The sequence below is a fragment of the Collinsella sp. TF09-1AT genome, assembly GCF_003436895.1.
In the GTDB taxonomy this organism is placed as follows: domain Bacteria; phylum Actinomycetota; class Coriobacteriia; order Coriobacteriales; family Coriobacteriaceae; genus Collinsella.
This window is the reverse complement of record NZ_QSRC01000001.1, coordinates 114,060-339,977: the sequence shown is the minus strand read 5'-3', so window position 1 is coordinate 339,977 and position 225,918 is coordinate 114,060. Positions and strand designations below refer to the sequence as shown.

Annotated in this window: 186 protein-coding genes, 2 tRNA genes, 3 pseudogenes and 1 riboswitch (1 of these 192 cut by a window edge); of the genes and pseudogenes, 43 read left to right on the top strand and 148 right to left on the bottom strand. The window is 59.3% G+C overall.

The features are described 5' to 3' along the window. Positions 1-101 precede the first annotated feature (101 nt). The 4 genes from dnaE to DXC90_RS01475 all read right to left on the bottom strand — a co-directional run bounded on the left by dnaE (position 102) and on the right by DXC90_RS01475 (position 11,383). Positions 102-3,905, bottom strand: a complete 3,804-nt coding sequence (dnaE, locus tag DXC90_RS01490) for a DNA polymerase III subunit alpha (RefSeq protein WP_117734442.1) — start codon at positions 3,903-3,905, stop codon at positions 102-104. Between the two features lie 262 nt (positions 3,906-4,167). After that, a complete protein-coding gene (locus DXC90_RS01485; RefSeq protein WP_117734441.1) occupies positions 4,168-7,800 on the bottom strand; it encodes a UvrD-helicase domain-containing protein in 3,633 nt (1,210 codons plus the stop codon). 3 nt (positions 7,801-7,803) lie between these two features. Continuing rightward, entirely contained in the window at positions 7,804-10,899 is a 3,096-nt protein-coding gene (locus tag DXC90_RS01480; RefSeq protein WP_117734440.1) for a PD-(D/E)XK nuclease family protein, read from the bottom strand. A gap of 184 nt (positions 10,900-11,083) precedes the next feature. Next, entirely contained in the window at positions 11,084-11,383 is a 300-nt protein-coding gene (locus tag DXC90_RS01475; protein ID WP_022094855.1) for a YerC/YecD family TrpR-related protein, read from the bottom strand. 324 nt (positions 11,384-11,707) lie between these two features. Here DXC90_RS01475 and DXC90_RS01470 point away from each other — a divergent pair, with 324 nt between their 5' ends. Next, positions 11,708-12,073, top strand: coding sequence for a phage holin family protein (locus DXC90_RS01470; RefSeq protein ID WP_117734439.1), 366 nt, complete (start codon positions 11,708-11,710; stop codon positions 12,071-12,073). Between the two features lie 138 nt (positions 12,074-12,211). Here DXC90_RS01470 and DXC90_RS01465 read toward each other — a convergent pair whose 3' ends face one another. Then, entirely contained in the window at positions 12,212-12,640 is a 429-nt protein-coding gene (locus DXC90_RS01465; RefSeq protein ID WP_089572175.1) for an Rrf2 family transcriptional regulator, read from the bottom strand. A gap of 252 nt (positions 12,641-12,892) precedes the next feature. Here DXC90_RS01465 and cysK point away from each other — a divergent pair, with 252 nt between their 5' ends. Then, positions 12,893-13,831, top strand: coding sequence for a cysteine synthase A (cysK, locus tag DXC90_RS01460; protein ID WP_117734438.1), 939 nt, complete (start codon positions 12,893-12,895; stop codon positions 13,829-13,831). Between the two features lie 58 nt (positions 13,832-13,889). Beyond that, positions 13,890-15,113, top strand: a complete 1,224-nt coding sequence (mnmA, locus tag DXC90_RS01455; RefSeq protein ID WP_255413360.1) for a tRNA 2-thiouridine(34) synthase MnmA — start codon at positions 13,890-13,892, stop codon at positions 15,111-15,113. 8 nt (positions 15,114-15,121) lie between these two features. Here mnmA and DXC90_RS01450 read toward each other — a convergent pair whose 3' ends face one another. The 4 genes from DXC90_RS01450 to DXC90_RS01435 all read right to left on the bottom strand — a co-directional run bounded on the left by DXC90_RS01450 (position 15,122) and on the right by DXC90_RS01435 (position 19,975). Further along, positions 15,122-16,495: a DNA-binding protein gene (locus DXC90_RS01450; RefSeq protein ID WP_117734436.1), complete on the bottom strand. Its 1,374-nt coding sequence runs from the start codon at positions 16,493-16,495 to the stop codon at positions 15,122-15,124. A gap of 138 nt (positions 16,496-16,633) precedes the next feature. Continuing rightward, positions 16,634-17,653 (bottom strand): M42 family metallopeptidase, encoded by a 1,020-nt coding sequence (locus DXC90_RS01445; RefSeq protein WP_117734435.1) that lies wholly within the window; start codon positions 17,651-17,653, stop codon positions 16,634-16,636. A 274-nt stretch (positions 17,654-17,927) separates the two neighbouring features. After that, complete coding sequence (fucO, locus tag DXC90_RS01440; protein ID WP_117734434.1) at positions 17,928-19,094, bottom strand: lactaldehyde reductase; 1,167 nt, start codon at positions 19,092-19,094, stop codon at positions 17,928-17,930. 164 nt (positions 19,095-19,258) lie between these two features. Further along, positions 19,259-19,975, bottom strand: a complete 717-nt coding sequence (locus DXC90_RS01435; protein WP_117734433.1) for a YoaK family protein — start codon at positions 19,973-19,975, stop codon at positions 19,259-19,261. Between the two features lie 267 nt (positions 19,976-20,242). On the opposite strand from DXC90_RS01435, the gene DXC90_RS01430 reads away from it, so the two are divergent. Then, on the top strand, positions 20,243-22,390 hold the full coding sequence (locus DXC90_RS01430) for a YgiQ family radical SAM protein (RefSeq protein WP_233502100.1): 2,148 nt from the start codon (positions 20,243-20,245) through the stop codon (positions 22,388-22,390). On the opposite strand, the gene DXC90_RS01425 is transcribed toward DXC90_RS01430, so the two are convergent. The 15 genes and pseudogenes from DXC90_RS01425 to DXC90_RS01360 all read right to left on the bottom strand — a co-directional run bounded on the left by DXC90_RS01425 (position 22,387) and on the right by DXC90_RS01360 (position 38,970). After that, entirely contained in the window at positions 22,387-23,322 is a 936-nt protein-coding gene (locus tag DXC90_RS01425) for a CPBP family intramembrane glutamic endopeptidase (protein ID WP_117734432.1), read from the bottom strand. The genes DXC90_RS01430 and DXC90_RS01425 overlap by 4 nt on opposite strands. Before the next feature lie 64 nt (positions 23,323-23,386). Continuing rightward, a complete protein-coding gene (locus DXC90_RS01420; RefSeq protein WP_117734431.1) occupies positions 23,387-23,590 on the bottom strand; it encodes a hypothetical protein in 204 nt (67 codons plus the stop codon). A gap of 217 nt (positions 23,591-23,807) precedes the next feature. Then, a pseudogene (locus DXC90_RS09565) lies at positions 23,808-24,011 on the bottom strand (hypothetical protein); the annotation flags it as partial. Between the two features lie 125 nt (positions 24,012-24,136). Next, positions 24,137-25,519 (bottom strand): 6-phospho-alpha-glucosidase, encoded by a 1,383-nt coding sequence (locus DXC90_RS01410; RefSeq protein WP_117734429.1) that lies wholly within the window; start codon positions 25,517-25,519, stop codon positions 24,137-24,139. A 3-nt stretch (positions 25,520-25,522) separates the two neighbouring features. Next, complete coding sequence (locus tag DXC90_RS01405; RefSeq protein WP_117734428.1) at positions 25,523-27,139, bottom strand: PTS transporter subunit EIIC; 1,617 nt, start codon at positions 27,137-27,139, stop codon at positions 25,523-25,525. Between the two features lie 99 nt (positions 27,140-27,238). Then, positions 27,239-28,093 carry a PRD domain-containing protein gene (locus DXC90_RS01400; RefSeq protein WP_117734490.1) on the bottom strand — a complete coding sequence of 285 codons (855 nt, stop codon included), beginning with the start codon at positions 28,091-28,093 and terminating at the stop codon, positions 27,239-27,241. 18 nt (positions 28,094-28,111) lie between these two features. Then, positions 28,112-28,624, bottom strand: a complete 513-nt coding sequence (locus tag DXC90_RS01395; protein WP_158549076.1) for a PTS glucose transporter subunit IIA — start codon at positions 28,622-28,624, stop codon at positions 28,112-28,114. A gap of 348 nt (positions 28,625-28,972) precedes the next feature. After that, positions 28,973-31,216, bottom strand: coding sequence for a DEAD/DEAH box helicase (locus tag DXC90_RS01390; protein ID WP_117734426.1), 2,244 nt, complete (start codon positions 31,214-31,216; stop codon positions 28,973-28,975). Between the two features lie 539 nt (positions 31,217-31,755). Continuing rightward, entirely contained in the window at positions 31,756-32,304 is a 549-nt protein-coding gene (locus DXC90_RS01385; protein ID WP_117734425.1) for a GNAT family N-acetyltransferase, read from the bottom strand. A gap of 96 nt (positions 32,305-32,400) precedes the next feature. Beyond that, positions 32,401-32,946 carry a hypothetical protein gene (locus tag DXC90_RS01380; RefSeq protein ID WP_117734424.1) on the bottom strand — a complete coding sequence of 182 codons (546 nt, stop codon included), beginning with the start codon at positions 32,944-32,946 and terminating at the stop codon, positions 32,401-32,403. 432 nt (positions 32,947-33,378) lie between these two features. Continuing rightward, positions 33,379-34,026 carry a DUF6273 domain-containing protein gene (locus DXC90_RS01375; RefSeq protein WP_233502099.1) on the bottom strand — a complete coding sequence of 216 codons (648 nt, stop codon included), beginning with the start codon at positions 34,024-34,026 and terminating at the stop codon, positions 33,379-33,381. 213 nt (positions 34,027-34,239) lie between these two features. Further along, positions 34,240-34,305 (bottom strand): annotated as a pseudogene (locus DXC90_RS09835) (zinc-ribbon domain-containing protein); the annotation flags it as partial. A gap of 189 nt (positions 34,306-34,494) precedes the next feature. Continuing rightward, entirely contained in the window at positions 34,495-35,814 is a 1,320-nt protein-coding gene (locus DXC90_RS01370) for a zinc ribbon domain-containing protein (RefSeq protein ID WP_117734422.1), read from the bottom strand. A 149-nt stretch (positions 35,815-35,963) separates the two neighbouring features. Further along, positions 35,964-37,865 carry a DUF6273 domain-containing protein gene (locus DXC90_RS01365; RefSeq protein WP_117734421.1) on the bottom strand — a complete coding sequence of 634 codons (1,902 nt, stop codon included), beginning with the start codon at positions 37,863-37,865 and terminating at the stop codon, positions 35,964-35,966. 163 nt (positions 37,866-38,028) lie between these two features. Further along, entirely contained in the window at positions 38,029-38,970 is a 942-nt protein-coding gene (locus DXC90_RS01360; RefSeq protein WP_117734420.1) for a zinc-ribbon domain-containing protein, read from the bottom strand. A 133-nt stretch (positions 38,971-39,103) separates the two neighbouring features. Here DXC90_RS01360 and DXC90_RS01355 point away from each other — a divergent pair, with 133 nt between their 5' ends. The 5 genes from DXC90_RS01355 to DXC90_RS01335 all read left to right on the top strand — a co-directional run bounded on the left by DXC90_RS01355 (position 39,104) and on the right by DXC90_RS01335 (position 48,661). After that, entirely contained in the window at positions 39,104-39,802 is a 699-nt protein-coding gene (locus tag DXC90_RS01355; protein ID WP_117734419.1) for a zinc ribbon domain-containing protein, read from the top strand. A gap of 277 nt (positions 39,803-40,079) precedes the next feature. Next, positions 40,080-43,469: a hypothetical protein gene (locus DXC90_RS01350; protein WP_117734418.1), complete on the top strand. Its 3,390-nt coding sequence runs from the start codon at positions 40,080-40,082 to the stop codon at positions 43,467-43,469. A 192-nt stretch (positions 43,470-43,661) separates the two neighbouring features. Further along, positions 43,662-44,933: a hypothetical protein gene (locus DXC90_RS01345; protein WP_117734417.1), complete on the top strand. Its 1,272-nt coding sequence runs from the start codon at positions 43,662-43,664 to the stop codon at positions 44,931-44,933. 60 nt (positions 44,934-44,993) lie between these two features. Beyond that, positions 44,994-47,411 (top strand): hypothetical protein, encoded by a 2,418-nt coding sequence (locus tag DXC90_RS01340; RefSeq protein WP_117734416.1) that lies wholly within the window; start codon positions 44,994-44,996, stop codon positions 47,409-47,411. A 26-nt stretch (positions 47,412-47,437) separates the two neighbouring features. Next, positions 47,438-48,661 carry a DUF4357 domain-containing protein gene (locus DXC90_RS01335; protein WP_117734415.1) on the top strand — a complete coding sequence of 408 codons (1,224 nt, stop codon included), beginning with the start codon at positions 47,438-47,440 and terminating at the stop codon, positions 48,659-48,661. Between the two features lie 138 nt (positions 48,662-48,799). On the opposite strand, the gene DXC90_RS01330 is transcribed toward DXC90_RS01335, so the two are convergent. From DXC90_RS01330 to DXC90_RS01285, 10 genes are all read right to left on the bottom strand, one after another. Beyond that, complete coding sequence (locus tag DXC90_RS01330) at positions 48,800-49,864, bottom strand: hypothetical protein (RefSeq protein ID WP_147326595.1); 1,065 nt, start codon at positions 49,862-49,864, stop codon at positions 48,800-48,802. Between the two features lie 27 nt (positions 49,865-49,891). After that, on the bottom strand, positions 49,892-50,797 hold the full coding sequence (locus DXC90_RS01325; RefSeq protein ID WP_117734413.1) for a hypothetical protein: 906 nt from the start codon (positions 50,795-50,797) through the stop codon (positions 49,892-49,894). A gap of 21 nt (positions 50,798-50,818) precedes the next feature. After that, positions 50,819-51,967 (bottom strand): hypothetical protein, encoded by a 1,149-nt coding sequence (locus DXC90_RS01320; RefSeq protein WP_147326594.1) that lies wholly within the window; start codon positions 51,965-51,967, stop codon positions 50,819-50,821. A gap of 112 nt (positions 51,968-52,079) precedes the next feature. Then, positions 52,080-52,691: a hypothetical protein gene (locus DXC90_RS01315; RefSeq protein ID WP_117734411.1), complete on the bottom strand. Its 612-nt coding sequence runs from the start codon at positions 52,689-52,691 to the stop codon at positions 52,080-52,082. Between the two features lie 14 nt (positions 52,692-52,705). Then, a complete protein-coding gene (locus DXC90_RS01310; protein WP_117734410.1) occupies positions 52,706-56,236 on the bottom strand; it encodes a hypothetical protein in 3,531 nt (1,176 codons plus the stop codon). Between the two features lie 2 nt (positions 56,237-56,238). Further along, positions 56,239-57,000 (bottom strand): PP2C family serine/threonine-protein phosphatase, encoded by a 762-nt coding sequence (locus tag DXC90_RS01305; RefSeq protein ID WP_117734409.1) that lies wholly within the window; start codon positions 56,998-57,000, stop codon positions 56,239-56,241. Next, complete coding sequence (locus DXC90_RS01300; protein WP_117734408.1) at positions 56,997-58,952, bottom strand: AAA family ATPase; 1,956 nt, start codon at positions 58,950-58,952, stop codon at positions 56,997-56,999. The genes DXC90_RS01305 and DXC90_RS01300 overlap by 4 nt, the downstream gene beginning before the upstream one ends. A 3-nt stretch (positions 58,953-58,955) precedes the next feature. Beyond that, a complete protein-coding gene (locus tag DXC90_RS01295) occupies positions 58,956-59,552 on the bottom strand; it encodes a 4Fe-4S single cluster domain-containing protein (RefSeq protein ID WP_158550192.1) in 597 nt (198 codons plus the stop codon). After that, on the bottom strand, positions 59,542-60,552 hold the full coding sequence (locus DXC90_RS01290; protein ID WP_147326593.1) for an FHA domain-containing protein: 1,011 nt from the start codon (positions 60,550-60,552) through the stop codon (positions 59,542-59,544). The genes DXC90_RS01295 and DXC90_RS01290 overlap by 11 nt, the downstream gene beginning before the upstream one ends. A 54-nt stretch (positions 60,553-60,606) precedes the next feature. Then, positions 60,607-62,139, bottom strand: coding sequence for a hypothetical protein (locus DXC90_RS01285; protein ID WP_117734405.1), 1,533 nt, complete (start codon positions 62,137-62,139; stop codon positions 60,607-60,609). 160 nt (positions 62,140-62,299) lie between these two features. Between DXC90_RS01285 and DXC90_RS01280 the strand changes: the two genes are divergently transcribed. After that, positions 62,300-63,547, top strand: coding sequence for a protein kinase (locus tag DXC90_RS01280; protein WP_117734404.1), 1,248 nt, complete (start codon positions 62,300-62,302; stop codon positions 63,545-63,547). A gap of 120 nt (positions 63,548-63,667) precedes the next feature. Here DXC90_RS01280 and DXC90_RS01275 read toward each other — a convergent pair whose 3' ends face one another. Next, positions 63,668-64,783, bottom strand: coding sequence for a hypothetical protein (locus DXC90_RS01275; protein ID WP_233502098.1), 1,116 nt, complete (start codon positions 64,781-64,783; stop codon positions 63,668-63,670). A gap of 63 nt (positions 64,784-64,846) precedes the next feature. After that, positions 64,847-64,912: pseudogene (locus DXC90_RS09830) on the bottom strand (zinc-ribbon domain-containing protein); the annotation flags it as partial. A 180-nt stretch (positions 64,913-65,092) separates the two neighbouring features. On the opposite strand from DXC90_RS09830, the gene DXC90_RS01270 reads away from it, so the two are divergent. From DXC90_RS01270 to DXC90_RS01245, 6 genes are all read left to right on the top strand, one after another. Beyond that, positions 65,093-66,055, top strand: a complete 963-nt coding sequence (locus tag DXC90_RS01270) for an FHA domain-containing protein (RefSeq protein ID WP_158550191.1) — start codon at positions 65,093-65,095, stop codon at positions 66,053-66,055. A gap of 187 nt (positions 66,056-66,242) precedes the next feature. Then, entirely contained in the window at positions 66,243-68,318 is a 2,076-nt protein-coding gene (locus DXC90_RS01265) for a DUF6273 domain-containing protein (protein ID WP_117734401.1), read from the top strand. Positions 68,319-68,570: 252 nt separating this feature from the next. Further along, positions 68,571-70,913 carry a cation-translocating P-type ATPase gene (locus DXC90_RS01260; RefSeq protein WP_117734400.1) on the top strand — a complete coding sequence of 781 codons (2,343 nt, stop codon included), beginning with the start codon at positions 68,571-68,573 and terminating at the stop codon, positions 70,911-70,913. A gap of 152 nt (positions 70,914-71,065) precedes the next feature. Continuing rightward, a complete protein-coding gene (locus DXC90_RS01255; RefSeq protein WP_117734399.1) occupies positions 71,066-71,287 on the top strand; it encodes a heavy-metal-associated domain-containing protein in 222 nt (73 codons plus the stop codon). A 46-nt stretch (positions 71,288-71,333) separates the two neighbouring features. Further along, positions 71,334-71,606: a metal-sensing transcriptional repressor gene (locus tag DXC90_RS01250; protein ID WP_022094020.1), complete on the top strand. Its 273-nt coding sequence runs from the start codon at positions 71,334-71,336 to the stop codon at positions 71,604-71,606. Between the two features lie 146 nt (positions 71,607-71,752). Next, a complete protein-coding gene (locus DXC90_RS01245; RefSeq protein WP_117734398.1) occupies positions 71,753-72,226 on the top strand; it encodes a hypothetical protein in 474 nt (157 codons plus the stop codon). Between the two features lie 133 nt (positions 72,227-72,359). On the opposite strand, the gene DXC90_RS01240 is transcribed toward DXC90_RS01245, so the two are convergent. From DXC90_RS01240 to gltB, 5 genes are all read right to left on the bottom strand, one after another. Continuing rightward, the gene (locus DXC90_RS01240; RefSeq protein ID WP_233502097.1) at positions 72,360-73,730 is read right to left on the bottom strand and encodes an amidohydrolase family protein; all 1,371 of its coding nucleotides are present in this window, start codon (positions 73,728-73,730) and stop codon (positions 72,360-72,362) included. Between the two features lie 249 nt (positions 73,731-73,979). After that, on the bottom strand, positions 73,980-75,056 hold the full coding sequence (locus DXC90_RS01235) for a hypothetical protein (RefSeq protein ID WP_117734396.1): 1,077 nt from the start codon (positions 75,054-75,056) through the stop codon (positions 73,980-73,982). A 357-nt stretch (positions 75,057-75,413) separates the two neighbouring features. Next, a complete protein-coding gene (locus DXC90_RS01230; RefSeq protein WP_117734395.1) occupies positions 75,414-76,121 on the bottom strand; it encodes a hypothetical protein in 708 nt (235 codons plus the stop codon). A gap of 415 nt (positions 76,122-76,536) precedes the next feature. Beyond that, positions 76,537-78,018, bottom strand: coding sequence for a glutamate synthase subunit beta (locus tag DXC90_RS01225; protein WP_117734394.1), 1,482 nt, complete (start codon positions 78,016-78,018; stop codon positions 76,537-76,539). 5 nt (positions 78,019-78,023) lie between these two features. Continuing rightward, positions 78,024-82,721: a glutamate synthase large subunit gene (gene gltB / locus DXC90_RS01220; RefSeq protein ID WP_117734393.1), complete on the bottom strand. Its 4,698-nt coding sequence runs from the start codon at positions 82,719-82,721 to the stop codon at positions 78,024-78,026. Between the two features lie 522 nt (positions 82,722-83,243). Between gltB and DXC90_RS01215 the strand changes: the two genes are divergently transcribed. Continuing rightward, entirely contained in the window at positions 83,244-84,500 is a 1,257-nt protein-coding gene (locus tag DXC90_RS01215; RefSeq protein ID WP_117734392.1) for an Nramp family divalent metal transporter, read from the top strand. Between the two features lie 471 nt (positions 84,501-84,971). On the opposite strand, the gene DXC90_RS01210 is transcribed toward DXC90_RS01215, so the two are convergent. The 6 genes from DXC90_RS01210 to DXC90_RS01185 all read right to left on the bottom strand — a co-directional run bounded on the left by DXC90_RS01210 (position 84,972) and on the right by DXC90_RS01185 (position 87,506). Next, the gene (locus tag DXC90_RS01210) at positions 84,972-85,115 is read right to left on the bottom strand and encodes a rubredoxin-like domain-containing protein (RefSeq protein WP_035137395.1); all 144 of its coding nucleotides are present in this window, start codon (positions 85,113-85,115) and stop codon (positions 84,972-84,974) included. Between the two features lie 89 nt (positions 85,116-85,204). Beyond that, complete coding sequence (locus DXC90_RS01205; protein WP_117734391.1) at positions 85,205-85,708, bottom strand: flavin reductase family protein; 504 nt, start codon at positions 85,706-85,708, stop codon at positions 85,205-85,207. A gap of 155 nt (positions 85,709-85,863) precedes the next feature. After that, a complete protein-coding gene (gene smpB / locus DXC90_RS01200; protein WP_117734390.1) occupies positions 85,864-86,334 on the bottom strand; it encodes an SsrA-binding protein SmpB in 471 nt (156 codons plus the stop codon). After that, complete coding sequence (locus tag DXC90_RS01195) at positions 86,324-87,241, bottom strand: hypothetical protein (RefSeq protein WP_117734389.1); 918 nt, start codon at positions 87,239-87,241, stop codon at positions 86,324-86,326. Before DXC90_RS01195 ends, smpB begins: the two co-directional genes overlap by 11 nt. 97 nt (positions 87,242-87,338) lie before the next feature. After that, a tRNA-Glu gene (locus DXC90_RS01190) sits at positions 87,339-87,415 on the bottom strand. 17 nt (positions 87,416-87,432) lie between these two features. Continuing rightward, a tRNA-Gln gene (locus DXC90_RS01185) sits at positions 87,433-87,506 on the bottom strand. A gap of 276 nt (positions 87,507-87,782) precedes the next feature. On the opposite strand from DXC90_RS01185, the gene DXC90_RS01180 reads away from it, so the two are divergent. Then, positions 87,783-88,193, top strand: coding sequence for a hypothetical protein (locus DXC90_RS01180; RefSeq protein WP_117734388.1), 411 nt, complete (start codon positions 87,783-87,785; stop codon positions 88,191-88,193). Positions 88,194-88,265: 72 nt separating this feature from the next. Here the strand turns inward: DXC90_RS01180 and DXC90_RS01175 are convergent, their stop codons facing one another. The 19 genes from DXC90_RS01175 to DXC90_RS01075 form a co-directional block, all read right to left on the bottom strand. Beyond that, the gene (locus DXC90_RS01175; RefSeq protein WP_006235321.1) at positions 88,266-88,625 is read right to left on the bottom strand and encodes an arsenate reductase family protein; all 360 of its coding nucleotides are present in this window, start codon (positions 88,623-88,625) and stop codon (positions 88,266-88,268) included. A gap of 92 nt (positions 88,626-88,717) precedes the next feature. Then, positions 88,718-89,770: a MupG family TIM beta-alpha barrel fold protein gene (locus tag DXC90_RS01170; RefSeq protein WP_117734387.1), complete on the bottom strand. Its 1,053-nt coding sequence runs from the start codon at positions 89,768-89,770 to the stop codon at positions 88,718-88,720. 116 nt (positions 89,771-89,886) lie between these two features. After that, positions 89,887-91,317: a PTS transporter subunit EIIC gene (locus tag DXC90_RS01165; RefSeq protein WP_035137407.1), complete on the bottom strand. Its 1,431-nt coding sequence runs from the start codon at positions 91,315-91,317 to the stop codon at positions 89,887-89,889. 57 nt (positions 91,318-91,374) lie between these two features. After that, positions 91,375-92,298: an N-acetylmuramic acid 6-phosphate etherase gene (gene murQ / locus DXC90_RS01160; RefSeq protein ID WP_117734386.1), complete on the bottom strand. Its 924-nt coding sequence runs from the start codon at positions 92,296-92,298 to the stop codon at positions 91,375-91,377. Between the two features lie 10 nt (positions 92,299-92,308). Further along, entirely contained in the window at positions 92,309-93,160 is an 852-nt protein-coding gene (locus tag DXC90_RS01155) for a MurR/RpiR family transcriptional regulator (protein WP_117734385.1), read from the bottom strand. Positions 93,161-93,405: 245 nt separating this feature from the next. Continuing rightward, the gene (locus DXC90_RS01150; RefSeq protein WP_117734384.1) at positions 93,406-94,011 is read right to left on the bottom strand and encodes a recombinase family protein; all 606 of its coding nucleotides are present in this window, start codon (positions 94,009-94,011) and stop codon (positions 93,406-93,408) included. A gap of 177 nt (positions 94,012-94,188) precedes the next feature. Then, positions 94,189-96,324 carry a ribonuclease R family protein gene (locus DXC90_RS01145; protein ID WP_117734383.1) on the bottom strand — a complete coding sequence of 712 codons (2,136 nt, stop codon included), beginning with the start codon at positions 96,322-96,324 and terminating at the stop codon, positions 94,189-94,191. Between the two features lie 192 nt (positions 96,325-96,516). Next, positions 96,517-97,437: a permease-like cell division protein FtsX gene (gene ftsX / locus DXC90_RS01140; protein ID WP_117734382.1), complete on the bottom strand. Its 921-nt coding sequence runs from the start codon at positions 97,435-97,437 to the stop codon at positions 96,517-96,519. Further along, positions 97,424-98,644 (bottom strand): cell division ATP-binding protein FtsE, encoded by a 1,221-nt coding sequence (gene ftsE / locus DXC90_RS01135; protein ID WP_117734381.1) that lies wholly within the window; start codon positions 98,642-98,644, stop codon positions 97,424-97,426. The genes ftsX and ftsE overlap by 14 nt, the downstream gene beginning before the upstream one ends. A gap of 451 nt (positions 98,645-99,095) precedes the next feature. Continuing rightward, the gene (locus DXC90_RS01130) at positions 99,096-100,037 is read right to left on the bottom strand and encodes a transketolase family protein (RefSeq protein WP_117734380.1); all 942 of its coding nucleotides are present in this window, start codon (positions 100,035-100,037) and stop codon (positions 99,096-99,098) included. Between the two features lies 1 nt (position 100,038). Next, a complete protein-coding gene (locus tag DXC90_RS01125) occupies positions 100,039-100,869 on the bottom strand; it encodes a transketolase (RefSeq protein WP_117734379.1) in 831 nt (276 codons plus the stop codon). A gap of 207 nt (positions 100,870-101,076) precedes the next feature. Next, positions 101,077-101,967, bottom strand: coding sequence for a YitT family protein (locus DXC90_RS01120; RefSeq protein WP_117734378.1), 891 nt, complete (start codon positions 101,965-101,967; stop codon positions 101,077-101,079). Between the two features lie 141 nt (positions 101,968-102,108). Continuing rightward, a complete protein-coding gene (gene prfB, locus DXC90_RS01115; RefSeq protein ID WP_117734377.1) occupies positions 102,109-103,257 on the bottom strand; it encodes a peptide chain release factor 2 in 1,149 nt (382 codons plus the stop codon). After that, on the bottom strand, positions 103,257-106,064 hold the full coding sequence (gene secA / locus DXC90_RS01110; RefSeq protein ID WP_117734376.1) for a preprotein translocase subunit SecA: 2,808 nt from the start codon (positions 106,062-106,064) through the stop codon (positions 103,257-103,259). Before secA ends, prfB begins: the two co-directional genes overlap by 1 nt. Positions 106,065-106,372: 308 nt before the next feature. After that, positions 106,373-106,798, bottom strand: coding sequence for a 50S ribosomal protein L31 (rpmE, locus tag DXC90_RS01105; RefSeq protein ID WP_006235303.1), 426 nt, complete (start codon positions 106,796-106,798; stop codon positions 106,373-106,375). A gap of 674 nt (positions 106,799-107,472) precedes the next feature. Further along, positions 107,473-107,898, bottom strand: coding sequence for a hypothetical protein (locus DXC90_RS01095; protein WP_117734375.1), 426 nt, complete (start codon positions 107,896-107,898; stop codon positions 107,473-107,475). Position 107,899: 1 nt separating this feature from the next. Continuing rightward, positions 107,900-108,559 carry a hypothetical protein gene (locus DXC90_RS01090; RefSeq protein ID WP_117734374.1) on the bottom strand — a complete coding sequence of 220 codons (660 nt, stop codon included), beginning with the start codon at positions 108,557-108,559 and terminating at the stop codon, positions 107,900-107,902. A 432-nt stretch (positions 108,560-108,991) separates the two neighbouring features. Then, positions 108,992-109,732, bottom strand: a complete 741-nt coding sequence (locus DXC90_RS01080; RefSeq protein WP_158550190.1) for an ATP-binding cassette domain-containing protein — start codon at positions 109,730-109,732, stop codon at positions 108,992-108,994. Positions 109,733-109,737: 5 nt separating this feature from the next. After that, positions 109,738-111,960, bottom strand: a complete 2,223-nt coding sequence (locus DXC90_RS01075; RefSeq protein ID WP_117734371.1) for a hypothetical protein — start codon at positions 111,958-111,960, stop codon at positions 109,738-109,740. Positions 111,961-112,512: 552 nt separating this feature from the next. On the opposite strand from DXC90_RS01075, the gene DXC90_RS01070 reads away from it, so the two are divergent. From DXC90_RS01070 to DXC90_RS01045, 6 genes are all read left to right on the top strand, one after another. Next, the gene (locus DXC90_RS01070) at positions 112,513-113,025 is read left to right on the top strand and encodes a DUF2975 domain-containing protein (RefSeq protein ID WP_006235293.1); all 513 of its coding nucleotides are present in this window, start codon (positions 112,513-112,515) and stop codon (positions 113,023-113,025) included. A 9-nt stretch (positions 113,026-113,034) separates the two neighbouring features. Continuing rightward, on the top strand, positions 113,035-113,286 hold the full coding sequence (locus DXC90_RS01065) for a helix-turn-helix transcriptional regulator (protein WP_006235292.1): 252 nt from the start codon (positions 113,035-113,037) through the stop codon (positions 113,284-113,286). Between the two features lie 18 nt (positions 113,287-113,304). Continuing rightward, positions 113,305-114,120, top strand: coding sequence for a site-specific integrase (locus DXC90_RS01060; protein WP_255413359.1), 816 nt, complete (start codon positions 113,305-113,307; stop codon positions 114,118-114,120). A gap of 290 nt (positions 114,121-114,410) precedes the next feature. Continuing rightward, complete coding sequence (locus DXC90_RS01055; protein WP_006235289.1) at positions 114,411-114,698, top strand: ACT domain-containing protein; 288 nt, start codon at positions 114,411-114,413, stop codon at positions 114,696-114,698. Between the two features lie 77 nt (positions 114,699-114,775). After that, the gene (locus tag DXC90_RS01050) at positions 114,776-116,194 is read left to right on the top strand and encodes a citrate synthase (protein ID WP_117734369.1); all 1,419 of its coding nucleotides are present in this window, start codon (positions 114,776-114,778) and stop codon (positions 116,192-116,194) included. An 87-nt stretch (positions 116,195-116,281) separates the two neighbouring features. Continuing rightward, the gene (locus DXC90_RS01045; protein WP_117734368.1) at positions 116,282-117,124 is read left to right on the top strand and encodes a Cof-type HAD-IIB family hydrolase; all 843 of its coding nucleotides are present in this window, start codon (positions 116,282-116,284) and stop codon (positions 117,122-117,124) included. 118 nt (positions 117,125-117,242) lie between these two features. On the opposite strand, the gene DXC90_RS01040 is transcribed toward DXC90_RS01045, so the two are convergent. From DXC90_RS01040 to DXC90_RS01025, 4 genes are all read right to left on the bottom strand, one after another. Beyond that, positions 117,243-118,037: a Cof-type HAD-IIB family hydrolase gene (locus DXC90_RS01040; protein ID WP_117734367.1), complete on the bottom strand. Its 795-nt coding sequence runs from the start codon at positions 118,035-118,037 to the stop codon at positions 117,243-117,245. A 208-nt stretch (positions 118,038-118,245) separates the two neighbouring features. Further along, positions 118,246-120,066 (bottom strand): adenine deaminase, encoded by a 1,821-nt coding sequence (locus DXC90_RS01035; RefSeq protein WP_117734366.1) that lies wholly within the window; start codon positions 120,064-120,066, stop codon positions 118,246-118,248. A 284-nt stretch (positions 120,067-120,350) separates the two neighbouring features. After that, positions 120,351-121,562 (bottom strand): tyrosine--tRNA ligase, encoded by a 1,212-nt coding sequence (tyrS, locus tag DXC90_RS01030; protein ID WP_117734365.1) that lies wholly within the window; start codon positions 121,560-121,562, stop codon positions 120,351-120,353. Positions 121,563-121,659: 97 nt separating this feature from the next. Further along, positions 121,660-123,621 carry a U32 family peptidase gene (locus tag DXC90_RS01025; RefSeq protein WP_158550189.1) on the bottom strand — a complete coding sequence of 654 codons (1,962 nt, stop codon included), beginning with the start codon at positions 123,619-123,621 and terminating at the stop codon, positions 121,660-121,662. A 162-nt stretch (positions 123,622-123,783) separates the two neighbouring features. On the opposite strand from DXC90_RS01025, the gene DXC90_RS01020 reads away from it, so the two are divergent. Continuing rightward, complete coding sequence (locus DXC90_RS01020) at positions 123,784-125,997, top strand: transglycosylase domain-containing protein (protein ID WP_117734363.1); 2,214 nt, start codon at positions 123,784-123,786, stop codon at positions 125,995-125,997. 190 nt (positions 125,998-126,187) lie between these two features. Here DXC90_RS01020 and DXC90_RS01015 read toward each other — a convergent pair whose 3' ends face one another. The 23 genes from DXC90_RS01015 to DXC90_RS09560 form a co-directional block, all read right to left on the bottom strand. After that, positions 126,188-126,625, bottom strand: a complete 438-nt coding sequence (locus tag DXC90_RS01015; protein WP_006235280.1) for an arginine repressor — start codon at positions 126,623-126,625, stop codon at positions 126,188-126,190. A 133-nt stretch (positions 126,626-126,758) separates the two neighbouring features. Continuing rightward, the gene (locus DXC90_RS01010) at positions 126,759-127,757 is read right to left on the bottom strand and encodes a glycosyltransferase (RefSeq protein ID WP_158550188.1); all 999 of its coding nucleotides are present in this window, start codon (positions 127,755-127,757) and stop codon (positions 126,759-126,761) included. 203 nt (positions 127,758-127,960) lie between these two features. Further along, the gene (gene truA, locus DXC90_RS01005; protein WP_117734361.1) at positions 127,961-128,785 is read right to left on the bottom strand and encodes a tRNA pseudouridine(38-40) synthase TruA; all 825 of its coding nucleotides are present in this window, start codon (positions 128,783-128,785) and stop codon (positions 127,961-127,963) included. Positions 128,786-128,877: 92 nt separating this feature from the next. After that, entirely contained in the window at positions 128,878-129,330 is a 453-nt protein-coding gene (gene rplQ / locus DXC90_RS01000) for a 50S ribosomal protein L17 (protein WP_117734360.1), read from the bottom strand. A gap of 30 nt (positions 129,331-129,360) precedes the next feature. Further along, entirely contained in the window at positions 129,361-130,302 is a 942-nt protein-coding gene (locus tag DXC90_RS00995) for a DNA-directed RNA polymerase subunit alpha (protein WP_117734359.1), read from the bottom strand. A gap of 32 nt (positions 130,303-130,334) precedes the next feature. After that, positions 130,335-130,931 (bottom strand): 30S ribosomal protein S4, encoded by a 597-nt coding sequence (gene rpsD, locus DXC90_RS00990; protein ID WP_006235275.1) that lies wholly within the window; start codon positions 130,929-130,931, stop codon positions 130,335-130,337. Between the two features lie 19 nt (positions 130,932-130,950). Continuing rightward, positions 130,951-131,355 (bottom strand): 30S ribosomal protein S11, encoded by a 405-nt coding sequence (gene rpsK / locus DXC90_RS00985; RefSeq protein ID WP_006235274.1) that lies wholly within the window; start codon positions 131,353-131,355, stop codon positions 130,951-130,953. 14 nt (positions 131,356-131,369) lie between these two features. Then, positions 131,370-131,744 (bottom strand): 30S ribosomal protein S13, encoded by a 375-nt coding sequence (gene rpsM / locus DXC90_RS00980; RefSeq protein ID WP_022094275.1) that lies wholly within the window; start codon positions 131,742-131,744, stop codon positions 131,370-131,372. Positions 131,745-131,758: 14 nt separating this feature from the next. After that, the gene (rpmJ, locus tag DXC90_RS00975; protein WP_006363204.1) at positions 131,759-131,872 is read right to left on the bottom strand and encodes a 50S ribosomal protein L36; all 114 of its coding nucleotides are present in this window, start codon (positions 131,870-131,872) and stop codon (positions 131,759-131,761) included. A gap of 150 nt (positions 131,873-132,022) precedes the next feature. Next, positions 132,023-132,241, bottom strand: a complete 219-nt coding sequence (infA, locus tag DXC90_RS00970) for a translation initiation factor IF-1 (protein ID WP_035137443.1) — start codon at positions 132,239-132,241, stop codon at positions 132,023-132,025. Positions 132,242-132,473: 232 nt separating this feature from the next. Next, positions 132,474-133,262, bottom strand: coding sequence for a type I methionyl aminopeptidase (gene map / locus DXC90_RS00965; protein WP_117734358.1), 789 nt, complete (start codon positions 133,260-133,262; stop codon positions 132,474-132,476). After that, a complete protein-coding gene (locus DXC90_RS00960) occupies positions 133,259-133,885 on the bottom strand; it encodes an adenylate kinase (RefSeq protein ID WP_055252238.1) in 627 nt (208 codons plus the stop codon). Before DXC90_RS00960 ends, map begins: the two co-directional genes overlap by 4 nt. A gap of 18 nt (positions 133,886-133,903) precedes the next feature. Further along, positions 133,904-135,190 (bottom strand): preprotein translocase subunit SecY, encoded by a 1,287-nt coding sequence (gene secY, locus DXC90_RS00955; RefSeq protein WP_117734357.1) that lies wholly within the window; start codon positions 135,188-135,190, stop codon positions 133,904-133,906. Beyond that, complete coding sequence (gene rplO / locus DXC90_RS00950) at positions 135,184-135,633, bottom strand: 50S ribosomal protein L15 (protein WP_006235267.1); 450 nt, start codon at positions 135,631-135,633, stop codon at positions 135,184-135,186. Before rplO ends, secY begins: the two co-directional genes overlap by 7 nt. Positions 135,634-135,636: 3 nt before the next feature. Continuing rightward, positions 135,637-135,819, bottom strand: a complete 183-nt coding sequence (gene rpmD, locus DXC90_RS00945) for a 50S ribosomal protein L30 (RefSeq protein WP_006235266.1) — start codon at positions 135,817-135,819, stop codon at positions 135,637-135,639. Positions 135,820-135,821: 2 nt separating this feature from the next. After that, a complete protein-coding gene (gene rpsE / locus DXC90_RS00940) occupies positions 135,822-136,346 on the bottom strand; it encodes a 30S ribosomal protein S5 (RefSeq protein WP_055252236.1) in 525 nt (174 codons plus the stop codon). Positions 136,347-136,360: 14 nt separating this feature from the next. Beyond that, a complete protein-coding gene (gene rplR / locus DXC90_RS00935) occupies positions 136,361-136,729 on the bottom strand; it encodes a 50S ribosomal protein L18 (protein ID WP_006235264.1) in 369 nt (122 codons plus the stop codon). A gap of 75 nt (positions 136,730-136,804) precedes the next feature. Beyond that, complete coding sequence (rplF, locus tag DXC90_RS00930; protein ID WP_006235263.1) at positions 136,805-137,341, bottom strand: 50S ribosomal protein L6; 537 nt, start codon at positions 137,339-137,341, stop codon at positions 136,805-136,807. A 33-nt stretch (positions 137,342-137,374) separates the two neighbouring features. Next, entirely contained in the window at positions 137,375-137,773 is a 399-nt protein-coding gene (gene rpsH, locus DXC90_RS00925; RefSeq protein WP_006235262.1) for a 30S ribosomal protein S8, read from the bottom strand. A 119-nt stretch (positions 137,774-137,892) separates the two neighbouring features. Further along, the gene (locus DXC90_RS00920) at positions 137,893-138,078 is read right to left on the bottom strand and encodes a type Z 30S ribosomal protein S14 (RefSeq protein WP_022094280.1); all 186 of its coding nucleotides are present in this window, start codon (positions 138,076-138,078) and stop codon (positions 137,893-137,895) included. A 79-nt stretch (positions 138,079-138,157) separates the two neighbouring features. After that, positions 138,158-138,715: a 50S ribosomal protein L5 gene (rplE, locus tag DXC90_RS00915; protein WP_006235260.1), complete on the bottom strand. Its 558-nt coding sequence runs from the start codon at positions 138,713-138,715 to the stop codon at positions 138,158-138,160. Positions 138,716-139,017: 302 nt separating this feature from the next. Then, entirely contained in the window at positions 139,018-139,350 is a 333-nt protein-coding gene (locus DXC90_RS00910) for a hypothetical protein (protein ID WP_117734356.1), read from the bottom strand. Positions 139,351-139,377: 27 nt separating this feature from the next. Continuing rightward, complete coding sequence (locus DXC90_RS09560; RefSeq protein WP_199406579.1) at positions 139,378-139,806, bottom strand: hypothetical protein; 429 nt, start codon at positions 139,804-139,806, stop codon at positions 139,378-139,380. 272 nt (positions 139,807-140,078) lie between these two features. On the opposite strand from DXC90_RS09560, the gene DXC90_RS00900 reads away from it, so the two are divergent. Both DXC90_RS00900 and DXC90_RS09555 read left to right on the top strand, forming a co-directional pair. After that, positions 140,079-140,732: a transcriptional regulator gene (locus tag DXC90_RS00900; RefSeq protein WP_117734355.1), complete on the top strand. Its 654-nt coding sequence runs from the start codon at positions 140,079-140,081 to the stop codon at positions 140,730-140,732. A gap of 122 nt (positions 140,733-140,854) precedes the next feature. Further along, positions 140,855-141,841: a hypothetical protein gene (locus DXC90_RS09555; protein WP_117734354.1), complete on the top strand. Its 987-nt coding sequence runs from the start codon at positions 140,855-140,857 to the stop codon at positions 141,839-141,841. A gap of 37 nt (positions 141,842-141,878) precedes the next feature. On the opposite strand, the gene DXC90_RS00890 is transcribed toward DXC90_RS09555, so the two are convergent. Continuing rightward, the gene (locus DXC90_RS00890) at positions 141,879-143,201 is read right to left on the bottom strand and encodes an ATP-binding protein (protein WP_117734353.1); all 1,323 of its coding nucleotides are present in this window, start codon (positions 143,199-143,201) and stop codon (positions 141,879-141,881) included. Between the two features lie 268 nt (positions 143,202-143,469). Further along, positions 143,470-143,560: riboswitch (SAM riboswitch) on the top strand. Positions 143,561-143,568: 8 nt separating this feature from the next. Here DXC90_RS00890 and DXC90_RS00885 point away from each other — a divergent pair. After that, a complete protein-coding gene (locus DXC90_RS00885; RefSeq protein ID WP_117734352.1) occupies positions 143,569-144,030 on the top strand; it encodes a hypothetical protein in 462 nt (153 codons plus the stop codon). A 312-nt stretch (positions 144,031-144,342) separates the two neighbouring features. Here DXC90_RS00885 and DXC90_RS00880 read toward each other — a convergent pair whose 3' ends face one another. From DXC90_RS00880 to DXC90_RS00825, 13 genes are all read right to left on the bottom strand, one after another. After that, the gene (locus DXC90_RS00880) at positions 144,343-145,557 is read right to left on the bottom strand and encodes a hypothetical protein (RefSeq protein WP_117734351.1); all 1,215 of its coding nucleotides are present in this window, start codon (positions 145,555-145,557) and stop codon (positions 144,343-144,345) included. A gap of 5 nt (positions 145,558-145,562) precedes the next feature. Continuing rightward, positions 145,563-146,078 carry a hypothetical protein gene (locus DXC90_RS00875; protein ID WP_117734350.1) on the bottom strand — a complete coding sequence of 172 codons (516 nt, stop codon included), beginning with the start codon at positions 146,076-146,078 and terminating at the stop codon, positions 145,563-145,565. Continuing rightward, entirely contained in the window at positions 146,079-148,061 is a 1,983-nt protein-coding gene (locus DXC90_RS00870; RefSeq protein WP_117734349.1) for an AAA family ATPase, read from the bottom strand. An 8-nt stretch (positions 148,062-148,069) separates the two neighbouring features. Beyond that, on the bottom strand, positions 148,070-148,243 hold the full coding sequence (locus tag DXC90_RS09470) for a hypothetical protein (protein ID WP_158550187.1): 174 nt from the start codon (positions 148,241-148,243) through the stop codon (positions 148,070-148,072). Beyond that, a complete protein-coding gene (locus DXC90_RS00865; RefSeq protein WP_117734348.1) occupies positions 148,236-150,428 on the bottom strand; it encodes a DEAD/DEAH box helicase family protein in 2,193 nt (730 codons plus the stop codon). The genes DXC90_RS09470 and DXC90_RS00865 overlap by 8 nt, the downstream gene beginning before the upstream one ends. 126 nt (positions 150,429-150,554) lie before the next feature. Further along, positions 150,555-151,706 (bottom strand): aminotransferase class V-fold PLP-dependent enzyme, encoded by a 1,152-nt coding sequence (locus DXC90_RS00860; RefSeq protein WP_117734347.1) that lies wholly within the window; start codon positions 151,704-151,706, stop codon positions 150,555-150,557. 2 nt (positions 151,707-151,708) lie between these two features. Then, complete coding sequence (locus DXC90_RS00855) at positions 151,709-155,308, bottom strand: hypothetical protein (protein WP_117734346.1); 3,600 nt, start codon at positions 155,306-155,308, stop codon at positions 151,709-151,711. 10 nt (positions 155,309-155,318) lie between these two features. After that, on the bottom strand, positions 155,319-156,239 hold the full coding sequence (locus DXC90_RS00850; RefSeq protein WP_233502103.1) for a DUF4007 family protein: 921 nt from the start codon (positions 156,237-156,239) through the stop codon (positions 155,319-155,321). A 10-nt stretch (positions 156,240-156,249) separates the two neighbouring features. Beyond that, positions 156,250-157,965 (bottom strand): phosphoadenosine phosphosulfate reductase family protein, encoded by a 1,716-nt coding sequence (locus DXC90_RS00845; protein ID WP_117734344.1) that lies wholly within the window; start codon positions 157,963-157,965, stop codon positions 156,250-156,252. Between the two features lie 382 nt (positions 157,966-158,347). Then, positions 158,348-159,082 carry a 3'-5' exonuclease gene (locus tag DXC90_RS00840; RefSeq protein WP_117734343.1) on the bottom strand — a complete coding sequence of 245 codons (735 nt, stop codon included), beginning with the start codon at positions 159,080-159,082 and terminating at the stop codon, positions 158,348-158,350. Between the two features lie 455 nt (positions 159,083-159,537). Further along, entirely contained in the window at positions 159,538-159,744 is a 207-nt protein-coding gene (locus tag DXC90_RS00835; protein ID WP_117734342.1) for a hypothetical protein, read from the bottom strand. A 319-nt stretch (positions 159,745-160,063) separates the two neighbouring features. Further along, entirely contained in the window at positions 160,064-161,455 is a 1,392-nt protein-coding gene (locus DXC90_RS00830; RefSeq protein ID WP_117734341.1) for an ATP-binding protein, read from the bottom strand. Between the two features lie 314 nt (positions 161,456-161,769). Further along, entirely contained in the window at positions 161,770-162,390 is a 621-nt protein-coding gene (locus DXC90_RS00825; RefSeq protein WP_117734340.1) for a TetR/AcrR family transcriptional regulator, read from the bottom strand. A gap of 156 nt (positions 162,391-162,546) precedes the next feature. On the opposite strand from DXC90_RS00825, the gene DXC90_RS00820 reads away from it, so the two are divergent. After that, on the top strand, positions 162,547-163,284 hold the full coding sequence (locus DXC90_RS00820) for an SDR family NAD(P)-dependent oxidoreductase (RefSeq protein ID WP_117734339.1): 738 nt from the start codon (positions 162,547-162,549) through the stop codon (positions 163,282-163,284). A gap of 208 nt (positions 163,285-163,492) precedes the next feature. Here DXC90_RS00820 and DXC90_RS09550 read toward each other — a convergent pair whose 3' ends face one another. From DXC90_RS09550 to DXC90_RS09660, 4 genes are all read right to left on the bottom strand, one after another. Further along, a complete protein-coding gene (locus tag DXC90_RS09550) occupies positions 163,493-165,175 on the bottom strand; it encodes a molybdopterin cofactor-binding domain-containing protein (RefSeq protein WP_233502094.1) in 1,683 nt (560 codons plus the stop codon). Between the two features lie 12 nt (positions 165,176-165,187). After that, positions 165,188-165,667 carry a 4Fe-4S binding protein gene (locus DXC90_RS00805; RefSeq protein WP_117734338.1) on the bottom strand — a complete coding sequence of 160 codons (480 nt, stop codon included), beginning with the start codon at positions 165,665-165,667 and terminating at the stop codon, positions 165,188-165,190. 11 nt (positions 165,668-165,678) lie between these two features. After that, a complete protein-coding gene (ygfK, locus tag DXC90_RS00800) occupies positions 165,679-168,678 on the bottom strand; it encodes a putative selenate reductase subunit YgfK (protein ID WP_117734337.1) in 3,000 nt (999 codons plus the stop codon). 138 nt (positions 168,679-168,816) lie between these two features. Next, positions 168,817-169,305, bottom strand: a complete 489-nt coding sequence (locus tag DXC90_RS09660; RefSeq protein ID WP_233502093.1) for a hypothetical protein — start codon at positions 169,303-169,305, stop codon at positions 168,817-168,819. A 63-nt stretch (positions 169,306-169,368) separates the two neighbouring features. Here DXC90_RS09660 and DXC90_RS09655 point away from each other — a divergent pair, with 63 nt between their 5' ends. Then, complete coding sequence (locus tag DXC90_RS09655) at positions 169,369-169,728, top strand: hypothetical protein (protein ID WP_233502092.1); 360 nt, start codon at positions 169,369-169,371, stop codon at positions 169,726-169,728. 222 nt (positions 169,729-169,950) lie between these two features. On the opposite strand, the gene DXC90_RS00790 is transcribed toward DXC90_RS09655, so the two are convergent. Beyond that, positions 169,951-170,844 carry a uracil-xanthine permease family protein gene (locus DXC90_RS00790; protein WP_233502091.1) on the bottom strand — a complete coding sequence of 298 codons (894 nt, stop codon included), beginning with the start codon at positions 170,842-170,844 and terminating at the stop codon, positions 169,951-169,953. 593 nt (positions 170,845-171,437) lie between these two features. Between DXC90_RS00790 and DXC90_RS00785 the strand changes: the two genes are divergently transcribed. Then, positions 171,438-172,094 (top strand): transcriptional regulator, encoded by a 657-nt coding sequence (locus tag DXC90_RS00785; RefSeq protein WP_233502090.1) that lies wholly within the window; start codon positions 171,438-171,440, stop codon positions 172,092-172,094. A 220-nt stretch (positions 172,095-172,314) separates the two neighbouring features. On the opposite strand, the gene DXC90_RS00780 is transcribed toward DXC90_RS00785, so the two are convergent. Beyond that, a complete protein-coding gene (locus tag DXC90_RS00780) occupies positions 172,315-172,692 on the bottom strand; it encodes a RidA family protein (protein ID WP_117734336.1) in 378 nt (125 codons plus the stop codon). A gap of 298 nt (positions 172,693-172,990) precedes the next feature. Between DXC90_RS00780 and DXC90_RS00775 the strand changes: the two genes are divergently transcribed. Further along, complete coding sequence (locus tag DXC90_RS00775) at positions 172,991-175,483, top strand: U32 family peptidase (RefSeq protein WP_117734335.1); 2,493 nt, start codon at positions 172,991-172,993, stop codon at positions 175,481-175,483. Between the two features lie 15 nt (positions 175,484-175,498). Beyond that, the gene (locus DXC90_RS00770; RefSeq protein ID WP_233502089.1) at positions 175,499-176,158 is read left to right on the top strand and encodes an RluA family pseudouridine synthase; all 660 of its coding nucleotides are present in this window, start codon (positions 175,499-175,501) and stop codon (positions 176,156-176,158) included. Between the two features lie 444 nt (positions 176,159-176,602). Here DXC90_RS00770 and DXC90_RS00765 read toward each other — a convergent pair whose 3' ends face one another. From DXC90_RS00765 to DXC90_RS00620, 30 genes are all read right to left on the bottom strand, one after another. Continuing rightward, complete coding sequence (locus tag DXC90_RS00765; RefSeq protein ID WP_117734334.1) at positions 176,603-178,093, bottom strand: PTS fructose transporter subunit IIC; 1,491 nt, start codon at positions 178,091-178,093, stop codon at positions 176,603-176,605. Positions 178,094-178,275: 182 nt separating this feature from the next. Beyond that, positions 178,276-179,022 (bottom strand): DeoR/GlpR family DNA-binding transcription regulator, encoded by a 747-nt coding sequence (locus tag DXC90_RS00760; RefSeq protein ID WP_117734333.1) that lies wholly within the window; start codon positions 179,020-179,022, stop codon positions 178,276-178,278. Positions 179,023-179,025: 3 nt separating this feature from the next. After that, on the bottom strand, positions 179,026-180,105 hold the full coding sequence (locus DXC90_RS00755; protein ID WP_117734332.1) for a Gfo/Idh/MocA family protein: 1,080 nt from the start codon (positions 180,103-180,105) through the stop codon (positions 179,026-179,028). Positions 180,106-180,463: 358 nt separating this feature from the next. After that, positions 180,464-180,769: a 50S ribosomal protein L24 gene (gene rplX, locus DXC90_RS00750; protein ID WP_006235043.1), complete on the bottom strand. Its 306-nt coding sequence runs from the start codon at positions 180,767-180,769 to the stop codon at positions 180,464-180,466. Positions 180,770-180,782: 13 nt separating this feature from the next. Next, positions 180,783-181,151, bottom strand: coding sequence for a 50S ribosomal protein L14 (rplN, locus tag DXC90_RS00745; protein WP_117734331.1), 369 nt, complete (start codon positions 181,149-181,151; stop codon positions 180,783-180,785). Positions 181,152-181,269: 118 nt separating this feature from the next. Then, positions 181,270-181,530: a 30S ribosomal protein S17 gene (rpsQ, locus tag DXC90_RS00740; protein WP_117734330.1), complete on the bottom strand. Its 261-nt coding sequence runs from the start codon at positions 181,528-181,530 to the stop codon at positions 181,270-181,272. Between the two features lie 16 nt (positions 181,531-181,546). Continuing rightward, entirely contained in the window at positions 181,547-181,762 is a 216-nt protein-coding gene (rpmC, locus tag DXC90_RS00735; protein ID WP_006235039.1) for a 50S ribosomal protein L29, read from the bottom strand. Then, on the bottom strand, positions 181,762-182,199 hold the full coding sequence (gene rplP, locus DXC90_RS00730; RefSeq protein ID WP_117734329.1) for a 50S ribosomal protein L16: 438 nt from the start codon (positions 182,197-182,199) through the stop codon (positions 181,762-181,764). The genes rpmC and rplP overlap by 1 nt, the downstream gene beginning before the upstream one ends. Continuing rightward, entirely contained in the window at positions 182,199-182,909 is a 711-nt protein-coding gene (rpsC, locus tag DXC90_RS00725) for a 30S ribosomal protein S3 (RefSeq protein WP_006235037.1), read from the bottom strand. The genes rplP and rpsC overlap by 1 nt, the downstream gene beginning before the upstream one ends. Before the next feature lie 6 nt (positions 182,910-182,915). Further along, complete coding sequence (gene rplV / locus DXC90_RS00720) at positions 182,916-183,287, bottom strand: 50S ribosomal protein L22 (protein ID WP_006235036.1); 372 nt, start codon at positions 183,285-183,287, stop codon at positions 182,916-182,918. Between the two features lie 14 nt (positions 183,288-183,301). Continuing rightward, positions 183,302-183,562: a 30S ribosomal protein S19 gene (gene rpsS, locus DXC90_RS00715; protein WP_006235035.1), complete on the bottom strand. Its 261-nt coding sequence runs from the start codon at positions 183,560-183,562 to the stop codon at positions 183,302-183,304. A gap of 32 nt (positions 183,563-183,594) precedes the next feature. Then, a complete protein-coding gene (rplB, locus tag DXC90_RS00710; protein WP_055250219.1) occupies positions 183,595-184,425 on the bottom strand; it encodes a 50S ribosomal protein L2 in 831 nt (276 codons plus the stop codon). 179 nt (positions 184,426-184,604) lie between these two features. Continuing rightward, on the bottom strand, positions 184,605-184,892 hold the full coding sequence (gene rplW, locus DXC90_RS00705; RefSeq protein WP_022094197.1) for a 50S ribosomal protein L23: 288 nt from the start codon (positions 184,890-184,892) through the stop codon (positions 184,605-184,607). Next, positions 184,893-185,519, bottom strand: coding sequence for a 50S ribosomal protein L4 (gene rplD / locus DXC90_RS00700; RefSeq protein WP_006235032.1), 627 nt, complete (start codon positions 185,517-185,519; stop codon positions 184,893-184,895). 46 nt (positions 185,520-185,565) lie between these two features. Continuing rightward, a complete protein-coding gene (gene rplC / locus DXC90_RS00695) occupies positions 185,566-186,186 on the bottom strand; it encodes a 50S ribosomal protein L3 (RefSeq protein WP_089572481.1) in 621 nt (206 codons plus the stop codon). A gap of 432 nt (positions 186,187-186,618) precedes the next feature. Continuing rightward, positions 186,619-187,263 carry a histidine phosphatase family protein gene (locus tag DXC90_RS00690; protein WP_158550186.1) on the bottom strand — a complete coding sequence of 215 codons (645 nt, stop codon included), beginning with the start codon at positions 187,261-187,263 and terminating at the stop codon, positions 186,619-186,621. A gap of 39 nt (positions 187,264-187,302) precedes the next feature. Continuing rightward, positions 187,303-188,457 carry a cation diffusion facilitator family transporter gene (locus tag DXC90_RS00685; protein ID WP_117734327.1) on the bottom strand — a complete coding sequence of 385 codons (1,155 nt, stop codon included), beginning with the start codon at positions 188,455-188,457 and terminating at the stop codon, positions 187,303-187,305. A 139-nt stretch (positions 188,458-188,596) separates the two neighbouring features. After that, positions 188,597-188,905: a 30S ribosomal protein S10 gene (gene rpsJ / locus DXC90_RS00680; RefSeq protein WP_022094184.1), complete on the bottom strand. Its 309-nt coding sequence runs from the start codon at positions 188,903-188,905 to the stop codon at positions 188,597-188,599. 60 nt (positions 188,906-188,965) lie between these two features. Then, positions 188,966-191,065, bottom strand: coding sequence for an elongation factor G (gene fusA, locus DXC90_RS00675; RefSeq protein WP_117734326.1), 2,100 nt, complete (start codon positions 191,063-191,065; stop codon positions 188,966-188,968). Positions 191,066-191,084: 19 nt separating this feature from the next. Beyond that, entirely contained in the window at positions 191,085-191,558 is a 474-nt protein-coding gene (gene rpsG, locus DXC90_RS00670) for a 30S ribosomal protein S7 (protein ID WP_006235013.1), read from the bottom strand. Positions 191,559-191,632: 74 nt separating this feature from the next. After that, entirely contained in the window at positions 191,633-192,010 is a 378-nt protein-coding gene (rpsL, locus tag DXC90_RS00665; protein WP_006235012.1) for a 30S ribosomal protein S12, read from the bottom strand. 269 nt (positions 192,011-192,279) lie between these two features. Further along, positions 192,280-193,356: a DUF4179 domain-containing protein gene (locus DXC90_RS00660; protein WP_117734325.1), complete on the bottom strand. Its 1,077-nt coding sequence runs from the start codon at positions 193,354-193,356 to the stop codon at positions 192,280-192,282. Next, positions 193,307-193,825 (bottom strand): RNA polymerase sigma factor, encoded by a 519-nt coding sequence (locus DXC90_RS00655; RefSeq protein WP_117734324.1) that lies wholly within the window; start codon positions 193,823-193,825, stop codon positions 193,307-193,309. Before DXC90_RS00655 ends, DXC90_RS00660 begins: the two co-directional genes overlap by 50 nt. Positions 193,826-194,137: 312 nt before the next feature. Further along, positions 194,138-198,613 carry a DNA-directed RNA polymerase subunit beta' gene (locus DXC90_RS00650; protein WP_199406578.1) on the bottom strand — a complete coding sequence of 1,492 codons (4,476 nt, stop codon included), beginning with the start codon at positions 198,611-198,613 and terminating at the stop codon, positions 194,138-194,140. A gap of 6 nt (positions 198,614-198,619) precedes the next feature. Continuing rightward, positions 198,620-202,048 carry a DNA-directed RNA polymerase subunit beta gene (locus DXC90_RS00645; RefSeq protein WP_233502102.1) on the bottom strand — a complete coding sequence of 1,143 codons (3,429 nt, stop codon included), beginning with the start codon at positions 202,046-202,048 and terminating at the stop codon, positions 198,620-198,622. A gap of 370 nt (positions 202,049-202,418) precedes the next feature. Next, entirely contained in the window at positions 202,419-203,327 is a 909-nt protein-coding gene (locus DXC90_RS00640; RefSeq protein WP_117734321.1) for a UTP--glucose-1-phosphate uridylyltransferase, read from the bottom strand. Between the two features lie 392 nt (positions 203,328-203,719). Continuing rightward, positions 203,720-204,190 (bottom strand): IS200/IS605 family transposase, encoded by a 471-nt coding sequence (gene tnpA, locus DXC90_RS00635; RefSeq protein ID WP_117734320.1) that lies wholly within the window; start codon positions 204,188-204,190, stop codon positions 203,720-203,722. A 219-nt stretch (positions 204,191-204,409) separates the two neighbouring features. Continuing rightward, the gene (gene rplL, locus DXC90_RS00630; RefSeq protein ID WP_006235005.1) at positions 204,410-204,787 is read right to left on the bottom strand and encodes a 50S ribosomal protein L7/L12; all 378 of its coding nucleotides are present in this window, start codon (positions 204,785-204,787) and stop codon (positions 204,410-204,412) included. Positions 204,788-204,889: 102 nt separating this feature from the next. After that, on the bottom strand, positions 204,890-205,411 hold the full coding sequence (gene rplJ, locus DXC90_RS00625) for a 50S ribosomal protein L10 (RefSeq protein WP_089572500.1): 522 nt from the start codon (positions 205,409-205,411) through the stop codon (positions 204,890-204,892). A 504-nt stretch (positions 205,412-205,915) separates the two neighbouring features. Continuing rightward, positions 205,916-207,052, bottom strand: a complete 1,137-nt coding sequence (locus DXC90_RS00620) for a pyridoxal phosphate-dependent aminotransferase (protein ID WP_117734319.1) — start codon at positions 207,050-207,052, stop codon at positions 205,916-205,918. 93 nt (positions 207,053-207,145) lie between these two features. Between DXC90_RS00620 and DXC90_RS00615 the strand changes: the two genes are divergently transcribed. Beyond that, on the top strand, positions 207,146-207,808 hold the full coding sequence (locus DXC90_RS00615; protein ID WP_117734318.1) for a hypothetical protein: 663 nt from the start codon (positions 207,146-207,148) through the stop codon (positions 207,806-207,808). Between the two features lies 1 nt (position 207,809). Here DXC90_RS00615 and DXC90_RS00610 read toward each other — a convergent pair whose 3' ends face one another. The 5 genes from DXC90_RS00610 to DXC90_RS00590 form a co-directional block, all read right to left on the bottom strand. Further along, a complete protein-coding gene (locus DXC90_RS00610) occupies positions 207,810-208,373 on the bottom strand; it encodes a uracil-DNA glycosylase family protein (protein WP_117734317.1) in 564 nt (187 codons plus the stop codon). 3 nt (positions 208,374-208,376) lie between these two features. After that, the gene (locus DXC90_RS00605; protein ID WP_117734316.1) at positions 208,377-209,753 is read right to left on the bottom strand and encodes an alpha-amylase family glycosyl hydrolase; all 1,377 of its coding nucleotides are present in this window, start codon (positions 209,751-209,753) and stop codon (positions 208,377-208,379) included. A gap of 128 nt (positions 209,754-209,881) precedes the next feature. Then, a complete protein-coding gene (locus DXC90_RS00600; RefSeq protein WP_117734315.1) occupies positions 209,882-211,078 on the bottom strand; it encodes an MFS transporter in 1,197 nt (398 codons plus the stop codon). Positions 211,079-211,202: 124 nt separating this feature from the next. Next, entirely contained in the window at positions 211,203-213,614 is a 2,412-nt protein-coding gene (feoB, locus tag DXC90_RS00595; RefSeq protein ID WP_117734314.1) for a ferrous iron transport protein B, read from the bottom strand. A 353-nt stretch (positions 213,615-213,967) separates the two neighbouring features. Beyond that, positions 213,968-214,870, bottom strand: a complete 903-nt coding sequence (locus tag DXC90_RS00590) for an alpha/beta hydrolase (RefSeq protein WP_117734313.1) — start codon at positions 214,868-214,870, stop codon at positions 213,968-213,970. Between the two features lie 248 nt (positions 214,871-215,118). Here DXC90_RS00590 and DXC90_RS00585 point away from each other — a divergent pair, with 248 nt between their 5' ends. The 9 genes from DXC90_RS00585 to DXC90_RS00545 form a co-directional block, all read left to right on the top strand. Next, positions 215,119-215,682 carry a PTS glucose transporter subunit IIA gene (locus DXC90_RS00585; RefSeq protein WP_117734312.1) on the top strand — a complete coding sequence of 188 codons (564 nt, stop codon included), beginning with the start codon at positions 215,119-215,121 and terminating at the stop codon, positions 215,680-215,682. Positions 215,683-215,863: 181 nt separating this feature from the next. After that, a complete protein-coding gene (asnS, locus tag DXC90_RS00580; RefSeq protein ID WP_117734311.1) occupies positions 215,864-217,267 on the top strand; it encodes an asparagine--tRNA ligase in 1,404 nt (467 codons plus the stop codon). Positions 217,268-217,516: 249 nt separating this feature from the next. Beyond that, on the top strand, positions 217,517-218,305 hold the full coding sequence (locus tag DXC90_RS00575) for a hypothetical protein (RefSeq protein WP_117734310.1): 789 nt from the start codon (positions 217,517-217,519) through the stop codon (positions 218,303-218,305). A gap of 160 nt (positions 218,306-218,465) precedes the next feature. Beyond that, entirely contained in the window at positions 218,466-219,446 is a 981-nt protein-coding gene (locus tag DXC90_RS00570; RefSeq protein WP_117734309.1) for an ABC transporter substrate-binding protein, read from the top strand. Positions 219,447-219,650: 204 nt separating this feature from the next. Continuing rightward, a complete protein-coding gene (locus tag DXC90_RS00565) occupies positions 219,651-220,574 on the top strand; it encodes an ABC transporter permease (RefSeq protein ID WP_117734308.1) in 924 nt (307 codons plus the stop codon). Further along, positions 220,567-221,361 carry an ABC transporter ATP-binding protein gene (locus DXC90_RS00560; protein WP_117734307.1) on the top strand — a complete coding sequence of 265 codons (795 nt, stop codon included), beginning with the start codon at positions 220,567-220,569 and terminating at the stop codon, positions 221,359-221,361. The genes DXC90_RS00565 and DXC90_RS00560 overlap by 8 nt, the downstream gene beginning before the upstream one ends. Before the next feature lie 72 nt (positions 221,362-221,433). Further along, positions 221,434-223,464 (top strand): bifunctional UDP-sugar hydrolase/5'-nucleotidase, encoded by a 2,031-nt coding sequence (locus DXC90_RS00555; protein WP_117734306.1) that lies wholly within the window; start codon positions 221,434-221,436, stop codon positions 223,462-223,464. Between the two features lie 128 nt (positions 223,465-223,592). Next, a complete protein-coding gene (locus tag DXC90_RS00550; protein WP_117734305.1) occupies positions 223,593-224,360 on the top strand; it encodes a mechanosensitive ion channel family protein in 768 nt (255 codons plus the stop codon). 93 nt (positions 224,361-224,453) lie between these two features. Continuing rightward, on the top strand, positions 224,454-225,918 hold the 5' portion of the coding sequence (locus DXC90_RS00545; RefSeq protein ID WP_117734304.1) for a BMP family ABC transporter substrate-binding protein. It continues 452 nt past the right edge of the window; 1,465 of the gene's 1,917 nt are visible here — the first part of the coding sequence; its start codon is at positions 224,454-224,456; the stop codon falls past the right edge of the window.

Sequence of the window (225,918 nt, the reverse complement as noted above, 5' to 3'; positions counted from 1 at the left end):
TATGTCGGTTGAGACGCATTCCGACCCCGACTCATTCGCCGTCAGTCAAAGGGTAGCTAAAATAGCCCCGTCCCAAATTAGCTACCCCGGCAAAGGCACCCTTAGATAACCGTCACGCGGCCTTGGTTGCCAACGATGGCCTTGGCCTCGGCCAGCAGCGGAATCGAGCGTGCGTTAACCTTGGCCGGCACCTCGGCACGCAACACGCGCCCGTCCACCTGCTCGATAAAGATCTCCACGCGGTCGCCGCCCGGGTTGGTGGTGAGCACCGTGGCCAGGCGCGCCATATTGCCCTGGCTAAAGCGGCTGTTGGGCACCATGACCTCAAACACCCTGGGCTTGTTGTTCTCCTCGTTAAGCTCCAGCGGCACGATCTCCTGCGCGATGATCTGGTCGCCGCGATCCGAGCGCTCGAGCTTGCCCTTAATGCGCACAAACGCATCGGACAGCTGCGCGCCGGTCTCGGGATCAACCTCGCCGTACAGATACCCCTCGGCCTCCTTGTAGGTCTTGGGGAACACCACGACCGTGGCCTCGCCTTCCATGTCCTCGAGCTGCACAATGCCCATGGGGTCGCCGTTTTTGGTCACGCGCTTGGACACGCTCGAGACCATACCGGCCCACCACAGCGCCTTGCCCTCGGGAATCTCCTGGTTGATGGTACCGCCCGTGGGGTTTTGCACCTCGTAGCCGGTGTCGATCTGCGAGAACGAGAAGTCGCGTGCTTTGCTAAGTGCATACTCAAACGGGCGCAGCGGGTGGTCCGAGACATAGATGCCCAGAACCTCCTTCTCCTGGCTCAGCTTAAGATGGCGGTCCCACTCCTGGCCATCCGGATCGGGCACGCTCACCTCGAAGCCCGAGCCCTCAACGTCGCCAAACATGTCGAAAAACGACGTCTGGCCGCTCGCGCGATCCTTCTGGCGCTTCACCGCGGCATCGATGATGTTCTCGGGGTTGTTCTTGTCCACAAAGTGCATCATCTGGCGACGCGGATACCCCGTGGAGTCGAAGGCGCCTGCCTTGATGAGTGATTCGATCACGCGACGGTTTGCCTGGCTCGAGTCCACGCGCTCGACAAAGTCGTGCAGCGTCTTAAACGGGCCGCCTGCCTCGCGCTCGGCGATAATCGCCTGCGCCACGCCGGTGCCCACGCCGCGGATGCCGGCCAGACCAAAGCGCACGCCCTCCTTGGTAGCCGTGAACTCGGTACCGGACTCGTTGACATCTGGCGACAGCACGGGGATGCCGTCGTGACGGCACGCCGAGACGTAGTGAACGATCTTGTCGGTCTTGCCCGTATAGGACGTCAGAACGGCCGCCATGTACTCGTGCGGATAATGCGCCTTGAGCCACGCCGTCTGCATAACCAGAATGGCGTAGCCGGCGGAGTGCGACTTGTTAAAGGCGTAGGACGCGAACTCGAGAACATCGTCCCAAATCTTCTGGGCGACCTCGCGCGTGTAGTTGTTCTTGATGGCGCCGTTCATCCAGTGGTCGTAGGTGGTCTCGTCCGAGCCATCCTCCCAGTGGAGCACCGTCGACGTGAGCAGCTTGATCTTTTTCTTGGCCACGGGCTTACGGATACGCGAGTCCGATTCGCCCTTGGAGAAGCCGCACATCTCGACGGAGATGAGCATAACCTGCTCCTGGTAGACCATGGTGCCGTAGGTTTCGCCCAGGATGTCGTCCAGACGGTCGTCATAGGAGACGGCCGGCTCCTTGCCGTTCATACGGTTGATGTAGGACGAAACCATGCCGGCGCCCAGCGGGCCCGGGCGGTACAGGGCGATCAATGCCACGACGTGCTTGTACTCGGTGGGCTTCATGTTCTTGATCGTGGCCGTCATGCCGGCGGACTCGACCTGGAAGACGCCGGCGGTGTGGCCGGAGCCCATGAGCTTAAAGATCTCGGGATCGTCAAAGGGAATCTCTTCCTCTTTGATGTCGATGCCGAAGTTCTTTTTGATGTTTGCCTTGGCCTTGGAGATAACCGTCAGCGTACGCAGGCCCAAGAAGTCCATCTTGAGCAGACCCATGTCGGCGACGGTATGGCCCTCGTACTGGGTAATCTCGACGCCGCCCTTGGTATCGAGCTTGGTAGGCACGTGCTCGTTGACGGGGTCGCGGCAGATCAGAACGGCGCACGCATGCACGCCCTCGCCACGGGTGAGGCCCTCGATCGAGAGCGCCGTGTCGATGATGCGTCGGGCGTCGTCGTCCTTTTTATATGCCTCGGCAAAATCGGGGTTAAACAGATCCTCTTTGCCGGGTTGCTTTTCGAGCACCTGCTTGAGCTTGACCTTGGGGTCGCTCGAGACCATCTTGGACAGGCGCTGGCCCATATAGACCGGGTAGTCCAGAACGCGTGCGGCGTCGTTGATGGCCTGCTTGGCCTTAATGGTCGAGTAGGTGATGACGTGGGTGACCTTCTCGGGGCCGTAGAGCTGGCGAACGTGCTCCACGACCTCGAGGCGCCGCTCATCGTCGAAGTCCATATCGATATCGGGCATCTCGGTACGCTGCGGGGAGAGGAACCTCTCGAACATCAGACCGTTCTCGAGCGGGTCGAACGCGGTGATGTTCATGGCGTAGGCGACGATAGCGCCGGCGGCCGAGCCACGGCCGGGACCGACGCCGATACCGTTGTCCTTGGCCCATTGCACGTACTCAGCAACGATCAAGAAGTAGGCGGCAAAGCCCTTGTCGCAAATGACCTTGTATTCGTACTCAAAGCGCTCTTTGATGTTGACGCCGCCGATCTCGCGCGTGGCCCAGTCATCGCCGTAGTGCTGGCGCAGGCCCTTCTCGCACTCGCGGCGGAACTGGCTCTCATGCGTCTCGCCGGGATCGAGCAGCGGGAAGCGCGGCAGGATGATAGAGTCCCAGTCCAGCTCCACGTAGCACTTGTCAGCGATCTCGAGCGTGTTGTCGCAGGCCTCGGGGCAATACGGGAACATCGCCCGCATCTCCTCCTCGGTCTTCATATAGAACTCCGAGCCGGTCATGCGCATGCGGTTGGGGTCGTCGACCTTGGCGTTCATACCGATGCACATGATGACGTCCTGCACGGGCGCGTCCTCGCGGCGCAGGTAGTGGAAGTCGTTGGTGGCGATGACCTTGACACCCACCTGCTTGGCAATATCGATGAGCGTGCGGTCCATCTGCTCGTCAGTCAGGCCGTTGTCGGTGGTAATGCCGTGTTCCTGAATCTCGATATAGAAGTCGCCGGGGTCGAAGGTATCGCGGAAGGTCTCGGCCCACTCGATGGCGCCTTCCATGTCGCCGCGGTCGATGTACTTGGGGATGATGCCCGCGATGCAGGCGCTGGTGCAGATCATGCCCTTGGCATGGCGGCGCAGATTGTCGAGCGTCACGCGCGGCTTGTAGTAAAAGCCCTGCACGGCGGCCTCGGAGACCGTCTGCATCAGGTTGACGTAGCCCTCTTGGTCCTTGGCCAAAAGGATCATGTGGTAGAGCTCGGGCTTATGGTCGCGGGCGAGCGTCTCGTCCGGCGTAAAGTAGACCTCGCAGCCAAAGATGGGCTTGATAACCAGAGGCGGCTTGAGCTCGTCGATATTGCCCTTCTCGTCCCACATGGCCATGTCCTTCACATACTGGGCATGCTCGCGCGGGTTTTCCTCGGGATCGGGCTCCACCAGCTCGTCGCGGCGGTCCTTTTCCAAGAAGGCCTTGTCGTGGCTCCAGGTTTTGTACTCGGGCGTGTTGTGGTTGACGGCGTCGCAGGCCAGCGCCAGGTCGGGCACGCCATACATGTAGCCGTGGTCGGTAATGGCCACGGCGGGCATGCCAAGCTCAACGGCACGGTTGACCATATCCTGGATACGGGTTGCGCCGTCGAGCATGGAGAAAACAGTGTGGTTGTGCAGATGGACGAATGCCATGTGATGAGCTCCGATGCGGGTTCGTGTTCTGACTGAACGATTTTACCGCACGGCACGGACAGCACCCGAACCTAGCCAAACCCACACGGGTAGCTAATTTGGGACGGGGCTATTTTAGCTACCCCCATATGTCGGTTGAGACGCATTCCGACCCCGACTCATTCGCCGTCAGTCAAAGGGTAGCTAAAATAGCCCCGTCCCAAATTAGCTACCCCTGAGCTGCGGTGGAATCGGGAGGGATTCCACCGCACGCTGTTGAGGGCTAAAGATTGTAGGTGACTACTTGAGGTTCGGCGGGTTCGACGAAGATGGTTGGATCCGGCTGTTCCACGCGGACGAACTTGACGGTCACGGCCTCAAAGCCCGCCTTGTGCAACACATCGGCGTAGACGCGCGCCTGCAGGGCGTGCTTCTCCTGCAGCTGTTCCGGCGTCTCATCCGGTGTGCCGCCCGTCTTGTAGTCGATGACCAGCGCGCGTGACGAATCCGCCGGGTTCGTTGCCAACGCATCGATGGCGCCCTCGGCATACGTGCCGTAGCGGGCAATGTCCTCGTCCTCGCAGCCCAGCGAGAAGAACGGTACCTCGGCACGGACGCACGGCCAGGCAAGCAGCTCGGCACGGACCGCCGACCTGAGCCAGCGATTCAGGGCAATGTCAAAACGCTCGCGCTGCTCCGGCGTCAGGCACCACAGGCGCGCCAGCGCATCGGCGCGCGCGGCGGGCAGTTCATTGGCGCCCATCTCGATGAGCCACTGGCAGGCAGCATGGAACGCCGAGCCCAAGGCCATGGGATTGCCGAGGGGCTCGGCAGCAACCACGTCCGCATCGGTCATCTCCGAGCCATCCGAGTCTTCATCATCGCCGGCCTCGTCCATGGGCACACGCGTCTCGGCGGCACGATCTTCCGCCTCGGCATGCAGGGCCGCGGCGATCGATGAGTAGCTATACGAGTCACGCGCCGGGAACGGGCAGGTGCCCATGCGCACGCCCACCGCCTGGGGATACACGAGCTCAAACGAATCGGGCTCGGGGTCGGCAGGACCGGGAACGGCGGCGCGGGCATCTGCACCGGCACCCTCCGGCTCCGCATCGCCACGAACAAGCCTGCCCTCGGCATCCAGCGAAGCGTTAGCCTCAAAAGCCTGCTCGCCAAAGGTAAAGTCCGAAAGCGAAATGAGCTCGTAGTCGCCCGGCTGGGAGTTGTCGAACACCAGGCGGTCGGCATCGAGCTGCGGCAAGGCCTGCGCGTCGGTCGGCAAAATACGGCGCAGTACGTCGTAGGTCAGATCGGTCTCGACATCGAAGGTCGGCGCCGCCACCTTGCCACGGCTCACGCCGGCATCCATTGCCAGAATGACCAGCTCGCGTGCACGCGTCATGGCGACATAGAGCAAGCGGGCCCGCTCCTCGAGCGAAAGCTGCAGGTCGTCGTTGCGCAGGCGAGCAAATGCCTCGGCGGGAGAACCCGTCGCACAGACGTCCTCCATGAGCTCCGGCGGCAACCATAGCGACGTGCCCTTACCCTTAAACGCATGCTCAAACTTCTTTTTGACGTCATCGCCCTTCACAAAGGTTCCGTCCGCAAGCTTAACGCCGTCGAAGCGTGCCGGCAGCGCCACGACCTGCGCTCCGCCCTCGACGCGACCCATCTGTGCCGCGCCCGAGGACTTACGCACGCCAAAGCACTCGGCGACCGCCACGACCGGATATTCCAGACCCTTGGAGGCGTGCACCGTCATGATGCGCACCGCGCCGTCGCCCTCCTCGTTGAGGGCGCCTGGGGCCTCCTTGCCCGCCAGGAAGCGATTGAAGGCAAGCGCAATGGAGCGCGGAGAATTGCCGAACTCGGCCTCCGCCTCGGTCACGGCATCGAGCGCCTTGAGCACGTTGGCGGCGATGGCCTTGCCCTCGGGGCCGCGCTGCGCTAGACGCACAAACCAGCCGGAGGCGTTGACCACGTCGCGCGCGATGGAGGCGAACGAATCGCGACCCACACGACGAAGCGCATACCGCAGTACCTCGCGGGCGCGCGTCACCAGTGGCAAGCCCTGCAAGCCGGGCACATCGGAATCGCTCATGATGCCCGCATCGATGTTGCGGCGCGAGGTCTCCCCCGTCTGGTCGTCCAGCTTGGTCGCCAGCGCCAGGAACTCCTGGGCGCCCAGCGCAAACATCGGCGATGCCAGCAGCGGCATAAGGCCCTGCGCCGTATCGGCCGGGTTGGCGAGCGCACAAACCAGGGCGCGCACCGTCTGCACCTCGGCAGCTTGGGCAAAGACCGAGCCGCCCGCGATAACGCAGTCGAGCCCCTGGTCGCGGAAGGCCTGGGCGTAGACGTCGGCGTTGGTCATGCGGCCCAGTAGCAGCACCATGCCGCCCTGGGGCTGGCCCGCTTTAACGAGCGCTTGGAACCGCTCCGCAATCGCACGAGCTTTCGCCTGCGTTCGCTCCTGGGTGCTGCCGCCGGCAACGAGCAGCGCCTGGCGGCGCGAAGCCTTTGCCTTGAGCTTGTCCTCGCGATCGTCACTCGGCTCAAGATCCAAGAACCCCTGCATCAAACCACCGGTATCGCCGTCAAAGACGCGTGCCACATAGCGCAGCACCTCGTCATGACTGCGGAAGTTGCGCACGAGCTTGACGAGCTCGCCGGCAGGGGCATCGGATGCGACGGAGGTCTCAGGCGCAGCAGACAGGCCCACCTTGCGCTCCTGGCGGCGAAACACCTCGACCTCGGCGCCGCGGAAGCGATAGATCGACTGCTGCGCATCGCCCACCGTGCACAGCGCGCGCTCGCCCGCACCCGTCAAATAGCGAATCAGATCGACCTGCATCTGGTCGGTATCTTGGAACTCGTCGATCATGACCATCTTAAAGCGGCCCTCGTAGGCGGCTCGAATGGCGGGATAATCGCGCAGCGCCTCGTATGCCATGCGGAGCAGGTCGTTGTTATCGAGCGCGGACTGGTCAGCCTTGAGCGCGCGGTACTCCGCCTCCACAGCACGAGCAAGCCCCACCAGCGCATCGAGCGCCGGACCACCGCAGGCGAGCACGATATTGATAAACGCATCGGCAGCCTCCGCCTTGAGCAGCTCCACCTGCTCCTTAGGGAATGCCTTGCTCGCCCGAGGCATGGTGCACGACATCATGAGTCGCGCCGCATCCGCCATGGTCTTGCCGCTCGCCTCGAACGCATCGATGGCATCGAGCGCCACCTGCGCTTTCTCGGTCGCGGCCTTGCTTGCGCCCAGCGCCGCACGATAGGCATCGGCAAGGGCCGAAGTGTCGGCATGACCGTGTGCCACGCGCACGTCGTCCATGCCGCCCGGCAGCTGGCTCGAGAGCTCCAGCAGCTCGCGCACCAGGCCCTTGATGGTGGTGCCGGCGCCAAAAGGGCCGCCCTCGCCCGCCATGGGATACCAGGCGTAGAGGGCCTTGAGCGATGCCGCGAGCTCGGGGGCGGCATCGGGCGCCGTCGCGCGGGCCAGCACATGCTCAACAGCCTGATCCATAAGCTCGTCGGTATCGGTGAGTACCGTGAACTCGGGATCGATGCCCAGCTCCAACGCGTGTGCGCGCAGGATACGCGAGCACATGCCGTGAATGGTCGAGATCCATGCATCGTCGACGGTCAGGGCCTCCTCGTCCATGCCCTCGTCGATGAGCGCGCGGCGCACGCGGTCACGGATCTCGGCCGCGGCATCTTTGGTAAAGGTAATGGCGAGCACCTGGTCCAGATGCTCAACGAACGGACCGGATTCGGGCGAGAGCGCGTAGACGATGCGGCGCGTGAGGGTAAAGGTCTTGCCCGAACCGGCGCCCGCCGAGACAAACAGCGGACGGTCGAGCGTTTTGACAATCTGCAGCTGTTGCGGCATCAAAGTCGAAAGATCCATGGTCTACACGTCCCTCCTTACAAACGTTCCTTCGTGGTTATACGAGCAGCGCGCATGCGCGGCCTGAGCCGACGTCGGGTCGACGGCGGCAACGTTGCCTGCCTCGAGCTCCCGCAGGCGCTCGGCGATGCCGGCCTCCACGCGATCGAGCAGGGCGTCGAAGTCCATGCTGCCACCCTCGCCGGGGAAACCTTTCTTGAGGCCTGGGATGCGACCGTCGCCGCGCTCTTCCTCGAGCAGCTCGGCGCTCGCGGCGCCGCGCAACGCCGGCTTGCCGCCCTTGGTCGAAAAGTAGAGCGCCGCGCGGGTGTCCAAATCCAGCGCCCGGCGCATGGCCTGCGCATAGATAAGCGTCTGGGTATGGGGCGGTAGCCACCGTGGGTCGTCGATGGCGGCCTCGCCCGATTCCTCGTCGCGCACCGTAGGGTCGGCGAGCTTAAACTCCTCAACGCCCGTGCGATGCTTGTAGTCGATCACCACGGCACGATTCTCGGCGTCCACGTCCACGCGGTCGATGCGCCCGCCAAGCGGCCAGCCGGCATACTCGACTTTGAGCTCGTTAAAGGCGAACTCCAGGTAACGCGGGGCAAAGGGGGCGAGCGCCTCGGACTCGTAGGCAAGCACTCCCTCCAGCTGCGGCAGAATCTCGGCCACCTGGCGCTCCTCCACCGGAGAGAGCGGCACGAGCGGGCCCTCGTTGCCACGCTTGGAGGCATGCTCGGCCAAGGTCTCGTCAAAGACCTCGTGTAGCAGCTCCTGTGCACGCGGCAGATTCATGGGCGTCACGCGCTCCATGCCCTCTTGGGGCAGACGGGCGTGCAGGCGCTCCAGAACATCGTGGACAAAGTTGCCCTTCTCCATGTTGCCAAAGCCCGCGTCGATGGACTGGGGCTTCACGCGATACGACACGAACCAACACAGCGGGCACGTCGAGTACGCCTCAATCTGCGAGGCGGACGTCAGGCGCGGCACGAGCGGCGCGTCCTCGCCCTCGCCATCGCGGCGGCACAGGACCAGGTACGGCACAGCCGCATCACTCAAATGCTGAGGAGCCTCGCACGCAACACGCTTGCACTCGATACCCTCGCCGGCCGCCGGATCAAAATCGGCGACGATACCGCCCTCGCCCACGCACGCAACCTTGGCGGCACCAGCGGCCTCGGCATACGCCCGCAGCTCGGTCCATACGGCTGCCGGGTAGCACTCGCGTGCCTGGCGATCGTGCGTCACGCGGGCGAGCGCGACCGGACCGCTCGCCGCCTGCATTGCACGGCAAAAGCGCACGCGCAGCAGGGCGGCGGGCTCCAAAGACACGCCGTCGCGGCGCAGCTCGGCCGTCAACGTAGCAAGCGGGCCCTCTTCGTGCGAAAGCGGGTAGCTGTCCAGGTCGACATCGGCAAACAGCACGGCATCGTAGCAGCCAGGACGCAGAACCGACGCATCGGCAAGCGAAGCAAACCGAACCTGAGCACGTGGCGCACGGTCAACCTCGTAAGTCTCGTAATCGTAGGCGGTGCTACGCTTGTCCACCTTGGTGCGAACGCCATCGAGCACGGGCACGGTCGCGGCCTGCGACACGTCGAGCGCGCGAGCATCGTTCATAAGGATGTCGATGACATGGCGCAGCAGGGCCACCTCCGCCTGGCGACGGGCTTGGCCATCCAAGCTGCCCAGCGAGCGATCGGGCAACGCCTCGGCAACGGCAAGCATGGCCTTGAGCGCCGTCACGGGCTTGTCACGCCACAGCGCCTGGAACACGTCCGAGACCACACACGGCACATTCTTAAACCAGTTTTCGTCGCTCGCCGCCTTACGCGCGCCCCTCACCTGGCCCTGAATGCTCTGCAGCAGGCTCTTAACGCCCGCGGTAGTCTTGCTGCGCGAGAGACGCATATTCTTATCGAACGTGAGCGCGCTGGCGGCATCGGCACCCGAAAGCGGACTGTAAATCCAGTCGGTAAGCTCCGGCGCGGGCCACCACTCGGTCTTAGAGGCGATGCCCTCGTCGGCGGCCTTCATGCGCTCGATCAGGCCGGCAAGCGCCGTAAGCTGCCTGCCCGCGATGGACTGGGAAAACGCCGTGAACTCAGTTGTCTCAGCAGCGATACGACGAGCCGCCAGACGAGAGGCGAGCTCACCGAACAGCTGGGGTGCCCGGGCAGAAACGACGAGCACGCGTGCGGGGTCGGCGTTCGTCGCGGCGCCGTCGGCCTCGGAACCCTGGCACGCTTTTACCAGATCATCAATTGCGTCCGCATAGACATGAGCACGGGCATGGGGGCCGGCGACCTCAATAAAGGCAGGCTGAGCGGCGGTCCCGCAAGCGGCATCAGACGCGCCGGCATCCTCGTCCAGCGGCGCGATCTCAAACAGCACACCGCGGGCATCAAATGCCGCGGCAAGCTCCTCGCGCGTCGCCGCCTGCTCGCGGACAAGCAGCACGACGACCTCTCCCCCGTTGTTTGCCACGGCGGACAGCAGCTCGAGCAAGCTATACGTAAATGACGTGACGCCGCGCACGCAAACGGCACGGGCGCACCCCGGCAGGTTATCGGCCAGGGCACCGGCCATAATGTCAGCCGCCTCGCAGGGCTCGATCATATTTCGACGGTCCAAACCACCCGCGTAGGCACGCAAAAGCTCGAAAACGCGGGCCTCGGCGTCGCTTTTGGGCTCGGGCTGAGCGGCGGCATCGCGGCAGCGTTCGTCGCCCGCCCCCGCCACGCCCGGCAACACATCGCGGGCCATACGCGCAAGCATGCGCACCGTGCCCTGGCTGCGCGAGAGCGGCTGCAGAGCAGCGTCATCGCGGCGGTCGATCATGTCCGAGAACAGCATCTGGCGCTGAAGGTTATCCACAAAGCTACGGCCATCGCCCATAAGCTCCCACAGCGAACGGAGCCACGACGAAGGGGTCTTGTAATCGATACCCAGTGAAACCCCAGCTTCCGCCGCATCATGACGGCACAGATCGAGCTCGGCAAACGTAGGCACCAGCAAAACGGCACGCCCGTGGCGGGCAACCAGGTCGGCGAGCAGCGCCGCCTCGGCATCGCTCAAATCCGCGCCGGCGTTGGTGGTATAGATTCGAACAGGCATGGTCCTCCACTCAAACCGTTCGCAATAATCAATGTATCCATCCTACCCGCCCAAGCGGACACATTGCCACCGCAGCTCCATCTTTTGGTACGAAGCAACCTGACCCCAACGCACCAGCCGATTGCGGGCATATAAAAACCGCCCCCGAAGGGACGGTTCTGCGCAATTCGTTTTTGTCGCTAGCCTACTCGCCATCCTCCAGCTTGATGAGGATCTTGCGGTAGCCGCCGTACTCGCCGTTGAGTGCCTTGGACACGCGGCTCACTGTGGTGGACGAAGCGCCGGTGCGGGCCTGGACCTCGACATAGGGCTCGCCCTCGTCCAGATAGCGCGCCACCTGCAAACGCTGAGAAAGATCGCAAATCTCACGCGGCGTGCAGATATCGGTCAAAAACGCTTGGATATCTTTCTCGTCGTCCAAAAGGCTAAATGCGTGGACTAGCTGCTTGACATCAGGCTTGTCAAACATGTTCTCGATATTCATCGATTACCGCCAAACCCGCCAAAAGGCATCGAAGTTGATACTAACATCGGGCATCGTTCGCCCGTTCTATGCAATAGGGCAACGCCTGTGGCTTTTGCCCGTAGCAGTTTAGCACACCACCAAACTAAAGCGACAAGACTCTCTGTCAGCGGCACGTTTTTTAGGTCGAACGCCGTTTTGAAACCGAATGCGCACGCAAGCTCCACGAATATTTGAGACAATGGGCGCCCAAACACCGCGGCGCACCCGCGCAACCATCCAGGTCGCCGCCGCAAGCCGCTTCACGCGACGCCAGCAACCCCGGCGCAAGAAAGGATTCACGCCATGCGCTTTATGCTTAACTGGCTCTTCACCTCGATCGCTATCGCGATCGCCACGTTCCTCGTCCCCGGCATCCAACCCTTCGGCTTTGCCGAGGCCTGGGTCTGTTTCGCCTTCGTAGGACTGTTCCTCAATATCGTCGATTCGCTCGTCAAACCGTTCCTGACGGTCATCTCGCTGCCGCTCACCATCATTACGCTGGGCATTTTCCAGCTTGTCGTCAACAGCCTTATGCTCGAGCTCGCCAGCTACCTATCGGTGAATCTGCTGGGCGCGGGCATCTCCATCGCCAGCTTTGGATCGGCGTTTATGGGCAGCATCTTGGTATCCATCATGCGCAGCATTCTCGACAGCATCGCCAAGAACTAGAGCGAACCGATACGGATCGCCACAACACGCCAAAATGAAGGCCGCCCATCGAAACGATGGACGGCCTTCTTCTTTATCGAGCCTCAGAGGGTAAAGAAATCTACCATTTCTACCCCGTCCCCAAATGGAAGGTGTGGGTTAGATGACGTAGTCGTAGCCTTCGTTGGGAGCGACAAGTTGATCGAGTGTCACACCGTCGAGGTAGTCGTTGATGAGCTTGTCCAGGTTCTTCCACACGTCGAGCGTGGGGCACTCATCAGATCGCGAGCAGCCTTTGCAGTCACCATCCAGGCAGGCGACCGGCGCCAGACTACCCTCGGTCAGGCGCAGAATCTCGCCCACCGTGTACTGCTCGGGAGGGCGCGTGAGCACGTAGCCGCCGCCCTTGCCGCGCATGCCCGAGAGCATATTGGCGCGTACGAGTGTGGCAAGAATGTTCTCCAGATATTTCTCCGAAATCCCCTGTCGCGCCGCAATCTCTTTGAGCGGGATGCGGCCGGCCGCCTGGTGCTCTGCCAGGTCGACCATAACGCGCAGGGCATACCTGCCCTTTGTGGAAACCAACATATATATTGCTGCCTTTCGGTCATTTAATCCGTAGAAATTCTAGCCGAAAAATTGGCTTTGAAAATACCCATCCCGTCAAGATGGTTAATCGACTCGCAATAATTCATAAATTCCTATTGCATTACTAGGCTTTGCTGTCTACTATGCTTCCCAACAGCTAAACGAACAACCTATTGGGTTTGTAGGTTTTGCTGTTACATACACCGTAAAACCACACGGTATCCAGTCATTTGAACACTTTGGAGGTTCACCATGAGCAAGGTTTACACGTCCATCGATCAGCTTATCGGCCACACCCCGCTTTTGGAGCTTACCCACTTTGAGGCCGACGAGGACCTCAAGGCCCGCGTGCTCGTCAAGCTCGAGTACTTCAACCCCGCCGGCTCCGTCAAAGACCGTGTCGCCAAAAACATGATTGACGAGGCCGAGAAGGCCGGCAAGCTCGTGCGCGGCGGCGACTACACCATCATCGAGCCCACGAGCGGCAACACCGGCGTCGGCATCGCCTCCGTGGCGGCGGCTCGCGGCTACAAGGTGATTATCACCATGCCCGAGACCATGTCCGTCGAGCGCCGCAAGCTTATGCAGGCATATGGCGCAAAGCTTGTGCTCACCGACGGCTCCAAGGGCATGAAGGGCGCCATCGCCAAAGCCGAGGAGCTGCAGAAGGAGACCCCCAACAGCATTATCGCCGGCCAGTTTGTGAACCCCGCCAACCCTGCCATCCACAAGGCCACGACCGGCCCCGAGATCTGGGACGACACCGACGGCAAGATCGACATCTTCGTCGCCGGCGTTGGCACCGGCGGCACCGTGACCGGCGTAGGCGAGTTCCTCAAGGAGCAGAACCCCGAGATTAAGATCGTCGCCGTCGAGCCCGCCACTTCCCCGGTGCTCTCTAAGGGCCAGGCAGGCCCGCACAAGATCCAGGGCATCGGCGCCGGCTTTGTGCCCGACGTCCTCGACACCCAGGTCTACGACGAAATCATCCCCGTCGAGAACGACGACGCCTTTGCCACCGGCCGCGCCGTGGGCCACAAGGAGGGCGTGCTCGTGGGCATTTCGTCCGGCGCCGCCGTGTGGGCCGCGCTGCAGCTGGCCAAGCGCCCCGAGAACGAAGGCAAGACCATCGTGGCGCTGCTTGCCGACACCGGTGAGCGCTACCTGTCCACGGCGCTCTTCCAGGGCTAGAGCTTCTCGTTCTTAGAACGAGTCCAAGGCACGCCGGTCTCCCCTCTCTTCTGGCGGCCTGAGCTCATCCCAACAGGGTGTCCCACGAGACGTCCGAACTTGCTACAATGTCTGCGGCGCGGAACCAGCCTCCCGCGCCGCTTTTCTTTTTTGGCCACATGCCACCAAGGAGAACCTCCCCATGCACAATAAGCGCGTGCTCGTCGCCATGAGCGGCGGCGTCGATTCCAGCGTGACTGCGTATCTGCTCAAAAGTCAGGGTTACGAATGCGTCGGTGCCACCATGCGCCTCACCTGCCCCGCACCCGATCCTGTCACGGGCGTGAGTAAAGTCGACCGCGACATCGCTGACGCGAAGGCCGTCGCCGAGCGCCTGGGGATACCCCACCATGTGCTCGACCTGCAGCAGACCTTCGACCGCAACGTGATCGAGCGCTTCGTGACCGCCTACCAGGAGGGGCTGACGCCCAACCCGTGCATCATCTGCAACCGCCACATTAAGTTTGGCGCGTTGCTGGATGCGGCGCTGGATATGGGCTGCGACTACATCGCCACAGGCCACTATGCCAAAACGAGCCAGGCGCCCGACGGCACCTGGCAGCTGCATCGCGGCGAGGACCCCAAAAAGGATCAGAGCTACTTTTTATATTCGCTCACGCAAGAACGCCTGGCACGCACCATCTTTCCGCTGGCAGGGCTGGACAAGGAGCGCGACGTACGCCGCATTGCCGCCGAGCAGGGCTTCATCAACGCCAAGAAGGCCGAGAGCGAGGACATCTGCTTTATCCCGGACGGCGACTACGCGGGCTATATCGAGCGCCGCTGCGGACATGCCGCTGCACCGGGCGACATTGTGTGGCGCGACGGCAGCGTGGTCGGACGCCATAACGGCGCGCTGCGCTACACCATCGGCCAGCGCAAAGGCCTGGGTGTCGCGATGGCGCATCCGGTGTATGTAACGGGCGTCGACGCCGCCAGCAACACCGTGCATCTGGGCGAAGCCGAGGACCTAACCGCCTCGGCGCTAACTGCCGATGAGTGGATCTGGAGCGCCCCTGCCGACCGCATGGAGGCAGAGCTCAATGCCGGCGGCATTCGTGTAGGTGCCAAGTACCGCTACCGTCAGAAAGACCAGGCAGCGACACTTACGCGCGACGAAGGCGAGCAAATGCTGCTAACTTTTGACGAGCCACAGCGAGCCATCGCCCCCGGCCAGGCCGTTGTAGTCTATCGCGGCGACATCGTCCTGGGCGGTGGTACCGTAACCGGCGCACTTAAGTAGCCGCTGGTTTATCGCCGCACGTGTCGAAGTGCCTCAACAGCGGCACCAACCTCGATTACGCGACGCTCGAGGCCGCGGCGGATGGCCTCGAGTCGACCCTCCGCCGTGGCCCATTTGCTCTGCGAAAGAATCTCGATTGCCTCATCAACAAATCCGTTGAGCCGCGATGAATCGAACCAATCGAGCGAGTCCGCAAGCGCCAGCTGGACGAAAGGGTCGGGCCCAAACGGCTTAGCGGAAAACCCAAACTCCCCAGATGAGAGCACGGCAGTTGGCACGTTATACCACAGACAGTTGCCGCTATCGAACAGCGGTGCAGGTTTTATCTCCAGGGTGTCGACATTGCGGATGATGCCGAAGTTTCGCCAATGGCGATCGCTGTTGGCCAAAAGGGCATCGCAAATGATCATCTGCGACATAGACCTTCTCACGGCAGCCTCGTCTGCTCCATGCTTACCAAGGAAGCGGCAGTACCGGTCGTACGTCGAGTTTCCTCGCTGACCGCCAAGAGCGTTCTTAACGTAAACAGCCGGAACATATTCCTCGCGGCCGTCAAGAAAGTCGTCGCACAAACACACAGGGCCATCGAACATCCGCTCAACCGCATAGGGAACAAACTCACCCTCTGACAGCAAGCGACGATGTAGAGCCGTTGCAACCGCCTCGTTAAAGGGACGTTGATCGTCCATGCCGCACCCCTTGACCAGGACGCGAACACCGTTGCGAATCATCCACGATTTAGGAAGCTCGCCCTCGGATGTGTTGTCGGGATTTTTAAGACCGATGCCTTCCAGCCAACCCGAACGCCCCTCGGGCGCCGATCGCTCAAATTCGTTCTCAAAGTAATTGATGTTTCGCCATTCGAGCCCGTCGCAATCGGTCGACCGCAGCCAATAGCAATCCGAAAGCGAGAGGCCCAGGCACTGAACCGGCACCTCAGTGCCGTTGACGATCCCTAACTCTCGGTAGCGCAAGATAAGCCCGGGGCGAACATCGGGTACCGACCGATGCCCCCACCACGCGTTGAGCTCCCGCTTATTCACCGTTGGAGAAGAGCTCGAGCATGTGCCAAACGGCATTCGTTGCGCATCGAGGACCTCGGCGATTTCGAAGGGAAACTCGCGCGTCGGATCAAATGAGACATGCGCGACCTCATGGTCGGCCGACATCAGCGTAAACTTGCGTCCCACATCGGCTGCAGGACGGCGCCCTCGTTTGCGGACCTTTTGATAGGCGATCGCAGAATTGTACTCGATCATCTTCCGGCCGCCCACAATATCGCACGCGAGCGTTCCCGATGCGGCAAGTTGAGATATGCGGGCTTTCGTAACGCCCAACAGGCGGGCAGCATCACCCATAGACAAGTACTCAGACGTATCCATACACCGCATCACCTCGTTAAGTAATTTACACGTTTAGTTAATAGATTACAGACATCATAATACTAAACGACCCAAAGCGAAAAAAGGCCCGAGAAATCGGGCCTTAGCGATTGGTCAGCCGAGTCGCAAGCTGCTCCCTTAGCGCTGAACGTAGGCGCGAACGAGCTCGTAGGTATTGCGCACGCCGTCGATGTGGCTGCGCTCGTAGTTGTGGCTCGCGTACACGCCGGGACCGATCAGGCCGTGGCGGATGTCGTAACCAGCCGAAAGCGTAGCCTCGACGTCGGAGCCGTAGTGCGGGTACACGTCGATGGCGTAATCGAGCTCCAGCTCGCGCGCGATATTGGACAGCGTGGTAACCAGATCGTAGTTGTAGGGGCCACCCGAATCCTTGGCGCAAATCGAAACCATGCGCTCGGTGCAGCCCAGGTCGTCGCCCACGCAGCCCATGTCCACGCTGATCATCTCGCGCGTGTCAGCCGGCACAAAGGCACCGCCGTGGCCGACCTCCTCGTACACCGTAAAGAGCAGCGAAACCTTGCGCGAAAGGGTCACCTCGCCGTCAGCAACGGCGCGGGCCAGACCCAGCAGAATCGACGCGGATAGCTTGTCATCTAGGAAGCGGCTCTTGATGTAGCCACTCTCCGTCACCGTCGTGCGAGGATCCATAGCGATGATGTCACCGGTCTGAATACCCAGCTCGAGCACGTCGTCTTTGCTGTCGACATTCTCGTCGAGCAAGATCTCCATGTTCTTCTCGACGGTCTTGACCGGTTCATCGGCCACATGCGCCGAAGGCTCGGTGTTAAGAACCACACCCGTGTAGACGTTGCCATCACGCGTATAAACGGTGCAGTTCTCGCCATCGGCCGTAGACCACTGATGCCCGCCGAGCGTCGTGGGACGCAGGCGACCATTGTCCTTAATGGAGCGCACCATGGCGCCCAGGGTGTCGACATGGCTGGCCAACACCAGCGGCTCACCCTCGCCGCCAAGCTCGACCAGCACGTTGCCCTTATTGGAACGCTCAGGGCCAAAGCCCATATCGCGCAACGTTTCCATTAGATAATCAGTCGCCGCACGGGTATAGCCCGTAGGCGAAGCAATCGAGGTAAGCGCCTTCAACTGGTCAGTAATAAAACCAAGCGTAGAATCCATTTGGGACACCATCCACAACTCCAAAGTCAACATCCCGTAATCAGTAAAAGCCCCAACAACGATACCATCACGCACAAATATTTACCCAGCGAGATGACCCATCGAGCTCTTCCGAACAGCGCCCGCCACGACAACGAGCCGGCGGGCCCCGCCCGTTAGCCCCAGAATCTTTCCGCAGGACAGAAGGAGGCCCCGCCGCACGTAGTGCGCAGCGGGGCCTCCGACATGTCCGAGGACGATTCTGGGGCTAACGGGCGGGGCCCGCCGAACCAGGTTAAGCAGCCGGGCAGATCTTCTTGAAGAGCTCGATAACGTCGTCGAGCGTCGCCTCGCGCGGGTTACCCGGGAAGCAGGCGTCGGCCATAGCGTCCTTGGCCAGGACCTCGATCTCGTCGGCCTTCATGGCCTCGCAGACGTGTGGGATGTTCACGTCGGCAGAGAGCTGCTTGACGGCGGCGATGGCAGCGTCAGCGGCCTCGTCGGTGCTCATGCCCGTGGTGTCAACGCCCATGGCAACGGCAACCTTGGCCAGGCGCTCGGCGCAAACCGGCTTGTTGAACTCCATGGCGATCGGCAGCAGCATGGCGCAAGCAACGCCGTGCGGGGTGTCGTAGTGAGCGGACAGGGTGTGAGCCATGGCGTGGTCGATGCCCAGGCCAACATTGGAGAAGCCCATGCCGGCGACATACTGGCCAAGGGCCATGCCCTCGCGGCCGGAGCCGGGCTGACCGGACTTGGCCTCAGCGACAGAGTCGCGCAGGTTCTCGCTAATCAGCTTGATAGCCTCAAAGTGGAACATGTCGGAGAGCTCCCAAGCGCCCTTGGTGGTGTAGCCCTCGATGGCGTGGGTCAGAGCGTCCATGCCGGTAGAGGCGGTCAGGCCGGCGGGCATGGAAGCCATCATGTCGGGGTCGACGACGGCGACCTCGGGGGCATCGTTGGTGTCGACGCACACGAACTTGCGGACCTTCTCGGGGTCGGTGATGACGTAGTTGATGGTCACCTCAGCAGCGGTACCGGCGGTCGTCGGCACGGCGATGGTGAACACGGCATGGTTCTTGGTGGGAGCAACGCCCTCGAGGCTGCGGACATCAGCGAACTCGGGGTTGTTGATGATGATGCCGATAGCCTTGGCGGTGTCCATGGAGGAGCCACCACCAATGGTCACGATAGCGTCAGCCTCGGCGGCCTTAAAGGCCTCGACGCCGTCCTTGACGTTCTGGATAGTGGGGTTGGGCTTGATCTCGGAGTAAAGGCTCCAAGTGATGCCGGCGGCGTCGAGCTCGTCGGTCACCTTGGCGGTAACGCCAAACTTGACCAGGTCGGGGTCGGAGCAGACGAAGATCTTCTTGTAGCCGCGACGCTGGAGCTCACCGGGGATCTCCTTGATGGCGCCGGAACCATGATAAGAAATGGTGTTGAGAACGAAACGATTAGCCATTGATAGCCTCCCATCGTGTACGGGGCACCCATTACGCCCCGCGCTGCAAGTTCCATCCTAACGCTTTTGAAACAAAAAATGCATGAGAACATCAAAAGTGTTAAAGCGTTTCAACAGGAAATGAAAAAACTGCGGCAAAGGGACAACCCCTCTGCCGCATTCGGTTACTTTCGACAGCCCTCTTTCCAAGCCTCGGCCGCAACCTTCCAGCGAAAGCGCAAGTCGCGTTCGCGATCGATAAACATGATGGCAAACGCGATAAACAGCAGCACGCTCGCCACCGCAATGGCATGCAGACCCATGCGCTCAATGCACCAATTGCCCAGCACGGCGCCAAACACAAAGGTAAAGATCACACCAAAGTACAGCAGGCCGTTTTCCAAAAAGCCGCGCTTGTGGGTAATGATGTAATCGTCCACGTTTTGCAAGGCATTACGGAGGTTGCCGATACACATGGTCGTGGCGATGCCGTGTCCATGAATCTTGCGGAAGCTCTCGACCTGCATGCCGCAGGCAAACGAGGTAAGGCAGTTGGCGAGCAGGTTGAAATCGCCACCGGGAATAAAACTCACGCCCAGCAAGATGACGGCTTCAAAGAACACCGTCACCTGGCGCCAGTGAATCACGCTGCCAAAACGCTCGTGTACCAGGTCAGCAAGCATAATGCCCACAGCAAACGAAACCACAGGGAAGAAGTAACGCCCCGCAAGTGCCCAGTTGCCCTCTGAGATGCTCACGCCCACCAGCAGGATGTTACCCGTCTGCGCGTTGGCGAAAACATGGTCGCGCCCAATGTACGAATACACATCCATAAAGCCACCGGCAAGCGCCAAGATGATGCCCAGCTCGATGGACTCCGATATCTGTTTGGCACGCTGCATCGTCGTGCATCCTCCTTGTTGACGACCCTCTCGTGCGTTGGCGGAGACATTGCCGCCGTTCATACTGTAACCCATTGACAACATGGCGTGCGAGCGAGACGGGCCCCCAACGCGCAGATACACAGTCTGGAAACATACGGCGGGAGAGGCGCCGACACCCGCATCGACGCGCCGATCCGCCAGCTCATGTACTCCACCAGTCTTTTTAGCCCCGTCCCAAAAAGACTGGTTACAATTACGTGCAGCATACAAACACCGGGAGGGATCGTGGCAAAAAAGCCTCAGCACGCTCAGAATAACCAGCGCAGTCAGCAGGGCAAACAGGGCCAGCAGCAAAAGCGCGGCGGTAAGGCGCAGGTCACGGCCGCCCCCGCCACCCGGGCCGCGCACACCCAGGCAGCGCCCTCACGCCCCTGGCGTCCGGGCCGCGATAAGTTCCTACCCGTCAGTCGCGCCGACATGGATGCACGCGGCTGGGACCAGTGCGACTTTGTCTACATCTGCGGCGACGCCTACGTGGACCACCCCAGCTTTGGTATGGCCATCATCAGCCGCGTACTCGACGCGCATGGCTACAAGGTGGGCATCATCTGCCAGCCCGACTGGACCGATCCCGCCAGCATCACCGTGCTCGGCGAGCCGCGCCTGGGCTTTCTCGTCAGTGCCGGCAACATGGACTCCATGGTCAACCACTATTCGGTGACCAAGCACCGCCGCCACACCGACGCCTATACCCCCGGTGGCGAGGAGGGTCACCGCCCCAACCGTGCCGTTACGGTCTACGGCAACCTCATCCGCCAGACGTTCAAGGACGCCCCCATCATCATCGGCGGCATCGAGGCGAGTCTGCGCCGTCTGGCCCACTACGACTACTGGCAGGACAAGCTCAAGCGCTCGGTACTGCTCGACTCGGGCGCCGACATCCTCATCTACGGCATGGGCGAGCACGCGATCGTCGAGATCGCCGACGCGCTCGACGCGGGACTGCCCGTCGACCAGATTACCTATATCAATGGCACCGTCTACCGCACCAGCTCGCTCGACGAGGTCTACGACTACGACCTGCTGCCCAGCTGGGACGACCTTACCGCCGACAAGCTCAACTACGCGCGCAGCTTTAACGTGCAGCAGCAGAACATGGACCCCATCACCGGACATCGCCTGGTAGAGCCCTACCCCAACAGCGTCTATGTGGTGCAGAACCCGCCGTCCGCGACGCTCACCACCGACGAGATGGACGAGGTGGCCGAACTCCCCTACGCACGCGATTGGCACCCCGACTACGACGCCGCGGGCGGCGTGCCGGCCTTTGCCGAGATCAAGTTTTCCATCAGCTCTAACCGCGGCTGCTTTGGCGAGTGCTCGTTTTGCGCGCTCACCTTCCACCAGGGCCGCGTGCTGCAGATGCGCAGCCACGATTCGATCATGCGCGAGGCCGAGCTGCTCACGCGCGACCCCGAGTTTAAGGGCTACATCAACGACGTGGGCGGACCGACGGCCAACTTTAGCCGCCCTGCCTGCGACAAACAGCTCAAGCACGGCGTGTGCAAGAACAAGCGCTGCCTGTGGCCGAGCGTATGCAAGAACATGGTGGTCGATGAGAGCGGCTACACGCAGCTGCTGCGCGACCTGCGCCAGCTGCCAGGCGTCAAGAAGGTCTTTGTGAGGAGCGGCATTCGCTTCGATTACACCATGGCCGATGCCTCAGACGAGTTTTTGCGCGAGCTTTTGGAACACCATGTCTCGGGCCAGCTGCGCGTGGCACCCGAGCACGTGAGCGACGCGGTTCTCTCCGTGATGGGCAAGCCGAGCCGCGCCGTCTACGACGCATTCTGCCGCAAATTTGAGCGCTTGAACCGTGAATATGGACTCAAGCAGTACGTGGTGCCTTACCTCATCTCGAGCCACCCCGGCTCAACCATGAAGGAAGCGGTGGAGCTTGCCGAGGCCGTGCGAGACATGGGCTACATGCCCGAGCAGGTGCAGGACTTCTACCCCACCCCGTCCACGATGAGCACTTGCATGTACTACACCGGCGTTGACCCGCGCACCATGGAGCCAATCTATGTGGCGCGTGACCCGCACGAGAAGGCTATGCAGCGCGCGCTCATCCAATACCGCAAGCCCGAGAACTACAAGCTCGTGCGCGAGGCATTGGAGAAGGCAGGCCGCCGCGACCTGATCGGCTACACCAAGCATTGCCTAATCCGTCCCGTGCCGCCGCGCCCGGGCGAGACGTCTGCTGGCGGCGGGCATGGCACCGGCAAGAAGGGCGGCAGGGCCCACGGTGGTGCCGGCAAGGGCCCCAAGGGCAGCAAGGGGCACGGCGGCATGTCGCGTGCGCAGAACACCGCCGGCCGCAACCGCGCGGCCCAGGGACGACAGGGCGCCAACGGAGGCGGGCGTCGCAACTAGGGCAGCGGCGCGCTCGCTGCGTACATCCCACACGCGTGGCGCAGTGAGCGCATTGCCTCAACGAGGATGACGCCAGCGATAGCGACCGTAATTGCCACATCGAACGGCGTGTTCACAAACCAGAGCAACGTCATGAGATACGACCCGGCGTTAAAGGCAAAATGCAGCAGGATCGTGTAGCGGAGCTTTCCGGTCGTCACGAGCACCCAGCCAAAAATGAGGCCGGCAGCGCCCGCATAGCAGCCCTGCACCCAGTTCAGGTGCATAAAACCGAAGATCGCCGCCTGCAGCACGACCGCCGCGACGATACCCCACGTGCTCGGGGCCGCCCAGGGCACCATGGCGCCGTCCTGCGCGCTCGCACGACGCCGGCGCTTCCAAAGTGGGCGGCACTGCGGATTAAACGCTCGGAGCGAAAACTCAAAAATGATACCGCGCACCAGCAGCTCCTCGCAAAACGGAGCGCCGAGCACCGTGGTCAGGACGGCCAGATAGCTCGTGTCACCCATGCCCGTCTCCTCGACAAGTTCGCTGTAGTCGGCCGCGGCCTCCGGCAACAGCGACAGCACGGCGTCGGTCACGTAGCCAACGACCACCTGCAGGGCAAGGCCAATCACGATAACGCAGACGATGCGCTTCCACGCCCCACGCGCTCCCCCGCCGAGCGGATGCGCGCTTTGCCGGCGTGCCATAAACGAACGCGGCCACAGATAACGCCACCACAGCAGCGCCATCAAAAACGACGCCATCTGCGCGGCAGCCTGAAGCAATTGAATATCGAGGTCGTCAATCGAAAAGCCCATGAACACCGATGCGACGCCCAGAGCGGAGAACAAAACCACACTCAGGGCGATATCGGCAGCGACAACGCCAAAACAGGCAAGCGCCCAAATCATCGCATCGAGCATGCCAACCTCCTCAAAACCCGGCACTTAGGGACGTTCCTTAACTGCCGGCAGAAAAGGAACGTCCCCAAGTGCCGGCAGTTTGGGACAGTCATTGTTGATGAGAATCGGGCGCAGTGCCAAAGGCCCCGTTGGGCGAAATGTCGAACGGAAAGGTGCCGCAGCGATTAAACGCGGCGATAAACATGCGGATGGCGTTGGACGGCGTGGTACCTACGAGCTGCGTTGCCGCCGCGAAGGCCGCCTTTTCCTCGGGCAAGACCTTCGCGACAACCGGGGTCATGTGTTCTGCCATGGCGCTTCCTTTTTGAAACGACGGTGGTGCGGATAGATGCGGGCCACGCGGCTGGGCGACGGGCTGTGAAGGCAACCCGATTGGCCCGCATCTAGAGTTTGTTTCTACGGCGTTGGTATTACTTGGTATTCCGCAGTATTACCCCGCAGATAGAATACCATACCCGACCCCATGGGGACGGAGAAAAAAACGGATCATTTTGTTGCTGAATAAGTATTTAGAGCGTGATGATATCCGAGATATTGAGGGCCCGAGCGTCGACGGCATCGTGCGTGGCAAGCAACAGGATGCGACCGTCGAGCAAGTCGAGCACGACCTCGGCGCATGCGTCGCGCGCAGCGGTATCTAGACCGGTAAAGGGCTCGTCAAGAATCACCGCGTCACCTGGGCACAGCAGGGCTCGGGCAATCTCGACGCGACGGCGCTGCCCACCCCCATATCAACCCTTTGCGCAAAACGGCAATGCCCCGTCCGCGCAAACACGCGAACAGGGCATTGATCAAGTTTTACGGTCAGCGGCTCTTTTGTGCCAGAGACCTTCTGTCTTTAGCGAAGCTCGGGCCAGTAACCCTTGTTGGCCTCGATCATGTCGTCGAGAACCTCCTTGGCGACCTTCATCGAAGGCACGGTCTTGTTGAGCGTAAAGGCCTTGAGCGCCTTCTCGTACGAACCCTCGATCGTAGCCTCGACGATGAGCTTCTCGGAGTTCAGCTGCTGCATCATAAGACCCTGCTGGAACAGCGGGATGTTGTCGCGGCTGATGACCTCGGGGCCGTTCTTGCCAATGTAGGCAGGCAGCTCGACCATGGCGTCGTAGGGCATGTTGGGGATAGCGCCCTTGTTCTCGCAAATGACCAGGAAGCGCTGCTTGGTGTCGTTCTTCAGAGCGATAGCCAGATCGGCAATCCAGTCGCCGTGGCTGCCCGCATAGAACGTGCTCTCGTCGATCTCGCCCGTCTTCTCGTAATGGTCGATGCCATCAAAGAGGTTCTTCTCGCGCGTCTCCTCGACCTCGTTTGCACGGGTGCGCTCGGGGTTGGAATGCTCGACGAACTCCTTCTGCTGCAGGTAGTAGTTCAGATACGTGTTGGGCAGGTACTCCGGGAAGCACTCCATGATCTCGTACTCGCCCTTCCAGACGTAGTACCAGCTGCCCTTGGTGTGGCGGTTCTGCTCGGGATGCTCGTCGGTGGCCTCCTCGGGCTTCTTGGACATCAGCGAGCTCATGCCCTTGAGGTAAGAATCGGGCAGCAGAATCTCGTGCTCCTTGATGTACTCGCGCAGCTGCGGGAGCACCTCCTCGCCCTTGTGGCGGATCGAGGTGAACCAACCAAAGTGGTTGAGGCCAAAGTAGTCGTACTCGACGTCCTTCTTGTCGATATCGAGCGCGGCGCAAACCACGTCGATAATCGCAATCGGCATGTCGCAGATGTTGATGATGCGAGCGTTGGGGCGCAGGACGCGGCAGCCCTCGGAGACGATGGCGGCAGGGTTGGAGTAGTTGAGAATCCAGTAGTCCTTCTTGGCGTACTTCTCAACGTCGTCAATCAGCTCGACCATGGGGAAGATGGTACGCATGCCGTAGGCAAGGCCGCCGCAGCCGCAGGTCTCCTGGCCCACGCAGCCGTGACGCAGCGGAATCTTCTCGTCCTGCTCGCGCATGGCATAGCCGCCCACGCGCATCTGGGCAAACACGAAGCTCGCGTCGGTAAAAGCCGTCTTTTTGTCGGTGGTCACCGTAAGCTTGATGTCCAGGCCGAGGTCCTCGTGCAAAATCCAGTCCACGAGCACGCCGATCTTGCGCTGGCGCTCCTCGTTGATGTCGTACAGACGAATCTCGTCAACGTCGAGCTCGTCCTTGCGCAGAGCGATGGACTTGACGATGCCGGGGGTAAAGGTGGATCCGCCACCACACAGAGTAATGATCATTGTTTACTGCTCCTTCTCAATTGCGTTTTCGACCTTGTCACGCATCTCGGCGACCTTCATGCCAAAGATGATCTGGATATTGTTGCCATTGCGGTTGATGCCGCTGTTGGGCACGTGGTTGATGAGGTTCTCATCGATGAGGTCCGGGTTCTTAACGTTCACGCGGAGACGCGTAAAGCAGTTCTCGAGCTCCTCGATGTTGTCCTTGCCGCCAAGACCTGCGACCAGATCGGCAATGCCCGCATCGACGCCCTCTGCGGGAGCCGCGGCAACAGCGCCCTGCTTCACCGCGACAGACGCGGCGGCCTCGCCCTCGGCGACGGACTCGGCGAGCTCGGACTCCTCCTCGCGACCAGGCGTGTGGAGGTTGAGCTTCTTAATAAGGAAGGTGAAGAGGAAGAAGTACAGAGCGGCGTTGAGAACTCCAAGCACCAGCATCATCGGCCAGTTGGTCTTATCGACACCAAGGACCAGGTTGGAAACAACGATGTTGATGATGCCGCCTGCAGTCGAAGCGGGCACGGAGAGAACCTTAAGAAGAACCAGGAAGACGCCGGAAAGAATCGAGTGGACGACAAAGAGCACAGGGGCAGCAAAGACAAAGAGGAAGTCCATGGGCTCGGTCACGCAGGAAAGCACGGCGGTGATGATCAGCGGGATGATGACAGCCTTGGTCTTGTCCTTGTTCTGCTTGTAGGCGGTGAAGATAAAGGCGAGACCGATGCCGATGTAGGGCCACAGGTTGTTGAAGGCGTAGCTGTTGAAATACGTGCTATCGGAGAAGGGCTGGCCCGTCATTGCCATCTCGGCGACACGGATGGGATAGGCGCCGGCGATAACCTGATCGCCCAGCGTAAGGGTGCCACCCACATCGGAGAACTGGAACGGGGTGTAGATGAGGTGGTGCAGACCGGTGGGAACGAGCAACTTGTTGAGCATGCCGTAGATAAACAGACCGATGTTGCCCGACTCCTTAATGATGCCGGCAACGGAGGAGATGGCACCCTGAACCGGAGGCCAAACGATGCAGAAGCCAGCGCCCATGATCCAGGAAATGATGATCATGATCAGGAACGGAAAGCGAACGCCCGAGAACATCGAAAGGGCAACGGGGAACTGCTTGTTCGAGTACTTGTTGAACACGGCACCGGTGATGCAACCAAGAATGATGCCGCCAAACACGCCGGTATCGAGGACCTGAATGCCCATAACGGTGCTCTGGCCGGTTCCGGTAAGGCCGAGCATGCCGCTCGCTTCGGCAAGAGAACCGGTGGCGTTGAGCACGATGTTATTGGCCTGAAGGAACAGGAAGAACGACATCAGGGCGATCAGCGAAGCATGGCCCTTGTTCTTCTTTGCCATGGCGCCGGCGATGCCCACGCAGAACAGAATCGAGAGGTTGTTGATGATAAACATCAGCGACTGATAGACAACGGCGCCCGCAAGCTGGAACGGGCCGGAGCCCAGCACGGGGACCACGGCACAGATGGTCTTGTTGGTCAGAATGATGCCCACGATGAGCAGGATGCCGGCAACCGAGAGATACATCATCGGCTGGACGATCGACTTCGCGAACACCTCCAACGGCGCCTTGAGGTTTACTTTCTTTTTTGCGGTCATAGCGATACTCCCCTTTCTTTTCCGCAAATTAAGACAGGTGTGCCCTGGACAAGACCATGAGCCTTGTCTTATATCAATCGATGTGCGGGCACGTTATGCCTAGAGACCAGATTCTCCAAGCAGGTTAACAATGTGATATGCGAGATAACTCTTCTCGGCATTGGTAACGACAACGTTATAGGTAGACGCTAAGCGGTCGGCAATTGACTCCGCGCACGAGAACGCCCTCGGATACACCGTTTCATCGATACGGAACAGCGCGTCGCCATTGACCTGCCCCGCCGCGGGATCGAGCGCTCGCTGCGCAAAAAACTGCAGATGGCGAACGAAACGCTCGTACGGCAACGAGGCGACGTCAAGGGTCGTGGCATAGTGCTCGGAAACAATCGCGAGCACGTCGCGAACAAGCTGGACCGAAACAATCAGACGGTCAGAGCGCTGCGGCATGGTAGCGTTGACGATATGCAAGGTGATGAAGCCCTGCTCCTCCTCGCTCATCTCGATACCCAGGTAATCCTTGATAATCTGAAGGGCACGGCCCGCAAGCGCATACTCCTTGCGATAGAACTGCTGGATCTCGAGCAGCAACGGGTTCTCGCACGGAATGCCCTTGCGCTCGCGATCAAGGGCGAGGCTTATATGATCTGCGAGAGCGATGAGAATCTTGTCATTGATATCAACATTGAGCTCTCGACGAAGCATCTGAACAATGTCCTCGGAAATCACGAGGTTAACGGTGGGGATGGACTCCAAAAGATGTGCCAAGCGGTCAATCGTACGAGAATCCTGGGAGGTACCCTCCTGCAGCGCATAGGTCTTTTCGACCGACGCCTCGTCGATGATATCACCGGCATGGCGGCCAAAGCAGAGGCCTCGGCCGATGACGATGAGCTCGGAGCCATCGTCCGAAGTGACCATTGCGACGTTATTGTTGAAAACTCGCTTGATAACCACGGTACCCACCACAAGAATTTACTCGGAAAGCCAGACGACAGGCTCTTTAACAGCAACAGGGCCGGAAGCATGCTCACGAAGAGTCGAGTTCTCCGAGCGCTCGCACACGATAACGAAGACCGTGGGGTCGAAGCCGGCGGCGCGAACCGCGTCGAAATCGACCTCGACGAGGGGCTGGCCCGCGTCGACATGGTCACCCTGAGCAACGAGCGCATGGAAGCCCTTGCCCTCAAGTTTAACAGTGTCGATTCCGATATGCAGCATCACCTGAGCTGAGCTGTCGTCGGACATGATGCCCAGCGCGTGCTCGGTCGGAAACAACGCCGCGACGGTGCCGGAAACAGGAGCGCACACCGTTCCCTCTTGGGGAACCACGGCAACGCCATCGCCCACCGCGCGGCTGCTAAAAGCAGGGTCATTGGTATTTTCTAGATGAACAAGCTCGCCGGAAACGGGAGCGAGGATTTCGAACTCGGAAGCTGCAGTCTTCTGCTCATCCGAACCGCCCATCAGGCGAGAAAAGAAACCCATGGCGGCATGTCCCTTCATAAATATAGCCCAACCAAAATCAAGCGAATGCATCCATAGAGACACACCCGTTCAAAGACTTTGGTTAGGCCCACGTCCGAGGGACTCGGTAACCTTCCGCATTTCTTTTTACGAGAGCTATTGTAGACAAGCCCAAAGCCAGAATAATCATTATGACCGGTGAACGGTATTTATTCTCCGATAAACGGTAGCTATGCGGCACTTAGGGACGTTCCTTTTCTGCCGGCACCCAGGGACACTCCTTGCTCTGACCCCTTTGCACCAAAAAGGGCCCCGAGCGTAGTTGCTCGGGGCCCTTAGCTTGTCTCACGCTAGCGTGCGATGCGTATGTTATTTGCGCTTGCCGCCGCCGTCGCCGGGACGACGGGAGCTGCCGCCGCGCTTGCCGCCACGGCTGTTGCCACAGCTGCCACGGTTATCGCGACCGCCGGCGCGGCCGCCACGGGAACCGGCCTGGTTGCCGCCGCGACCACCACGGTAGCCGCCGCGACGCTCCTCGCGGGTATCGTCGTAGTTGCGCCAGTCATCGCGACGATCGCGGCTGGCACGCGGATCGCGACGCTCGCGCGACTCACCGGAACGCCCAGCGCCGCTGCGCCCACCATTGTCGCGAGCGCCCTCGCGACGCTCGCCGCCGCGGCCACCGCGCTCTTCAAAGCGCTTGCCGCCACGGGACTCACCGCTGCGGGCGCCATGCTCACCGCGACCCTCGCCGCCACGGCGCTCATCGCGCCCGCCGCGCTCGTCATTGCGACCGGAACGACGACGATCGCCCGAGCCACGCTTGCCGCCGCGCGAGCCACGGCCCTCGTCCTCGCGCTCAACACGGCGACGACCGCCGCGGTCCTCGTCCTCGCGGCGACGGCGATGCGCCTCGCCCTGGAACTGCTTGGCACGGCGCTCGGCACGGTTGCCTCGCGGGACCTGCTCGGCAGCGCCAGCACGCTCCTCGGCAGCCACCTCGCGGGCCACGCTCTCAACAGCCTCGTCCACGCGAGCCTGAACGCCCTCGCGCACGCGGATCTTGCCGCCGCGCTTGGGACGGCTCGGACGCTCGCCGTCGCCGCGACGCTCGTCGCGACCGCGGTTGGAACGACCGGCCACATCGCCGTAGTCATCGCCGTTGCGCTTGCCGTCGCGACGTGCCTGCTCAAGCTTCTTCTTGCTCTTGGACTTGCCGCGCTTGGTCTTCTTCTTCACCTTAAAGGCCGCAGGGTCGCGCTCGGGATCGACGGCGGGCGGGTTGGGGCCCACATGCAGGTCGCCGGCCTCGTAGATGTCGGCGGTCTTGTCCATGAGCTTCTCAATCTCGTAGAACTCATCGACGTCCTGCTCGGTCACAAACGTAATAGCCCAGCCCAGCTCGCCGGCGCGGCCCGTGCGGCCAATGCGGTGGATGTAGTCGGTCGGCTCTGCCGGCACGTCAAAGTTCACGACGTAGCGCACGTCGCTGATGTCGATGCCGCGGGCGAGCACGTCGGTCGCCACCAGCACGTCAACGGTGCCGTCGCGGAAGGCAGAAAGCGCGCGCTCGCGCTGGGCCTGGCTGCGGTTGCCGTGAATCGCAGCGGCCTTGATGCCCTTGCGCTCCAGACGACGGCAGCAGCTGTCGGCGCGGTGCTTGGTGCGCATAAAGACGATGGTGCGCTCCGGGCCCTCCTTCTTGAGGAACTCGGGCAGCAGGTTGTTCTTGGCCTCGATGGACACCGGGAACACAAACTGGTCGACGGTGTCGGCGGTCGACGTGGCGGGCGCGATCTCCACGCGGGCCGGGTCGCTCACCAGGTCGGTAATCTCGCCCACGGCGTCCTCGTCGAGGGTCGCCGAGAACAGCAGCGTCTGGCGCTCGGCCGGCGTCTCGCGCACAATGCGGCGGACGGCGGGCAAAAAGCCCATGTCGAGCATGCGATCGGCCTCGTCGAGTACCAGCACCTTGACCTCGTTCAGGTGGCAGGCGCCCTGCTCGATCAGGTCGACCAAACGGCCCGGCGTGGCGACCAGGATATCGCAGCCGTACTTGAGTGCCGCGGTCTGCGGCTTGTAGCTCACGCCGCCCACGACGGTCACGGCGACATGGCCGGTGACGTCGGCGATCTTGCTCGCGACCTCGTCGATCTGCTGTGCGAGCTCGCGCGTGGGGGTGATGACGAGCATCACGGGGCCACGGCCGTTGCCCTCGGGCTTTTTAGCACCGCGACGGCGGTTGCGACCGCCGCGCTCGTGCACAGGCTTGGGAGGAGCGATGTGCTCCAGATTATTCATGGTCGGCAGCAAGAAGGCGGCCGTCTTGCCGGTGCCGGTCTGAGCGGCGGCAAGCAGGTCGCGACCCTCGAGCACTACGGGAATCGAGCCAGCCTGAACAGGCGTCGGCGCCGTGTAGCCCAGGTTCTCGATGGCACGGAGCATCTCGTCGGAAAGTCCCAGCTCGTCAAAGGCGGGCAGGTTCTCGGTCGCGGACTCGACGGCCTGGGCAGCATTGGCCTCGTCGGCAGCATCGAAGGCAGCCTGGCTCATGGCCTCGCGGGCCTCGTCCAGGATCTCGGCGTCGGTGACGTCGGATACAGAATTACGCATATGTTGTTGTTCCTTATCTGCACGCGCAATGGGCACGGCATGCGGCCGCGCGGGCGTGCTTGGTAGTGCGCTAATACATACAAAAACAGGTGCGCACAGAGAGGACGTTGCTCAGCACGCTGGCGATCGCTTTGGCAGCCCTATCACGCGCCGTCCAGACGCAGCAGCTCTAAGCGATGGAGCAGATTCGCCGCGGTTAGTATACCCGTGCTTCGCATGCCCCCACGTAAACCACAGATGACGAGGCGGACGAGGTGGGCCCGAGGTGGGCCCGGCTGATTGTCTCAATCTGTAACAGTTACGGAGCAAAACCGGCCCCAGATGTTACAGATTGAGACAGTTGAGTTGTCTGCCGAGAAACAATCTTGATCTGTAACAACTAGACCCCATATCCCCCGCCAGATGTTACGGATCGAGATAAACGTGCCGAGCACCAAACCCGACAGGCAACAAAAAGGACCGGACGCCCAGTCATTGCGACTGGGCGTCCGGCCCCGCCAAACACTAACTAGGGAAGCTGAACCAACAGATTGCAGCCTCTACTCTGCGTCCGGGTCCTTAAAGTTCTTGGGATCCAAGACCATGCAGGTGTAGGTGATGTCGTGCTCATCGTCGGGGATGGGCTCAAACCCGTTCTTACCAAAGAAGTCGATGAGCAGATGCGCGAGCTTAATCGGATCCGCATCAGCATCATCAAAGAGATATCCGCTCAGATCCAGGAATGTAGGCTGCTGCTCGCCCTCGCTCTCCCAGTATCCCAAAAGGGCATCGTGCACCAGGCGTGCGCCATAGCCGTTACCGCGGTAGTCGGGGTCAACATACACATGGCTCAAAAACGTCGACGTTTCCTCGTTGAGCGGGTGCTCCGTAACGGCATCCGGCAGGTCGGGGTCATCTGAACCGCCCGTTACGCAAAAGCCGACCAGTTCCTCATCGGCAAAGACGCCCCAGAGGTAACAGTTCTCTTCGTCCTCGTCCTCAACGCAGTCCGCGTACGCGTCATAGACCTCGTAGCCCGACTGCTCGTCCAGATCGACCATATCGTCGACGTCGTCGGGACCCAAAGCCCTTACTTCAACTTCAGCCATTGTCCTGTCCTTTCTCTCGCTTTCAGGACAACCCGAGCATACGCCGCTGTCCAGATAACCTGTTGCGCAACATCGGAAACTGCGTCAATACCGCCGTTAACGGCGACGACGCCTCAGGGCAATGCATGCAACGACAATCGCCAGCAGCACCAAGCCCTGGAAATTGATGCGGCTAATAGCGAAGCCCGAAGGAACAATAAAACTGTCGTAGAACATGTCGAGCAGGCCGATAAACACCAAAAACGCGATGAAGATCCAGAACACGCGACTCCTTAAAATGGGAGTAAACATGTCGAGTACCGAGCCACCCGAAGAAGAACCCTGATAGCCTATTAAATCAAACGGCTCATCCTTTTCCACCTCGTCGACATCGCTCGAAGCGCCTGAAGACTCGGACTCCAAATCGCGACGATCCGTCCAATACCCGGGCACATGGTCGCGCTCACCAAGGTACTCACCGTTTTTGACCACCGGCTCAAACAACATGGCACTCGAAAGATCCTCGAGCTCCTCGCGAATCAACTGGTCGGTGCGAGCGTCATGAGGCTCCTCGAGCTCGCACTCAAGCTCGTACATATGCTCCATGACCCGCTCGTAATCTTCTTCGGACATATCGTCATCGTAATAGGAGTTCCTGCTCATCGTTCATCCCTCGTTCAAGAACCGAATCCCTTTTGGACAGCTCAAGTGTAGAAATCCATACCGAGCAGACGTTGCGCAACATTGCCGGGAACGAGGCGAATCTACTGGCGGCAAAAGCGCCCATAAACGAACAACGCGGCCAGCCTCTAAAGGCCACCGCCACAAACGCAAACGGCGCCACGCGGGTCCGCAACCGCGTGGCGCCAAAAACTCGCAGAAGCCCTATTCCTTCGTAGGACTCTGCTCCTGGGGAATCTCGAACCTGCTATTAACTGTCCCGCCTGCCCGAACACCCGCCCGGAAGGATTGTCGCCAAACAAAGATTTGGGTTGACGCTCAGACAAATTGTCTTTTCGGCTGGGAAGAACACGGCATTCGGAGGCCTTGCGGCCCCGAATCATCACCTGTTATCTAAACTATTAGAAATTGAAACTAAAGGCTCACCCATAATGCAGGGCGAACGGCGACATCAGGTCGAACAACACGTATGCCCAAGGAAAACACGCCGCCATCGGAGTCTACGCATGCCGTAGCGAACCACGTACCGCTGCCGCCATCGCTCGGTGAGCTGAGCCACCAGTAACACGCATCGTTATCTTCAGTCCAGGCCCCATTTTTTACAGCCTGCTTAGTAGGGTAGCAAACGCGGCTTTCATCAGACTCAAAATATTGATTGGCCTCATCGGTGGTAAGCAGCGTAGGCGAACCATCGATATCCTCCTTCTCCTCGTCCGAAAAAGCCTGAGAAACGAAATCGCTCTCGAGCCAAGCCTTGAGATCGGATGAATCCCAGTCATTGTCCATGGAATCCACACTGTCACTTAGATCGCCCTCGTTAATCGGCTTGGCGTCCAGCCCTTTCTCACTAATTACGAGAGCTCGATCCCCATCGACAGCAAGGACGCGCCACTCAATCTGCTCTTTGCCATTGGAGGTTTTGCCGTCCTGCTCGTAGGAGCCAAACTTAACCTTATCGCCCACCTGAGCGCCCACGAAGGGGTTCTCGTACGGTGCCTCAACGGTCTTAGTTTGTTTCTTGCTTTTTGTCTCGGATTCCTTGGAAGCACTTCCGCTCCCCATCTCAGTAGCCGAGGAAGAGTTTCCACCCAGTGTGGGCCCGACAGCAAAAACGGCAACTAACGCAACGACAATAACAGCGACTGCCCCGATGATAATCGGCCTCTTCTTTGCGTCGCGAGCCTCAGCAGGCTGGGGTGACGAAGCCGAAGTCGCAGCAGAGTCCGTGGCTTTATTTGAGGGAGAAGCGGTTTCAGCAGGCGCCGAGACAAGCGAGGTTCCACACCCAGAACAGAACTTGGATCCATCGGCGTTTTCGACGCCACACTTTGGACAGAACATAAGGGCTCCTTTCTTCAGCCTTAGTCTTTTCGAGTTAAGACTACCTTGAGCTTGGCATTTTCTGTTGCGCAACATTTAACGGGTCGGGCAATTGAAAGGCTCGCAACAAGTCACCCCAAAATGCTATTCACGCAAAAAAGGCCCGAGGATAACCCTCGGGCCCCATCGGTCGTCACGCGATGCAGACGGCTATTCGTCTTTCCTGTTATAGGTAAAGTTCGTATCGTTAAACGAGCTCTGACCACCACTAAAGTCATCAGGAATGCCAATAACGCCAGCCGAGCGCTTGCGCAGGTTATTGACGCTGCTGCCATGACGGAAGTTTGCAATTGCAATAAACTGCTGGTACCTTTCCGTTGCCTGCTGCTGGTATTCGCTCTTAAACAGCTTAAGGCTACCCTCTTGTTCGGGGTTAAAGACCAGCTTAAAGTGGACCATTCCGCCTTGCCCATTCGCACCGTCCGCATCCTCGTCGTTCAGCTCAAAACCGTAGAATCCGTTGCCGTAGTCTTGAATGTCAACGTCCTCGCACACTCCACGAACCTGACCGCTCAAATCCTGGATAACATCTCCAGCCGAGCCGGTAATGTGATAGTCGCCGAACCATTCACAGCTCGCCTTCCCCGAGACATAAGAACTGATGCGGAGCCAATTATCGGAACCGTCAGCAGCCACGTACGTCCCCGAGAAATCGCCCCATTCGATATCGCTGCTCAGCTCGTCCTTTTTAAACTTCCACTTCTTGCCGTTGAACTTGTACGTCAACTCGTGCTTGGCTCCGGAGGTCACGACCCAATTCGCCGTACTATCGTCAACATAATCGACGACGCATGTGTTGTCGTTGTACAGGTCCGAATCAGCATCCTCGATCCCGTGCTCTTCATCCGTCGTTATGCCCGTGAGCGGGGTCGTCTCGGTAGAAGTGGGCTCAATCGTGACGTTCGACACATTCCTACTGCCATCTACATCGGCAGCATAATTGAGCTCGACCGTTGTAGAGAAGCTCTCGTTGGACACGTCGGCGGTCGCTGTGCCCGTCACCTTTCCATCGCTCTCGTTGAGTTCGGATACGACAAGCGAATCGACCTGGTACTCCGAAGGCTCAACGTAATCGTTTTTGGCAAAGAGCTCCGTCTGACCTTCGTACTCGACCTTAGCTTCTTCGAGTACCTGATTCTCGACAGCTTTCTCAAAATCCTTTTGCTGCTGCTGATTGAAAAGGAAAACGCCAAGGGCGACCATGAGGACAACGGCCACTGCAGCAATCGCAATCTTGGCATTCTTGCTGAGCTGTTTCTCCGGCTCCCCCTCACTCTTTTCATCCGTTGAGTCCTCCGCAGGTGCTTCCTCCGGAGTATCCTCAACCTCGACGTCCGCCGAGTCCGCAACGGTGGTATCCGGCGCAACGGCATCCGTCGCGCCAGCATCCTCGTGTTCAATCTCGGCACCGCATTTACCGCAGAATGCAGCTTCTTCCGCGATCTCGGCACCGCACTTGGGGCACTTCATGGCCGCTCCTTCCCTCGTGTATTAGGACAGTTGTATCGTCCCGAATAAGTCAAATGATTCGTTGCGCAGCATTGATACGAGTGCGACTACAGCCCTCGAAGAGTGTTCCCCTCCGAGGGCTCATAATCACCGTCGGTCAGTATTAACGACTAAAGGCAGAAACCCGGATAGATATTGAGCTCATCGTTCGTATCCCACGGGCCACCAAAATCGTTTCCTCGGTATATTAGGAAACATCCGGATTGAGAGGCATCGCAAGTTCGTGTCCACGCGTTGTTTCCAGTAAATCCATCGTAACCGGTCCAGCGGGTGTCGTTGTCACCTTGCAGAGCGGCATACTGCGTTCCCTCGGCCTCGTAGACGGCAAGCTGGTCAGGCTCCAGGGAGCCAAACTCTTCTTCGAGCCCATCTTTGCCAATCAGCTCCATCATAGACGGTAGCCACACGGTCTCGTCCGTTGAGGTGACCGAAGACGGATCCGTTGTTACGCCAGCGTTGTTGGACAGTTTCTTGACCCTGACGATATTGCTCTTGAGAGCCTGCGGCAAGCACCAGTTGACCTCCGTGCGAATAGACTTACGAAGATCAGAGTCCTTCCATCCACCCATATTGGAACCATCCTTATTCATGGCAAGCTTGGCAGGAGAGGCATCGGCGATCAGGAACGTGATGCCTGCCTTGCCCTTACCATCGGAACGGTCATCATGGTTGAAGCCAACGATATATGCATTGATATCATCATCAATGCTCTTATAGGAAGCGCTGCTCAGATTGCCGTCGTCGCCAACCAGATGGTATTTCTTAGCAATCTCGATAGCGGCGCTGTCATCCTGTGCCGCAGCAATTTCATTTGCGATGGATTTGAGATCTTTCCAGCTGTAACCATTAACGTTATCCTGAACGGCAACACCGGTTGAATCCGAATCAGCGCTATCATCCGAAGGGGATGTCAAGCAGAACATGGGCATCACAGCAGATGCCTTATCGGTCGAATAGTCATACAAGCCAGTAGGCCAAGAAGTGTTATTGTTGCTCGCAGGCGAATCAGTCTCATCATAAACAGGGGCATAATCGTCATCATAGCTATAGCCACCCAGATTGTCCAACCCAGCATCAGGCGTTAGAGGGTTGTAGTAAATGCTTCTAAAACCAGCCTTCCAGTCGAAGCCATTTATCTTCTTATAGCTTGAGTCCAGTTTTACTTTCCCTTGCTCAAGAGCCTTCTGATCAGAGAGGCCATCATCCGTCTTAACTAGTTCAATCCAATATCCTGAGTCAGATAAAGTGAACTCGCAGTCTTGCGAGTCTGAAGTCCAATTCATGCCGGCGGCCTCGTAATAATCGTACTGTGTGCCCTCGGCGTTAAGGGACTTGGTCATCCACTCCGAATCGCGATTGATGTTTTTCATCTCTGAGGCATCGCCGAGGATTTCAGTCGCAGAAGGCGCCCAAAGCTGGACGTCCTCTGAGGTTGCCTGACTTGCCTTGGCATCGTCGCGATAAACAGTATTCTTCTTGACTGTGGCCAAACAGTCCTTGAGCGTACTAGGCAGAATGTTGAAGTCGGTAACATGTGAAGCATAGAGCGGATTGCCCATATACAGACAATCGGTAAACTGCCAAGTAATGCCTGCCTTTCCAGAGCCATCGGAAAGATCATCGTGGTAGAAGCCAACAATCATGGCGCTGCTCTCACAATCATTGAGCGCAACTTTCTTGGTCTGGCTGCCGTCGAGCTTGCCCTTCTTGTCGCAAAGCTTGTACTTCTTGGCAATCTTGAGGGCGGCCTTGCGGCTGCCGGACTTGGTCATGGCGTCGGAGATCTTCGCGAGCTCAGACCAGGTGTATTTATCGACCTTCTTCTTGACCTTGACGCCCTTTACCGATCCGTCCTTGGTCTTCTTCGACTTTTTGGACGACTTTTTGGAGGCGGCGTACGCCGGGGTGGGCGCGACGATGGCGGCCACATTGCCAACCACGAGGGAGCCCAGCGCAAGTGCAAGCACTCCACACAAGGCCCCCTTCTTGAGGTGCACGTTAAGCTTGTGCATATCAAAATCCTTTCTCTTATCCACCGGACATCTCAACCCTAAGCGGTGTTGGTCAAATTCTGTTGCGCAACATTAAACGGTAGCTGGATAAGGCACCTAAACGTACGACGCAAAAGAGCCGGACCCCTTTGATGAGCTTGAGCCCGGCGATGCCAACGTGGTGTTAATGAAGCTTGGTGCCGCAATGCATGCAGAACTTATCCTCGGGATCGTTGGTCGCACCGCAGGTGGGACACGTGTTGTTTGGGAGAGAGACGGCTGGCTCAGGTTCAGGTGCGACTACCTGTACGGGTGCTGCAGCGGGCGCGAACGCGGGCGCAGGCGCGGCGGCAGGCTCAGGCTCGGGAGCGCTTACCGGCTCAGGGTCAAAGACAGGAGCAGGCGCGACGATCGGCTCGGGCTTAGGTGCGGAAGCAACGATCGGCTCTGGTTCCGGCTCCGGATCGGGCGCAGCAGCCGGTTCGGGCGCAGCAGCCGGTTCGGGTACGGCAACCGGCTCGGGATCGGGTACAACAACCGGCTCGGGTGCAACCACCGGTTCGGTCACGACAACCGGTTCCGGTTCTGGCTCTGGCGCCGACTCCAACCTGGCACCGCAGTTCATGCAGAACGTATCGCCTTCATTGATGAAGAAGCCGCACTGAGGGCACGTCGCGGCGCTTGACGCGTTCGGAGCGGCCGCCGTTGCAATACCGCTGGTTCGCTGTTTGGTAATTGCCGCCTCGATCTCTGCCATGGGCTTTCCGCACCCAGAGCAAAACAGGTCGGAGGCAGCAACGGTAGAACCGCAGAACGGGCAGGTGTAGCGCACGGCAGCGGCCTGAGCAGCCTGTGCCTCGGCCTCGATGCGATCGATCTCGGCCTGATAGCCGGCGCGTTCGGCATCGATAGCAGCGATGCCGTCGCAAATGGCCTCGCGACCGGCGCGGAACGTGGGGTCGTCTTTAGTCACATCGTACAGGCTTGCGCCAAGCTGGGCAGCAAGGGTCTGACGACGCTTCATGGCTTCGCTCAGCTGTGCCTTAAGCTTAATCGTGTTACCCGTACGGTTGGCTCCGGCAACACCGCGATTGATAGAGTTCTGAAGATCGTCAAAGAAACTCATGGGGGTCCTTTCTCCGCTTTTAATTCGTTTGCGTCAAGGATACCCACACCATCGCGCGCAATGTTGCGCAACATAACCAGAGAATCGAAGCTTATCTTAGGGCTCGTCAAGGTTCCCAACGAAAGGAAACATCATGTTCTGCCCCAAGTGCGGAGAGAAGATTCCCGACGGCGTCGCCTTCTGCCCCAAATGTGGCAACAAGCTTGCCAGCCAGCCCGCTCCGGCCAAGCCTGCCGCCGCCCGCGAGGAGGCTCCGGTCAAGAAGCCCGCTGCCCACGCCACCGCTCCCAGCCCCGCAAAGCCAGCGATTAATGCCCCTAGTGTCTCGCTCAATACCAACGCCATCGTCCCGCTGGTCATTGGCGTCATTGCCCTCATCTTGGCCTTTATGCCGTGGTTCTCGCCTTCCCCCGGTGATTTTCAAACATCCCAGTACATCTCCGATGGCGCCAACAACCTCTCCAGCTTCTTTGGCGGCGATAGCACGGCTGGCGAGGCATATCGCCTTAAGTCCAGCTATACCATGCTGGAGATGGGCGACTACGCCGATACAATGGCGGCGTACGGCAGCAGCAGTAGCAGCATCGGTGACGTCAACATGCTAACTTACACGTGGGCCATTCCGGTCATTGTCTCCGTTATCGGCCTTATCATGGCATTCCTACAGAAAAAGGTATCCATCGCACGCATCGGCTTTACTCTGCTCGCCCTCGTTGCCGCGATGATGGCATGGATGTCCACGACCTGCTCCGGCCCCATCTATCCGCTTCTGTGCTGCATCGCCTCAATCGCTACAGTCGTGATGCTTGGCTCCATCAAGAAAGAAGCCTAGTCTCGAGCATCAATCCACATGCAGCCCTGAACGTGCCCGCCGACAACGACCTGTCGGCGGGCACGTTTTTCATAGACAGCGGGGCATACGAACGCGGGTCGTCCGCCTCCCCCATCACCACCACCGCCCCCGCACAAACCGTTCCGCATTGCAATTTGCGCACTCGCGGATGTTGCGCAACGTTCTCGCCCATCGGGGCGGTAGCGTTCGAGTTAGCAAAGCCACGAGCCCTAAAACCCGGGATCGCGGGCTTCCACCGCATACGAAAGAAGGAACGATGGACGAGATTTTTGAGCATCTACTTCAAGATACCGACCGAGGGATCTCGATCAACCAGATTGTCAATCGCATCGTGTTTCCCAACCATGACATCTGCGTGCAGGTCAAAGCCGCCTTGGAACGGGACCATGGTGAGTTCTGCTTTGCTGCCGTGATCCCCGATTACGAGGACTTCCAGCACATGGATCCGACCGACGCCACCAATGCCGCCCTTGAAACCTGCGGGTCCGACGGCGAAGAGGTCACCAACGTCGTCTGGGGCTACAACTCGCTCCAGTACGAATACAACGGCATCCCCTCGCTGGAGGTCGCCAAGACTATCTCCAAGATGATCGGCGTTCCCGTCTACTACGAGTACACCGATGCCGATGAGCTCGCTGCCGGCGCCGTGATCGCCGATGCGCAGGGCGACAGCGTCTCGTTTGCAAACGTGGTCGACAAGAGCTGCTGGGTGTATTTCCCGGAGGGGTTCGACGGTGCCACCGACACCCTGTTCCGCTGCGGCATGGGAACCATGTCCATGCCCGACGGAAGCCAAAAGTACTTTGAGGACACCACCGACCCCATCATGCGTTCGTATGCGCAGCGCGGAAACGTGTCCCTGTACTTCGACTTTCTCAAGGACCAGTTTGGCGCCCAAGAGGAGCCCCAGCCGGCGCCCTCGCGCAAAAAATCGTCTTCTGCGGCAAGCAAACGCAAAAAGAAGTCGACCAAGACGCAGGAGGTCGCAACCGCCACCATGGACGCATCGGACGTTGACGTGCTCTTTAGTCATCTAATCGAAGAGACAGGCGGTCAGATCCAGCCCCAAAGGGTCATCAACCGCATCGTCTTTCCCGGACACAATGCCTGCATGCAGGTAAAGGAGACCCTGGAACAGGAATTTGGCGGCTTTTCGCTCGCCACGCTGATACCCGCAATCTCCGACCTTGGCGATTTGAGCCAGCCGCAAAACGCCGCCACGTGCATCCATATCTGTGGCGCCCTAGGCGGACGGACATTCAACGAGATGTGGGGCTACAACTCGCTTCAATACGAATACGACGGCATCCCGCTGCTGCGAGCTGCAAAGGCGCTCGCCGCCCTGCTCGGGGCGCCCGTTTATTACGAGTACGTAGTGACCGACGGCTACAAGGCCGGAGCATGGCTAGCCGATCCCGATGACGATGACGTCTCGTTTGCGGCAAGCCTTACTAAAAGCCAGTGGACGTTCTTCCCCGACAACAGCCAGTACCGAGATGCCACGGCAGTTCGTTGCGGCGTGGCGACCGTCACGCTTTCCGTGACCCAAAATGGCGTGCCCCAGGACCGCGAGGTCTCGTTTGCGGACACGTTCAATCCCATCATGCAAAAGCTGGCAACCCGCGGGACCGTCTCCATGTATCTCGACCTGATCAATGCAAACTACAGCTCGTTTGCAGACCCATCGGACGATGACGACGAAGACGGGGATGACGAGCCCCGGGCAGAGTCCGATGCCCAGGCATCGGGCAACGTCTGCATGTCCCAGGCCATGGGCGCGATGACGTTTCGCATCGTCTTTCCCAATCATGACTGCTGCGAGTATATCCGCGATGATCTCGACAAGTGCTTTGGCGGGTTCTCGCTCCAGGCGATTTGCGGCACGCCCGATAGCACGTTTGACTCACCCGATGAAGTCCTGTCAACCATGGCAGGCCACGGAATCCCCGATGACGCGACCGATGTCGAATGGGGCTACAACTCCGTGCGCTATCGCGTGGCACACTCCGTGCCCAACGCCATCGTTCTCGAGACGTTAGTCCAGCACTACAACATTCCGCTGTACGTCGAGTATTTCGATGAGCTTAAACGCGCGACCGGCGCTGCCATTACGATCCCCGACATGGCAAACCCGACCGCATTCATCCCCGGCACACTCGGATGCAAAGAGCAGATGTACTTTGACCGCGGCAGCGACAACGAAGGCTACGTTGCACTTCGATGCGGCTATTGCCAGGCAGTCTCCGATGATGGCAAAACGCGCATTTCCTTTGTCGACGACCCATCGCAGTCGGTCATGGCGGAAATGGCAGAAGAAGCATCGGTCGGAGTCTACGTTAGGCTGCTTAAAAAATTCGATCTTGAGCAAGTTCTCCCCGCTGGATATCAGAAACCGGCTTCTCGTCCCGCCGCAAGTTCCAAAAAGATCACCTCGACCTCCTCGGCAGAAAAATCGAAAATCAGCCTGTGGATGAACCCCATTGCAGAAAAGCATGTCTGGAACTCCCTCGATGCCTACGGTCAAAAGCAGGGCAAGCAAAATGACATGAACATGTTCTTTTTGGAGCCGCTCTATCGCGGCGGTGACCAGATCCGCGACCCATTTGGATTTGCCACAGGCCGCAAGCCTATGCCGGCTTATGCAAGTCACCAGGCGCACCGCAAGGTTATCGACGCCGCCCTTGCTACCGACATAGAAGTCGGCGCGCTTGTCGCGGGGCTTCTCGGCCAAGACCTGCTGACATCCGAAGAGCTCAACGCGCTGCACCGCGACATCGAGCTCAAGGCCCAGGGCATAAGCGCCATTGCCACCGGAAGAGGCGCCGCACTCGAGAGCCGCTGTGACTCGGTTTGCTACCTTATTGCAAAGCTCCGGAGCCATGACGGCGACAATAGCCATCGCTTTATGATGTGGATGGCGGACACCGACCAAGCCGTACGCGTAAAGTTCTACGGCGAGGCGCCGGCAATCGGCGCGCCCTTTACATGCCGCTTTAGCGTTGTGGAAAATGACGTCATTACGTACTGGATGCCCGTCGAGGGCGAAAAGGGCTTCTCTCGCTATAAGCAGATTCCCGAGGGAGGACGCATCGACGTCTCCGCGGCAAAGAGCGATTCTGCCGCTATGAGCGCTCTGCGCAAGGCCAACGCGGTCTTCCTTAAGACGTGCGGACTCAAGCAAACCGCACCGTCCAAGACGCGCATGACCCCGGAACAGTCACAGCGCTTTAGCGAGCTGCGAGAGAAGCTGGATCGTAAGACGGGTTATGCCCTCACGGTGCTTTTCTCGCGTTGCGTGCTCTGCAGCGCCGAAGCCGACCGATTCCTCGAGCTCATGGAGCACGCCGCTGCCGCGCACGATCGCGGAGAGACGATCGATGTCGACGATACTAAGGTCGTAGAGCACAAGGCCGCATACATGGTTGGCCCAATCTCCGCCGAGGATAGCACCTGTCAGCTCTACAACCCCAACACCATCAACTTTGAGGACTTTAGATTCCAGCCCAACCTGATCGAAGACTTCCATACCGACCTGCCCCGTGTCGGCAGCTTTATCAACATTGCAACGAGCGTCGTTGAGTCGGACGTCATCGCCGCCTGGGCGGGCTACAACCCGGGCAACGCCCAACGCTCGGCGCGCTACTAAAGAGCAATTGACACGATCAAGCCATGTATCTGTTGCGCGGCATCGACCTCGGGCGGCGTACCGCGCCGTCCACGATGTTGCGCAACAGAATGTAACGCAGGCGGCCTAGTATGCGAAGTAACGGGCGCGCACAGGCCAGACGCATCGAATCTGGCCTTCGCGCGCAACACAAATCATCGCAGGGAGCACACCATGGCGCGCGACACATCAAACGATCCGGTTGTTAACTTGCCGCTCGATTACAAGTTCGACGGCAACAGCAACATCATCCAGAAAGTCTTTTTTGGCGTAAATGCGGTATTCTGCCCCGTCTGGTACTGGTGGTACTTCAAAAGCAATCGTGATCCCAACTTTTGGATCGGTGACAGCGACATGGACGGCTATGATCCCGAGGAATGTGCTACCGAATTCCAGCACCGCATGGATAACTTTACGCCCGAGGAGAGCTGCAACCTCTTTGAAGTCGCAAAGTATTGCGACCGCATGACGGGTGTTACCGTCTTTGACGTCGTAAACGGGCGAAATGTAAACGAGCGACACCTGGATGACTACTACACCGGCTACGACCTTGGCATCGAAGATGATGACGAGGACGAAGAAGACGACGCAGACATCGAGATGGAGTTTGAAGGGCAACCTGTTAGCCCCCAGCCGATGCGCGTATGCGACGAGGGCCCCTGCCAGTTTATGCTGCCGCCCGTTTTAAACTGCGGAACGGACGACGGTTCTGGCTACGAGGTCGAGATCCCCTTGCGCGCCAAAACGACCAAGAGCGGTACCCCACAGGAGCGGCTTTCGTTCTACATCCCCGCCGACATCGCCGTACAGTGGTTTCGCGAGGTCACGGGCGAGCCGCAGGCCGACTACCAACTGTTCCAAACCGTGTGGATGGATCAAGCCAATAGGCTCGAGAACCCGCACTTTGTCGATCACCTGTTTTCCTATGCGTTTTGGCAGGAGCGATTGCTGCGCATCCTGCACTGTACGTACAAGCGCGGCAAGGTACAGAGCGTGCGCATCGTTGCCGACTACGAAGGCGACGCCGCCGAGTTTATTGGCAAGTACTATCCAGAGGCCGAGGTCATCGGTCGTCAGAGCAACGAGAACGCCTTTGAAACGGGAGCTGCCTATCTGGTCGAGCTCACATTGGATTACAAATACAAGGGCGACAAGCTTGTCGAGAAAAAGACGTTCTCGGTCCTTGGCAGCTTTGGATGCGAATGGTATCGACTCTATAGTGGCAACCCCAACGCCACCGTTGATGATTTCTACGCATGGTGCGAACAGACCGATACCTACGAGCCGCTACGTCAAGCAGCCGAAACCGCCGGTGCAATCGTTCAGTACACCACCTACGGACTAAAGGGCGACGAGCTCACCAGTAAGCGTACCGAAGATCTCCAAGGCAGAACCAACGTCGAGATCAACGAGGCCGCCGAGCTGAGGGATCGCATGTTCACGTAGGCGGCAACAAACCCGGTTCCCGATATCCGTTCATCTCTATACTCACAGGAGGTACCTACTTTGATTTCTCCAATCTGTTGGTTTGCGGCATTCCTCGTCGCTCTCGTCGCGCTCTACTATTCCATACACTTGGAACGGCACAACTATCAGCACAAGCTCTTTGGCTTCGAGATCAATTCCAACCGTCGTATCGTCGCCTTTGGAATTCTCGCTCTTGGCGCCTTTTGCCTATTCGCCCCCGTCACCTGGGCGCAGTGCTTTTCTTCCGATCTTGGCGAAGGCTGGGAGCCGGGAACCTTCAACTTCATTAGCTGGGTTATTACCAACTTCTTTACCGTGGGATGGACAACAACCATCCAGACCGGTCTCACCGATGTGACGTCAACCGTCTATGGCGCTATTCCCCTAGGCGGCGGTATTGTCGGCCAGGTATTCAACCTGCTCTATTCGCTGCTCACACTCGCATACATCATCGCCCTTCCCGTTGAAATTGGCCTGTTTGCCTTCAACGCTGTTGCCACGCGTCTCTCGGGCAGCGTTATCAAGCGTCATCTCAAGTACGCCGACCATGCAATTATCTTTGAGAGCGTCGACGCTAACACCGAGCTGCTCGCTCGCGATATCGTCGACAACATCAAAAACGGGACGCTCAACAAGAGCAATAACAATGGCGACATCGCCCTCATCTTTTGCCTAGACAACGATGAAGACGGCGAACGCCAGCGTGTGCTGCGCAATCTCTGCCAGGGCTACGTGCGCTATGTGTTCACCGACACCGAGGCGGCAGACGTGCTTGCAACGATTGCAGCGCTGCACGATACAGCCAAACACCTGGTTGCAGTCGACGTTGTCACGACGAGCGAAGAGGCCGAGCACAACGTAAGCGCAACGATCGATATGATCGAAGCGACACACAGGGAGCCCCAGAGCGACGGCACGCCCAGGATTACGCTCCATTGCACCCACAAGAACCCCGATGATGCCCAGATCTTCGATGCCATCAAAACCAAAAATGAGCCAACCTGTCTTCATTTGATCTCGCGTGTACAAGACGAGATCTACGATGTGCTCGAAGAAGCTCCACTCTACAGCGTGCTCGAGCCTATCAATATTTCCGTAAACCCCAATCCTAGGCCTCAGAACCTCACCGTCCTCGTTGTCGGCGCAGGCGATTACGGCATGCAGGCTGCACGAACAACATTCTGGATGGGCCGCATGCCGGGCGTCCGCCTGAACATTGTGGTTGTCGACCCCAATGCCCGAGCAGTACTAGAGCGCGAAGCGGCTCGTTATCCCGAGATGTTTGGCGAAAGCTGCGACGGTGAGCCCACCGTGCGCTTCGTGGAGGCCGAGGCGCCCTCGATTACAACTGATCGCCTTATTGCAGGCAGCGCTGTCGCCGCATTGAGCTACGACATCCAGAATAAGTGCGTGTCGTCCAAGACCGAAAGCGCGCTTATCCCCGATGACGCTCGACTTTACGCCTTTGTGACCATGGGAGATTGCAGCCAAAATCTCTCATACTCGCTCATGCTCCAGCGCCAGATCTTCAATCGCTTTGTTGATCAGGGCACACCGGATTACACCAAACAGCAGCCCGTCATCTGCCCCCATATCGAAAGCGAAGAGATTCTGGAGGCCCTCAGAAGCCTCGATAAGACCAATGGGACCGGCGGGGACGCTAATAACATCATGCATCCGTTTGGCGCTCGTAAAACGTTCTACACCTACGGCAACATTATCGACGACGAGCGCGAGCGTCTGGCCATCCAGCTTAATGCGGCATACGACCTTTGCTTTAATGGCTCTATCAAGAGTGATTTCGACGCAACGCTGGCCGCTGATAAAGCTGTTGAAAGCTACAACGGAAAGGAATCCAACAAAAGTAGCAGCCGAGCTTCAGCAGCACATATCTCCTACCGTTTCTGGGCACTTGGCTATAGCGCCGCCGATGTGAAACAAGAATCCTTCGAACTGAACTGGAAGGAAAAGCTGCAAGGCAAGGTCACGTCGGTCACCGAACAGGCCAACGTTGCTAGCGCGATATTAAGCTCCGTCGTTCCCGACGCAGCCACCAAAGCCGAGTTCGATGCCAGCGAGCAGAAGAACCGCGAGGAATTCGCCCTTATCTGTCGTTTAGGGGACATGGAGCACGATCGTTGGCTTGCCTATTGCCGGGCAACGGGCATGACCGAACTGGGACACGGCACCGTCGAACAGGAACGCGAGCAGCGTATGCGTGCAGCAGCCGTCGATGCGTTCCTGAGTGGCAAGGCCAACAAGAGTGGGGCCGAAGGCGTTCGCAAGTCCGACATCCTCATGCGTCACGCCTACATGACGCCCAACAACGACGTACTCGGCGCCCGCGGGTTCCTGCTAGGAAAAGACGTCTACGCCTACGACCGAATCATCGCCGCTCTTTCTGCCCGAATAGCCAAGGGAAATGTTGTCAAACCCAAGAAGGACACGAATAAATAACGGTTTTCAATTGAAAGGATTGCGATATGGGAAAGCCATCCGCCGTAAATTCAAAGCAAGACAGCGAGGGGCACACCCTTCTGCACATATTCGTAAGCTATCGACGCGCGGACAACGCATTCAACCACATGCTCGATATCGCTGACAGAACCCTAGATATGCTCAACACAAGCGAAGATATGCTTGCTTTGACTGACTATCGAATTGACAAGTTCACCGATATCGTCTCCATCGATTACGGGCAGCGTTGGGAACAGAAAGTGAATGAAGCTCTCGAAGGCTCGGATATCCTGCTTGCTTTCATAACGCCCGGCTATATCGAAAGCAAGAACTGCTGCCACGAATACAATCATTTCCTGGAAAACGCTGAGGGAGAAAAAGAGGAAAAAACTGATAAGGATGACAAGCCTCGCCGGTGCATTCCAGTTTTTTGGACAAGCCAAGATAGGATTGAAGCGAATCTAAAAAAGAAATATGGCGAAAGCCCCAACGGAGAACCCGCTGCAAGAGAAAAATCCAGTCAAACCAGCCCGGACGGCCATGACGACGAAAACGATCGTGACGAGCCATTCGGTAAAGAACAGACCCGCGAAATCCGCGATAAGGAAAGCGGCGACGAAAGCGCCTCCGGCAATCCCTCAAAAGATAAGAACTCAGCAAATAACGCCCGTAGCACTTGGGAGGCAATCAAAGAGTTCAATGGCCTGGAGGCGGTCCTCCCTAAGTTCATTGAACTTCTTAAGGATGATGCGCAGGGCTCTGATTACGATTTCGTGAAGGACTGCATCGTTCGCTGGCTTGCTAACAAGATTTTCATCGTTGCAGACTCAATCATTAAGAACAAACAAATGGTTGAGAAAGAGGGTTCTACGATTACGGAAGCGAAGACGGTCAAGCCATTAGACGACGAGCTTGCCGCTGCACTTTCCGGCCATGTTTTTCATCTCTCGACAAAGAGCTCCGAAGGGACTGCTCATGTGTCCAATGGCGTTTTTATCGTCGAAAAAGGCACAAAAATTGCCAAGGATCTTACGGTAAGCTGCCCAGCCTCCGTCATCAAGCAACGCAAGGCGCATGCAGACCTCATAGAGGATTACGTGCTCACAGGTGACATTGCGTTTTCGAGCCCCTCGGCAGCAGCGGGATTCGTAGCAGGCCGAAGCTCCAACGGCAAAACTATGTGGACGACCGATGGGAATAAAACCATCAACGACCTTGAGGAAGAATACAGGAAGGGAAAACAATCGTAAGAGGAGAAAAAGGGCTGGAAGGTAAAACCGTCCAGCAATACAGACGAAAAGAAGCGGGACTCGGAAATAACCGAGCCCCGCTTCTTTTCGTTCGCTTATAGCTTTACAGCAGGTATTACCTTGGCGTTCCAAAGGACCCTACCGCTCCTCCAGCGTCCATCCCTTCTGGGTGCAAAGATCGCGCAGGGTAGCCACCAGATCGGCATTGGTGTTGCTGTCGACCACGATCTTGTCGATGTGATCAGCGGCAATGTTGAGCTTGGGGAACGAGTGGCTGCAACCCGACAGGTTAAGTTCGCCGACATTGCAGGTAATCTCGAGTGCGCCAAGAATGTCATCGTTCGAAAGATCAATCTTCTCGACGTCGCCCTGAAGGCCTTGGTCAACGGTAAAGAACATCAGGTTCTTAAGACCCGAAGCGTTGATGGAATTGACAGCACCCTTAAGGCCTTCAATACAAAAGGAATTGAGCTTGGGGCAGACGCTCAGATCGAGGTCCTGGGTCGTCATGTCACCAAACTTGAGCACCTCGAGTGCCTCGAGCTCGCTAAAGTCTGCACTCTTGGCGCTCAGGGTATTGATGCCAAGCGTATCGAGCTTGTCCAGCTTGCTAATGGGCGTGAAATCCGTCACCTCTTCGGTTACGACCAGCCTCGTGATGCGCTGGGTCTCCTTGGCGGTCAGCTGGCCATCGTCATCGTTATCGTAGTCGGCAAGCAGCCCGTGCAGAGCATCATCCGTGATCGCATCAACATCGACGAGACCTTTTTCTTTCTTGGTCTCGGAGCCAGAGGCGTCAGTTGAGCTCGACTCTTTAGAGGCGCTCGACGAGGCTCCCCCGCCGCCTTGCACGTCACCGACGCCGCCAATCACGGAGAAAACGGCAACCGCGCCTATGACCACAACCGCCGCAAGCACTACCAGGGCGCGAACGCCGCCCAAGCGAGAGACGGCTTCATTTGCACGTTCAGCCGCCTGTCCATTCGGCTGGCCGGCAGGGCGAGGGATCCGACTTGTCGAACGCCCCGGCGTCTGCTGCGCCTGCCCAGCAGACTGTTCGGTTGCCTGCCCGTTCGGACGCATATTCACCCGCACATCCGGCGTCTCGGCAGCCCGCTCATGAGCCCCGCCCGAAGGCCGCTCGGTCACACGCTGTACCCGTTCGTTATCCCGCCAAGACATGTCGGGCTTAAAGTTCGCCATACTGCTTCTCCTCACTTGAATGCAGCGTCACTGCTGCTCCATGGTGTAGCCGTAGTCACTGCTCATTTTTTGCAAAAACTCGACCATGCCGCTGCCCGTGTCGCTGTCGTACAAGATCTTGCCAACGCAATTGGGCGAAAACGTAATATCGAAGGCATTTTCCCTGCCTGCGCCGCACAAATTGAGCGTTTCGACTCTGCAACCGATCTTCAGAACGTCAAGGTTCACATCACCCGACAGGTCAAGTGTCCCAATACTGCCATCAAGGCCTTCGATCTGGACGTTCGTCAACGAGGACATGTTTTTGGCATTCAAGGTATCGACGGGGCTCTCGAGCCTGTTTATGGCAACGCGCTGTAGCTGAGAAAAACGTGTGAGGTCAACCTGAGGCACCGAGCAGTCGCCAATGGACAGATGAATGATATTGCTAATGGAGCTTATGTCGTAGCTTTCGCTGTCGTAGTCGCCAATGCCAAACGTCGTGATGTTGTGAAAGTTGGCCAGCAGCGGAAGCGAATCAAACGACTCGACGTCGATTGATCTAGCTTCATCCGCAGTCTCTTGCGAAATATTGCCGTCCTCATCTGCATCGAGCGCTAAGTCCGAGCGCAGCGCCTCGTCCGTAATCTCATCGAGCGTGAGCACTGTGGCCTTTTTCGCTTCTTCCTGGTGGCGCTCTTCTTTTTCCTTTTTACGCTGAGCGCGTGCCGCCTCGTCTTCTTGCTGCTGTTTGGCCTCGGCACGCTGCTCGGTCTGCCGATTGGTGTCGGAGATGCCGCTTGTGATGGACGTGACCGCCACAATGGCGATGACCACCACCACGGCAAGAACGATCACCACGCGCGGACCGCCCAGGCGGTTCACGATATCGTTGACATCCGATCCGTTGGACCCGGCGCCCCCGCGGCCAGACCCGTTCTGATTAATTGCCATCCGTGTTTCCCCCTCCGCCGCCTACAGGCGGTCCTTGTCGAAGTAGTCCGCGTCGCGCCAGTCGCCGCGCCAGCGGTAGGCGTGGGCGTTCTCGCGCGACCAGTCGCTCAGGTGGCGCAGGATGAAGCGGCTCATGTCGTCCGCGAGCGGCTCGATCGGCCCCACGCGCCGCGCCTCGGCCGCCCGCTCCCAGAACGAGTACGCCATGAGGTAGAACGTGCCGGCGTCGACGTAGTCGCCCGGGTAGGCGGGGTCGTCGAACCAGCCGTGCGTGTCGGGCGTGCCGTTTTGCTCGCACCACTCCGCCACGTTGAGGGCGAGGCTCATCAGGGTCGTGTAGTCCTGCGGGTCGCCCGCGGCGAGCGCCTCGTGCAGGTTAGACATGGGGCCCTCGGCGCCGTAGGCCGGGTAGTACAGGTCCCAGATCCTCGACGCCGCGTCGTCGGTGAGCTCCATCTGCGAGGGGCGGTCGCCCAGGCCGTCATCGTAGACGGGCGCGTTGGGATCCTCCCCCGTGAAGGCCCCGACGCCGTAATCGAGCGTGGAGGCGCTGTTGCGGGCGCCGCGGGTCGCGCGGGCCATGGAGCCGAAGACCGAGTAGCCGCTGTGGTAGCCGCGGACCGTCTCGGTGACGAGCCGGCGCAGGCTGAAGTTCGCGTGGGCGCGGTCGCGGGCCTCGCGGGTGGCGGCGGAACCGCGGAAGAAATACGTGGCGCCGATGATCAGTTGCTTAATGATCATGCTCAAAGGGCCGGCAATGATTTCCGTCACAACTACGAGAAGGCCGATGAATACAACGGCGCCCAAAGCGAATGGATTGAATGCGCTATACCCCGGTGCCGGAAGCCCCGTATGCAACACATCGTCTCCGCCAACGTTCAAGTACATGCGGTACCAGACCGAGCAAAGTCCCCAGACCGTGAAAATACGCAGCGGGAAATACCGAACAATGGTGGGAATCGCGTCCACGATGCGCGAAAGATTGATGTTAAAGCGAGGGCGATTCGCGCCCTCGTTGTTAACCGGAGTAGCCGCCTCTGGATCGCCCGGGAGAGGCACACCGGCGCGACGCGCACGCAGGCGGTCGAGCCGCTCCTGGGCGGATGGGGCTTGTGTCTGCGGAGCACCTGCCGAAACACGTGCCCCCGTCGCCTGCCTCGAAGTCGGCACCGCATCCCCCTGCTGATCATCAACGCGAGAGCTATAGAGGCGCGCAAGTCTCTCCTGCGCCGACATGCCCCCTTGCTGGTTATCGTCTGCCATGTGTTCTGCCTTTACCTAATTAATAATGGAAGTGTGTCTGGGCATAGCGGTTAAGCGCATATCCAAACTCCCTGGTCATCGTCTTGATGGTGTGCGTCTCCATCTTTCTGGTCTGAGGATTACGCCGGTTGAAGACAAACGTGGGCATAAACCCGCTCACTTCCTGGAAACCGCTCAGCGAATTAAAGGGAATGATGATCGGCGGATTGGAATTACCCGGAGCGAAAAGTCTACCCGCCACCGCCTTGCTGTTGCCTATGCCGGGGACGAGCATCTTGAGCGCGGGGTGATTGTCGAGCGTCGAGCCCTCACGCTTGGCGACAATCTCGAGGTGGTTTTCGAAAATCCTGATGGAGCACGGGCGTCCGTCATACGAGCCCAAGCCCTCATTGATCACCACGTCATTTCGGATTTCACGTTGCGCCATGTTCGAACGAGAGCGTGCATTCGTCTGAGAGCCGCGCTGGGGCGCCGCGTTCTCAATACCCAACATGTCGTCAAAAGCGCCCATGGCACGTCGCTCGGTGCCATGGAGACCATCGTTTCTCCGCGGCGCAGCCGAATTGCCGGCATTCGGGCCGGCCCCCGAATAGCCTCCCGGAATCAGCTTACGAAAATCTAAAGTTGGCATGGTTGAATTTCCCCTTACTTAATAAAACATCCGATGAGAAATATTACGGCGATAATAGCGCCCACCATTCCGAACGCCTGAAGAACCGTTACGACGCCCCAAAGTAAAAACGCGATGACCAGCGGGCCCAACCAAATCCAAGACCACGACAGTATTGACGCGGCGCTGCCAGGATGCTCGTCATCGCCCAGCACGAAAATGCAAATGAGTGCATCAACGGCGATAGCGGAGACTACCTCGATTTTGGCTATCACATCGCCGTCAATGAACACAGTGCCCATAAACCCAGACGCACTAATCACGGCCGACGCGATAATCAAAAGGCGAATTGCCAATCTGCCAAGCCTATCCATAACCTCAGGATCGGCGTAGAAGGCCTTGCCTTCGGAACCAAACGAAAAATCGGCTCCCTGTGCCATCGGAAGATCCTCATCAACGCCCACCATCAAGAGCTTTTCCACCGTAGCGCCCGTGCGGCCATCAAAATCGACGAGTTGAACCAGACGGCTTTCGAGAAGATCTGCGTTGGCCGCCAGATCGCTGTCGAGCGATTGAACGCGGTCAACCGCGGAAAAGGAACGGAGCAGGTTCAAGGCCAAGAAGCCAAAGATGCCAACAAACGCCGCGACCAAGAACAGTACTGCGAGCGGGGCGAGGGAGCCACACATAACGATGAACTGTCCAAAAGAGCCACGTGCGCATAGGATGGCAACGAAGTAGATTACTGCCACAACGCATGTCCAGCGCAGCACCCGGCTCTGCTCTTTCTTTACAGCTTCAATACGCGCGGCAGTATCAGCGATGCCTTCAGTCATGCTGTAGTCCTGAGTATCCCGTTGGATAGCACCTTCGAGCGCACCATCCGCCTCGTTTCGCTCGTCCTCGAGGAATTGAGAATAACTGGCGGAAGGCGTCAGGTTCGTATGAGCCAAAAGCCTGATTCCGATGCCATCGAGTAGATGTTCATCCGCACCGCCTGCAAGCAGTTCTGCCACATATCCGCGTGGCACTGCCTCTCCTCGTGCCTCGGCACAGAAAAGAGCATTCAACGTAAGCGGTCGAGTAAGAAGAACGTCCCTCGTCTGCCAGCCATTCACATAGGGAACAGGTGTCACCTCCATGTCGGCACGAAGCTTGCTGCCTTCGATTCGGATATTGGAGCCCGCTTGCATGAGCGAAGCAACCGATGCTTGCACCGAAGGAGATAGGCCGCGAAGATTGACGATTGCGGATTCTCCGGCAGAGCCCGGAAGCGCCTCGTAAAGAGCGGTGTGCTCAGAAAGCCAAATCCAGCCTGCCATATTGCCGTATTTGCGGTAGAACGCACGCACGGGAGCCTTGTTGTCGGCGACACGGTCCATGAAATCGAGTACGACATCAACGTCAATTGACCCGCCACTCTGGGCGTCACCGCGTGCCTTGATAATAGCGTCCATGGAAACGTCTCCTGCAAAGAGCAGGAAGAACTCATCGACAGTGCGAGACGTCGAGCAAGTGGCAAAAAATGCCCGGGGGTTCTCAATGAGTCTCTTGATCTCTTGCTGGGCCGCAGCATGAGTTTCCAACTCGTCGAACGTAAGGAAGCCCTTCAATAGGCAGGCAGCAAAATGCGGATCGTCGGAAGCAACGGCAAGATCCTCAATTGCCTTGATATTCTCGGCAATAGTTGCAACCGACTCGTCATGCTCGCCTTGGCGGGAAAGAACGTAGGAAAGAAAGCCCGAGGGGAGCACGCCCATAGACTCGGTGCCGTCAAGCCCCGACTTCACCGCATAGCGATCAATTTCTACATTTGTCATGTTGGCAATGCGCGCCGGAAGATTAGTTTTTCCAGCACCTAGCGAAACATCTTCGCCGCGCCACGAAATGATCTTGCCGCCCGACATTTCGTAGATCACGCAAGCAAGATTGAAATCGTAATTCGGTTTTTCTCCGCCCTTCGCTTTCGCCTCGGTGATCGCATGGATCTTTGTCTCGAGGTCATTTTCGTTCCATTTACGCATCTGGCGCTCGAGCTGCCACTGCTGCATGCGCTGCTTTGCCTCGTCCCAATGAGACGCGAGTCCACGAGCAAGCGACACGGGATCGGTATAAAGCCTGCCGACAAATTCATACGGCGCATGGCCACTCTTGAAATCGAAGAGGGGTAGCTGACGATAGAAGTGGTCGGGGTCAGCGATCCAGTCTTTAATTTCTTCGTATCCGAAGCGCTTGTTTGCAAGCTCAAACGTAAGGCCTTGCAGTAGACTGCCCAAGGTAGCGTCATCAGGGTGGGTGAACTCAACAGGTTGACCCGTATCCAGAAAATCTGCGATGGTGTTATCATCTATCCTTTGTTGGAGCGGATGAACATTGCCCTCATAGAGCGTCCAAATGGTATAGCCAAACGAATACCAATCGTTGCTGGGGTCGACCCTGCCACCGCTACCTGGCGTATAACCATTAGAAATCGTTACGGTGTTGGTAAGGCGATCGTCAACACCCGAAAGCGAGCGAGCAGAGCCGTAGTCTCCAAGCACGATTTGCTTATCGTACAGGTATACATTCGATGGCTTCACATCACGATGAACGATGCCGAACTCAGTGTGAAGCAGGTTAATCGCATGACTCAGCTCCGGAATCACGCGGCTTTTGACCATATGCTTGCTACGGGGACGGTCGCTAAGACAGGTAGCCTTGGGAGTGATGGCAATATCCCAAAGCTGGGGAGCTATGGCCCCCCCTTCGGTCGCGCTCAGGCCCTGATGCAAATAGGCAAAAATCGGCAGCAAGTGCGTTTCCGACACAGGACGATCGTTGAGGCTCATGACAGCGCGTACGGTCTTCTCATATTCCCTACGCTTTTTTTCCACAAGTGGGCTAAACACCTTGGCAACACATGCGAGGCCGTCATCCACCCGCTCGGCAGCAAAGACCGTGGACTGACCACCATGACCGACAACCTGACCCAGGTGAACAATAAACTGCTGGTCGTCACGTGAGGTAATCGTCACATCTTCCGGAACGAAAGGGGATACGGGCACGGAGGAAGCAGCGCGAACGTCCCCACGAGAAACGGTCACCGTTTCGCCATTGGAATTTGCCACCGCGCCGCGTGGGACCGTTATCGTTTGACCGCTAGAAGCGGCAGGTCGCGTCACCGTTACGGTCTCGCCCGCAACGGACGTCACCGGCCGAGAAACCATGACCGTCTCGCCGCCAGCGGGAGCAGCCATCGGCCTTGCAACCGTAACGGTCTCGCCACCAGTCACAGAAAATGGACGACTCACCGTCACCGTCTCGCCGTTTGCCCTAGGAACCGAGCGGTCCACCGTTACCGTCTCGCCTGTCGACGGGGCATCGCCGCGGCGAATGGTCACCGTTTCGCCGGACACCGGAACAGCGCCTCGGCGCACCGTCACGGTCTCACCCGGTACAGGAGCCTGATTGCCGTGATACACGGTGACCGTTTCACCGTTTACGGGTACGTCCCCACGGCGGACCGTCACGGTTTCATCGTTGCCGGTACCGCCATCTCGGTGTACCGTTATCGTCTCATCAGACATCTTTATTCCCCTATCTCAATCACGATCAGCGTCGCATCATCCGTCGAACCGTTCATGCGGGCCTCGGCATACAGCTCCTCGCACAGCTGCGCACAGGTCGAATCGCTCGCAAGCATCTGCTGCAGGCGCGCAAGGTCAATCTCCCCATCGATGCCATCAGAGCAGATTAAGTAGCGATCGCCCGGAAACAACGTGGTCGTATTGATCTCTAAGTTTCGTCCGCCTTGATTAAGACCGACCGCCAGCTCAATGCAATGCGAGACCGACTCATCGCTGTACTCAAAACCAACGCCGCCCAGACGGGATTCGGGCGTATGGTCGTAGCTCAATACCGCAAGTACGCCATCGCGCAAGCGATACACACGCGAATCGCCAGCATTAAAGATTGCGGCAGACCCATCATGCGCCACCATAAGCCCGGCAACCGTGGATGCGGCAACGGGCAGGCCATAACGGGCCGCATAGGACTCAACATCGTTCTCAGCGCGCTCGCCCGCCATACGCAAACGATCCTGCAGGACATCGATCGAATCGGCTCCAAAAACCTGAGTCGTCTGTGCAAATGCCTGAGCGGCGAGCGTCGAGGCGGCCGCTCCGTGCCCGCCTTCGCTCACGCCGTCAAAGACTGCCATGCAGCCCATTTCGCGCTCGCAATCGCCCACCAGACCATAGCAAAGGACATCACCGTCAAGAAGCAAACGGTCCTCGTTGACGGGGTGATTGGTTCCCGCTTGAGTTTTTGCTGCAGCGATAAACTTCGTCATCGCCAATCGCCTCCCATCGATCCGGGCACGAGCTCAAATGCGATATGCGCATCGTCGCCCTCGCCCTGCGGCACGGCGCGTGCCACCATGCCGGGGCGACCGCGCCACTCGGCGCGGTGTTCAAACAGAAAATCGGAAAGCCCGTTAAGGTAACCGCTCTCCACCAGGTTGCCAATACCACGGCCTCCCTTGGCTTTGACGGCGTCCGTCATGGCAATGGAGTGCAGCAGCTCGCGGGCGGCATCGGTCGCCTCAACCGTAATATCGGGCTGTGCCTTATGCACGTTGCGGTTAACGGCATCGATCTTGGAATTGAGGATCTGAAGTGCCACGGCATCGTCGATAAAGTTGAAGATCACCACGTTGTCGCCGATACGGCCCAAGAACTCGGGCTTAAACTCGCGATCCATCTCGGTGCGCACGCGCTCGCAAATCTCGTCATAGGGCGTGTTGGGCGCGATAGTATTACGAACTTCGTTGCCCTGCGCATCGATCTCAATCTTGGAAAAGCCGATGTTGCTCGTAAAGAAGATGACCGTCTCAGAGAAGTACACGGTATTGCCCTGGCCATCGGTCAGGCGGCCATCTTCGAGGATCTGCAGGAACTTGTCCATAATGCTGGGCGCGGCCTTCTCGATCTCGTCGAAAAGAACCACCGAGAACGGATTGGCCTTGACCGCATTGGTGAGCTGGCCGCCCTCGGCATAGCCCACGTATCCCGGAGGAGCACCAAAGAGCTTTTGGTCGGAGTTTTCGGCACCGTACTCTGACATATCAAAACGCAGCATGCTGCGCTCGTCGCCAAAGAGGAGCTCCGTAATGGCCTTAACGATCTCGGTCTTACCGGTACCGGTGGGACCGCTCAAAAACAGAACACCCTTGGGTTTAGAGCCAGACGAATGGGTAGCACCCGAAAGGCCCATAACGGAGCGCTTGAGCACGGTGACGGCCTTCTCAACGGCCTCGTCCTGACCCTTTACACGGCGCTTGATCTTTGCCTCGGGATCCTCTTCGAGCTTCTCGAACATCTGCTGCCATTTGTTCTCGCGAAAACCGTACTTGTAGACGTCGACGAGCTTGGGAAGGATGGCCTCGATGGAAGCCTCGGGGTTTTGCATGTCGCGCTGGTACATACGCTGCAGGCCCTCGAGCTCCTTAACGCTCATGCCGTCGGTGGTATCGATAAAGCGGCGCACCGCACGGTCATCGGAATCGGACAGCGCCTCACCAAAGCCAAACTTGCTTTGGATGTAGGCCTCGCGCATGTCGCGGTCGGGATGCGGCAGCGTGATGGTGCGCAGGAAGGGGTTTTCCTCGATAAACCACACGGGCAGGTTGCGCACGTTATCCGTTACCAGAATGAGCGTGTTGACAGCCGTGCGGTTAATAAGGCGTGCTTTGCTGGCGCCAAGGTACAAGTTGAGGAAAAACTGCGTCTCGTCGGGCATAAGACCGGTCGAGGATGCAAGCAGGCGCGACGCCATGTTGACGATCACGCAAAGCGGCTTGGCCTCGGTGCCGTCATCGGGATTGTCGTTGTATTTAAGGCGCAACATTGAGCGGATGACCTCGCCGTATGAGGGCAGGCTCGACTGCTCGGTGGCATACGCCTGGCGGCCATCGGCGATGCAGGCGTTCGCCTCCATCATGCGGTCGTCGCTCTTAGAAGCCTCGTCGTGCGCCAGCGACACCAGACGTTTGCAATCGACGTTGCCCATGCTGCTCGAGAACAGCTGGATGGGGTCAAAATATGCCACGTTGTACTCAACTGAGCCATTGGCGTCTTCGAAAAGACCGCGCACAACCTCGGCGAGCTCCGAGAACTGAAGGCCGCCGTCAACCACATCGGGATACTTGTCGTTAACGTTGCCCTCAAGGATAAAGAGGCTCTTCACCCCTTTAAAGTTGAGCATCTCGCGCTGCCAAGATTGGCGCTCGAAATCAGTTGCCATGTGTTATACCTCCTTGACAGGAAATTCGTGGTGGTAGCGGTTAGCAATGCCGACGGTGTTAACAGTGCCGTCCTGAACAAAGTTCTGAAGCTGACGAGGCTGCTGAAGATACTGGTCGTAGTCATCGTGCGGGCGGTCGCTCAGATAGATCACGCGCTGGTTAGTCGAGCCGCGCAGCGCACAATCGGGCACGTTGAGCTCGTCTACGTACGGACCGTCGATCAGCACATCGATAAGGGACTTAAGCGTCTCCCACGTATCCGCACCGATCACCTGCGGCAGCTCTTCAAACGTGAATCCGGTGTAAACGAGAATGTCGTCGTAGGCACAGCGGATCGTTGCCAGCAGCTTCGCGAGCTCTGGTGCCTGCTCGAGCGGATCTCCACCCGAAACTGTCAGTCGATGCACGCCATGTTCGTGCGCCGTATCGAGCAACATCTGCGCAAGCTCATCAACGTCGACATCCTGCTCGGGCAGCTGCATCCTAAGTTCGGGCGAGATACATCCGGCACAGTGCTTAGAACAGCCGCTAGTCCAGATTGCGATGCGCTCGCCTGGCCCCAGAGAAACGACAGGCGCGAGCATCTGGCTAACGAACATCCGAGTAATCCTCGCCGGGGTCGAGCGTACGATATACGGCAGACGTGCGCGCGAGCGAACAGCCACACTCTTCACAGCCATCCCCGACCTTTGCGCGCTCATCGGCAACAAGGTGTAGACGGCCACACTCGGGACACTCGACAAACCAGCCCTCAATGCCGGCAGACGGGCTGGCGGCTGGCGTGGCGGGTGCCGCAGCGGGCGCGACGGCCGCAGGCCGCGGCGCAACCGCCGTCTGAGCCTGCGTGGGCTGCACCGTAGGAGGCTCCTCCACGGTGACCATCAAACGTAGCTGGGCAAACTCACCAGATGCCGCCGGGATCAGCAGCACGTCACCGGTATGGATCTGCTGGGACACGCCGGGAGCCAAGTTAAGAATCTGGCCGCCGCGCATAAGAGCCGTTCCATTATTGGAACCCTCGTCGGCAACCAACCACGCGCCCTGTTCAAAGCGAACGCTGGCATGCTGCCGAGATATTGCAAAATTCGACGCCATACTGGGAAACGCGTTGCGCCCAAGCACGGTCATGCCCGTGAGACGCAGCTGCTCACCCATAGCTGGATCGGCAAGCGTAAGCACAGGAACCGCAGGAGTAGCTGCAGCATTCGCCATGGGTTGCGGCGCGGGCTGGGGCATTGGCGCGGGCGTCGGCTGTGGCGCGGCAACCGGAGCGGGCTGCGGAACGGGCATGGGGGTAGGCTGCGGCATCGACATGGCCGCGGGCTGCGGCGCGGGCACAGGCATCGGTTGTGGCACGGGCGCCGGCTGAGGCATAGGCGCGGGTGCTGGCTGCGGCGCGGGCACGGGAACAGACTGATACACCTGCTGGGACGCAGACTGTTGAACCTGTGGTGCATCACCCATCGAAGAAGTCGCAGGATAGACGGCGGGCGCTGGACGTTCACCGCTTGGTGCAGCGAAGTCTTGCACCGGAGCAGCAGGCGTCGACGGCACAGGTTCTACGCCGGCGGGACGCGGAGCGCCGCATTCCTCGCACATATCGCGCTCGTCATCATTATCAAAACCGCATTCTGGGCATTCCCATGTCATGGTTTACCTCATTTCCCTTTGCTTGAGCTGACTTGCTTGACGGCGATTACGCAGACGACGCTCCGCATCTGCGGAAGGCGTGGGCGGCACGTAATCGTGCGGATGGATCTCGACGGCGGCAGCAGGATTCGCGGCCTGCGTGGTCAATCCTGCACCCTCGGCCGGAACGGTTACGCCATAGGCTTTAAGATCCTCTTCGAACTGTTTGTAGAAGTCGCAGAACTCAATCTGGTCCCTATAGACCTTCTCGACAGTCGCTTGATCCTGCGGCTTCATGTCCTTGATGATGGTCGGATTATCAGGATCCTCAGAAAACTCCTCGGGGTTGGCTGCGACAACGCGGATGATGAGTCGATCTCTTTTCGTGCTGCGCAAAAGGGCGATGGCCTTGTTCTGCTTGGTGTCAAACATCAATCGCCAGGGCTTTCCCGAACCCTCCATAACGGCATAGCGAGTAACGTTAATACCGCGAGCGGCCATGACCTCGTTGATAGAACGCTCGATATAGTCGTCTTTCATAGCATTGGCAAGGGCAGCCTCCGCTTCATCGTTTGCAGCATAGACATCTTCGATCTCGTGCAATTGCTTAAGCGGCAGACTCTTTCCGTAACGGTTGTTGGCACGTTCGATGCGCGCACGATACTCTTCATAGACTCGGTGCCGTTCGCTCGATTCATACGTAGCGTTTTTTACTACGTATTCAAAATCATTCATCATCTTCATCGCCGCTAGGCGATCATCGACGCGCGAATCAGGCCCAAGTGCATCAAAAGCGGCACGAACGCTCTCAAACTTTGCAGAGATACGGTTACGAAGGGAAATATCGAGTGCTTCGTCCTGCATAAGCGGCGTAACACGTCCCGCCCAAGTCTCAAACGCGCGAGCCGCTTCTTCGAGCGACCCTTCCTCTTGTTTAGTTGTTGATTCGGTAAGGTAACGGAGTGCCTTCTTCAGGTCCACTCCGCCGCCGGGACCAACAACATAATTCGTAATTTCCGCGACATGCTGAGCGCGAAGCCGCTCAGCAGTCTGGATGGCCTCAAGTTGAGCTTGCGACTGCTGAACGAACTGCTCTCTATGCGCTTCCGAAACCGTTGTGGGCAGCAGGGCGCTAATCTCCCCGAGCAGAGCCGGAATCTTAGCGCGAACCGTTTCGGCATAGCGCATGTTTACCGCTTGCATTCCGCTGGGCATATTGCCCAATGCCTCTTGGGAAAAAGCCTCGATGCGAGCATTGATCAACCGATCAAAGTATGCCGAAACCGAACCATCGGTGTCTTCAATCTTAGAAAGTGCTTTGGCTTTTATCCCAGCTAGAGAGCTCTTATATGACTGAATGGCCGCTTCAACGCGCTCCCGCTCCAAGGCTATGGCCGCCTCAACGCGTTCCCGCTCCAAGGCCCTGGCTGCCTCAGCGCGCTCCCGCTCCCGGTCTTCGCTCCGCTGCGCCCAAACAAACTCATCCTGCTCTCGCGTGGTCATCTTGTTCCACTGTTCCCGCGTGATTCCATATGATGCGCTGAATGAATAGCTCATATCGTTCCCCTGATTGCCGACTTTAATTGACCTATTTCTACCGCCGTCTTGCGCGATTCTGTTGCGCAACATTGGCGAGCGGCAGATTTGTCGATGTTGCGCAACAGAAGGCAGCGGCTAGCGCATATCCTGCTAATGGAAGAAAGGATGAAAGCGCGCCATGACCGGATCCTACGAAGAAGTTCGACTCGTCAAATTCCATACGCCAGCACTGCTCACCGAGCGCGAGCAGGCTGCGGCACGGCGTCGCTTCTGTACGCTTCTCGTTCCGCCGCAAAAGGGCGGCTTTGGCGGCAACGCCTATGTCCGCCGCGTCCAGAGCGGCGATCGCGCTTTTGAGCTCGCGCTTAAGATGCCGCGCCCCGATGCCCAGCCCGAGCAAGAACAACTCAACCGGGAAACCCTAGAAGAGGAATATCGCACCCTCTCCGTCGTATCCAATCTAAGGGGTTTTCCCGATGTCTACGGGTTTGGCTACACGGCAGACGGAACCCCGGCGCTGCTTATGGAATGGGTTGACGGCGTCTCGCTTCTTGATGCACGGCCGGCTCTAAGCGATGGCGCTGAAACCTGCCCCGGTGATATCGTCGCCGCGCTGGGTCTGAGCGCACTCAAGATCATCTTGTCCACCCAATCGCTCGACACGCCCTTTGTCCACCGCGACCTCTCTATGCGCAACATCATGCTGCGTCACGATCGCATCCCGCTCGAGGAGCAGGTGTCGAGCGGCTATTTCGACATCTGCCTCATCGACATGGGCAGTGCCAAGCTCGTTAAACCCGATTTTTCCTTTACCGTCGACGTCAACGCCTTTCGCGGTGCCACGCCGGCATACGCAGCACCCGAAATGCTGGAGCGGTTTAAGGCCGACCCCGGTGCGCGCGACAATCCCGCCGTCGACATCTATGCGCTGGGAAGCATCCTCTACGAGCTTTATTGCGGGCATGCGCCCTTTGAGGCAGAGCTCAGGCGCTCCGGAGATCACGCGCGCCTCAAGCGCACCGTGCAACCGCAACCCCTTGCGCCCGCAACTCCCCGCGAACAGGGCTTGGTCAACGCGATTATGGCTTGTTTGGCAGTCTCGCAAGACGCACGCCCTTCGGCAAATGAACTCGCGGCGCGCCTTGAGCCTTTCGCCCGTATGGGTGCTCCGCGAAAGCGCCGGCCCGTGGCGGATCGCGGCAGCGCTACCGCCTTGGTGGACATCACCGTCCCCACCCGCACGGTTGCACAGGCGCAGCCCGCGTCTCGGCCAACCCCATCCACCGAGACCGTCCGCAGCGCCGAGTCCATGCGTCGCGCGCGCCTTGCCGTCAAACGTCAACGCACGATGGCACTCACGATGGTGATCGCTGTCCTGATAGCAATCGTGGTTATTCTCGCCCTCGCATCTGCCGGCATGCTTTAGCCGGCAGTAAAACCCAAGCCAGCAAATAGGCCCATTTGCAAAAAGCGGTGGCGGGTGCAACTCTCAATAAAGCCGCGCCCGCCACCGTCTCCATGCATCGCACGCTGACAATACGAGGTACTAGGAAATCATAAGCTCAAAGGAATCCGTAATGCGCGTTCCCATGTTAACAGCGCCGTCTCCCGATTCGACTGTGGTATTCAGGTAGTACTTGCCGTTCTTCTTTTTGGGCACACCCGCCACCTTCAGGTCGCAGTCCTCCTCCTCGACGGGAAGCGAGAACTCAAAGCCCTTGTTTCTAACAAACGTACCGGTGACGTCCGTGTAGGTGCGATAGTCGTCACCATCGGATTGGGCGACGGTTTTTTCGGCGTTGTAGGTATCGTGGGCATGCAGCGTGGCCGAGATGTCTGCAACCACTTCGCCGGAATCGCTGATGCTCTTAAACACAATCACAAGGTCGTTTTTGCTCGCGCCGTAGCAAGTATGGCCCCAAGAGTTGCCCGTCTCCTTAAGTGCTCCGCGCCACGTGGTGTTGGCAAAGCTCGTGGGCTTATCGATGTTGAGCTTCGCTGTGCTACCGGAGGTCGTGGTGGTCGACGAGGTCGCATTGCCCGTCGTGGAAGAGCCCTCGGCATCGGAGCTGGCGTCCTCGCCGTTCTTGCTTGCGGTCTTGAGCTCCGCCTTAGCATCCTTAAGGTCGGACTTTGTCTGATCGAGCTCGTCTTGCGTTTTTGTGAGTTCGTCCTTGGAAGATTCAAGCTGCTTCTTGAGCTTTTGAATCTGCTCCGTATTTTGCGGATGAGCCAAACCATATGAGTAGCCCGCCCAGCCGGTTCCCGCGCACAAGGCGGCAACGACAATAACGCCGGCGGCGATGGCGGGCGCATACGACTTGCCCAGGCGCTTGCGTGCCAGCTTGTACTCGGCCTTGGCCGTCTTGAGGCTCTCGCGGTCCTGCTCGAGCTGCTCTTCCTCACTGAGCGGTGTAGAACCAAAATCGGCATGGCAGGCAAGCTCAGTTTCCACGTCCTCGATCGTAGTGCCAAAGTCTGACAAGGGATCGGCTACACGCGTGGCGTCCGAATCGGATTCGGGCACAGCGGGCTCAAACGCACCGGGTGCCGCCACCGGCTGCTCGTCTGCTTTCGAGGCAGCATCCGCCTTAGGCAACTCCACCGTTGCCGCCGTAGCGGCCTCGCCGTCGCGCCAAGAAAAGGCAGGGCTCTGTGACACGGTCTGGGGCGTAGTATAGGGATCTTCGGAAATGGGCGCAGTCGACGAGGGCACGGCAAGAGGCGATCCACACTCAGAGCAAAAACTAGCGTCATCGGGCAATAATGCACCGCAATAAGGGCATTCCATAGGGCACAACCTCTCAAAATGTGTCGTTTGCAGCCATCCTGCAACTTGGCGTATCTGCCCTATAATGTCTCAATAGTTATGCAAAGCGTTGCGCAACATTTTTCGAGTCGGTACGCTTTGAGCGTAGCCATTTCCTATCATGTTTGCAGTACGTCATTAAAGTTATCTGGGGAGGCAGCTATGGCGGCGGAAACACCGTGCTCGGTCCTCTACAACGACATCCGATCGTTCGGCGGTCTCAAGCATCTCGAGATTGCGCGAATGCTCATTAACGGCAATTCGTATGCAGGCAGTACCCTGCTCGACAAATGCTCTACCAACCGCTCTTACCTCACTCGCTACATCGTCCACCGCGAGCCCCATCAGTGTACGCCAGGTATCTACAACGACCTTACCGTCTCCACGCTTAACCTTGCCGCCGCCATCGGCAACAAGCTCGGCGGAGGCGATCGTGCCTATCAGGAAATATCCGAGCATTACAGCGGCCCGGCGGCCCAAGGCATGATGTCGATTCTCGCGGATTATGACCTCGACGACCGCCTCTACGCCAACGCCTTGGGGCGTATCAGCAGCTCCGATGACTACAGCCCCCGCGAAAAAAGCACGCTCTTCTTGATGCTCTTTGTGGCAACGGGGGCGCTCGCTGACCCCATCCAAGGCGTGGCCACCGTCGAGCGCTTTTGCGACAGCAAGACAGGCGGGCACTTTGGCACCACCGAAACTACCGTCGGACGTGGCTTTATGAGCAGCCTGGAGCAGCCGCGCACTGTCGCCCCCAACCTCGGTCTGCTCAGAACCCATGCCGACAACTGCGCCGACATGCAAATCCATCCCCTCACACGCGATCCGCGCGGCACGGTAATTGGGTCCTTGCCCAAAACCTCGCCCAGCATCACCGATGTAGGCGCTGATGCATCGCGCGAGCATCTCCGCATTTGGCTCGAGGGCGGGCACTGGTACGCCCAGGGCCTTGGGTCGACCAACGGCACAGTGCTCGAATCGGGCGCGGGCGACGGCGATATTGTGATTGAGCCGCCCCGCGACCAACGAGAGCCCGGCAAAATCTATCCCCCGGTGGAAATCGAACACAGCGACAGGCTCCATCTGGGCCTCTACACGACATTCCTTGTCATTGTGGACTAGCGCGGAAAGGCGGACGGCGACCAATCGTCCTCCGCCTTTCCGCCGTTTGCGTCGTGCTGCACGCAATAATTGCGACAATGAACATTCACTTTTCATCAGAGCCGTCTATCATAGGTTCTATCGATGTCCGTACTTTTAGTATGAGCATACGGCCAACCCCTATAAACAAAGGAACGTTGTGAACACTATGGATCCCGTTCGTGGCAGCAAACTCATCCGTCTCGACACATTCGACACCGCCGTGGCGGTCAATCCGAGCGCGGAAGACGATGCCAAGCGCCGTTTCATGACGCTTATCCTCCAAACGCCCTATCGCAGCGACGGCAATATCGGACAGGTACTGCGCGCGACCAACACGAGCGGCGAGGTCTTTGCCGTCAAGCTGCTCAAGGACAACGCCATCCTTTCCGACCAGACGCCCGATCGCTCCGCCGAGCAAGCAGCTGCGCACCTGGCCAACACCGCCGCGCTGTTCGAGGAGTACCGTCATCTGTGCACCGTCTCGCACCTGCGCGGATTTCCGCGCGTCTATGGCTATGGATCGTGCGAGGACGACCCGCTCATCCTCATGGAGTGGGTCGAGGGTGCCTCGCTCAAGCAGGCGCTGCCTTTGCTTCCGCACGATGCCTCGGGCGGGCTAACCACCCAGATGGTGGCTGCCGTTGGAAACGCCGTGCTTCGCGCACTCCTGATGACCCAAGGGCTCGTTAACCCGGTCGTCCATCGCGACCTGTCGCCCGCCAATATCATGTTCCGCACCACCAGTCGAACGCTCGAGCAACAGATCGCCGATTGCTCCTTTGACCCCTGTCTCATCGACATGGGCTCCGCGACCATGGCCCTCGGCAACGACACGATCACCCGGCGCGCCGACATCTGGCGCTTTGCCACGCCCGCATACGCCGCGCCCGAGATGCTCACGCAGGATATCGAAGGCATCGCGGCCCTTCGCCGCTCGCCCGCCATCGACGTCTATGCGCTATCGAGCATTCTGTACCAGCTCTACAGCGGTCGCAAGCCGTTCGATGTCGAGTCGACGGGTGCCGCGGCAACCGGCTCGTTCTACCTCATAAAGACCAAGACCAAGCCAGTGCCGCTCGAGCCGCGATGCAATGACGACGAAGCGCTCGTCCAGATCATTATGAAAGGCATCTCAGTCGAGCAGTGCGATCGTCCCACCGAGCAGCAGATGCTCGAGGTGCTCTCGTCCTACCTCCCCACCGCCGAATCCAAAGACAGCGAAGGCATGGGCAACGAGACCGCGGTCGATATCGATGCCGGCACCCATCTTACAGTCGACGTCGCCGCTGAACGCGCACAAGAAATCCTGGAGCAGGCTCAACGCGACACCATGACCCGCCGGCGCTTTATCATCGGCGGCGTTGCCGCTGCCGTCGCGGGGCTCGGCGTCATCGGCGCCGCCACTCATGGCTTTGGCATCCCCGACTACCTCGACGGCATCCGCAGCTCACTTGACGACTACACCTGGGATCAGCTGCAGGAAATCTCGCTCAAGATCAAGACGGCGAAGAGCAACGCCGAAGCTCGCAAGATTGCCAAGCGCTATCATCTGCTCGACGACGACGGCCATATTCCCTACCCGAGTGCCAAGCGCGTTACGCTCACCAACGGGCTGGAGGTCGGGGCGCAACTCGTGGGCATTCTTCACGACGACCTGGCGGATACCAACGGCAAGGCCGGTCTGTCATTTATCTTTGACGCAGGTATTGCCGAGCGCGATGCCTCAGAGCACCCGCTCAACGGTGGCTGGAAAGACTGCGAGCTACGCACATGGCTCGATGAGGACGGCATTAAGCTGCTTCCCAAGGAACTGCAATCGGTTATCAGTCCGGTCAAGAAGATCTCGAACAACGTCGGCGCCGCCAACAGTGCATCGTGTCTGAGCGAGTTGCCCGCAACCCTTTGGCTGCCCGCCATGGTCGAGCTCTGCGGCAATCAGCCACCCGAGTCATTTACCGAGGACTTTCACTACCTGGCAGATATCTACAACGGCGAGGGCAAGGAGTATCAGCTCTTCCGCGAGCTCAAGGTAAGCCCGTATTCCACGAACGAGACGATGGTCCGCCAGTGGAAGGGCAAGGACACCTGTTGGTGGGAGCGCACGGTGAGCCCCGACACATCGGAGAGCGAAGGCACGCTCTATATGAACCGCGTGGGGCACGACGGCGACGTCTTTACGTACGCAACGCCTGCGGAAAAGCCAAACAAGCGAACCTGCGTGATTCCCGGATTCTGCATCTAGGCAGCGGGCGCCTTGCCGCGGCGGGGCCCCTCCCCGGCAATTGTCTCAATCTGTAACATTAGCTCGGCAGATACAGGTCTAGTTGTTACAGATTGAGACATTAGACCGGCTACGGTCCGCCGACCTGGCTATCACCTCGACCAATACCAGAATGTCATACATTTCAATCTCCAGTGGACACCCCCAGGGGGTATGGGTGTATAGTATCAGCTGGTTAACATTTCCGACGCTACGTCACAGAAAGGAGAAGCCATGGCTCAAGATAAGTTCGATGTGGGCGGCATGACCTGCGCCGCCTGCCAGGCGCATGTGGACCGCGCCGTAAGCAAGCTCGGCGGCGTCCAGAGCGTCGCGGTCAATCTGCTCGCCGGCTCCATGTTGGTCGACTACGACCCCGCACAGGTCTCCCCCGACGATATCTGCACCGCTGTCGATCGCGCAGGGTACTCTGCCTCGCCCATCGATGCGGGCACCGGTGCCGTCGGCTTAAACGGCAGCGCGCAAGCCCGATCCGGCGCCACCCATATGGAGCCGCCCACCAAAAAGCTGGAGGCCGCCGCCTCCGCCATGCGCACCCGCCTCATCGCCTCGATCGTCTTCCTCGTCCCACTGTTCTACATAGGCATGGGACACATGCTTGGTTGGCCGCTGCCCGGCATTTTCACCGACCATACCCACAGCATGACGCTCGCCCTCACCGAGCTCGTCCTGCTCATCCCTATCGTCTACGTCAACGACGCGTACTTTATCAACGGTTTTAAATCACTCGCGCACGGCGCGCCCACCATGGACGCCCTCATCGCCGTTGGCGCCACCGCGTCCATCGCCTGGTCGCTCTACGCCATGTTCATCATGGCCGACCAGCTGGCCGCGGGTCAGGTCCACGAGGCCATGATGACGGGCATGGACAACCTGTATTTTGAGAGTGCGGGCACGATCCTGTCGCTCGTCACCGTGGGCAAATACCTCGAGGCACGCAGCAAATCCAAAACCGGCGGCGCCATCGAGGCGCTCATCGACTTGGCACCCAAGACCGCGACCGTCGTTGCCGATGACGGCACCGAAACCACCGTCGACGTCGACAGCATCCTTCCCGGCCAGGTCCTGCGCGTGCGCCCCGGCGAGTCCATCCCCGTCGACGGCGTGGTGCTCGAGGGCAGCTCGGCCGTGGACGAGAGCGCGCTCACCGGCGAGTCCATCCCCGTGGAGAAGACCGCCGGCGACACCGTCAACGCCGCCACCGTCAACCGCACGGGCTCGTTTACCTTCCGCGCCACGCGTGTGGGCGCCGACACGTCGCTCGCCAAAATCATCAAGCTCGTCGAGGACGCCAACGCCACCAAGGCGCCCATCGCCCGTATGGCCGATAAGGTCGCCGGCGTGTTCGTACCCGTGGTGTTCGCTATCTCTGCCGTGACCTTTGCGGTGTGGATGGCACTGACTGGCAGCGTGAACGAAGCGCTCACCTCCGCCGTGGCCGTGCTGGTGATCAGCTGTCCGTGTGCACTGGGCCTGGCCACGCCTGTCGCCATTATGGTGGGCACCGGCAAGGGCGCCGAGATGGGCATTCTGTTCAAGAGCGCCGAGGCGCTGGAGAACCTGCGCAGCGTGGGCACCGTGGTGCTCGATAAGACGGGCACGGTCACCCGCGGCAAGCCTGCCGTGACCGATATCGTGGTAGCCACGCGCGCTGACGGGTCACCCGCGGCGAGTGAGAAGGCGCTGCTGAAGCTTGCCGCTGCGCTGGAACGCCAGAGCGAGCACCCGCTGGCAGAGTCGATTATGGCCGAGTGCGAGACACGCGGCATTGTCGCTCGCTCGGTTGAAGACTTTGCCGCCGTACCCGGTCGCGGCGTTACGGCACGCGAGGGGCAAAACGCCATCGCCGCCGGCAACGCGCGCCTGATGGACGAGCTGGGCGTGGAGGTGCCCGCCGGTCTTGCCGAGCAGTTCGCTGCCGAGGGCAAGACGCCGCTATTCTTTGCCAAGAACGGCGAGCTTGCCGGCACCATCGCCGTGGCTGACGAGGTCAAAGAAACGAGCGCCGAGGCCATCGCCGCGCTCCGCAAGCTCGGCGTCGACGTGCGCATGCTCACCGGCGACAACCGCGTGACGGCCGAGGCCATCGCCCGCCGCGTGGGACTCACCAGCGAACAGGTTATCGCCGACGTCCTGCCCGCCGACAAGGAACGCCACGTGCACGAACTGCAGGATGCGGGCAGCAAGGTCGCCATGGTGGGCGACGGCATCAACGACTCCCCCGCCCTGGCGCGCGCCGACGTGGGACTTGCCATTGGCACCGGCGCCGACATCGCCAAGGAGGGCGCCGACGTGGTACTCATGCGCAGCGACCTCATGGACGTCGCCCGCGCCATCGAGCTTTCGCGCGCCACGATCCGCAACATCAAGCAGGACCTGTTCTGGGCACTGTTCTACAACGGTATCGGCATTCCGCTCGCCGCGGGCGTGTTCTTCCCGCTCACCGGCTGGCAACTCTCGCCGATGTTTGGCGCTGCGGCCATGAGTCTGTCGAGCGTATGTGTCGTAAGCAACGCCCTGCGTCTAAAATCCTTTAAGCCCAAGACGGTGCGCTGAGGCACCCGACCTTGCCCCTCAAACCGTCGCTCGCGTACCCAAGTACGCTTCGCTCCTCTTTCGGGGCAATCTCGGGCACCTCAGCGCACCTTTAAGATGACGCTGTTCACGACTAAACTGTCAAATAATCTCAATCGATAAGGAGTACACCCATGCGTTACACAATCAAGACTTCCGGCCTTATGTGCGGCCACTGCGATGCTACTGTCGAGACGGCACTGCTCAACGTGGCAGGCGTGACCGACGCCGACGCCGACCACGAGACTCAGACCGTCCAGGTGGAGTGCGCCGACACCGTGACCGCCGAGCAGCTCGCTGCCGTCGTCGAGGGCGCCGGCGAGAAGTTCCATGCCCTTTCGGTGACCGCTGCCTAGCGCCGTCGGAGATACCTACCCCATCGATCAGAAACGAGGACCCGCCATGATGGCAGACCATAAATCGGTGACCCGCATGCTCAAGACGGCGCGCGGCCAGATTGATGGCATCCTGCGGATGGTCGAGGAGGACCGCTATTGCGTCGACATCTCCACGCAGCTCATGGCCACACAGGCGCTCCTCGCGCGCATTAACGCCGACGTGCTCAAGGCGCATATTGAGGGCTGCGTGACCTCGGCAATCGAATCGGGCGACGAAGACCTCAAAGCCGCTAAGCTCGCCGAGATCGAACGCGTCGTCGACAAGCTCTCCAAGTAACTGATGCAAAGGGGACAGGTTGCATTACACCATCATGGTGCATCAGGGACGGGTACGTCTACGCCACATTGGTGCAGATTAACCTGTCCCCCTTGCTCTAAATCGGGTATAAAGGCGTGCAGCATATCGAACGAAAGGCAATTTGCATGAATGACTTTATGAAGGGTCGCAATGGTGCCGATGAGCTCACCATCGTGATGGGTTTTGCCGGCATCGTCATCGCGATGATCGGATCGATAGCCCGCATCCAGTGGCTCAGCTGGATTGCCATCGCCGTAATCGTGATTGGCGTGCTGCGCGGCCTATCCAAAAATATCGACGCACGTCGTAAGGAGAACGAGGCCTTTGTCGCCGCGACCGCAAACGTCCCCGGCCTAGGTAAGTTCGTCGCCAGCTTGGGTGGCGGCGCCGCGGCTGCCAACGCCTCGCGCGCGGCCGGCACCAGCAAGGAAGACTTTGAGCGCGCCAAGCGAACGGCCAAGAAGATGTGGAAGGGCCGCAAGACCACGGCCTACCTTAAGTGCCCTAACTGCGGTCAGATGCTGTCCGTCCCCAAGGGTAAGGGCAAGATCCGCGTCACCTGCCCCAAGTGCCACGCCAAGATGGAAACACGCTCCTAGCGCCCGCACGCGGGACAAATTAATCAGGTTTGTTTGTCCCAAATCTTAAGTATTTGTTCGATAAAAAAGCCGAGGCCTCGTGTTGAGACCTCGGCTTTTTGCATGCGGTAATGGAGTCGTCCCTTTGTCACATCTACGCCACGCCGTCGCGGGCAAGCTCCTCAGCCAGCGCTTCGGCAGGCATGGCCATAATCGCGTCGAGCTCGGCATCCACCTCGGGGATGCGCTTCACCCTGAGCTTGCGCACCAGATCGCCGCGGCACATTACGTGTACCGGCTCACGCAGGGCACACAGATCATCCAGAGGATTCTCGCGCGTCACCAGGATATCGGCGGCCTTGCCGCACTCGATCGTGCCGGTCTCGCCGCCCAGACCCAGCAGCTCAGCATTGACCTGCGTGGCCGTATGCAGCGCAAAGGCGTTGCTCACACCCACGTACTTGGCAAAATAGGCTACCTCGCGCCACATGTCGTACTGCGTCACAAACGGGCAGCTCGAGTCCGTGCCCAGGCCTACCTTGATACCGGCTTCCAGCGCCGCACGAGCACTCTCGATAATGCCCGAGCACACGATATCGCCGTTCTTCTTTTGCGTATCGGTCGAATGGGTCTTCTCCGGGTCGAGCAGCACAAACGGCAGCGCCGGGCTGATAGTGCAGGTAACGCTGGGTGCACGATCCTCAAGCTGAGTGCCTGCGGCGCCGCGGTATAGTCCCAAGATCTCGGGCGTCATCGGGGCACCGTGCTCGATCGTATCGACGCCGGCCTCAAGCGCGGCCTTCACGCCCTCGGTGCTCTCGACATGAGCCATAACCGGCAGGCCCACCTCGTGCGCCGCCTTGCACGCCGCCGCGGCAACCTCGACCGGCATGCGCAGCACGCCAGGCTCGCCCACCTCGGTAGCGTCGAACACGCCGCCCGTCACGAACAGCTTGATGACATCGGCACCGCGCGCATACAGGTCTCGCACCTGCTCGGCTGCCTCGACGGGGCTGTTGGCCACCTGCGCGAACAAGCCCGCACCGTGACCGCCCGGCACCGTGACGCCCGTTCCCGGCGCTACCAGGCGCGGACCCTGATATCTGCCGGCGTCGATAGCGTCGCGCACGGCGAGATCGGCAAACAACGGATCGCCCGCGCCGCGCACCGTGGTCACGCCGCTTGCCAGCTGCTGCTGGGCACTACCCTTGAGGATGCGGCGGACGATGGCACGGCCCACGGGATTATCGAGTTTCTTCATCAGCGCTCCCGCATCGCCGGCCGAGACCGGTTTGCCCGAGCCGCACAGGTGCACGTGCATATTGATGAGACCGGGCATGAGATACGCACCACCCAGGTCGATAACCTCGGCACCCGCGGGCGCCTGCGCCACTGCGCTCGGCCCCATCCAGGTGATGACGCCGCGCTCAACAGTCACGGCCATATCGGGTTGCAACTCCATATGTTCCGAACCATCCAGGACGGTCGCATTGATAAACAACGTGGAACGATCGGCAGACGCCATATCGAGCTCCTCCCTCACGATTAACTTGAACATTTGTCCATTATCGCCCAAGGCGACGGAGATGCAGTCGATGTATCGGTTAACGGAGAAAAGGGAGGATGTGAGGATAGAGAGGCCAGCGCGGCGATGTCCCAGCCGTGTGTGCCGAACGTCTCGATCTGCAACAGTAAACCCGGTTTTTGGGCCACTAGATGTTACAAATCGAGACAAACTCGGCAGGAACAACCACATTCGCGTCAGTTGCACCCCTTAGCACCCATACCACTGGCGTCTCCATTCCTCAGCCAGATCGGCCCGCTGTTGAATTCCCGCCAGTCTCATCTTTTCAGCCAGTTTCCCCGGGTTCTTGAGTTCATCAAACGTAAACCGAAGCACCTTGTGCCCGAGCATCGTCAGATGAGACTCTCGCTGACGTTCTGCCACGAATGGGTCGACCGACTCCCGATCCCCACCATCCTGCAGGGTATACTTTCCCTTCCCGTCGAGCTCGCCGATGACACATGTCCCGTCCTCGAGCTTCCAGAAATAATCAACCCGAAACACCTGGCTCGGATCGAGCGGGTCGCGAAACTCCACCTGCAGCTCCGGAACCGGAAAGCCGTACGCAATAAAGAACGCTCGGAACCGCGACTCGCCGCCGTTTTCGGACAGCCCGTCCGCATACGACGCGATCACCTGTGCCCTGCGATACCCTCGCCTGCCCTCGCAATCGGCGCGGAGGCGCTCGCACAAATCCCCACGTGATACACTTTTCGCCCGCAGTGCAGAATCGGCAATCGCCAACCCGTAGGAGAACGGCGCACGCAGCAAGCAATCCTCCACCGTGCGCCAAAACGACGTCACCCGCACGCCATCAACACGCTCGAGCGTGCCCGCCACCTGTGGACGCAACAACCTGCACCCGCTGCTCAACGTCACTGAACAACCCGTCTTAACAAGAAAACGCGGCCCGAGCAGATCATTCGGCACCTCCAAACCCCACAAAAGTGCCGCGTCATAACCCCAAAACGCCCAATCTGGATGAAACTTCGCAAGCCCTTTGATGGTACGCAGCGCTCGCTCCGCCGGTGTCAACGTATCCCAATCATGTTGAAAACAGAACAGATACGACTCGGGTTCCGCGATATCGTCGGTTCCAACATGGCGTCGCAGCCACATGAGCTCGGCATTGTCATGCGTTGCGAGCAGTGCACCTTGCTCGGTCGCCTCCGTGAGCCGCGCGAGCATCCTGTTCCGTGCCAACGTGTTGCGAGTCGTATGCTTGTGTTTGAAAACGGTATTAGACACTTCCATCACCACCACATCGGACAACTGGACCATCGTCACCGTTGCCTCCGCTGACTAATGTCTTGATCTGTAACAGGAAGACAGTCTTTGAGCCTCTAGTTGTTACAGATCGAGATTTTCAGTCGTGCGTCCAACCTTTGTCTCAATCTGTAACAGTAAGGTCGACTTTCAGCCTGTAGATGTTACAGATTGAGACATTCCCCCAGCCAGGTGCCAAACGTCTCGATCTGTAACAGTTAGACGTTCTCCAGGCCCCTAAACGTTACAGATTTAGACAAACCAGCGGCGCCCAAGCATTCGTCTCGATCTGTAACAGGTAGACCGGTTTTTTGTCCCTAAACGTTACTGATCGAGACATAAAGACAGAGGGCAAGGCAGGCGACAGCTGCCCATCCCCTACTCCCACTCTTGCTCGTAGATGTTGAGGGACTTTACGTACCGCCCCTGGGCGCCCATGATGTCGCGGACCAGACGCAAGAAGAAGCTGATGCACGAGGTGTCAAAGCCGTCCTGCAGATCCTCGGGATGCACCGCACCCGGCCCGTCGACCGCCGTGTCGTTCAGGCGCGCGATGTCATATAGGTAGAGCTGTCCCACCGCAAGCCAGACATCGTCAACGCACGCGATGCGCACCGCGATCGCGCCGTCATTCCAATGCTCCTTTTGCACGATATGGGGATTGTAGACATCAAAGCGATGATCGGTGCGTGTGTCCTTCAGCGCGACCATGCCGGACGCAGGATCCTTATCCAAAATGCCAAAGCGAGAGAAGTACTGCGTGTCGCGCACCTGCTCGAGCCGCTTGAGCGAGGCTGGCAAAATCGATGCTGGCGGCTCATCCACATATAGCTCGAGCAGCGTCTTGCCATGGCGATAGGGGCGCTCAAACAGCAGCCAATCGGTAAACGCCATGTTGTAGGCCATGATTTCGTTTTGAGAAGGTTCGGTGCAATAGCTGAGCCACGGATCGACAATGATCTCGAACTGTTCGCGCGCCGACTCCAAAAACTGGAACTTCCGCAGCATCCAAAAGTGAGCCATGTCGGCAATATCGTTGCCGACGGCTTCGGCCAGCTCTGCTCGGTCAAAAACTTGGTCAGTCATGGCATCCTCCTCAAACTGATGGACCTCAATTTGAGCTTACGAGGAGGGCAAGCAACCGAGGCAAGCGCGGGCAAAATAGGCCTCCGGCTGCAAACCAGATGCTGACCAAACACTTGACGAAAAGCTTGACCGAATGAGCGCACCGCAAAGAAACCGCAGGTAGACATAGACAGCCAACCCGACCTTTTGAGCCAGATGCCCGCAGCCACCACAGAAACAACAGGTGACCACAGCCCAAAAAGTCGACAAATGAACACCCGTACGTCGACAAACGAGCAAATCGCTCGCAAATCCGCAAGGAGTGTCCCCGAATGCCGACAGAAAAGGAACGTCCCCAACTGCCGGCACTTAGGGACGTTCCTTTTGTGCCGGCAGTTGGGGACAGCCCTTGTTGATTCGATTGTGGGCGACTACCTTACAGCTCCAGCGCGTCTGCAACTTCGGCAGCACAGGCCAGGGCGTCGGCCATGGCGTTCACCACGAGCGAGCTGCCGTTGCGGGCGTCGCCGGCAACAAACACCGGCGCGGCATCCGCAGCAACGCCATCCACGCGAGCTGCACGATGCGAACCCTCGGCAGCCATTACGGGCAGAGGTCGCCCGGCCGTGGCAACAGGCACGCCGACAGCTTCGAACACGCTGTGCTCCGGACCCGTAAAGCCGCAGGCGATGAGCACCAGCTGCGCCGGCACCTCGTGCTCGGAGCCCGCGATGTGCTCGGGCTTTCCCGCCGACCAATCCAGATCGACCACGCGCAGGCCCGCAGCCGCACCCTTCTTGTCCAGCAGCACCTCGAGCGTATCCACGCCCCAGGCACGCATCTCGCCACCCATCGCAGCGATAGCCTCCTGCTGGCCGTAGTCGGTCTTCTTAACGTTGGGCCACTGCGGCCAGGGGTTGCTCGCCGCGCGCTTATCGGGCGCGGCCGGCAAAAACTCAAACTGGCGCACACTGCGCGCACCCTGGCGCACGGCGGTACCCACGCAGTCGTTGCCGGTATCGCCGCCGCCAATGACCACGACGTCCAGACCGCGAGCGTCCACCGCGAGCTCGCCACCATCGAGCAGCGAGACGGTCGAAGCCGTCAGGTAGTCCACGGCATACACCACGCCGGGCACTTCGATGTTCGCAGCCGAAAGCCCGCGCGGGGCACGGGCACCAGCAGCCACCACGACAGCGTCAAAGCCATCGAGCTTGGCTGCCACCGCAGGGTCCGTCACATCGGCGCTCAGCTCAAACACAATGCCCAACTCACGCATGAGCGCCACGCGACGCTCGACCACGGACTTCTCGAGCTTCATGTTGGGAATGCCATACATGAGCAGACCGCCCGGGCGGTCATCGCGCTCAAACACCGTCACACGGGCGCCGCGACGCGCAAGCTCCCATGCAGCCACCAGACCAGCCGGTCCAGAACCAACCACGGCGACCGTGGGCGCATCCTCCCCCGCCGGCTCAAAGCGTCGCGGACCGCCGTTGGCCCACTCATGGTCGCTAATCGCGCGCTCGTTATCGTGAATCGTCGTGGGCTGGCCGTCGACCGAACCCAGGTTGCACGCGGCCTCGCACAGCGCCGGGCACACGCGGCTCGTGAACTCGGGCATGGGCGAGGTGAGTGACAGACGCTCGGCAGCCTCGTTCCAGCGGCCGCGATACACTAGCTCGTTCCACTCGGGAATCAGATTGTGCAGTGGGCAGCCACTCGGACGCGCCTTGCCAAAGCTCGCGCCCATCTGACAAAACGCCACACCGCACATCATGCAGCGGCTCGCCTGGGCACGGCGCGCATCGTCGTCGAGCTCCACGTACAGCGGATCGAAATCGCGGCTGCGCTCCTCCACGGGGCGCAGCTCGTGGGTCACGCGATCGATATCAAGAAAAGCACCGGGCTTACCCATGGCACTTACGCCTCCTTCTTGGTCGAAGCAACAGAGCTGGCGGCGGCGGGCACAGCGCCCGCAGCATCGCCCGCAGCATCGAAGCGAGCAACATCCGCGGCACTCGCGCGACCGGTCACGATGTCAAACGCCAGCTCCTCGGCCTGAGCATGCGTCTTCCCGGCAGCCTCGCCCGCGGCGACAATCGCCAGCACGCGCTCGTACTCGGTCGGAATGACCTTCACAAAGTGCTTGCTCATCGTCTCAAAGCTGTAGAGCAGCTTAATGCCGCGCGGGCTCTGCGTCGCGTCCACGTGCTCCTGGATGAGCGCACGAATCTGCGTCAGTTCGTCGGCCGTCGGGGCCTTGAGCTCAACGCTCTCGTGGTTCACACGGGCATCGAGCGTGCCGTACTGGTCAAAGACATAGGCCACGCCACCAGTCATGCCGGCGGCGAAGTTCTGCCCGACCTCGCCCAGGATGAGCGCCAGGCCGCCCGTCATGTACTCGCAGCCGTGGTTTCCGCAGCCCTCGACCACCACGGTAGCACCGGAGTTGCGCACGCCAAAGCGCTGGCCGGCCAGACCGTTAATGAAGCCGCGGCCGCTCGTGGCGCCAAAGAACGCAACGTTGCCCACGATGATGTTCTCGTCGAACTTGTAGGTCGCATGCGGGTTGGGGCGCACCGACACCTCGCCGCCCGAAAGGCCCTTGCCAAAGTAGTCATTGGCGTCACCGCACACGTTGAGCGTAATGCCGCGCGGCAGGAACGCGCCAAAGCTCTGACCAGCAGATCCATCGCAATCGATGGTGATGGAGCCGGCGGGCAGGCCCTCGGGATGCGCCTTGGTCACCGCGTTGCCCAGAATGGTGCCAACGCAGCGGTTGACGTTTGCGATATCGGCGCGGAAGCGAATCGGACGCAGGTGCGCACGAGCATCGGCCGTGTAGGGCACAAACAGCGTGGAGTCGAGCGTCTTGTCGAGCTCACTGTCGGCAGCCATCTGCGGCAGGAAGTGACGACCGTCGGCACCCGGAATGTGGGCACCGAACTCGCAGGTCGCGCTCGCCAGCACGGGCGACAGATCGAGCAGGTTGGCCTTGTGGTTGCCCGGGACCTCGATCTGGCGCAAGCACTCGGGATGGCCGACCATCTCGTCGACGGTGCGGAAGCCCAGGCTCGCCATGACCTCGCGCAGCTGCTCGGCAACAAAGAGCATAAAGTGCTCGACGTGCTCGGGCTTGCCGCGGAAGCCACGACGCAGGCGGCAGTTTTGCGTGGCGATGCCGGCCGGGCAGGTATCCTGCTGGCAGTCGCGCTGCATGAGGCAGCCCATCGAGATGAGCGGCATGGTCGCAAAACCAAACTCCTCGGCACCCAGCAAGCAGGCGACGGCGACATCGGTGCCGTCCATGAGTTTGCCGTCGGCCTCGAGCACCACGCGCGAGCGCAGGCCGTTTTGCAGCAGCGTCTGCTGGGCCTCGGCAAGGCCGAGCTCCAGCGGCAGACCCGCATGCCAGATAGAGTCGCGCGCAGCGGCACCCGAGCCGCCATTGTGGCCGCTGATCAAGATCTTGTCGGCAGCACCCTTGGCCACACCGGTGGCGATGGTACCGACGCCGGCCTCGCTGACCAGCTTGACCGACACGCGCGCGCCGGGGTTGGCGTTCTTAAGGTCAAAGATCAGCTCTGCCAGGTCCTCGATGGAGTAAATATCGTGGTGCGGCGGAGGCGAGATCAGGCCGATGCCGGGCGTGGACTGACGGACCTCGGCGATCCAGGGGTAGACCTTCTTACCGGGCAGGTGGCCACCCTCGCCGGGCTTGGCGCCCTGGGCCATCTTGATCTGAATCTCGAAGGCGCTGCACAGGTAACGGCTCGTCACGCCAAAGCGCGCGCTTGCCACCTGCTTGATGGCGGAGTTCTTGGAGTCGCCGTTGGCCAGCGGGGTCTCGCGACGCGGGTCCTCGCCGCCCTCACCCGAGTTGGAACGTCCATGCAGGCGATTCATGGCGATGGCCATGCACTCGTGCGCCTCTTTGCTGATGGAGCCGTACGACATGGCGCCGGTGTTAAAGCGGCGGACGATGTTGAGCGCGGGCTCGACCTCGTCGAGTGCCACCGGAGTGCGGCCGCTGGCATTAAAGTCCAGCAGGTCGCGCAGGCGCACGGCACGACCGGTGCGGTGCAGGCGGGTGCTGTACTCCTTAAAGGTGTCGTAGCTGTCCTCGCGACAGGCAGTCTGCAGCAGGTAGACAGTCTGGGGGTCGATCAGGTGATCCTCGCCGCCGAGCGGGCGCCACTTGGTCAGGCCCAGTGTGGGCAGCTGATCGGGAGCCGGGCTCTTAAGGATAGCGAGCGCGGCGTCGTATCGCTCGTTTTGCTCGCGCTCAACGTCCTCGACACCCATACCGCCCACACGGCTCACCGTGCCGGCAAAGTACGCGTTGACGAACTCCGGCGTAAAGCCCACGGCCTCGAAGATTTGCGCGGAATGATAGCTCTGCACCGTGGAGATGCCCATCTTGGACATGATGGAGACGATGCCGGCGGTCGCAGCCTTGTTGTAATTGGCGATGCCCTGCTCGGCCGTCACGTCCAGGTCGCCGCGTGCCGCCAGATCGCGGATGCACGCATGCGCGTTATACGGATAGATGCCGCTCGCGGAGTAGCCCACCAGTGCCGCAAAGTCGTGCGGGGACACCGCGTCGCCGCACTCCACCACGATATCGGCAAAGGTGCGCACACCGGCGCGGATCAGATGGTTGTGCACACAGCCCACGGCAAGCAGCGAGGGCACGGGCACCTCGCCCGCTCCGGCGCGATCGCTCAGCACCACGATGTTCACGCCGTCGCGGACCGCAGCCTCGACGTCCTCGGCAAGCTGCTTGAGCGCAGCCTGCAGCGCGCCCTCGCCGGCATCGCGGCGGTAGACGGCACGGAAACGACGGGTCTTAAAGCCAACACGGTCGATGGCACAGATATGCTCGAACTCCTCCTCGTTGAGCAACGGGCGCTCCAAGCGCACCAGCTGACAGGCCGTGCGGGAATCCTCGAGCAGGTTGCCGTGGTTACCCAGGTAGAGCGTGGTCGAGGTGACCATGTGCTCGCGCAGGGCATCGATCGGCGGATTCGTGACCTGGGCGAATAACTGATAGAAGTAGTCAAAGAACGAACGCGTCTTCTTGGACAGGCAGGCCAGCGGCGCATCGATACCCATCGAGGCGAGCGGGGGCTTGCCCTGCTGGGCCATGGGGCGCACGACCTCGTCGACGTCATCCCAGTGGTAGCCGAGCTTGGCCATGCGCACGGCGGCAGGCACCTCGGCGTCCTCGGCGGGTGTTGCCGCAACGGGCTCATCGAGCGCGTCGACGGTCAGCGTCTCCTCGGCAATCCAATCACGGTAGGGCTTTTCCTTGGCGTAACGGGCGCGCAGCTCGTCGTTGTAGATCACGCGGCCGCGGGCAAAATCGACCTCGAGCATCTGACCCGGTCCCAGGCAGCCGCTCGTCAGGATGTTCTCGGGGCGCACCTCGATGGTGCCCACCTCGCTCGCCAGCATAAAGCGGCCGTCGCGCGTCACGTAGTAGCGAGCCGGGCGCAGGCCGTTACGGTCGAGGGCGGCACCCAGGGTACGGCCGTCGGTAAAGGCGATGGCCGCCGGACCATCCCAAGGCTCCATGAGCATAGACTGGTAGGCGTCGTAGGCGCGACGCTCCTCACTCAGACTATCGTTGTGGTCCCACGGCTCGGGCAGCAGCATGGATGCGGCACGCGTAAGCGGACGACCGTTCATAACCAAAAACTCGAGAACGTTGTCCAGAATCGCGGAGTCGGAACCCTCGCGGTTGATGATGGGCATCACGCGCTCAAGATCGTGCTGCAGCACGGGACTGTACAGGTTGGGCTCGCGGGCGCGAATCCAGTTGACGTTGCCCTTAAGGGTGTTGATCTCGCCGTTGTGAATGATAAAACGGTTGGGGTGCGCACGCTCCCAGCTGGGCGTGGTGTTGGTGGAGTAGCGCGAGTGGACGAGCGCCACAGCCGTCTTGACGGCGGCGTCGTTAAGATCAATGAAGAAGCGGCGCATCTGCGTGGCGACCAGCATGCCCTTGTACACGATGGTGCGCGAGCTCATGGAGCACACGTAGAAGATCTTGTCACGCAGAGCGAACTCAGCGTCGGCCTTCTTCTCGATGGTACGGCGGCACACGTACAGGCGGCGCTCGAAGGCATCGCCGGCGGGCGTGTCGTCCGGACGGCCCAGGAAGGCCTGCAAGATAGTAGGCATGCAGGCGCGGGCCGTCTCGCCCAGGTCGTGCGGGTCGACCGGTACCTCGCGCCAAAAGAGCAGCGGCACGCCGGCCTCGGCGCAGCCCTCCTCAAACACGCGGCGGGCATCCTCTACGCCCTTGTCGTCCTGCGGGAAGAACAGCATGGCCACGCCATAGTCGCCCTCTGTCGGCAGAATCTGGCCGCACTTTTGAGCCTCTTTTCGAAAAAAGTGATGCGGAACCTGGAACAGGATGCCGGCACCGTCGCCGGTGTTCTTCTCGAGTCCCGTGCCGCCGCGGTGCTCCAAGTTAACCAAAATGGACAGCGCGTCGTCCAGAATCTGGTGATGGCGCTCGCCGTTGATATCGGCAAGCGCGCCGATGCCGCATGCATCGTGGTCGAATTCGGGGCGATAAAGGCCCTGCTGCTGAGCGGAATCTGCCTGCATCGCGATCCTCCCCTAGATATAAGACAGTCAGTTGAATAGGCATACTAGGAGCATCGCCGGCCCGCTGTGTTTCCCGCCCGTTTCGAAACAATCGCGTAACGCACGCCCTACGAGTGGACACCGCCGACCTCAAGGGCGACAACAAGGGTCCCAAGTTCGGCCTGTAAGCTCACCGCTTCAAACATCTCAATCTGTAACAGGAAGACCCAATTTCGACGGCTTACTGTTACAGATTGAGATGTTTTCGAGAGACAATTCCGAATGTCTCAATCTGTAACACGAAGGGCCGGCTTTGGCGGTCAGCTGTTACAGAACGAGATTTTCCATAGGACCATTTCTTCCTGTCTCGATCTGTAACACCTAGGCCCAATTTCCATCCCCAGTTGTTACAGATCAAGACATTTCGGCAGCCCCCTTTCACCATCCTATTCAAATACGGCATTTTTATTAGTCTTGGTTAACTTTCGAGCCTAAAACGGTTATCCTTTGTGGCGTCAAACAAACGGCACGCAGGAATGCACCATGCTCAACCATCTCAAACATCACTTTGGCTCCCCGCGCACCGGTGGTCACGGAGGCCTAGACATTGCGCGGCATATCGGTCCCGGGCTGCTCGTCACCGTCGGCTTTATCGACCCGGGCAACTGGGCCTCCAATATGGCCGCGGGCTCGCAGTTTGGCTACGCGCTGCTGTGGATCGTCACGCTGTCCACGATTATGCTCATTGTGCTGCAGCACAACGCGGCACACCTGGGTATCGCCACGGGCGCCTGTCTTGCCGAGGCCACGACACGCTACCTCCCCCGCATCGTGGGACGCGCGGTGCTCGGCAGCGCCTATCTCGCGACCATCGCCACCGCCATGGCCGAGGTCCTAGGCGGCGCAATCGCCCTTCAAATGCTCTTTGGGCTGCCCGTGCGTGCGGGCTGCGTCATCGTGGCGGCAGTATCGATGGCGATGCTGATGACGAACTCCTACAAGCGTGCCGAACGCTGGATCATCGCCTTCGTAGGCGTGGTAGGACTCTCGTTTTTGGCCGAGCTTGCGCTGGTCAAGGTCGACTGGCCGCAAGCCGCCGCAAGCTGGATCACGCCCAGTATGCCCACTGGCTCGGTAGCGATTATCGTAAGTGTCCTAGGCGCGGTCGTTATGCCACACAATCTCTTCCTGCACTCCGAGGTCATCCAATCCATGCACTTCGAAGGCCAAGGCGAGCAGGTTATCGAAGAGCGTCTGCGCTACGAGCTCTTCGACACGCTCTTTTCGATGGGCGTGGGCTGGGCAATCAACTCGGCCATGGTCATCCTGGCCGCAACGACCTTCTTTGCGCACGGCATTGTCGTAGACGACATCGCCGTCGCAGCGGCCACGCTCTCCCCCATTCTGGGCCCGGCAAGCTCGACCATCTTTGCGGTGGCACTGCTGTTTGCAGGCCTCTCGAGTAGTGTGACGGCAGGCATGGCGGCGGGAACCATCACCGCGGGCATGTTCGACGAGGAATACGACATCCACGACCGACATTCCTCGATCGGGGTGGCGACCTGTTTCGCCGGCGCAGTGGCGGCGTGTCTGGTCGTCCCAAATCCTTTTGAAGGTCTCATCTGGAGTCAGGCATTGTTGTCGCTTCAGCTGCCGATTACGGTCTTTGTGCTCATACGGCTCACCAGCTCACGCCGCGTCATGGGCAAATACGCCAACTCGCGCCCGCTCAACGCGCTACTCGTAGGGATCGGTGCCATCGTGACGATTCTCGATGTCGTGTTGTTGACAGGGATGTAATGGAGCGGGGCACCTACCCAGGCAAACGTCTCGATCTGTAACGTCTAGACCCGCTTTTGGTGTCTAGGTGTTACAGATTGAGATCTTTCCGAGAGACAGCTCCGTTTGTCTCAATCTGTAACACGTAGACCCCGTTTTCACTGTTAGATGTTACGGGTTGAGATCTTCTGCCGGACGGTTTTGGTTTGTCTCAATCTGTAACAAGTGGACCCAATTTCCGCTTCTAGATGTTACAGATCGAGACATTTCTTCAGCTCCAACCTTTTGTCTCAATCTGTAACAGATAGGCCCGTTTTGAGCCGCCACATGTTACAGATTGAGACAAACGGTCGGCCGGACTCACGTCAGACAGGATCGGCTAACAGCAGCCGTGATCCCTTGGGGACGGATTAATCAAAAGGGCCCCGGCCGAGAATTCGACCGGGGCCCTTGGACAGAGCTATGTGTTACTGCAAGCCGTGTGTCTACGAGCTACTCCTCGACAAGCTCGAACTGATCGGGACCGACGCCACAGACCGGGCACACGTAGTCCTCGGGCAGTTCGGGCGTGTCGACCTCTACCTCATAACCGCAAACGGTGCATACGAACTTATACGTCTTCTTCTCCTCAGCCATGATGTTCTCCTCTCGAACGTGACTGCTGGTGTACTTCATTTATCAGTATATGTTCTCAATAATATAATGCAAGTACTTTCGAAACATTTCTAGCCTTGATACGAAGAAGCCTTGGGCGGCGTCTTACCCTTCAGAACCTTGTGGTAGTAGTCATAGGTCAACGGAGTCTCGCCGCTCAAGCGCTCGGCATCCTCAACCTCGCCAATAAAGAGCAGGTGCGTGCCCACATCCACGGTGTCAATCAAACGGCAGCTAAACAGCGCCGCCGCATGCTCGGGAACATAAGGCATGCCCAGTGCGGTCTCGCGCGTCTCGTACTTGGCAAATTTGTCATAGTCGCTGCTGGTACGGAAGCCAAAGTTGCCAACGTAGAGCATATCAGCCGTCTGGTCGATCACCGTCAGTGCAAAGGCCTTGGCAGACGCGATAACGCCAGACGTAACGTTATCCTTGTTCACGGCAACCGAGATGCGTGGCGGCGCGGACGTCACCTGCACTGCTGTGTTGATGACGCAGCCGGCGCGCAGCCCGTCTGCCGCGGCGCTCACCACGTACAGGCCGCTCGGCATGGTAAAGAACGCAGTTTTGTCCATAACAATCACTCCCCTAACCCGGGATCGAACCTCATGGCTGTATGTACCCACAAAAAAGGCGCCGCCCATAACGGACGCCGCCTTTGAGGAAAATGTGTCAAAAAAGTTAGGAAGACGGGACGGGCACAGCAGGGCAGCTCCCCGCAAATTCGTTCCTAGCGATTACGCTCCTTAAGCGCGCGATCGATTTCACGCTGAACGTCACGCTTGGCCATATCCTCGCGCTTGTCGTAGAGCTTCTTGCCGCGGCCCAGACCCAGCAGCAGTTTTACGCGACCGTCGGTATTAAAGTAGAGTTCCAACGGAACCAGCGCATAACCACGGTTGCGAAGTTTGCCGTCAAGAAAGTCGATCTCCTTGCGGTGCAGCAGCAGACGACGCCGACGGTCGGGATCGCGATTCCACACGCCACCATGGCTATAAGGGTGGATATGCAGGCCGACGAGCCAGCACTCCCCGCCGCGGATCAGCGCGAAGGTATCGGTGATCTGGCAGGCGCGCTCGCGAATCGACTTGACCTCGGTGCCGCTCAGTTCAATGCCGCACTCAAACGTCTCATCGATAAAGTACTCGTGATGCGCCGAGCGATTCTTGGAAATGAGCTTGCGCTCGCGCTTACCGGGCATCGCCGGCCTCCTTGACGTCGTCGGCGTTTGAGCCCGCAGCCTCGCGCTTTGCCTTGCGCTCGGCGTTAAGCTCGGCATCGCTCTCGCGCACCAGCTTAATGATCGCCGCGCATGCCTCCTCGCCCACCAGGTCGCGGGCACGGACCGTCAGGCGCGTAGCCTCCTGCTTGTCGCCGTCGCCCGCAGCGTCGGTCGCACACATGATCAGGCAGATGGCGATCTCGGCCGAAGGTGAGGTCGGCACGCCCTGCAGGGCGAGCTCACCCATCACGTGGTCGTCGCTCTCATCGGCGGCATCCGGATAGGTGGTATGGATCTTATTGAGCAGGCGCGTCGTATGCGCATCATTGGGCGCCAGGCGCAGCGCCAGACGCGCGCAGCCCACGGCAGCCGAAATGTTCTCGGTCTCGGGCTCCAAGAAGTACTGACCCAAGTTGGTGTAGGCGCGTGCGGCGCACTTACCGTCGCTCGCGCGCTCCAGCACCGAGAACGAGAGCGATGCCCACTCCTGCTTGTCCTCGAGCGCACGGAACAGCTCGGCCAAGTCCAAGCGATAGTTGCAGTTCATGGGATCCCAACGCACGGCCTGCATCAGGGCATTCCGAGCACTCACATAATCCTGCTGGCGGATGTAGGCAAACGCCATGTCGGAGTACAGGCGGTCAAAGGGAACCTCGACCTGCACCAGCTCGCGCGGATCCTTCTCCACGCGGCGATAGGCCAGACGCTCAAACTTACTATCGAAGCTAAAGTACTGGCGCTTCTCCTCCGTCTTGCACTCAGCGTCGATATACTCCTCGGCGAGCTCAACCAGACGCTCCAGCAGCGGCGTCGCCGTAGCCAGGTCGCCCTGCGCCAGATAGTTCTCGGCATACGTGATGTCTTCCAAGCTGATAGGCAGGTCCATGACAACTCCTCGGTCCGGGCGGCAGACTCAACGCGCGCCTTAAATATCGGTCAATACACAAAACCCGGGTCTCTTACGAGGCCCGGGCGTTCAATTTTGGTAGCCCGTACCAGATTCGAACTGGTGATCTCCGCCTTGAGAGGGCGGCGTCCTAAACCGCTAGACGAACGGGCCATATGTAGCAAATGCAATGGCTGGGATGGAGGGAGTCGAACCCCCATTGACGGAACCAGAATCCGCTGTCCTGCCATTAGACGACATCCCAATGACTGCATCGCTGCGCTCGGCTGTGCCTTTGCGCAAGAAAGAAATATACGGGAAGTACCGCCGTGACGCAAGCCCCAATTTTGACTTTTTTAAAATTCAGCCAAATTGGCCTACTTTAGTCCAACCCGTGAAGGACCTGTGAAGCCGACCGCTGTACACGAAGGGCAAAACGCCGCGAGCGGTAGCCGTCAACCGTTGGCAGATTCTACCGCGAAAGCGATAACACCAGGCAACACAATCGAAGTATCAATGATCGCGTAGATATCGAGGCGCCGTGGACGAAGAGCTTGATTACCTATGGGAGACCCTGGGCCTCGAGATCACTGCTGACCTTTGGCCCGAACGGGACAAGATCCATCCCACACTGCGCCCCGCCATCACGGTGATGCAGGCAAACTACCGCCGCGCCTCATTTTTGATCATGCGGATGTCATGGCACGCGGGACTCCCCGACCTTAAGCGAATCCAGGCAAGCCTCGTCGAGCTGTCCGGTATGCCGACCGTCATATCCGAGGCGCACCTGGAGCAGCGCCAGCGCGAGCGACTGCAACAGCAGCGGATTCCCTTTATCTGCCCCGGCGTTCAGGCATATCTGCCCTTTATGGACGAGGAGTACTGGAGCGGCAAGCCCAACAAGCACGTAAAGGTCTACGATCCGCACGAATGGACACAGCTCGAGGATTGAGCCGAGCGAGCCCGCCGATGGAAAACACGTCCCGCCCCGAGCGCTCAAAACGGGTCGCACTTTCCGCAGCCGCTACAGCAACGCCTCGGCCCAAGCCGCTTCCCTAAAGCCGGGAATCGCAAAGTCGTCGCCCACCAGCAGCGGACGCTTGACCAGCATGCCGTCGGTCGCCAGCAGCTCGTAGCACTCCCGATCCGTCATGCCCGCATCCAGACGCGCCTTCAGGCCCAGCTCTCGATATTTCATGCCCGACGAATTAAAGAAGCGCCGCACCGGCAGCCCCGAACGAGCAATCCAGGTCGCAAGCTCATCAGCCGTGGGATTGTCCAAAACGATATCGCGGTCGATATACTCTACCCCGTGTTCGTCCAGCCATGCCTTAGCCTTCTTACAGGTCGAGCACTTGGGATATTCAACAAACAGTACAGTCATGGGAATCCTCCGAATATAGATCGGCCAACGCAGGCACACGCCACACGAGGCGCCTTCGCACGATGGCCCAATTGTAGCCCACGGGTCACACGCTAAACGAACCGTACCCCGAATCCGCGTTTGATGAACGGCAGCAGTTCCATTGCCTCGGGCGTGATATGGCCCGCAACGTTCATGCGCTCGTCACCGGGAAGATCGACCCGAGCAATCTCAAGCTCGCCTTCGTAGCGCCCATAGCCGCTATTGCTCACAGCGATCGACCCCGCCTTGCGCGGCAGGCCGGCTCCGGCATCCGTCGGCACGGAATCCGGCTTATGCGTCGTGCGCGACTCCTGAGACCTAAAGATGAGGACGCTCGAATCGGGCCGGTCGTGATGAATCTGCCCACGCACATAGGCATAACTGGACTCAAGCTCGCATTGCAGGTCCACGTATCCGGCGGAAACTTGAGCAAACTGCGCCCAGCCCGCATCGGAAAGATCGGGGTCGCCGACCAACACAATGTCGCAATCGGCGCCATGTGCGAGCTCAAGCATGTTGAGGGCAACCTTTGACGCGCGACCGCGCTGCGCCTCAACCGTCGGCAGCCCCTCGAATACCGGCCCGCGAACGTTAGCATCACCCGGCACAAAAGCCATGATTTCGAATCCAAGCGCCGCAAGACGAAGATTCACCCGAGCAATGTCCTCCAGAGCTAAGCCGGTATAAGGCTTGGGGTAAAAATTGTGGCAGGCGGCAAAACGAGTCACATCGGCACCGGCCTCACGCCACGATGCGATTTCATCAGAACTCACCGTCGATGCATTGACCACAATGCGAAATACACCGGACAGCTCCGCGACCCGCTGGGCGCTAAAGCCATAGTCCAAACGAAGGTATTCCAACCCCAGATCGCGCAGGTCCTCGATGCGCTCAAGCCCGAGCAAATCGCACGTGCGCGGCCCCACATCGGCAATGAGCGCAATGCCGCGGGCGGAAAGCAGCGACAGCACATGACGGACCTTATCGGCATACGCCGCTCCCCCATCCTCGGGAATATGCAGTGAGGTAAACGCATAGCGCGCACCCGCCGCAGCACCACGCTCAATCGTCCGCTCAATATCCTGCAGAGGGCTGGAAAGATAAATCGAAATACCCGTTTTCACGCTACAACGCTCCTTTAAAAAGGCCGGCGGAGCAGTTAGCCCCGCCGGCACAACCATAGCATCAAGAAATCTGCCGCGCGCCGCGAGCTCTGAGCAACACGGCTCGCGATATCAAACTACTCGCCAAAGAACTCGTTGATCTTCTGCTCGTCGACGCCAAAGAACCACGTCAGGACAAAGCCGGCGGCATAGGCAAGCAGCATAGCGGCAACGTAGCCGAGCTGCTGGCCAGGAACGACGATCAGCAGGCCAAACAGACCGGAAACGCCCTGAGAAACCGTGCCGATGTGAAGCAGCGCCGCGAGCGCGCCACCAAATCCGGCACCCAGGCAGGCCGTCACAAACGGGCGAACGAGCGGCAGCGTAACAGCATACATCAGAGGCTCGCCCACACCCAGGATTCCAACGGGAATGGACTCGGCGACGTACTTCTTGAGTTTGGCGTTCTTGGTCTTAAAGTACAGCGCCAGACCGGCACCGACCTGGCCGCCGCCAGCCATCATAAGGATGGGCAGCAGGTAATTGATACCCTTGGTAGCGCCGTCGGGATCGTTGAGCATAGCGTGGATCGGCGTGAGCGCCTGATGCAGGCCGACGGACACCAGCGGCAAGAAGCCTGCCGACAGGATATAGCCGCCCAGGACGCCCAGCTTCTCGAAGATAAAGGTCAAAACGCTAAAGATGGCAGTCGTCAGCCATGCGCCAACCGGCTGGATGACGAGCATCAGAGCAAAGGCGCCGATGATGAGCACCAGCAACGGGGACAGGAACGTGTCGAGTGCGTTGGGCATAACCTTGCGAATCTGACGCTCCATCCAGGCAAAAAATGCACCAGCGATGAGGGCCGCGATCATGCCGCCCGCTGCGGGGTTGTACTGCGCATTGGTAAGCGGCAGCAGAATGGCAGTGGCAGGATCAGCCGCGCCAGGCGCAAGCAGGGGCATGGCACTGTTGGCGATACACATCATGCCGGCGATGCCGCCCAGCGCAGCGGAGCCACCAAACTCACGTGCCGCGTTATAGCCCACCAAGATGGGCAGATAGGCAAACAGGGCCCAGCCCATGGAACGAATGCCCTGGTACCACCACTCGCCTGCAAGCGCGCCTGCCGTCGAGACGTTAATGACGTTGCAGATACCGTTGATGAGGCCAGCCGCAATGATGCCGGGAAGCAGGGCGACGAAGACATTGGAAATCTTCTTGAGGAAGGCCTGAACCGGCTTGGACTCGTACTTGGCCTTCTGCGCGGCCTTGTTTGTGGCCGCAGCGTCAACCACGCTCTCGTCAGCAACGCCTTTCGCAAGGCCGGTGAGCTTGGAGAACTCCTCGAGCACCTTATTCACCTTGCCCGGACCCAGCACGATCTGCATCGTGTCGTCCTCGACCAGGCCCATCACGCCGTCGAGTGCCTTAATGCCCTCCGTGTCGACGTTGCCCGTGTCTTTGACGGTCACGCGCAGGCGCGTCATGCACGCCGCGTTTGCGAGCACGTTGTCTTTACCGCCCAAAAGGTCTAGCAGCTTTTGGGCCAGCTCTTTGTTCGTCATAACTCCTCCTTGTATTGGGTATCTCGTTTGGATGTCATATCAGCTCACGCCGCGCACCTATTGGGCATCGGCATTGTTCTTCTCATGGCCACTCACCGCAGCACGAACATGGCCGCGCGCCCGCTCAAGAGCTACCGCAGCCTGCTCGGCATCGCAGTCCAGCAGTACCGAGACAATAGCGGTTTTTACGTGGCCGTCGGCATCTGCAAGCGCCTGAACAGCGCGCTCGCGCGTGCAGCCGGTCGCCTCCATCACGATGTTCTGGCCGCGCACCACCAACTTCTCGTTCGTCTGCTGCACATCGACCATCAGGTTTTGGTATACCTTACCGATCTTGACCATGGCACCGGTCGAAATCATGTTGAGGATGAGCTTTTGAACCGTTCCCGCCTTGAGCCTCGTTGAGCCGGTCAGCACCTCGGGACCGGGCACGGGCTCAATGGCAAGATCTGCGCTCTCCCCGATCTTCGACCCTTGGTTGCAGGCAATTGCAATGGTCTTGCACCCAGTTGCCTTGGCGTACACAAGGCCACCCACCACATAAGGAGTACGACCGCTTGCCGCCAAGCCAACGACACAATCCTTGTCCGAGAGTCCACGCTCTCGCAGGTCGTTCGCGCCAAGCTCCTCGCTGTCTTCGGCACCTTCGACAGCCTTGATAAACGCCGTCTCGCCTCCGGCAATGAGCCCGACAATCAGATCGGGTGACACGCCAAACGTGGGCGGACACTCCGAAGCGTCGAGTACGCCCAGACGACCGCTGGTGCCTGCGCCCATGTAAAAGACGCGCCCACCGCGCTCGAGTGCCTCAGCAGCCCAGTCGATTGCTGTGGCAACCTGGGGCAGCACTTTTGTGACCGACTGGACGGCACGAAGATCCTCATCGTTCATCGTCGTGACGATTTGCAGCGATGTCATCGTATCGAGGTCCATTGACCTTTGATTACGCTGTTCGGTCGTGAATTTTGTTAAATCGAGCATTTCATTCACCTCATCTTTCCTGTTTCTCGATGTAGTTTTGCTTAATGACATGCGTCGCCCGTTCGTAGTCGCTGGCAACGTAAGCAGCGTACAGGGCATCGACAACCATAAGCTGGGCCATACGCGAAGCCATGGCACCGCTGCGGACCAAGGGCTCACTCGCAGCGACGCCGAGCACGGCATCGGCCATGGTGGCAAGCTTGGATGATCCATCTACTTTGGTCACGGCCACAACGGGACAGTTGTGGCGTTGGGCCTCGGCGGTGCAGTCCAGCACCTCTTGCGTCAAGCCCGAGTAGCTAAAGGCGATTGCCATATCGCCCTCATGCATGTTCTTGGCACACAAGAGCTGATCATGCCAGTCGTCGTACAGATGGCACTCCTTGTCGACACGCATGAGCTTTTGCGCCAGATCGTGCGCGACCAAACGAGAGGCACCGATACCGAACAGATTGACCGCACGTGCCCGCTTAAGATAGGCCGCACATCGCTCCAAGACGGTGTAATCGAGCGTTCGCGCCGTCGCTTCGATCGTGCGCACGTTGCTTTTCATCACCTTCCCCACGATACGTTCGACGCTGTCATCCATGGAGATGTCCTCGAGGGCAACGTCTTTCTTGTCACCCAAGAGCGCCAGCTCGGCAATCAGTTCGCGCTGGAACTCCTTGTAGCCCGCAAAACCCAAGCGCTTGCAAAAGCGCAAAATGCTCGAGGGCGAGGAGAACGTGACATCGGCAAGACCGCGGACGGACAGCCCGACCACCTCGTGCGGATGAGCGCTTACATATGCGATGACATTGCGTTCCGCCGGGCTCGCGCTGAGCTCACGCTCGCGAAGCCGCAAAAGCAATCCGTTTGCCATCTCAAACACCTCCGTTGAGAAGAATTAAAGACCAACGAACGATTCGTACCGGATACAAACAGCTTTTACGGTACATTGTGCCGCATCGTGGCGCACAAAGGGCGAGCGTTCTACCGCTCGCCCCTCAAATCCGACCGCTCGGAAATACGCGCGACACAAAATGATTCAACGAGGTCGCATTATCGGTAACAGGGCTGTTACCGATACCGCCTCGCGTGGGCGCCAATCGGACGTGCCGCAAACCCCTACCCCGACTCGCGCATCCAGCGATCGAACGTCCCCACGCACACGCCCAGGCGCTTTGCCGCCTGGCTGCGGGTAATATCGCCTGCCTCATAGCTATCGCGCACCAGCTCAAACTGAGGAGGGCACGGCTTGCGAGGTCGACCGAAACGGACCCCTCGCGCCCGCGCCGCTGCAATTCCCTCCGCCTGGCGCCGATGGATATTCTCGCGCTCCACCTGCGCCACGTAGCTCAGCAGTTGCAGCACTATATCGGCAATCAGGGTGTTGGTCACATCCGGCGCGCCGCTGGCCCTGGCGCGCGTGTCAAGCAATGGCATGTCCAACACCACAATGGCAACTCCGAGCTCCTTGGTAATGCGTCGCCATTCCTCAAGAATCTCGGAGTAATTACGACCAAGTCGGTCGATAGAAAGCACCACCAGCACGTCCCCGTCTCCCAGGACGTGCAGCAGCTCGCGATAACGCGGTCGATCGAAGTCCTTGCCGCTCGCATGGTCGGCATAAATATTCGCCGAGCCCACGCCATAGGCGCCCAGCGCATCCAGCTGCCGATTAAGATTCTGATCGCGCGAACTCACCCGCGCATAACCGTACACCGTCGCCATCTCATCCCCGCTTTCTTGTAAACCTGCCAAAAAGGGACAGGTTTATTTTGGTAGGTTTTACCTCTCAAATAGCAGGTAAGCGGGCGGCCGAGCAGAGGGCAAGGTGGCCACGATTCAAATGCGGAGGGCGGCCCCGAAAGACCGCCCTCCGCTCTCCCGCCACGAGTCGGGATTTAGCTAATGGATAAGCTTAAAGTCCAAGTGCCCGCGCGTGGTATTGACGCGCGAGACCTCGATGATCACACGCTGCCCCAGCTCGTAACGGGTGCCCGTGTCGGCACCTGTGAGCGTGAGCGCGTCCTCGTCGAACTCGAACCACTCGTTGCCCAGGCTCTTGATGGAAACCAAGCCTTCGACCTGCGTCAGGTCCAAGCGCACAAAGAGCCCCATGCTGCTGACCCACGAGACCGTTCCGGCATAGCGCTCGCCCAGGCGATCCTCGTAGTACTGGGCAATTTTGATTTTTTGCGTCGCATGGCTGGCGGCGTCGGCCGCGCGCTCGGCATCGCTGCACGCACGGCAAATTTGCGGCAGAATGCGCGGAAGCGACCCCCGGCCTTTTCCGATTAGCCTGGGCGTACGCACTAAGGCGTCTTTTCCACCCAGCTGTTCGTATGCCAACTGCAGTTTGAGCACGCGGTGCACCACCAGATCGGGGTAGCGACGGATGGGACTCGTAAAGTGACAGTAGCACGGCGCGGCGAGCGCAAAGTGGCCCTCGTTACGCGGTTTGTACAGCGCACGCTGCATGCTGCGCAGAAGCAGCGTGTTGACGAGCGGTGCGTTGGCCGTACCGGCGGCAGCATCAACTGCAGCCTGTAGCTCATCGGGACTCCCCAGGGCAATACCGGCAGCACGGCGATCGTCGATGATGCCTAGCTGCGCCAGCGCAACGGCGGCACCGTGCAGGCTATCGGGGCTCGGATCCTCATGCACGCGATAGCAGGCCTCGATATCACGGTCTGCCAGCCACTCTGCAACGCACTCGTTGGCGAGCAGCATGGCTTCCTCGATAAGCGACGTAGCACACGAACGCTCACGCGCGACAATCTGCACGGGTACTCCGTCCTCATCCAATAGAGCGCGGATCTCGGCCGTGTCAAAATCGACTGAGCCGCGGGCGCGACGAATGCGACGGCGAAGTTCGGCGAGTTCGTTGGCGGCGACAAGGAAATCGCCGAGGTCGACGTTGTAGCCGCGGGCGGCCTCCTCGCACGCAAGACCGCGCTCAAGCGCTTCCTCGCGCGAGGTCTCGGCAGCCGCAACATCCTCGGCCGCACCCTCCAGCACCGAATACTCAACCGCGCCGGCACGCACCAGCAGCGCCTCGGCGCCGTCATAATCCATGCGCACACACGAGCGAATCACGCTGGGGTACGGATCGTAATGGCGAACGTGGCCCTGCGCATCGAGCTCAATGTCAACGGTAAACGCCAGACGGTCCTCGTCAGGGCGAAGCGAGCACAGGTCACAGGACAGGCGTTCGGGCAGCATGGGAAGCACGCGATCGGCCAGATACACCGATGTCGTACGATGGCGAGCCTCAAGATCGATATGCCCGTTCCAAGCCACATAGTGAGAAACGTCAGCGATATGCACACCCAGTTTGTAGCCGCCCCCGGGTGTGCGCTCCAGCGAAATGGCATCGTCAAAGTCACGCGCGTCGACCGGGTCGATCGTGATGACAAAGCGGTCGCGCAGGTCGCGGCGAAGCGGATCTTTAAGCGCCGCGGTCACATCGAGCGAAAGTCCCTCGGCCTCGTCCAGCGCGGCCTCGGGATAGCTATCGGTATAGCCGTAACGCGCCATCACATATTGAACGCCCAAATCGGGCGCGTCATCTCCGCCAATGCGGCGCTCGATCGTCACGGTGCCCGATTCCAGGCGCGTCGGGTAGGTCAAAATGCGCGCGACAACGGCATCACCCGGGTGGACGCCCAGACAATCCGCCGAGGTATCCTCGGGCAGAATGAAGAAGTCGGCCTTCAGACGCGAATCGAGCGGCTCGATCACACCAAGCGGACCGGCGGTCTGGTACGTGCCCACCACGCTTATGGCTGCGCGCTCAACCACGCCTTCGATCACGGCGCGCCGTTCACCGTGTGGGCTGTTCTTAATGCTCACGGCAACGGTATCTCCATCCATGATCTCGCGCTTACCGCGACCCATGACCTTGTAGTCGCCGTTTTCGGTTACAACGTAGGCGCTATGCTCATGGAGCTGCACGCGTCCGGTCAGGCTCGGACGGCGTTCGCTGCGCACCGGCCCGCGCTTATTGCGAGCTCCACGCTTATGCTTATTATTGCGCCCCATGGCGCCTCCTAACTATCGATGGTCGTTTACACCCCAAGAGTCTACCCAAATGGTCCTTAGGGGGCGGAGGAAAACGGATCACATAGATAGACCAGCGCCACGATGATCCGCAATCCTGCCGTTCCCTAGGGATCAAAAAACGGGCCGCCCCATAAGAGACGACCCGTTGGAAGGGGTGAATTCCAGGCATGCCTACACGCGCAGGTAGCGGCGCATGGCGATGGCAGAACCAAAGAGACCGATAATCACGCCGACCAGAATCAGCGCAGCATAGGTCACCAGGTAGTACTGCATCGGCAGGGCAAACGACATCCAGCCGATGCTCTCCTGCAGACGCGGAATCATCAGATTACGCAGCAGCTCCAGAACACCGATGGAAAGCAGCGAGCCCAAAATGGCCTGCAGTACGCCCTCGGTGATAAACGGGCCACGAATGAAGCCGTTGCTGGCGCCGACCAGACGCATAATCGCAATCTCACGACGACGCGCCGTGATGGACAGGCGAATCGTGTTGTTGATGAAGATGAATGCGATAAAGGTCAGAAGGCCAACGAGCACCACGGCGGCGATGCGGATGTAGTTGGTCACCTGGAACAGGCGGCTCACTTCCTCCTGGCCGTACAGCACGCTCGCGTTGACGTCGCCGTCATCCGCGATCTTCTGGAAATCGGCATTCTTCTTGAGCTTCTTGGCCGTGCTTTCGACCTGAGACGGATCGTCCATCTCAATCGCGAACGAGGCCGGAAGCGGGTTCTGGCCGTCGAGCGCACTCATGGTGGCATCGGCGTTGCCCGACATCTTGCTCGTATACTCGGCCAGCGCGTCGTCCTTATCCTTATAGGTCACGGACTTGACGTTACTCCACGTCTTGAGCTCGGCCTCAAAGGCCTGGACGTCCGCCTGGTCGGCATCATCGCTGATGAATGCGTTGATAACAACCTGATCCTCGACGGTGCCGATCACGGAGTTCAGCATCGCGGAGCCCATAATGAACAGACCGATGATAAACAGCGAAAGGAAGATCGTGATGACGGCGCCGAGCGAGGTAGTCCAGTTACGGAAGAAGTGGCTGATTGCCTCTTTGAAGGAGTAGCCCACGTTAGTTGGTGCCATAGTTGCCGTAACCTCCCCTCTCCTGGTCGCGGATAACGTGGCCGCCCTCGAGGGCGATCACGCGACGGTGCATGCTATCGACCATCTCGCGGTCGTGCGTGGCGACGATCACGGTGGTGCCGGTGCGGTTAATACGCTCGAGCAGCTTCATGATGCCCAACGAGATCGCCGGGTCGAGGTTACCCGTGGGCTCGTCGCAGATCAGCAGCGGCGGACGGTTGACCATAGCGCGGGCGACGGCAACGCGCTGCTGCTCGCCACCGGAAAGCTGGTCGGGCAGCGAGTCCATCTGATCGGCCAGACCGACCAGGCGCAGCACCTCGGGCACCTGGCTGCGAATGACGCCCTTGGGCTTGCCGATGCACTGCAGGGCAAACGCCACGTTTTCGTAGGCGGTCTTTTGCGGCAGAAGCTTAAAGTCCTGGAACACGGCGCCAATCTGGCGGCGCAGGAACGGAACCTTGCGGTTCTTGATCTTCATGAGATCCTGACCGGCAACCAGGATGCGGCCACTCGTCGGCTTGACGTCGCGGTTGAGCGTCGATAGCAGCGTGGTCTTACCCGAGCCGGAGTGACCGACCAGGAAGACGAACTCGCCCGGATAGATCTCGATGTTGATATCGTCGAGCGCGGGCTTGTTGGGCTGTGCCGGATAGATCTTGGTGACATGCTCCATAAGGATGACGGGCTCGACACCGGCCTGCTTGGCCATCTTCTTGCGGCTGGCCTGCGGATCGATGGGCGCAAACACCGACGTAAAATCGGGATTGTTGAGCGCGTTATCGAGGCTTGCGACCTCGGCTGCCTGATCGCTCTTGACCACCGGGGCAGCAGGCTGCGTGGGGTCGGGAATAGCGGCAAAGAGGCCGGACTGCGCAGGCTGAGGAACCGGCGTCGCAGGGGCCATGGGGTCGGGAATGCCGGCCATGGTAGGCTGCGGCGTGGCGGCGCCAGCCTGAGGCTGCTCCACGCGAGCGGTCACGGCCTGAACGGGCTCAAAACCCGCCGTGCCGGAAAGCGCGACATCGCTGGTGGGATTGTAGGCAAAGGGATCGGATGCCGGCTGTGCCTGATCTGCCGGCTGAGCGGGGGCCTGAGCAACAGGCTGGCCCTCTGAATCCGGAGTGGCGAAACGACTGCCCTGGACGCCTGTCTGCGTCTTGGGGGCATCATCGCCCGCACCGGAGGTACGGAAGTGGTTACCCACTGGTGCTCCTTATCGTCGTGCGTTTAAACTACATGAGCGCTTTGTATTTTAGCAGCATTAGCTTTGCTGCACATAAGAAGCATGGCGGGGTTTGGTCTCACCGGCCGCGCGCAGGGTTACCTCCCAAATCGTCCTCGGACATGTCGGAGCCCCCGCTGCGCACTACGTGCGGCGGGGGCTCCTCCGTCCTGCGGAAAGATTTGGGAGGTAACCCTGCGCGCGGCCTGCGGCTACTAAGGGGCCGCCGCGTTTATCTTACGGTGCTGCATATACAAAGTTGGAAGGGCCTGAATTGCACTTTGCTGGTCTGGGCCCGTTTCCCGGAGAAAGCCCTTGCTTGGTGCGGGCCTAATTTGTTTGTTGCCGACAAAAAACAGGGGCGTCCTCTTTGAGGACGCCCCTGCTATGGATTGCATACGGTTGCTGAAGCGATACTTTGCCTCGTCTTGTCCTAGGCCAAGAACTCCTTGGTGGTCGCCACGATGTTGGCGGCGTCCAGGCCGTACTTGTGCAGGAGCTCTGCACCCGGGCCGGACTCGCCAAAGGTGTCGTTGACGCCGATCTTCTTGAGCGGCGTCGGGCACTGCTCGCACAGGACATCGGCAACGGCGCTGCCCAGACCACCGATCACGGAGTGCTCCTCGACGGTCACGACGTGGCCGGTCTTGGTAGCGCTCTTGACGACCAGGTCGGCATCGATGGGCTTGATGGTGTGCATGTTGATGACCTCGGCGTCGATGCCCTCGGCAGCGAGCTGCTCGGCGGCCTCGAGGGCCTCGCCGACCATCAGACCACAGGCAATGATGGTAACGTCGGCGCCCTCGCGCATAACGATGCCCTTGCCCAACTCGAACTTATAGTTCTCGGGGTCGTTGATAACCGGCGAGGCCAGACGGGCAAAGCGCATGTACACAGGGCCGTCGCACTCGTAGGCGGCGCGCGTCACGGCGCGGGCCTCGACGTCGTCGGCGGGAACGATAACGGTCATGCCAGGGATAACGCGCATGAGGGCGATATCCTCGCAGCACTGGTGCGTGGCGCCGTCCTCGCCCACCGAGATACCGGCATGCGTGGCGCCAATCTTAACGTTGAGATGCGGATAGCCGATGGAGTTGCGGACCTGCTCAAAGGCGCGGCCGGCGGCGAACATGGCAAAGGTGCTCGCAAAGGCAACGCGGCCGGTGGTCGCGATACCGGCGGCAACACCCATCAGGTTGCTCTCGGCGATACCCACATCGAAGAAACGATCGGGGCAGGCGGCCTTAAACTTGCCGGTCTGCGTGGCGGCGGCCAGGTCGGCGTCGAGGACCACAAAGTCGTCGTGCTCGTTGGCGAGCTCGACGAGGGCCTCGCCGTAGCTTACGCGCGTGGCGATTTTCTTGACGTCTGCCATCCTAGAGCTCCTCTCCGGCGGCCGTGAGCTCTGCCATGGCCTGCTCAAACTGTTCATCGTTGGGGGCCTTGCCGTGCCAACCCACCTGGTTCTCCATAAAGGAAACGCCCTTGCCCTTCATGGTCTCGGCGATAATGGCGGTCGGCTGGCCCTTGGTGGCGCGGGCCTCGGCAAAGGCGGCGCGGATCTGATCGAAATCGTTGCCGTCGGCAAGCTCCACCACGTGGAACTTAAAGGCGCGGAACTTGTCTGCCAGCGGCATGGGGTCGTTGACCTCCTCGACGGGACCATCGATTTGCAGGCCGTTGTGGTCAACGATCACGCAAAGGTTATCGAGCTGCTGGTTGCCGGCAAACATGGCGGCCTCCCAGACCTGGCCTTCCTCGCTCTCGCCATCACCCAGCAGGGCGTAGGTGCGATAGTCATCGCCCCAGTGCTTGGCGGCAACCGCCATGCCCACGGCGGCGGAGATGCCCTGGCCCAGCGAGCCGGTGGACATATCGACGCCCGGGGTGTCGTTCATGTTGGGGTGGCCCTGCAGGTGGCTACCGATATGGCGCAGCGTCTCGAGATCCTCCTTGGGGAAGAACCCACGCTCGGCGAGCACGGCGTACAGACCCGGAGCACAGTGGCCCTTGGAGAGCACAAAGCGATCGCGGTCGGCCTTGTGGGGATCAGCCGGGTCGACGTTCATTTCCTCAAAGTACAGATAGGTCATGATGTCGGCAGCGCCGAGCGAACCGCCCGGATGGCCGGACTTGGCAGCGTGCACGCCGGTGACGATGCCCTTCCTTACCTCGTTGGCAACCTTTTTGAGCTCTTCGTCGCTCATTGTGCCTTCCTTTCATCCTCATTAGACAAAATGCGCACGGCACAGAAGGTAATCCCAACACAGCCGCAATGCACGTACGTCATTCATTATGCTGGAAACTGATGGCTTTACCAGACTTTTTATCATTATTTGAGCAATTTAGCAGGCAGACCCGCTGATGAAACGGTTTATCAATGTGAACGTCTTTTGGATGGGGCGCAGCCTGCCCTACGCGTTAATGTCCTTGAATCCCTCGCCAAAGGTTTCCGTAACATCGGCAACCGTCACAATGGCGTGAGGATCGCGCTCGCGCACGATTGTCTTGAGGGTGTTGAGCTCTCGACGGCTCACGATGACCATAATCACCGGCTTCTCGGCGCCCGAATACATACCGGTCGCCTTTAACTTGGTGCAGCCGCGGCCCAGGCCATACATGATGTCGGCCGCGATATCGGGGAAGTTGTCCGAGATGATGAGCACCATACGACGCTTGTTGCCGCCATCGACCACAGCATCGATCACGTAGCCGCTGATCACCATCGAAAGACCTGCATACAGCGCGTTTTCGAGCGAGAAGACCGGGGCCGACAGCGCGCACACGGCAACATCGATCGCCATGACGGTGGAGCCCACCGGTAGCGACGTATTGCGCGAGATGATCTGGCCGATCGTGTCGGAGCCGCCGGTGTTGGCACCGGCGCGCAGCACCATGCCGTAGCCGATGCCCGTGATAATGCCGCCCCACATAGCGGGCAGCATCAGATCGGCATGTGCCAACGGCGCCACAAACGGAGCGAACAGGTCGGTGAAAAAGCCCAGCAGCACAAAGCCCGTCGCGGTCTGCACCACATAGAACATGCCGCCCTCGCGCATAACGACCAGCAGCAGCAAGGCATTCATCACGATGGTCTGGATACCGACGGGAAGCGATATGCCATGCGAGGCGCCGACCGCCTGGATAATGGTGGCAAGGCCCGTAACGCCACCGGCAGCAAGGCCGTTGGGAATCAAAAACAGGTCGGTCGCAATAGCGGCCAGAGCGCACCCCAACATAATCTGGGGCAGATCGCGAAAGAAGTTCATCGAAAGAATGCGCTTGATGTCCAGACGATATGCCATGCTGCCTCCCTCAAAAAAGCGCACCCAAACGGATGCGCTTTGAGCTTCTTCTTGTATTCGATTTTACCGATTCGCCGACCAAATACCACCCCCGCTCAGGGTCCGTATTGGCCACATCTGCCCAAAGCCAACCCTATGGGTTTAGACAGACGGGGCCTCCGCATCGGCGTTGCCAGTTGCCCAGCGATGGTAGCCGATCACAAACGGATCCAGATCGCCATCGTCGAGAACGGCCTCGACGTTGCTGGTCTCCACACCCGAGCGCAGGTCCTTGACCATCTGATACGGGTAAAGCACGTAGCTGCGAATCTGGTTACCAAAACCGATCGTGGTCTTGGGTCCACGAATCTCGTCGAGCGCCTCGGCGCGCTTCTCGAGCTCGATCTCGTACAGACGGGCCTTGAGAATCTGCATGCACGCGGCCTTGTTTTGAATCTGGCTGCGCTCGTTTTGGCAAGTGACAACGATGCCGCTGGGAAAATGCGTCACGCGTACGGCGGAGTCGGTGGTGTTGACGCCCTGTCCGCCCGGGCCGCTCGCGTGATACACGTCCACGCGGATATCGTCGGGACTGATCTCGATGTCGATATCGTCAGGCAGCACGGGGATGACCTCGACGCCGGCAAACGTGGTCTGGCGGCGCTTCTTGTCGTCGGTGGGGCTAATGCGCACCAGACGGTGGACGCCGGCCTCGGCGCGCAGCATGCCAAAAGCATCCTTGCCTTCGACGGTAAAGGTCGCGCGATCAATGCCGATGACCTCGGCTGCGGGGCAGTCGTTAATGGTGACCTTCCAGCCGCGACGCTGGCAGTACTTCATGTACATCTTGAAGAGCATGAAGGTCCAGTCCTGGGCCTCCAAGCCACCCTGTCCAGGTTTGATGGTCACAATCGCGTCGCCATGATCGAACTCACCGGTAAACCAACTCGCAAGCTCAAGCTCGTCGATGGCGCGGGACAGGCGCTCCGCCGTGACGGCGGCCTCTTCACGCAGCGCAGCAGCATCGGGGTCGTCGCCCATCTCCTCGGCAAGCTCCAGCGCCGCGCGGGCGTCAGATAGCTCGCCGCGCGCGGTATCCACGGCAGCGATATCTTCCTTGGCGCGAGCGATCTCCTCCATGGTGGCGCGAGCGGCGTCGGCGTCATCCCAAAAGCCGGGGGCCACGCTTTTGGCCTCGAGCTCGGTCACGCGCGTGCGCTTCTCGTCCAAATGAAGATACGACTCGACCTCGCCGAGCCGGTCCGCAAACGCGTCCAGCTCGGCGGGCGTTACCTCTAAAGCCTCGGCCATTAACGATTCCTGCCGTGGCAGTACTTGAACTTCTTACCGCTACCGCAAGGGCACAGGTCGTTGCGGCCCACGTTGACATAAGGGTCATCGCTCTCGGACTTGCGGTAGGTCGTCACCTTGCCACCGTTGTTAACGGCAGCCGGTCCGCCTTGGACAGCCGTGCGGGCCTGCACCTGCGCCTGCTTGCGCAGCACCGAGTCGCCGTTGTCACCATCGACATCGGCGGGGCCGGAGAAGTGTGCACCCTCGAGCGCGGGGTCCTCCTTGTGCTCCACGGCGTGCGGGGCGGCCTTGATCTCGATGCGCAGGACGGTGCGCAGGTAATCCTCGTACATGGTGTCGACGAGCATCTGGAAGGCACCATAAGCCTCGGTCTTGTACTCGACCAGCGGGTCGCGCTGACCAAAACCGCGCAGTCCGATACCGGTCTTGAGGTAGTCCATCTCCTGCAGGTAGTTCATCCAGCGGGTATCGATGACGCGCAGCATGACCTGGGTGTTGAGCTCGCGCATGAGGTCCTCACCCAGGCGCTCGGCCTTCATGTTGTAGCACTTCTCGACGTAGGCCAGAACATCGGCAGCCAGGGCCTCGAAGTCCTCATCGGGGAACTTGGGCGTATCGATATGCCCGGTCAGCTCGACGACCCACTTGCGCAGGCCCTCCAGGTCGCGCTCGCCATCGTGACTGTCCTTGGTGCAGAACTCCTGCACGCAGCGGTACACGGTATCGTGCATGACCTCGGTGATGTGGTCGGTCAGATCCTTGCCGTCCAGAATCTTGTTGCGCTCGGCGTAGATGACCTGGCGCTGCTTGTTCATGACGTCATCGTACTCGAGGACGCTCTTACGCATGGAGAAGTTGATGCTCTCGACCTTGTGCTGGGCGCTCTCGACAGCCTTGGAGATGATCTTGTGCTGGATGGGCATATCGTCGCCCATGTCGGCCGTGACCATCATCTTGGAGACGCGGTCCATCTTGTCGCCACCGAACAGGCGCATCAGATCGTCCTCGAGCGACAGGTAGAACTGGGTCTCGCCCGGATCGCCCTGACGGCCGGAACGGCCGCGCAGCTGATTGTCGATACGGCGGGATTCATGACGCTCGGTGCCGATGACGGTCAGGCCGCCGGCGGCAAGAACGCGCTCACGCTCGGCCTTGCAAGTCTCCTTGGCCTCGGCGTTAAACTGCTCGAGCTGCTCGGGCGTTACGTCCTCCATGGTCAGACCCTCGTACTCCAGGCGCTCACGCACCAGCTCGTCGGGGTTACCGCCCAGCAAGATGTCGGTACCGCGGCCGGCCATGTTGGTAGCGATGGTCACGGCGCCATAGCGACCAGCCTGGGCAACGATATGGGCCTCGCGCTCGTGGTGCTTGGCGTTGAGGACCTCGTGCGCGATACCGCGCTTCGTGAGGGCGGCGGACAGCTTCTCGGAGCTCTCGATGGAGACGGTACCCACCAGGACCGGCTGGCCCTTAGCGTGGCGCCGCTCAACGTCGTCGGCAACGGCGTTGTACTTAGCCTGAATGGTGCGGTAGACCAGGTCCTCGTGGTCCACGCGCTGCACGGGCTTGTTGGAGGGGATGACCTCGACGGGCAGCTTGTAGATCTCGCGGAACTCGGCGTCCTCGGTGAGTGCCGTACCGGTCATACCGGAGAGCTTGTCATACAGGCGGAAGTAGTTCTGCAGGGTGATGGTCGCCAGCGTCTGGTTCTCCTCGCGCACGAGCACGCCCTCTTTGGCCTCGATGGCCTGGTGCAGGCCCTCCGAATAGCGGCGGCCTTCCATGATGCGGCCGGTGAACTCATCGACAATCTTGACCTCGCCGTTGGTGACCACGTACTGCTTATCGCGGTGGAACATGTACTGGGCCTTCAGCGCTTGCTGCAGGTGGTTGACCAGCTGGCCGGAGAGATCGGCATAGATGTCATCGATACCCAGGCGGCGCTCGATTTTCTTAAGGCCGCGCTCGGTGGCGGCGATGGTGTGCTTAGCCTCGTCCATGACGTAGTCGCCCGTGGGTTCAACGTCCTCGGTGGCGGTAAGCATGTCGTGCGACACGTCCTCGCCGCGCTCAAGGCCACGCACGGCACGCGCGAAGTCCTTGTAGGTGCTGGCGGACTTAGTGCCGGCGCCCGAGATAATGAGCGGCGTCCTGGCCTCATCGATCAGGATGGAGTCGACCTCGTCGACGATGGCGTAGTTGTGACCGCGCTGCACGCGCTGCTCGGGACGGGTGACCATGTTGTCGCGCAGGTAGTCAAAGCCAAACTCAGAGTTGGTGCCGTAGGTGACGTCGGCCTGGTAGGCCGGGCGCTTAAGCTCGAGCGGCATGTTGTTCTGGAGCAGACCGACGGTCATGCCCAGGTACTTATAGATGCGGCCCATCCACTCGGAGTCGCGCTTGGCAAGGTAATCATTGACAGTAACGACGTGCACGCCCTTGCCGGCAATAGCGTTGAGATAGCCAGCCAACGTGGAGACGAGGGTCTTACCTTCGCCGGTCTTCATCTCGGCGATGTGGCCCTCGTGCAGTGCCATGGCGCCAATAAGCTGCACGTCAAAGTGGCGCATACCCATGGTGCGCTTGGAAGCCTCACGCACGGTGGCAAAGGCCTCGGGGAGCATGTCGTCGAGCGACTCGCCGTTGGCGTAACGCTCGCGGAACTTATCGGTCTGGCCGCGGAGTTCCTCCTCGGTCATCTTCTCAAACTGGGGCTCAAGACCGTTGATCTGGTCGACGATCTTGTAGTAGCGCTTCAGGTCCTTATCGGATCCAAAGGACAGCAGCTTTGACATGAATCCCATGTGGTTTTCCTTTTTGGCCATCGCCCACGCCGTGCAGCTGCGGGCGAGTTAAACACAGATGATTGTACTTTAGCCAAACAAGGCGCGGCCTATACGGTCGACCTCGACCGCCACGTAATAACTACGACCAACCTGCCACAATGGGACAGGGTAATTTTGGCAGATTTTATCTGGGCAAACGCCGCCTCCCCGCCATGTGGTGCCATGGGGACAGGTTAGTTTGCACCAATTAAAAAGAAAAGGGCCGCGCACCCAAATGGATGCACGGCCCTCATGCCATGAATGCGAGTGATTTCGCGGCGAGCTATTTACTCAGCAGCCTCGGTGGTCTCGGCCTCGGCAGCGGCCTCCTCGACGGGAGCCTCTGCGGGAGCCTCGGCGGCCTGCTTGGCAGCCTCCTCGGCAAACTTAGCGGCACGCTTAGCCTTCTCGGCAGCCTTAGCCTCAGCGGCGGCCTTGCGAGCGGCCTCGGCCTCAGCAGCCTTGGCGGCCTTGGCAGCCTTGGCCTCCTCGGCCTTCTTGAGCTGGGCGGCAGCGGCGCCACCGAACTTGTCGGCGAAGCGCTGGACGCGTCCACCGGTGTCGACGAACTTCTGCTGGCCGGTGTAGAACGGGTGGCACTCGTTGCAAAGCTCGACCTTCATCTCGGACACGGTAGCGTGCGTCTTGAAGGTGTTGCCGCAGGAGCACGTCACCGTGCACTCGACATACTGGGGATGGATACCCTGCTTCATGGTAGGACTCCTTATTGATCAGGCGCTGGTTACCGATCAGCGCATAAGGCGTCTTGGTTTCCGACCAAGACAACAAACTCGGCTATGATACCACGGCGCCGCGCGTCCCACAAAAGGTTCACGGTCTTTTCGGCACAACGCGAGGAAAAATGACCCACGGATTACCGACAAATGGTCCCATGAATTACCTTCAAAACGACCCACGCACTGGTAGAACGTTGCAAATTTCAACGTTCTGGAATCGTGGGTGCTGACGGTTTGCCATTGCGAGAGGCATGGCGGCTCGACCATCAGGATAATCTCGGCGAGAAAATCGACGAGGACAGAGGGACGGCAGTATTGGAGCTATCGAAACGAATGGCAAGGACGAGATTATGGAGATGCCCGCCGAGGTCGACTTCTCCGACAGCGTTCCGAACCCCTACATCGGGAAGGTGCGCCGCCGCGTCACTATGAACATCGACGGCTAGAACATCGACTACTTCAAGGCGGAGTCCGCCCGTACAGTGGTGCCGTATCAAGTCATCATCAGCATGTACCTGGCCGAGTGCCGCGGGCGGAGGAAGCGTCTGACGTTCGCGAACTGCAGTGGTGAGCATTCCCGCTTGGGCAGTAAAAGGAAGAGGGGGCTGGCAAGGCCAGTCCCCTCTTCTCTCATGACACTCGATTTGCATTTACGGCACGACGAAAGCCGGGCCGCTGGTTACCTTGTCAAATTCGAGCACCGACGTTCCGGTGTTCAAATAAAGGCTTCCTTGGTTTCCGTCTGCGGAGGCGTAAGCCAGGTGGACAAATCCGTAATCATCTCCTGATTGGTCGGCCAACATGAAGATGTTCGGATCGCCGGTTGTCTCAAATGAACCGTCGGTCACATTTCCATTGCTGTCGACGATTTGCCACCTGTTTTCGTCTTCCCCAAGGAAGGAGAGCTGGGTTAAGCCGGTCTCGTGGTCTCGGTACACTCCGTCTAGGCGGAACCCTTCGGAAATGCCATGTTTCAAGGTGTTCGCATCTTTTATGGATACGGCAGAGACTGCGATTGCGGCTATCGCGACCAATAACGCCAGCGCAATGGGTATTTTGGCGGAGCCGGTCTTCATGTCAGCCTACTTTGCGCTTGCCGAGAGCCATGCTGTAGAACGTGTTGGTGGCCATCTTTGCGTAGACCCTGCGTACCCCGTTCGTCGTCTCATAGACGACGTAGGGTTGAATCTTGTGGGTCACGTTCGCCGTCGCCTTGTAGAAGCCCGATCCGGAAATGTTGACCGCGTACCCCGTCACGCTGAGGGAGCGATTTGCCTTCGGGATGGAAACGCTCACGCTGCCAACTCCTCCGGGAAGGGATACCGACACACCGACCGATCCGCCGCCGGAAGGTGATACGAAGATAGAGCCACCTCCCGATATCTGCACGCCGCCCGCCGGCTGTCCGGCGACGTCATGCCATCCAGTGCTCTTGTTTACCACGCTGCCGTATACCGTGTCGTAGGTCGGACGTCCCCCGGCTCGTGCGTCGCCATCGTACCCGGCGAGGGCTTGCTCGATGATTTGCGCAGCTTCTTCCTCCGCGCGTTCGCGGAGCATCGCGTCAAACTGGTTTTCAGTGAGGTCGGGGCGAACGAAGTAGTCGATTCGATTCTGATCAAGTGTTTGAAATTCCGCCGCTAACACCCCTTTTGGCATCAGTAGGGAGATTCCTCCAACCGCCGCTGCGGCGATAGCGGCTCGCCTGGTGATCCCGGTTTCGACGATTTTCTTCATTGTGTCCTCCTAACGGACGTCTTGGATAGAAAACATCTCCTTTCTCAAAATTGCCCCTGATAACGTGATGATTCCTCGCTCGTTCATATTGCCGTTGGCTTGGGTTGCGCGCGTATTGAATGCGTCGACAAAGCCCTGCATGCCCTGTTTCATAAAGAAGGGCCCGTAGATGGGTGAATTGAACGCAATGGGGACGGAAAAGGCTGCAGCGAGAACGAGCGTACAAATCCATACGGCCTTGTCTCTTAGGATTAGTTTGAGAAGAAGTCGACAGTACATTTAGAAGCACCTACGTTCCTCAAAGAATTGTTAGATTAAAAGTAACAGACCGGATGAAGATACGTGCGACGGGGGCGAGGCGAATGGCTGAGCTGTATCGATATGCGGGTTCAACGGTATCACATTGGCCACATAGATTTTTAACTTGCATTTCTACCCGCCCTTTTCGTAGAGTCGCCGATACGTGCTTAGCGCACCCTCGGCGCGTCCGGCAGGCTTTGCGAAATGGGATCCAGGAGACTTCGGCGCAGCATCATCTTGCGGAATGCTTCTAATGAGCCTCCCATCCTTCAAAAACAGAATCTCATCGCACAGCCTATCGACCGAATCCAAGATGTGGGATGACATGATGATGCACGTACCAGAATCGGCCAGCTTCCTGAGAATCTCGGAATGCAAGTCCACCCTGCTGGGGTCGAGCGCGTTCATGGGCTCATCTAATAGAAGGTACCGCGCGCCCGTCGCATACGCAATCGCCAGGGTAAGCTGCTGCTTCATGCCCTGGCTCAGAGTGCGGATCCTCATCTTCGCGAACTCGCCTATCTGCGTTTGTTCCACTATCTCTTCGATATCGCGAGCATGCGGCCACATATCGCAAACCATCTTGAGGTGATCTTCCGCACGCAATCCGGGATACAGCAGCGTCCCCTCACCAGGTGCATAGAAGATCATAGAACGGACCTCTCTCGCACCCGTACCCTGCACCTCATCCAGAACGATGCTCCCGTCCACGCGAGGACCCGGCAAACCTGCCATCGCACGCAGCAACGTCGTCTTTCCATACCCGTTCGGAGCGACGAGACCGTAGACCGTACCCGGGGCAAACTCAGCGTTCACCGAATCTACGAGCACCTTCTTTCCATAAGAGATCGTCAGCGTTTGAAGGTCAATCATCGAGATCATCCCCTTTCGATCTTTGGAACACTCAAGCGCACCATCAACGGAGATACGGCGCCCAAGACCACCAGCAGAGCGCCCGATGCGCCGACGACCTCTCCAAAAGGCATCGCGTTCGTCCCTCGCCCAAGGAACCCAATCGTCCCCACCTGGGAAGCGGGATCAAACGAGGCGAATGGAGCCAGCAGCGCGACGCCCATGCCCACGCTTTCAACATGAGCGCTCAACGAACCCAACACCAAGAGAACCGCGCAAACCATTCCGGTGACAACGGGGTTGCGGCTAATCGCTGCTGTCAACGCAGCGACGACGGAAATCACGCCGTATGCCATGACCAGCAACGGAATACTGCACAACACCGCCTCCCCCACCATGGACGTTGTCGAAGCTCCCGCCCGAATGAGAGCGACGGGATACTCCGATCCACCCGCACCGTTCTTAATCACGGACACAACGACAGCGGGAACCATCGACACCAAAAGCAGCACCAAGCCAAGCAGGAGAGCCAGCGCAACAGCCGTCAGAAAACGCACATGCGCTGTTGCGGGGATCTGGAGAACCAGAAGGGAACGACACTGCAGGTGGGTGCACGCGAGCGATGTGACAACCACGGGCAACAGCAAAAATAAGGAGGGAAGCGCTGCCTGGAGATACGAAAGGAGGATTAATGGGGGCATCTTCGTACTTAACTCGTAAACCTTGGGGTCCGGCAAGCTCGCGATCGACTCAAGCAGAAGGGCGCGCGCCTCCGCACGAGAAGGAGTCTCCGGCTCGATTCCGATCGATTGCAGGAGAGTCGCATCTGCCGCGCCCAGCTCACCTCGAGCGCGCTCGTACGTCGCAAGGCTTCGAAACCCCTCCGCAGGCATAGGCGCGTACACGAAACCCGAAAGAGCATCCCGCATGTCTTCCAGGGCCGCTTTGCCCTCGACGTCCATATTCGCAGCGTTCTGCTCTAGATACCGATCTATTGAACGGAGCTCCCCATCCCTATACCGAACAGCGGAAACGTTATCAGCGTCAGGAAACATCTCGACCAGAGCCGGGGCCAGCATCGTCGTCGACATTGCAATCGCGCATACGGCGAGGGTAGGAGAACGCAGGAGCAGTTTCCCCATCGTTCTTACGTATGCAACGGCGGAGGCACAAGCGCTCGAACGAGTTGCCGTTCTCGATGCAGTGAAGGAACCTCTCTCAAGACAAATCGGGGATATCGGGCACGCGCAGCCGCTCTTTCCAGCAACGCAAAGCAGGCTAATTGCCAGCACCTCGATCCCGATTGCGCATACGAGGGCAATCGCGCCACGCTCGAAGCAAAGTCCAGGCAGATTCACTATCTGCGTTGTCGGGTACGGGCTATAGGCGCCGACGGTCAACTCAGTGTTCGCATACGTAAGGGGATTCAACAGGGCGAACTCACGTAAAGCGATGGATCTTCCGTAATACCCGGGAACCATCGTCACCCCCATCAGGGCACATACGAACACGATTCCAAGCGTAGGGTTATTGGCAATCTTCACGGCAAGGTGAACGACAAGCGAGATGAACGCTGCCACCAAGAATTGCAAGATGGCCGTCTGCGCGAACACCAGCCAAGCCGGTTTGATAACCGGAGTCGCATATTGAATGTAGCCTATCGGATAGAACGGCGAGCCCGGGCCATTCTTCACAAGCGCGGCGATTATCCCTGGAAGATTGATGGCGAGGACGGCAAGCATTGCAAAAACACTCGCCCATACGCTCGATGCAACAAGTCTACCCAGCTCGCCCATCGGTGCCTGGATGATGAGCTTTTCACGTTTGTTAAGACGCGCGGCAAGGAACGAGACGGCAACGGCCGTTGCGACCCATAGCAAGTACTCCTTCGATCCGTCATAATAGGTGTACTCTCCATCCGATATCTGCAGAAACGGAAGTAGGGGAGAGAGCGGTGCCAAGATAAGACGTCCCGCGGCAAGAGGGTACAGAAGCGCGGGCATGCTTGATGAAGAGGTATAGACACCGTCCTCCCCCGCATTCACAAGCGCATCCGCATAGGATGCTGACAATTCCTGCTCAACACGGGTTATTCCCGACTCGAGGTATTCGACCCGTCCGTCGATGCCAGCCGCGCTCCTGAAGACGGGCAGAGCACAAAGAACCATCAACGCAACAACGACAACACAGAGCGACCTGGAGGAGAGAAGCGACCTAAAGATCGCCTTCGAGATTTTGAGCATATTCATCGCCAACCTTAACCTCATCCAGTCGGAACAGAGGGGCCGAACAAAATGCTCGGCCCTTCCTCGCATCTAGTAGGTGCTATAGACAAATTGCCATTTATCAGTTGTGCCAAGAACACCACAGGAGCACATTGCAGCGAGGCGGGATTCCCTATGATGCGCGGATCGGCGATAGCCATTTCGGTAGGAGATCGTCTTGTAAGAGATGTTGAACATCGAGATGCTGTGCCCGCTTACGCCGCGAGGACAGCTGTAGCTCCAGTAGGTATCGACGACGTCGTCCGTATACCCGAGGGGCTCAACGAGGGCACACTGGCTGCTCTCCTGGGAAGGAGGCATCGGGGTATCCGCAAAAGCGGGGGCTCCCGGCAGCAACAGACAAAGAGCGAGGCCGAGGAAAACCAAGAGCTAACACGACTTAACAGTACTGAACATAATCCTCTCCAATCTAGAGGGGTTTCGGTTGCAGCATGCTGTGATTACTTGCCGGCAAAGTCAATTTAACATAAACTATTAAAAAGTAACCTGAGTTTTTTAAATTCTTCGGAGGTTATTATGAGTTCCGACAATCGCACTCCCCGGCTTCATTCCTTCCGCATCGCATGTGCGATAGCCTCTGCGACCCTTTGCGCCACCGCCATCGCACAAGTGGCGTTCTCCTTAAAGCCAGCAATCGAAGTGCTCGACAACCCTGTAATTGCAGACTCCCCCGCGTATCCAGCCCTTGCGATCTCGACATTGGTCCCTGCCGTCATCGGTATCGCTACGACCATCCTCAGCGCCGTTCTCGTGTGGACGATCAAGAGCGGAGACCCCTTCAAGAAAGGGTCTGCGACATGCTTGAAGGTGCTCGGCATTCTCTTCGTTGTTCAAGCTGCCACCAGCCTCTACGCCGGCTCACTCAAAACCTCCGTTTCGATGTTTGGCGGCGAGGGGGCCGTCGGCGCCCAAGAGATCGCTTCATCATTCGATTGGACCTCTCTGGTTCTCGGCATCGTCCTGTTCATGCTTTCCCAGCTCTTCTTGTACGCCCGAGAGCTGTACCTCGACTCCGACGAGATTGCGTAAGGAAACGCCATGCCCGTAATTGTTCGCCTCGACAAGATCATGGCCGAGCGAAAGATTTCCTCGAACGAACTTGCCGAAAGGATTGGAACCACGCCCGTGAACCTGTCCCGTATTAAAAAAGGGCATATTCGCGGCATTCGCTTCAACACACTCGAGCAGCTATGCCTCGCCCTTCGTTGCCAACCCGGAGACCTTCTCGAAGTCATGAGCGAAGAGGATGCCCGAAAGGAGTTTGGACTCGATTGGTCCGCCGAGGATTAGAGGGCGGTCGTACTCGCCCTGCACACGGGGATGCGAATCGGCGAGGTCTGCGGCCTTCGGTGGTGCGATGTGGATTTCGAGACGGGCCTGATCTCGATCAGACACTCGGTGGCGTACGCGAAGGGAATGGGTTCGTTCATCAAGGACACCAAGACCCATGACGCCAGGGGTATCCCCATCGACCCGGTCGGCCTACTCCCCTTCCTGAAGGAGACCCACGAGATCGACTGCGGAAAGCTGCGCTTGCGCGGCCTTACCGGGGCGGTCGAGATCGGGAACTGCTACATCCTGTCGGAGCCGGGCGCGGCCTTCGCGACGGCGAGCTATATCCGCAGGGCGTTCAAGACGTTCTCGGAGACCAACGGCCTCATGGGCACCAACGACGAGCTGATCACGTTCCACGGCCTGCGCCACACGTTCGCCACGCAGTGGATCCGCCAGGGCGGCGATATCAAGGCGCTCCAATCGATCCTCGGGCACAAGGACGCCATGGCGACGCTCAACGTCTACGCCGACATCGAGCCAATCTCCAAAATCCATAACATGCTGCGTGTCTCGCCGTGCCTCTGGCGCGGGTACCTCGGGCCGAGGGTCGATCCGGGACCCATGTTCCAGCAGAGAATCCAGGAGTCCATCGAGACGCTCCAGGCGTTCGGCTACGGCGTCACCGAGCCGGACGACCGAAATATCGTCATACGCGACGTGAAGACGATCAGTCGGCTCTACCCCACCGAGTACGCCGCGGTGCTGGGCCCATCCCAACTGAGGTCACGGTGGTCCGATAGGGGCGCCGCCCGCGGCATGCGCCGCGGAGCGGTATCCCCCACCGAATAGTGGGGGATGCCCCCCGTTTTCAGTTTGGAATCAGCGGTCGGAGGCGTTCGGCTGACTGCGGGAACGGCCTATCCGCTCGATGTGTTCGGCTGAGTTCGGAAATCAACCCAACACGAGCTGGACGCGCGCCAGACGGCTCTTCCCCATGCGGCCTGCCCCCTCACGCTCATGTTGCAGACGTGTAACGCCGCTGTAAGCGCACCCCTTTTGGCGCCAGACAGGTACAATGATGAACACTGTACCGTAGCGGAGCGCCCCGCGCGCGCCGCAACCACGCGAAAGGGTTTCCCATGGCCGAGATCTCGTCCTCCCGCATCGTCATCACCGTCCTTGGCAAGAACCGCCCCGGCATCGTCGCCGGCGTCACCCGCGTTCTGGGCGAGGCCAACGTCGACATCCGCGACATTACGCAGTCCATTATCGAGGACATCTTCACCATGACCATGCTGGCCGACACCGCCGAGTCCAAGCTCGACTTTGCCGAGCTGCAGAAGGCCCTGGCCGAGGCCGGCGAGCTTTCGGGCGTCAATGTGTCTATCCAGCGCGAGGACGTCTTTAACTTTATGTACCGCCTGTAGCGAACAAGCCGCTGGGGATAGCCTGACGCGCGCATGCCCATGCAAGTCACCCCGATGCGGCCCGGAGAGGAGCGCGCATGGCCTACGACGCCAAGAAAATCTATTACCGCTTCGATGACCACTTGAGCCGCCTGGTTCTGGATTACGAAGCAAGCCGCCAGATTTCGCCTGAGAGCGAAAACCTCTACCACGGCCTGCCGACCGACCCTTATGACGAGGGCCTGTTTGTCGAGCACAATGTCAAGCGCGGCCTGCGCAATGCCGACGGCTCGGGCGTGGTCGCGGGCCTCACTCGTATCTCGGATGTGCACGGCTACAACAAGGTCGACGGAAAGGTCGTGCCCGATCAGGGCAAGCTCACGCTTCGCGGCTACAGCATCGAGGATCTGGTCAACAATGCCCAGGCCGAGAATCGCTATGGCTACGAAGAAGTCGCCTATCTGCTTATCACGGGCTCGCTGCCCAACAAAGAGGAGCTCGACGGTTTTTGCGAGCGCTTGGGCGCCTTTAGGCATCTGAGCGACGAATACGTCAAAGAGTTCCCCATGACCACGGTGTCGTCGAGCATCATGAACGTGCTCCAGCGCGCCGTGCTGCTGCTCTACGCCTTCGATGCCGAGCCCGACGTGATTACGCCCGAGCATGAGATCGACGTGGCTATTTCCATGCTTGCACGTCTCCCGCGCATCGCCGCCTTCGCACACATGGCCTCGATTGCCAAGCTTCGCGGCTCCGAGGTTCACGTGCCGCACCCCACGCCCGGCCTCTCCACCGCCGAGACCATCCTACAGGTGCTCCGCGGCGGTATGGCGTTCACCCGCGATGAGGCCATGCTGCTCGACGTGATGCTCATGCTGCATGCAGAGCACGGCGGCGGCAACAACTCCACGTTTGCCTGCCGCGTGCTGTCCTCCTCGGCCACTGACCCGTATTCCGCCTACGCCGCGGCTATCGGCTCGCTCAAGGGCCCGCGCCACGGCGGTGCCAATGCCAAGGTCGTGTCTATGCACGAGGACATCCGCGCGCATGTCTCCAACTGGGAGGACGAGGACGAGGTCGCGGCCTACCTGGGCAAGATCCTCGACAAGCAGGCCTTCGACGGCACGGGCCTCGTCTACGGCATGGGCCACGCCGTCTATACGCTCAGCGACCCGCGCGCCGAGGTATGCCGCCGTTACGCGCGCGCACTTGCCGCCAAGAAGGACTTGGGCGAAGAGTTCGCACTCATCGAGCGCATCGAGCGCCTGGCACCCCAGGTCATGCGCGACCACGGTATGACCAAGCCCATCTGCGCCAACATCGACCTGTACACGGGCTTTATCTACAAGATGCTCGGCGTGCCCGAGACGCTCTTTACGCCGCTATTCGCCGTCGCCCGCATGGCCGGCTGGTCGGCGCACCGCATGGAAGAGCTCTTCTGCGCGCATCGCATCATCCGCCCGGCATACCGTCCGGTGATCGAGCCGCTGAAGTACAAGCCGCTCGCCGACCGCTAGGACGCGGACCGTTATAGAACCCGAGCGTGGCCAGGGCATCACCGCCCTCGGCCACGCTTTTTATGCCAGTAGAAAGGGCTGCATCGAATGATTGTGTTTTCCGACATGGATGGAACGCTGCTGACGAGCGATAAGCAGATGAGCGACGCCACCTGGGCGATGCTCGACGAGCTCGCACGCCGCGGTATTGAGTTTGTGCCCTGCACGGGGCGCCCGCTGTCGGGCGTCTTTGAGCCCATCCTCGCCCATCCTGCCGTGCACTACGCGGTCTGCGCCAACGGTGCCAGCGTCTGGCAGCTCGACGACGGTACGCCTACCGATGTCTCACGTGCTACGCGCATTTTGAGCCGACCGCTCGACCGCGCCATCGCCCACCGCGTCCATAGCATTGCCGCCGGCCACGATGTGACCTTCGATATCTTCGCGGACGGGCAGTGCTTCCTCCCCCGCCCGCTCTACACGCGCCTGGACGAATTCTGTGGCGGCGATCCTCACATCGCGGCTTCGCTCAAGCGCACGCGAACGCCGATCGACATGGATATCGACAGCAAAATCGACGAAGTCGAGGTGCTCGAGCGCATCGCCATGTACTGGCACGACCCGGCCGATCGCGACGCCATCTCGGCTGAGCTCGACACGCTCGGAGGCATTGAGGTCACGCGTTCGTACGCCATGAATATCGAGGTCATGGGCGAGGGCGCCACCAAGGGAACAGCCCTCACGTGGCTATGCGAGCACCTGGGCGAGCGTCTCGCCGACGCCTGGGCGTTCGGCGACAACATCAACGACATCCCCATGCTGCAGGCAGCGGGCCACGGCATGGCCATGATCAACGGCGAACCCGAAGACCGCGAGGCCGCCGACGCCATCACCGAATACGACAACGACCACGACGGCGTCGCCCGCACCATCATGGCCGCCCTCGCCTAGCAGCAGCAACCCGGCAGTCATTGGGGACGTTCTTAAATGGCTAGTCGCTGGCGGCACTCATTTAAGTCTGTCCCCAATGAGTGGTTTCACTTACTTAAGTCTGTCCCCAACTACCGGTCTAGCAGATGCTCTTCAGCACGCGACGGAGCTCATGCTGAACGGCGTGGTCACGGTTGCAGCCTACGACGCGATCGGCAACCGCTTTGAGCGCGGGGCGCGCGTTTTCCATCGCGCAACCCGTGCCGACAAAGCGAATAATCTCGTAGTCGTTCATCGAGTCGCCAAACGCCATAACCTCATCGCGCCCAATGTCATAATGCTCCGCGAGCTGCGCAATACCCGAAGCCTTCGATACACCGGGCTGCATGGCGTCGATCCACGCGTTGCCCGAAGGCGCAAAAGTAAAGAGCTGACCGAGTTCGCGCTGTAGTACGTAAGCGCTGTCCATAACAGCACCGTCATCGCAAAAGATACTCGCTTTGATGATATTTACGCTGGGATCGGGCAGCTCCCAAATGCGCTCGGCATTGGGAAGGTCCTTATCGACCTCGCGCACGAACTTGCTCTCGTCATCGAGCAGGAAGGACTTGGCTCGGTCAAAGAGCGCAAGATGCAAATTGGGAAACGTCCTGACGGCCTGGGCGAGTTTTCGAATCGCCAGGTGCGAATACACCTCGCGGTCTACCATTTTGCCGTCGGCGTAGACCTGGGCACCGTTAGCTGCGACAAAGTCCATCTTGTCGCGAACGGGCGCAAAGAACTCGCACAGGCGATCGTAGCGGCGGCCTGACGATGCGGCAAAATGCACGCCACGCTCGCGTAGCGCCAAAATTAGTTCGTAGGTCTCGGGAGGCACCTGGCCGTTTTCGTCAAGCAGCGTGCCGTCCATATCGGATGCAATCAGTTTAAACATAGAAAAGCTCCCTTCGGGCTTGTTGGAATCGAACGTGTATCCGATTCCAACGTACCCAAAGGGAGCTCAAATATAAGACGCCGCAGTCATAAACGTTACATAGACCCGGCAAATAGCTCATGCGTGCCAGAGGTCTCACGGTCGCGGCGTCAGGCGACACGCCAAAGAGTGTCCCCGACGACTAGTCGTTTAAGAACGTCCCCAATGACTAGTCGGCGTAGGTGAAGGTTGTAACGTCGAACATGCCCTCGGGGCGGATGCGGAGCGTCGGAATGACCGGCAGGGGCAGGAAGATGATGCCCATGATGGGGTCGAGCGGCGGCTCAATACCCATGGCGCGCGCCTTGACCATAAAGTCGTCGTGCTGCGCGGCGACATCCTCGGCCGTGCCCTCGCTCATCAGGCCGCCGAGCGCCAGAGGAATGCGCGCCACGACCTCGCCGTTGCGCACCAGCACGTGGCCGCCCTGGTCAACAGCCTCGACGGCAGCCATCATATCGGTCGCGTTGTCGCCCACCACGCACACGTTATGCGAGTCGTGGCCGATCGTCGAGGCGATAGCGCCGCCCGTGATGGTAAAGCCGCGCACCCAGCCGCGACCGATGTGCTTGCCAACAAGACCCAGGCCCGCAGGACCATCACCGTCGGCGCCCTCGGCTTGCAGCGACACGCCGCGGCCGTGACGTTCGATCAGCATAATGCGGCGCAGGCCCTCGTCAGTCTCGGGACGAACCATGCCCGTGATAGCCATGCCCGGGATCACATCAATAACCGCCTCGCCCGGCTTAAAGGCATAATCGAACACGTCAAGCGAAAGCTTCGGCAGCTTAACGGAGGCGCGCAGCTCATCGGCAAGGGCCGCAACCTCGGCCATCTCGGGTGCAATCTCGCCCACAAAGGCGCCGTCCTGTGCCACGAGCGCACCGGCGGCATACACGCGATGCGGAGCCGCGACAAACGTCAGGTCGTTGAGCACCAGCAGGTCGGCGCGCTTGCCCGGGGCGATCGCGCCGCGGAGCTCATGCGGGTCACGACAGCCGTGGTCCAGGCCAAATGCCTCAGCCGTGGAAAGGGACGCCATGGAGATAGCGACCACCGGGTCGATGCCGGCCTCGATGGCCACGCGGCAGGCATTGTCGATCATGCCGGTCGAAAGAGCATCGGAGGGAGCGCGGTCGTCGGTCGCAAAGCAGCAGCGGCGGGCGCGGGCAGGGTTCTCCAGCAGCATCGGGGACAAATTGGCCAGGTCGTGGCTGCACGTGCCCTCACGCAGCATCACATACATGCCGCGGGACAGCTTGTCGAGCGCCTCCTCGGGAATCGTCGACTCGTGGTCGGCAATGATGCCTGCCGCGGCATAGGCGTTGAGATCCTTGCCGGCAACGAGCGGGGCGTGACCGTCGACCTGCTTGGACGGCGTCTGGTTGGCAGCGTCGATACGAGCACGGGTCTCGGGATCGGCCATAAAGACGCCCGGCAGGTTCATCATCTCGCCCAGGCCAAAGACATCACCCGGATGCTCGGCAAAAAACGCCTGCATATCGGCGGCCGAAATAACGGCACCGGCCTGCTCATCGGGCAGCGCGGGCACGCACGAAGGCATCATGTACTTGATGGAAATGGGCGCGCGACGGCCGTCCTCGATCATAAAGCGCAGGCCGTCCAGGCCGGAAACGTTGGCGATCTCGTGGCTGTCGGCGATGGCAGTGGTGGTGCCGCGCGTCGCCGCCATGCGCGCATACTCGGCGGGACGGATGTTCGAGGACTCGATATGCAGATGTCCGTCGATAAAGCCGGGGGCGATATAGCGACCCTGGCAGTCAATGACCTCAGCCGCCTCGTAGGTGCCGGCGGCATCGTCGCGACCGTCGTAGAGCACGCCGACGATTACGCCGTCCTTGACGGCAACGCTACCGGGCGCCACGCGCTGGCCATATACGTCGACAATCTGCGCATTGGTAAACAGCGTGTCGACGGGCACGCGGCCCTCGGCAGCATCGATCACAGACCTCATGATCTCAACGGACATACATACTCCTTTAACTGTAGAAATAGCTGCGGAGCGGACAAACCTTCACCGCAGCAAGCCAATAGCCATTGTATGCCCAAAAGGAGGGCCAGGAATACACCCCCTGCAAATGACGAGAGTGGACAATCTCCCACTTTGAGCCCGCAGACAGGCAAAAAACGGGAGATTATCCACTCTCAATCTGCGGGCACTCATTTAAGTACGTCCCCAATGAGTGCCCTAAAAAGGCCGCAGTCGGGAATCCCGGCTGCGGCCTTGTTGCACTTGTAAGGTCAACTCGCTCGTTAGACCAACTTGAAGCCCTTGCGCTTGCCTACGGAGAGGGTGTCGCCCAGCTTGAGGGCGCTCGGGTCGATGTTGTAGCTCTTGGGAGCCACCGCCTCGCCGTTGATCTTGACGCCGCCGCCGTCGATATCGCGGCGGGCCTGACCGGCGCTGGCCGAAAGGCCCAGGTCCTTGAGCAGGCCAGCGAGGTAGATCCGGCCCTCGTCATTGACGGTCAGCTCAACATGCTTCTCGGGGAAGTCGGCGAGCTGACCCTCCTTGAACACGCGGTCGAACTCGGCCTGAGCCTCGTCGCCGGCACCGGCGCCGTGGTAGGTGTCGCACAGGTCGCGGCCCAGAGCGCGCTTGAGCTCATAGGGATCAGCAGAGCCGTCGGCCAGAGCAGCATCGATCTTGTCGACCTCGGCCGGGGTGAGCGAACTGGCCAGACGATAGTACTTGCCAATCATCTCGTCGGGGATGGACATGGTCTTGCCGAACATATCCTTGGGAGCATCGGTCAGGCCGATGTAGTTGCCATAGGACTTGGACATCTTGCGCACGCCGTCGGTGCCCTCGAGCAGCGGCATGGTAAGCGCGATCTGCGGCTCCATGCCCATCTTCTCCATAAGCTCGCGGCCAGCGAGCAGGTTGAAGAGCTGATCGGTGCCACCCATCTCCACGTCGGCCTTAATCTGAACGGAGTCGAAAGCCTGCATCACGGGGTACAGAAACTCGTGCAGGGCGATCGGCGTCTGGGACTGGTAGCGCTTGGTAAAGTCGTCGCGCTCAAGGATGCGGGCGACGGTAAACTTGGAGCACACCTGCAGCAGGCCGGCCAGATCCATCGAAAGGATCCAATCGCCGTTGTGCACGATGGTGGTCTTCTCGGGGTCCAGGATCTTCATGGCCTGGCTCACATAGGTCTCGGCGTTGGCCTCGATCTGCTCCTGCGAAAGCTGCGGACGCGTGGAGTTCTTGCCCGAGGGGTCGCCGATCAGCGCGGTGCCGTTGCCGATGATAAGGGTGACGTTGTGGCCCAGGTCCTGGAACTGGCGCATCTTGCGCAGCGGCACGGCATGGCCCAGGTGCAGATCGGGGCTGGTGGGGTCGACGCCGAGCTTGATGTTGAGGGGCTCGCCCTTCTCAAGCTTCTTGCGAAGGTCGGCCTCGGGGACGATCTTCGCAGCGCCCGAGGTGATGATACGCATTTGCTCGTCAACAGGCAGCATTGGGTATCCTCCTTTTGCTATAGCACCCTCACCGGATACGGCGGTGCTGGAAGTTCATAAACTCACTTATGATAACCAAAACGGCGCGACGCGGCACCTATGTCAGGAAAATCCTCGTCCTGCCGCGTGCATCGATGGCAACTGGCAAACGCGTGCCATCCCGCTCAACCAGATAGCGCGCCTGCCGACGACGCATGCAATCGTGACAACATACCCCGGCTTGCGCCGCATCGGTGGCGCAAGCCCCCTCGGCGGTCAGCAGGCAGTGCTCGCACACCATGAGCTCGGTGTGGTCGGCATCGACGGGGCCCAGAACACCAAGTTCGGCCGTCAGTTCGGCAATACGCTCCGCATCATTGCCGAGTAACTCGGCCGGCAAGTACACCCGACCCGCGCCGAGCCCACGTAGCCAGGCAAGCGTAGTCCGGTTCGCACAGAACACCGGCGCCGCCACGTCAAACGTCACGCCCAGCTCGCGAGCGATCACCACCTGTCCCAGGTTGCGGCAGACGACGCGCCCGGCACGCTGCATCAGTGAGCGGGTCCGGTCAGCGTCACCCGTGCGGCACACTTCGTCGAGCACCACAACGGCGTCGGACAAATCGAGTTCTCCGCGCGGGTCGGCATCCATCAGCTGCCAAGCAAAAACCATGCGAGCGGGAACCGCGCACTCCACCAACTCCGTCGACGCACCGCCATCCACCGCAACGTCCTCAAAGGGCAGTACCTCAACGGCACGCGCAACGGGCGCAATCGCATCTGCCTCGGCCCGCATGCGCTCCAACATCGCCGCCGTCTGATCCAACACGCCGGCGCTGCGAATCAGGTACACCTCGCAGCCCGTGTCCACCTTACGCTTGCAATGCACGACAACGCGTTCCCCCGCCGCGGCACTCACCGGGCAGGGCACCTGCGGCCAGCGCTTGGGCACATCGGGACGCGCGTCGACACCCGGATAGAACCGAATCTCGAGCGTGTCACCCGCCGCCACGGCGGCGTCGAGCTCAACGGCCACCTCTTCGTGGCCCACAGCGACCAAGCGCCCCACGCGCACGCCCTGGTTGATTGCACGCTCAAAGCTCATAAGCTCGGCGCCCGAACGCCCTCGCAGGTACGCATCGGTAAACCCACGGTTAAACGACCTTCCCAGCTCGCGTTCGAGCGCCGGCACCGCATTGGCATCCCACGTGCCGTCGCGCAGCATATCGAGCGCGTGACGCCACGCCCTCACCACGTTAAAGACATAGTCGGGATTCTTCATGCGACCCTCGATCTTGAGCGACGCCACGCCGGCGGCAACAAGCTCGGGCAGGTGCGCAATGCCCAGGTAATCACGCGGACACAGCAGACGGTCCCCCTCAACGGCGACGACGCTCTCCCCCGCCTCGTCCACTAGGTCGTACGCCAGGCGGCACGGCTGTGTGCAGTCCCCGCGCATCGCCGAGCGCCCGCGTCTCAGGGCTGAGAACTCACAAGCACCCGAGTAGCCAATGCAGATGGCCCCGTGGCAGAACACCTCGATAGGCACGCCCGTACCGCACAAGGAGGCAATCTCGTCGACCGTCAGCTCGCGTGCCGTCGTCACGCGCTCGACCCCCAGCTCATCGGCGGCAAGCCGCACGGCGCCTTCGCTATGAACGCCCGCCTGCGTGGACAGGTGAATCTCGACGCCGGGAATCGCCGCACGCAGCGCGCACACCAATCCGGCATCGGCAACAATCAGGGCATCGGCGCCCAGCTCCAGTGCATGAGCTCCCAACGCCACCGCGTCGGACAACTCATCGTCAAACACGAACACGTTGAGCGTCACGTACACACGCACGCCATGGGCATGCGCCACGGCACAACCGCGCGCAAGCTCGTCATCCGTAAAGCCATGGGCGCTCACACGGGCGTTAAAGTCGCCCAACCCCGCATAGATGGCATCGGCGCCCGCGGCGATGGCCGCAAGCATCTGGTCGAGTCCGCCCGCCGGCGCCAGCAGCTCGGGCAGCGCCGCACCGGCACCATCCAATCCAGTCTCGTATTGTCCGCTCGGCCCCATCGTCCGAATCGCCATCGGCAAACTCCTTACCAAGGTATGCATTCACTCTGAAAAATGCCGTCTTCCAGCATACACGAGGCCTCGCGCGCCCCGTTTGGTTTATCGTGTAATAACTTATGTCCATCCTGCCCCGACGGCACATCCACCGTCCGGCACGACATACCTGGAGGTCAATATATGGGTCCTCGCCAACGACAGGGACGCAGCCGTTCAAAGACGCATGCCCTGCCCATAATCCTGCTCTCGTTTTTGGGCTTTCTGCTTATCGCGGGCGTGGCATTTGGCATCGGCATGGTCGGCAACGTCAACCGCTGGCTGTCCGATCTGCCCGACTACACCGACGCCAACGCGTATCTGGTGAGCGAGCCCACCGAGATCGTCGACTGCAACGGCAACAAGATCGCGCGCTTCTACACGCAAAACCGCAAGTCCATCACCAAGGACGAGGTCTCCCCCTACGTGCTGCAGGGCACCGTTGACGTCGAGGACGAGCGCTTCTACGAGCACGGCGGTATCGACCTGTGGGGTATCGCGCGTGCTGCGGTGGCAACCCTCGGCGGCGGGCACGAAGGCGCCTCGACTATCACCCAGCAGCTGGTGCGCAACACCATCCTGCAGGAGGAGCAGTTCGACTCGACCATCGAGCGTAAGGTGCGCGAGGCCTACATCGCCGTCAAGATGGAGGACATGTACTCCAAAGACGAGATCCTCATGATGTACCTCAACACCATCTATTACGGCCACGGCGCCTACGGCATCGAGGCCGCAGCCGAGACCTATCTGTCCAAGAGCGCCGCCGACCTCACCCTCAGCGAGGCCGCGCTGCTCATCGGCCTTCCCAACTCGCCCTCGCAGTACGACCCCACGGTCAACCCCGACCTGGCGCTGTCCCGTCGCAACAAGGTCCTTGACAACATGTTGCGCCTGGGCCACATCGCGCAGGAGGAGCACGATGCCGCACAGGCCGAGCCCATCACCCTCAACGTGACCGAGATTTCGGGCAGCGGCGTCGACATATACTCGCAGCCCTACTTTGTCGCCTATGTTAAGCAGCTGCTGGAGCAGGAGTTCTCGACCGACGTGCTCTTTAAGGGCGGCCTGACCGTCAAGACCACCATCGACCCCACCATGCAACAGGTGGCCGAGGAGGCTGTGCGCTCGCAGCTCGACACGCTTTCGCTCGACGGCCTGGACATGGGCATGGTCGTCGTAGACCCCAAGACCGGCTACATCAAGTGCATGGTGGGCGGCTACGACTACAACGCCGACGAGAATCACGTGAACCACGCTACGGCAAAGCGCCCCGTGGGCTCCACGTTTAAGGCCTTTACGCTGGCAACTGCCATCCAAAACGGTATGAACCCCAACGTCACCCTCAACTGCAACTCGCCTCTTACAGCCAAGGGCACTACGACCAAGGTGCAAAACTATGCCAACCAGAGCCATGGCAACATCACGCTTAAGCAGGCAACGGCATACTCATCCAACACCGGCTACATTCAGGTGGCAGAAGCCATCGGCAACAACAAGATCATGTCGCTCGTCAAAAAGCTCGGCATCGACCCCGCCAAGGACAATATCGAGGACGTTCCCGTCATGACGCTCGGCACCGGGTCCATCTCGCCGCTCGAGATGGCATCGGCCTACGCCACTTTTGCCAACGGCGGCCATTATCGCCAGCCGATCGCCATCACCGAGATCGACTCGCGTACCGGCTCGGTTCTGTACCAGCACACCGACAATCCCACGCAGGTGCTCACCGAAGGCGAGGCTGCCGCGGTTACCGACGTTCTATCCGGCGTCATGCAGGGCAGTGGCACGGGTGCCGCCGGCGCGCTGAGCGTCAACCAGCCCTATGCCGGCAAGACAGGTACCACTGACAACACCACCAACCTGTGGTTCTGCGGCTACACGCCGCAACTGGCATGCGCCCTGTGGACCGGTTATTCCGCAGGCGAGATTCCCATCCAAAAGTACGGTACGGACCTGCTGGGCGACAGCACCAACCTGCCCGTCTTTAAGAAGTTCATGAACACTGTTTTGGCCGGAACCGAGCGCGAGGAGTTCCCGACCGGAACGGCGCCCACGTACAAGAACAATAACGTCTGGAAGTTCTACGGCACCAACAACACCAAGAAGACGGAAAGCGACGAGGACGAAGACAAGGACGAAGAGGAAACCACCACCACGACGACCACAACGACCACGACCACCGAGACCACAGGCGGCGACACCACCGGCGGCACCGGTACGACCGGTGGCTCGACGGGCGGCTCCACTGGTGGTTCGACCGGCGGCGATGGCGGCACGCCTACGCCTACGCCCACTCCCGACCCCTCGCCTACGCCCACTCCCGACCCCTCGCCCACGCCTGACGATACGGTCGGCTAGAAATCATCCGGCCATAAGCAACAAGGCCCCCGAGCAGCTTATTAAACTGCTCGGGGTCCTTTTAGTTTAAAGCGACCTGGTGGGCGGTCTTTATGCCTGCAAACAAAAAAAAGGGGGTACCGGCCAACGTCGATACCCCTTACAAGCCACTATGTCAGCGCATGCAGGGCCAAGCGCACGACCCGCACGCCTACTTGCGAGAATTGCTCAGCTTATTGATCAGCGCCTCGAGACGCTCGCCGTCCTCGGCCGTCTGGGCAATAACCAAAATCGTATCGTTGCCGGCAAGCGAGCCAAGCACATCGGGCAACTCTGCCGCATCAACGGCGGCGGCGATGCCAGAAGCCGTGCCAGGCTGAGCCTTGATCATAACCAGATTATCGGTGCGCAGAACGCCCGTTACGAGCTCGGAAACCATACGCTGCAGGTGCAGGTCCTCTGCCAGAACATAGATGCCCTCAGGGAGCTTACGCAGCCCCATATCGGCAATATCGCGAGAGACAGTCGCCTGCGTGCAATCAAAGCCCATAGCGCGGAGCTCATCGACCAGCACGCGCTGCGTGCGGACGTCCTTATTGCGCACAATATCTCTAATGGCATCCTGGCGCCCATTGCGTTTTTTAGCCATACAAACCCTCACTCCAAAAGATGGCGGAGACAATCAATCAATGATTGAATAGTTTAACGCTATTTGAAAGCTTTTGTGTATAAGAACGCATTTCGAAACAATTCCATGCAAGTTTGTTTCGAAATGAGCGCCCCTAGGCAGTTTTGGCACCAGTTCGGTTAAGAAAAGCAGCCAAATGCGTATACATCACGCAACGCGTAGGCTTCGCGCTTGCAATTGGCCCAAACAACAAACCGAGTCCGCGGTGGTCATCCTTAAGCGCCGCAACCATCTGACGAGTTCGGGGTGCCTCAAGCATATCACGCATACGGGCGGAGCGTTCAATTGATGACACCCCATGCGGGCTCAGACACAAATTCTCGATGCAGGCGACCAGTCCGGCAAAGTAGAACTTCTGGCTTGCCAGCATGAGCCAACCACCGCTATCTGCTTCCGAGAGTGAGTCCGCAAGCTCATCGAGCGCTCGGGTGTCATCGGATACCTTGGCATACATGGTGGGATCAAAGGCATCTGTAAGCTTAGGCGCCGCCGCGTGGAAACAAGCGTCGCCGCATCCGGAGACGTGCTGTGCCCGCGAGAGCGCACACGCCATAAACCCAACAGTGCGAAACGTCTTATCGCACAAAAGGCATGCTTCAAACAGCGGACGGGTGTACATCACGCCAGAGACTTGAGCAACCAGGCCGCCTAAAATCAACTGAGGCAGCCCGGCCACCATCGAAGATTCGCTATCAATGGAAATATGAGTAGCATCCAAGACGCGCGAATGGCGCTCTCGATGTGCATCATAGCGGTCGAGCGACACCGTGGGGAAGACTATGTCTGCCGCAGTATCGCACGCGATATCGACCATCTTGGAAAGGGCGTGCGGAGCAAACCACTCATCGGCGTTCATGGCGATGATTTGAGAGCCGCGCGAGGCATCAAAACCGGCACGAAGACAAGCGCCGCGCTTAGCGTCCTCGACGTCAATCAAATCAATATGGATGTCCCTGTCGGCAGCAACTTGAAGCGAATGGCGTACACCGGGCGCAGCATCGCGGCAGACAACGACAATCTGCAAATCATAGAGGTCTTGGTTCTGGATACTCTCGAGCGCACGCATCGCATAGCTGGGCGAACCTTCTACCACAAGGATCACCGAAAGTCGCGGATGCGAGCCACGTCGAACCAAGTTATCCGTCCTCTCGACAGCAGTGAATCAAACTGTCGTTCATGGTACACCCCGGCAATAAAAGCAATGAGACACCGGTTGTATTGCACGCCAAGAACAGATGTTGCACACGCGCAGCCCACAGATGACAGGTGTCGACACACGACGCGTCGAGCCCTCCCCTAGTCGAGCACGACAAGCTCGGCGGGATCGTAATCCACGCCCATAAACGTAAGGCCGCAGGCAGGAGCCGTGGGGCCCGCAGCGGTACGGTCGCAAGCATCGATGACCTCACGCATCCACCCAGGTTCATGGCGATGCACACCAATCTCGACAAGCGTGCCCACGATCGTACGGACCATCGAATGCAGAAACGCATTGCCCTCGATGGTGAACGTCAGGATGTCCTCGCCAAACGCAACCTCATGGCCAAACTCGGCACGCATCACGCAGCGATGCGTGGGCTTGCCAACAGCCGAGGCAACCTTGCAAAAGCTTTTGAAGTCCTGCTCGCCCAGCAGCGCGGGGCAGGCAGCAGACATAGCCTCAACATCCAAGGGATAGCGATGCCACCACACGGCACCGCGGGACAGCACGGGGCGCGCATCTCGATCGGCAATACGGTACGTATACGTACGGGAACGCGCGTCAAAACGTGCAGAAAAGCCTTTACGGGCCTTGTAGACCTCGTTTATGGCGATATCTTTGGGCAGCAGGGCATCCATAGCCCGCAGCCACCTACGGCGCGTACACGCGAGCTCAGCGTCCGTTACGGGCACGCTGATGTACTGAGCCACGGCATGCACACCGGCATCGGTACGCCCCGCGCATGTCAGATCGATCGGGCGGCGAAGCAGCGTCTCGATGGCTCGACGCAGCTCACCCGCAACCGTCGTCTGTCCCGGCTGCTCGGCAAACCCGCTATACGACGAGCCGTCATAGGCGACGCGGAATACAAGGGTGGCGTCAAGCTCGAGAATCGAATTGAAATCAGACGGCGCAGTCATGGGCGCTCCCAACAAACAAGCAACGGTATCGCGACAAAAAAAGAGGGGTACGCGAACGTACCCCTCGAATATAGCCTATGCAGACGGAATGTCTACTCAGCGGTCTCCTCGACAGCCTCGACCTTCTTGGGAGCAGCGGCCTTCTTGGGGGCCGGAGCAGCCTTCTTAGCCTTAGGCGTGCAAGGCTCGGTGACGAGCTCCATGATAACGATGGGAGCGTTGTCGCCCTTGCGGTTACCGAGCTTCATGATGCGGGTGTAACCGCCGTTGCGGTCCTGCCACATGCCCTGAGCAGCCTTGTCGAAGATCTCGGCAACGAGCTGCTTATCGCCGAGCTTGGCGATAGCCAGACGACGAGAGTGCAGGTCGCCCTTCTTGGCCCAAGTGATGATCGGGTCGACGACCGAACGCAGCGCCTTAGCGCGGGTCTCGGTGGTCTTGATGCGGTCGTTCTCGAAGAGGGCCTTAGCAAGGCTCTTCTTCATGGCCTTGGTGTGGCTCGCATCGGTGCCGAGCTTCAGGCCCTTCTTAACGTTGTGACGCATGGTCTAGTTTCTCCTCAAATATGCGAAGCATTAAGCCTTCAGGCTCAGGCCCATGGACTCAAGCTTGTCCTTCACTTCCTCGATCGACTTAACACCGAAGTTACGGATGTTGAGCAGATCGTTCTCCGAGAACTCAACGAGCTGACGGACCGAGTGAATGCTGGCGCGCTTAAGGCAGTTGTAGGAACGGACGGAAAGGTCCAGATCCTCGATCTGCTTGTCCAGCTCGGCGTTGTCGTTGGTGACCTCGGGAGCGAAGATCGAAGCCTCCTCCTCGACCTCGGGGGTCTCGGCAAGGTTCATAAAGGCGGCCATATGCTGGTTGATGATATTGGCAGCCTGGACCACGGCGTCGCGCGGGGCGATGGAACCGTTGGTCTCGATCTCGAGGACAAGGCGGTCGTAGTCGGTGTGCTGACCGACACGGCAAGCCTCAACGAGCTTGGCGCAACGGGAAACCGGCGAGTACAGCGAGTCGACGTGGATCACACCGATGGGATCGTTGTCGCGCTGGTTAGCCTCGCCAGAGACATAGCCGCGGCCATAGCCGATGCGCATGCTCATGGTGAGATGGCCACCCTCGGTGAGCGTAGCAATGTGCTGCTCGGGGTTGACCAGCTCAAACTCGGACGGAATAAAGAAGTCCGCACCGGTGACCTCGCAGGGGCCGTCAACCGAGATGGTGGCGGTCGCCTCGTCGGTCGTGCCGAGAGCCCTGAAGACAAGACCCTTGACATTCAGGACGATGTCGGTGACATCCTCGACCATGTTAGGGATGGTCATGAACTCGTGCTGCGCACCATCGATCTGAATAGCCTCGACGGCGGCACCCTCGAGCGAGGACAGAAGAACGCGACGAAGGGAGTTACCCAGCGTATCGCCGTAGCCACGCTCGAGCGGCTCGACGGAGACACGAGCAGACGTCTCGTTGATCTCTTCGACCTGAACCTGAGGCCTAATGAATTCTGACATGTATTACCTCCAGCCTCAGCAGCCCGGATGGACTACTTAGAGTAGAGCTCGACGATGAGCTGCTCGTTGATATCACCGCTGATCTGCTCACGCGTCGGCAGAGCGAGCACGTTACCAGACAGCTTCTCGATATCGACCTCGAGCCAGCCAGGGACCTCAAAGCGCTCGGAGGAAATCAGGGCCTCCTTGATGGGGAGGAGGTCACGGAACTTCTCGCCGACAGCGACGACGTCGCCGGCCTTGACGCGGTAGGACGGGATGTCCACGCGCTTGCCGTTCACGGTGAAGTGACCGTGACGGACGGACTGACGAGCCTCTTTGCGGGTGCGGGCGAAGCCAAGACGGAAGACGACGTTGTCGAGGCGAGACTCAAGGATAATCATGAGGTTCTCACCGGTGACGCCGTTCATCTTACGGGCCTTGTTGAAGTAGCCGTGGAACTGCTTCTCCAGAACGCCATAGATGAACTTGACCTTCTGCTTCTCGCGCAGCTGCATGCCGTACTCAGATTCCTTGCGACGGCGCTTGGGCTGACGGATAGATTCCTTCTTGCTGCTGTAACCGAGCTCAGCGGGATCGATCCCGAGCTGACGGCAGCGCTTAAGAACAGGAGTCCTGTCGATTGCCATATTGATACGATCCTTTCAGTTACACGCGGCGACGCTTCTTGGGGCGGCAGCCGTTGTGCGGAATGGGGGTCTTGTCCTGGATGCTCGAGACCTCGAGGCCAGCAGCCTGGAGGGAGCGGATGGCGGTCTCACGACCGGAGCCGGGGCCCTTGACGAAGACGGAAACCTTCTTCATACCGTGCTCCATGGCCTGCTTGGCAGCAGCCTCGGCAGCCATCTGGGCAGCGAACGGCGTGGACTTACGGGAGCCCTTGAAGCCCACCTGGCCAGCCGACTTCCAGGAAATGACGTTGCCCTGGGGATCGGTGATCGAAACGATCGTGTTGTTGAACGTAGAACGAATGTGAGCCTGGCCCACGGAAATGTTCTTACGGTCCGCGCGCTTCAGACGGGCAGCGCGAACGTTCTTCTTAGCAGTAGCCATCTATCTAGCGCTCCTTATTTCTTCTTCTTAGCACCGATCTGACGCTTCGGGCCCTTGCGGGTACGAGCGTTAGTGTGGGTGCGCTGGCCGCGGACCGGGAGGCCCTTGCGGTGACGAAGGCCGCGGTTGCAGCCGATGTCCATAAGGCGCTTGACGTTCTGGTTGCGCTCACGGCGGAGGTCGCCCTCAACCATGATCTGGTTCTTGTCGATATAATCACGGATAGCGTTAACCTCATCTTCGGTGAGGTCCTTAACGCGCGTATCCACGTTAACGTTGCACTCGACGCAAATCTTCGTCGCAGTGGTGCGGCCGATGCCGTAAATGTAGGTCAAACCGATCTCAACGCGCTTCTCACGCGGGAGGTCGACACCATTAATACGGGCCAACGTAGTCTCCTCTCTTAACCCTGACGCTGCTTATGACGGGGGTTCTCGCAAATGACGAGGACCTTGCCATGGCGCCTAATGATTTTGCACTTATCGCACATCTTCTTGACCGAAGGACGTACCTTCATCGTTCTTCCTTTCGGTAGCGCTCAAACTACTTCCCTACTATCTACTCGCCCAGCCGCAGGCGTTTAAAACTATGGCTGGTCTTCACACACAATCCGACCGTAGGTTGAGCTAAGCCTGCAGTCGGAAATGGAGTGCGTGTATGCGTGCCGCTATTTGTAGCGATAGGTGATGCGGCCGCGGGTCAGGTCGTACGGGGAAAGCTCCACGACAACCCTGTCACCGGGGAGAATACGGATGTAATTCATTCGGATCTTGCCAGAAATGTTGCACAGAACCGAATGACCGTTCTCGAGCTCGACCTTAAACATGGCGTTGGGCAGCGGTTCCTTTACCGTACCCTCGAGCTCAATTGCGTCTTCCTTCTTCACAAGCAATCATCTTTCTCTAGAAAACGACAGCGATTGAGTATTCTACAATACGTATGCACGCATCGTAATATCTTCGTAATGGCTCCACAACTACGTGGAACTTGTTACATTTGAAATGTAAAACAAAGCCGTTCCCTGATGCCCAAGATCGCCTTGAAATGAGAAGGAATAGACCTTGGGGTCATGCCTTCGAAATTGAAAGGCGAGGTTGGGCATCAGGGGGCGGCGACTTTTACATTTCACCGCCCTGCAAGGAACACCAAGCACCTTGCGCATCCGTGGTGAGAATCACCGGACCGTCATTGGTAATGGCGACGGTGTTCTCGTAGTGCGCGGCGGGCAGGTGATCGTTGGTCGTAACAATCCAACCGTCGGAGCCCGAGCTCACATGGTTGGAACCCATCGTAACCATCGGCTCGATGGCAATGACCATGCCGACCTGGAGGCGCACGCCCCTCCCCTTCTTTCCATAGTTAGGAACGTTGGGGTCCTCGTGCATCACACGGCCAATGCCATGGCCCACATAGTCGCGAAGCACGCCGTAACCGTGAGACTCGGCGAGAGACTGAACGGCATAACCGACGTCCCCGATATGGTTACCGGGAACAGCCTGCTCGATGGCAGCCTTAAGGCAATCGCGCGTAACCTCGCACAGGGCCTTAGCCTCGGGCGTGGGCGTGCCGACGAAAAACGTCCAAGCGTTATCGCCGACCCAACCGTCGACAACGGCTCCCGTATCGATGGAGATGATATCGCCATCGCGCAGAATCATGTCGGGGTTGGGAATACCGTGGACCACAGCATCGTTGATCGATGCGCAAATCGTCCCCGGGAACCCGCCGTATCCCTTAAAGGCCGGTGTGCCGCCATGCATGCGAATAATCTGCTCCGCGAGCTGATCGAGCTCAAAAGTCGAAACGCCGGGGCGCACCATGGCTCCAACGTGGCGGAGCGCCATCTTAGATAGCGCTCCTGCCTTCTTCATCTGCTCGATTTGCATTGCAGACTTAATCTTGATCATAGACCGAGGGCCTCTTTGACATCCCCGTACACGGTCTCGCGAGCCTGGTCACCGTTGACCGACTTGAGCAGACCCTGGCCACGATAGTAGTCGACGAGCGGGCTCGTGGACTTCTCGTAGACGTCGAGACGGTTCTTGATGGTCTCGGGCTTGTCGTCGTCGCGCTGATACATCTCGCCGGCACACTTGGGGCAGGTAGCATCGGCAGCGGTGCCGGTGTAACCGCAGGCGCGGCAGGTGCGACGCGAAGACAGACGATCGATAATGACCTCGGGGGCCACGTCGACCAGAAGGGCGCAGTCGATCTCGCGACCCATCGCGGAGAGCTCGGAATCGAGCGTCACGGCCTGGGCGGTGTTGCGCGGGAAGCCGTCGAGGATGAAACCCTGCTGGGCATCATCGGCGGCAAGACGCTCCTTGACAAGATCGATCACGAGCTGGTCGGGAACGAGCTCGCCAGCGTCCATGTACTTCTTAGCCTGAATACCAAGCTCGGTGCCGCCCTTGACGGCAGCACGCAGCAGGTCGCCCGTGGAAATGTGAGCGACGCCAAACTCGGCGACGAGCTCCTGTGCGACGGTGCCCTTACCGGCACCCGGAGCTCCGAGCAATACGAGGTTCATGAGCAATCCTCCTCTAGCCTATTTAAAGAATCCATCGTAATCATACATCTTGATCTGGCCTTCGAGCTTATCGACCGTGTCGAGCACGACGCCGACCATGATGAGGATGGACGTGCCGCCAAATGCCTGGATCAGCTGGTTACCCGTGAAAGAGAAGATGATCGAAGGCACGATGGCGATGAGCGCCAAAAAGACAGCGCTGGGAAGCGTGATCTTGTTGAGCGCGTTCTTGATGTAGGCCGCGGTAGCTCTACCCGGACGCACGCCCGGAATAAAGCCGCCCTGCTTCTTAAGGTTGTCGGCCGTGTCATCGGGGTTGAACACCATGGAGGTGTAGAAGTATGCGAAGAACACGATGAGGACAACATTAAGCACCCAGTTGAGCCAACCGGTCGAAAGCGCAGAGGCAACTGCCTGAATCCAGCCGATGCCGGGGAAGAACACGGCAATCTGAGCCGGGAAGTACAGTAGCGCCGAAGCGAAGATGATCGGCACGACACCCGCGGTATTGACCTTGATGGGCAGGTAGGTAGTCTGGCCACCCATCATGCGACGGCCCACGACGCGCTTAGCGTAGGAGACCGGAATGCGGCGCTGGCCACGCTCAAGGAAAACAATCAGCGGGATAACCAGCAAGATGATGGCGCAGATGATCACCATGGTGATGATGCCACCGGCATTGCCCTCGGTGCTGGAGAAGATCGCCTGCGGCAGACCGGCCATGATGTTCGCAAAGATGATCAGCGACATGCCATTGCCGATACCGCGCTGGGTGATGAGCTCACCAATCCACATGATCAGCATGGCGCCCGCGGTGAGCGTGCCGACGATCATGAGGTCGAAGATGATCTCGGGGGCGCCGGCGCCAGTAAAGCTGATGCCGAAGCTCTTAAAGAGGAAGAGGTAACCCACGGAGTTGAGGATTGCCAGAGCCAGGGTGAGGTAACGCGAATACTGCGTAATCTTGGTCTGACCGACCTCGCCCTCGCGGGCAAGCTCATGCAGGGAAGGCACAACGGCCTGGAGCATCTGGAGGATGATCGAGCTGGTGATGTAAGGCATGATGCCCAGGGAGAACACCGACACATAGCTCAACGCGCCGCCAGAGAAAAGATTCAGGAGGGCCATAGCACCTGCGGCGACCGAATTGTTATCGGTCGAGAAAAGGCCCAGCATCCCCTGGAAGGGAATGCCGGGCACAGGAACGTGCGCACCAATGCGGTACACGACGAGCATAGCTATGGTAAAAAGAATCTTTTCACGCAATTCTTTGATGCGGAAAGCATTCTTAAGACCATTTAGCACGGCAGCTCGACCTTTCCGCCAGCGGCCTCGATCTTGGCCTGCGCAGAAGCGCTGACCTTGTCGACCTTGACCGTGAACTTCTTGGTGAGCTCACCATTGCCGAGCACCTTGACGGGCTCGAACTCGCTCTTAGTGATGCGAGCGGCCTTAAGAGCGGCACCGTCGATCACAGCGCCGTCCTCGAACTTACGCTCGAGACGCTCAACGTTAACAGCGGTGTACTCGATACGACGGGGGTTGCGGAAGCCCGGAAGCTTGGGCAGGCGCATAGCCAGCGGAGTCTGGCCACCCTCGAAGCCGGCACCCTTGGTGCCGCCAGAGCGGGAACCCTGGCCCTTCTGACCGCGGCCAGAAGTGGTGCCGTGACCCGAAGAATTGCCACGGCCGACGCGCTTGCGGTTCTTGGTGGAACCGGGCGCGGGAGTAAGATCGTGAAGCTGCATTTGCTACTCCTCTACAATCTCGACAAGGTGCTTGACCTTGAAGATCATGCCGCGGACGGACTCGTTGTCAGCAATCTCGCGAACCTCGCGGATCCTGTGGAGACCGAGGGCACGGACAGTACGGACCTGGTCCTGCTTGCAACCGTTGGTGCTGCGGACCTGCTTGATCTTGATGGTGTCAGCCATGCTTAGTTCTCCTTACCGACGAACATCTCGGAGACCGTCAGGCCACGGCGAGCCGCGACGTCCTCAGGGCTGGAGAGCTCCTTGAGGCCCTCGACGGCAGCCTTGATGATGTTGAGGCCGTTGTCGGTACCGAGGGACTTGGACAGGACGTTCTTGATGCCAGCAAGCTCGAAGAGGGGACGCACAGCGCCGCCGGCGATAACGCCGGTACCCTCGACAGCGGGCTTGATGATGATGCGGCCGGCACCAAAGTGGCCGAGAACCTCGTGCGGGATGGTGCCCTGCTCGGTCACCGGCACGTGGAACATGTTCTTCTTGGCATCGAGAGACGCCTTGGAGATGGCCAGGGGCACCTCAGCGGATTTGCCCATGCCAACGCCGACGTTGCCCTTGCCGTCGCCAACGACGACGAGAGCGACGAGGCTCATGCGACGACCGCCCTTGACGGTCTTCGACACGCGGTTGATGTAAACGACGCGCTCCTCGAACTCGGAGGCCTCGCGCTGCTGCTTCTGATTACGAGCCATGTGCTACATACCTCCTAGAACTCGAGACCGGCGGCACGAGCACCGTCGGCGAGGGCCTTGACGCGGCCATGGTAGATACGGCCACCGCGATCGAAGGCGACCTTGGTGATGCCGGCCTCGATGGCGCGCTTGCCAACGAGCTGACCGACCTTCTCCGCAGCCTCCTTGTTCGAGGTGTGGGTGCCCTTGAACTCGGCCTCGAGGGTCGAGGCAGAGACGAGCGTCAGGCTGGAGCCCTTGCTGTCGTCGATGATCTGGGCATAGATGTTGGCGTTAGTACGGGTCACGCGAAGACGCGGACGCTCGGAGGTACCCGAGACCTTGCCGCGAACACGACGCTGACGACGCTTGAGGCCTTCCAGCTTCGCCTTATGCTTGTTCATACGTAAACTCCTAAAAAGGTTGATCTTGCCAGCACCTGACGGGGTGCTGGTCTTATGCGAGTGAGTCGGTTACGACTACTTGGCGGCCTTACCCAGCTTGCGGCGGATGTGCTCGCCAACGTAGTGGATACCCTTGCCCTTGTAAGGCTCGGGAGGACGATGGCCGCGGATCTCAGCGGCGATCTGACCGACCTGCTGCTTGTTGATACCCTTGACGTTCACGTGGGTGTTGTCGGGAACCTCGAAGGTGATGCCCTCGGGAGCCTCGACGATCACGGGGTGCGAGAAGCCCAGGGAGAACTCGAGGTTCTTGCCCTTCTGCTGCACGCGGTAACCGACGCCGGCGAGCTCGAGCTTCTTCTCGAAGCCCTCGGAAACGCCAACAACCATGTTGTGGATGAGGGCGCGGGTGAGGCCGTGGCGGGCACGGGTCTCACGCTCGTCGTCGGGACGGGAAACGGTGAGGACGTTGTCCTCGACGTTGATAGCGAGCTTCTCAAAGACATCGAGCTCGAGCTGGCCCTTGGGGCCCTTGACGACAACGTTGTTGCCGTTGACTGCCACTTCGACTCCGGCGGGAATCTGGACAGGCTTATTACCGATACGAGACACGGTGATCTCCTTTCCTTCTACCTACCGAGCGAATTACCAGACGTAAGCGATGATCTCGCCGCCGACGTTGTGCTTGCGAGCATCGCGGTCGGTCATGACGCCATGGCTGGTGGAAATAATGGCGGTACCAAGGCCACCGCGGACGCGGGGCATGTCGGCAACGCCGGTGTACTTACGCAGGCCCGGCTTGGAAATGCGGCGGATGCCGTTGATGACCTTAGCCTTCTTGGGACCATACTTAAGCGTGATGTGCAGAGTCTTCTGGGGAACGGTGTCCTCGACATCGTAGCCCTCGATGTAGCCCTCCTCGTGCAGAACACGAGCGATCTCGACGAGCTTCTTGCTGCTCGGCATGGAGACCGTGGCCTTGTTCACAGAGTTAGCGTTACGGATGCGCGTAAGCATATCTGCGATCGGGTCTGTAAGGTTCATACAGATTCTCCTTCGTTCTTGATGAACACGTGCTCTTGGTTCTTCGCCGCCCTTAACGGCAAAGCCTTTTTAGCGCGTTTTCCCTGTTCCAAACTGATGCTTGAAACGCTGGTAGTGACTTACCAGCTGGCCTTCTTAACGCCGGGAAGCTCGCCCTTGAGTGCAAGCTCGCGGAAGCAGACACGGCACAGGCCGAACTTGCGGTACACAGAGTGCGGACGGCCGCAGCGCTGGCAGCGCGTGTACTCACGAGTAGAGAACTTCTGCTTGCGATTGCACTTGACGATCATCGATGTCTTAGCCACTTATATCCTCCTCACATAGAGTATTGTTCGCCCCAAGCGCCGCCCCCTTGTGGGAACGGCGCTTATAGGGCAGGTGAACCTATTTCTTGAACGGGAAACCGAAGGCGTCCAGAAGGGCCTTGGCTTCCTCATCGGTGTTGGCGGTGGTCACGAAAGTGATGTCCATACCACGCTGGTGATCGACGGAGTCGAAGTCAATCTCGGGGAAGATGAGCTGCTCGGTGACGCCCATGGAGAAGTTACCACGGCCGTCAAAGCTCTTGGCGGAGATACCGCGGAAGTCGCGGATACGGGGGATCGCGACGGAGGTCAGACGATCGAAGAACTCCCACATACGGTCGCCACGCAGGGTAACCTTGCAGCCGATCGGCATACCAGCGCGCAGGCGGAAGGTAGCGATGGACTTGCGGGCACGGGTAATCATCGGCTGCTGGCCGGTGATGGCGCGCAGGTCGCGCACGGCACCGTCGATGGCCTTGGAATCGGTAGCGGCCTCGCCGACACCCATGTTCACGACGATCTTCTCAAACTTGGGGATCATCATGACGTTCTCGTACTGGAACTTGTCCTGAAGCTGCTGCTTGACCTCATTGTTGTACTTGGTCTTCAGACGCGGCACATACTTCTCTTCTGCCATTGTTCACTCCTTCTTGGGGTTTTAAGCACGGGGCGTGGCCACGATGGGTTGTCCTCGTGCCTCCTGGCTGCATCCGCGCCGCTCATGGCATTTCGCGGTTTGGACTCGACGCAGCAGGAGCCGACAAAACAATCGGTACTATACGCGCATCGGGAGCGTATTACCAGAAAAACCTCGTCTGCCTGCACAACTCCACAACTCCCCCGCACAAATATGACCCGCATGTGCCAGGGGTAGCTAATTTGGGACGGGGCTTTTTTAGCTACCCTGCGACAAGGTAGCTAAAAAAGCCCCGTCCCAAATTAGCTACCCCTGGGATGCGAGTAGCGCTTGCGGGGGACGAGCTTGGTGCGGCGTAGGTGGATCATCTCGGCGGCGATGGAGATGGCGATCTCCTCGGGGCAGAGCGTCTCGATGTGCGCCGCGGGAATCTCGGAGGCCGCGTTGGTGTAGGTGACCTTACTCCCCTCCTCCACCAGCGAAAGCCTGGGGCAGCCCGCAATGGTGCGGCGCGATTCCTCGCCATGGTACTCGGCAACGTCACCCTCGAGGGCTTGGATGACAAACGGTTCAAAGTCGATGACGAAGTCGCCGATACGTCGATACGCCAAGACGTCGGCAACCGACTGGAACAACGGCGTCTGGGTCGCGTCCAGGTGCAGTTAGCACAGGCAGATGGCTCCGCCGCAGATCATGCCGGTATCGGAGTTCTCGCCGCCCATGGTGTAGCGGACCAGACGCGATTTACCCCCGGCCAGCAGCTCGCGAGCCTCGTCCAGCGCAAAGAGCTCGATTTTGCCGCCGCCGACCGACGTCGCCTTGTCCGAAATATAGTTGATATAGCTGGCATCGCCGCGCGGGTCGACGTCGGCGCATTTAAAGCCCTCAGTCACCTGCACGCCGTCGGCCAAAAGGCCGCGCAAGCAGCCGTCAATCTGCGTGACCATGTACGGTTTGAGCAGAGCAAAAGCGGTTCGACCGCTAAGCAGCGACGATCCGCCATCCTTGCCCTTAAGCCCCATAAGGTCGGGAAAGAGACTCGCAGGGAACAGCACCGGCGAGGCGGGTTCACCGTTTAGGGCAAGACGCACGGGCGCGACGCCGCCGTTGGCCTTAAAAGCGCTTATCCCGCACGCCCACGATGCAAAAAGGGGGCACCCCGCCGGTTGGCAAAGTGCCCCCTTTACATGGTTTACCTCAACCCGGCTTTAGGCCTGGAACCAACGGGCGGCGTTGACCTCGCCGTGCTCGCAAGAGGCGTCTGAGATGTCGGCGGTCTTATAACGCAGCGACGCTTTCGTTATTTGCGTACAAGTGGGGTTTATGGCACAGTAAGCCCAAACTAATTTTTAGGAAGGCACCCATGACCCCCGCACAGATTGAGTTCTACAAGCGCCTTGCACACGGTCTGGCGCTCCAATTTGGCCCCAACTGCGAAGTCGTCGTCCACGATCTGGAGACCGAGGACGTGGACCACTCCATCGTAGTAATCGAAAACGGCCACGTCAGCGGGCGCAAACTGGGTGACGGCCCCAGCCATATCGTGTTTGAGTCCATGCACGAGGGCACCACCGACGTGCACGACCGCGAGCCATACCTCACCAAAACCACCGATGGCAAGCTGCTCAAATCGTCGACGATCTTTATCCGCAACGACGAGGGCAAGCCCGTCGGCATTTTGGGCATCAACTTTGACATTACGCTTATGAAGGCTTTTGAGCGTTCGCTCGACGCCTTTACCGGCACCGGCGGCACGGGCTACACCGAGCCCGAGCCCATTACCAAGAACATCGGCAACCTGCTCGAGGACCTGCTGCACGAGTGCGAGCAGTTTGTGGGCAAGCCCGCGGCGCTCATGACCAAAGACGAGCGTATTCGTGCCATTGGCTACCTCGACCGTCGCGGCGCCTTCCTCATTTCAAAGTCGAGCGAGCGCGCCTGCGAGTTCTTTGGCATCTCCAAATACAGCTTCTATAGCTACCTCAACGAGGCCAAGGCGGCGGCCGGCGACAAATAGTCAGCGCGCCTGCACCCCTCCCCTTTTTGGGCGCGAGTTCTGGAAAGCATGAATCCAAGACCGAGCCGCTTGGGAAGTTCCATATAATCGATGTCATTGGTATTTCGAAAGGGTGGAACAGAATGGCGTTGAGCAAGGCATCATGCACCGATCGCGGATTGATTCCGGCAATTGGTGGACATGTGCACCGCATGTTCGATGAGGGTGAAGACAACCTGTTTTCGCTGAGCCTTGACGACGTGATGGATGATCGCCCGTGGACCGCCGACGAACTCATGGGCGGCGGGGCTCGCCCGTCAAGTCCCAATCCCGCACTTGCGCCTAAGCCCGCATCTGCGCCGACTCCTGCGCAGTCGCCTGTTTCGACGCCCGCGCCTACGCCCGCTCCCACTTCGGCGCCCACGCCCGCTCCCCGCCCCGCAAGCGACCCGTCCGAAACGGCGGCATTTCTCGCTGCAGCGACGCAGGGCAAATCGGCCGACAGCACCGTCATGTTCAGCGCCCAGCAGTTGCCTGTTCCTGCGGCACGCAAGCCTCAGGTCACAAGGCTCGATGAGCCCGCTGCCCATCAGGTGGCCTACGATTCCTGGGCTGCAGCCGATCTGGATGAGACCTCTACCGGCATGCTGGCGCTCGACGTTCCAGTTAACCCGCTTTTTGCCGCCAACACGAGCGCCGCGGACTATGAGGGCGGTGCGGCATATTCCGATTATTCCGATGGCTATGATGGCACCGGTCGCATCGAGACCGAGGATTATGGCACCGCATCGAGCGATTATCTCAACGATCCGTACGCTGCCGCGCCTGCACCGGAATATGACCCGGAGGCCGCGTCCGCACCGGCGTATACCAAAAGCACGGGCGAAGAGCTCTTCGCCGATTATTACGCCGAGGAAAAGGCACTGCGTTTCTCGGAATTTCCGCAGGCAGTCAAGGTTGCCTTTATCGCCATTATCATTGCCCTGCTCGGCGTCATTGCGTTTGAGGGATTCCAGCTGTTCCGCGGCCCCACCCAAGCGGAGTCGGAGACCCAGCAAAAAGAGGACGATAACGAGTATCTGGACATCAACACCCTCAAGGGCGACCCCAACGACGGAGACGACGAGTAGCGAGGGTTAAGTGAGGGCCGGAAGAGCCAGCGGCACGTTACGGCTCCAAAAGCCCTGCCATAAAGATGGGCAGATACAGCACGTCACCATCGCGGTGAAGATTACATTCCGCAAGTACCAGGGCGCGATCGATTCCGTAGCCCTTCGTTGTCAGTGCGTTACCGAGCGCCGCGTGGCACTTAAAGCTCTTGCCCGATTTGACCTCGATGGCAAACACTTCCCCATCGAGCGTCTCTTCCACAAAATCGAGCTCACCGACCTTTTTGGACGTAAAGTAGCACAATCTAAACCCATGAGCTTTGAGCTCTTGGGCAACGAAGCCCTCAAACGCCGCCCCCATGTTCATGCCAAAGGCGCCTTCCGCCTCCCCATCAAAAACGCCTTGGGCGACCCTTTTGGAATACGACGACATGAGCATTCCGGTGTCCAGGTAAAACAGCTTGAACAGATTTCGTTGCTCCCCCAATAAAAGGGGTGCAACGGGCGCCGTTACGTTATACACGGGAAGCGCGACACCTGCCTCCGATAACCAGAGAAAATGATCTGTCACCTGCGAAAAACGTTTGACACCGTTAATCGATGACAGTTTGAATCGCTTGTTTTTGGAGCCGGCCTCGCTGGGAATCAAATCATAGATATCGCGAATAACCAAGCGTAGCTCGGGCGGAGCGTACTTTGCGATGTCATCACGATACAGGGCGTGAAGATCGCGGTGGATGTTTCGAACCTCGTCGACATTGCGCGTCGCCAAGAAGGAATTGACCGCGTCGGGCATGCCTCCCACCACCACATACTGATGGAACAGATCGAGCAAGCGGTCATACAGGTAGCCGGGGAGCTCCCCTTCATCCTTTAGACAGCCCCTGAGCATGTCAAACACGCTGGCACCAACGCCATTTGCCCAGCAAAACTCCTCAAAGTCGAGCGGGTACATCTGGACCTGCTCGACATACCCCACCGGCAGGGAATCGATGCCCTCGAGCTCAACGCCAAGGAGCGATCCGGTGAGGATGTATCGAAAGTCGCCGCGCTGGACCAGGTATTTGATAAACGTCACCACATTGGGGCATCGCTGCACCTCGTCGATAACCACGACGGTCTTGTTCGCAACCATCGGCTGCGTCGCAGCAATAGACATGCGCATAAGCAGGTCGTCCGCACTTTTCGCCGCCAAAAACGAATCACGCACGGACGCATCGGCGATAAGGTCGAACGTCACGATATTTTCGAACGATTCGTTTGCAAAGACATTGACCAAATATGACTTTCCTACCTGTCGGGCACCCTTGACCAAAAGAGCCTTGTTAGGCGACGAGGCAAGCCAAGATTCAAACCGTGCTTTCGCTTTTCTCTGCAGCATAAGCGCACCCCTTATTACGTGCTGTTTTAGCACTAGGATACACTTTTCCGTGATTGTTAGGTGCTCATTTCGACACTTTTCCGTAATTTGGGCGGCTCGAATTTGACACTTTTCCGTACTTTCATACGGCTGCTTTCGACACTTTTCCGGATGTTTGCCGAATAATTGCCGCGCAATCAAGCGTCGCTTGCACGTCATTTCGCAGGCGGCGCTTGATTTCTGTCCGCGCGCGCTGATAGACTCCATCTTGCCCGCAAGGAGCGGGCGCGTTTTATCCAGAGTCGGGGTAGAGAGTTGGCTCCACGATCCCGACGCCAACCGGCCAAGAGACACGGTGGCCCTGCCAACATCGATGAAAGGAGTCCGTATGGACAATTTCTCCGTGCGCAGTGAGCGCAACTTCCACAACCTGGCAGCCAAGCCAAGACGAATGCATCTTCTAGACGAGCCGAATGGCTACGCCTCGGCCATGGTCAAGAGCAGCCTCTCCCACCAGATGCGCTTTACGGTGGAGAAGCTCGAGGAAGAGCTTTGCGCCGCCGGCAATCCGCACGCGCTGCAGATCAAGCTTCTTGGAGACGATTCGCGCGAGCCGTCTAGCTGGAAGCTCTTCGCCGACGGCGTGTGCGTTGCGGACGGATCCGGCACCTTTGCCCGCGAGTGCTTCTGCGAAGGGGCCGAGACGTTTCTGGACCTGTGCCGCGACGCCGTGCGCGCGGCCGAGCTGCGCCAGTGGAGCCAGAGGGAGTATGAGCTGTTGAGTGCCGCACGCGGGATCGCGATGGCTCAGACGAACGCCAACGGCGTCATGGTGGCGTTCAGTCGTTGACCACACGATGTCAAAAGACTGACACTTGTGTATGCCTTTTGACATACACAAGTGCCAGCGCGATTCATTCGTAATCGACAGGACCTTTTACTCGCCGCCTGCTGTACAGCCAATTACAGCGTTGCAAGAACCCTGGAAGCAGATCAAACGCTCAATTTGCTCTTAATAGAGCCTTATTCCGAAGTCTCTCACAACCAGTGATTTCGTCACTTCGCATTTCGATTAGCCAGAATGTCTGAACTCCAATCATTATGTCGATGGTCGCACGAGAAGCTTCTCCGTCCGCGTAGTAAGTGTTGCTAAAGGAATCACTCAACCCAAAAGCTCAACAACTCCGCTTTCGAATGCTTGAGGGAATGCAAAAGACCTTGACGTACCTCGGAACTCGGCACTCACATATAATTCGGTCTCAGCAAGCGAAGACTGATTAACACAAGTAACAACGCCCTCTCCAAGGCCGGCGTGTCTGAGATGACTTCCAACTGGAGGCGGGGTTTTACCAATAGATACAACATGAAGAGTTGAAACCACCTCGGAGCCTCGTCCAACCCTTCCCTCTGAGTTACCTTCAAGCCAATCCAGAAGAGCGATCGGATCGCCCATTAAGTCAGACGGCGGGCTCAATATAGAAGCTGAGTTCTTTTTGTCGCTCATATCATCTAATGAGCTGAAGCCCTCATCGTCGTCTAGGCCGAGACTATGCGCCTCCCACTCAAGATCGTCGAGATCGACATTATCTGCCTGGTCGATTTCCTTAGGCGAACTATCGATATAATCATCACCATATTGGGTAGCGTAAGTGTTAAGCACCGTCTCTATCGCTTCATTTTGATCTTCGCGAGTAAAGGCCGAAAGATCGATCATGGAAGAAAAGTTGATGGAAGGAAGGACGACCTCATAGGCTGCAATATTGCGCGATAGCGGGTATTTGTAGTAGTCCCTTATTGCTTCGAATTCCAAAGAATCAAACAAGTCGACCGAGCTTAGAAGCGAACATGATCCGACATGAATTCTATCGAGCTGCCCCGTATCGACTGTATCTGGCGTAAGCCAGTCCGATAGGTAGATGGCTACAGAGTCCTCATCCGCCGCCTGGAGGAAAGAAAGCAAAACGGATTCTTCGCTTCGGAAAAAAACAATACTTGGATTATCGTTAAATTTCGAAAAAACCGCATGAATGTTGTAGGCGGCCTCACTGCGCAAGGTACCAGCGTCTTTTAAATCAACAGCGTAGATATCGACGTTAGCAGATGGTTCTTCGTAATCGGTGCTATAAAATACGGCAAGTTTCGCGCACTTACCAATCAGGCTCAATGCGAACCTGTCCTCGTCGGTAAGAAATTTATCCTCGGGTAGAAGTGAATACACGAACCTGCTGGGCGAACAGGCGGCTATATCAGCTTCTTTATCCTCATCTAGATACCCTAAGTTTGAAAAAAAGCACACAGCAGCACCGTCAATTGGCAGAGCAATCAATTGATCAAACCATTGATATTCGTCATCAAGCGTAACGGCGCCGTCGTTCAACGCATTCATCCTTGCATAAGAGACTCTAGTTTGTCGGAAAAATCTACGCCATCAATTTCGTCTTTAAAGGTCTCCATGACATCCATGGCGCGATCAAGATACTCGTCTGCCGTTGTGCCATGACCATCTATGAATTGCTCGTACATCTCTTCGATTCCCCCGCGCACATACGAATTGAAGAGCTCCATATTGGCGACTAGTTTATCAGGAGAGGCATCATCTGCATCATCGCGAAATGCGCGGTCGATCCTCTCTTGCGCATCTAGGCCTGAAGTATCATCGAGCAGCATTGCAAGACGATATAGGAGAACGCATCTGCTGCGTTCCTTTTGTAGGGTGTCGGCAAGAATGCTCGCCGAAGCGCTCCCGGAATCCTTCTCCGCGCGACGGTTATGCAAAAGGCCAAAAACGGCGCCGTTCATATAGACATCAATGTAACGAGCATACAGCTTCGCATCATCTCTGAAATACTTAACATAGGTGGCGTGTTTGCCGGTCAGCGTGATATCGCGTTCGAACATTTATGCCTCCTTCAGTTCCGAGTGTTGTTCGCTTATCTTTGAAAGCACATAGCTGGCGCCAACCCTGCCTTCAAGTACGGGCTTAGCATAACGCCAATCTTTATTCATTACGAACATAATGACCTGCTCCGAGGCCATGGGCAGCTCTTTCGAAATGTTTGCAATGTGGGTCTCATCGGTGTTCGAGAATGGCGCATCCATCACAAGCGGGTACGGTTCCGAGGAAAGATCGTACTCCTGTTTGCCAAGTTTGGTTACGACCTTATCCTTTGCAATCGAGACGAGGCCGGCTATGAATGCAAAGTTCTTGACTCGATTAAGACCCTCTGATTCGCCAGTCATCTTACTCGTGCCATTTAAATCGGTAACTAGGTTTACCTGATAGTTCGCATCGATAACAACACGCCTCTTGCCGTGATACATCTTTTCGAAGATAGTGTTCACCCGTTCCTGCAGGGTTTCGCGAATCTCAGATTCTTTCTCAGAATATGTCTCGTTTAACCATTGAGATATAGCCTCGGCATACCTGATATAGAGAATTATTTTCTTGTTTTTATTAGAGGCAACAGAAAAAAGCTCGTAGGTCTTGCGCGCCTTTTCAGCCTTGGCCTTCAGAGCGCCGTCCTCTCGCATGAGAGCATCACGCTGACTTGCCTTCTTCCTGATTTGCCTTTTGACATCGTTTCTTGCCGCCTCATATCGACCGAGATCCGGGAGTTCCTCTATTTTAGAACTGAGTGAGTCAATATCGTCGTGCGCCTGATCGATGCGCTGCGACGTTGTATAGACATTCGCCTTGCGGTCGTTCATGCTAGCAAGGATGCGGTTGATATCGCCGGCCAGATTGACGATGTCTCCCCGGAAGTTCTTGACCGCGTTTCCGATAGACTCCGGCGGGCAATAGCGCATTTCGGTTTTAATATGCTCCACGGCGTCCGCATGCTCACTGAACTTCAGACCACAAATGCAAACCCCCCTTTCGAGAATCTCCTCCAGAGCCGGCTTAGTCAAATCCTTGATCCCCTTGTCATCGAGCTCAGCATCCTTCAACAGAAGCTCTGCCTTGTTGACGAGAGGCACAACGAAGTAACGGAGAGAATTATCGCTAAAATCGTTCCTTAGGAGACTCTTGGTCCTTTCCACAGCAGCCTCATCGCGAGAAACGTCGGCCTCAAGCTTCATTTTTTTAGCTTGCAGCGCTTTTGTATCTTCGTTATCTCGAAGCTTCTCATCGAGTTGCGCCTTCTGCGCACTCAATTGCTCCAGCTCGCCGTCACACTCAACAAGCTGGTTTTTTATCTCGTCGCACCTATCGGTCGCATCCTGCATAATCCTAAGAGCTTGAGCTGCCCGTTCGTCGCCATCCTGGTCCATGGAATCGTAGAGTTTTCCGATAACAGAACGTTTGTGACTCTTATCACCAAGGTGCTTTATGGCGTTGTAGAGCACGGACAGACCAACCAGATCTTTGACGGAGGAGCTGAGGTCCTTTCTTGCGCTGACGGACGCAACGCGCTCCGTGTCAAAGAAGAAATAGCTCGAGAGATCTTCCGGAAGAATCGATTTGATGACCTCATCGACTTTGCCTGGATTAATCGGCTCGGATTGTCCATCTGGCTTGAGAAAGCTCATTTTCTTCGTAGGCGCGTCGCCTCGTACATTTCCACCAATCTTAGAATAAGTCTGTTTTCTCAAAAGAGAGTAGAGTCGATTATTGTGAACGAGCTCAATCTCGACCTCAACGTCGGCGGTCTCGCCATTTCCCATCCTATCGGCAACGTCGTAATTCAGAAGCATTTCCGGATTGAGCAGGTTTACCTTTCCGTAAAAACACCAGTTGAAAGCTTGAAGCAGCGTCGTCTTGCCGAATGTGTTGTCGCCAAGGATAACGGTGACGTTCTTGTCGCTGTCGACTGAGAACTCAACACGCTGAGATCCTTCGTATTGTCTGAAGTTTAGTAAGCGGAGTGATTTGAGCAGCATTGGTTCTCCTAGTAAGTCCTATCGGCGACATTCTTGATGGTACTGGTGATTAGATCAATCATTCCATCGTTGGTCTTCGCTCGCGTGTTGTTGTTGTTGCGCTCGGCCTCGAGAATCATGCATTTCATCTGGTTGAGCTTGTTCTCATCAATCTCGATGGGCGCGGTATCGTTTTTAAACATAGTCTGTCTCCTCGCTGTCGGGTTTAATATCGAATGCGATCGTCAGCTCAGTCGTCGCACTAATAGTCTCTGCGGGGTTCTCTGCAATTGCGGCAAAGTCCTTCATTCGAGCAAGCTCTCTGGACACAAGGGACTTCGAAGAAGCCGCGATATCGGGTGGGTAGTCTCCGATGTCTTCTGCAGGCATGGGAAGAGTGACGAAATCGTAGATGGTTGCAGAGCGCTTTCCCTCAGCAAGTCTCAAAACACGCCCGCGTCTTTGGATGTACTCTTTGGGATTGGTGCTGCTCGCAAGAATAAAGGCGGTCTCGATAGAGGGAATGTTGACTCCTTCATCGAGGCATCGAATAGCGACGAGCGCTTGCATCTGCTTTCCTTCGGCAAATTCTTTTTGAAGCAGCTTCCTTTTCTCCGCATTCTCCCGTGAAGTGAACTGAGACACCTTCATATGGAGCTCATTGCCAAGCATGGATGAGACAGCATCAATCTGACGTATTTCCCCTTCTTCTGGGCAATCTTCCATATAGCCAGGGTCCTGAATAGTCGTTGACCCGCAGTAAACGAGCATATGGCTCTTGTCGACAAAGCCTCGCATCAGTTCTTTAAGCTTATTCACTTTTGCATTAGCGCCCGCAACGAGGGCGGCGCGCTTGATCAGGAGCATCTTTGCGTGTTCCGTTAGCTCGGATTTGCTCTTTGCACCAGTCGAGGCGACTGCTTTTGCGATTTCCTTCGACAGCGCGACGTATTGCTCTAGCTCATCCGATTCGAGGTAAACGAAGACCGGGTGATAGTAGTATGGCGTCAGCATATGGTTTCTGATTGCATCCTCGAGAGAGTATTCGATGCATTTCTCGCCGAAGAAATCGAAAAGGGCCTTGGTTCCGTCCTCGTCTCCATAACGCTCAATCGTCGCAGACAACCCGAGCCTGTATCGAAAGTTTCTTGGCAATGCTTTGATCGACTTCTCCGCACCGAGATTATGGGCCTCATCGACAACAATTAGGCAATTGCCATTAAGCTTGCCAATCTGCTCTTGCATGAAGGGCAGCCCGAAAGTTGCGTTAGTCGTTACGATACAAAAACGTCGGATTACTCCGAGTTTGAATCCCCCAACAGCATTGCGAACCCTGTCTTTCCAGTTTTTTTGCTTTGAGGCAGAGTGGCACACGATGGGCTTCATCCCAAAAGCGAGGATATCCTCTTTCCATTGCTCGACCAAATGTTGGTACGGACAGACTATGACAACGCCAAGATTATGATTAACGGTTTCGGAAAGTCGGCAGACAGCCGCGAGGGCAGTCAGCGTTTTGCCCGTACCTGTCGCCATATCGAAGATGCCCCTGAAGTCGTTGGCTTCCCAGTTTCCGACAGCTTCTTTCTGGTAATCGCGGATTCCGTCACGAAACCATTCCGGGAGCCTTGGAGCATCATCATTTGGTTCCGTTGCAGCCGCCTTATCTTCTTCATTCATGCCATCCGGCGTAATCTCGCATGCGTTGGGATCGATACCATCGCTAATCTTGTACCGGTCGACAATGGCTTGGCTTACTTGGGGGAAGTCAACTACAGTGACGCCTGGCTCATAATCGCCCCACATCGCAGTAAACGCAGAGACCTTATCGTTCACGCGGTCGGCGTCTTGGGACCAGGACGTGTAAACATCGATCGATTCGTAGTTGCAGTGAAAAGCGTTCTCAGACTCGTTCATGGAACCAGAGAAGGCAACGATATTGCCGTCGGCGTCATACATCAATCCGAGCTTCTCATGGAACATACCCATTTCGCCATCTCGTTCAAGAAAAGCGATTTTAATCGTTAGAACGCCAGAGGCGATAAGATTTGAAAGAAGATTCAGACGCGCCTGCTCAAACTTGCCCTTAGGCTTGTCGAGCTCGCGGAGCAAGGCCTCTAAAATTACATCATCGCGCCGGGAAACGCCGTCTCGAATGGCTTCAATGTCGGCGTCCGATAAACGAGGAGAAGCGATTACCTCAATCGTACCGTTATTCTTGATGAGGCCCTTAAGACCCTCGGTAAGACTAATTAACGCGGAAGACGAAAAGAAGCCAACCGCACGTCTATAGAGGACCGCTTGGGAAAGAAGTGGCGTATAGAAATCACGGACAACATCGCGCGATAGCGATCGATATTCTCTTCTGATATCCAAATCAACAAAGCTCACCGAAACACCTCCGTCTGACGATTTATTTATTATAAGGCGGCTTATAGGCTTGTCAGACAATAAGTGACTTATCCACTGGGGATAAGTTCGGCAGATGGTTTGGTTTTATCAATGGGCGGCTATTTTTTATTCATCGATGACGTCCAACGCTCGTTCCAGTGTCTCGAACTCGGCGTCGCCGGTCAAAGCGCTCACGCTGAAGCGAATTGTTCCAGCGGGTAGAGTGCCGAGAAAACGATGGGCGTATGGGGCGCATTGAATGCCGGAGCGCACAGCAACCCCACATCGGCCAAGGACCATTTCCCCTTCATCCGGTGAGTACCCGTCAAACAGAGCAGACACAACGCCTATTCTCTCGCATTCCATGCCTTCGCCGATGAGAGAGCAAAACCCGGCGGACCTCAGGCACTCCAAAAGCCTGTCCCGATTCTCCATTTCGATTTTGCGAATCGCTTCCAATCCCTGCTCGAGCAGCCAATCTGTGGACGCCTTAAGCCCCGCGATTGCATACGTGTTTTGGCTTCCGATCTCTTCCATCTGGACGATATTCTCAGGGAGCCGCTGCTCGACCGAGTTGATGCCATTCCCGCCAAAAAAAACGGGCCTGAGCTCGGCTCCGCGATTGCAAATAAAGCCTCCGATGCCAAATGGACCATATAAGGTCTTATGGCCCGCGAAGACTGCGAAATCAAACAGATCGCTGGAGAGCTGAAGCGGGAGCAAGCCAGCAGTCTGGCTCATATCGATAACGGTCGTTGCGCCATAGGCTTTAGCCATTCGCGCGACAGTTTCCACAGGAACGACCGCGCCGCATACGTTGCTAGCGTGAGTCATCACAACGAGCCTCGGCGGCTGGGCAACAAAGGCTTCCTCGATTTCCTCATATCGGGGCACAAACGTCTCGTCATCAAATGGCAGAATCTCAATCCTTATACCAGTCGTTTCGGCCAAATGGAATAAAGGCCTGGTTACAGCGTTGTGCTCAAAGGGCGTGCAGTAAACAACGTCGTCTTTGGCGAGGTTCAAGCCAAGAAGAATGCGGTTTAAAGCATCGGTCGCCGAAGCCGTAAAAACGACCTCACCCGCAGGGCAGTCATAGAGCTTCTTCAGGTTGCTCTTTGCTGCTTTGGCGATTTCGCCGGCAGCAACGGCCAGAGCGTTGCCTCCCCTGCCGATATTGCCGCCGGAATTGCGATAAAAAGAGTCGGCATAGTCATAGACGACGCTCGGCTTCGGAAAAGTGGTCGCCGCATTATCGAAATAAGCTGTTTCTGGCATAGCTAGCAAAGCCTCCTCAGAACATCGAAAACGACCTGTCTCTTTTCCTCAGGGGAAAGAGCACCGCCCATCTCATCCAAGCACGCAAGAAGCCCAGTCTTAAGAAGCTTGGCGCGCCGGGACGGGATAACGACCGGGAACGTTTTTTCCCTAAGCACGCCGCCCTCGTCGGCAAACCTGATGCTCAGACAGGCGGATTCATCTTCAGTCGTTCCCGCTTCATCGACGGTTGATTCGACCTCAGTTTTCATACCTTGAACGATTCGGAGGAAGTCATCAAATCTTTCGTCATTCCAGTCGTCGATGCGAAGCGCGGTCGCCGCCTTGGCAATTCTGTTGATAGTCACGAAGTCGTCGCCCGTTGAAGTAACCACAGCTTGAAGGACTTGATTGTTGATACCCGAATAGACGCTCGTTTGCACAGCCGGATGGGTGTCAACCCAATCCCTCAAAACGGATGAAAGACTTGCGTCCTGATGCGCATCGGGACCGAACAACGCCATCAAAGCGTGCGCTAGCCCCTCGACGCAGTCGCGCAGATATCCATCGCACTCGTCCTTCTCGTTTTTGAGCGCGTAAATTAAGGCGTCCGAATCGCAAGGCTCTCCGAATATCGAGGGAATTTCCTCGAACAGCAGCTTGTCGGTGTCGCAATCTATTTTCTTTATCGCCTTAAAGAAACGCTTCCTTACGCTCGAGATGGGCTCCGCCCCACCATGGGAGCGATCAATATTGGCATTACGGGTCATCTGAGGAAGGGCCACATACCAGAGGCGCATGGCATCGACAACGTCCGCTCGCGTAGCCCTATCGGACTTGCATCCGAAAACCCCTGCGGCCTTCTTCACGTAGGCGTCCATCTCGGGGGACCAGTTGAGTCTTGTCAGGCGGTAATCGCTTGGATTCTTTGCGATGTCGTCGAAGAGGGTCTCGTTAATGGACCGCTCTTCGCCATTGAAGGTTATCTTGATCTGCTCCCTGTAGCCCCTGAGAACGTAGGCAAGATAGAGAGGGATCGGGCCCATTCGCAAGCCGATGCCGAGATCGCGCCCCATCAGTTTATCGTAGAGCTCTGAAAAGGGCGTGTTGTCAGCAGTTTCTATAAAGTCCTTGATGGTATCGATGACTGCTTCAATGCCTGCCTCTGGAACGCCGGGTTCGTCAATTGCTTTCGCGATATCCTTGATGAGTCCAGTCTTCTCGAATGCGCTCCTCGCCATGGACGTCTCCTGGCCGTTGCCCACGAAGCCCAGGTTTTGGGCAAGCGTAGGCGCACACAAAGCCTTGAGAATCTTGGTTCGGCTGCTGAAGGCCGTTCCCGTTAGGTCGTTTTTGTTGAGGGACTCACTGGTTATTCTTGGCGTTGAGCCGAAGACTTCGTCGCAAAGCAGAGACAGCTCTTCGGAGAGCTTCCGCTTGCGTGTAACAACCTTCTTCTGACTCCCGTTGACGTAATAGAGGGATTGCCTCAGCTCTGGCTGAAAGAAACCGGCAATATAGCCGTTGACGATTTCCGAGTAGTCCTCGATGACTATCTCGTATTCGTCAGCAAGCGCTGCATCGTCGGCTGCCTCCTCCTTCAACTGCCTTGCGGCCTCAAGCCGGTAAAGCGCCTCATCGATCCTCGTGAACGACCTCGGTACAACCGCAACGGTCAGCTTTTCACGCGAAAGCTCATTCTTGGCAAGGTCTTTCAGCTCAACGAGCTCATCCGGTGTCGAACAGTAGACTCCGACAACTTGACCATCCGCCACCCAATCGTTGCCGGTGTCGAGGATATGATCGGGCCTCACCTCTTGCTCGCACCATTTCTTTAGCGAGGATGCGTCAACGAAGCCACACTCAAAGAACCTGACCATGCCTTTGTCTTCGTTGTATCGAGACGGGTACAGGGCCATATTTCCGATTTCTCGGTTAAGCGCCGCTTCGCAGGTCATCATGCTGCGGAGCGAGCCAGCTCGATTGAAAACCTCTGCATCCACATGAACGCCAGTGGTTTCTTTGAGTTTAAGATATGCGTTGCTGCGCCTCAGGTAGACGATTGAGTCTCCTTCGACAAGGCGCGTAATGGCCTCATCGACCTCTTTTGCTCCCAATCCGCAGTCGCAAAAGAGGTCGAGGAGGGTCTCCTTGGTTGGCTCCACTCGATCGTATTGCGCGACCGCGTCGATTGCGGCAACGGTTTTTATGATGCGTGCCTCGAGAGAGACGGGCTCGACGCGCGAAAGGGATGCGCGAGCAAGCTCGTACACCCTATGGAGGGGGCTCGTGTACATTTCCTTGCGAAGGAGGGGCTCGAAGTAGTCGTAAATGCAGTCGGGAGTAACGAACTCTGCCGACTCCGCCAGAACCGCCGACATGGTTTTGTCGCCTTCGGCGCACAGGAAGGTGAACAGGGTTCTCTCGTTCTGGGCAACTTTCTCAGACAGCTTCGGGAGCAAGAACGCCGTCAACGGATGCAACGGGTAGCAACCACGCACAACGACATCGGACATATTGCCCGCGAAAAGTCCATTATGAACGTAGCGTCCCTCGATTCGCGATAGAAGCGCTTCATGATCGCAGCGCCAACGGCTCCACTTCGTGGAATCCTTGATGATCGCCGAAGACATAAGCTCGTAGGACTGGTTCTCGTCGTCGGACATTTCGATTTCTTCAAAGCGACCGGACACGCCGCGCCACCCATCGACCTTCTCTTTGGGCAGGTCGGCGTCAATGTAGTTCGAGATGCTTTTGTGGCTAATAAGCAGAAGATGTAGCTGCTTTTCTGCACCGCTCCTGTTGCATGCCTCGGCAAAGTCCTGAAGAAGCCTCGTGTCTTCAACGGTGGCTCGTCCTATGCTCGTCTCTAGATACTTGCTGAATTCGTCGTAAACGACATAAAGACCGCTAACGCCGCGCTCGGCAAGGCCGAAGAGCACCTGCTCGTATACGGAAAGCACGTCTGCTCCGTCGAGCACATCAAACGTGCTACCCGAGGTCAATCTTGGGTAGGCGGCAACGAACTCTTCATACGTTTCAGTTTCCAGGGCGCGCAGTTTTGCGACTGTCGTGCCGTAGGTCAAGCCCGTAAGCTCTTCATATCGTTTCAGCGTGCTCGGATAATCGCGGCGCCATCTGTCAAGTACTCTAATTGCGCCGTCGTAATTCGTCGAAGGCATAAGATCGGTGGAATCGCAAAGCTTCAGGGCATTTCTGAGCGCGAAAAGAAGCGAATGGCGAAGATCGGACGTGCTTCCCGAAATAACGACGGGAAGCAAGCGCTGGCCATCTTGAACGAATCTGTCGAAGGTCTCTGCAAAACCGCTGTTTCTGCGCCTGTATGCGTTTGTGATTCTCTGAAATGCTCCGGGGTCTTTGCACCACATCGCCATCAGCGCCGCGAGCACGACATGGGACTTACCCTTGCCGTAGGCGCCGACGAGCAGCTTTGCCCGCTGATTAGAGGGGGCAATAACATCGCCCAAGATGCGCTCAAGGTAGCGACAAACGGAATCGGTGGGAATGAGGCCCTCGATTTTCTCTTTGGAGCCGAAGTCGAATTCGATGTTTATCGATGTTTGAAAGTCCTTGTTGGGGACGACCATATCTTTTAGGTTCACGGGAGCGCTCCTAACCAATAATCTCGTAATAGCGCTCGAGGCAAGCGGTTGCAGTCATGCCTGGCTCATTGAGACGAACGACGTCGAGGCCAGCAGTGCGATTTATACGGACATAGCCTTCGCCCTCAAGTTCGTAAAGCTTGCCAAGAAGCGCCACGGCGTCAAGGTTGAAAACCCTTCCGGGCGAGCACGGCGCATCGAGCAAGTCAGCGAGCCTTATCTCTCGTCCGAGAGGGCTGTCCATGCGTTCTTGGAAATCCACCATCGTGCAGATGCAATAGAGCACCAGCAGCTCAGGAAGCATGGCGGGATTAGCGCTCGTTTTGCGAAAGCTTCTTGCGCTGCGGCTCTCGATGCTCACAAGGCCGAGTTCGCCGAGGGGACAATCGATAACGCTCTCAGGCGAGCCGCCCTTCTTGCCGGCATAGCCGTGCGCGACGTAAGTGTTGATGATGCAGTTGAAATCGTCCTCGAGCGACTTAAGGGACACATCCTTCTTGTCGTTGTAGGTGAAGATGTAGCGCTCAAGGGCGCGAGTAAAATCCTTTCGCGTAAAAACGCTCATACCGAACTCATTGAAGAAAAAGTACCAGGAAGCGGCGCCCTCTAGAGCGGATGCGAGGTTGCAGTGAAGCGCCCAAAGCGTACCGATCTCCTCCGTGTACGGGTCGTTTTCATAGATAAGCTTACCTAGCGCCGTAAGAACGTGCTCGCGATTGCGAGATCCCTTCCTGTAGTCCACAAGACCAAGCGTCTGCATCCAATAGCGCAGTGCCACGACCTGGTTCGAGCCCAAACCTAGCTCGTCCATCGCGGCCTTGCTGTTGCTCGGCATAAGAAGTGCAGCATTATCGGGATTCGCTATTGTGCGGAGGCCTTTTCCGAGCCATCCTTTGCGCACAGCAAAAGACTGGTGTGCCTTGAACTTCATCTGCATGACGTTACTCTTCCTTGGTTCTGAGGTACTTGCGCATGAGGCAACCGCCCTCAAGATACTTATCGGTTACGCACTGTCGACAGTGCACGCACTTCTGCGGGTCAATTCGGTAGCCGTCCGACGTAATGCTGATCGCGCCGAAACGACACAGGCCTTCGCATTTGAGGCACTGCCTGCAAGCATTGAACTTAACGACCTGGTACTTCGCCATGCGCAGCAGCGTCTCGGCATCAGAGGTCTTCAGAACGCGTACTTTTACGGCGTACTCGTAGCCAGGTTGCGCGAAAGGCATAACGGAGATAAGAGGCTCCCTCGTGCGGTGATCGACGATGACTTTCTCGTCGAGTAGCGGACGGCCGAGGCCAGGCGCATAATCGCCTATGGGCGTCATTAGGCCCACCAATTCGTCTGAGTAGGGTCTCTCAAGCGAGAAGATGGTCGCGCTGTCGTCGGTGGCGCAGTGGCTCGCCTCAACAATAACAGAGCTTGCAGCGGCAAGACCGTTGCCCCCTTGGCGCGCTTTCCACTTGCCCGTGTCGACGTATACCTCCGGGTCCGGTTTACCGATGCGGCGCGCGAAATCAACTAGAAAGCTACGCCATTTAGCCGCAGCTTCTGGCATGTAGATTTGAGACAGGAATTGGGCTCGCGCGTTGTTGTTTGGGCAGCACCAGCAGCCCACGCGCTCATAACCGAGACGGTAGGCATCGTTGAAATCGATTTTTTCACCAAGTATGTACAACCAAACGTCAAGGTCATTCCAATAGAAAATTGGTGCCGCAACCGTCTGCCGCTGAATCTTGACGGACTCAGCGCTGTCCTCAATGCGATTGTACTTGCTACGCGAGACCGACTCTCCCTTGCGAATGCCGTAGAAGGTCAAGATGGGCTCATCGCCGAAAAGCCCTTTGAATGCTCGCGAAATCGGCCCCGTTTTGAACATCGAACAACACCACCGCATCATTCGCGCCGGCGGACCGATGACCTCGGCCATATCGTAAAAATCCTGTTCGTAGTTACGCGCAGTCTTGAAAATCGCCAAAGGATGGTTGGCGCGAAAGCGCTTTGCATACTCGGTAGTACTAGGAAACTCGAGCGTAGTATCGCCGAATATATGAACGAGGTAGGGGTCACTTAAGGCGCGAACAGCAATATCGGCGGTTACGGTCGAATCCTTGCCGCCCGAAAAAGAGACAACGAGGTTTTCCTCGGGATAATTCTTGGAGGCGTCGACGACGAAAGAGCACGCCTCGCGCACGATGGCGTCAAGATGCTCATGGTTCGCTTCAACAAAAACATCGACGTAGCGATCGAATGCATCGTAGCTATTCTCCTTGGCATATTTGTCAATCTGCGACCTGACCTCGATTGGGTTAGAGGAAAGGAATTCGGCAACCGCAATGTTCGTTGCCTTGCCATTGACGTAATACTTGCTTCCCGAAGCCCACACGGATTCATGAATATATGCAAGGGGTTTCCCCGTCATTACCTCAAAAAGCAGCCTTTCCTCTGGAAAGACGGGGCGCATATCTGCACAAAGATACTTTGCCTCGTGCCCGCAAATCGGGCATTCGATTTTTCGGTCCCCCGGGATGTGAATCAACGGGATGTTGCAGCTGCCGCACCAATAAACGACATGAGGAGCCTCTTCGATTGTCTCTCCGCCGCATTCAGGGCATGTACCGCTATCGGTGAAGCGGTTGCATTTTGTGCAGTACATTGCCCCTCCTTTTAAATATTCAGCCCATTGGATGCTGACATCCAATGGGCTGAAGTGTAGCAGACAATCAAGAAAATCAGAAGGAGGCACCTTTGATTGGCAAATCAAATAAATTTTTAATTTATCAAAACATCAAAGAAATACAATGGCTATTAAACATAGTCGTTTGCACAGGCAATCTCCCGTGATCGAATACGTCAAAAACTATTATGAACAATAATATCCCATCGGATGGACGCTTCAAATATCTCCAAGACCGTAAGGCGTGCTTGTTCGCATAGCATAAACCAGTCAGGGCTCCCTAAGCCCGCACGGCGCGGGTCGAAAAGAGCGCCTCCGCCTTTTTATTCTCCTTATGCACACTAAACACCAAAAAAGTCCCCTACCTCCCCTCCGCCTTCAGCTTCAGCAGCAGGTCGCCCAGCTCGGGGCACTTGCTGGAAAGGCGCGTCTGGGGTCGCTCGCCCATCCCCCACCGTTGGCGGACTTCCTGGGCGCGCGGACTCACGTGATAGTCCCCCTCCATCGCCTGCTTGAGCAACTTGGCGGTTACGCGCGCATCGGCCAGAGCGCTGTGGGCGTGACCCGTCGACTCGTCAAACTCGATGCCAAACCACGTTGCCGCGTCGCCCAACGAGACGCGCCCGTGGCTGCCCACGTCCATGATCGAGGTGTAAAACGCCTGCAGGTCGGCCCAATCCGTAGGAAATGCGGAAAGGTCGATGTGCTTTGCCTGGCACTCGGTCAAAAGCTGTCGGCGATCCGTCCCGCTCCAGCAAACTATCTGGGCGGAGTAGCGACCGATCCAATCGCTGAGCCTTTTGACCACCATGTAGAGCGGATCGGCCATCGCGGTGTCCACGGCCGATATACCTGTGAGCTCGCGGACGGGGAACGCAACGCCTTCGGTAAATTCCGTCTGCACAAACTGCGAGAACTCGCCCATAACGTTGCCGTGGTAATCGAGCTTGACGGCGCCGACCTCGATAATCTCGTTGCGCAGCCCACGTCGCTGGCGCTGTTTTGGCACCGGCGCAAACTCAAAGTCCAACACAATCTGGCGCGCAAAGTTCGTCGTATCGATAGCCGAGATACCCGGCGTCTTTTCAGCTGACACGGTTAGGGCCTTTCTCCGTCAACTGCCGCTTGCTACATAGGCGGCTACATTGCCGTAAGGATAGGCACCCGCGCGGACATGAAAGCGGGGCGCAATGCCATGCGCCGGTCGCACGCCATGCAGACGGCCCCAAGAGAATCGCCCGCTCTATTCAAATGCATGAAAAAGATTTAGGCCCGGTGACTTGAATCAGCGGTCATCCCGGGCCCATCAGAGCTCGTAGAGCTCTTGGTTGCTTTGGTCTCGCTCTTCACGGCGCTTATCGAACTTTCCGAGGCACTCAAGCAGCATTCGAAGCATAACAAGTCGCTGCCATTAAGGCACTGACCTCTTGACCAAGCAACGGCGCTGCCCAGCTATCACCCTTGGGCTGCCGTCAACTTTATTCTATCCGCGAGCATCTGGTTTACCAAATGGATTTTCGGTAAAGGAAGCACGGCACGCCCGCAAAACCACTACGCCCCAAGTGCCGCCATGGGAATCACCGCCACGCCGTCGTCGCGTGTGTAGGCAATGCTCCCCTTTCCAACCACAACCGCCAAAAACGCCGGCGCGGCGTTCTGGGCGGCAGGATTGGAGAGCACTTTCCTCTCCAGCGCCTTGAGATTTCTCGCTCCATCGTCTGCCTTCGCATCACTCAGCTTGACCTCGATGGCTCCCATCCGCACAGGTCCTCGGTCAGCTTGAGCCTGTTGAAGAGGTCCAAGTACGCAGCGATGATCCTCTCGTCGGGGCCCGCCTCACCGTACGAGGCGTCCTTTATGAGCGTCTTGTACGTAACAGCTTGGCTCTCGTTCATGGCAAGAGCTCGCAAAAGGCCGTGTGCAAGCTCGGGCGATCATGCGATATGCGAAATTACGCCATTCTCAATGCTGTTTTTACGCTACTTTCAATGTAGTTTTTACGCCATATTCATTGAAGGTTTTACGCTCGGCATCCTTAGCGAGACCCATTCCGAGCATCACATCAGAGCGCGCTTAGTTATCTCCGCTCGCACATCTCGGCAAACGAAATCAGCTTGGTATCTCCCCTGCTCTTCGCAGCTTCCTGACATCCTTGCGTAAAGCCACGCTTCGAGAAGATCACGTAGCTTTTTTGCTGCCGCCTAAAGAGCTCGCTTCGATGCACGAGCTTTTGCAGCACGTCTTCGCCCGCCGGTTCATTGCGCCATTTGCACTCCGCAAACAGCGCAGCGCCCTCGCCATCGTCAACGATCAAGTCGATTTCTTCCTGCGTATGCGTGCGATTATCCGTCCCCCACCAGCGCCCGACGCTCGCCGGAACCACATCGAGCTGGCCCGCGCGCGCGAGTTCGTACACGTATTGTCTGCATATAAGCTCAAAGACCGTACCCATGTAATCCGATATGTGCGGCTCAATGCGCTTATACGCCATCTCGGCCATATCGTTTTGAATCAGCCCGATGTTCTGCGGCACAAACTTGTACCAGAACCTAAACATCTGGTCGCTCAGCAGATACACGGCTCGCTTATTGCTCGTCTCGTTTAGGGGCAGCTCGCGCTCGACAATTCCAAGCGACGCCAGCTTATCCACATAGCTCTTTACATTGCTTGCAGGAATTCCCGTAGAGCTCGCAACCTCCGAGATTCTCGAGCGCCCCTGAGCAATTGCTTGCACGATCGCATCATACTGCTCGGGATTACGGCACTCTTGCAAAAGCAAGTTGCTCGGCTCCTCAAAGAGATAGCCCGTAGGGGTAAGGAATAGACGTCTGATGTTGTCCTTGAGCGATGCGGCGGAATCGACTTTCTCGATATACGCGGGAATGCCGCCCGTCATGCCATAGCAAACCGCAGCGTCTTCGCGATCCATGTCGTGCCACATGCCGAGGGTCGTCGTAAAATCGAGCGGTATGATCTTAAACCGGGCCGTACGCCTACCGTATAGTGGGCTCTCGTAGCCCAACACCTGTTCCTCCATAAACGAAAGAGACGAGCCGCATAGAATCAGCATGAGCTTGGTCTCTTTGTACAAGTGATCGATCTTGTCTTGCAGCAACGAGCTAATCTCGGGATTTGATTGAGCGAGATAGGGATACTCGTCAATCACGACAATCAAACGTTCCGCGCGGGCCATGGTGGCTAACGCATCGAATGCCTCGTCAAAACTACGAAACGACACACCTGCAGCACCAACCGAGCCCGCAAGTATCGCCTGGCTAAAGCCGTGCAGGTTTGCCTCTGCGTTAGTACGACGAGCTTGAAAGTAAATAGCCTTCTTGCCTTGGATGAACTCTGTGATAAGACGCGTTTTACCCACACGACGACGGCCGTAAATCACAGGCATCTCAAATGAACCCGCGTCATACAGTCGATTGAGCTCGGACATTTCCGCTGTTCTTCCGATAAACATAGGGCCTCCCTTCCTTTACGTTATAGCTAGCTATATTATACCTTCCTATAATATAGCTAGCTATAACGTAATATGGCAATCGGCACGCATGCGAAAGAGGCGGCGCCCCGCCACACGTGGAATGTCCCGGAAGCACCGAGGCAAATCCGCCCTACGAGCGCTTGTCGGACTTTCCAAGGCACTCAAGCAGCGTTCGAAGAAAAAGAAGAGGGGTCGACGCCGTTAAGGCATTGACCCCTTGATCTAAGTAACGGCGTCGCCCAGCTTTCCACCACTTGGGCTGCCGTCGACCTTATTTTACCCGCGGCACTAATTTAGGACAGCTCGGCAAACGAGATCAGCCCAACGTCTCCCCTACTTTCCGCGCCATCCGAATTGTCAAAACGCAAGGCGTCCCCCGGCGACAAGTGGTCAATCACCCCTGCGATGCACTTGGCCATTTGTGGTGCAGCTGGCTCATATCCGTGAGCATCCCAGTAGCGCAGATAATCCGCGAACTGGCGCGTGGTCGCATAGTAGAACAGGTCATAGTCGAGCTCGGCATCGGAGCAGTTGGGGCGAGCGTTCGCCATAATGCGAAAATCGACGAGCGCGCACGCACAGAACTCATCGAAGCCGTGCCCAGGAATCTGCGACGACAGAATGGCATGGTACTCCGCTCGATGCTGCATTACGTGTTCGAGGATATGCCGCACCATGTCCTCCATGTTGCACTGCGAATCGCGCAGATCGTTCGCGAGGATTCGAGCATACATCGCGGTATGCTCTTTGACGAGCGCGGCGGCGAGCGCATTTTTGTCCGAGAACTGACGGTAGAAACCCGTGCGTCCGTAGCCGCTACGACCGATGATGTCACTCGCCGTTATCTTGGAATACGACTTTGTTCGCAGTAACTCGACAAGTGCCTCTAAGTATGCTTTCCTCGAGCGATTCATGGATTACCGGCTTCGCAAAATGAATGATGGTTAATTATGTGTTCTCTTATGAACACTTTTGGATATTTTATCCCCTAGTAATGCCGAATGAAATAGACCAAACTTAGTTTATCAGCGGTTTTGATACCGTAATTCGCAACATAACGGAGGGAACAGATGGGTAAACTTGATGGAAAGGTCGCAATCGTCACGGGCGCGACGTCGGGCATTGGCCAGGGTGTCGTCTGGTGCTATTGCGAGGAAGGTGCCAAGGTCGTTTTCTGCGGTCGACGCCGCGAAAAGGGCGAGGCATTCGAAAAGGAGCTCCGCGATGCTGGGCATGACGCGACCTTTGTGCAGGCGGATATGACAAACGAGCAGGATGTCGATATGCTCTTTTCCGCGACCATCGAGGCGTATGGCAAACTCGATATCTTGGTCAACAACGCCGGCATGATGACTAACTTCCAGGTCGAGACCATGGACATCGCCAACGATTTCGACCGCGTGATGGCCCTCAACCTTCACAGCTACGTCTATGCCACGCAGCTTGCCGTCAAAGCCATGACGGACGGCGGCGCAATCGTCAACGTCGCAAGCATCGGCGGCCTTGGCGGTTGCCCCGGTATGAGCAGCTACGGCGCCAGCAAGGCGGCCACGCTCTCGTTCACTCGCTCGATGGGCGCGGAGCTCGCTCCCAAGGGCATTCGCGTCAACGCCATCTGTCCCGGAACGATCTTCTCCGAGATGATGCCGCGCGACGGCGAATTCACCCAATACACGCTGGCAAAGATTCCCATGGGTCGCGGCGGAGAGCCGCGTGAGATTGGCACGGTCGCCGTGTTCTTTGCGAGCGATGATTCCAGCTACGTAACGGGAACGCAGCTCATCGTCGACGGTGGCATGACCGCCTAGACATGGTTGCCGCACACACCGCGGCGCTTGGGCGATTGAGCGATGCGGCGGTTTTTTGGTTCTGCCTCATATAATCCAATGCCTCCTGCCCGGCCCTTCGAAAGAGGGGTCGGGCTTTTGTTGTGACCGAGGGGCGATGGAAGGCACGGCATATACAGTTGATGTTGAGCGCGGACGATCTGTCAGCAATGGCCGTCCGCGCTCTACCCTAGCCGCGGTGACGGATGCGGCTGTAGGGCGTATCCACCATGGGCAGATTTGGACGCAGCTTGCCGTCAAACGCGCGGTAGGCGTTCTGTACGGCGGGCGCCGTGGAGATCGTTGCGATCTCGCCGATGCCCTTGCCGCCGTATGCCACGGGCAGCAGCTCGTCCTTCTCCACGTAGATGGCGTGGATATCCGGAATCTCGGGCGCACGGAACAGCCCAAGCGTACCGTATCTTGCCTGGGGTACGCAGTCCTTGAGCGGCCAGTCCTCGGTAAGCGCATAGCCCATACCCATGAGCACGCCACCTTCGATCTGACCCTGGATGGAGATGGGGTTGACCACCTTGCCGGAATCGTGCGCGGCATAGACCTCGCTCACGCGGCCGTCATCGTCCAAAATGACCACATGTGTGGCAAAGCCGTAGCAGATGTGGCTCTTGGGGTTGGGAACATCCGCACCCAGCTTGTCGGTCGGCTCCAGGTACACGTAGCCAAACTCACATCCCTCGAGCGCCTTGATGGCGGCCGCGGGATCCTGAGGATGCATACCCTGGCCGGCGACGAGCTCCTGCGTGTGCAGCTGATAGGCGCGACCGTCGTCGTACTCGATCTTGACGCCGTCGCCATGCGCATTCACGGGAGCGGCGGGCGCAGACTTGCCGGCCTCGATGTCAAGCATGGCATCGCGCAGCAGGAAGGCGGCACCGCGCACGGCCTCGCCAGTCACGACCGTCTGTCGCGAGCCAGACGTGGTGCCGGAGTCGGGAGCGTTCTCGGTGGAGCACTCGCCGTTGGCAATGCAGTGAAGCGGCAGGCCACATGCCTCGGCAACGTCCTGCAAAAAGACGGTGTTGCAGCCCTGGCCGATGTCGGACGTGGCGGCGTAGACCACGGCGCGGCCATCCTCGACGCGAATCTTGCAGCGGCCGGCATCGGGCAGGCCAACGCCCACGCCGGCGTTCTTCATGGCGCAGGCGATACCGGCGTGTCCGGGATGCGCATAGTAGGCATCCTTGACCTCGAGCAGCGTCTCCTTAAGCGCCGTGGAGCAGTCGGCAATCTGGCCGTTGGGCAAAACCTCGCCCGGCTCGATGGCGTTACGGTAGCGGATCTCCCACGGATCCAGGCCGACCTTCTCGGCCAGCAGGTCGATCAGGCTCTCGAGCGCAAACTCGGACTGGCAAACGCCAAAGCCGCGGTACGCGCCGGCGGGCGGGTTGTTGGTGTAGTAGCCAAAGCCGCGAATGTCGGTGTTCTGGTACTTGTAGGGGCCGACGGCATGCGTACAGGCGCGCTCGAGCACCGGGCCGCACAGCGACGCGTAGGCGCCGGTGTCAAAGTTGATCTCGCAGTCCAGGCCGGTAAAGTTGCCCTCGGCGTCGCAGCCCAGCGTAAAGGTGCCGTCCATGGCGTGGCGCTTGGGATGGAACGCGAGCGACTCGGCACGCGTGAGCTTGCACTTCACAGGACGCTGGAGCTTATAGGCAGCAAGCGCGGTGGTCAGCACGCACGCCTTGACGGCCGCACCGTCCACATGGATGGTGCCGGTGCCGCAAGCGCTTTCGGAGCAGCCGTCCTTGGCGGAATGGATATGCAGGTCGTCGCGCAGATAGCGCAGCAACAGTTTGTTTTGGGTTGTCGTGCGCTCGACGCCGTTAACGGTAAAAGTGAATTCCTGTGCCATGGTGATTCCCTTCTACACGCCGGCGGCGATGCCGGTGCGATCGTGGATGGCGCCATGCGGGCAGACGACGGCGCACATGCCGCACGACAGGCAGTCCACACCGTCGATATGGGCGCAGTTGTCCTCGATGCGGATTGCGCCGGCAGGGCACTTTTTGGCGCACATGCCGCAACCGATGCAGCTCATGTCGCAGATCTTGCGGGCGATGGCGCCCTTATCGGTGTTGTTGCAGCGCACCAGGATGTTCTGGTAGCCGGGGACGAAGGCGATCACGCGCTGCGGGCACGCCATGCCGCACAGGCCGCAGCCCGTGCACTTGGAGCGATCCACGCGGGCGATGCCATCGACCAGTGCAATGGCGCCGTGGGGGCAGGCCGTGACGCAGGCGCCGCAGCCAATGCAACCTTCGCTGCAGCGGGCGTCGCCGCCTGCGGAGGCGCAACCGCTTCCGCAGGCAACGTAGGCCACGTTATGTTGAATGGATTTGGCCATAAGAGACTCGCCTATTTCTTAAGGAGGTACGGATAGCTGTCGCGCACGGCCTTGATGGTCGGGCGGACGGCCTCGGGCAGACCGGTGTTGACGGCATCGACCGAGACGGTGCGGACCGTACCGGCGACGCGGACCTTAAAGTGGTCCTCGTCCACGGCCAGGAAGCCCTCGTTCTCGGAGTTCTCCATGTCCTGCACGCTCCAGAACAGGGTGAGCTTGTCCTTGTAGGGACGACCCTCCTGGTAGGGGCAGAACACGGCGCAGTTGCCGCACTCGTTGCACATGCCGTCGACATGGACAACCTGATGCTTGGCCAGGCCCGGCACCTTAATGGCAACGTTGGCGCGGTTGGGGCACACGTCGCAGCAGACCTCACACACCGAACCGCAGCCCAGGCAGCGAGTCTTGGTGCAGTTGCGCTTGTCGCGGCACAGCGACCCCTTGCGCTCGTAGCAGGTATCCTCGCGACCGGCCTGCTCGTTGCAGTCGGCGTACCTGTTAAAGTCCACACCGGCGATGGCACGGGCAACCTCGGCGGCATCGGCGATAGCCTCGACCACGGTCGCCGGACCGCGGCGGCAGTCGCCGGCAGCCCAGACGCCCTCGACGCCGGTGGAGGTGGCGGCAAGGCGGCCGCGACGGTCGTGCTCGACGCCCGCGGCATCGTACAGGCTGGCATCGATGCCCTCGCCCACGGCGCAGATCACCGTGGTGGCGGGAAGCTCAACAGTTTCGCCCGTGGCGACGAGGCTGCGACGGCCGCTTGCATCCGGCTCGCCAAGCTCCATAACATCGCAGGTCAGCACGGCGCCGTTGAGCGCCTTGGGCGCCAGCAACTCGCAGAACTCAACGCCGTCGGCAAGAGCAAGATCGAGCTCTTCCTCGTCGGCGGGCATCTGCTTCTTGGTGCGGCGATACACCAGGCGCACGTTCTTCACGCCTGCCAGGCGCTTGGCCACGCGGGCAGCATCCATGGCGGTGTTGCCGGCGCCAATGACCACGACGTCCTCGCCCAGCTCGAGCTTCTCGCCCTTCTTGGCGGCCTCGAGGAACTCCAGCACGTCGAGTTCGGCGCCCTCGCCCAAGCCCGCAGAGCCGGGCATCCAGGCGCCGGTGGCCACGACCACGTCGGTGAAGCCCCGGGCCTTGAGCCCGTCGATGGAATCCACGCGAACGTTGAGCTGCACCTTGGCGCCAAAGGCCAGGCAGAGCTCGGCGTCGTGGGAGATATCGTCGCTCGCGATACGGAACTCGGGAATCACGTGACGGACCACGCCGCCGAGAGAGTCGCGGGCCTCAAAGATGGTGACGGGCACGCCGGCGCGCGTCAGGAAGAACGCCGTCGCCAAGCCGGTCGGGCCGCCGCCGATAACGGCAACGTTGCGCTCGCCGTCGTTGGCGATGGCCTGGGCGCGCAACTTGGGCAGCACGGCGGTCATGGCCTCGCGGGCGGCCTTGAGCTTGCTGGCGCGAATCTGGGCGCCCTCGGGCTCGTAGAACGCACGCTCGCAGGCACGGCCGCAGGGATGCGGGCAGATGGTGCCGGTAATGAACGGCAGGGCGTTGCGCTCGATGATAATGTTGAGCGCGTCCTCGTAGCGGCCCTCGTCAACAGCCGCCAGATAGGCGGGAATATCCTGCTGGATGGGGCAGCTCGTGCGGCACGGCGTGGTAAAGCAGTCGGAAAGCGGGCTCTTGCCGGCGACCTTGCGGTCGGGCAGCGGGCGCAGCGGCTTCTTGTAGAGCGGGTTGGTGAGCGAGTCGGTCTGGATCGCGGTCACGGCCTCGAGAGAGACGCCCGCGAACGGCTTGCCATCCAGGTCGGTAAACTCGCCGGCCATCTGGCTAAAGCGCTCGTAGCCACCGGGCTTGAGCACGTCAGTCGCCAGGGTGACGGGCCAAATGCCGGCGTCATACAGGGCACGGATGTTGTAGACCGTGGCACCGCCGGAGTAGCTGATGCGCAGCTTGCCATCGAACTGCTCGGTAATGCGGCGGACGGCCTCGATGGTCAGCGAGAACAGCGAACGGCCCGACATGTACATCTCGGTGGAGGGCAGCTCGTTCCTCGTCACATCGACGGGGAACGTGTTGGTCAGCTTGACGCCAAACTCCAGGCCGCGCTCGGCGCACAGGGCAATCAGGCGCTCGAACATAGGCACGGCATCGGCCCACTGCAGGTCCTCGCGAAAGTGCGTGTCATCGAAGACGATATAGTCAAAGCCCAGCTCGTTGAGGCGCTGACGTGCAAACTCATAGCCCAGCAGCGTGGGGTTGCACTTGATGTAGGAGTTGAGGCCCTTCTCGGTGATCAGATAGGTCGCGATGCGCTCGATCTCCGCCGGCGGGCAACCATGCAGCGTGGGCTCGGTAATGGAGTTGGAGACACGCGCCGGGATGGACTCGACAAACGCGGCATCGACATGCTCAAATTTGTCCAGGTTGGCGAGCGCCCATGTGCGGCACTCGTTCCAGACGTCAGAGCCGCTGGCGTCCTTCATGCCCTCGATGTAGGCGTCGACCTTGGGGCTCTTAATACCCTCGAGGTCATAACCCACGGACATGTTGAAGACAAAGCCGTCCGGGCTTCCCAGGCCGTACTCGCGAGCGATCAGGTGGCAGGCAAACCATGCCTTCACGTACTCGGCAAAGGCCTGCGGAACCTCGAGCTCGGTCGACCACTCGCAGTTGTAGCACTCGTCCTGCGCCACAATGCAGGGTTTGTTCACACACTTGGAGAGCTCCTCGCCATCCATCACCTGAACGGTCTTGAGCTCAAAGAAACGAGAACCGGCCACGTAGGATGCCACGATGTTCTGGGCCAGCTGCGTATTGGGACCGGCGGCCGGGCCAAACGGGGTCTCGATGCACTCGTCAAAAATGGGAAGCGCGCCCCCCTGGTTGGTCGTGACCATCTTGCGCACGCCAAAGATGGCGTCCTGGGTCTTGTGCTCCTCGATGATCCAGTTCATCAGCTGCGAAAACGGGATCGGCCTCATGATGTCGCTCATAATGAGCTCCTCTCTGTAACGCCCGGCGAGACCGCGCGGCGGGCGCAAATACGGTGTAGCGCTAGCACAGCGCCGGCGACCCCGCGGAGGCCGCCTATACGCGCGTCGGATGCGGCGAAACATCCGACGCGCGTGAATCTACTCGTAATTAGTAGGCGCGATCGTTGAGCGTGCTCCAGAGCTTCTTGGACTCAGCCATGGTCCACGCGTTGATCTTGTCCTCATCAATGCCAACGAACTCGCGATCCTTGTACAGGACGCGGCCGTTGATGATGGTGGTGCGGCAGTTTTGCCCATCATGCCAAAGAGCATGTGGCCGTCGATGTTCTCCTCGCTCAGCGGCGTAAAGGGCTTGTAGTCCATGACGATGACGTCGGCGGCAGCGCCGGGCTCAAGCACACCGAGCTTACGATCGAAGTACTTGCTGGCCATCTTGGCGTTGTTCTCGAACAGCATGGTCATAGCCTCGCACCAGCCCACGTTGGGCATGGCGGCGATCATGTGGTTGTCGTTATCGCGACGCTCCTTGGCGGCCCACTGGGCAAATTCGGCGTTCTCGGCAATGGCCTGGTCGCATTTTTCCTGGCCGCGGCGATCGGAGACCTCGTAGCACAGGCACGAACGCATGCCCAGCTCCTAAGCTGCATCCTTAATGGTAAAGAGGCTTCCCGGGATCTCGCAGAAGCTCGCATGGTGATCGAAAATCGTGGTGACGCCATCGCGGATGGAATCCAGGATCGTGGCATAGGCGCTGGCCTTGGTGCCGTCGAGCGTCAGGTTATCGTCGATCTTCCACCACTGCTGCTCAAGATTCTCCAGGAAGTTGGTGGGGTTGCAGCCCTTGATGGCAAGGCCGCGGGCCAGACCCGAGTAGATGTGGGTGTGTCAGTTGACGAGTCCGGGCATGATGAGGTTGCCCTGGGCGTCGACGTACTCGGCATCCGGGTACTTGGCCTTGAGCTCGCACTCGGGGCCCACTTCGACGATTGTATCTCCGTCAATGGCGACCGCACCGTTTGGAATGAACGGGGTCTGAGCGTTGCGGGTTAAAACGGAACCGTTAGCGACCAGAAGCATGGATGCTCCCTTCAACATCAGGGGCGGGGTTTGACACCTCTGACATGGCGGAGTGCGAAGTGCCGGCCTACACCGGAAACGGGCCCTCTCCCGTCAACGCTTCACCAAAGGGACAAACCCTTTGAAGTGCGGCCTATCGCCGCATGGCGTTGGCGGACGAGGCGATACGTCCGCCAACGAATAGCACCGAATTGGTTACTTCTTGCTCTCGGGCAAGACCAGATCCACAGCGGCGTCCTTGGCGGCATCGATATGCTGAGCCACGACCGGCGTCTGCGGAAGAATCAGGTTGAGCACGATGGCCATGATGACGGTGGGGGTCACGGCGTTGGAGCCGATGACGGTGGACACCCAGGTGGGCATGCCCTCGCCGGCAAGGCAACCGCTGGCCATCCAGATACCCAGGCCAAAGACAACGGAGGTGCCGACGATGGTGGTGGTGCGCTGTGTGAGGCCCTCGCGGGTGAACATGCGCACGCCGTTCATGGTGATGGTGCCAAAGACGCCGACGGTCGCGCCGCCGATGACGGGCTGCGAGATAGCGGAAAGGACGGCAGAGAGCTGCGGGAACAGGCCGGCGATGGCAAAGACGGCTGCGATGATCACAAAGACCCACTTGTTGACGACCTTGTTGGAGCAGATGATGCCCACGTTCTGGCCAAGGGCGCTGGTGGGAAGACCGCCCAGCAGACCGCCGACCATAGAAGTGAGGCCCTGGGACACGATAGCGCCGGAGAGTTCGCGCTCGGTGGGCATACGGTCGATGGAGCCCAGGCAGGCGGCGGAGACGTCACCGATAACCTGGATGGCAACCATGGGGAACACGGCGGCGAGGGTGATGCAGACCTCGGGATCAAACTCGAGCGCATAGGGCATGAGCTTGGGAAGGGCGAAGACCTGAGCGGTGGCGACGCTGGAGAAGTCGATCATGCCAAAGGGGATGGAGACGATCATGCCAACGATCATGCCAAAGAACACGGAGCCCAACTTGAGCGTGCCCTTGCCAAAGTTGGCGAGCGCAAAGACCACGACAAAGGTGATAAGAGCGACGTACCAGGCCTGCGGGGTACCCCACAACGGCGTACCCATACCGCCGGCCATATACTTGACGGCCGTGGGATAGAGAGACGCCAATGGAGAAGATGACCGTACCGGTCACGACGGGCGGGAACAGCTACTTGATCTTGCTGTAGGCCAGACCAAAGAGGACCACAACGGCGCCGCCGACGATCTCGCCGCCCAGCAGCGCACCAAAGCTAAAGCCTTAACGGGAGGCATGCCTTCGCGAGTGAACAGGGCTTCAGTGCCGTTCGTAACCGTCTCCTGGGTCATTTGACCACCAATCCTCGAAGTAGTTGTTTTCGCATCTAACGCTCTATTGTGACGCAGTGCGGGGTTGAGGTTGTGCCTTCGTTGCATATCGCATTAAAGATGATTCTCATTCTCAATAATAATTTTTTGTTATCAGACCATTCTTCAGCTGAGAAAACGCATTTCCGCAGGTCAGAAAAGTGTCTGGTCAAAATAACATCTAACTTTTCTTTTGGTCGACTGCTTACCGCCAAAATCCTACCGTTCGTCTGTATTACGCAATGTACCTGCGGATATGCGAGATGATGGGCAGCGTGTTACCATGAGAAAAACTGTTATGAACACTTCGATAGAACCCAAAGGAGTTGCCCGTGAACGAGACCGTACGTCGCTTTTTGCCGATGGTCGATTTCTTGGAGCAGGTACTCGGTAAGAACAGCGAAATCGTGCTGCACGATTTCTCGGATCCCGACCACGCCATCGTCGATATCCGCAACGGCATCGTGAGCGGCCGCAAGGTCGGCGGTCCCGCCACCGATCTGGCACTCAAGATCATGCACGACGCCAAGTATCGCGACCTGCCGTTTATTACGGGCTACGAGGGACGCGGTGCCGGCGGCAAGACGTTGGAGTCAGCGACGTACTTTATCCGCGAGAATGACGAGATCGTCGGTATGCTCTGCGTCAACACCGACCTCTCGACCGTGCGCTCCATCAACGCCATGGTGCAGCAGCTCGTGGCGTGCTTCGACGCGGCGCCGACGCGCACGGAGCCCGCCCCTATCGAGGTCGAAAGCCTTTCGGAGTCCACACAGGAGCTCATCGACCGCAGTATTTCCGAGTTGCTCGAAAGCCGCGGAATGGAAGTTTCTTCGCTCGGCCAGGCCGACCGCGTCGATGTTATCCGCCATCTCAACGGCAACGGCGTGTTTATGCTCAAGGGCGCCGTGGCCTGCGCCGCCTCCGCGCTGGGCATCTCTGAGCCCAGCGTATACCGCTACCTGCAAAAGGTCCGCAAGGAGGGCTAACGAGCAGAATGGAGCGCGGGTAGTCTTTTTGGGACGGGGCTATTTTAGCTACCCTCCCTCTGCCCGTCATCTCGATGAGCCGCAAGTAAAATCAATCTTGCATGTAGGGGTAGCTAAAATAGCCCCGTCCCAAAAAGACTACCCCTGACACAAAGAACCTTGCAGCTTCGCACGCGCTGCAGGGTTCTTTTGCATGTCATGTCTTGTTTTCGCCAACGCCTTAGAGAGCGGCGACGACCTCGATCTCGACCAGACCGCCGGCCGGAAGGGCGGCAACCTGGAAGGCGCTGCGCGCTGGGAACGGGGCCTCGAACTTGGAGGCGTAAATCTCGTTCACGGCGGCAAAGTCGGCAATATCGGCCAGGTAGACCGTCGTCTTGACAACATCGGCAAACGTGGCGCCGGCAGCGGTCAGCAGGGCCTCGACGTTAGCAAGGGACTGCTTAGCCTGGGCCTCGACGCCTTCAGGCATCTTGCCGGTTGCGGGATCGATGCCCAGCTGGCCGGACAGGAACACCATGTTGCCGATCTGGATGCCGGGGGAATACGGGCCGATGGCTGCGGGTGCGTTATCGGAAGAAACAACGCTTTTGCTCATGTTTTTCTCCTTACAAGTAAAAGGGAACGGGAGCGCGGCATTCATACCGGGAGGCACAGTTCGGTCTGAATGCCGCGCTTGATTGGGATAGTAGGGGATGATTTTGCCAGATGCAAGATAATTATCAGATTGCGAGAATATTTTATTTTCCAACGGTTTCCCCGGACCGCCGAACGGTTCTCCACGGGGTCAACCAGCCCAAGCTGCTGAAGACTTTATCCCGCTTGGAGCACGGGCCTCGTCCATCGCGACGGCGCAACTATACTTTTGAGTATCTGAGCATTTTGAAAGGCAGGATATGACCGCAACCGCCAGTCGAACCACCAACCGCAGGCCCGAGCTTTTGGCCCCCGCCGGAGGGCCCGAGCCCTTTGCCGCCGCGCTCGCCGCCGGGGCAGACGCCATCTACTGCGGCATGGGCAGCTTCAACGCCCGCCGCAAGGCAACCAACTTTACCGATGAGGCCTTTGAGCAGGCCTGCCGCGCCGCGCACCTGGCCGGCTCGCGCGTCTACGTCACGGTCAACATCGTCATCAAGCAGTCCGAGATGAGCGATGCGCTGCAGCTCATCCATCGCTGCTCCACGCTGGGCGCCGACGCCTTCATCATCCAGGACTGGGGCCTGTTCTTTGAGGTCAAGCGCACGATGCCCGGCATCGAGACGCATATCTCGACCCAGGCGAACATCCACGACGACCGCGGAACCCGTTGGTGCCGCGAGCAGGGCGCCGACCGCGTAACCCTCTCGCGCGAGCTTTCCATCGACGAGATTGCCGCCATCCACGATGCCGCGCCCGATTTGGACCTTGAGGTCTTTAGCCATGGCGCCATCTGCTTTTGCTACTCGGGCCTGTGCCTGCTGTCGAGCTTTGCCATGGCGGGCCGCTCGGCCAACCGCGGCATGTGCGCTCAGCCCTGTCGCTTGCCTTACGAGCTGATCGACGAGAACGGCCGCGCGCTCTCCCCCGCCGGTCGCGAGCGTGCTCTATGCCCGCGTGACACCAACACGTCGCAGCTTGTTCGCCGTCTGTATGACGCCGGCGCCGCATCGCTCAAGCTCGAGGGCCGCATGAAGGCCCCCGATTACGTGTATTCCATCGTCGACGTGTATCGTCATCAGATTGATGACATGCTGGCCGATGTTTCGACCTCTAAGGATGAGGATGCCGCCCGCCAGCGCCAACTCAAGCGCTGCTTTAACCGCGACTTTACGCACGCCTATCAGGACGGCACCTCGGGCGACGAGATGATGAGCTACGAGCGCTCCAACAACCGCGGCCAGATCGTAGGCACGGTACTCGGCAGCCGCCTGGCCAACCGCGATGTGCGCGGGCTCAAGCCCGACGACCGTCGTCGCCGCGCCGCCATCGCCCGCATTGAGCTGTTTGAGCCCGTGGGCAAGGGCGACCTGCTGGAGCTTCGTCACGACGATGAGTTCGACCAGTTCCTGACCACCATCGCTGCCGAGGATGCGGCTGCCGGCGACATCATCGAGTGCCGCGTGCCCCGCAGCATGCCCGAGGGCTGCCGCGTGCGCGTGATTCGAAGCCAGCGCGCTATTGACGCCGCCAGTGCCGCGCTCAAGCGCGACGTGCTGCGCCGCCGCGCCGTAGATGTGTCCGTTGTGGCACGTCTGGACGAGCCATTTACCGTTACGCTCACCTGCTGCGACGACCCCGCGCTCACCGCCACCGCCACCGGCTTTACCGTCGAGGCCGCCAAGACCCGCGCCGTCGAGGCGGCCGATCTGGTGGAGCACGTCGGACGCATGGGCTCCTCGCCCTTTGAGGCTGCGAGCTTTGATGTGGCGCTCGATGAGGGCTGTGGCATGGGCTTTTCCGCCGTACATAAGGTGCGCGCCGCTGCTTGCAAGGCGCTGGAAGAGGCCATTCTGGCACCCTACGAGGAGCGCGCGAAAACGCTCGAGTTGCCGGTGCTCGACAAATGTACGCGCCCCATGCCCGCACACTACCGCGATGAGCCGCAGATCTGCGCCGCCGTCACCTCGCTCGAAGCAGCCGAGGCAGCGCGCGCGGAGGGTGCAACGCGCATCTACATGACCACCGATGCGCTCGAGGCCGCCGGGCTCTCCCCCGCCGGCGCATTTGAGCAGGGCATCGTGCCCATACTCGACGAGGTCTGTCGCGCCATCGACCACGAGCGCGTCGATCCTTGGATCAATGCCGGAGCCACCGTCGCCGTCGGCAATATCTCCGAGCTCGCCGTAGCCGCGCAGGCCGGCGCCACGGCGGAGGTCCGCTCTTGCCTGCCGGTGCACAATACGCCCTGCATGGGGGCGCTTGCAGAGCGCGGAGCCGATGCGTTTTGGCTCTCGCCCGAGATCACGCTCGACGAGATTGTCTCGCTCGGCTCCGCCGCGCCCGCGGCTCTGGGCATCACCGTCTTTGGCCGCCCGCGCGTCATGACAAGCGAGCATTGCATTCTGCAGGTTGCCAACGGCTGCATCCACGATTGTGCCAACTGCCGCCTGCGTGCCCGCAAGCTCTCGCTCAAGAATATCGATGGCAAGGTCATGCCGGTGCGCACCGATATCCATGGCCGCTCGCGCCTGTACGACGCCTACCCCATCGACCTCACGCCGCAGGTTCCGCAGCTGCTCGATGCCGGCGTCCGTCGTCTCATGGTGGACGGCACACTGCTCGAGGCCGATGAGATTGGCCGTGCCGTCGCTCGAACCCGCCGCGCCGTCGAGGCCGCGAAAGCCGGCCGCAAGCCCGCCGCCCGCCTGCGCGGTGCCACCTCGGGCTGTATGTTTGTGGGAATTAGCTAACCGAAAGGCTTACACGTGAACGAAGAACCTCAAGTCCTCTACTGCGACGCCTGGCTCATGGCTATCGACAAACCCACCGGCATGATCGTCCACGGCGATGGCACCGGCGAGCGCACACTTACCGACTACGCCAGCGACCTTTTGCTGGCGATGGGCGACGGTTTTGCCGCGACCGACATGCAGCCGCTCAACCGCCTGGACCGTAACACCACTGGCATGGTGCTGTTCTCGCTCGACAAGCAGACGCAGCCCGCCTTTGACCAGATGGTGAACGACCACGCCTTCGAAAAGCACTATCTGGCGCTGGCCGAGGGCAAGATCGACTGGAACGAGAAGCTCATCGACAAGCCCATCGCCCGCGACCGCCACGACAGCCGCAAGATGCGCGTCGGCGCCAGCGGCAAGCCGTCTCAGACGCGCGTCAAGGTACTCAAGCGCCTTAAGAGCCGCCGAGGCCTGCCCACGCGTTCGTATATCGATGTCGAGCTGCTCACCGGTCGCAAACACCAGATCCGTGTGCACCTGGCCAGCGAGCGTCACCCCCTGGTTGGCGACGACCTGTACGGAACGCCGCGCCCCTGCGGCCTGATGCTCCACGCCCACAGCGTGTCCTTCACGCATCCCGTAACCGGCGAGCACATCCACATCGAAGCCCCCTGCCCCTGGGAGCCCTAAACCACCACAATGGGGACAGGCACCTTTGTGGTGGTTTTGCCGCAATGGCTCAGCCGCGGTCCCAAAACGTCTCGATCTGTAACAGTTAGAACCCTTTTTTCGGTCTATCTGTTACAGATCGAGACATTCGAATCCCCCTCAAGAGAAAATCTCAATCTGTAACAATAACTCGGCAAAATCGGCCCAAGATGTTACAGATTGAGATATTCGGATCCCACCGGAGAAATCATCTCAATCTGTAACATCTGGAGCCCGCATTTTGGCCTTCCTGTTACAGATTGAGACGTTATGGGACCACCAGGAAAAATATCTTAGCTTGTAACATCTGGAACCCATATCCCTCTCTTCCTGTTACAGATCGAGACAAATCCCCAAACAGCAAAAGGCGGCAACGTCCCTGGTGGACGTTGCCGCCTTTCCATTGGCAAGACCCTTCCGCTCCCGCTACTCGGTAGCCTTGTCGAGAGGCTTCTTAAGGAAGCTCAGGACCAAGCAGCCGACCACGGCACCGATAGCAAGGGCCAGCAGATACTGCACCGGGTTTGTGATGACCGCGATAACCCAGGCGCCACCGTGCGGAGCGGGGCTCGCGCAACCAAAGAGCATCGACAGGCCGCCAGCGGTCGCAGAACCCAGGATGCAGGCGGGCAGTACGCGAAGCGGATCGGCCGCGGCAAAGGGAATGGCGCCCTCGGTGATAAACGACAGACCCATGATGTAGTTCACCAGACCCGCCTTACGATCGGCCTCGGTCCAACGGTTCTTAAAGAACGTGGTGGAAAGCGCGATGACCAGCGGCGGCACCATACCGCCCGCCATGACGGCAGCCATGATCATGTTGCCCTGCAGCGTTTGCTCGGCAAGGGCCGCGGTGCCAAAGACATATGCGGCCTTGTTGATGGGACCACCCATGTCGGTCGCCTGCATACCGGCGCAGATAATGCCCAAAAGAACGATGCTCGTGCCCGAAAGGCCATTGAGCGCGCCGCTAATGGCGGTGTTGATAACACCCATGATCGGGTTAACGGCCATCATAAAGAGGCTCGTAAAGAGAATGCCCAGGACGGGGTAGATGAGCATGGGCTTGATGCCATCGAGCGACTCGGGCAGCACGCTTGCAGCCTTCTTGAGCGCATTGACGATAATACCGGCGGCAAAACCGACCAACAGCGCACCGAGGAAGCCCGCGGAGACGAGCTGCGCCTGCGCGTCCGCATCCATGGCTGTCGTGAGGTAGCCCAGCGTAAAGCCCTGCTTTGCAATCCAGCCGCCCACAAAGCCCGCGGCCAGGCCCGGACGATCGGCAATGGACATGGCAATGTAGCCCGCAAGGATGGGGAGCATAAAGTTGAACGCCTGGTTGCCCGCAAGGTTAAAGAAGGCCGCGACCGGAGTGCTATGGCCGTATGCGCTCGTGCCCAAACCCGCCTGGTCCAACAGAAACGAAAGCGCCATAAGGATGCCGCCGCCAACGACAAAGGGGAGCATGTGCGAAACGCCGTTCATGAGGTCCTTGTAGACCCTACGACCCAACCCCTCGGATTCGCCCTCGGCAGCCGCCTGTACCGCGGCGCCGCCGGACACATGATGAATAGGAGCATTGCCCGCAAGCGCAATATTAATAAGCTCCTCGGCGTCATTAATGCCACGCGTCACCGCACAGGAGTAAACCGGCTTGCCATCGAAGCGATCGAGCTCGACATTTTTATCCGCCGCAATGATGACACCCCTGGCACCAGCGATGTCCGCCGCGGTCAGCACATTTTTAGCGCCGCCCGAACCCTGAGTTTCGACCTTAATGCTCACGCCCATCTTGGCTGCTTGATCCTCCAGACCTTTGGCCGCCATAAACGTGTGCGCAATGCCCGTGGGGCACGCCGTGATCGCAACCACGTCGTATGCCCCTCCCCCTGTTTTCTGATCCAAAGCCGACATTTCTCCTCCTTTTGAACGAGCAGACCCCACCCCTCCCGCACGGAAGGGTCAAAACCTGCATATTGCCTTGTAAACGAGATATTGCTCAGACCTATGAAGATCTGTTATTAAGCCAGACCGTGCGCCCGATGTGCCCGCAGGCGCACGGTTCTAGGTGGAAAACTGACGTGAAGAATGCACCCTTAAGCGATGATGACGTTCTCCATTGCCTGGTACTTGGCGGGGACCTCGCCTGCGGTGATAATCGCTGCGTCGCGGAAGTCTGCGAATTTGACGGGCGCCACCATGCCAAATTTACTGGCATCCGAGATTACGAAGCGTTTAGCCGTATGGCGCATCGAGATACGCTTGACTTGCGCTTCCTCGATATCGGGCGTCGTGAAGCCCTGCTCGGCGGCGATACCGTTAGAACCCCAAAAGCCGCAGTTGAAGTTGTAGCGATCTAGGGCTGCCAGGGCATCGGGGCCAACGAGCGCCTCGGTCTCGGGCTTGAGCTCGCCGCCCAGCACCACGGTTCTCATGCCGCGTACAGCGAGATGCTGGGCATGGAGCACGGAATCGGTCACATAGGTGACCCCTTCGAGATGCGGAAGATGTTCGATGAGCCTGAGCGTCGTCGAACCCGAATCGATGTACACAAAGCTCTCGGGCTCCACGAGCGCCGCGGCGCGAGCGCAGATGCGCTCCTTGTCGTCGTTATGGAGGTCGCTGCGCTCGCTAATCGTCAGGTCGCGCGTCACGTGTGCACGCTCAAGACTCGTCGCGCCACCGTGCACCTTGGCGATGCGATGTGCTCGGTCGAGCGTCTGAAGGTCGCGACGAATGGTAGAAGCCGTCACGCCCAGGGCATCGGCAAGCTCTGGCACCGTTACCGAGCCGGCCTGCTGAACCATCAACACGATCGCATTGAGCCTATCTTCCGCAAGCATCGCTTACTCCTCCTCGGGGTAGACGACTCCCCAATCGGCGCGGAGCTTGGTCATAAGCTCCATAACATCAGAAGCATAATCCAGAAGTTCGCGCTTGGAATCATCGCCGGCAACGGCCTGCTCGAGGTCAGCCATCTCGTAGCACAGGGCGTAAGCCTCGGTGCCCGCGGTGACCTCCTCGCGGTGGCCGTCTGCAGTCCACACGATGGTCGCGTGATCGGCGCGCGGATATTCGTTGACCTCGATATAGCACTTGTCGAAGCTGATGACCGAGCGCTTGGGCTGCTTGGAGTGGAGCGTGAGGCTCACCACACCCAGCTGCTGTTCGGCATTACGGCAGACGATGCCGCCTGCAACGTCAACGCCGGTCTCGCAGGTGTTGCCAAGCGAAACAATTTCGGTTGGCTGGCTGGCCATGAACAGGCGCATGACCGAAAGAGCATACACGCCAATGTCGAGCATGGCACCGCCAGCAAGGTTGCGGTTGTAGAAGCGATTGGTCAGATCACCGTACTCCTTATAGCTACCAAAGTTGAGCTGGGCGAGGTTCATACGGCCAAAGTCGCCTGCATCCATGCGACGGCGCAGCTCCTGATACAGCGGCATGTGGAGCACCGTGGTGGCATCCATAAGGACCACGTTGTGTTCGGCGGCAATGGCGCGGGCCTCGTCGAGCTCGGCGGAGTTGAGGGTAATGGCCTTCTCGCAGAGCACGTGCTTGCCGGCGGCCAACGCGGCACGCAGATAGGTAATATGCGTGTTGTGCGGCGTGGTGATATAGACGGCGTCGATGTCCGGATCGGCGTAGAGGTCCTCGACCGTCTCATAGACCTTCTCGATGCCATACTGCTCAGCAAAAGCTTGAGCCTTGGACAGCGTGCGGTTGGCGACACCCGCAAGCTTGCGGCCGGCAAGAGCGAGAGATTGGGCCATCTGGTTGGCAATAACGCCGCAACCGATCACAGCCCAACGGAGCTCGGGAGCCGTAAAGATGTCCTCGGGGAACGGCTTGTCCTGGACCGAAGCGAATGCTGCTTTGGCGGCTGCCGCGGCGTCGAGTGGAGCCTGCTTAGAATCTGCCATTATGTGTCTCCTGTGTCATAGAACGTCTTGCATTTCTGACAGCTCTATATTCGCACAAACACGCGCGTCTGTGCGCGTTTTTGCGTATCTCACCGCTAAACGGTCATTATTGCCCCGTAAACGGCACATATATACGCATAGGTGCGTAATTAAACGCAATCTAACGCGCATAAACGCGCACACAAGCAATTTATACAGCACGACCCGCTCATTTATGCTTACCCAGTTAGGGTACTCATGTAAGTCTGTCCCCAATGAGTAACTCATTTAAGTATGTCCCCAATGAGTGGGGATCAAAAAAGGCCCGGGTGCCGTGGGGCATCCGGACCTTTGCTAGCAACTTGATGTTGCGGGCAGCTTAGAACTTGTGGCCGCACTTCTTGCAGACGCGCAGCTTGTTCTTGCCGTCCTTCTCGTGACCGACGCGGGTAACCTTACCACACTCGGGGCAAACGAGATTGACGTTGGAGGCGTCGATGGGAGCCTCCTGCGAAACGATGCCGCCCTGCTGGTTGGCAGCGTTGGGCTTGACGGCCTTCTTGACGACCGAAACGCCCTCGACAACGACCTTGTTCTCGGCGGGGAGAGCACGCAGGACAACGCCCTGCTTGCCGCGATCCTTACCAGAGAGAACCTGGACCTTATCGCCCTTCTTGATATACATATATCTCCCCTAACTACAGGGTCTCGGGAGCGAGCGAGACGATCTTCATGTACTTCTTGTCACGAAGCTCGCGAGCGACGGGCCCGAAGATACGGGTGCCGACGGGCGAACCATCGTTGTTGATGACGACGCAGGCGTTGTCATCAAAGCGAATGTAGGAGCCATCCTTGCGGCGGATCTCCTTAACGGTGCGAACGACGACGCAACGGACAACGTCCTTCTTCTTGACGTTGGCGCCAGGGGTAGCCTCCTGGACAGCACCGATGAACACATCGCCGATGCCTGCATAACGACGCTTGGAACCGCCAAGCACCTTGATGCAGCGAATCTTGCGAGCGCCGGAGTTGTCGGCGACGTTCAGCATGGTTTGCATCTGAATCATGGTAGATGTTCCTCCGAACTAAGAACCGAAGAGAGGTGCGCAGCCTTTATACGGCCCGTGGAATGCAAGCCAGGCATACGCACATCTTCGGAAACGTACAAGTCGTAAGAGCGACTGCTTATTTAGCGCGCTCGACGACCTCGATGAGGCGCCAACGCTTCATCTTGGACATAGGACGGGTCTCCATAACGCGGACGGTGTCGCCCACGCCAGCCGTGCACTCCTCGTCATGAGCGTGCAGCTTCTTGGAGGTGGTCATCATCTTGCCGTACTTGGGGTGACGCTTGCGCTCGGTGATGGTGACGACGATGGTCTTGGCACCGGAGACAGAGGTAACGACACCCGTACGGACCTTACGCGTGTTACGCGAATCAGTCATGTTCTCTCCTTAGGTCCTACTCGGCGACAGCGGACTTCTCCGCTGCGATCTCGCGGGCACGCTGCTCCGTGAGGACACGAGCAATGTCCTTCTTCACGGTGTTAACGCGAGCGGTGTTGTCCAGCTGGCTGGTGGCCATCTGGAAACGAAGGTTAAAGAGCTCGGCGCGCATTTCCTTCAGCTTCTCAACGAGCTGAGCGTCCGAGAGCTCACGAATCTCTGCGGGCTTCATTAGTTCTCCTCCTCGGCCGTCTCTTTAGCGGCAGGCTTAGCGACGATCTTGGTCTTGATGGGGAGCTTGTGCTGCGCCAGACGCAGAGCCTCGCGAGCGACCTCCTCGGGCACGCCCTTGACCTCGAACATAATGCGGCCGGGCTTGACGACGGCCACCCACTCCTCGGGGTTACCCTTACCGGAGCCCATGCGGGTCTCCGCAGGCTTCTTGGTGATGGGCTTATCGGGGAAGATCGTGATGTAGACACGACCGCCACGCTTCATGTAGCGGGTCATGGCAATACGAGCGGCCTCGATCTGACGGTTGGTGATCCAATGGGCCTCGAGAGCCTGGATACCAAACTCGCCGAAATGCAGCTCGGTATTACCCTTGGCCTGGCCCTTCATGGAGCCACGCTGCACCTTGCGGTGAAGAATACGCTTAGGGGCAAGCACTACTGACCCCTCCTCTCGGAGTTACGACGACGAGGACGGGAAGAGCCCTCGAGTGCAGGGTTGGGAACAGGCTGGCCCGGGAGCTTCTCGCCCAGGTAGATCCAGACCTTCACGCCGCAAGCGCCCATGGTGGTGCTGGCGACAGCCGTGCCGTAGTCAATCTTGGCACGGAGGGTGTGCAGAGGCACGCGACCCTCACGGTACCACTCACGACGACCCATCTCGGCACCGCCGAGACGACCGGAGCACTGGATACGGATGCCCTTGGCGCCGGCCTTGCGCGCGGACTGGACAGCCTTGCGCATAGCGCGACGGAAGGCAACGCGGCCCTCGAGCTGCTCGGCGATAGACTGAGCAACGAGGTTGGCGTCGAGCTCGGGGCGCTTGATCTCGACAACGTCGACGGAGAGCTGGCCCTTGGAGACGCCAGCGACCTTCTCGAGCTCGGTGCGGAGGGTATCGATCTCGGCACCCTTCTTACCGATGACAACGCCGGGGCGAGCGGTGAGGATGATGACCTTCACCTTGTCGCCAGCGCGCTCGATCTCGACGCGGGAGACAGCTGCGCGGGAAAGACGCTTCTCGAGGTACTTGCGGATCTCGAGATCGTTACCGAGGGTCTTAGCGTAATCCTTCTCTGCGAACCAGCGGGAGCGCCAGTTCTCGGTAATGCCAAGACGGAAGCCGGTGGGGTAGACTTTCTGACCCATACAGCTTTACGCCTCCTTTCGAGGAGCAACGACGACGGTGATGTGGGAAGTACGCTTCAGAATACGAGAAGCGGAACCCTTGGCGCGGGGACGGATGCGCTTAAGCGTCGGACCCTCGTCAACATAGGCAGCGGCGACAACCAGGTTGTCGGCACGCAGACCGTTGTTGTTCTCGGCGTTCGCAACGGCGGAACGGAGAACCTTCTCGACATCCACGGCGACGGCGCGGTCGCAGAAGTGGAGGATGTCGAAGGCCTGAGCGACAGGCTTGCGGCGGATCAAATCGACCACCAGGCGGGCCTTGCTGGGGGAAACACGCACGTACTTAGCGACGGCGCGAACCTCGGTGGCCTCAGTTTCAATAGACTTAGTTGCCATTTACGGTTAACCCCCTATTTGGCCTTGTGGCCACGGAACGTACGAGTCGGCGCGAACTCGCCGAGCTTGTGACCAACCATGGACTCGGTAACATACACGGGCACATGCTTGCGGCCGTCGTGGACGGCGATGGTGTGACCAACCATCTCGGGGAAGATGGTGGACGCGCGGGACCAGGTCTTCACGACGTCCTTCTTGCCAGCCTCGTTCATCGCGGTGATACGCGAGAGAAGGCGAGTCTCCACGAACGGGCCCTTTTTGAGACTTCTGCTCATAAGTGCTTTCTCCTAAAACTCGGTATCCGAAATTACTTCTTACGGCGACGAATGATGTGCTGGTTCGAGACCTTCTTCTTCTTGCGCGTACGAAGGCCCTTCGTCGGCTTACCCCAGGGGGTAACAGAGGGACGACCAGAGGTGTGGTTCTTGCCCTCGCCACCGCCGTGCGGGTGGTCGACAGGGTTCATGACGGTACCGCGGACGGTCGGGCGCACGTTCATGTGACGCTTACGGCCGGCCTTGCCGATGACGATGTTGGCGTGATCGGCGTTGCCGACCTCACCGACGGTGGCGCGGCAGGTAACGAGGATGCGGCGCATCTCGGAGGAAGGCATACGGACGATAGCGTACTTGCCCTCCTTACCCATCAGCTGACAGGAGTTACCGGCGGAACGGGCGATAGCAGCGCCCTTGCCCGGCTGGAACTCGACGGCGTGGATGAGCGTACCGACGGGGATGTCGGCGAGGGGCAGAGCGTTGCCCGGCTTGATGTCGGCGTCAGAACCGGACATGATGGTCTGACCGACCTCGAGGCCCTTGGGGGCCAGGATGTAGCGCTTCTCACCGTCAGCGTAGTGCAGCAGAGCGATGCGAGCGGAACGGTTCGGATCGTACTCGATCGTGGCAACCTTGGCGGGCACGCCGTCCTTGTTGCGCTTGAAGTCGATCACGCGGTAACGACGCTTCACGCCGCCGCCCTGATGGCGGGTGGTGATGCGGCCGTTGTTGTTACGACCGGCCTTCTTGGGCAGGGGCTCGAGAAGAGACTTCTCGGGCTTGGTGCAGGTGATCTCGGAGAAGTCGGAGATCGTCTGCCAACGCCTACCAGCGGAGGTCGGCTTAAGGTGCTTTACAGCCATTACAATCCCTTTCAATAGGAATCCGTTAGCCATCGCAGACAGGGATTCGAGGTTCTGCCTCGGGTGCGATGACACCGGACGTATACACGGTTCCGGGCGTGTCCATTTTATACGCCCAAAACCTTGAGCTCTCGCCTCCCCTATTTGGGAGGCATGAGCTCACTCAACAGCAGCGAGTCTTAGGCCTGGTTGCCAAAGACCTCGATGGTGTCGCCCTCGGCCAGCGTGACGATGGCCTTCTTCCAAGAACGGGTCTTGCCGGCGACATAGCGCACGCGCTTGGTCTTGGGCTTGACCGTCAGGGTGTTCACGCGAACGACCTTGACGCCGAAGATCTCCTCGACAGCGTCCTTGATCTGATACTTGTTAGCATCCTTGGCGACCTCGAACGTGTACTTGTTCAGCTCCATGCCGGAGAAGGAACGCTCGGACACGATCGGACGGATGATGATCTCGTGGGCGGTCATTTATGCAAGCACCTCCCCGAAGTGAGCGGCGATGTCGGCGGGCATCAGCACAGCGTTGTTGTTGACGAGATCGTAGGTGTTGGCCTCGTCGGCGGTGATGATGAACGTCTTGGGAATGTTGCGGAACGACAGGTAGGCGTTGACGTCCTCATCGCGAACGATGATGGTCAGACGCTTGCCCTCAAGGCCGAGAGCCTTAAGCATGGCGACGGCAGCCTTGGTGGAAGGCTTCTCGAAGCCGTAGTCGTCGACGAGCACGAGCTCGCCATCGGCCAGCTTGGCGGACAGCGCGGAGCGCATAGCCAGCTTGACCTCCTTGTTGTTCATACGCTTAGCGTAGGAACGGGGCTTGGGGGCGAAGACAACGCCACCGTGACGCCACTGGGCAGCACGGATGGAACCCTGGCGGGCACGGCCGGTGCCCTTCTGACGCCAAGGCTTCTTGCCGCCACCGGAAACCTCAGAGCGACCCTTAGCAGACTGGGTGCCCTGACGCCAAGAGGCCATCTGGCACTTGACGATGTGGTGCATAACGTGGATGTTCGGCTCGATGCCGTACACCTCAGCGGCGAGCTCGGCCTCGGCGACCTTCTTGCCCTCGCTGTTCTTTACTTCAAACTTTGCCATTTAAGTGTTCTCCTTGGTATGACGCTGGGCTAAATGGGCTGGGCCCTTAGGCCATACGGATGGCGACGAGACCATTCTTGGCACCCGGGACAGCGCCCTTGACCAAGATGAGGTTCTGCTCGGCATCGATGCGGACAACGGAAAGGTTCTTGACGGTAACGCGCTCGTTACCCATGTGACCGGCCATCTTGACGCCCTTGAGGACGCGCGCAGGATAGGCGCACTGACCGATAGAACCGGGGTGACGCTGGAAGTGAGAACCATGCGTCATAGGACCGCGGCGCTGACCCCAGCGCTTGATGCGACCCTGGAAGCCCTTACCCTTGGAGGTACCGATGACGTCGACCTTCTCGACATCAGCGAAATCAGCGACGGTGACGACCTCGCCGACCTTGTGCTCCTCGCCGTTCTCGACGCGGACCTCACGAAGGAAGCGGACAGGCTCGACGCCAGCCTTGGCGAAGTGACCAGCCATGGGCTTGTTCACGTTCTTGGCCTTGATGTCGCCGAAACCGATCTGGACGGCGTCATAGCCGTCGGTTGCCTGAGTTTTAACCTGCGAGACAGCGCAGGGGCCAGCCTGGATGACCGTGACGGGAACGACGTTGTCGTTCTCGTCCCAAACCTGGGTCATGCCAATCTTGCGGCCGAGAATCATGCTGATCAAGATATGATCCCAACTCTCGCGTGGTCTTGGGACAATGCGTACACCACCGAGCGTACGCCCCTAGAGGACCACTACTTACACGACGTGCTCCCCAGCCTTGTATTGTGCCCGAACTACCTGACAACCCTATTAAGCAGGCATTTTGTCCAGCCAGAATACTCCCCTGGTTTCACACAGCTGTTTAGTATACACGGCTGCGGGCGTATCCATCGAGATTCATATTTCACTCACATTGTTTACGCAGGTAAAGTGCGTGGAATCGCCTGGGCTTTGGCGGAGGGGCGGCGAAATATATTAGGTTTGCTGCTCTACAGTCCTGCGCAAGACGGAAAGCACATTAAGTGCTTTCCTTTGCGTGCGGAACTCGCGACAAACTTAATATATTTCGCCGCCCCTCCGCCAAAGCTCGAGAGACGACACGTTGATGTCTGCTTAACTCTGCTCGCTCAGCAAATTACTTTGTTGAGGGTCCACTATTTGCTGGAGGGTGAACTTGCATTGCATTGGCTCGCCTTCTGCTTGTTGCTTCGCCTCATCGAAATCGAAGATCATGATGGCACAGTTGGGGAGTTTTGTTGGGAGCTCGAAGCCCTCTGGGGCTGCAGCCTTGATGAATTGGCGGCTGGCGCTGCCGTGACTTACTGCTAGGAGAGTTTCAACGTCTTCGGCGCTCATGAGGTAAGCGAGGGTACTTACCATGCGCTCCTGCAGGGCATGGCTTCCTTCTCCGCCAAATGGGACCAAATCCTCGCCGGGGTCCCAGACGTCGGTGGGCAGGGCTTCGTGAGGGCCTTCTTCGAAGGTACCGTAGCTGCGCTCGATGATGCCTTCGCAGGGTTCGACGGCTGCGTCCGGGCCGAGGAGCTCGGTTGCGACGAGACTTGCCGTGTCCATAGCTCGGCCTAAGGGCGATGAGACCACTTTGTTGGGGACGACGTCGTGGCCCTTGAGCCATGCGGCCGCCATTCCCGCTTGTTTGCGGCCTAGGTCGGTCAACGGTGAATCGCAGCGGCCCTGGACCAGCTTTTTGACGTTGAATTCCGTCTGGCCATGGCGGAGCAGATACAGCCTCTTCATGTTCTCCCCTTCTGCATACATTACTTTGCCGACACAGCCCTACTCGTGGGCATGGCCTACGTAGTCTTCGTCAATCGTAATCTTGGCAATCGACTTAGGATATTCGGATTCGACCCTCTGGGCCAGCGTGTGCTTTACGTCTTCGGCACTCATCTGCAGATCCGAGGGACGCACGCAGTCAAAGATCACGTTGGTGTGCGTAGGGCCCGGCACGCAGCGCAAGTCGTGAATCGAAAGGCGGCTATCGATCTGTTGAGCCATAGCGTTAATGCACAAACGCATGCTCGCCACCTTGGGGTCGTCGGTCACGATGGGGTCGTAATGGAGCGTGACGATCATGCCGTCTTCGTCCTTAAACGACTGTTCGATGTTATCGAGCGTGTCGTGGCTCTCTAGTGGACTGACCTCAGCTGCCATCTCGGCGTGGGCGCTCGCAAACTTCCTGCCCGGACCGTAATCGTGAACCATCAGGTCATGCACGCCCAAAACACCGGGATAACTCATGATCTTGCCACGGATATGCTTGACCAGTTTGGGGTCTGGTGCCTGGCCCAAAAGCGGGCTCACCGTATCTTGGATAAGCTCAAAGCCGCTCCAGCCAATATAGGCGCCAACGGCAAGGCCGACCCAGGCATCAAGATTGACATGCGTCACCTGAGAAACAATCGCACATGCCAGCACAGCACCCGTGGCAAGAACATCGTTCTTGGAATCCTGAGCCGTCGCATGCAGCGTCTCGGACTCAATACGGTCGCCGAGCTTTTGGTTGAGGGCCGCCATCCACAGCTTAACGACCATCGAAAGCAGCAGGACCGCAACCAGGGCAAGCGAGAACTCAACAGGCTCGGGATGGATGATGCGTTCAACCGAGGATTTGATTAGCTCAAGGCCGATGAGCAGCACGAGCGCCGCCACGACCAAGCCCGAGAGATACTCGTAGCGTCCATGTCCGTAAGGATGCTCAGGGTCCGCCGGCTTACTCGCCAGTTTAAAGCCAAGCACGCTCACGATGTTTGAGCTGGCGTCGGACAGGTTGTTCATAGCGTCCGCCACAATCGAAACCGAACCCGAAATCACACCGATGGCACCCTTCGCAGCACAAAGTGCCACATTGGCGATAATGCACACCACGCCCGTCAACGTGCCCACGCGCGCACGGTCACCTTGTGCTCGTTTAACAATCCACTCGACCATCTTTACCTGCCCCCAACAGCGTTACTCATACACCCGTTTGTCGAATAGCTCAGTAGTGTAGACCCTTTACAGCATCGATACAAAAAGGCCGCAACCCAAAGGGCTGCGGCCTTATCAATCGTGCGATCGAGCAAAAAGCTTAGAGCTTGATGTCGATATCGACACCAGCGGGAAGGTCGAGACGCATGAGCGAATCAACGGTGCCCGAGGTGGGGTCGAGGATGTCGATGAGGCGCTTGTGGGTGCGCATCTCGAACTGCTCACGGGAGTCCTTGTTCACGTGCGGCGAGCGGATGACCGTGTACAGGTTGCGCTCGGTGGGCAGGGGGACAGGACCGGAAACGCGAGCACCGGTCTTCTGAGCGGTCTCGACGATGAGCTTCGCGGACTGATCGACGACCTCGTGATCATAGCCCTTGAGGCGAATGCGGATCTTCTGGGTAGCCAACTTAAACCTCCAAAGAGTGCGAGAGATGTTCTCGCGGATTACGTAACAGGGAGCTCGAACTTAGGCGTTCTTGCTCATGACCTCGTCCACGATGGACTTGGGCGCGGGCTCATAAGAGTCGAACTGCATCGTGTAGGATGCACGGCCCTGGGTCTGGGAGCGAAGGTCGGTAGCGTAACCGAACATCTCGCCCAGCGGCACCTTGGCACGGATGAGCTTGCTGTTCTTGCGATCTTCCATGCCCTCGATCTTGCCGCGGCGACCGGAGAGGTTGCCCATAACGTCGCCCATGTACTGCTCGGGGGTCTCGACCTCGACAGCCATGATCGGCTCGAGCAGCTGCGGGTCAGACTTCTTGAGAGCGTCCTTGATAGCCATGGAACCGGCGATCTTGAAGGCGGCCTCGGAGGAGTCGACCTCGTGGTAAGAACCGTCGAACAGGGTGACCTTAACGTCAAGGACCGGGAAGCCGGCAATAACACCGGTGTTCAGGGCCTCCTGGATGCCCTTGTCGATGGACGGGATGTACTCCTTGGGCACGACACCGCCGACGATAGCGTTGACGAACTCGTAGCCGAAGCCCTCCTCCATCTTCTCGAGCTTGATGACGGCATGGCCGTACTGACCGCGACCACCGGACTGACGGACGAACTTGCCCTCAGCCTTCTCGACGTCGTGACCAGCGGTCTCGCGGTAGGCAACCTGGGGCTTACCAACGTTAGCGTCAACCTTGAACTCGCGGAGCAGACGGTCGACGATGATCTCGAGGTGCAGCTCGCCCATGCCGGCGATGATGGTCTGACCGGTCTCGTGGTTGGTGGACACCGTAAAGGTCGGGTCCTCCTCGGCGAGCTTGGTCAGAGCCAGAGACATCTTGTCCTGCTCGGCCTTGGACTTGGGCTCAATGGCAACGTCGATAACGGGCTTGGCGAACTCGATCTTCTCGAGGACGATCTCCTTGCCCTCGGCGCACAGGGTGTCACCGGTGGTGGAGTTCTTGAAGCCGACGCAAGCGACGATGTCGCCGGCGGCAGCGTCATCACGGTCGATACGCTCGGCAGCGTTCATCTCGAGGATGCGGCCGAGGCGCTCGCGCTGACCGTTAGAAGCGTTGATGACGTAGGAGCCGGACTCAGCACGACCGGAGTAAACGCGGACGTAGGTGAGCTTACCGACGAACGGGTCGGTCATGATCTTGAAGACCAGGCCGGAGAAGGGCTCGTCGAAGGAAGGATGACGCTCGACCTCCTCGCCGGTGTCCGGATCGGTACCGGTGATGGCCTCGACGTCGAGCGGGCTGGGCAGGTAGTCGACAACAGCGTCGAGCAGCTCCTGAACACCCTTGTTCTTGTAGGCGGAGCCCACGAAGACGAGGTTGAGCTCGTTGGCCAGGACGCCCTTGCGCAGAGCAGCCTTGAGCTCCTCGACGGTGAAGTCCTCCTCCATGAGAATCTTCTCCATGAGCTCGTCATCAAAGCTGGCAGCAGCGTCGAGGAGCTCCTCGCGCTTGGTGGCAACGATGTCAGCGAACTCAGCCGGGATCTCGTCCATCGGCTCGGGGTAGGTCATGCCCTTCTCGTCGGCCTTGAAGTCCCAAGCAGTCATGGTGACCAGGTCGATGACGCCCCAGAAGTTGTCCTCGGCGCCCATCGGGACCTGAGCGGCCACGGCGTTAGCGTCGAGACGATCCTTCATGGTCTCGATAGCGTTGAAGAAGTCAGCGCCCACGCGGTCATACTTGTTGATGAAGGCGATGCGGGGGACGTTGAAGGTAGAAGCCTGACGCCAAACGGTCTCAGACTGGGGCTGGACGCCGGCAACGGCGTCGAAGACGGCGACAGCGCCATCGAGGACGCGCAGGCAGCGCTCGACCTCGGCGGTGAAGTCAACGTGGCCCGGGGTGTCGATGATCTGGATGCGGTAGTCCTTACCGTCCTTGTTCCAGAAGCAGGTGGTAGCAGCGGAGGTAATGGTTACGCCGCGCTCCTGCTCCTGAACCATCCAGTCCATGGTGGCAGCGCCCTCATGGACCTCACCGATCTTGTGGGTCTTACCGGTGTAGTAAAGAATACGCTCGGTCGTGGTGGTCTTACCGGCATCGATGTGGGCCATAATGCCGATGTTACGGGTATCGGAAAGCTTGTACTTAGGCTTAGCCATGTTAGTTCCTTACCTTAACTTACCAACGATAGTGAGAGAACGCGCGGTTGGCCTCGGCCATCTTGAAGACGTCCTCACGCTTCTTGACGGAAGCGCCCAGGCCGTTGGAAGCGTCGAGGATCTCGTTGGCGAGACGCTCGGCCATGGTCTTCTCCTTGCGAGCGCGGGAGAAGTTGACGATCCAGCGGATACCCAGAGCGGTGGAACGACGGGAGTTGACCTCCATCGGGACCTGATAGGTAGCGCCACCGACACGCTTGGGCTTAACCTCGAGCGTGGGCTTGACGTTGTCCATAGCCTTCTTGAAGGTAGCGAGAGCGTCGCCGCCCTCGGACTTCTCGGCAACGATCTCGAAAGCGGTGTAAACGATGCGCTCAGCGGTGGCCTTCTTGCCGTCAAGAAGGACCTTGTTGATGAGCTGAGTCACCAGGCGGTTGTTGTAAACGGCGTCAGGCTGAACCTCACGACGATTAGCTGCTGCACGACGCGGCATGTGAAATCTCCTTAAGTGTCTACCGTGCGGCGCTCAAGACGGCACACGGCGAAAGTATCAAAACGTTATCTGGCTTATTTGGCCTTGGGGCGCTTAGCACCGTACTTGGAACGGGCCTGCATACGGTTCTGGACCGGAGCAGCGTCGTAGGCGCCACGGATGACGTGATAACGGACACCAGGGAGGTCACGGACACGACCGCCACGGACGAGCACGATGGAGTGCTCCTGCAGGTTGTGGCCCTCACCCGGGATGTAAGCGGTAACTTCGATGCCGTTGACGAGGCGAACACGGGCAACCTTACGAAGAGCCGAGTTCGGCTTCTTGGGGCTCGTGGTGAAGACGCGGGTGCACACGCCACGCTTCTGGGAGTTGTGCTGCAGAGCAGCGTTCTTGGACTTCTTGGGCACGGAACGGCGGCCCTGGCGAACCAGCTGGTTAATAGTAGGCAAAGCGTACTCCTTCTCGAATGATTCCAGCTTTCTGTAAAGTGCAACGGCTTGAATCGAGGGGTCAGCATCCCCCTACGAAACACGCAGTTCGATAGGATACGTGGCGTTAGCTGTGCCGTCAACAGACCACGCTGCCGGGCGTATCCCAAAATAGCTATATTTCCGCAAAGCCTCCATAAAAGGAATCCCCGCCTGTGCGCAAGTGCCCATTCCAGCCGTCCATGTAACGCAAAATAGGCCGCTTCCCCTCTTGGGAAGCGGCCCAGACCTTACGAATAAACGATGGTAAAGGGTACTTCTGTTTCGGTCTCTCCTGTTGATGTGTACCTCGTGCCCTCAAGGGTTACTGAGACCACTTGGTCGACATCAATCAACTTCGTTGGCACCCAAATGTTCTCTCCGCTATTGCGTGCCATCGAAACATAGAAGTTGTACGCCCCTGCGTCGTCATCTTCGATAGTCTGCTCCGATCCATCCTTGTAGCTGACGGTCAGTTTATGATCAACTGCTTCATAGCCCAGATCATCGATGTGCGTCTGGATGGAAAACGGGCTGATCTCGAGAGGCGAGTCGTCGGAGCGGAGCTCCTTTGTATCGACGTGCGCTCCGACGTTAAACTCTGGCGTCGATGCCTCGATCACCTTCGCATCCTCACCTTTGCCCTCTGTCCAACTGATATTCCAGGTGATCGCATGTCGTAAATCTCGATCGCGATTCCAAGATGCAAAGTACATCGTGCCGTTAATGACCGTGTCGCTTGATGTGTCTTTATCAATGGTGCAGCGTGTATCAGCCCATTCCTCGCCGAAGTTCATGCTGGGTGTACTGACGCCCCCTTCTTCTTCACCATAGAGAACAAGTTCGCCAAGCTCTGCCGCCGGCTTGTAGTAGTTAACGCCATTCGGATTGGACAATGTAAACGTCACAGCACCGCAACCGTTCTCGTCGATTGCCATCTCATGAATGTCGAGCGTATAGCCGTTGCCCTCGACGGACAGATTGACCTTCTGGGCTGCACCCTCCAGGCTTTGGGGCGCGATACCATCACCAAACTCTCTGGTGTAGGTATATTTCGTCCCCGACGAGCCGCCATTTGTCCAGGTAACGGACTCTCCGTTGCCATGGTTTCCCCAGGCAGAGGCAAAATAACTGGAATTGACAACAGCGTAGGCGACCCCTCCGGTCGCCAGCACTCCGGCAAGACATCCGATTACGGCAACATACAGAGGCTTCGCGTGACCCTTTCGGCGAAGCGGCTCGCCAGCAGCGGCATAAAGAACACGGTTAGCAAGATCGCTATCGGCTTGGACGGACTCGAAGGCCTGCTTGATTTGGTTGGATTTCACGGTCGCCCTCCTCTAGGATGAACTTGAGTTTCGATCTGCCGCGAGCTAAACGCGTTCGAACTGTCGCGGCTGGTACGTGCAGCAACTCGGCAATCTCTGAAGTCGAGAAGCCCAGATAGTAATAGAGCACGATGGGGATACGGAATCGTTCCGGAAGCCGCATGACATCTGACAGGACGGCCTTGGTCTCATCCTGCGCTGTCGAAAGCGACTCGGCCAGGTTCTCAATATCCTCCACACGCCTCCATGGCTTTCGAAAGAGCGATTTGCATTCATTGATCGTGACCCGGATAAGCCATCGACGAAGATGTTCCCAGCTCTCAAATTGCACATCGCTTTTGAGCAGCTTAAGAAAGACGTCTTGTGCAACATCGTCGGCATCGGCGCGATCGCGCAGGTACGTCAATGCGATCCGAAACACGACATCCCGGTGGTCTTCGACCGCCTGTCTAAATGCTTGTTCTTCCATAATCACCTCCCGGTGACGTTAATGGTTCTCGATGAGGCCCTCACCTTAGATACGCTCTTGTCGGACGAAATGTTTCAAATTCAAGCATGAAAAAACCGACCAAAATAAAACCTGTCCCTTTTTGGCAAGGGATCAACGGAACGCAACAGGTTGAGCATACGCAAGCGAGCGGCCCCCAGAGCGTACAAGGTGGCATGAAAAAGGCAGGGCATTGACCTTTTGGTCATGCCCTGCCTTTTGAATGACAGATTGTAGCTCTGGGGGCCGCGCAGCGACGGAGGTTGCCGCCGTTCGTTAGAACGGCGGAACTAGTTACTCCTCGTCGTTGTCCTTGGCCTCTTCGGCGTCGTCGGTGTCTACGAGCTGGTTGAGCAGCTCGTCGAGGGAAGCCATGTCCTCGTTGATGACACCGTTGGCGGGAGCCTTCTTGTCGTCGATCGGAGCGCCCAGGAGCTCCTCCTCATCGTCGGCGTGATGCGTCGGAGCGGAGGTGCCCAGCAGGATGTCGTCCGGACCGTCGGGGCTAAAGACCATCTGCAGCAGCTGCGAGAGGTCTTCCTCGTCGGCGACGTCGTCGTTGTTCTCGAGGATGTAGAGCAGGTCGTGGGCCTCCAGACCGTCACGGAGCTCCTCGATCGCCTTGGCACCGATACCATCGATGCGCAGCAGATCCTCCTCGGACTTGCCGACCAGGTCGCCGACCGTCTCGATGCCGACCTCGCTGAACTTGTTGGTCCAGCGCTGCGACACGCCCAGGTCGTCGAACAGGTACAGGCGAGCCTTCTCGGCGGAGATGGTGTGGCCGTTGCGGGTGAACGAACCGTCAGCACCACCGAACTCATCGTAGCCGGCCCAGTCGAGCTGCTGCGGGAGCTGCTCGTCCAGGTCCTTGAGCTCCACAGGAGCCCACTCGGGCAGCGACTTGGCGTTGGGCGAAGCCGGGCCGTCGATGTCCACGTAGCCGTCGGCCGTGCGATACGTCAGCTTGGCGTTGGCGTACGGCTTGAGGCCGGTACCAGCCGGGATCTTCTTACCGACGATGACGTTGGACTTAAGGTCGAGCAGGTGGTCGACCTTGCCCTCGATGGCAGCCTCGGTAAGGACGCCAGCGGTACGGATGAACGAAGCGCTCGACAGCCAGGAGTCGATGTTGGACGCGACCTTGAGCGTACCCAGGATGACGGGCTCGGCCACGGGAGCCTGACCGCCCAGGCGGGCAACGCGCTCAACCTCGTCGGCGAACTCATAGCGGTCGACGTACTGACCAAGCAGGTACTTGGAGTCGCCGGGGTTGGTAATCTGAACGCGACGCAGCATCTGACGTGCGAGCACCTCAATGTGCTTGTCGTTCAGGTCGACGCCCTGGCTGGTGTAGACGTCCTTGACGCTCTCGACGAAGGTGTGCATCGTCGACTCGATGTCGGTCAGCTTGCGCAGGTTGCGGAAGTTGACGAAGCCCTTGGTGATCTGGTCGCCGGCGCGAACCTCGCAGCCGTCCTCGATCTCGGGCATGAAGCGCACCGAAGCGGGGACGCGACGCTCGTCGAGAACACGGGTGTGATCCTCGGAGTCGGTGAGCGTCAGCACGTACTCGGACTTCTCGGGCTTAATCGAGAGGTGACCGGAGTACGGAGCCAGCTCGGCCTCGCGACCCAGAATCTTCTCGTTGACGTTGCCGACGATATCGAACATACGGCTGACCGTAGGCAGACCCTGCGTAATATCGTCGACGCCAGCGACGCCGCCGGAGTGAATGGTACGCATCGTAAGCTGCGTACCGGGCTCGCCGATGGACTGGGCGGCAATAATGCCGACGGCAGTACCGATGGCGACCGGACGACGGGTGGAAAGATCCCAACCGTAGCACTTCTGGCACACGCCGTACTTGGAGCGGCAGGTGAGCAGCGCGCGGAGCTTGACCTTCTTGAGGCCCGCATCGACCATCTTCTGGATGTCGGCAACCTTCTCGATGTAGCCGTCCTGCTCAAAGAGCACGGTGCCATCGGGAGCCACGACGTCCTGGATGAAGCAACGGCCGACGAGGTCGGTGTTGAGGTCGGTGGTGCCGGGGATGATGAGGTTGTAGGTGACACCCTCGTGCGTACCGCAGTCCTCCTCGCGGACGATGACGTCCTGGGCCACGTCGACCAGACGACGGGTCAGGTAACCAGAGTCCGAGGTGTGGGATGCGGTATCGACCAGGCCCTTACGGGCGCCGTAGGTCGAAATGAAGTACTCGAGTGGCAGCAGGCCCTCGCGGAAGTTCGCCTTAATGGGAAGGTCGATCGTCTCGCCGGACATGTCTGCCATCAGGCCACGCATGCCGCCGAGCTGACGCAGCTGGGTCTTAGAACCACGGGCGCCGGAGTCGGCCATCATGTACAGTGGGTTCTCCTCGTCGAACATGTCGAGCATGAGCGCTGCAACCTTATCGGTACAAGCGGTCCACTCGTTAACGACTTCGATGTGGCGCTCCGTCTCGTTGATGAAGCCCTCCTCGAAGTACTCGTTGATCTGGTCGACGTTGGCCTGGGCGCGGTCGAGCAGCTCCTGCTTCTCGGCAGGGATGAGAGCGTCCCACACCGAGATGGTGAGGCCGGCGCGGGTAGCGTAGTGGAAGCCGGAGTACTTGATGGCGTCGAGGATCGGACCGACCTTGGCCTCGGGGTAGCGATCGCAGCAGTCTGCAACCAGCTTGGCCACGTCGCCCTTGACCATCTTGTAGTTCATGAACTCGTAGTCTTCGGGCAGGCACTGGCGGTTGAAGATGATGCGGCCGATAGAGGTCTCGAAGCGCGCGGTCTTGTTGCCGGTGACGTCGAAGTCGACGAACTCGTTCTTGCCGTTCTTGACGCGGAAGATACGGGTGCCGTCCTCGTTGATGACGTTGGCGTTCTCGGCGGACACGCGGACCTGAATCTTGGCCTGCATGTCGACCTCGGAGCGGCAGTCATAGGCGTGCAGCGCGTCGTCGAAGCTCGAGAACACGTGGTTCTCGCCCGGCAGGCCGTCGCGAACCTGGGTGAGGTAGTACACACCGATGATCATGTCCTGCGAGGGAATGTTGACCGGCTTGCCGGATGCCGGCGAGCGCAGGTTGTTCGCAGAGAGCATGAGCACGCGAGCCTCGGCCTGAGCCTGGCTGGACAGCGGCACGTGGACAGACATCTGGTCGCCGTCAAAGTCGGCGTTGAAGGGCGAGCAGACCAGCGGGTGCAGGTGGATAGCCTTGCCCTCGACCAGCACCGGCTCAAAGGCCTGGATGGACAGACGGTGCAGAGTCGGTGCACGGTTGAGCAGCACGACGCGGCCGTCGATGACCTCTTCGAGGATGTCCCACACAAAGGTGGCACCGCGGTCGATAGCGCGCTTGGCGCCCTTGATGTTCTCGACCTTGCCGAGCTCGACCAGGCGCTTCATGACGAAGGGCTTGAAGAGCTCCAGCGCCATGGTCTTAGGCAGACCGCACTGGTGCAGCAGCAGCTTGGGGTCGGTAACGATAACCGAACGGCCGGAGTAGTCGACACGCTTACCCAGCAGGTTCTGACGGAAACGACCCTGCTTGCCCTTGAGGGCCTCGGCGAGCGACTTGAGCGGGCGACCGCCACGGCCAGAGACCGGGCGACCACGACGGCCGTTGTCGAACAGGGCGTCCACGGACTCCTGGAGCATGCGCTTCTCGTTGTTCACGATGATCGCGGGGGCGTCCAGGTCGAGCAGGCGCTTGAGTCGGTTGTTACGGTTGATCACGCGACGATACAGGTCGTTGAGGTCGGACGCAGCGAAGCGGCCGCCGTCGAGCTGGACCATCGGGCGCAGATCGGGCGGAATGACCGGGATGACGTCCAGGATCATGTTCGCGGGGCTGTTGCCGCCCTTCAGGAAGGCGTCAACGACCTCGAGGCGCTTAACGGCCTTCTCGCGCTTCTGCTTCTGGGAATCCTCGTCGGCGATGATGGCCTTGAGCTTCTCGGCCTCGGAAGGAAGGTCGATGGCAGCGAGAAGGTCGCGGACGGCCTCGGCACCCATGCCACCCTTGAAGTACATGGAGTAGTAGCGGGTCATCTCGCGGAACAGCGGCTCATCGGAGATGAGGTCGCGCTCGGTGAGCTTCATGAAGGCGTTGAAGGCGTCCGTGCGGAGCTGCTTCTCGTCCTTGCACTCTTCCTCGATGTCGACGATGCCAGAGGCGATCTCCTCGGGGGTCAGCGGTTCCTCGTCGGAGAACTCGTCAAAGTTCTCGGGGTCGCCCTGCTCCTTGAGGGACTCGATCTGGCGGGCGCACTCGGCATCGATCTCTTCCAGATCGGCAGCGAGCTCCTCGCGCAGGTCGTCGGCGTCGGCCTCGCGAGCCTCGTAGTCAACCTCGGTGATGATGTAGCTGGCAAAGTACAGAACCTTCTCGAGGTCCTTGGACTTGATGTCGAGCATACGGCTCATCGGGAAGCTCGTGGGGCTCTTGAAGTACCAGATGTGGGACACCGGAGCGGCGAGCTCGATGTGGCCCATGCGGTCGCGACGCACCTTGGCCGAGGTGACCTCGACGCCGCAGCGCTCGCAGACGATGCCCTTAAAGCGGATGCCCTTGTACTTGCCGCAGGAGCACTCCCAGTCCTTGGCGGGACCGAAGATCTTCTCGCAGAACAGGCCGTCCTTCTCGGGCTTGAGGGTACGGTAATTGATGGTCTCCGGCTTCTTGACCTCACCGTGCGACCAGGAACGGATCTGGTCGGCGGAGGCAAGGGAGATCTTTACCGAGTCAAAATCAGTAGCTTCGAAATCTGCCACAGTCAACTACTCCTTATCAGTGGTCGTGGCGGCGACGGCCTCGGGTGCCTCGGCGGTCTCGGCATCCTGGGCCTCGACGTCGACGTCAATGCCAGCGAGCGCAGCCAGGTCGTCGAGAGCAGAGGCCTCCTCGGCGGTCACAGGGGCGGAGGCGTCCTCGTCGGCATCGTGCATGGGCTCGATGTCCAGCGCGAGGGAACGAATCTCCTTAACGAGAACCTTGAAGGACTCGGGGATACCCGGGACAGGAACGTTCTCGCCCTTGACGATGGACTCGTAGGTCTTGACGCGGCCCACGGTATCGTCGGATTTGACGGTCAGGATCTCCTGCAGGACGTTGGAAGCACCGTAAGCGTACAGTGCCCAAACTTCCATCTCGCCGAAGCGCTGGCCGCCGAACTGAGCCTTGCCGCCCAGAGGCTGCTGGGTAACCAGGCTGTAAGGGCCAGTCGAACGAGCGTGGATCTTGTCGTCGACCATGTGGCCGAGCTTGAGGATGTAGGACGTACCAACGGTAATGGGCTCGCGGAACTCCTCGCCGGTGCGGCCGTCGAACAGGCGGGTCTTGCCGCGCTCGTCAAGCTGGGTGACGAACTCGGGGCGCATGTGATCGCCAAAGGCAGCGGTGGCCTTGTTGAGCATGTTCTTGTTGGCACGACGGATGACCTCGGCGATCTCGTCCTCCTTGGCGCCGTCGAAGACGGGCGTCGCGGTGAAGAACGGGCCGGGGACATACTTGTCGGAGTCGGCCTGCTCGGTATCCCAACCGCAGGCAGCAGCCCAGCCAAGGTGGCACTCGAGCAGCTGGCCGACGTTCATACGCGAAGGAACGCCCAGCGGGTTGAGGATAACGTCGATCGGGGTACCGTCAGTCATGTAGGGCATGTCCTCGACCGGCAGAACGTTACAGATAACACCCTTGTTGCCGTGGCGGCCGGCGATCTTATCGCCCTGCTGGATCTTACGACGCTGGGCGACGTAGACGCGCACCTGCTCGTTGACGCCGGGAGCCAGGTCGTCGCCGTTCTCGCGGCTAAAGCGGACGACGTCGATGACGCGGCCGTAAGCGCCGTGAGGCATCTTGAGGGAGGTGTCGCGGACGTCGTGGGCCTTGGCACCGAAGATGGCGCGCAGCAGGCGCTCCTCGGCGGTCAGAGCGCTCTCGCCCTTAGGCGTGACCTTGCCGACCAGGATGTCGCCAGGGCCGACCTCGGCGCCGATGCGGATGATGCCGTCCTCATCGAGGTTGGCAAGCATGTCCTCGGAGAGGTTCGGGATCTCGCGGGTGATCTCCTCGGGGCCGAGCTTGGTGTCGCGGGCGTCGATCTCGTGACGGGTGATGTTGATGGTCGTCAGCAGGTCCTCGGCCACCAGGCGCTCGGACACGACGATACCGTCCTCGTAGTTAAAGCCTTCCCACGGCATGTAGGCCACGGTGAGGTTCTGACCCAGTGCGAGCTCGCCATGATCGGTCGAAGGACCGTCAGCCAGGGGCTCGCCCTGCTCAACGGTGTCACCGACGCGCACGAGCGGACGGTGGTTGATGCAGGTGGACTGGTTGGAGCGCTGGTACTTGGCCAGGTGATACTCGTCCATGCCGCCGGCATGCTTGACGATGATCTTGGCGGCGTCGGCAAAGATGACCTCGCCGGCGTTCTTGGCCAGGGTGACCTCGCCGGAGTCCAGGGCGGCGCGACGCTCCATGCCGGTACCGACATAGGGAGCGGCAGGGTGAACCAGCGGCACGGCCTGACGCTGCATGTTAGCGCCCATCAGCGTACGCTTGGCGTCGTCGTGCTCCAGGAACGGAATCAGCGTGGCTGCGACGGAGAGCATCTGACGCGGCGAGACGTCCATGTAGTCGACGTCCTCGACAGGCACGTCGGCGGGAGCACCGAAGGAGCCGTCGAAGTCGCGGGTACGGGCGATCACGGTGTGCGGACGAACGATCTTGCCCTCGGCATCGGTTGTGATGAACTCGTTGGTCTTGGGATCGAGCGGCGTGTTGGCCGGCGCGATGACGTGCTTCTCTTCCTCGTCAGCGGTCATCCAGTCAATCTGATCGGTGGCAACGCCGTTCTCGACGCGACGGAACGGAGCCTCTATGAAGCCGTACTCGTTGACGCGGGCGTAGAGGGCAAGCGAGCCGATCAGGCCGATGTTGGGGCCTTCGGGGGTCTCGATCGGGCACATGCGGCTGTAGTGCGAGTTGTGAACGTCGCGGACGGCCGTCGGCACGTTGGTGCGGCGGCTGGAGCCCGACTTGTGGCCGGCAAGACCGCCAGGGCCGAGTGCGGACAGACGGCGCTTGTGGGTCAGACCGGTCAGGGGGTTTGCCTGGTCCATGAACTGCGAGAGCTGCGAGGAACCGAAGAACTCTTTGATGGAGGCCACGATCGGGCGGATGTTGATGAGCGACTGCGGGGTGATCTCGTCGATGTCCTGGGAGCTCATGCGCTCACGGACGACGCGCTCCATACGGCTCATGCCAATACGGAACTGGTTGGCGACAAGCTCGCCGACGGTGCGGATGCGGCGGTTTCCAAAGTGGTCGATGTCGTCGACCTTGAAGCCCTGCTCGCCGGCAGCGAGGGACAGCAGGTAGCGCAGCGTCGCGACGATATCCTCGTCGGTGAGCACCGTGACCTCTTCCTCGGTGGTGAGGTTGAGCTTCTTGTTGACCTTGTAACGACCGACGCGGGCCAGATCGTAGCGCTGCGGGTTGAAGAGCAGGCCCTCGAGCAGGCTGCGGGAAGCGTCCACGGTGGGAGGCTCGCCCGGGCGCAGGCGACGGTAGATCTCGATGAGGGCGTCCTCGCGAGTGAGGGCGGTATCGCGCTCCAGGGTGCGCTTGATCACATCGGAGTTGCCGAGCAGCTCGATGATGTCGTCGTTGGTGACGGCGATGCCAAGGGCGCGCAGGAACATCGTGGCGCTCTGCTTGCGCTTACGGTCGATGGAGACCATGAGCTGATCGCGCTTGTCGACCTCAAACTCAAGCCAGGCACCGCGGGACGGAATGATCTGGGCCTTGTAGATCTGCTTGCCCGAATCCATCTCGGAGCTGTAGTACACGCCCGGGGAGCGGACGAGCTGCGAGACGACGATACGCTCGGTACCGTTGATGATAAAGGTGCCCTGATCGGTCATCATGGGGAAGTCGCCCATAAAGACGAGCTGCTCCTTGATCTCGCCGGTCTCCTTGTTGGTGAGACGGACGTCGGTCAGAAGCGGAGCCTGATAGGTCATATCCTTCTCGCGGCACTCCTCGACAGTGTGCGCGGGGTCGCCGAACTGATGCTCGCCGAAGGTAACCTCGAGAACATGGTTCTGGCTCTGGATGGGGCTGGATTCCTTGAACGCCTCACGAAGGCCCTCGTCCTTAAAACGCTCAAAGGATTCCCTTTGAACAGAGATAAGGTTGGGAAGCTCCATGGCCTCCGGGATTTTCCCGAAGCTGACGCGCTTGCGCTCAGTGGCAGTGTATGCGTAGGTCACCAGGTTTTTCCTCCTTCACGGAAATGCTCGGTGGGTTGGCGAGGCATAGCTTCGCCAGTTATCGCAACCTAATAGTCTATCAGGTACCGACCGTTGGGCAAGAAAAGCCTTGACGCGATTGAGTTTTTGGAGTAGCAAAGTTTTTCAACAGAAAACGAGCAGGTAGATGGTGTTGTATCGAACATGCGTTCATATATTTTCTGTGAACGCGCACTCCCCCGCAGGACAACGACGGCCTCCCGCAACGGCTTACATGGCCCGCGAACAAAAAACGGGTGCGAACCGAAGTCCGCACCCGTGGCACGTGCTAGTTGCGCTTAAGACCGCCGCGCTCGTCGATGGCGTCCCAGAAGGCATCGGCAAAGCGGGGGTCGCTTGCTGCCATGAGGGCGTTGGTGGCCATCCAGCCAGAGGGAGTGCCGGTGTCGTAGCCCGACAGCGGGTCGATGACGACGGCATACATTGCCTCGCGGTCGAGCGAACGGGCCATGGCGTCGGTCAGCTGGATCTCGCCACCCTTACCGGCCTGCTGGTCGGCAAGCAGGTCCATGACCAGCGGGCTCAGCAGGTAGCGGCCGACGATGTACAGGTTGGACGGAGCCGCCTCGGGGGCGGGCTTCTCGACCAGACCGCCGATACGCCAGACAGCGCCCGGCTCAGCATCGGCAACGTCCTCGGCACCCTCGAGCGAACCGACGCGCTCACCGGCGATCACGCCGTAGCGGCTGACCTCCTCGGGCGAGCAAGCAGCGACGGCGATAACCGAAGCGCCACCGTGCTCCTTGGAGACGGCGAGCATCTTGTCGCAGATGTCGCGGTTGGGCACAACGTAGTCGCCCAGAAGAACCAGGAAGTTCTCCCCTGCCACGGCGTCGGCAGCAGAGCGAATGGCGTGACCGAGGCCCTTGGGCTCGTACTGATAACGGAAATCGACCGGCATACCGCCAGCGTGGGCTACGGCATCGGCATAGGCGTTCTTGCCGCGCTCGCGCAGCAGGTTCTCGAGCGAGCGATCGGGCTGGAAGTAGCTCAGCAGCTCGGGCTTACCGGGAGAGGTAACGATGATGGCATCGTCGACCTCCTCGGGCTCGAGCGCCTCCTCGACGACGTACTGAATGACGGGCTTGTCGAGCACCGGCAGCATCTCTTTGGGCGTGCACTTAGTGCCAGGCAGAAAACGCGTGCCAAGACCGGCGGCGGGGATGATTGCCTTCATGTTATTCAAAGATCCTTTCGCAGGCGCAAAAGCGCCCCATGCGTGCGGCACACAGCCGCAGACCAAATTGCGATACCCAAGCATCTTACCGCTGGAACTATATGTCGCTACAAGGCAGAGACAATTCTTCAGCAGGTCAACGCAAATTATTGCTCGAATGGTGCAATTTTAATGTCCAACGGCAGGGCACCCGCTACGACGCAAATCACAGAACATGGCAGTTTGAGCAACCGATGCCGAGGGACCGAAAAAACATCAAAACCACCCCTAAAAGGGGTGGTTTGCTCTTAGGGTATAACCCTTGGATTTCCGGCACGCGTCTAAAGGCGCCGGCCCTCACGGGGTTCGGGCCGCACTGCAGGTTGACCCGTGACGGGCCGGTCAAACCGGCGCTATTTGCGCCCCGGCCCCCTATCGAAGGGGTCCTCGTACTCCTTGACGCTCAGCCGGTCGAGCGCGATGTCGGCCTTCTCCTGCTCCCGGATGTACTTCGCGATCGTGGCCTCGTTCAGGCCGACGGTGGACACGTAGTAGCCCTCGGCCCAGAACTTCCTGTTGCCGAACTTGTACTTCATGTTCGCGTGCCTGTCGAATACCATCAGCGAGCTCTTCCCCTTCAGGTAGCCCATCACGCTCGACACGCTGTACTTCGGCGGTATCGCCAGCAGCATGTGGACGTGGTCGGGCATCAGGTGCCCCTCGATGATCTCTATCCCCTTGTACTGGCAGAGCTTCCTGAAGATCTCCCCAAGGTCGGACCTTATTTGGTTGTAGATGACTTTGCGCCTATACTTCGGCGTGAACACGACGTGGTACTTGCACATCCACTTCGTGTGCGACAGGCTGTAGGCCTTCTGGGCCATACGCCACCACCGCCCTCTCGACTCGGATTCCCTGCGGCCTGAACAATCGCAAGTGTCCGGCGAGGGGGCGGCTTTGTAAAGCCGGTTGTCCCCACCCGCATAGCGGGTGGTTTCTGATGCGGCGCGCTGCGCGCCCCGCACAGGCTAAAGCCTTTAACAAAAAAGACGGGGTTCGCAATGCGAACCCCGTCTGCAAAGAAATCTGGCGAGAAAGCCTGATTACTTGAGGGTGACAGCAGCGCCAGCAGCCTCGAGCTTCTCCTTGGCAGCCTCGGCGTCCTCCTTCTTGGCACCCTCGAGAACAGCCTTGGGAGCGCCCTCGACGACCTCCTTGGCCTCCTTCAGGCCAAGGTTGGTGAGCTCACGGACGGCCTTGATGACCTGGATCTTGTTGTCGCCGAAGCCCTCGAGCACGACGTCAAACTCGGTCTTCTCCTCGGCCTCAGCAGCGCCAGCAGCGGGAGCGGCGACAACGGCAGCAGGAGCAGCGGCGGAAACGCCGAAGGTGTCCTCGATAGCCTTGACGAGCTCGGAAGCCTCGAGAAGGGTCATTTCCTTAAGAGCATCGATGATCTCATCGGTGGTAAGCTTAGCCATTTCTAAGTCCTTTCGGTTTCCGTGTCTGTGCACGGAGATCAGTTAAAACACAGCGCGAATGCGCCAGGGGTGCGGCGTTGCCGCCGCGGGTGAAAACAGCGACTAGGCTGCCTTCTGCTCGGAAACCTGCTGGATCGAACGAGCGAGACCAGAGGAAACGCCGTTGACGCAGACAGCGATGTCGCGAGCGAAACCGGAGATGAGACCGGCGATCTGGCCGAGAAGCTGATCCTTGGTGGGCAGCTCGGCGATAGCCTTAACATCATCAGCGGAAACGGCCTTGCCGTCGGAGATACCGCCCTTGATCTCAAGGACGCCCTTGGACTTAGCAGAGAAGTCCTTGAGGGCCTTAGCGGCCTCGACCGGCTCGGTCTCGTAGAACACATAAGCAACGGGGCCGGCGAGGATCTCGTCGAGCTCGGGCTGCTCCTGGTTCTTGAGAGCGATCTTGACCAGGTTGTTCTTGTAGACCTTCATCTCGGCGCCGCACTCGCGAAGCTGATGACGCAGCTCCTGAGCCTGCTTAACCGTCAGACCGTTGTAGTTGACGACGAACAGACCGGCGTTCTCGGCGATACGGGACTCGATCTCTGCAACCTTGTCGATTTTGTACTGCTGGGGCATGAATTACACCTCCTCGAATTCTTTCCGGGCACGGTCCGCCACAAGGACGTGACGGGGGCATGTCCAAAAAGAAAGCCCCCGCGCTGCATGAGCGACGGGGGCGAGAAGACATATCTACTCGACCACCTCGGCTGGCGGGATGTCCCATTAAGCTTGCGGGCGAAGCCCGTTTGCACCGGCTGTCTCTGGCAGCGGATTCGTGCGTGAACCGAAAGTATTATGGCGGGGACCCCGGCGTCGGTCAACGGGCGCGAGGATTCGTACACAAACCCTGCATACGCTCCGGCCGGGAGGGGCAGGGCGAGTTTTCCGCTCGGTCAAGTCCTGGGCTCGCACGAAGGCCACATTAAGTGGCCTTCGGCTCGTGCGGAATCTACGGAAAACTCGCCCTGCCCCTCCCGGCCGGAGCTACGTTGCCTTTGCTGCGAATCCTCGTGTCCGTTGAGCGACGCGCCCCCCGCATAACCCTTATGTCGGTGGGCTGATGTGTTGCATCCCTGAGGACTACAAAGTCGAAATGAAGGCGGACAGGCGATTTAGGCCTTTGTCTAGGTTTTCGTCGCTTACGCAGTAGCTTAGGCGGATGTGGCCTTCGCAGCCGAAGCAGTCTCCGGGGACTAGGGCTACATTGGCTTCTTTGATGGCTTTGATGCAGAAATCTTCGCTGGTTAGGCCGTACTGTTTGATGCTGGGGAAGGCGTAGAAGGCTCCTGCTGGTTCTACTGCGTCGAGGCCCATGGCGTCTAAGGCTGCGAGTACGCGCTCGCGGCGGGCTCGGTAGACTTCGAGCATGGGGGTTGGGTCGACGGTGAGGGCTCTGGCTGCGGCGTCCATTTCGAAGGAGACGGCACTCGATACTAAGTATTGGTGAGCTTTTGCGATCTCGGCGATGACGGGGGCTGCGGCTGCGAGCCAGCCCAAGCGCCAGCCGGTCATGGCCCAGGGTTTGGAAAAGCTCTCGATGACTACCGTCTGCTCACGCAGCTCCGGGTGACGCTGGGCAAAGCGCTCGTAGCCATCCACATAGACCAGGCGGTTGTAGACGTCGTCGCAGACCACGTAGATGCCCGTCCGCTCCGCCACGTGCGCCACGGCGTCGAGCGAAGCCGCGTTGAGGATACAGCCCGTGGGATTGTTGGGCGAGCAAATGACGATGGCTTTGGTCGCCGGCGTCACGCAAGCACGAAGGGCGTCCTCGTCAATCTGAAATTGTGCGGGCTCCGTGTCCAAAAAGACAGCTTTGGCATGGTTGGCCACGACGATGCTCTCGTACAGGCCAAAGGCCGGTGTGGGGATAATGACCTCGTCACCAGGGTTGAGCATAGCCATGAACGTTGCCGACAGGGCCTCGGTCGCGCCGTCGGTCAGGATGACCTCGTCGGCAGAAAACGTAAGACCCGCGTCGCCCATGTAGGCAGACAGCGCCTCGCGCAGGGCGGGGCGACCGTTGTTGGGCGGATAGTGCGTGTCACCGCGCACCAGCGAGGTAGTCACCTCGGCGCCAATCACATCGGGCGTGGGAAAATCGGGCTCGCCAAGCGCGAGCGCGATGCACCCCGGGTGCTGAGCGGCGAGCGCGTTGATCCGGCGGATGCCGGAAGGCTTGAGCGTGGCAAGCGAGGTATTCATGGGCAGGCGCATGGCGTTCCTTTCGTAAGGGTTGCACTAGGATAGCGCGGCGAGGCGCCGCCAGACGGTGTAACCTAAACGGAAACGAACCGGAAAGGAGGCGGCATGGAGACAGATCCGCAGGGCAATAAGCCCAAAACACTGCAGAAGATTGCATACGTCAGTATTCCCAATAGCGCCGATCTTGAGTTTTTGCTCTGGGACCTGCAGGATGCCATCGCGGCCTATGCCCGGCTTTCCGGCACCGCGCTCCCCCGCCCGGTCGACTTGAAGGCGAATGACGCCGATGCCGCCGTCGATGGCATTGTGCTCGCGATTACGGATAAGCCCAACGATGAGGCGGCATCCGCCGCTCAACAAGCACTCGATCGCTTTGGCAATACGGGAACGCGCGTCTATGTCGTCGTTCAAGCCACCTGTGGGCGCACCGAGGAGGCGCACCGGTATATCGAGTGCCTGCGCCAAGCTTGCGAACTCCGTAGGCTAACGTGGTGCGGCGGCGTTGTCATCTGTGCCGGCAGCGGCATCGCGGCGCTTCACCATTCCCCACGCATGGGACTTCTGCGACGGCCGTTTTCCGAAGCGATGGATAAGCTGGTAGGCGCCGTGCGCATGGGCTGCTCGGTTGAGCACGCCCAACGACTCGGCGGCGGCGACACCGGGGATGTCACAGCAGATGGCGTGGTTTTCGCCAAGCCCGCCGTGCCCACGTCAATCTGGCACGCCATCATCAAACGTCTCGGCACCCGTGCTCAATCAACTATCTAAATTATCGAGCACCCCAGTCAACGGCCTCGCGCCAGCACTCAACGAGGCGCTCCAGGCGCCAGGCCGCGTTAGCGGGACTTGTTGACGGCAATATGACAGCGGGCAGGCCCGTCCGCTCCTGTAGATAGCGCTTGTAGAGGCGCCCCGCCGTGCCACCGTTGCATATTACCTGCTCAATGGACACGTTGCTGGTGATGAGCTCGATGTGTGCCGGCACGACGTTACGAATACTAGCGTCACTCGAGCCCTTGATATCGCAGCTCTCGATCACATCCCACAGGGCTACGCCGCCGTCGAGGAGCATGAATCGCTTGGCGGCAATCGAGGCGTCGAGTGTCGCCGGCGTACCGTCCGCCAAAGGATCGCCCTCATTGGGTGGCACAGGCGCACCGAGGCATGCCGCTATCACGCGCCAAAAGCGGTTCTGAGGGTTGCCATAGTAAAAGGCATTGGCGCGCGAAAGCACCGAGGGGAACGACCCGAGCACCAAAACGCGCGAGTGCCGGTCGAACACGGGCTCAAACCCATGCTCAATATGTTGATAGCCCTCGTCAGACGCAGGCATGGGCTAGACCCTCAGCAGATAACGCACCTCATAGGGCGCAAGCTCAAGCGTGCCCGCCAGCTCGACCGTGGGCGCGTCGTCGGCAAGCAGGTCGACAAAGGACCCGTTGAGCTCGCCGGCTGTAAAGGAATAGGTCTCGTCCACGGCATTCACCGCCACGAGCACCGTGGCGTCGTCGCAGGCACGCTCGAACAGCAGCTGCTTGTTTTGAATCACCACGTTACGGTACGCGCCGTAGTTGAGAGCGCGTGCCGCCGCGTCGTCGGCCGAACGAAGGTGCGCGAGCTGCGTGATGAACGCCGTCAGCTCGTTGGGCGCAGGCGCATTGAGCGCAGGTCGCAGCGCCCAGTCGCCATCGGGGCCGCCCTTTTCGCCAGCAATTCCCCACTCGCTGCCATAGTAGACGCACGGGATTCCCGGCATGCCAAAGAGCATGCCATAGGCGGGACGCAGGCACGACTTGTCGGTGAGGATGCTGGCCAGACGCGGCACGTCGTGGTTGTCGACAAACGACAGCAGGTGTTTGCCGCGGTAGATGCACCACGGGTCGCCGCCAAACTGGCGATGCAGCGAATGGGCGATCTCGAACATATTGACTGAGTTAAAGCTGGAATACAGGCCCTTGTAGCACTCGTAGTTGGTGCAGGAGTCGAGCATCTCGTCGTTGACGATCTGGTTGTAGTCGCCGTGGAGCGTCTCGCCGATCAGTACAAAGTCGGGCTTGAGCTCGCGGGTAAAGGAGCGCAGGCGGCGCATAAAGTCGCGGTCGAGCATGTAGGCGACGTCCAGGCGCAGGCCGTCGATGCCAAAGTCATCGGCCCAACGGCGCACAGACTCGAGCAGGTAATCGACTACGGCAGGATTTTGCAGGTTGAGCTTCACGAGCTCAAAATGGCCCTCCCAGCCCTCATACCAAAAGCCGTCGCCATAGCAGGAATCGCCGTCAAAACTGATGTGGAACCAATCCTTGTAGGGCGAATCCCACTTGCGCTCCTGCACGTCGCGGAATGCCCAGAAGCCGCGGCCCACATGGTTAAAGACGGCATCGAGCACCACGCGTATGCCATGGGCATGCAGCGTCTCGCACACGGCGGCAAAGTCGGCATCTCCACCCAGGCGGCGGTCGATATGGCGCAGGCTGCGCGTATCGTAGCCATGGCCATCGGACTCAAGCGGAGGGTTGATCAACACGGCACCGATACCGAACTCCTGCAGGTAATCGGCCCATTGGGCGATTTTCATGATGGGGGCATCGGGATTGGGCGCGGTACCGGCAGCTTGGAAGAGCTCATCCTCGGCAACAGGCGCGGCGTTTTCGCGCGGAGCCCCGCAAAAGCCCAGCGGATAGATCTGATAGAACGTCGTCTCGTATGCCCACATAACAGCCTCCCGGTAAGCTCAACACAACGACATCCATTGTATGCCCAGCAGGGTAGCTAATTTGGGACGGGGCTTTTTTAGCTACCCAATCCAGTCCGCATTCCGCCGCAACTGATGAGGGGGTGTGGTTAGGCGACAGGCTTTGCGCGGCGTATGGCCGGGAACAGCACGGTGATGGCGAGGATGACGCCCACGACGGCAATCGTGCCGCCCGCGTAGCCGATCCAAGCGATGCCCGGGCCCGACACCACGGCGCCACCAATCGCCGTGCCCGTACCAATACCCAGGTTGAACAGGCCCGAGAAGATCGACATGGCGACAGCCGACGAATCCGCCGGCGTGTACTTGATGAGCTCGGCCTGAAACGCCACGTTAAAGGCCGTGGCGCAGCAGCCCCATAGTGCGCAGACGGCAAGCACCAACACGAGTGCCGAGGCTGCGGGGGCCATAAGCAGCAGAGCCACCGGCACGCCGGAGAGCGTGATAGCCAAGAACGGGAAGCGATGCCCATCGAACAGTCGGCCGAACAGCCAGCTGCCCACCAGACCGGAGCAGCCAAACGCCGTCAGCGTCATGGTGATGGCACCTGCGTCGACGTGCGCGACCTGTGCCAGGAACGGCTCGATATAGCTGTAACCCGCGTAGTAGCCGGTCGCCATAAAGACCGTGACCGCGTAGAGCGCAATCAGGAACGGGTTCTTGAGCAGCTCGGGCAGCTGCTTAACGGTAAAGCGCTCATCCGCCGGCATGGCCGGGAACACCGCGGCCTGGTACACCACCGCGGCGGCAGAAAGGGCACCGACCGCGGCGAACGTCATGCGCCAGCCCACGGCAAGGCCGATAGCGCGGCCGATCGGCAGGCCAAAGATCTGCGCGATAGACGAGCCCGTGGCGATCATGCTGATGGCGAGCGCCCCGTGGCGGGCGTCAACCAGGCGCGAGGCCATAATCGAGGCGACCGACCAGAACACGGCATGTGCGCAAGCGACCACCAGGCGCGCACAGACCAGGATGGGATATGTCGGTGCCACAGCAGACAGGAACTGACCCAGAGAAAACACGGCGAGCACGCCGAGCAGCATCCACTTGAACTCAAAGCGCGAGGCAAACACCATGAGTGGCAGCGACAGCAGCATGACGCCCCAGGCATAGACCGAAATCATGATGCCGGCTTGGGCCTCGGTGAGCGAGAACGACGCGGCGATATCAGTCAGAAGGCCGATGGGCATAAACTCCGACGTGTTGAACACGAACGCGCAACAGGCGAGCCCGATAAGCGGGAGCCACTGCTTGAGCGAGATGCCATCTTGCTTTGTTTGAGCCATATAGGAAAACCTCTCCGATTATCTTGAGCGGTGGGCGATTATATAGCAACGGCCCCGCATCCGTCAGTACAGATGCAGGGCCGAAAACAATTCGATACACAGAGGTTGCGCCGTCAATACATAACTAAGCCAACCCCAGCAATATGCCCGCCGAATGCACGACAAACGCCACGATCCAGGCGACTGCCACCTGAAACGCGAACACGGCAACGGCATAGCGCGCGCCCAACTCGCTCTTGACGGCGCCGATTGCCGCCACACAAGGCGGGTACAGCAGTGTAAAGACCAGGAACACGTAGGCGGTAAACGGCGAGAACATGGTCGACAGTGCCGCGGGCGAGGTTGTACCCAAAAGCACCGTGAGGGTCGAGATAACGCTCTCCTTGGCGATAAGTCCAGTAACAAGCGCCGTGGATGCACGCCAGTCGCCAAACCCAAGCGGCGTCAGCGCCGGTGCGATAATGCTACCCAGACCGGCAAGTAGGCTCTGCGACTGATCGGCGACCACATTAAAGCGAATGTCGAACGTCTGAAGAAACCAGATGACCACGGTAGCGGCAAAGATAATGGTAAAGGCCTTGGTAATAAAGTCCTTGGCCTTATCCCATGCCAGCATCACCGTCGTCTTGACGCTCGGTAGGCGGTAATTGGGAAGCTCCATGATAAACGGCACCGGGTCGCCCTTAAATGCCGTGCGGTTAAGCACCAAAGCCGCGATGCAACCAACCGCAATGCCGATCAGATAAAGCGAGACCATAGCGGGAACCGTCGCCTGTGGGAAAAACGCCCCGCACAGCAGACCGTAGACCGGCAGCTTGGCCGAGCAGCTCATAAACGGCGTGAGCATGACCGTCATCTTGCGGTCGTGCTCGGACGGCAACGTGCGGGTCGACATGATAGCCGGCACGGTGCAGCCAAAACCGACGAGCATGGGCACGAAGCTGCGACCCGACAGGCCAAAGCGGCGCAGCACCTTATCCATGACAAAGGCCACGCGCGCCATGTAGCCCGAGTCCTCCAAAATAGAGAGGAACAAGAAGAGCACGACGATGATCGGCAGGAAGGTGAGCACGCTGCCCACGCCTGTGAGCACGCCGTCGACAGCCAGCGAGCGCACCACGTCGTTGGTGCCGAACGCTTTGAGGCCCGCATCGGCCGAAGCGATGATGGCAGCGATGCCGTCCTCCATGAGTCCCTGCAGCGCTGCGCCAATCACGCCAAACGTCAGCCAAAAGACGAGGCCCATAATTACCAGGAACGCCGGAATGGCCGTATAACGGCCCGTCAGGATACGATCGATCTTGACGGAGCGCACGTGTTCGCGGCTCTCATGCGGCTTGACGACGCAATGCCCGCACACGTCACCGATAAAGCTAAAGCGCATGTCGGCCAGCGCGGACAGGCGGTCGGTGCCGGCCTCGCCCTCCATCTGGGTAATGATGTGCTCGATGGCGTCAAGCTCGTTACGGTCCAGGTGAAGCGCCTCGGTTACCAGCTCGTCGCCCTCAACCAGCTTGGTCGCCGCAAAACGCACCGGGATATGCGCCGTCGCGGCATGGTCCTCGATAAGGTTGGCAATGCCGTGGATGCAGCGATGCAGCGCACCGCCGTCCGAGCCATCGGGCGCACAGAAGTCCAGGCGACCGGGGCGCTCACGGAACCGCGCCACGTGCAAGGCATGATCCACCAACTCGCCGATGCCCTCGTTGCGGGCAGCGCTAATGGGGACAACAGGCACGCCCAACAGGCTCTCGAGCAGGTTGACGTCCACGGCGCCGCCATTGGCCGTCACCTCGTCCATCATGTTGAGCGCGATGACCATGGGGCGATCGAGCTCCATAAGTTGCAGCGTCAGGTACAGGTTGCGCTCGATGTTGGTGGCGTCGATGATGTCGATGATGGCGTCGGGATGCTCGTCCAGGATAAACTGACGGCTCACAATCTCTTCGCCCGTGTACGGCGACAGGGAGTAAATGCCGGGCAGGTCGGTAACGCTCGCCTCGGGATGGTTGCGGATGGTGCCGTCTTTGCGGTCGACCGTCACGCCGGGAAAGTTACCGACGTGCTGGTTGGAGCCCGTCAGTTGGTTGAACAGCGTGGTCTTGCCGCAGTTTTGGTTGCCGGCGAGGGCAAAGTGCAGCGGCGCGCCCTCAGGCACGGCCGTCTTTGCCGCGCGGGGCGAATACGTCCCCTCGCCGAGGGCCGGATGCTCCGTCGTGCCGATTGCGGCGTTAGCGCGCGGACCCGTATCGGTGTCGTGAATACCCACGAGCTCGATGCGAGCGGCATCGTCCTTACGCAGCGTCAGCTCGTAGCCACGCAGGCGGATCTCGAGCGGGTCACCCATGGGGGCGTACTTCATCATGGTGACTTCGGTGCCCGGCGTTAGACCCATGTCCAAAATATGCTGTCGGAGTGCCTGATCGTCCGATGCCACCGATGCGACAACGGCGTCCTTTCCAATCTCGAGCGTATCGAGCTTCACGTCCGTGTTCCTCCCCCGGCGCCCACAGGGCGTTGTATTTATGTTCACCATGGCTAACCGTTTGCCATGGCTAACCAATTGTAACCATGCATGATAGCGCGAACACACAACGACGTTCAATCAACAGATCGGTGCAAGGACCGTCCCCAAGTGCCGGCACAAAAGGAACGTCCCCGAGTGCCAAGTGCCGCAAGAGTGTCCCTTTCGACTAGTCGCTTAAGAACGTCCCCAATGACTACCTCGATGTTCTTGGAACCGACAGCGAAAACCCGCCAGAGCGAGCAAGGTGCCTTGAAGCGAGGCGGCATTGACCTTCTGGTCATGCCGCCGAAGTTGAAAGGCAGATTGCCGCCCTGGCGGGCTTGCAGCGTCGAGCAGTTGCGGCGTTTGGTAAAACGCCGCAACTAAAACCCGTGGCGCTCGAGGAAGCGGAAGGCTAGACGAATCCAAGGACGGACCGCCACCTGCTTGTCCTCGTTGTCGGCTGCGGTGTTGGCGTTGCCGAGCGAAAGGCCGTGGCCGCCCTGGTCAAAGACGTGCATCTCGCATGCGACGCCCTCCTCGGCCATGCGCTGTGCAAACGGGTAGACCTGCGCGATCGGCGCCGTCTTGTCGTCGGACACGCCCCACACAAAGGTCGGCGGCATCTGGCGCGAAACATGCGTGGTGGGGCAGATGTCGGCCAAGTGTTCGTCGGTTGCCTCACCGCCCGTCACCATCGACAGGTAGTCGTTAAGCAAATCACGCCCCGTCTTGCCGCCCGTCTTGGGCACGCGCAGGTCAATGCGCGGATCGCGCGTCTGCATGTCGCGCACATAGGCAAGGTCGAGCAATGGATAGCCCAGCACCACGGCGTCGGGGCGAATATCATCCGGACGCACCCCGGCAAGCACCGCAAAGGGACCGGTCTTCCACTGCGTTGCTAACGAGGCACAAATCATGCCGCCCGCCGAAAAGCCCACGACGCACACGCGCTTGGGGTCGACATGCCATTCGTCGGCATTAGCGCGCACCGTGGCGACCATCTTGGCAAGATCGGCCTGCGGGTGCGGAAAACTCACGTCGCCCGTGCCGCTTGTCACATAGTTGAGCACAATAGCCTGGTACCCGTGATCCAAAAACGCAAACGCCACCGGATCTTGCTCATGCGGAGCGATGTGCGTAAACGCGCCTCCGCCGCAGATGATCGCTGCCGGGCGACGACCATTAGGCTTATCGGGCAGCGGCTCGGCGCCCAAATAGGTAAACGTCGCCGGATATTCCTCAGTCGGCTCCTCGCCCCACAGTGCATGACTCTCGATAATCAATTGGTGCTCCCTTCGCGCAATTCGTGCGCACTATTTTTTCGTCCTCAAGCGTACCCCAGTTGGACCCACGGCGCAGAAACACTCCCGCAATAAGTTCCCTTTCAACTGATATATCACATAATCCCAGCTCAGCACTATCGTTTCACAGCGTAAAATAGGGACGCTGACCGTGCCGGGAAACACATACGTAACGTTTCCGGCTACATTACACGCGTGCAACAGGCGCGCTTGATACGTTGGAGGCAACTATGGGTCTGCTCGATTCGCTCAAGTCCACGTTCACTTCGTCGGGCGAGGCGTCCGTTCCGCCCTCAGCAAGCTTCGCTACCCGCGAAGGCGTCATCTATGCCCCTGTCAACGGCGTACTCGTCAATCTGGACGAGGTTCCCGACGAGACCATCGCCGCGGGCATGCTCGGTCAGGGCTATGGCATCGAGCCCATCACCGACACCATCTATGCGCCCGCCAACGGCCGCATCGGCGCCACCACCGTCACCAACCACTCCATCGGCATGATCACCGAGGACGGTCTTCGCGTGTTCATCCATGTTGGCCTGGGCACCGTGGAAATGAACGGCAAGGGTTTTGCCCGCTTTGTCGAGATGGGCGATGTGGTCAAGGCAGGCCAGCCGCTCATCAGCTTCGACCGCGAGGCCATTAAGGCCGCCGGTCACGAGGACATCGTGACCGTCATCGTCTCCGAGCTCGATCGTCTTAAGAGCATCGACCATGTCGGCGAGTCTGGAACGCTTATCGGCGGCAACCCGCTCGTCAAGCTTGGCGACCCGCTGCTGGTAGCCAAGACCAAGTAGCCAGGCCCCGTGCCACACAGCCAAAAGGCACCTCGTCAAACGCCCGCGACCATTTGGCCGCGGGCGCTTTTCGTTTGAAAAACCATCCCGCCAATGCCTTATCTGTATAGCCCAAATGAGCCGAGCTGCTAGAATATCGAACTGTATGGATAACTATCATTCAACCGCTATGGGAGGATACGTGAACCGCACCAAAATCGCGCAGCTCTATGCCGATGCCGAGTCGCTCGGCGGCCAGACCGTCACTGTCGCCGGCTGGGTCAAGTCCGTCCGCGACATGAAGAACTTTGGCTTTGTTACGCTCAACGACGGCAGCTGCTTCCGCGACCTGCAGGTCGTCATGAACCGCGAGGCGCTCGACAACTACGACGAGATCGCCCACCAAAACGTCTCGGCCGCACTCATTTGCACTGGCACCGTCAAGCTGACCCCCGATGCGCCCCAGCCCTTCGAGCTTTCCGCCACCTCCATCGAGATCGAGGGCACGAGCGCCCCGGATTACCCGCTGCAGAAGAAGCGCGCAACCGTCGAGTTCCTGCGCACCCAGCAGCACCTGCGCCCGCGCACTAACCTGTTCCGCGCCGTGTTCCGCATCCGCTCTGTCGCGGCTGCCGCCATCCACCGCTTCTTCCAGGAGCAGGGCTTTGTCTACGTCAACACCCCCATCATCACCACGAGTGACTGCGAGGGCGCCGGCGAGATGTTCCGCGTGACCACGCTCGACCCCAAAAATCCGCCCCTCACCGAGTCCGGCGAGGTCGACTGGAGCCAGGACTTCTTTGGTAAGCATGCGAGCCTCACCGTGTCCGGTCAGCTCAATGCCGAGAACTTTGCCATGGCCTTTGGCGACGTGTACACCTTTGGCCCCACCTTCCGCGCCGAGAACTCCAACACCACGCGCCACGCCGCCGAGTTTTGGATGATCGAGCCCGAGATGGCCTTCGCCGACCTTAACGACTACATGGATAACGCCGAGGCCATGCTCAAGTACGTCCTTAAGGACGTTATGGCCACCTGCCCCGACGAGCTCAACATGCTCAACAAGTTTGTGGACAAGGGCCTGATCGAGCGCCTGGACCACGTGGCAAACTCCGACTTTGCCCGCGTTACCTACACCGAGGCCGTCGAGATCCTGGAGCAGGCCGTCGCCGCGGGTCACCAGTTTGACTATCCCGTGAGCTGGGGCATCGACCTGCAGACCGAGCACGAGCGTTTCCTGACCGAAGAGCACTTTAAGCGCCCGACCTTCGTAACCGACTACCCTGCCGAGATCAAGGCGTTCTACATGCGCATGAACGAGGACGGCAAGACCGTCGCCGCCGCCGACTGCCTGGTTCCCGGTATCGGCGAGATTATCGGCGGCTCCCAGCGCGAGGAGCGCCTGGATCTGCTCGAGGCCCGCATCAAGGACCTGGGTATGAATCCCGAGCAATACAAGTACTACCTTGACCTGCGCCGCTACGGTTCCTGCAAGCACGCCGGCTACGGTCTGGGCTTCGAGCGCTTGGTGATGTACCTCACCGGCGTGGGCAACATCCGCGACGTCCTGCCGCACCCGCGTACCGTGGGCAACGCCGACTTCTAATCGCCACAGCGCCACCCAGCGCGTTACAGCACATCGCGTCAGCGCCTCTCGGCAAGCCGAGGGGCGCTTTTTTCAACAGCATCCGTCAAGCTTTTGGCAAGTTTTTGGTTAGTTGAGCAGGGCTGTTGAAAACTCGACCCGCCGCTTGCCGACAACTACCGACCGCCCAGAGCGCCCTGCGCCCCTAGGCAAGCCCCGCGTCCTAGGCTCCGTACCGTCGCCACCCAAAATGGAAAGGACGTGGGCGTTATGACCGAAGCCGTTGTTGAAAACTATGAGACCACGACCAGAGGCGCCGCCTCGATGGCGGCCTATCGCGCCGTGCGCATCCTGCAGCTCTTGAGCGAAAACACCGGCGAAGACAAGGCATTGCTTTCCGATGAGTTAATCGAGCACCTCGCCCATCCCGATGACCCCACCCGCATGCCCATCTCGGCGGCGCGGCGCAGCATCTACACCTCGATATCCGCGCTTCGTCACGCCGGATACGAAATCGACTACAAACGCGGCGTGGGCTACAAACTTCTTACCCGCCCGCTCACCGATGAAGAGATCATCCGGCTCCACGGCATGGTCATGCGCAACCGCTCCACGCCTATCGCTATCCGCAAGAGCATGGCGCAGCATTTAGTTGCCATGGCGAGTGCCGACGTTCGCGACTACCTCGATACACCCGAACCCGCTCCAAGCGCAAGCAGCAAGGCTACCAAGGCAACACGCACGCCCATCAAGCGCATCGACACGTGCGAGCTCATCGAGCAGGCCATCGACCACGGAACGACCGTCAGCTTTGATATCTCGAGTACCCTCGCCCGTGGCGCAACCGAAGCGGTGCGGATGACGCTCCGACCCTTTGCCATCAGGCAGCGCGATGGCATCTCGTATCTGCTGGGAACGGTCTACGACGCCCGAGGCACCGACGATACGCTGCGCACCGTCGAGATCACCCGTATGAGAAACGTCAGCACGCGCCTCCTTGACGGCAAGAAACTCTTTGCCGCCCTGGACGAGGATGATGACGCCGTCTCCGCCGCATAAGCATCTCCGTCACCCATTCGACTACCCGTACCGCCTATCCGGTTCTGTATTAAAAAACCCGCCAGGCTGTTGTAAAAATGGACATCGGCGTTACTATAGTTCCACTTGCACTTTGTCCCAGTGCAGTGTTTCCAGCCATTTTTATACTGGGGGTAATGATATGAAGGACATCACCATCAGCCGCAGGAGCCTTCTGGTCTCCGCCGGCCTGCTCGCGCTCGCCCCGCTCGCCGGATGCGGCGGCAACTCTGGTTCCGGCTCTGCTGCCGCCGGTTCCGACTACACCATCGGCGTTCTGCAGCTCACCGAGCACTCCGCACTCGATGCCGCCAACAACGGCTTTGTCAAGGCCATCAAGAAAAGCGGCCTTAAGGTCAAGATCGACCAGAAGAACGCCCAGAACGACCAGTCCACGTGTAAGTCCATCGCCGACAAGTTCGTGGGCGATGGCGTCGACCTGATCTACGCCATCGCCACGCCCGCCGCACAGGCTGCTGCCGGTGCCACGGCGGATATCCCCATCGTGGGCTGCGCCATCACCGACTACGCCGCCTCCGGCCTGGTCCAGGACAACGACAGGCCCGGCACCAACGTCACCGGCGCCTCCGACCTTACCCCGGTCGCCGAGCAACTCGAGATGATGCAGAAGGTCCTGCCCGACGTAAAGAAGGTCGGCCTGCTCTACTGCACCGCCGAGTCCAACTCCGACGTCCAAATCAAGGCCGCCAAGAAGGAACTCGACAAGCTTGGCCTGGAGTACACCGACTTCACCGTCTCGAGCTCCAACGAGATCCAGTCCGTCGTCGAGTCCGCCGTGGGCAAGGTCGACGCGCTCTACTCCCCCACCGACAACACCATCGCCGCGGGCGCTTCGCAGGTCGGTCAGATCTGCAAGGAGAACAAGCTCCCCTTCGTTACCGGCGAGGAGGGCATGTGCAAGGCCGGCGGTCTGTTCACCCTCTCCATCAACTATGAGGACCTGGGCTATGCCGCGGGCGAGATGGCCGTTAAGATCCTGAAGGGCGAGGCCAAGCCCGAGGATATGGCTATCGAGCACCTCTCGAGCAAGGACTTGGTCGTCGTCAAGAACGACGAGATGGCCGAGGTGCTGGGCATCGACCTTTCCGCCCTGGACGAGTAGCGCCATGCGCCATAACGCATCTAGGGTTCGTTCTCGCACTATAGCTGCGTTATTCAATATCTGAGTCATTGGGGCGAACGTCATAGACCGACGTTCGCCCTGCTTGTTTCAGATAAAACAAAACGTTTGTCTGCCGCTCTTATATTCATTGTTACCGCTATTATGGAACATCACGTGTCCACCCTATCCTAGGAGGTATGAAGCATGCTCATTGCATTGCAGGGCGCCGTTTCGCAGGGCGTCCTCTGGGGCATTATGGTGCTTGGCGTGTTTATCACGTTCCGCCTGCTCGACATCCCCGATATGACCTGCGACGGCAGCTTTGCCCTCGGCGGCTGTGTCTGCGCCGTACTCATCGTCAACAATAACGTCGACCCGCTGCTCGCCGTGCTGGCCGGCATGTGCGCCGGCGCCATCGCGGGCGCGGTCACGGGCATTCTGACCACCGTCTTCGAGATTCCCGCGATCCTCGCTGGAATCCTCACCCAAATCAGCCTGTGGTCCGTCAACCTGCGCATCATGGGCAAATCCAACACGCCCATCCTTGCCAAGGGCACCGTATTCTCGGCCGTCAGCAATATGACGGGCCTGCCGCAGTCCACCGTCGCCATCATCCTGGGCATCTTGCTCGCTGTGGCTATCGTCGCCATCCTGTACTGGTTCTTTGGTACCGAGATCGGCTCGGCGCTTCGCGCCACCGGCAACAACGAGTACATGATCCGCGCCTTGGGCGTTAACACCAACTCCACCAAGATGATCGCTCTCGTGCTCTCCAACGCCCTCATCGGCCTTTCGGGTGCGCTTATCTGCCAGAGCCAAAAGTATGCCGACATTGGCATGGGCACAGGCGCCATCGTTATCGGCCTTGCCGCCATCGTCATCGGCGAAGTGCTCGGTCGCCTGCTGCCCGGCGGACTCACGCAGTTTAGCGTCCGTCTTGCCTCCGCCGTCTTTGGCTCCGTGGTGTACTTCCTTATCCGCGCCATCGTGCTGCAGCTGGGCATGGACGCCAACGACATGAAGCTGCTCTCCGCCGTGATCGTGGCCGTGGCCCTGTGCGTGCCCGTGGTTTGGGAGCGCTATAAGCTCCGCAGCTCCTACACGAAGGGAGATGAGACAGATGCTTAAGCTCTCACACGTCAAGAAGACCTTTAACAAGGGCACCGTCACCGAGAAGCGCGCGCTCACCGGCGTCGACCTCACCCTTAACGACGGCGACTTTGTAACCGTGATTGGCGGCAACGGCGCCGGCAAGTCCACGCTGCTCAACATGATCGCCGGCGTGTATCCGCTCGATTCGGGCGTTATCGAGCTCGACGGCACCGATATCTCGCGTCTGAGCGAGTCGCAGCGCGCCAGGTACCTGGGCCGCGTGTTCCAGGACCCCATGCGCGGCACCGCAGCCGACATGCAGATCGCCGAGAACCTGGCCCTCGCCAAGCGCCGCGGCCAGCATCGCGGTCTTTCGTGGGGCGTCACCAAGGCCGAGAAGGACGAGTACGTTGAGCTGCTCAAGCGTCTGGACCTTGGTCTGGATACGCGCCTCAACGCTAAGGTCGGCCTGCTCTCGGGTGGCCAGCGCCAGGCACTCACCCTGCTGATGGCCACGCTCACCAAGCCGCGCCTGCTGCTGCTCGACGAGCACACGGCGGCCCTCGACCCCAAGACGGCATCGAAGGTGCTCAACCTGACCGAGGAAATCGTCGACGAGAACCACCTGACCACGCTCATGGTCACACACAACATGAACGACGCCATCCGTCTGGGCAACCGTCTGATCATGATGCACGAGGGCCACGTGATCTACGATGTGGCAGGCAACGAGAAAAAGTCGCTCACCGTCGCCGACCTGCTGCAGAAGTTCGAGGAGGTCTCGGGCGGCGAGCTCGCCAACGACCGCATGCTGCTAAGCTAACGACTTAGAAAACCACCACAAAGGGGACAGGCACCTTTGTGGTGGTTTTTGTTAAGGACTAAGGAGACTGCCATGAAAAGATTCGTCCCCCGCCTTGCGTTAACCGCCGCGCTGCTTGCCGGCGTGTTCACTGGCGCACCCAGCCTCGCCCTTGCGAGCGATCTGCCCCAGGCGATCAACGACTCCGTGACCGTCATGCACACCAACGATATCCACGGCAGCTACAAGTACAGCTACAACGCAAGCAAGGGCACCGGCACTGTGGGCTTTGACGGACTGGCAGTCCTCTATAGCGCCCAGGGCAACGCCCCCGATCTTCTGCTCGATGCGGGTGACACCTTCCATGGACAGTCCTTCGCCACCATGAGCGAGGGCAAAAGCATCGCCGAGCTCATGGACACCTTCTATGCCGACGGCTACGACGCGACCACGCCGGGCAACCACGACTGGAGCTACGGCGCGGACAAGCTCCGCGCCATGACCGGCCACAGCACCACCGGCACGCCCTTCGCCATGCTTTGCGCGAATGCAACGTCCTCGAACGGCGTATGGAGCTCGAGCATCACCAAGACGCTCAACCGCACTTGGAAGGACGGCGAGGACAGTTCCACGTTTAACTACAAGATTAAGGTCGGCGTCGTCGGAGCCATGGATGAGTCGCTAGGTTCCTCGCTGCGCGCGGACCTGGTCGCGGGCACCAGCTTCTCGAGTGCCGCGAACGCCATCAATGCCGAGGCGGAGCAGCTGCGCAAGGAGGGCTGCGATGTTGTTGTGTGTATCGCGCACACGCTCGACGCCAAGACCTTTGCCACGCGGCTCCGTGGCGTCGATGCCCTTATCGCAGGCCACGAGCACATCAACCTTAACGAGAAGGTGACGGGAGCCGACGGCAAGACAATCCACGTTGTCGAGGCGGGCAGTGCCTTTGCCGAGGTGGGACTGCTTTCCGTCCCCTACGAGTACGACACCAAGGGCACCGAAAGCACCGACGATGACACGGTGGCGGTATACGCAGGCAAAAGCGACGAGAAGCTCTATACCGCCAAGGACGTAAACGTTCTTTTGACCGACCCCAACAAGGGCTCCACCTATCAGAGCATCCTTGATGAGGTCAGCAACAACAAGATCAAGCCGCTCGACGATGCCTTTAGCGCCGCATCGAGCGAGGTGCTCGGCACGAGCTCTACCAATTATTACTACGGCGAGGACGCCGCAGGCACGCATGGTTGGGAAATGGTGCGCACCACCGATTTCCGTCCCAGCAAGAAGGGCGACACCACCAAGGCCCAGACCATCGGACATGTGATCTGCGGCTCCTATCTTGACCTGACGAGCGCAGACCTTGCCATCGAGAACGCGGGCGGCATCCGCGGCGGCATCGCGGCGGGCGATGTGACCGCCGGCAACGTCATCGCTATCTCGCCCTACGGCAACACCGTGGAGACCTGGACCATGACCGGTGCGGACTTCCTGGCAGCGCTCGAGCACTCGCTGCAGATCAGTGACGAGTGCAATCACAGCTACGAGCTTCAGCAAACCTACGTGGCGGCCGGCCACACCGAGCAGGAGGCGCAAGACATGTACAAGTGGCGCGACGACTCCGGCAGTGTCCTTTCCTTCGGCGGCATCAACGTGACAATCGATTGGACGCAGTCCGAAGGCAAGCGCATCGTGAGCGCCACACTCACCAAGGATGGCAGCACGCTCGACCCCGCCAAGACCTATACCGTCGCCACCAACAACTACATCATCACCAACACGACCGACTTCCCCACCTTCGCAAACGCCACCAAGCACACCGAGTGGGGTACCTGCGAGTCAGCACTAAGGGCGCTGATCGGGCAGAACAGCTGGGAGAGCAAGATGGCCTCGCTCGCGGGCACCATCAGCTTTGGCTCCGCCGCCGTGGACCCCACGCCCACACCGGCCCCGACGCCTGAGCCCTCGCCTCAGACGGATACGACGACCACGAAGGTCATCACCAAGAAGACGACCGGTAAGCTCGCCGCAACGGGAGACCGCACGCTGGCTATGGTCGGCGCATGCCTCATCGGCGGCATCGTCATCATCATTCTCGGCATTATCTGGAAGCGTCGACGCTAAGCTACACCGCCGGGCCTTGCAGCCCCGCCGTGCAAACCTTATATCGAGCACAGAAGCCCGTCAGAATTTGATCGGACGGGCTTCTTGGTGGGTATCATGGTTGGACGATCATGAGGAGGTTTCCCTACATGGAATTGTTTGAGCCAATTCTTCATTTCTTTGCACAACGATGGGTCCACAACATCATCTGGGCCGGCATCTTGGCCATCGGCACCGCCGTTGCCGCCAAAGTCGCGTCCAAGACCCTGCACCACCTGCTTAACCGCGACGATAACCCGCTCCCTTCATCGAGCATCTTCATCAACATCGCGCGCGCCGTCATCTGGATGATCGGCGGCAGCTTTATCCTCGACAACTGTTTTGGCATCAACGCAAACGCACTCGTCGCCGCTCTTGGCGTCGGCGGCATCGCCATCTCACTCGGCTTTCAGGACACGCTCTCAAACCTTATCGGCGGCATGCAGGTGACGTTTATGGGCATCATCAAACCCGGCGACAATATCGAGGTCGGCGGCGTATCCGGCGTGGTCCAAGACATCACCTGGCGCCACACGACCATCGAAGATGCCTGTGGACAGACCATCATTGTGCCCAACTCCAACATCTCCAAGAACACACTCGTGCATCTGATGCCCTTTGGGCGCGTGGCCGTGCCCGTTGCCGTAAAGGACACGTCTAAATGGGCTTCCCTTGACGCGCTGGCAGACGAGCTCACGAGCGCAACCAAAACGGCTGTCTCGCCCATCTCGGGCTTTGACAAGGAGCCCTACGTGCTCTTTAGCGAGATCGGCGACTTTGGCATCAAAGGAAAGATTATCTTTATCGTCAGCGACGACAGCACCACTTTCACCGCTGCCGACGCCTGCATTCGTGCCATCGCTCCCCTCATTGCCTAAACCACCACAAAGGGGACAGGCACCTTTGTGGTGGTTTTCATTCGTGGTACCATGGTATATATAGTTGTTTAAACGACTAAGGGAGTAGACACCATGGAAGAGGCCTATCGTCAAGCACGCAAACGCGGCGAGCAAGGGCGTCGTCGCGCCATCAGCCAAAGCGAGCACCCGTACCTTACGGACCTCGATAGCCTGGTTGCTCAGCTCCCCTTAGGTCAGCGAGAGAACGTCGGCCTGCGGGATATTCCGCTCGAAATGGTCGTCGGTACGGTTACCAAGGGCCGTCAGTCCGCCTTTTCGTGCAACTTTATGCCCCTGCTGCCGTTTAGTACCGAGTTCGCCCGCAAGTGGTCCAACCTCTACGACATCCAGGTGACCGAGGGCTATCGCGATCCCGTCATCGTAACCGAGTTCATGCATCGGTTTTACGTCCAAGAGGGCAACAAGCGCGTCAGTGTCCTCAAATTCCTGGACGCCCCGACGGTTTCGGCCAAGGTCACCCGTCTCTACCCCGGCAAATGGGATTCCGTCGAAAGCCGCCTGTACGGTGAGTTCTGTGCGTTTTGGCACGTCTGTCCCCTATACGAGATCGAGTTCTCGCGCGAGGGAAGCTATGAGACGCTCGCCAAGATGCTCGGTCAGAACCTCATCGAAAAATGGCCGCAGAAAAAGGTCGACTACCTGCGCCACACCTTCCTGCTCTTTAAGCGCGCCTACCTTCGCGCAGGTGGCGACCATCTGGACATTACGCCCGCCGACGCCATGCTCGTCTACCTCAATGTGTACAACCAGGACCGCCTGCTGGATACGCCGACGGATATCGTCGTTAACCGCCTGTGCAAGATTTGGCGCGAGCTGGTCATTGCCGGCAAAAGTGACGAGGACAAGGTCGATCTTGTCGAAGCCCCTCAACCCAACGAGGAAGAGTCGCCCGCCAAGTCCACCTCCGGCGTGCTCAACTTCTTTATGGGCAAGACCGTCTACTCGGCCGCCAACCCCCTGCGCATCGCCTTTATCCACGAATTCCCCTGTGCGACATCGAGCTGGGACAGCCTGCACGATCAAGGGCGCCAATATCTTGACGAGCACTTTGGCGGCATCGTGCGCACCGAGGCGTTCGAGAACTGCCACGATCCGGACGTGTTCTACGCCGCCGTGGAAACGGCTGTCAAACATGGAGCAAACGTCATCTTCTCGACCTCGCACCGCCTGATGGAATACACGCTCAGGGCTGCCGTCGAGTATCCTCAGGTGCGATTCCTCAACTGCTCTATCGGCCTTCCCCACCAAAGCGTCCGTTCGTACTTTGGCAAGATGTACGAGGCCAAATTTCTCTTGGGCGCCCTTGCCGCCAGCATGGCGGACAACCACCGCATCGGTTACCACGCGTCGGTCTTCGCCTCGGGCGCGCTCAGCGAGATCAACGCCTTTGCGATTGGCGCCTCGCTGCTCGACCCCCGTGCGCAAATTATCCTGACCTGGGGCGATGTGCCCGCCGGAGGCCTTGCCGAGGCCATGTGTCGCGAAGGTGTGAGCGTCATGACCGGCGCCGACATGT

Bases quoted from the DNA above. Each gene is read 5' to 3' on its own strand.
- feoB (WP_117734314.1), bottom strand. From the start codon at position 213,614: ATGGTGAACATAAATACAACGCCCTGTGGGCGCCGGGGGAGGAACACG.
- DXC90_RS01260 (WP_117734400.1), top strand. From the start codon at position 68,571: ATGGCTCAAGATAAGTTCGATGTGGGCGGCATGACCTGCGCCGCCTGC.
- DXC90_RS00600 (WP_117734315.1), bottom strand. From the start codon at position 211,078: ATGGCTCAAACAAAGCAAGATGGCATCTCGCTCAAGCAGTGGCTCCCG.
- rpmJ (WP_006363204.1), bottom strand. From the start codon at position 131,872: ATGAAGGTACGTCCTTCGGTCAAGAAGATGTGCGATAAGTGCAAAATC.
- DXC90_RS01035 (WP_117734366.1), bottom strand. From the start codon at position 120,066: ATGTCCGTTGAGATCATGAGGTCTGTGATCGATGCTGCCGAGGGCCGC.
- DXC90_RS01295 (WP_158550192.1), bottom strand. From the start codon at position 59,552: ATGTTCGTTAGCCAGATGCTCGCGCCTGTCGTTTCTCTGGGGCCAGGC.
- DXC90_RS00640 (WP_117734321.1), bottom strand. From the start codon at position 203,327: ATGAAGGCAATCATCCCCGCCGCCGGTCTTGGCACGCGTTTTCTGCCT.
- rplJ (WP_089572500.1), bottom strand. From the start codon at position 205,411: ATGCCCCAGCAGTACAAAATCGACAAGGTTGCAGAGATCGAGTCCCGT.
- map (WP_117734358.1), bottom strand. From the start codon at position 133,262: ATGATCAAGATTAAGTCTGCAATGCAAATCGAGCAGATGAAGAAGGCA.
- DXC90_RS09655 (WP_233502092.1), top strand. From the start codon at position 169,369: ATGGTGATCGAAAATCGTGGTGACGCCATCGCGGATGGAATCCAGGAT.
- DXC90_RS00685 (WP_117734327.1), bottom strand. From the start codon at position 188,457: ATGGTCGAGTGGATTGTTAAACGAGCACAAGGTGACCGTGCGCGCGTG.
- DXC90_RS00850 (WP_233502103.1), bottom strand. From the start codon at position 156,239: ATGAAGTTCAAGGCACACCAGTCTTTTGCTGTGCGCAAAGGATGGCTC.
- DXC90_RS00555 (WP_117734306.1), top strand. From the start codon at position 221,434: ATGAAAAGATTCGTCCCCCGCCTTGCGTTAACCGCCGCGCTGCTTGCC.
- DXC90_RS01355 (WP_117734419.1), top strand. From the start codon at position 39,104: ATGTTCTGCCCCAAGTGCGGAGAGAAGATTCCCGACGGCGTCGCCTTC.
- DXC90_RS01045 (WP_117734368.1), top strand. From the start codon at position 116,282: ATGATTGTGTTTTCCGACATGGATGGAACGCTGCTGACGAGCGATAAG.
- DXC90_RS01250 (WP_022094020.1), top strand. From the start codon at position 71,334: ATGATGGCAGACCATAAATCGGTGACCCGCATGCTCAAGACGGCGCGC.
- DXC90_RS01300 (WP_117734408.1), bottom strand. From the start codon at position 58,952: ATGGCAACTGATTTCGAGCGCCAATCTTGGCAGCGCGAGATGCTCAAC.
- DXC90_RS01270 (WP_158550191.1), top strand. From the start codon at position 65,093: ATGGCGGCGGAAACACCGTGCTCGGTCCTCTACAACGACATCCGATCG.
- DXC90_RS00615 (WP_117734318.1), top strand. From the start codon at position 207,146: ATGGAGACAGATCCGCAGGGCAATAAGCCCAAAACACTGCAGAAGATT.
- DXC90_RS01330 (WP_147326595.1), bottom strand. From the start codon at position 49,864: ATGGCGAACTTTAAGCCCGACATGTCTTGGCGGGATAACGAACGGGTA.
- DXC90_RS00790 (WP_233502091.1), bottom strand. From the start codon at position 170,844: ATGGGTACGCCGTTGTGGGGTACCCCGCAGGCCTGGTACGTCGCTCTT.
- DXC90_RS01095 (WP_117734375.1), bottom strand. From the start codon at position 107,898: ATGAAGACCGGCTCCGCCAAAATACCCATTGCGCTGGCGTTATTGGTC.
- DXC90_RS01065 (WP_006235292.1), top strand. From the start codon at position 113,035: ATGCCCGTAATTGTTCGCCTCGACAAGATCATGGCCGAGCGAAAGATT.
- DXC90_RS00860 (WP_117734347.1), bottom strand. From the start codon at position 151,706: ATGCCAGAAACAGCTTATTTCGATAATGCGGCGACCACTTTTCCGAAG.
- DXC90_RS01255 (WP_117734399.1), top strand. From the start codon at position 71,066: ATGCGTTACACAATCAAGACTTCCGGCCTTATGTGCGGCCACTGCGAT.
- DXC90_RS01150 (WP_117734384.1), bottom strand. From the start codon at position 94,011: ATGGCGACGGTGTACGGTTATGCGCGGGTGAGTTCGCGCGATCAGAAT.
- rplQ (WP_117734360.1), bottom strand. From the start codon at position 129,330: ATGCGTCACAACGTTAAGAAGGGCCTGAAGCTCGGCACCGATGCGAGC.
- tnpA (WP_117734320.1), bottom strand. From the start codon at position 204,190: ATGGCCCAGAAGGCCTACAGCCTGTCGCACACGAAGTGGATGTGCAAG.
- DXC90_RS01290 (WP_147326593.1), bottom strand. From the start codon at position 60,552: ATGTGCGAGGAATGCGGCGCTCCGCGTCCCGCCGGCGTAGAACCTGTG.
- DXC90_RS01240 (WP_233502097.1), bottom strand. From the start codon at position 73,730: ATGGCGTCTGCCGATCGTTCCACGTTGTTTATCAATGCGACCGTCCTG.
- DXC90_RS09550 (WP_233502094.1), bottom strand. From the start codon at position 165,175: ATGGCACAGGAATTCACTTTTACCGTTAACGGCGTCGAGCGCACGACA.
- DXC90_RS00760 (WP_117734333.1), bottom strand. From the start codon at position 179,022: ATGCTTGCGGAAGATAGGCTCAATGCGATCGTGTTGATGGTTCAGCAG.
- DXC90_RS01310 (WP_117734410.1), bottom strand. From the start codon at position 56,236: ATGTCTGATGAGACGATAACGGTACACCGAGATGGCGGTACCGGCAAC.
- DXC90_RS01315 (WP_117734411.1), bottom strand. From the start codon at position 52,691: ATGCCAACTTTAGATTTTCGTAAGCTGATTCCGGGAGGCTATTCGGGG.
- DXC90_RS01375 (WP_233502099.1), bottom strand. From the start codon at position 34,026: ATGGGGAGCGGAAGTGCTTCCAAGGAATCCGAGACAAAAAGCAAGAAA.
- rplV (WP_006235036.1), bottom strand. From the start codon at position 183,287: ATGGCAACTAAGTCTATTGAAACTGAGGCCACCGAGGTTCGCGCCGTC.
- DXC90_RS01405 (WP_117734428.1), bottom strand. From the start codon at position 27,139: ATGACCGCAAAAAAGAAAGTAAACCTCAAGGCGCCGTTGGAGGTGTTC.
- DXC90_RS00765 (WP_117734334.1), bottom strand. From the start codon at position 178,093: ATGTCGGCTTTGGATCAGAAAACAGGGGGAGGGGCATACGACGTGGTT.
- DXC90_RS01075 (WP_117734371.1), bottom strand. From the start codon at position 111,960: ATGAATATGCTCAAAATCTCGAAGGCGATCTTTAGGTCGCTTCTCTCC.
- DXC90_RS00875 (WP_117734350.1), bottom strand. From the start codon at position 146,078: ATGTTCGAACGCGATATCACGCTGACCGGCAAACACGCCACCTATGTT.
- rpsD (WP_006235275.1), bottom strand. From the start codon at position 130,931: ATGGCAATCGACAGGACTCCTGTTCTTAAGCGCTGCCGTCAGCTCGGG.
- smpB (WP_117734390.1), bottom strand. From the start codon at position 86,334: ATGCCCGGTAAGCGCGAGCGCAAGCTCATTTCCAAGAATCGCTCGGCG.
- DXC90_RS00565 (WP_117734308.1), top strand. From the start codon at position 219,651: ATGCTCATTGCATTGCAGGGCGCCGTTTCGCAGGGCGTCCTCTGGGGC.
- DXC90_RS01145 (WP_117734383.1), bottom strand. From the start codon at position 96,324: ATGGGGCGCAATAATAAGCATAAGCGTGGAGCTCGCAATAAGCGCGGG.
- secA (WP_117734376.1), bottom strand. From the start codon at position 106,064: ATGGGATTCATGTCAAAGCTGCTGTCCTTTGGATCCGATAAGGACCTG.
- DXC90_RS00570 (WP_117734309.1), top strand. From the start codon at position 218,466: ATGAAGGACATCACCATCAGCCGCAGGAGCCTTCTGGTCTCCGCCGGC.
- DXC90_RS01305 (WP_117734409.1), bottom strand. From the start codon at position 57,000: ATGACGAAGTTTATCGCTGCAGCAAAAACTCAAGCGGGAACCAATCAC.
- DXC90_RS00645 (WP_233502102.1), bottom strand. From the start codon at position 202,048: ATGGAGCTTCCCAACCTTATCTCTGTTCAAAGGGAATCCTTTGAGCGT.
- DXC90_RS01205 (WP_117734391.1), bottom strand. From the start codon at position 85,708: ATGGACAAAACTGCGTTCTTTACCATGCCGAGCGGCCTGTACGTGGTG.
- DXC90_RS01360 (WP_117734420.1), bottom strand. From the start codon at position 38,970: ATGAGTTTCTTTGACGATCTTCAGAACTCTATCAATCGCGGTGTTGCC.
- DXC90_RS01215 (WP_117734392.1), top strand. From the start codon at position 83,244: ATGCTCAACCATCTCAAACATCACTTTGGCTCCCCGCGCACCGGTGGT.
- DXC90_RS01475 (WP_022094855.1), bottom strand. From the start codon at position 11,383: ATGAATATCGAGAACATGTTTGACAAGCCTGATGTCAAGCAGCTAGTC.
- rpsS (WP_006235035.1), bottom strand. From the start codon at position 183,562: ATGAGCAGAAGTCTCAAAAAGGGCCCGTTCGTGGAGACTCGCCTTCTC.
- rpsK (WP_006235274.1), bottom strand. From the start codon at position 131,355: ATGGCTACTGCTAAGAAGAACGTTCGCGCTGCCCGTCTGAAGCGCGCG.
- DXC90_RS01050 (WP_117734369.1), top strand. From the start codon at position 114,776: ATGGCCTACGACGCCAAGAAAATCTATTACCGCTTCGATGACCACTTG.
- DXC90_RS01025 (WP_158550189.1), bottom strand. From the start codon at position 123,621: ATGGCGATTCGGACGATGGGGCCGAGCGGACAATACGAGACTGGATTG.
- ftsX (WP_117734382.1), bottom strand. From the start codon at position 97,437: ATGGCACCAACTAACGTGGGCTACTCCTTCAAAGAGGCAATCAGCCAC.
- DXC90_RS00755 (WP_117734332.1), bottom strand. From the start codon at position 180,105: ATGGCAGATTCTAAGCAGGCTCCACTCGACGCCGCGGCAGCCGCCAAA.
- rpsG (WP_006235013.1), bottom strand. From the start codon at position 191,558: ATGCCGCGTCGTGCAGCAGCTAATCGTCGTGAGGTTCAGCCTGACGCC.
- DXC90_RS00775 (WP_117734335.1), top strand. From the start codon at position 172,991: ATGACCGCAACCGCCAGTCGAACCACCAACCGCAGGCCCGAGCTTTTG.
- DXC90_RS01210 (WP_035137395.1), bottom strand. From the start codon at position 85,115: ATGGCTGAGGAGAAGAAGACGTATAAGTTCGTATGCACCGTTTGCGGT.
- DXC90_RS01470 (WP_117734439.1), top strand. From the start codon at position 11,708: ATGCGCTTTATGCTTAACTGGCTCTTCACCTCGATCGCTATCGCGATC.
- rpsQ (WP_117734330.1), bottom strand. From the start codon at position 181,530: ATGACTGATTCGCGTAACACGCGTAAGGTCCGTACGGGTGTCGTTACC.
- DXC90_RS01155 (WP_117734385.1), bottom strand. From the start codon at position 93,160: ATGGCAAACGGATTGCTTTTGCGGCTTCGCGAGCGTGAGCTCAGCGCG.
- DXC90_RS01380 (WP_117734424.1), bottom strand. From the start codon at position 32,946: ATGAGCAGGAACTCCTATTACGATGACGATATGTCCGAAGAAGATTAC.
- DXC90_RS09660 (WP_233502093.1), bottom strand. From the start codon at position 169,305: ATGCGTTCGTGCCTGTGCTACGAGGTCTCCGATCGCCGCGGCCAGGAA.
- DXC90_RS01230 (WP_117734395.1), bottom strand. From the start codon at position 76,121: ATGACTGACCAAGTTTTTGACCGAGCAGAGCTGGCCGAAGCCGTCGGC.
- DXC90_RS01130 (WP_117734380.1), bottom strand. From the start codon at position 100,037: ATGGCAGACGTCAAGAAAATCGCCACGCGCGTAAGCTACGGCGAGGCC.
- DXC90_RS01325 (WP_117734413.1), bottom strand. From the start codon at position 50,797: ATGGCAATTAATCAGAACGGGTCTGGCCGCGGGGGCGCCGGGTCCAAC.
- DXC90_RS01410 (WP_117734429.1), bottom strand. From the start codon at position 25,519: ATGATCATTACTCTGTGTGGTGGCGGATCCACCTTTACCCCCGGCATC.
- DXC90_RS00845 (WP_117734344.1), bottom strand. From the start codon at position 157,965: ATGTACTGCACAAAATGCAACCGCTTCACCGATAGCGGTACATGCCCT.
- rpsE (WP_055252236.1), bottom strand. From the start codon at position 136,346: ATGGCTCGTAATCAGAAGCAGCAGCGCGAGGCCTCCGAGTTCGAGGAG.
- DXC90_RS01285 (WP_117734405.1), bottom strand. From the start codon at position 62,139: ATGAGCTATTCATTCAGCGCATCATATGGAATCACGCGGGAACAGTGG.
- fusA (WP_117734326.1), bottom strand. From the start codon at position 191,065: ATGGCTAAGCCTAAGTACAAGCTTTCCGATACCCGTAACATCGGCATT.
- rpmD (WP_006235266.1), bottom strand. From the start codon at position 135,819: ATGGCTGACACCATCAAGATCAAGCAGGTCCGCAGCACCAACGGTTGC.
- DXC90_RS01445 (WP_117734435.1), bottom strand. From the start codon at position 17,653: ATGGATTCTACGCTTGGTTTTATTACTGACCAGTTGAAGGCGCTTACC.
- DXC90_RS01480 (WP_117734440.1), bottom strand. From the start codon at position 10,899: ATGCCTGTTCGAATCTATACCACCAACGCCGGCGCGGATTTGAGCGAT.
- DXC90_RS01020 (WP_117734363.1), top strand. From the start codon at position 123,784: ATGGGTCCTCGCCAACGACAGGGACGCAGCCGTTCAAAGACGCATGCC.
- DXC90_RS00585 (WP_117734312.1), top strand. From the start codon at position 215,119: ATGGGTCTGCTCGATTCGCTCAAGTCCACGTTCACTTCGTCGGGCGAG.
- DXC90_RS00780 (WP_117734336.1), bottom strand. From the start codon at position 172,692: ATGAGCAAAAGCGTTGTTTCTTCCGATAACGCACCCGCAGCCATCGGC.
- gltB (WP_117734393.1), bottom strand. From the start codon at position 82,721: ATGCAGGCAGATTCCGCTCAGCAGCAGGGCCTTTATCGCCCCGAATTC.
- fucO (WP_117734434.1), bottom strand. From the start codon at position 19,094: ATGGCTAATCGTTTCGTTCTCAACACCATTTCTTATCATGGTTCCGGC.
- DXC90_RS01350 (WP_117734418.1), top strand. From the start codon at position 40,080: ATGGACGAGATTTTTGAGCATCTACTTCAAGATACCGACCGAGGGATC.
- DXC90_RS01385 (WP_117734425.1), bottom strand. From the start codon at position 32,304: ATGGCTGAAGTTGAAGTAAGGGCTTTGGGTCCCGACGACGTCGACGAT.
- DXC90_RS09470 (WP_158550187.1), bottom strand. From the start codon at position 148,243: ATGTTTAAAAACGATACCGCGCCCATCGAGATTGATGAGAACAAGCTC.
- DXC90_RS00610 (WP_117734317.1), bottom strand. From the start codon at position 208,373: ATGCCTGCGTCTGACGAGGGCTATCAACATATTGAGCATGGGTTTGAG.
- rpmC (WP_006235039.1), bottom strand. From the start codon at position 181,762: ATGAAGCCCGCAGAGATTCGTGAGCTCTCGGACGCTCAGCTCGTTGAG.
- rpsH (WP_006235262.1), bottom strand. From the start codon at position 137,773: ATGAACCTTACAGACCCGATCGCAGATATGCTTACGCGCATCCGTAAC.
- DXC90_RS00830 (WP_117734341.1), bottom strand. From the start codon at position 161,455: ATGTTTATCGGAAGAACAGCGGAAATGTCCGAGCTCAATCGACTGTAT.
- rplB (WP_055250219.1), bottom strand. From the start codon at position 184,425: ATGGCTGTAAAGCACCTTAAGCCGACCTCCGCTGGTAGGCGTTGGCAG.
- DXC90_RS01370 (WP_117734422.1), bottom strand. From the start codon at position 35,814: ATGAAGTGCCCCAAGTGCGGTGCCGAGATCGCGGAAGAAGCTGCATTC.
- DXC90_RS00560 (WP_117734307.1), top strand. From the start codon at position 220,567: ATGCTTAAGCTCTCACACGTCAAGAAGACCTTTAACAAGGGCACCGTC.
- DXC90_RS00550 (WP_117734305.1), top strand. From the start codon at position 223,593: ATGGAATTGTTTGAGCCAATTCTTCATTTCTTTGCACAACGATGGGTC.
- DXC90_RS00995 (WP_117734359.1), bottom strand. From the start codon at position 130,302: ATGTCAGAATTCATTAGGCCTCAGGTTCAGGTCGAAGAGATCAACGAG.
- ygfK (WP_117734337.1), bottom strand. From the start codon at position 168,678: ATGAGCGACATCATGAGGCCGATCCCGTTTTCGCAGCTGATGAACTGG.
- rplX (WP_006235043.1), bottom strand. From the start codon at position 180,769: ATGTATATCAAGAAGGGCGATAAGGTCCAGGTTCTCTCTGGTAAGGAT.
- DXC90_RS01345 (WP_117734417.1), top strand. From the start codon at position 43,662: ATGGCGCGCGACACATCAAACGATCCGGTTGTTAACTTGCCGCTCGAT.
- rplR (WP_006235264.1), bottom strand. From the start codon at position 136,729: ATGAACAAGCATAAGGCGAAGCTGGAAGGCCTCAAGCGTCGTCAGCGT.
- DXC90_RS01245 (WP_117734398.1), top strand. From the start codon at position 71,753: ATGAATGACTTTATGAAGGGTCGCAATGGTGCCGATGAGCTCACCATC.
- rplD (WP_006235032.1), bottom strand. From the start codon at position 185,519: ATGGCAAAGTTTGAAGTAAAGAACAGCGAGGGCAAGAAGGTCGCCGAG.
- murQ (WP_117734386.1), bottom strand. From the start codon at position 92,298: ATGCTCGATTTAACAAAATTCACGACCGAACAGCGTAATCAAAGGTCA.
- DXC90_RS01365 (WP_117734421.1), bottom strand. From the start codon at position 37,865: ATGCACAAGCTTAACGTGCACCTCAAGAAGGGGGCCTTGTGTGGAGTG.
- DXC90_RS01390 (WP_117734426.1), bottom strand. From the start codon at position 31,216: ATGCGTAATTCTGTATCCGACGTCACCGACGCCGAGATCCTGGACGAG.
- rplN (WP_117734331.1), bottom strand. From the start codon at position 181,151: ATGATTCAGATGCAAACCATGCTGAACGTCGCCGACAACTCCGGCGCT.
- DXC90_RS00820 (WP_117734339.1), top strand. From the start codon at position 162,547: ATGGGTAAACTTGATGGAAAGGTCGCAATCGTCACGGGCGCGACGTCG.
- rplE (WP_006235260.1), bottom strand. From the start codon at position 138,715: ATGGCAGAAGAGAAGTATGTGCCGCGTCTGAAGACCAAGTACAACAAT.
- DXC90_RS00655 (WP_117734324.1), bottom strand. From the start codon at position 193,825: ATGGAAGAACAAGCATTTAGACAGGCGGTCGAAGACCACCGGGATGTC.
- DXC90_RS01485 (WP_117734441.1), bottom strand. From the start codon at position 7,800: ATGGATCTTTCGACTTTGATGCCGCAACAGCTGCAGATTGTCAAAACG.
- DXC90_RS01125 (WP_117734379.1), bottom strand. From the start codon at position 100,869: ATGAGCGACGAAGAGCTCAAAAAGGTTGCCAACGAGGTAAGGAAGGGC.
- DXC90_RS01265 (WP_117734401.1), top strand. From the start codon at position 66,243: ATGGATCCCGTTCGTGGCAGCAAACTCATCCGTCTCGACACATTCGAC.
- cysK (WP_117734438.1), top strand. From the start codon at position 12,893: ATGAGCAAGGTTTACACGTCCATCGATCAGCTTATCGGCCACACCCCG.
- DXC90_RS00825 (WP_117734340.1), bottom strand. From the start codon at position 162,390: ATGAATCGCTCGAGGAAAGCATACTTAGAGGCACTTGTCGAGTTACTG.
- DXC90_RS01435 (WP_117734433.1), bottom strand. From the start codon at position 19,975: ATGCAGCGTGCCAAACAGATATCGGAGTCCATCGAGCTGGGCATCATC.
- DXC90_RS01040 (WP_117734367.1), bottom strand. From the start codon at position 118,037: ATGTTTAAACTGATTGCATCCGATATGGACGGCACGCTGCTTGACGAA.
- rpsC (WP_006235037.1), bottom strand. From the start codon at position 182,909: ATGGGTCAGAAAGTCTACCCCACCGGCTTCCGTCTTGGCATTACCGAG.
- DXC90_RS01195 (WP_117734389.1), bottom strand. From the start codon at position 87,241: ATGGACCTGCCTATCAGCTTGGAAGACATCACGTATGCCGAGAACTAT.
- DXC90_RS01450 (WP_117734436.1), bottom strand. From the start codon at position 16,495: ATGGATACGTCTGAGTACTTGTCTATGGGTGATGCTGCCCGCCTGTTG.
- DXC90_RS01420 (WP_117734431.1), bottom strand. From the start codon at position 23,590: ATGGCAGAACACATGACCCCGGTTGTCGCGAAGGTCTTGCCCGAGGAA.
- DXC90_RS01165 (WP_035137407.1), bottom strand. From the start codon at position 91,317: ATGACGAACAAAGAGCTGGCCCAAAAGCTGCTAGACCTTTTGGGCGGT.
- DXC90_RS01465 (WP_089572175.1), bottom strand. From the start codon at position 12,640: ATGTTGGTTTCCACAAAGGGCAGGTATGCCCTGCGCGTTATGGTCGAC.
- DXC90_RS01175 (WP_006235321.1), bottom strand. From the start codon at position 88,625: ATGACTGTACTGTTTGTTGAATATCCCAAGTGCTCGACCTGTAAGAAG.
- rpmE (WP_006235303.1), bottom strand. From the start codon at position 106,798: ATGAAGCAGGGTATCCATCCCCAGTATGTCGAGTGCACGGTGACGTGC.
- DXC90_RS01335 (WP_117734415.1), top strand. From the start codon at position 47,438: ATGGGAAAGCCATCCGCCGTAAATTCAAAGCAAGACAGCGAGGGGCAC.
- DXC90_RS00620 (WP_117734319.1), bottom strand. From the start codon at position 207,052: ATGCGCCTGCCCATGAATACCTCGCTTGCCACGCTCAAGCCTTCCGGC.
- DXC90_RS01055 (WP_006235289.1), top strand. From the start codon at position 114,411: ATGGCCGAGATCTCGTCCTCCCGCATCGTCATCACCGTCCTTGGCAAG.
- DXC90_RS01080 (WP_158550190.1), bottom strand. From the start codon at position 109,732: ATGATTGACCTTCAAACGCTGACGATCTCTTATGGAAAGAAGGTGCTC.
- DXC90_RS00690 (WP_158550186.1), bottom strand. From the start codon at position 187,263: ATGAAGAGGCTGTATCTGCTCCGCCATGGCCAGACGGAATTCAACGTC.
- rplL (WP_006235005.1), bottom strand. From the start codon at position 204,787: ATGGCTAAGCTTACCACCGATGAGATCATCGATGCTCTTAAGGAAATG.
- DXC90_RS00960 (WP_055252238.1), bottom strand. From the start codon at position 133,885: ATGAACCTCGTATTGCTCGGAGCTCCGGGTGCCGGTAAGGGCACCGTC.
- DXC90_RS00835 (WP_117734342.1), bottom strand. From the start codon at position 159,744: ATGGGAGCCATCGAGGTCAAGCTGAGTGATGCGAAGGCAGACGATGGA.
- DXC90_RS00870 (WP_117734349.1), bottom strand. From the start codon at position 148,061: ATGCTGCTCAAATCACTCCGCTTACTAAACTTCAGACAATACGAAGGA.
- DXC90_RS01070 (WP_006235293.1), top strand. From the start codon at position 112,513: ATGAGTTCCGACAATCGCACTCCCCGGCTTCATTCCTTCCGCATCGCA.
- DXC90_RS00900 (WP_117734355.1), top strand. From the start codon at position 140,079: ATGACCCCCGCACAGATTGAGTTCTACAAGCGCCTTGCACACGGTCTG.
- DXC90_RS01280 (WP_117734404.1), top strand. From the start codon at position 62,300: ATGACCGGATCCTACGAAGAAGTTCGACTCGTCAAATTCCATACGCCA.
- DXC90_RS01120 (WP_117734378.1), bottom strand. From the start codon at position 101,967: ATGGCATATCGTCTGGACATCAAGCGCATTCTTTCGATGAACTTCTTT.
- DXC90_RS00575 (WP_117734310.1), top strand. From the start codon at position 217,517: ATGACCGAAGCCGTTGTTGAAAACTATGAGACCACGACCAGAGGCGCC.
- DXC90_RS01090 (WP_117734374.1), bottom strand. From the start codon at position 108,559: ATGAAGAAAATCGTCGAAACCGGGATCACCAGGCGAGCCGCTATCGCC.
- DXC90_RS00885 (WP_117734352.1), top strand. From the start codon at position 143,569: ATGGACAATTTCTCCGTGCGCAGTGAGCGCAACTTCCACAACCTGGCA.
- DXC90_RS09555 (WP_117734354.1), top strand. From the start codon at position 140,855: ATGGCGTTGAGCAAGGCATCATGCACCGATCGCGGATTGATTCCGGCA.
- DXC90_RS00890 (WP_117734353.1), bottom strand. From the start codon at position 143,201: ATGCTGCAGAGAAAAGCGAAAGCACGGTTTGAATCTTGGCTTGCCTCG.
- DXC90_RS01225 (WP_117734394.1), bottom strand. From the start codon at position 78,018: ATGGGTAAGCCCGGTGCTTTTCTTGATATCGATCGCGTGACCCACGAG.
- DXC90_RS00805 (WP_117734338.1), bottom strand. From the start codon at position 165,667: ATGGCCAAATCCATTCAACATAACGTGGCCTACGTTGCCTGCGGAAGC.
- tyrS (WP_117734365.1), bottom strand. From the start codon at position 121,562: ATGCTGCCTGTTGACGAGCAAATGCGTATCATCACCTCGGGCGCTGCG.
- truA (WP_117734361.1), bottom strand. From the start codon at position 128,785: ATGACTGCGCCGTCTGATTTCAATTCGATTCTCGAGCTTGACGCCACC.
- rplO (WP_006235267.1), bottom strand. From the start codon at position 135,633: ATGCAGCTTCACGATCTTACTCCCGCGCCCGGTTCCACCAAGAACCGC.
- dnaE (WP_117734442.1), bottom strand. From the start codon at position 3,905: ATGGCATTCGTCCATCTGCACAACCACACTGTTTTCTCCATGCTCGAC.
- DXC90_RS01015 (WP_006235280.1), bottom strand. From the start codon at position 126,625: ATGGCTAAAAAACGCAATGGGCGCCAGGATGCCATTAGAGATATTGTG.
- rplW (WP_022094197.1), bottom strand. From the start codon at position 184,892: ATGACCGCCCACGAGATCATCATCCGTCCGATCGTGTCCGAGCGTTCC.
- DXC90_RS00605 (WP_117734316.1), bottom strand. From the start codon at position 209,753: ATGTGGGCATACGAGACGACGTTCTATCAGATCTATCCGCTGGGCTTT.
- prfB (WP_117734377.1), bottom strand. From the start codon at position 103,257: ATGGCCGAGGCTTTAGAGGTAACGCCCGCCGAGCTGGACGCGTTTGCG.
- DXC90_RS01395 (WP_158549076.1), bottom strand. From the start codon at position 28,624: ATGGGTTTCTTTTCTCGCCTGATGGGCGGTTCGGATGAGCAGAAGACT.